The sequence below is a fragment of the Streptomyces sp. NPDC050508 genome (assembly GCF_040655155.1).
Classification (GTDB): domain Bacteria; phylum Actinomycetota; class Actinomycetes; order Streptomycetales; family Streptomycetaceae; genus Streptomyces.
The window spans coordinates 1-223,999 of record NZ_JBFAJJ010000017.1 but is presented as its reverse complement, the minus strand read 5'-3'; the positions used below and the strand labels follow the sequence as shown (position 1 = coordinate 223,999).

Genomic DNA, 223,999 nt, shown 5'->3' with positions numbered 1-223,999 from the left:
AGCGTCCTTGTCGTGGACGACCGGGGCGCCGGGGCGCATAGCCTCCTCCGGGTCGAGGACCGAAGGGCACGGCCCCGGGGAAAAACCACGAACCGCCGAACTACTGGGTGCGGATCACGATCGAACCGCAGACCTTGTCCGCGAACGTCTGACGCTTCGCGTCCCACGCCGGCCACAGCCAGCCCAGGTAGCACGCGATGGAGTCCAGGAAGTGGGCGAGGCGGCGGACGAACGCCATGCCGACACCGAGCGGCTGGCCGTCGGCCTCGCGGACCAGGCGGATGCCCAGCGCCTTCTTGCCGACGGTCTGGCCGGTGCGGCCCTCCTGGATCAGCTGCCAGATGGCGATGCCGATAAGGATGACGAAGCCGATGCCCATCACGGCTGCGTTGCCGCGGCCGACTATGACGATGATGTACGGCACGAGGAACACGAGTCCGTCGACGAGCGTGCCGAGGAAGCGCTGACCCCAGTTCGCGTACGGCGGCGTGGCGCCGTAACCGGCCTGCGGGGAACCGGGGTAGCCGGGCTGCTGCGGGTAGCCGTAGCCCTGCTGCGGCGGGACACCCTGGGGGGCGCCCTGCGGGTAGCCGTAGCCCGGCTGGCCGTGCGGCTGGCCGAAGCCCGGCTGCTGCGGGTTCTGCGGCTGCCCGTAGGGGTTGTTCGCGTCGTAACTCATGGCTGGAATTCCTCCGTTGGCAATGCGGGGACGATGCGGATTGCGCGGAGGTACATCACGAAATGAGCGGTTTGCCCCCCAACACGGACCGCGATACTGCGGCGCTCATCGTTCTCTTTCTGGCGATATTTTGTCCAGTCGCCTTACGTAGGCGTTGTGTAAGTGCAACATCCTGATCATTGGGTACCCGGATTGGTACCAAGAGGGCGTCATCCGCGAGGATGGAGCCATGACCGCCCAGATTCTCGATGGCAAGGCCACCGCAGCCGCGATCAAGTCCGATCTGACCGCCCGCGTGGCGGCGCTGAAGGAGAAGGGCGTCACGCCCGGCCTCGGCACGATCCTGGTCGGGGACGACCCCGGCAGCCAGAAGTACGTCGCCGGCAAGCACCGGGACTGCGCCCAGGTGGGCATCGCGTCCATCCAGCGCGAACTGCCCGCCACCGCCTCGCAGGAGGAGATCGAGGCGGTTGTGCGTGAGCTGAACGAGGACCCGGCCTGCACCGGGTACATCGTCCAACTCCCGCTCCCCAAGGGCATCGACGAGAACCGCATCCTGGAGCTGATGGACCCCGACAAGGACGCCGACGGGCTGCACCCGATGAACCTCGGCCGCCTCGTCCTGAACGAGCCCGCCCCGCTGCCCTGCACCCCGAACGGTGTCCTCACCCTGCTGCGCCGCTACGGCGTGGAGATCAAGGGCGCGGAGGTCGTGGTCGTCGGACGCGGCGTCACCATCGGCCGTCCCATGCCCCTGCTCCTCACCCGGCGCAGCGAGAACGCGACCGTGACCCAGTGCCACACGGGTACCCGCGACCTCTCCTCGCACCTCAAGCGCGCCGACATCATCGTCGCCGCCGCCGGTTCCGCCCACCTGATCCGGCCCGAGGATGTGAAGCCGGGCGCCGCCGTCCTCGACGTCGGCGTCTCGCGCAACGCCGACGGCAAGATCGTGGGGGACGTCCACCCGGGCGTCGCCGAGGTCGCCGCCTGGATCTCCCCGAACCCCGGCGGCGTCGGCCCGATGACCCGCGCCCAGCTGCTCGTCAACGTGGTCGAGGCGGCGGAGCGCAGTGTCGCCTGACAGCAACCCCGGCAAGACCGAGGGCACCCACGAGACGACGGACGAGACCACGGACCAGACCACGAACGGGACCACGGACGGGACCACGGACGACCTTGAGGTGACGGACGCGGTCAGCGCGCCCGACGCCCAGGGCATCGCCCGTCGCACCACGCGCCGCTTCCCGCTCTTCACCCGGGACACCGCCCGCCCCGAGGGCGGCGGCCGGGCCGCGTCCGGCGCCGCCCCGGCACCGGCCCGCCAGTGGCCGATCCTCACCGTGCTCGGCGCGGTCGGCCTCGGCCTCCTGCTGACCGCCTTCGACGTGTTCCGCTACGGCACGCTGCTGATCGGCGCCGCCCTGCTGGCCGGCGCGGTCCTGCGCTGGGTGTTGCCGGACGTCGGCATGCTCGCCGTACGCTCCCGCTTCACCGACATCGTCACCTACGCCGTGCTCGGCCTCGCGATCGTCCTGCTGGCGATGATGGCGCAGCCGAAGCCGTGGCTGGTGATCCCGTTCCTGAAGGACACGCTGCACTACACGGTCAACACCAACTAGCGCCCGGCGTACGGCAGTACGCGACACGACGGCGGCCCGTCCCCTCCCCCGAGCAAGGACGCGCCGCCGTCTGCATTCAGCGTGCTGCACCCCGAGCGGGCTGTTCAACGGCTGTCAGTGCGCTGTGGCACGGAGGTGACCGTTTCGCTACGGGGTCCGCACCGCACCGCGACGAGGGAACCGTTCCCCTTCCGACGTCGTCATTTCGCTCGGAGCGGGCGGGCGAGTGAGGGCGTGGTGGAGGCAGTGGGCGCGGTGGCGGCGGTGGAGGTCCGATGAGCGGCTGGCAGCCGCTGCCGGACGAACTGCCCGCGGAGGTACGGCACTTCGTGGAGCAGCTGCGCCTCCTCAAGGACCGCACCGGGCTCAGCCTGGCGGCGCTCGGCGCGCGCACCGCGTACAGCAAGTCCTCCTGGCACCGCTATCTCAACGCCACCCAGCCCCCGCCCCGACAGGCCGTCGTCGCCCTGTGCCGGGTGGCGGGCACCGACCCCGAACGCATCGGCGTGCGCTGGGAGTTGGCGGTCCAGGCCTGGCCCCGCCCGGCGGCGCTCCCGGAGAAACCCGAGGGCGCGGACGAGTACCGGGAGGATCCGACGCTTCCGTGGTGGGACACCCCGCCGGAGGGGACGGAGGAGAACGAGCACCGGCCCGGCGGACGACTGCTCCGGTACGCGTTGTTGCTGTTGCTTTTCATGGCCCTCACAGTCGTCGTGGGAGCCGTTGCCCTTGGGTGATCAGAGGAGTGCGGGGCGCACGGGAAACGCCGGTGTGCGTCCGGTGTGTCGATGTATTGACAAGTTCGCGGATTTGCAACGAACCCGACCAACAACAGCGTTAGCGTGGGCAATTCAGGGCAGAGGGCACCAAGAGCACGGGGGAGCAGTCAGTACGCAGCAGGGGGAATGAGGGGGGAAGCAATGCCTCGTTGGAGGGCCTTGCCGGATGAACTCGATCCGCAGGTCAGGGAGTTCGCGAGCCAGTTGCGCCGGCTCGTGGACCGCAGCGGCCTGAGCATCGCGGCGGTGGCGGACCGCACGGGCTACAGCAAGACGTCCTGGGACCGTTATCTCAACGGCCGGCTCCTCGCACCGAAGGGCGCGATCGTCGCCCTGGCCGAGGTCACCGGCACCAATCCCGTCCATCTGACCACGATGTGGGAACTGGCCGAGCGCGCCTGGAGCCGTTCGGAGATGCGGCACGACCTGACCATGGAGGCGATCCGGATCTCCCAGGCGCGCGCCGCGCTCGGGGAGTTCGGGGCGCCCCCGGCGAACGTACAGAGCGGCACGGCACCGAGCGGCAAGGCACCGAGCGGCAAGACGGCTCGCCAGGGCGGCAGTGTCACCGCGACCCCGGGGATCGCGGGCCCGGCGGGTGTGTCCCCGACGGTGCCGCCGCAGCCGACGGCGCCCGAGACCGACGTACGGGAAAGCGCCTCGCAGGTCGGCAACTCGTGGGGGATCGCCGGGTATTCGGGTCCCCGGCAGTCCGGCGGCGGGAGCGGTTCCGGGGCCGGACCGGCGGCTGTGCAGCGTGAGCCCGAGGCGCCGGTCGCGTCCGGTGAACCGCCGCAGCCGCCCCGGCCCGGGCGGCCCGACGGTGCGGGCGGTGCCGGGCGGCGGCTGCTGATGTTCGGTGCCGGGGTGGTCGGGGTGCTGGTCGTGATCGCGGCCGTGTTCCTGCTCACCCGCCACGGCGGCGGGGACAAGAAGACCACGGTCACGCACACCTCGTCCTCGCCGTCCGTCAGTACGAACCCCGACCTGCCGGCCGGAGTGAAGTGCGCGGGCGCCGGATGCACCGGCAAGGACGCCGAGGCCATGGGCTGCACCACGGAGGCGGGCGCGGTGACCACCGCCAAGACCGCCACCGTCGGTACGACCGTCGTCGAGGTCCGCTACAGCAAGACCTGCGGCGCCGCCTGGGGCCGTATCACCACGGGGGTGGCGGGGGACTCCGTCCAGGTGAGTGCGGGGACCGCCAAGGAGACCGACACCATCACGGCGACCGGCGACGCCATCGCCTACACCCCGATGGTGGCCGTGAAGGACGCCGGCGAGGCGAAGGCCTGCGTGACGCTGGCATCGGGGCAGAAGGGGTGCACCACCTAGGGGCTCACGGGCTCAGGGGCTCAGGGTCTGTGGGGATTCTGTGTATGTGGGGAATGCCTGGCCCGGTTTCGGGCAGGCGGGAAGTACCCCCACGGGAGTCCGGCCCCCCGGTACCCCCCTCACGGCGGTCGTCCGGTGTTCCTCTCCCGAGCCGGACGGCCGCCTTTTCCGTGTCCCGGTCCCGACTCTGTTCTCGCCTCTGTGGGGTGGGCCACACGGACCCGGGAGTCCGGGATCGCGGATGCGCGATAGCCTGACCGGTGGATCTCTTGACGCCAAGAGATCGATCATTTGTACGTCCCGCACCCCGGGGCAGTGCCGCCCCACCGCCAGCTGTCATAACGGAGAACGCCATGACCCGCACTCCCGTGAACGTCACCGTCACCGGCGCGGCCGGCCAGATCGGTTACGCCCTGCTCTTCCGCATCGCCTCCGGCCAGCTGCTCGGCGCGGACGTGCCGGTCAAGCTGCGTCTCCTGGAGATCACCCCGGCGCTCAAGGCTGCCGAGGGCACGGCGATGGAGCTCGACGACTGCGCCTTCCCGCTCCTCCAGGGCATCGACATCACGGACGACCCGAACGTCGCCTTCGCCGGCACGAACGTCGCCCTCCTCGTCGGCGCCCGCCCGCGCACCAAGGGCATGGAGCGCGGCGACCTGCTCTCCGCCAACGGCGGCATCTTCAAGCCGCAGGGCAAGGCCATCAACGACAACGCCGCGGACGACATCAAGGTCCTCGTCGTCGGCAACCCGGCCAACACGAACGCGCTCATCGCGCAGGCCGCCGCCCCGGACGTACCGGCCGACCGCTTCACCGCGATGACCCGCCTCGACCACAACCGCGCGCTGACCCAGCTCGCGAAGAAGACGGGCACCACGGTCGCCGACATCAAGCGTCTGACCATCTGGGGCAACCACTCCGCCACCCAGTACCCCGACATCTTCCACGCCACGGTCGCCGGCAAGAACGCCGCCGAGACCGTGAACGACGAGAAGTGGCTGGCCGAGGAGTTCATCCCGACCGTCGCCAAGCGCGGTGCCGCGATCATCGAGGCCCGCGGCGCGTCCTCCGCGGCCTCCGCCGCCAACGCCGCCATCGACCACGTCCACACCTGGGTCAACGGCACGGCGGACGGCGACTGGACCTCCATGGGCATCCCGTCCGACGGCTCCTACGGCGTCCCGGAGGGCCTCATCTCCTCCTTCCCGGTCACCACGAAGGACGGCGTCTACGAGATCGTCCAGGGCCTGGACATCAACGAGTTCTCCCGCGCCCGCATCGACGCGTCGGTGAAGGAGCTGGAGGAGGAGCGCGAGGCGGTCCGCTCCCTCGGCCTCATCTGAGCCACCCGCGGGCGCCGTTCGCCACGGCTCTGTCACGGGCTTGCACGGGCCCTGTTCCGGTTACGACCGGAGCGGGGCCCGTTCCCTGTTTCCGCCGCTAACTTCGGAAGAAGCACAGGGTGGGACGAATCGGGGGTTTCGTGATGAGTGACTGGGACCGTTTTGCCGGGGAACGTGGGCCGAGCGAGGAAAGAGGGCAGGCGCCCTGGTCGGTGTGGTCGACCGCGGAGACGCAGACCGCACTGACCCCACCGGCATGGGTGTCACCGCCGACTGCTGTTCCTCTGCCGGTTCCGGCTCCCGCGTCCGCTCCCGATCGCCGGGCCTGGCGGCTGGTCCTCGCGGTGGCTCTCGCGGTGGTCCTGGGGGCGGGTGCCGGTGGCGGGGTCTGGTACGTCACGCACGGCCGCGGCACGCACGCCCACGTGGCCGCGACGGCGAGCGGATCGTCAACGGCGGCCCGGTCGTACCGAACCGCCCACGATCCCACCGGCTACACCGTCGAGGTCCCCAAGGGCTGGACCCGTACCCAACGGCAGGGCGCGAAGGCCCCGGTGGTCACCTACGACTCCCCGGACGGCACCCGCCGCCTCCAGATCTTCCGCATCTCCGAGAACTCCCCGGCCGAGTCCCTCGACCTCGCCGAGAACGACCCCGGCTACGGCTTCACCCGCCAGCCCGGCTACCGGGTCATCGACCGCGCCTCCGGCCCCACTTGGGCCGAACTCACCTACCGCTACGACGACCAGGACAAGGGCGCCCGCCGGGTGATCGACCACCGCTTCGAGACGGCGGACGGCTCGCTGTACGCGATCCGCGCGAGTGGTGCCGCGTCCCTCGATCCCGCGCTGATCCGCGCGCCGCTCACCGCGGCGCTCGGCTCGTTCTGCCCGACGGGGGCGAACTGCTGACTACTCCAGCCCCTTCTTCCCCGGCGCCCAGAACGGCTTGGTGAGGACGGAACGCCGGTCCCAGCCCAACTCCCGTACGAGCACCTGCCGGACCTGCTGGACGGCACGGGCCTCCCCGGCGACGTAGGCGATCCCGCCCGGCTCGGGGGCGAGGTCCAGCACCGCGTCCGGGAGGGAAGTCCCGCCCCTGGTAAGCCAGTTGAGGCAGTCGGAGTGCGCCAACGGCAGCCGGTCCCCGTCCGACTCCGTCTCCACGCAACCGGAGACGCGTGCGCCCTCGGGCAGCGCGGCCAGCATCGCCCCGAAGGCGACAGAGGCCGTCTCCTCCCCGACGAAGACGTGGTGGGCGGCGTCGGGGCGGAGCGTGAACGTGCCCTCGGGCTTCCGCAGGCGCACCTGCTCGCCGACGCCGACGCTCTTCCCCCACCGGGCCCCGGGTCCCCCCTCGGAGTGGTCCAGCACACGCAACTCGACGGCGCCGGACGGGTCGTAGCGCCACACGGAGTACGTACGCAGGGTCAGGCCGGTGACCAGGACGCGCACCTGCTGGCCGGGGCGGACGTCGAGTCCGGCGAGTGCGTCGCTCTCGATGCGCAGGTGGCGCATGCGGGCGGTGACCGGTTCGGCGGCGGTGACGGTGCCGCGGAGTGTCACCAGGTCGAGAACGGGGTTCAGGAGGGCGGTGGGCACGGGTGACTCCTCAACTGGGGGGCACGTGTGGGGAGTTGGCGTCCAGGGGTGGCGGGCTGGACGCGATAGTACGTGTTTCTCGTCGGACGCGATAGTGCGTGTAGTGGTCGCCGTCGGCGAGGTGGGTCAACGGGCCCCGGACAGCCGCTTCTCGAACCAGTGGTCCGCGTAGACGTGGTCGACGTAGGCCGGGATCTCCGTGTACCCGCTCGCCCGGTACATCGCCTGCGCCTCCGTGAGCGCGGCGTGCGTGTCCAGTCGTACGACGGTGAAGTCGTGTTCCATGGCGGCCCGTTCCAACTCCGCGAGGATGCGGCGGGCCAGGCCGAGGCGGCGGGCGTCGGGGTGGACCCAGACGTGCCGGATCTCGCCCACGCCCGGCTCCAGCGTCCGTAGCGCCCCGCAGGCCATCGGCCGCCCCTCCTCGTACGCGACGAAGAACGCGCCCGCGTACCCGGTGACCTCCTCCGGCCGTACGAGATCCGTCTTGTCGAAGCCCTCCGGGAAGCGGGCGTCGATGTCGGCGGCGTAGGCGTCGAGGCAGCCGCGGGCGTCCTCGGTGGCGCCGTCGACCAGGGCGATCGTGATGCCGGCCAGGCGGAGGAGACGTTGTGTGGTCGCCAACGCCCGGGTCAGTTCGGTGCGCTGGGGTTCGGCGAGGGTGGCGAGGAGACCGGCGACGAGCCTGTCGGAGCGGCGGTTCTGCTCCATGACCTCGACGCGTCCGGCCTCGGTCAGCTCGATCAGGCGCAGCCGGGTGTCGTGCGGGGGCACGGTCAGCCGGACCAGGCCCTGTGCCTCCAGGGCCTTCGCCATCCGGCTCAAGTAGCCCGCGTCCAGGGCGAGTCGGCCGCGCAGTTCCCGCAGTGAGACCCCGTCGCCGATCTCGAAGAGCAGCCGGGCCTCACCGAGCGGACGGTCCTGGCCGAGGTAGTGGTCGTCGAGTGCGCCGATGCGGCGGGTGAAGTAGCGGTTGAAGCGGCGGAAGGCCGCGATGTCCTCGGCCGACACCGGCTCCGTCGTTGCGTCCGTGACTGGCTCCATATTTCTTTGACTTTAGTCAAAGGAGTTGGTGGAGTCCACCATGCTGCGGGGCAACTCTGGTCCCTCTATGCTGATTCTTTGTCAATTAGCTGCTGGGACACGGTTGTTCAGCAGGGTCAGTCCACGCATCGGGGGAGTCGCGTGAGTACCGCTTACGTGCCGCAACAGCCACAGCCGGCCGCCAGCACAGGGGTCCCACCGGGACCGCCGCCCACTCCGCCGCACGCCAGCGAAGCCACCCGGCTGCTGTGCGCGGGCACGTATCTGGACTCCGGGTACCGCGACCGGGTCATCGACGAACTGCACCTCAACGAGCAACGGATCGTGGCCCCTTCGCTCGGCTTCGACGCGGCCCGCGTCCTCGCCCACGCGCTGCGCGCCCGCCGCCAGGAGCTGCAGTGGGCCGGGGCGATCCTGGGCCTGTGGGTGGTGGGCTCGGTGCTCAGCGGCGGGCTGCTGGCCCTGTTCCTGATCCCCGGCGTCTATCTCGCGATCGGCGGCTGGATCAGGGGCCGGGCCCCGCGCCCGTCGGTGTACCGGCTGGTGCCCGCCTTCCTGTTCCGCTGGTGGGGGCGCTTCCTCTTCGCGTTCCTGCTGGTCTTCACCGTGGTGGTGGCCTTCGGCGGCGGCTCGGACGACTCGTCCTCGTACGGTTCGTCCTCCGGGTCCTACGACTCGTTCGGTTCCTCCGGCTCGTCCGGTCTCTACGGCGACAACTCCGCCGGCGCCTCCGACCTGCTGGTCCCCAGCACCGACAACCTCGACAGCCTGATCAAGATCTGGCAGGCCTGGGTCACCCTCGCCGTGTTCGCGCTGATCGCCCTGTGCCTGGCGGCCCAACGCGGCCAGTTCGCCCGGGCGTTGGCCGCCGAACTGTCCCCGCAGCGCTTCCCGGACGCCGCGAGCGACCCCGCCGAGCAGGGCGAGGGGCAGCGCTTCCAGCGGCTCAAGAACCGGGTCCGTATCGAACAGCACGCGCCGCTGGTCATGTACCACGAGGCGCGCCCGTTCTGCGGGGCCGGCCTGCGCTACGAGCAGCCATGGGTGCTCGCCGTCGAACTCCGGCCCGACCCCGAGAAGGAACAGCGGCCGATCAGCAACCGCACGGTCCTGGAGACGATCCGCCCCCTGCTGGCCCAACTCCGGCTCCCCGCCGACTCCGCCGCACACCTGGGGCGCGACCGGCTGCGCTGGCTGGAGATCGACGAGTGCGTGTTCCTGCCCGCCGAGGGGCTGCTGCGGCGCGAGGAGGCGCCGTACCACCCGCAGGCCTTCGAGGACCACCGGGCGCGCGCGGTCGAGGAGGGCGCCGAGAAGCGGCGGCACTTCCTGCGCGTCCGCGTCGGCGGCTGGGAGGAGGAGCTGGTCGTCACGGTGTTCGTGCGCATCCACACCCAGGGCCGCATGCTCACCCTGGAGATCGCCCCGCACGTCCTGCTCCCGGTCCGCGAGGACTTCAAGAACGCCGACCGTACGGCCCACCGCTTCCGCCACAACAACGTGCTCGGCAAGGCGGCTTGGGCCATCGCCCGGGTGCCCGGCTCCCTCGTCGGCTCCCTGGTCGTCCTCGGCCGGGGCGTGCTCTACGGCTGGCGGCTGCTCACCGGCGGGTACGCGGGCGCGCTGCCCGACGGACCGGCCCTGTCCGTACGGGAGTTGGGGTCGGCGCCGACCGGGTCCACGTTCCAGGAGATGGACGTCGAGCGGTATCTGCGCAACGTGCAGGACCGGGTCGCCAACGGGGTGAGCAACGCGCTCGCCGAAGCCGGCTATCTCACCGGCGAGTTCGTCAACAAGATCACCAACATCAGCAACAACACCGTGCACGTCGGCAATGTGGAGGGCAGCTCCGTCGCCATCGGGGACGGCGCCTCCGCCTCTGCCACCTCTCACACCACGAACTCGACGAAGGGGCCCTCAGGCAATGGCAACGGATGAACACAACGTCACCGTCGGCGACGTCTCCCAGAGCGCCGTCGCCATCGGCAGCAACGCGCAGGCCGTGAGCCACATCGGCACGGCACCGCAGCGCGACGAGGCGGCCGAGGAACTGCTGAAGGCCGTACGCGAACTGCGGGCCGATCTCACCCGGGTGCGTGGCACGGACCGGACGGCGGCGCTGGACGCGGCGCTCGCCGACACGGAGGACGAGATCACCCGCACCGGACAGGCGGCCCCGACGCGCCGCGAGCGCCTGCGGGAACTGCTCGCCGACTCACAGGCCCTGCTGACCGTGCTCGCGTCGGCGGGGGCAGTGGCCGGGCTGGTGGGACTGTGAGCGGGACCGCGAGAGGGACGCGATGAGAGGGACGCGATGAGCGGGGGACCTGGACCGCGCTACTGGAACGAGGACACCCAGCGCTGGGAGGACGGCGACGGTACGGGGGACACGAGGGGGACCGGGGCGGTGAGCCCGGTGGCTCCGACAGCTCCGGTGACCCCGCCGCCATCGCCGCCCCCGCTCCCGGACTCCGTACCGGAGTGGACCGCTGTGGACGTGCCGGGGGACACCGGTGCACCTCCCACCACCGGTACACCTCCCACCCCGCCGCCGGGTCCGGCACCCTGGCCCACCGGGGCGAACAGCTGGTACGGGCCGAGCGGCACCGGTATCGACACCGGGGCCGGTATCGACACCGGGGCCGGCGTCTGGCCCCCGTCCGAGCCGTTGATCGGTGTCGGCATGCCCGCCGCGCCACCCCGCCCCGGGATCAGCCGGCGGCTCGTCTGGTCCGTGGTCGTCGGTGCCGCCGTGGCCGGTGTCGCCGTGAGCCTGGTGCTCACCCAGGTGGTCGACCCGGGGGACGACGACGGCAAGGCCGGCGGAGCGGTCACCGCTTCGTCGTCGACACCCGGCACCTTGGAACCGACGGACGTGTCACCCTCCCCGCCGCTCGACGGCGAGACCGCGAATCCGTCCGCCTCCGCCCCCGACCTCCCCGCCGGCTACCAGTCGCACGAGGACCCCGAGCGCTTCCGGATCGCCTACCCGGACGGCTGGACCCGCTCGACGGTGGCGTCGTCGTACGGCATCGACGTGGTCAACTACCGCAGCGCGGACGGCGAACACCGGCTGCAGGTGTACCAGGTGGCGGAGGCATCCCCGGCCGAGTCCTTCGACCTCTACCTCTCCGACGAGACGCCGAAGCCGGACGGTTTCCGGAAGATCGCCCTGCAGACCCTCGACGACGGCACCCTCGCGGCCTCCCGGCTGGAGTACACGGCCGACACCCTCAAGGGCGAGCCCGACATCGGCACCTGGCACGTCTACGACGAGCGGTTCGTGGCCCTGGACGGCAACATCTACGCCATCGCCGCCTACGGCCCCGACGCGGACGGCTCGGCCGACGAGCTGGAGGTGCTCACCACGGCCCTGGCCTGGTTCTGCCCGCCCGACGCCGGGTGTTCCGTTTAGTCACCTTTTGTTCCCATGTTCAGTGACCCCGCCCACTTCCGGCCATGGATTGCGCATGCATACGGACGTCCCGGGCAGGCGCTCGCAGTCCCCGAGAGTGACAGTTAGGTGACGCTGGGGCGCTGAACAGGAACGGAAGGCAATACCGATCATGGTGGACAGTACGGAACAGCAGGCGGGGAAGACCATTCACGCGGGCGGGGAGTGGCTGGAAGCGGCCTCCGGGGCCACGCGCGAGATCATCGACCCCGCGGACGCGCTGCCGTTCGCCGTGGTCGCGGAGGGCGACGAGAAGGACACGGACATAGCCGTCGCCGCCGCCCGCGCCGCCTTCGACGGCGGTGAGGGGGCCTGGCCGCGCACGCCGGTCACCGAGCGCGCCGCCCTGCTGCGCCGCGTCGCCGCCCTCCTCGTGCGCGACCGCGAGCGGCTCGGTCTGCTGGAGAGCCGGGACGCGGGCAAGACCGTGGAGGAGGGCCGCGTCGACATCGACTGTGTCGCCGACGCCTTCCGCTACTTCGCCGACCTCGTCGCCGCCGAGGCCCCCGGCCGGGTCGTCGACGCGGGCACGCCCGAGGTGCACAGCGTCGTCGTGCACGAGCCGGTCGGCGTCTGCGCGCTGATCACCCCCTGGAACTACCCGCTGCTCCAGGCGAGTTGGAAGATCGCGCCCGCCCTCGCGGCCGGCAACACCTTCGTCGTCAAGCCCAGCGAGATCACCCCGCTGACGACGATCGCCCTGATCGACCTGCTCGTCGAGGCCGGTCTCCCGTCCGGTGTCGCCAACATCGTCACCGGGCCCGGTCACTCGGTCGGCGCCCGGCTCGCCGAGCACCCCGACGTCGACCTCGTCTCCTTCACCGGCGGTCTGACCAGCGGCACGAAGGTGGCACAGGCCGCCGCCGTGACCGTCAAGAAGGTCGCCCTCGAACTCGGCGGCAAGAACCCCAACGTCGTCTTCGCCGACGCCTGCGCCACCGAGGAGGGCTTCGACACCGCCGTCGACCAGGCCCTCAACGCCGCCTTCATCCACAGCGGCCAGGTCTGCTCGGCGGGCGCCCGCCTCGTCGTCGAGGAGACCGTCCGCGAACGCTTCGTCGCCGAACTGGCCCGCCGCGCCGCGAAGATCAGGCTCGGCCGGGGCACCGAGGACGGCGTCGAGTGCGGCCCGCTCGTCTCCGAGCAGCAGCGCGCCAAGACCGAGGCGTACGTCGCCGCGGCCCTGGCCGAGGGCGCGGTGCTGCGCTCGGGCGGCAAGCGCCCCGAGCCGACGGCGTCCCGCCCCGCCACCGGCTACTTCTACGAGCCCACCGTCCTCGACCAGTGCCACCGCGAGATGAGCGTCGTACGCGAGGAGGTCTTCGGCCCGGTCCTCACCGTCGAGACCTTCCGCACCGAGGACGAGGCGATCACGCTCGCCAACGACACCGAGTACGGCCTCGCGGGCGCCGTCTGGACCGCCGACGCGGGCCGCGCGCGCCGCGTCGCCGGACGGCTGCGGCACGGCACCGTCTGGATCAACGACTACCACCCCTACCTCCCGCAGGCGGAGTGGGGCGGCTTCGGAAAGAGCGGTGTGGGCCGGGAGTTGGGCCCTGCCGGACTCGCCGAGTACCGCGAGGCCAAGCACGTCTACCAGAACCTGGCGCCGAAACCGGTGCGCTGGTTCGCGGGCTGAGCCCCCTTTTCTTTTCCGACTGGAGTGAGTACCCCCATGCCCGAGAACGAGTACATGAACGACTACATGTACGACTATGTCGTCATCGGCGGCGGCACCGCAGGCTCCGTCATCGCCTCCCGCCTCACCGAGAATCCCGACGTCACCGTCGCCGTCATCGAAGGCGGCCCCAGCGACGTCGGCCGCGAGGACGTACTGACCCTGCGCCGCTGGATGGGCCTCCTCGGCGGCGACCTGGACTACGACTACCCGACCACCGAACAGCCGCGCGGCAACTCCCACATCCGGCACAGCCGCGCCCGCGTTCTCGGCGGCTGTTCCTCGCACAACACCCTCATCGCCTTCAAGCCGCTGCCGTCCGACTGGGACGAGTGGGAGGCGGCCGGTGCGAAGGGCTGGGGCGCGATATCGATGGAGGCGTACTACGCCCGCCTCCTCAACAACATCGTCCCCGTCGACGAGAAGGACCGGAACGCCATCGCCCGCGACTTCGTCGACGCGGCCCAGGAAGCGCTCGACGTCCCGCGCGTCGAGGGCTTCAACAAGGCGCCCTTCACGGACGGCGTCGGTTTCTTCGACCTCGCGTACCACCCGGAGAACAACAAGCGGTCCTCGGCTTCGGTCGCGTATCTGCACCCGGTGATGGACGAGCGCCCCAACTTGACGATCCTCCTTGAGACTTGGGCCCACCGCCTGGAGCTGAACGGCACCCGCGCCGAGGGCGTGCACGTCCGCACCAAGGACGGCGAGGAACTCCTCGTCCGTGCCCGCCGCGAGGTCGTCCTCTGCGCCGGCGCCGTCGACTCCCCGCGCCTGCTCCTGCACTCGGGCATCGGCCCCCGCAAAGACCTCGAAGCCCTCGGCATCCCCGTCGCCGTCGACCTCCCGGGCGTCGGCGAGAACCTCCTCGACCACCCCGAGTCGGTGATCGTCTGGGAGACCAACGGGCCGATCCCGGAGAACTCCGCGATGGACTCCGACGCGGGCCTGTTCGTCCGCCGCGACCCCCAACTCCCGGGCCCGGATCTGATGTTCCACTTCTACCAGGTCCCCTTCACCGACAACCCCGAGCGGCTCGGCTACGAACGCCCCGAGTTCGGCGTCTCCATGACCCCGAACATCCCCAAGCCGAAGAGCCGCGGCCGTCTGTACCTGGAGAGCGCCGACCCGGCCGTCAAACCCGCCCTGGACTTCCGCTACTTCACCGACGAGGACGACTACGACGGCCGCACCCTCGTCGACGGCATCCGCATCGCCCGCGAGATCGCGAAGACCGAACCACTCGCCGGCTGGCTGAAGCGGGAGGTGTGCCCCGGCCCGGAGATCCTCGGCGACGCGGAACTCAGCGAGTACGCCCGCAAGGTCGCCCACACCGTCTACCACCCGGCCGGCACCTGCCGCATGGGCGCCGAAACGGACGAACTCGCCGTCGTCGACCCCGAGTTGCGCATCCGCGGCCTGGACGGCATCCGCATCGCCGACGCCTCCGTCTTCCCGACCATGCCCGCCGTGAACCCGATGATCGGGGTGCTCATGGTCGGCGAGAGGGCCGTGGACCTGATCGGGGGCGGTGCGTGATGAGTACGACCCGGATGACACCCCCGACCCTGCCCCCGACCGAGCCGGTCTTCTCCGTCGAGGGCCTCTGGAAGGTCTTCGGCCCGAAGGCCGACCAGGTCCCCGCCGACCCCGAACTCACCGCCCTCGACGCCGCCGACCTGCGCACCCGCACCGGCTGCACCGCCGCCGTCCGCGACGTCTCCTTCGACGTCCGCAAGGGCGAGGTCTTTGTGGTGATGGGCCTGTCCGGCTCCGGCAAGTCCACCCTGGTCCGCTGCCTCACCCGCCTCATCGAACCCACCGCCGGCACCATCGCCATCGACGGCGAGGACGTCCGCGCCATGGACAAGTCCCGGCTGCGCGAACTCCGCCGCCACCGCGCCGCGATGGTCTTCCAGCACTTCGGCCTCCTCCCGCACCGCACGGTCCTCGACAACGTCGCCTACGGCCTGGAGATCCAGGGCATCGGCAAGGCCGAGCGCCGCCGCCGGGCCGCCGAGGTCGTCACCAAGGTCGGCCTGGAAGGCATGGAACAACGCCGCCCCAGCCAGCTCTCCGGCGGCCAGCGCCAACGCGTGGGCCTGGCCCGGGCGTTGGCGGTCGACCCCCAAGTCCTCCTCTTCGACGAGCCGTTCAGCGCGCTCGACCCGCTGATCCGGCGCGACATGCAGGAGGAGGTCGTCCGGCTGCACCGCGAGGAGGGCCGCACGATGGTCTTCATCACCCACGACCTGAACGAGGCGCTGAAACTCGGCGACCGCATCGCCCTGATGCGCGACGGCCGCATCGTCCAACTCGGCACCCCCGAGGAGATCGTCGGCTCACCCGCCGACGACTACGTCCGCGAGTTCGTACGGGACGTCCCGCGCGCGGACGTCATGACAGTCCGTACGGCGATGCGGGCCGGGGACTGCGGGGGTCCGGAGCACCCCGGTGCGCTCGCGGCCGACGCGGTCGTCGCCGAGGCGATCAAGGTCGTGTCCCGCAGCGGACGCCCCGCCTGCGTCGTGGAGGACGGCCGCTGTCTGGGCGTGGTCGACCAGGCCAGGCTGCTGGACGTCGTGGCAGGGGCGGAGCTCGCCGATACCGGCAAGGAGGCGGTCTGATGGCCACGGTCACCGCACCCGCCCCGCGCCTCGCCCTCCCCGGCATCCTCCGGCACCGGGCCGCGCACAAGCTCCTGCTGCTCGCGCTCGCCGCCGCGATCCTCGTACCGCTCGCCAACGCACACTGGTCCAGCGGGAGTTGGCCGCACGCGCTCACCGTCGACCTGTCCGGTCCACTGGGCCGGGCCAACGACTGGATCATCGACAACCGCGACAGCTCCCCACTGTTCCTCTACTTCTTCGGCTACATCAGCAACGCCGTCGTCCTCTGCGTACGCGCCGTGTACCTGGTCCTGCTGGCGGCGGGCTGGGCGGGCGTCACCGCGTTCGGCGCCCTCGTCGCCTGGCGGGTCGCGGGCATACGGCTCGCGATCGGGACCGGCGTCGCCTTCCTCGCCTGCGGGCTGCTCGGCATGTGGGTACCGACCATGCAGACCCTCGCCCTGATGGTGATCGCGGTCCTCACCTCGGTCGTCGTGGGCGCCCTGCTCGGCCTGGCCGGCGGCCTCTCCGAACGAACGGACCGCGCACTGCGCCCGGTCCTGGACACCATGCAGGTGCTCCCGGCCTTCGCCTACCTCCTCCCCGTCGTCCTCGTCTTCGGCATCGGCGTCCCCGCCGCCGTCCTCGCCACCGTCGTCTACGCCGCCCCGCCCATGGCCCGCCTCACCACGCTCGGCCTGCGCAACGCCGACCCGGAGGTACTCGAAGCCGTCGACTCCCTGGGCGCCACCGGACGCCAACGCCTGTTGACCGCCCGGCTCCCGCTGGCCCGCAAGCAACTCCTCCTCGGCCTCAACCAGACGATCATGATGGCCCTCTCCATGGCCGTCATCGCCTCCGTCATCGGCGCCGGAGGCCTCGGCGACCGCGTCTACCAGGCCCTCGCCTCGGTGGACGTAGGCGCGGCCCTGGCCGCCGGCATCCCGATCGTGCTGCTGGCCGTCGTACTGGACCGCGTCACGGCGGCGGCGGGCGAACAGGCCGACGAGCAGACGGGGGAGCAGGGCACCGGTCTCCGCCCCTGGCTGTACGCGCTCGGCGCCACGGTGGCCGTAGCGGTCGCCGCCCGTCTCGCCGGCGCCCTGGACTGGCCCTCCGGCTGGACCCTGAACATCGCCGAACCGGTGAACCGCGTCGTCGACTGGATGACCGCCCACCTCTACTCCGGCGTCCCCTACCTCGGCGGCACCGCCGACTGGGCCGGACATTTCACCACCTGGGTCCTGGACCCCGTACGCGACGGCCTGCAGTGGCTGCCCTGGTGGTCGGTGCTCCTGATCGTCGCCGCCCTCGCCTGGGTGATCGGCACCTGGCGCACCGCGCTCACCGCCGTCCTCGCCATGGCCGCGATCGGCGTCCTCGGCGTGTGGAAGCCGTCGCTGGACACGTTGTCGCAGGTACTGGCCGCCGTGGCCGTCACCCTCGTCCTCGGCTTCGTGACCGGCATCGCCGCCGCGCGCAGCGACCGCTTCGAACGGGCCCTGCGCCCCGTCCTCGACGTCTGCCAGACGATGCCGCAGTTCGTGTACCTGATCCCGGTCGTCGCCCTCTTCGGCGTCGGCCGCGCCCCCGCCGTAGCGGCGGCCGTCGTCTACGCCCTCCCCGCAGTCGTCCGCATCACCACCCAGGGCCTGCGCCAGGTCGACCCGGCCGCCCTGGAATCGGCCCGCTCACTCGGCGCGACCAGCACCCAGCAGCTACGCCAGATCCAACTCCCGCTCGCCCGCCCGGCGTTGCTCCTCGCCGTCAACCAGGGTGTCGTGCTCGTCCTCGCCGTCGTCATCATCGGCGGCCTGGTCGGCGGTGGCGCCCTCGGCTACGACGCCGTATTCGGCCTGGCGCAGGGCGACTTGGCGACCGGACTGGTGGCGGGCGCCGCGATCGTCTGCCTGGGCCTGGTGCTCGACCGGGTGACCCAGCCGACGGAACGCCGAACCAAGAAGGGAGCGTGACATGCGAGTTCGTACGATCGCTGCCATGGCGTCGCTGGTGCTGCTCACCGGCTGTGGCGCCGCCGACATGACCAAGCAGGCCTCGCCCTTCGCCAACGCGCAGGGCGCCAAGACCGTGACCCTCTCCGTCCAGTCCTGGGTGGGCGCGCAGGCCAACGTGGCTGTCGCGCAGTACCTGTTGGAGCACAAGCTCGGCTACCGCGTCGACACCGTCCAGGTCGACGAGGTCCCCGCGTGGGACGCGCTCAGCCAGGGCCGGGTCGACGCGATCCTGGAGGACTGGGGCCACCCCGACCAGGAGAAGCGCTACGTCGACGACAAGAAGACGATCACCCACGCGGGCGGCCTCGGGGTCACCGGGCACATCGGCTGGTACGTCCCGACCTACCTGGTCAAGCAGCACCCCGACATCACCGACTGGAAGAACCTCAACAAGTACTCCTCGCTGTTCCGCACCGCCGAAAGCGGCAGCAAGGGCCAGTTGATGGACGGCTCACCCTCCTACGTCACCAACGACAAGGCCCTGGTGACGAACCTGAAGCTCAACTACCAAGTGGTCTTCGCCGGTTCGGAGGCCGCGCAGATCACCCAGATGAAGCAGTTCGCCAAGGAGAAGAAGCCCTTCCTCAGCTACTGGTACGCCCCCCAGTGGCTCTTCAAGAAGGTCCCGATGACGGAGGTCAAACTCCCCGCCTACAAGGAGGGTTGCGACGCCGACACGGCCAAGGTCGCCTGCGCCTACCCCCACACCCCGCTGCAGAAGTACCTCAACACGGACTTTGCCAAGCACGGTGGCAAGGCGGCGGCCTTCCTGAAGAAGTTCAGGTGGACGACCGAGGACCAGAACGAGGTCTCCCTGATGATCGCCGACCAGAAGCTGTCCCCGGCGGACGCCGCGAAGAAGTGGGTGGACAACCACCCCGCCACCTGGAAGGCCTGGCTGTCCTGACCCTGCTCACCACTCGGCACTCACCGCTTCAGCTCGGCGGCCCTCCCCTGGAGTGCGCGTGCCGCCCAGCGCTGGAGTCCCGGCCCGAACGTGATGCGAGTGGCCCCGAGTTCACCGAGTTCGGTGGGCGAGGGGCCCTCGCCGTCCAGCCGGGCGAACACGTTGACCGGCCCCTGGATACCGGACCGCAGCAACGGCAGCACGTCCACCGGAGCCATGATCGGATAGATACAGTCGGCACCCGCCGCGACATACAACGCGGCCCGCTCGATGGCCCGTTCGGGGCTGCCGTCACCGTGCAGGAAGGTGTCGACACGCGCATTGACGAACAACCGCTCCGCCGCCACCGCCCGCACCTCGGCCAGCCAGTCCGCGTGCTGCCGCGGGTCCTTGAGAACACCCCCGTCGGAGTCCTCAAGGTTGCACCCCACCGCCCCCGCCTCCAGGAGCCGCTCCACCAGCTCCTTCGGCGCGAGTCCATACCCGCCCTCGACATCCGCCGACACCGGCACGTCCACGGCCCGGACGATCCGCGCGACCGCCGCGAACATCTCGTCCGCCGGCGTAGCCCCGTCCTCGTACCCGAGCGAGGCGGCCACCCCGGCACTGGGCGTGGCGAGCGCCGCGAACCCGGCCTCCACGAACACCCGCGCACTGGCCGCGTCCCAGGGACCGGGCAGCACCAGCGGATCACCGGGAAGCCGCCGCCGATGCAGACTCCGGAAAAGCTCGACCTTGCTCACGGCTGGTAACCCCCTGGCTCGATACGACGACTGACCATCACCCGGTTCCAGCTGTTGATGGCGGTGATCAGCCCGATGAGATGGGCGAGTTGCCCTTCGTCGAAGTGCCGGGCAGCGGCGGCGTACACCGGGTCCGGCACAAAGCCGTCCGTGACGACGGTCACCGCCTCGGTCAGCGAGAGCGCGGCCCGCTCCCGCTCGTCGAAGACACCCTCAGCCTCCTCCCAAGCGGCCAGCAGGTCCAACTTCCGCTCACTCACCCCGAGTTCGCGGGCGACGGTGAGGTGCATGTCCAGGCAGAACGCACAGTGGTTGAGCTGCGAGGCCCGGATCACGACGAGCTCGGCGAGCGCGGGATCGCCCAGCCCCTTCTTCGCGGCGGCGCTCACCGCGGACAGCGCCCGCCCGACGCCACGGTCCAACAGCCGTGTCCGCACGGTCACTTGTGCTGTCCCGCCTTGTAGTGCCCCGGCACCATCCGCGTGCTCACGCCGAACCGGTTCCACGCGTTGATCACCGTGATCGCGGCGATCAGCTGCGCCAGCTCGGCCTCCTCGAACTGCTCGGCCGCCCGCTCGTACACCTCGTCCGGCACAAATCCGTCCGTGATGACGGTGACCGCCTCGGTCAGTTCGATCGCCGCCAGCTCCTTCTCGGTGTAGAAGTGCCGCGACTCCTCCCACGCCCCGAGCTGAATGATCCGCTCCACACTCTCGCCCGCCGCGAGCGCGTCCTTGGTGTGCATGTCCAGGCAGAACGCGCAGTGGTTGAGCTGCGAGGCGCGGATCTTCACCAGTTCCAGCAGCGTCGGGTCCAGGCCCTGCCGGGCGGCCGCGTCGAGACGGACCATCGCCTTGTAGACGTCGGGGGCGAGCTGGGCCCAGTGCAGGCGGGGACTGTGTTCGGGGGCGTAAGGAGCTTCCTGTGCTGTGGTCATGTCCTCGACTCTAGAAGTCAGGCAGCCCAGGGGTATGGTCCATTTCCATGGCGAATTCTTGGGCCACTCTGGGTGTGGACCTGCATCTCGAACCGACCACCACCGGCACTGGTGTCCGCCGCGGCCTGACGGACGCGCTGCGCGACGCCGTCCGCACCGGCCGCCTCGCCCCCGGCACCCGGCTGCCCTCCTCCCGCTCCCTCGCCGCCGACCTGGGCATCGCCCGCAACACTGTCGCCGACGCCTACGCCGACCTGGTCGCCGAGGGCTGGCTCACCGCCCGCCAGGGCTCCGGCACCCGCGTCGCCGAGCGCGCGGTCGTCCCGCCCACGGACACGACCCCACCCCGCCGCCTCCACAGCCGCCCCGCCTACGACCTCGTCCCCGGCACCCCCGACCTCGCCTCCTTCCCCCGCACCGAGTGGCTCAAGGCCGCCCGCCGCGCCTTCACCTCCGCCCCCTACCAGGCCCTCGGCTACGGCGACCCACGCGGCCGTATCGAACTGCGCACCGCCCTCGCCGCCTACCTCTCCCGCGCCCGCGGCGTACGCACCGACCCCGAACACCTCCTGATCAGCGCGGGCATCTCCAACGGCCTGAGGCTGATCGGCGCGGCGCTACGGGCACGCGGCGCCCACACGGTCGCGGTGGAGTCCTACGGCCTGACCGCGCACTGGCAGATCCTCGACGAGGCCGGTCTGCGCACCCATCCGCTCCCCTTCGACCAACTGGGAACGAACCCCGGACAGTTGACGGACGAACCGGCGGTCCTGCTCACCCCCGCCCACCAGTTCCCCATGGGCCTCCCCCTCCGCCACGACCGCCGCTCCGCCGTCGTCGACTGGGCCCGGCGCACCGGCGGCCTGGTCCTGGAGGACGACTACGACGGCGAGTTCCGCTACGACCGCCAGCCGATCGGAGCCCTCCAGGGCCTCGACCCGAACCACGTCGTCTACCTCGGCACCGCCAGCAAATCCCTCGCCCCCGGCCTCCGGCTGGCCTGGATGGTCCTGCCCCCCTCACTGATGGACGAGGTCACGAAGGCGAAGGGCGGCGTCGACACCTGCGGCGTCCTGGACCAACTGACCCTCGCCGAGTTCATCACCTCCGGCGCCTACGACCGCCACGTCCGCTCGGCCCGTCTGCGCTACCGCCGCCGCCGGGACAACCTGGTCGAAGCCCTCGCCCAACACGCCCCCGACGTCCATGTCACCGGCATCGCCGCCGGCTTCCACGCCGTCCTCCGCCTCCCGCCCGGCACCGAACAGTCGGTGGTCCAAGCCGCCGCCTGGCAGGGCCTCGCCCTCCACCCCCTGTCCTTCTACCGCCACGAACACGCCCTCGCCGAACCACTGGACGCCCTGGTGGTGGGCTACGGCACACCGTCGGACCATGCGTGGGCGGGGGCGGTGGAGGCGCTGTGCCGGGTGTTGCCGTGAGGGTGTCCTGCGTGCCTCGGTTCGCTGGAGGGGACGCTCACCCCAACTCACCCGCGCCTTCCACCGCTCCACCGCCGGAGGCCGGCGCCTCTCCGAACCGCGCCAACGCCAACGCCCCCGCCACGGCAACCAGGAACCCCAGCACGGCCAGCCACGCCAGCCCGTCCCGCGTACGGTCCCCGAGCCACACCACCCCCACCGCCGCCGGGCCGATCGTCTCCCCGATCACTATCCCGGCCGTGGCCGTCGTCACCGAACCCCGCTGCAGTGCCGTGGTCAGCAGCAGGAACGCGGCACCGCCGCCGACGAGCAGTGCGTACGTCGCCGGATTGGTGACCAGCGTCGAGGGGGAGAGCGAGTCGATCAACCGGACCGCCACCTCGACCACCCCGAACCCGAACCCGGCCCCAAGGCCCAGCGCCAACGCCCGCCCCCGCTCCGGCAGTCGCCCACCGACCAGCCCGAGCAACAGCACCGCCACCGCCGTCGCCAACATCGCCCACTTCAACGCCATGGACCCGTCCCGGTGCCCTTCCGCCCCGGAGGCCAGCCCCAGCATCGCCAGCCCCGCGCAGACCACGCCGACGGCCGCCCACTCCACCCCGCTGAGCCGAACTCCCAGCAGCCGGGCGGCCACCACCGCTGTCACCGCGAGACTCGACGCCAGCGCCGCCCCGACCGCGTAGATGGGAAGCGACCGCAACGCCGCGATCTGGAACACGAACCCCAGCCCGTCCAGCGAAAGGCCCGCCAGATACCGCCACTGTCGCAGCGCCCGCAGCAACAGCGCCGCGTCCCCGCCTCCACCCGTCGTGGCCGCCCGCGTGGCGACCGCCTGCAATACCGTCGCCGTACCGAAGCAGACCGCCGCGCCGAGCGCGCACACCATTCCAAAGAGCACAAAGTGACTCTAGGGGAGGGGAGTAGGGCAGGGGAGACCACCCCGGCCTCCCGCACGGGCCCTCTCACCGAACTCTCGGAACCCACCCAACCCTCCGAACTCCGGTCGTGATGGAACGCCCGCGAGGTGAGAGTCACCCGCTCCGACTGAGCCTTCGCCGCCCCTCCACATCCGTCATCCACGCCCCGTCGGCGGCGGCGCTGAGGGCTTCCGTACTGGCTCCCGTACTGGTCACGGCGTCTCCCGGGGAGTGAGAGTGCTCCTTTCCCGTCCTCGCCCGCATGGTGGACGCAGGAGCCGCACCGTCCGGCACGCCCGGTAGGCTGACCGGCGGGCCGTGACTGGCGCGCTGGGATGGGACCGACCATCGGGGAGCGGCCCGAGCTGGAATGTGTGCCGTGCGCCTGGGCCGTACCGAGAACGCCGAACGCCACGTCCGGAGGTCCCCATGCCCGACAATTCCGCGCCCCTCTCCAACGAGTCCACCGCCTTCCGCGCCGCCCTCGATGTGATCCGTGCCGTCGAGCCGCGCGTCGCCGACGCCATCGGCCAGGAAGTCGCCGACCAGCGCGAGATGCTCAAGCTGATCGCCTCCGAGAACTACGCCTCCCCGGCCACCCTCCTGGCCATGGGTAACTGGTTCAGCGACAAGTACGCCGAAGGCACCATCGGCCGCCGCTTCTACGCCGGCTGTCGCAACGTCGACACCGTCGAGTCCCTCGCCGCCGAGCACGCGCGCGAACTCTTCGGCGCCCGCCACGCCTACGTCCAGCCGCACTCCGGCATCGACGCCAACCTCGTCGCCTTCTGGTCCGTCCTCGCCGCCCGGGTCGAGGTCCCCGCCCTCGCGAAGGCCGGTGTCCGCCAGGTCAACGACCTCTCCGACGCCGACTGGGCCGAACTCCGCCAGGCCTTCGGCAACCAGCGCATGCTCGGCATGTCCCTGGATGCCGGCGGTCACCTCACCCACGGCTTCCGCCCCAACATCTCCGGCAAGATGTTCGACCAGCGCTCCTACGGCACCGACCCCGTCACCGGCCTCATCGACTACGAGGCCCTGCGCGCCTCCGCCCGTGAGTTCAAGCCGCTGATCATCGTCGGCGGCTACTCCGCCTACCCGCGCCTGGTGAACTTCCGCATCATGCGCGAGATCGCCGACGAGGTCGGGGCGACCCTGATGGTCGACATGGCGCACTTCGCCGGCCTGGTCGCGGGCAAGGTCCTGACCGGCGACTTCGACCCGGTCCCGCACGCCCAGATCGTCACCACCACCACCCACAAGTCGCTGCGCGGCCCGCGCGGCGGCATGGTCCTGTGCGACGACACCCTCAAGGACCAGGTCGACCGCGGCTGCCCGATGGTCCTCGGCGGCCCGCTCCCGCACGTCATGGCAGCCAAGGCCGTCGCCCTCGCCGAGGCCCGGCAGCCCTCCTTCCAGGACTACGCCCAGCGCATCGTCGACAACTCCCGGGCGCTGGCCGACGGCCTGATGCGTCGCGGCGCCACCCTCGTCACCGGAGGCACCGACAACCACCTCAACCTGATCGACGTCGCCTCCTCCTACGGCCTCACCGGCCGCCAGGCCGAGGCCGCCCTGCTCGACTCGGGCATCGTCACCAACCGCAACGCCATCCCCGCCGACCCCAACGGCGCCTGGTACACCTCCGGCATCCGCATCGGCACGCCCGCCCTGACCACCCGTGGTCTGGGCACCGCCGAGATGGACGAGGTCGCCGGTCTCATCGACCGCGTCCTCACCACCACGGAGCCCGGCACGACCAGCAAGGGCGCGCCGTCCAAGGCCCAGCACATCCTCGACCCGAAGATCGCGGACGAGATCTCCCACCGCGCCACCGACCTTGTCGCAGGTTTCCCGCTGTACCCGGAGATCGACCTCGGCTGACCCCCGGCATACGCCCTCTGTTGAGTTGTCAAAGATCGGCGACACTCACAGATCGATGAGTTCCTGTCGTGGTTCCTCGCGCGGCGGTCCGGCCTTACGCCGGGCCGCCGCGCGGCGTATCAGCAGCGTGCCGCCGACCCCGACGGCCATACCCGTCGCGGCCCACCAGGCAGGCGCGACCAGGTCCGCAGGTTCAGGTCCGTCCCCAACTGCCGCACCACGGGCGTCTGCTGCACCGATCAGCCCCGCCCGCTCCCACTGCGCGAAGACCGAACGCGGCGCCTGATGCCAGCGGATGTCGTCGTCCGCCACTTCCGGGGCCGGATCCGTCCGCACCCACGGTGTGCCGTCCGCGGCCAGGAACAACTGGTCCTCCCGCTCCATGGCCACATCACCACCCGGAGCCCGATTGGTCCCCGGCCAACCCCCGACCCCGGTCAGCCCCCACACCACGGTGATCCGCACCGCCGGATACCGGCCCGCCTCCCAGTCCCGTGACACCCGCTCCGTCCCCGCGTACGTCGGCTGGAACAACGTCCACAGGCGCGCGAACGACGGCTCCCCGGAGCGCCACGACTCCGTCTGGCCCGTGCCACCGCCCACGACCAGCGCCAGATCCGGGATGTCCCGGTGCGGGCCCTGAGCCCGGGTCTGCGCCTGATCCATCCCGACAGCCCGGACCTGACCAGTCCCGACCAGGGCCGTCAACACCGGCCCGACCACGAGACACACGACCCGCAACCTCGCCCGTTTCCTCCCCTGCTGCATCCGTCTCCCTCCACCCCTCACATGTCCCGCAACTCCTGCCGGGGCCCCGGCTCCCGTCCCTTCCGCCACCGGTCCAGCGGCAGCCGCAGCCGCGCGGCGAACGGCCGTAGGACGAGTGCCAGTACCGCTCCGCCCGCCGCGCCCGGTATCGCCCACCACCAGTCGGTGTCATCGCCCTTGTCCGGCACGACGACCCGCACAGTGGTCGTCGTCTCCGCGTCGGCGTCAGGTGTGGCGGTGGCCGGATCGGGCTCGGCCGACTGCCACGGCGCCGGGAAGATGCCGGAGTATCCGTCACCCGTGCCCGTGCCCGTCACGCCCAACTTCTTCAAGAGAGCGCGCAGTTGGGCGGGTTGCTCGGCGCGGTGCCAGTAGCCGTTCAGGTTCGTGTTCTCCGACGCGTCGGCCGCCGTGTGGATCCAGACGGCCTGCGGTCGGGACTCGACCGGAAAGACCCGGTCGATCCGCCAGGGCGATATGTCGTGCGCCAGCCAGGTGACGTTGATCTGACGGGCGTGGGCCAGATCGGCCTTGGGCGGTTTGTCGCGGGTGCCCTTGCCCTCCGGCCCGAGCAACTGCTGCAGCTTTCCGTACCGTTCGTCGGAGTAGTACAGCGCCGTGGCCTGCCCGCTCTCCGGCGAGGTCACGAGCACACTCGTGGGCCCGCCCGCCGCCGCGTCCGACGCACCCCACGCCATCAGGGCCAGCGTCATCGCCAACGCCCCCGTCAGAGCCGCCAGTTCACGCACCCTGCCCGCGCTCGCGCTCGTCCTGCAGACACTTCCGCCTCCGGACATCCGAACCCCCACCAGCCGATCCCCGTACGGCCCGCCCGCGAGCCGTCTGTCACTTCTGGTACACCGCCCGACCCGCCGAGGTTCCCACCCCACCCGCACTACTCGAACTGCCCGCACTACTCGCCCTACTCGCGACTACTGGTGCTGGTCGAGTGACTTCGCGATCTCCACGGCCCGCTGCTTCGACGCCACGCCCTCCAGACGGAACGTCAGATCACCGCCCGGAACGCCGCCGACCGCATGAGTCCACAGCAGCGTCGGTCCCGCAGTCCGCTCCTCCCTCGTATATCGGTCCCCGTCCGCGTCCACCAGCCAGAAACTCAGCAGATGCGGTCGCGCGAACCACAGCGCCGGGTCCCGCACACCGTCCGGCGAGACCGGCCCGCCCAGCGACAGCCACTCCGGCGGCTCGCGCACCGTCTTGGCGAAGCCGACGTCGAGCCGCGCCGGATACTCGTCGACCCGGATCGTGTGCCCGCCCTCCCGCCAGCACAGGCTCACCAGAAAGCGCCCCTGCGGTTCGCCGGTCACCGTCACCGCGTCCGGAACGCCCAGAGCGTCCGGCACCAGCGGCTCGAAACCGGCCCGCCGACGGGCCTGCGCCAGCGTCACCAACCGCCCGCACCCGGGCACCTCGGCACCGGCCGAGGGCACCGCCGACGGGTCGTACCGCACCTCGACCCCGCCGAAGCCGAACCAGTCGAAGACCGCCGCCCGCACCGGAGGCGTGAGCACGAGCACCGTCAGCAGACCGCACATGGCCGCCACGAGCGCGCGCCGCCGCATCCGCATCCAGCGCCGGACGGCGTGCAGCCCCGCCCGGATCCCGGTAGGCCCGGACTCCTGGACGGGGACCGGGATCTGCTCGGCCAATATCTGAGCCAGCACCCGCTCGACCATCGACTCGGACCCGGCGGCGGCCCCGCCTTCGGCACCGCCCCGCGCGTCCAGTGAACGCCCCAGCGCCCGCAGCTCGTCCGGCAGCCGAGGGGCAGCGTCGGCGCCCTCACCCTCGTACGACTCCCGCCCGTCACTCACCCTCATCACCCCCTTCCCGAGGCCGGAAATCCGGCAGCAGCCGCCCGAGTTTCTTCAGCGCGCGGTTCAGTCGGGACTTCACCGTCCCGCGGGGCCAGCCCAGGGCCTGGGCCGTCTCCGGCTCGTCCATCTCCAGGAGATAGCGGTAGGTCACGACCAGGCGGTGCTCCTCGCTCAGCTGCTCCAGGGCGGACAGCAGGGCCGCGCGGCGCTCCGTCTCCAGCGTGGCGACCGCAGGGTCCGCCGATTCCGGTATCAGCGGCTCGGCCTCCGCGAACGCCGCCTCCCGGCCGGCGAGCGTGCGCTGACGCGCCGCCGTACGCACTGTGTTCCTCGTCTCATTGGCGACGATCGACAGCAGCCACGGCTTGAACGCCGCGCCGTCCCGGAACCTGCCCAGCGCGCAGTACGCCTTGACGAAGGCCTGCTGCACCACGTCCTCCGCGTCCGCTCCCGCCCCGAGTGCCGCGGCCGCTCTGAGCGCGATGCCCGTGTGGGCCCGCACCAGCTCCGCGTACGCCTCCGGCTCTCCGGCGCGTACGCGTGCGATCACCGCGGCCTCATCGACGATGCGGCCCCCCTCCCGCGTCTTCACACATCTGGTACACCGCCCGAGCCGGATCGGTTCCCACCCGTGTCACATCTCTTCCGAAGCAGTTCCGAACCAGTTCCGGACCGGGCCCCAAGACCTGAGAGAATGGTGAACATGGCCTCTGACCGACCCCGCGTGCTCTCCGGAATCCAGCCCACAGCAGGCTCGTTCCACCTCGGCAACTACCTCGGCGCCGTCCGCCAGTGGGTGGCCCTGCAGGAGTCCCACGACGCGTTCTACATGGTCGTCGACCTGCACGCGATCACGGTCCCGCAGGACCCGGCGGACCTGCGCGCCAACACCCGGCTCGCCACCGCACAGCTGCTGGCCGCCGGGCTCGACCCGGAGCGCTGCACGCTCTTCGTCCAGAGCCATGTCCCCGAGCACGCCCAGCTCGCCTGGGTCATGAACTGCCTGACCGGCTTCGGTGAGGCGTCCCGCATGACCCAGTTCAAGGACAAGTCCAACCGGCACGGAGCCGACCGCGCCAGCGTCGGCCTGTTCACCTACCCGATCCTCCAGGTCGCCGACATCCTGCTGTACCAGGCGCACGAGGTGCCGGTCGGCGAGGACCAGCGCCAGCACGTCGAGCTCACCCGCGACCTCGCCGAGCGCTTCAACGGCCGCTTCGGCGAGACCTTCACCATCCCGAAGCCGTACATCCTCAAGGAGACGGCGAAGATCTACGACCTTCAGGACCCGTCGATCAAGATGAGCAAGTCGGCGTCCACCCCGAAGGGCCTGATCAACCTCCTCGACGACCCGAAGGCGACCGCCAAGAAGGTCAAGAGCGCGGTCACCGACACGGACACCGTGATTCGCTACGACGCGGAGAACAAGCCGGGCGTCAGCAACCTGCTCACCATCTACTCGACCCTCACCGGCAAGTCGGTCGCGGAGCTGGAGCGGGACTACGAGGGCAAGATGTACGGCGCGCTCAAGACGGACCTCGCCGAGATCATGGTCGAGTTCGTGACGCCGTTCCGCGAGCGCACCCAGCAGTATCTCGACGACCCGGAGACGCTCGACTCGATCCTTGCCAAGGGCGCGGAGAAGGCGCGAGCCGTCGCCGCCGAGACCCTCGCCCAGGCGTACGACCGGGTGGGCTTCCTCCCCGCCAAGCACTAGCCCCGGTACGGCATTGCGGCACGGCACACCTCCGGACCAGCAGGATCGCTCCGCACCACCGCACAGCGCTGCACATCACTCCGGTTGCGCCTGCCCACAACCCGGTCGTGGCCGTACAGTCGATAGCCGGATGGCCGCACGTGTGGCCATCCGGCTCAGCATCAGGACCACCGACAGGACGACAGGAGACGACGTGGGGACCGTAACGATCGGCGTGTCGATCGCGGTCCCGGAGCCTCACGGCAGCCTGCTCCAGGAGCGGCGCGCGGGCTTCGGCGACGCCGCGGCCCACGGCATCCCCACGCACGTCACGCTGTTGCCGCCGACCGAGGTGGACGCCTCGCAACTGCCCGCGGTCGAGGACCATCTCGTCGAGGTCGCCGCCGCCGGACGCCCCTTCCCGATGCGGCTGTCCGGCACCGGAACCTTCCGGCCGCTGTCCCCGGTCGTCTACGTCCAGGTGGCCGAGGGCGCCGCCGCCTGCACCTGGCTCCAGAAGCAGATCCGCCACACCTCGGGGCCGATGGCACGCGAGCTGCACTTCCCGTACCACCCGCACGTGACCGTGGCGCACGGCATCGACGACGAGTCGATGGACCGGGCCTTCGAGGCACTCGCCGACTACCGCGCGGAGTGGCCCTGCACCGGCTTCGCGCTCTACGAACAGGGCGCCGACGGCGTCTGGCGCAAGCTGCGCGAGTTCGCCTTCGGCGGAGCCGTCGTGCCACCCCAGGCGGCCCACACCGAGCGCGGCACGATCCCCAGCCACTAGGCAGCCATTGGGCGCGGTCAGGCCGCCAGCCGCCGGAACAGCGCCCGTGGCAGGTACCGCAGCGCCGACGTCACCACACGCAGCGTCCCCGGCACCCACACCGTCTCCGAGCCGCGGCGCAGGCCCAGTTCGATGGCTGTGGCGACGGCTTCGGGGGTGGTGGTGAGCGAGGCCGCCTTCGGGTCGGCCATGGTCCTCGACCGTACGAGCCCCGGTCGTACGACCATGACGTGCACGCCCGTGCCGTGCAGCGCGTCGCCCAGCCCCTGGGCGAAGGTGTCCAGGCCGGCCTTGCTGGAGCCGTAGATGAAGTTCGCGCGGCGGGCCCGCTGGCCGGCGACCGAGGAGAGCACCACCAGCGAGCCGTGCCCCTGGGCCTGCAACGCCCGCGCGCTGACCAGGCCGGCCGCGACAGCGCCGATGTAGTTGGTCTGCGCCACGCGTACCGCGGCGGCCGGTTCGCGCTCGTCCCGCGCCTGGTCACCGAGGACGCCGAAGGCGAGCAGCACCATGTCGACGTCGCCCTCGGCGAAGACCTTGCCGAGCACGGTCTCGTGGGAGTCGGGGTCGAGCGCGTCGAAGGCGACGGTGTGAACATCGGCCCCCAGGGCACGCAGTTCCGAAGCGGCACTCTCCAGGGCGGGCGACGGGCGGCCCGCCAGCCATACCGTGCGGGTGCGGCGGGCGATCAGCCGGCGGGCGGTGGCCAGTGCGATCCGGGACGTACCGCCGAGGACGAGGAGGGACTGTGGAGGACGCATGCCGGTGACCGTATCGCCCGCTTATGGGCGGTTGGTCGTACGGCGTCGGCGCCCTCCCTGAAATGGGCGATTAATCGGATGCTGCCCTGAGGCCGCTCACGAGGGCAGAATCGGATCATGGACTGGCTGAAGAAGCTCCCCCTCATCGGGCCGCTGGTGACGCGCCTGATGCGCACGCACGCGTGGCGGTCGTACGAGCGGCTGGACCGGGTGAAGTGGTCGCAGTTGTCCGCCGCCATGACGTTCATCAGCTTCATCGCGCTGTTCCCGCTGCTGACCGTGGCCGCCGCGATCGCCGCCGCCACCCTCAGCACCGACCAGCAGCACGAACTGCAGGACAAGATCGCCGAGCAGGTCCCCGGCATCTCCGACCAGCTCAACATCGGTTCCCTGGTCGACAACGCGGGCACCATCGGCCTCATCGCCGGTGCCGTCCTGCTGTTCACCGGCATCGGCTGGGTCGGCTCGATGCGGGAGTGTCTGCGCGCGGTGTGGGAGTTGCCCGACCGCGACGAGAACCCCCTCCTGCGCAAGCTCATCGACACCGGTGTGCTGGTCGGCTTCGGCGGCGCCGTCCTCGCGACGATCGCCATCTCCACCGTGGCCTCCGCCCTGGTCGACTGGATCAGCCGCGAACTGGGCCTGGTGCAGGGCGGCTGGGGCGGGGTCCTGCTGCGTATCGCCGCGTTCGCCGTCGCCGTACTCGCCGACTTCCTGCTCCTGCTGTACGTCCTGACCCTGCTGCCCGGCGTCGAACCCCCGCGCCGCCGGCTCTCCGTGGCCGCACTGATCGGCGCGGTCGGCTTCGAACTGCTGAAGCTGCTGCTCAGCGGCTACATCCAGGGCGTGGCCGCGAAGAGCATGTACGGCGCGTTCGGCGTCCCCGTGGCGCTCCTGCTGTGGATGAACTTCACCTCGAAGCTGGTCCTGTTCTGCGCCGCCTGGACGGCGACGCCGAGCAAGGGTGACCCCGAGGACGACGAGTACGACCCGGCCGACGAGACCCAGAACCCGAAGGTCAGGGACGAGGGCGACGACGGACCAGATCAGGCAGTGGCCAGCGCCGGTTGACCAGGAAGACACCGGCCGCGAGCAGCACCAGCAGCCCGCCGACCACCGCGAGTGCGATCCCGACCCCGCTGGAGCCGTCTTCCTCGGCGGCCGAGGCGGTGGAACTCGCGGCCGGCTTCGTGGAGGTGTCCCCGCCCGCCTCCCCGGTGGCCGTCGCACCCGGCTGTGCGCTCGCCTGCGCCACGTTCTTCGGCGCGACCAGCTCACCCACCGGCTGCACCTTGCCGTCCGCCTGGAAGCCCCAGTCGAGGATCTTCGCGGCTTCCTTGTAGACCTCGTTGTGCTCGGCCTTCTCCGGGTGCATGACCGTGACCAGCAGCACCTTGCCGCCCCGCTCGGCGACGCCGGTGAAGGTGGCGCCCGCGTTGGTGGTGTTGCCGTTCTTCACGCCCGCGATGCCCGGGTACACCGAGACGTCAGAGTCGCCGCTCAGCAGCCGGTTGGTGTTGCGGATCTCGAAGGTTCCGCGGACCGACTTGCCCTTCTTCTTCGTGGTCTCGCCCGGGAACTTCGTGCTCACCGTCGAGCAGTACTCCCGGAAGTCCTTCTTCTGCAGCCCGGAGCGCGCGAACAGTGACAGGTCGTACGCCGACGAGACCTGCCCCGGCTCGTCGTAGCCGTCCGGCGTCACCACATGCGTGTCCAGTGCCTGGAGGTCCTGGGCGTGCGTGTTCATGTCGGCGACGGTCTTGGCGACGCCCCCGTTCATGTGGGACAGGACGTGCACGGCGTCGTTGCCGGAGCGCAGGAACACGCCGAGCCACAGGTCGTGGACCGTGTAGCTCTCGCCCTCCTTTATCGGGACCACGCTGGAACCGGCGCCCATGCCCGCCAGGTCGGTCGCGACGACCTTGTGCTCGGTCGTCCTCGGGAACTTCGGCAGCACGGTGTCGGCGAACAGCATCTTCAGGGTGCTCGCCGGAGGCAGCCGCCAGTGGGCGTTGTGCGAGGCGAGCACCGCTCCGGACTCGGCGTCGCTCACGATCCACGACCGCGCGGTCAGGTCCTTCGGCAGCACCGGGACGCCGGTCGTCAGATCGACCTGCGTCCCCGCCGAGCCGAGGCGGGTGCCGCCCACCGACGACATGTTCGCCGGCGGAGTGGCCGTAGGACTCGCCGACGAACTCGCCGACGGACCAGGGGGCGCGGTCGGGGTGGGCGTCGGGCTCGGGGCCGCGAGGGCGACGGGCGCGGTGAGCGCGAGGGACGACAGGGCGGCGGAAAGCACCAGCAGGGATCGCCTGATGGTCTGCAGTGGAGCGGGCACGGACGAGAACGTACATGCCGGGGGACCCGAAGTCCCGTCACCCGCCCCACCCCGGACACGGGCCCCCGGGGACGACGGCGATACTGGACTCATGAAGCTCAGCCGCCCCGTCTCCTGGTTCCTGCTCGCCTTCGGGGTGTGGAGCTGGGTCATCTGGGTCACTTTCGTCAAGAACCTGGTCAAGGACAGCAGCGGACTGGCCTTCGACGACGGCCACCCGACGGCGTACTTCTGGGTGCACCTGACCCTCGCCGTCGTCTCCTTCGTATTGGGGACGGTCATCGGGGGCCTCGGGTTGCGTGGACTGCGCGCACTGCGCCGGACTTCATAAAGAAGTGGCCATCGTCGTCATCGCCCTCGTGGCCCTGGTCGGCGTCGCCGTCCTCGGCGGACTCCACTGGTACGTCTGGCGCCGCCTCGTCCGCGACACCACGCGCGCGTGGGGCCCCGCCCGCATCACCGGCACGGCCGTGCTCGTCGCCGGCCCGGTGCTGATGATCGCGGCCCTGGCCGCCGAACGCGGCGGCGCGCCCTTCTGGCTCCAACGCGTCCTGGGCTGGCCCGGCTTCCTGTGGATGGCCCTGGCGATCTACCTGCTGCTGGCCGTCCTCGCGGGCGAGGTGCTACGGCCGCTGCTGCGATGGCTCCTCGAACGGCGTGGGCGGCCCGAGACGGCTGTAGAAGAGCACGAGACGGCCGTGGGCGAGCCCGAGACGGCCGTGGAAGAGCGCGAGGCCCCGGTCTCCGGGACAGACCCTGGAGCGGGCCCTGAGGCGCCGCAGGGCGGTTCGCTCTCCGTGCCCTCCCGGCGGCTGTTCGTCTCGCGTGTCGTCGGGGGTGCGGCTTCCGCCGCGGCCGTCGGGACCGTCGGGTACGGGACCTACGGCGTTCTGCGCGGGCCGGGCGTCAAGCGGGTCACCGTGCCGTTGGCCAAACTGCCGCGGTCCGCGCACGGGTTCAGGATCGCGGTCGTCAGCGACATCCATCTGGGACCGGTGCTGGGGCGCGGGTTCGCGCAGAAGGTCGTCGACACGATCAACTCGACGCAGCCCGATCTCATCGCGGTCGTCGGTGACCTGGTGGACGGGAGCGTCAAGAACCTGGGGCCCGCGGCGGCTCCGTTGGCTCAACTGAGGGCGCGGCACGGCAACTTCTTTGTTACTGGCAACCACGAGTACTTCTCCGGCGCCGAACAGTGGCTGGAAGAGGTCCGCACGCTCGGCATCCACCCCCTGGAGAACGCCCGTACCGAACTGGCCGGCTTCGATCTCGCCGGGGTCAACGACCTCCAGGGCGAGAGCGAGGGCCAGGGGCCCGACTTCGGGAAGGCGCTCGGCGACCGGGACACCACGCGCGCGTGCGTGCTTCTCGCGCATCAGCCCGTCCAGATCCACGAGGCCGTCAAGCACGGCGTCGACCTCCAGCTCTCCGGGCACACCCACGGCGGCCAGCTGTGGCCCGGCAACTTCGTCGCGGCGGCGGCCAATCCGACGGTCGCGGGCCTGGAGCGCTACGGCGACACCGAGTTGTACGTCAGCCGGGGCGCCGGCGCCTGGGGACCGCCCACGCGCGTGGGCGCGCCGTCGGACATCACGGTCGTCGAACTGGCGTCGAAACAGGCCTAGTTGACGGTGTCGGGACAGGCCCGCGAAGTGGCTGAGAGTCGCCTGTGAAACGGGCAATTAACACCCGTCGGTAAGTTCTTTCTCATCTCGGCAGAATCCTCTTCCCCCGCATGAAACTCCTGTGGTTAGGTGATCCGCGCCACTAGGGGAGTGGCATATGCGAGGGGCCCGGGAGGGTCCTTGGGAGGGCACACCGATGCGGTCGGTTCGCATACGGATTCTCGCGACGCTGCTGGTTCTGGCCGCCGTGGGAGTCGGCGGCTGGCAGTTGCTGCCGTCGGACGGGAACAAGGACAAGACGATCACGGTCGGGACGACGGACGCTGTCACGTCCCTCGACCCGGCCGCCGCGTACGACGTCGGTTCCTGGGCGTTGTACAGCAATGTCTTCCAGACACTGATGACGTTCGACTCGGGCGGTACGACACCCGTGCCGGACGCGGCCAAGAGCTGCGCCTTCGTGGGCGGCGGGCTGAGGACGTACCGCTGTGCGGTGCGCGACGGGCTCACCTTCCCGAGCGGGCGCGCGATGACCGCCGAGGACGTGAAGTTCTCCTTCGACCGGGTCAAGAAGATCAACTCGGATGTCGGCCCGGCGTCCCTGCTCTCCACGCTCGGCTCGGTCACCGCCTCCGGGATGACCGTCACCTTCCATCTGTCGTCGCCGGACGCCACGTTCCCGTTCAAGGTGGCCACCGGCGCCGGGGCGATCGTCGACAGCACCAAGTACCCGAAGGACGCCCCGCGCAACGGCTTCCGGGTCGACGGCACCGGGCCGTACACCCTGTCGACGTATACGAAGGACAAGAAGGCCCTCCTTTCGCCGAACAGCCACTACAAGGGTGCGGTCAAGGGCTCCGGGAGCCCGATCGAGCTGCGCTACTACGCCGACTCGGGCGCGCTGCAGAAGGCGTACCAGGCGAAGCAGGTCCAGGTCGCCACCCGCCAGCTGCCGCCGAAGTTGCTCTCCGGGCTCTCCGCGAGCGACCCGAACCAGCGCGTGTCGGAGGCGGACAGCTCCGAGACCCGCAACCTGTACCTCAACACCCGCAAGGGCACGCCCCTGCACGACGTCCTCGTCCGACGGGCCATGGCCTGGCTGGTCAACCGCGAACAGCTCGCCGCCACGGTGTACGACGGCACGGTCGACCCGCTGTACTCGCTGATCCCCGCCGGCCTCGTCGGCCACACGACGTCCTTCTTCGACGACTACCCCACGCAGAGCACCGAGAAGGCGAAGGCGCTGCTCACCGAGGCCGGTGTCTCGGTCCCGGTGCACTTCACCTACGGCTACGGCATCGGGCACGGTTCCGGCGCCGAGGAGGCCGCCGAGCTGAAGAAGCAGCTGGAGGCGGGCGGCCTGTTCAAGGTGGACGTCAAGGGCTACGAGTGGACCGACTTCCAGAAGCGCTGGGCGACCGGCAAGCTGGACGCGTACGCGGTCGGCTGGGTCGCCGACTATCCCGACCCGGACACCTTCGGCTCCCCGCTCGTCGGCACCGGCTCCACGATGAACACGGGCTACAGCAACAAGTTCGTCGACCAACTGATCCTCGGCAGCCAGAAGTTCGCCGACCGCAGCCGTGTCGAGGACGACTTCCGCGATCTGCAGTCGGACGTGGCCGCGGACGTGCCGCTGATCCCGCTGTGGCAGCGCAAGGAGTACGTCGTGAGCAGCGAGAGCGTCGGCGGAATCTCCTATCTCTCCGACGGCACCGGCGTGTTCCGGCTGTGGGCGCTGGACTGGATCTGACGTGGCCCCGCGTCATTGACCCTTACCGGATGTCATTGACCTTCGTTCGATCTTTTGTCCGAGTGACACCGGGCGGCCATCGCACGCAGCACCATGTGACGGAGGTGTGCGTGGGGTGAGGAGCCGATGTGGTCAGACGCAACTCCTTCCGGCTGCCCCGGCACCCGGCTTCGGTGGGTCTCGCCCGGCGCCGGGTCCGGGACCATCTGGCCGACTGGGGGCACGGGAGTGACGATCCGGCGCTCCAGGACGCGGTGCTGCTCGTGTCCGAGCTGGCGACCAACGTCGTACGCCACGGGCCGCTCCTGGAGCAGGAGTTCGAGGTCGCGGTGACGGCCCTCGCGGACGGCTCCTGTCTCATAGAGGTCTCGGACGAGGGCCGCGTCGAACCGCGGCTGCGGGTCGTGACGGACGTCGAGGAGGCCGGCCGCGGACTCCACCTGGTGGAGGGCATCGCGGCCGCCTGGGGCGTGTGGAGCCGCGGGGCGCACGGCAAGACGGTGTGGGCACTGGTCCAGCCCGACACCCCGTGACGTCCGTCGTGTTCTACGACGGGACGGGCGCCCTCGTCGGCAGTGTCACCGTCACCGCGAGGCCCTCGCCCGGCGCCGTCCGCACCGCCACGTCCCCGCCGTGCGCCAGCACGACGCCCTGCACGATCGCCAGCCCAAGACCGCTGCCCGCACCGCCGCCCGCCCGGAAGAAGCGGTCGAAGATACGCGCCGCGTCGTCCTGGCCGAGCCCCGGACCCTGGTCCGCGACACACAGCCGTACGACTCCGTCCTCGCGCTCCACGCCGAGCCGTACGGGCACGTCGGCGGGCGTGTGGGTGCGGACGTTGGTCACCAGGTTGCCGAGTATCTGGCGCATGCCCGACTCGTCGGCGCGCACCAGGAGGGAGCCGTCGGCGCCGACCGTGACGGGCCGCTCCGGCTGCTGCACCCGCAGGTCCTCGGCGGCGTCGCGCACCAGGCGGCTCAGGTCGACGTTCCGGAGGCGGAGTTCGGGCTGCTGGTCGAGGCGGGCCAGCATGAGCAGTTCGTCGACGAGGTGGCCCATACGGTCCGCCTCCGCGTTCATCCGGTCCCAGGCCCGCTTGCGCTCGTCGGGCTCGGTCAGCATGCCCTTGTCGTACAGCTGGAGGTAGCCGCGTATCGCCGACAGCGGGGTGCGCAGCTCGTGCGAGGCGTCGGCGACGAAGCGGCGCAGCTGGGCGGCCGTACGCTCGCGCGTGCGGTACGCCGACTCCACCTGGTGGAGCATGGAGTTGAGGGCGACCCGCAGCTGCTCGACCTCCTGTGTCGGATGGTGGCTGGAGGGCACGCGCCGGGTCAGGTCGCCCTCGGCGATGGCCGTGGAGGTCTCCACCATGTCCTCCAGGGGCCGCATCCGCCGTCGCACACTCATCATGGTCAGCGCGGCGAGCAGCACCAGCAGCAGGGTGCCGAAGGCGAGGTCCAGCTTCAGGGCCTTGGCCATGCCCTGGTGGAGGCCGCCGGTGGAGGCGGCGATCAGGATGTACGTGCCGTCGGCGAGCCGGGTCCCGGTGGCGCGGTAGGGGTCGCCGCGCAGCGAGATGTCGCGCGGTGTGCCGTCCGCGGCCAGCGTGGCCGGGTCGTGGAAGGCGGCGGCGAGTGCCCGCTGACTCGCGGTCGGCTCGAAGCCGGCGACCGTGAGCACCTTGCCCTGTGCGCCGACCGCCGCGAACACGGTGTCCGGGTTCGGCGAGTCGCCCATCTGCTTCGGGATCAGGTGGTCGCCGATGCCGGCCAGGGTGCTCAGCGTGTTGAGCTGCTGCATGGTGAGCTGCGAACCGCCCAGTGAGTCACGGGACTTGGTCAGCTCGGTGTCGACCTGGGCGAGGAGGTAGTGCCGCATGCCCATCAGGCTGACGGCGGTGGCCATGACGATGCCGAGCGCAAGCAGCGCGAGGTTCGCCAGCGTCAGCTTGGCGCGCAGGGAGTGGGCACCGCGCTCGCAGTTCGGCAGGCGGAATTTCATGCGAGCCCGTATCCGACGCCCCGCCGCGTGGTGATCACGGGCGGTCCCAGGGTCTCCAGCTTGCGCCGCAGATAGCTGATGTAGGTCTCGACGACGGTCGACTCCTGCGGGGTGTGCTCGTACTGCCAGACATGGCGCAGGAGTTGCTCCTTGGGCACGACCCGGCCGCCGTTGCGCACCAGGAAACGCAGCAGGGCGTACTCGGTGGGGGTCAGCTCGACCGAGCGGCCCGCGCGGTGCACCGAGTACGTCGTCTCGTCCAGCTCCAGGTCGCCGTAGCGCAGGGGCGGGCGCTGCGGGAGGACGTCGGCCGGGCGGGTGCGGCGCAGGACGGCGGTGATGCGGGCGACGACCACGTCGATGTCGAACGGCTTGGTGATGTAGTCGTCGCCGAAGCCGAGGGCGCCGACGATCTCGGCCGGTGCGTCCCGCGCGGTGAGGAAGACGACCGCCAGATCCGGTCTGCGGGCGCGCAGTTCCTGCCCCAGGGCGCGGCCGTCGCCGTCCGGGAGCATCACGTCGAGCAGCGCGCAGTCGGGGCGGGTGCGGTCGGCGAGGGCGAGCGCCTCGCGCACGGTGCCCGCGACCATCACCTCGAAGCGGTGGTAGCGCAGCGCGATGGCGAGGACGTCGGCGATGCTCGGTTCGTCCTCGACCACCAGCACGGTTCCTGGAGCCGTCATGCCCCCAGTATCGACGGCGGCACTGACATCGGGGCCGTCCGGTCTTTGGAGTTCCTTGAGAGTCATGGCCGATACGTGTCCACGCGTGCGTGCCGCCACCAATTCTGTAGCCCAGGACCTGGGGGACCATCCGACCGATCGACCGAGTCAACTCGGTTACGACTAAGGAGCGTTGAGCGTGGCGGCATTGGCACGGTGGTGCTATCGGCACCGGCTGGTGGTCCTGTTGCTGTGGGTGGGGGCACTGTTCGGCCTGGGCTTCTCGGCCTCTACGGCCGGTACGAACTACGCGAACGTGTTCTCCCTCCCGGACACGGACTCCAAGCGCGCGTACGACCTGATGGAGAAGGCGTTCCCGAACAGCTCGGGCGACACCGACACGGTGGTGTGGAAGGTCGACTCGGGAACGGTCCGCGACCAGGCCGTACAGGCCCGGATCCAGCCCGTGCTCGACAAGATCGCCGGCATGAAGGGCGTCGGCGGGGTCACCGGCCCGTACTCCGGCGCCCGGGGCGCGGCGCAGATCAGCTCCGACGGGACGATCGCGTACGCGCAGGTCACGTTCGCCGAGCAGGCGAACGCCGTCCCCAAGGACCTCGTCCAGAACGTCGTGGACACCGCGCAGAGCGCCGAACGCAAGGGCCTCCAGGTCGAGCTGGGCGGCCAGGCCGTCCAGCGCGTGGAGGAACCGCCGGGCGGCATAGCCGAAGTGGTCGGCATCCTCGCGGCGGCCGTCGTCCTGTTCCTGGCCTTCGGCTCGCTCTACGCCGCCCTGCTCCCGATCGGCATCGCGATCTTCGGCGTCGGCACCGGCCTGTTCTCCACCCAACTCCTCAGCCACACCACCGACATCCCCGACCTGGCGCCCCTGCTCGCCACCCTGATCGGCCTCGGCGTCGGCATCGACTACGCCCTGTTCATCGTCACCAGGCACCGACGCGGCGTCCAACGCGGCCTGGATCCGGAGGAGTCGGCGGTCATCGCCCTCAACACCTCAGGAAGGGCGGTGCTGTTCGCGGGCGGCACGGTGTGCATCGCGCTCGCCGGCATGCTGGTGACGAACCTGCGCTTCCTGGACGGCGTGGTCATCGGCACCTCGCTCACGGTCGTCCTGAGCGTGCTCGCGGCCACGACGCTGCTCCCCGCCCTGCTCGGCTTCCTGGGCGTGCGGGTGCTCAGCCGCAAGCAGCGGCGCAAGCTGGCCGCGACCGGGGCCGAGCCGGAGCGTACGGACAACCTCGCGGTCCGCTGGTCGGCCGCCGTGCAGAAGCGTCCGCGCCGGATCGCCGCCTTCGCCCTCGTCGTCATGGCCGTACTCGCCTTCCCCGTCCTGTCGTTGCGCCTCGGCGCCACCGACCAGGGCAACGACAACACGTCGACGACCACCAGGCAGGCGTACGATCTCCTCGCCGACGGCTTCGGCCCCGGCTTCAACGGCCCGCTCCAGGTGGTCACTTCGGGCGGCGACACCGCCACCCTGGTCAAGGACATCCGGGCGACGAAGGACGTGGCCCAGGTCGCCGCGCTGCCGCCCACGGGCGGGGTGACGGTGATCCAGGTCGTCCCGAAGACCTCACCGCAGTCCCTGCAGACGGACGACCTGATCGACACCCTGCGGAACAAGGTGATACCCGAGGCCGGTGTGACCGGCCACGTCGGCGGGGTGACGGCGATCTCGAAGGACTTCGCGTCCGTCACGGGCGACCGCCTCCCGCTCTTCGTCGCCACGATCATCGGCCTGAGCTTCCTGCTCCTCCTGCTGGCCTTCCGCTCCCTGGTCGTCCCGCTGACGGCCGCCCTGATGAACCTCATCGCGGCGGCGGCCTCCTTCGGCGTCCTGGTGGCGATCTTCCAGTGGGGCTGGGGCCTGAGCATGCTGGGCCTCGGCAAGGAGGGCCCGATCAACGCCTTCCTGCCGGTCATCATGCTGTCCCTGCTGTTCGGCCTCTCCATGGACTACCAGGTGTTCCTGGTCAGCCGTATGCACGAGGAATGGGTCCACACCAAGGACAACGCCCGCGCGGTCCGCGTCGGCCTCGCGGAGACCAGCCGCGTCATCAACAGCGCGGCCCTCATCATGGTCTGCGTCTTCCTGGCCTTCGTCCTGAGCGGCAACTCCGGCGCGGCGACGGCAGGCGTCGGCCTGGCCGCCGCGGTCGCCCTCGACGCCTTCATCCTGCGTACGGCCCTGGTGCCGGCCGCGATGCACCTGCTCGGCAAGTCCAACTGGTGGCTGCCCGGCTGGCTGGACAAGGCGCTGCCGCACCTCGCGGTGGAGCCCGCCGAGGAGCCCGAACCGGTCGTCGCGGACGGCCCGTCGTCGGCCGTCCACGGCTTCGTCCGTACGGCCGAGGGCGAGCCCCTGGAGGGCGCGGCGGTGACGCTCCTCTCGGCGGGCGGACGCCAGCTGGACCGGGTCGAGTCCCTGGCGGACGGCTCGTACATCGTGTCGGTGCCGGGCCCGGGGACGTACCTCCTGGCGACGACGGCACCGTCGTACGGCTCGATCGCCCGGCACGTGGACGTGACGGACGGCCCGCTGATCTACGACGTCGAGCTCGCGGAGGGCGAGGTGGACGCCGTCAACTGAGCGTTCAGGGGCGCCCGTCGTCGGTTGGTTCGGCGGCGGGCGCCCCGCGCTTCTTCTTCGCCGGGTCGGGCAGCGCGTGGGTCATGCCCGGCAGGAAGTCCGTGAACAGCTCGTGCACCTCCAGGACGAGGGGCCGTAGCACCCGGAAGCGCGCGAGGGAGACACCGCGCGCGGTGAGCCGGGCGCCGCGCTCGGCGAGCCGGTAGCTCCGCTCGCGCCCCTCGGTCCGGTCGAACACCCAATACAGCACGAGCCCCATCTGGGAGAGCCACAGCAACTCGGGCAGGACATCCCGCAGTTCGGGCGCCACCTTGGTCTTCGCCCCCGTGAGCACCTCCCGGTGGACACTGATGGCCTGCACGCGCGCGTGCTCGCTCTCCGCGGAGAACGGGCTGAGCGGGCTGTCCGGGTCGGCGGCGTTCTTGAAGAACTGCACCGCGAACTCGTGGTACGGCGTGGCGATGTCCAGCCACACCCGCAGCACGCCCGCGAGCCGCGCCTCCAGATCGGTCTCCCGGTCCAGCACCTCGCGGACCGCGAGCCGGTGCTCCTCGGCGATACGGTCGTAGAAGCCCTGGATCAGGTGCTCCTTGCCCGCGAAGTAGTAGTACGCGTTGCCGACCGAGACGCCCGCCTCCTTGGCGATCGCCCGCATCGTCGTCTTGTCGTAACCGTGCTCCTGGAACAGCCGCATGGCCGTCTCCAGGATCAACGCACGGGTCTGCTCGGACTTCGCGGACTTCGCGGGCGTACCGCCGTCGTCTTCGGGGCTGTCGTTCTTCGCGGGCACGGAAGGAGCCTATCCAGTGGGGCAGGTACCGCTGTCGCAGCCCGGCGCGGTGTAGGTCCAGCCCTGGTGCGGGTCGTACGTCCAGCCGTCGCCGCGCCGGTACGTCCGCCCGCCCCACTGCCGGACGTTCGACTGCCCGGCGCCCCACTGCGCCCCGCGCCACTTGGCGGCGGCGAGCACGGCGCCCCTGGCGAGCCGGGCCCCGGCCGGGGTGTTCAACCGGTGGGCCAGGGGCCGCTGTTCGCGCAGGGCCCACAGGGTGACGATCCAGGCCGCGGCGCCCCGGTAGACCTGCCCGGAGTCGCCGATGACGGTGACCTCGTCGAGGGTGGCGCGGTGGTCGAGCCCGGGAAAACGCTGCCGGGCCTCTTCGGAGGACGCCGGTACCAGTTCCAGGGGCACCAACTGCGGCTGCCGTACGAGCCAGTCGCGCAGGAAGGTGCACAGGGAGCAGTCGGCGTCGTACAGGACGGTGAGCCGGCGGACCGGGGTCGTCCGGTCCGTCCGGTCCGCCGGGGCGGCTGCCACCGTCGTCACGCCCCGACCCAGTCCTGCGGCGCGACGGGCGGCACCTGCTCCCGCTCCATGACCCCGCGCCGCCGGATCTTGTTGAGCACGTACACGTTGGCCAGGTGCATCCCTCCGAGCACCAGCAGCACCACGCCCACCTTCGTCGACAGGGCCTCGAAGATGCCCCGGGTGTCGTCGATGGTGCCGTCGCCGCTGAGGTACAGGGCGACGAACCCGAGGTTGACGAGATAGAAGCCGACCACCAGGAGGTGGTTCACGGCCTCCGCGAGCTTCTCGTTCCCCCGCAGCACGTCCGCGAGGAAGATCCGCCCGTTGCGGCTGAGCGTCCGTGCCACCCAGATGGTGAGCCCGATGCTGACGATCAGGTAGATGACGTAGGCGATGACCGTGCGGTCCATGCGCCTCCCCCTTCTTGAACACGTTCAAAAATGCTGACAGGAAGAACTGTAGGAGCATTTTTGAACGTGTTCAACTTGCTTGCCCTGGGACCTGCGTCACACCCGCCGCGCCAGCTCCGGCCGCTTCGAGTAGTCCGTGAACCCGATGACGTTGCCCCAGGGGTCGGCGATCTCGACGGTCCACCCGGTGGCGATGGAGAAGGGTGCGTCGAGGGGCACGATCCCGGCGGCGGCGAGGTGCTGGGCAGCCCTCCGGGCGTCGGGAACCTCCAGCCATGTGCGGGGCGAGGGCCACGGGGGCGGTCGGTGCCCGAGCCCGTCCTCGTGCCGGAGGAGAACCCCGGGAGTCTCGCCGCCGACCTTCAGGATCGCGATCCCGGCCTCGTCGAGCCGGAAACCGACGGTGAACCCGGCGCGCTCGTAGAAGCCGACGGCCTCGGCGAGGTCGCCGACGGGGAGGAGGAGGTTGTCGAAGCCGAGCAGTTCGTACGACTCTTCGTCTGACATGTCGTCAGGTTAGGGCGATGATCGGCTCAGGGGCGGGATTGTTGCCGACCCCATGACCGGTGGCGGCGCACAGCTATGAGACCTACGAGGATGACGAGGGCCTGGGCGACGGCCTCTGCTGAGCGATGCCCTGTGAGGAGGGCTGGCGAGGCCGAGGTTTCCCGGGAGCCCCATACTGAACATCGCTTACGGGCGTATGGGGAGGACGGGCTTCGTGCGACGGGTGCTGGCGGTGCACTTCGCGCCGTGCGCGCTGTTCGTCGCCGGGGTGCTCGCGCTGGTGCGGGCGGGGAGTTTCTCGGGGCGGAGCGACTGGGGTGCCGTATGGCCTGAGCGGTCGATGGCAGCCCTTGGTCTGGTCGTGACGGTGGTGGTCTGCGGGGCGCTGCTCGGCCTGCTGCTACAGCCGTTCCAGGTCCGGGCGGTGCGGGTTCTGGAAGGGTACTGGGACCGTTGGTCTCTGACGGCCGGGTTCGCGGGGCTGCTGGCCCGGGTGCAGCGCAGGAGATGGCGGGCGTTGCGGAGACGGGCCGATCAGCCGGTGGGTGGGGACAAGGACCTGCGTGTACAGGCCGAAGCACGCCGCCGCCTGGCGGCCCGACCGCCAGCCGAAGTGTTGCTGCCCACGGCACTCGGCAACGCCCTGCGCGCGGGCGAGTTGAGTGCCGGGGAACGCTATGGTCTGACCACGTTGACCTCCTGGCCACGTCTATACCTCCAGGTCTCGGACCGTATGGCCGAGGTCTTGCGCTCCACCCGCGACGCACTCGACACGGCCGTCAACCTCTGCTGGGCGTTCCTGGCTCTCGATGCTGCGGGAGCCGCAGCTCTATACGACGAACCGTCCGTCTGGTGGTGGTGCGGTATGGGCGCGGTGCTGGCTGCGATGGCGTACAAGGGCGCGATCACCGCGGCCCAGGCCTACTCCGGCTTGATGCACGTCGCGTACGATTTGCACCGGTTCGACCTGCTGGAGGCCTTGCATCACCGTCTGCCGACGGACTCCGACACGGAAGAGGAGACCTTCTACCGGCTCTCGAAACTGTTCTCTGGCGTGGGCCCCGCTGATCTTCCGTACGACCATGGGTCCAGGGCGGGGGATGGAAGTCCGGACGACAGTGACGACGCTCGGTGAGCCTCAGTGGGCGTTCGGCTCGGGGGGAGTCCACCAAGGCTGCAGCTTCGTCACCCAGGCGTCCACGTCCTCAGGCGTGCGGCAATGGGCAAGCAGCCATGCGGGCCAGCCGACGAAACGGCACGGCCCGTCCGTCTCCTGGTCGCCCTGGCTCGCAGGGACCGAGGCGTGATCCGAGGGGTAGCGGTCCATGGCCAGGAACTTGTCGAGAGGGCGGCGATTGCCCTTGACGGCGTCCTGGTAGGCCTCCTCGACCGTAGGCCTTCGGAAGGGGCGAGCGGCGTCAGTGAACCCACCGGCCTCCCATGGGAGCCTCGCATCACACCCCGGACATGGTTTGCCGATCGGCATCATTCCGGGAAGCACGGCATCCGCAACATCGTGCAGCATGTTTCCTCCGGTTCGGTTCAGGGCGGAGTCACCACTTCTTCCTCACCATCCAGATCGCGTCGGCCATCGTGCCGACGCACACGATCACGGCGGCCGCCCACCGGACCGGCCACTGGTCGCGGCCGTCGGGCGGAACGAGGCATGCGGCGACACTGAGGCCGAGCAGCAGACTGCCGGCGTCGTAGGTGAGAACCGCCACGTAATTGCGGTTTTCCCAGGTGTCCTGAGCTTTGTCGTACTCGTTGCGCATCCGCTCCAGAGAGGCGACCCGCCTCGGCAGCCCCTCGTAGTGATCCTTGAGCTCTGCGAAAGTGAACAGGTAGGCGCGGGCGTTGTAGGCGAGTTGCATGCTGAACACCAGCGTCATGGACGTGATCACCAGCAGGATCAGCGCTGCGCCGGGCCAGCGAAAGGCCTTGTCGGCGCCGGCGACCACTCCGGACAGGGAGAGCGCCGCAGCCGTGAGCAGGGGCGCAGCCACGAACTGCGCTTCCTTGACCGCCGCGCCGTAACCCTGCTTGGTGACGTGTTCGTGTTTGGGCGACGCTTCTCCGGCCACACGATCCCCCTGTCGCCCACCCCATACCTATCGGACCCTCGGCCCGCAGTGTGACAGCGGAATGCTCTCCTCAGAAGGGGCGAAAAGCGGCCAGAAACACCAGAGGGCCCCGTTTCCGAAGTGACGGAAACAGGGCCCTGATGCAGGCCTGGGAAAGTCAGAAGCGCCGAGTAATCAGCGCCCGCTTAACTTCCTGGATCGCTTTCGTGACCTCGATCCCGCGCGGACAAGCGTCCGTGCAGTTGAACGTCGTGCGGCAACGCCACACGCCGTCGCGGTCGTTGAGGATTTCCAGGCGTTGTTCGCCCGCCTCGTCGCGGCTGTCGAAGATGAAGCGGTGGGCGTTGACGATGGCGGCCGGGCCGAAGTACTGGCCGTCGTTCCAGAAGACCGGGCACGAGGACGTGCACGCGGCGCACAGGATGCACTTCGTGGTGTCGTCGAAGCGCTCGCGGTCCTCCGCCGACTGGAGGCGTTCCCGGGTCGGCTCGTTCGTGTCCTTGGTGATCAAGAACGGCATTACGTCTCGGTACGCCTGGAAGAACGGGTCCATGTCGACGACCAGGTCCTTCAGGACCGTCAGACCCTTGATCGGCTCGACCGTGATCGGCTTCTCGGGGTTGAGGTCCTTGATCAGGGTCTTGCAGGCGAGACGGTTCTTGCCGTTGATCCGCATCGCGTCCGAACCGCAGATGCCGTGGGCGCACGAGCGGCGGAACGTGAGCGTGCCGTCGATGTCCCACTTGATCTTGTGGAGGCCGTCGAGGACGCGCTCCTTGGGGTCGATCTCCAGCTGGAAGTCTTCCCAGACCGCTTCCGCCGAGACCTCGGAGTTGAAGCGGCGGACCCGGAAGGTGACCGTGATGTACGGGGAGTCGGCGAAGCCGGGCTCGGGCTGGCCGGCCGCTTCCGCCTTGTCCAGAACAGGGGTAGCCATCAGTACTTACGCTCCATCGGCTGGTAGCGGGTCTGGACGACCGGCTTGTAGTCGAGACGGATGGACTCGGTGCCGTCGTCGCCGACCTCGCGGTACGCCATGGTGTGGCGCATGAAGTTGACGTCGTCGCGGTTGGGGTAGTCCTCGCGGTAGTGACCGCCGCGGGACTCCTTGCGGGCGAGCGCGGAGACCGCCATGACCTCGGCGAGGTCCAGGAGGTTGCCGAGCTCGATCGCTTCCAGCAGGTCCGTGTTGAAACGGCGGCCCTTGTCCTGGATCGAGACGTTGCGGTAGCGCTCGCGCAGCTCCGCGATCTTCTCGACCGCCGTCTTGATCGTCTGCTCGGTGCGGAACACCATGACGTTGGCGTCCATGCACTCCTGCAGCTCGCGCCGGATGACCGCCACGCGCTCGGTACCGGTGGAGTTGCGCAGGTGCTCGACCTGGTCGATGACCTGCTGCGCCGGGTCCTCGGGCAGCTCGACGTACGACGCCTTCTGGCTGTACTCCGCCGCCGCGATGCCCGCCCTGCGCCCGAACACGTTGATGTCCAGGAGGGAGTTGGTGCCCAGGCGGTTCGCGCCGTGCACCGACACGCACGCGACCTCGCCGGCCGCGTACAGGCCCGGGACGACCGTGGTGTTGTCCGTGAGGACCTCACCCTGGACGTTCGTCGGGATGCCGCCCATCGCGTAGTGCGCGGTGGGCTGGATCGGGATCGGGTCCGTGTACGGCTCGATACCGAGGTACGTGCGCGCGAACTCCGTGATGTCGGGCAGCTTGGCGTCCAGCTGCTCCGGCGGGAGGTGCGTGAGGTCGAGGTAGACGTGGTCGCCCTCGGGGCCACAGCCACGCCCCTCGCGGATCTCCGTGTAGATGGAGCGGGACACGACGTCACGGGACGCGAGGTCCTTCATGACCGGCGCGTACTTCTCCATGAAGCGCTCGCCGTCCTTGTTGCGGAGGATGCCGCCCTCACCGCGGGCGCCCTCCGTCAGCAGGATGCCCATGCGCCAGATGCCGGTCGGGTGGAACTGGAAGAACTCCATGTCCTCCAGCGGCAGTCCGCGACGGTAGACCGCCGCCTGGCCGTCGCCCGTCAGCGTGTGCGCGTTCGACGTCACCTTGAAGAACTTGCCGGTGCCGCCGGACGCGTAGATCACGGACTTCGCCTGGAAGACGTGGATCTCGCCGGTCGCCAGCTCGTACGCGACGACGCCCACCGACGTCTTCACGCCGTCGACGTCGGCGATCAGCTGGTCGAGGACGTAGAACTCGTTGAAGAACTCCACGCCCTCCTTCACGCAGTTCTGGTACAGCGTCTGGAGGATCATGTGGCCGGTGCGGTCGGCCGCGTAGCAGGAGCGGCGGACGGGCGCTTCACCGTGGTTACGGGAGTGGCCGCCGAATCGCCGCTGGTCGATCGTGCCGTCCGGCGTGCGGTTGAACGGCAGGCCCATCTTCTCCAGGTCGAGGACCGAGTCGATGGCCTCCTTCGCCAGGATCTCGGCGGCGTCCTGGTCGACCAGGTAGTCGCCGCCCTTGATCGTGTCGAAGGTGTGCCACTCCCAGTTGTCCTCCTCCACGTTGGCGAGCGCGGCGGCCATACCGCCCTGCGCCGCGCCCGTGTGGGAGCGGGTGGGGTAGAGCTTCGTCAGGACCGCGGTGCGGCTGCGCTTCGTCGACTCGATCGCGGCGCGCATACCGGCGCCGCCGGCGCCGACGATGACGGTGTCGTATTTGTGGATCTTCATCAGAATTCCTCAGTCCCTCAGCCCGATGGCCTAGCGGATGTTCGGGTCGAAGGTGAAGATCACCAGCGTGCCCAGCAGGATGGTGAACACCGTGGCGGTGTAGAGCAGGCCCTTGAGCCACAGCCGGGTGTTCGCGCGCTCCGCGTAGTCGTTGATGATCGTGCGCAGGCCGTTGGCGCCGTGCAGCATCGCCAGCCAGAGCATCAGCAGGTCCCAGACCTGCCAGAACGGCGAGGCCCAGCGGCCGGCCACGAAGGCGAAGCCGATCTTGGAGACACCGCCGTCCAGCACGAGCTGGATCAGCAGGTGGCCGAGGACCAGGACGACCAGCACGACACCGGACAGGCGCATGAAGAGCCAGCCGTACATCTCGAAGTTGCCCCGGGTCGACTTCGGGGTCTTCTTGGTGCGCTTGCGGGGGGCCTCGATGAGGGGCGCCGGGTTGTCTACGTTGTAGACGGACGCACCCTCGACGGGGCCGATGCCCGACGCTGCGGTTTCAGTCGTGGACATCTGTGTCAGCTCCCGAACAGAACACGAGCGGCGTGGCCGAGCACGGGGTAGATCGCCCCGAGCATGAGCACGAGCCACAGGCCTACGACGGACCAGAGCATCTGCTTCTGGTAGCGCGGGCCCTTCGACCAGAAGTCGACGGCGATGACGCGCAGACCGTTGAGGGCGTGGAAGAGGATCGCGGCGACGAGGCCGTACTCCAGCAGTGCCACGATCGGCGTCTTGTAGGTGGCTACGACCTTGTCGTAGTCCTCGGGGGAGACACGCACAAGAGCGGTGTCCAGCACGTGTACGAACAGGAAGAAGAAGATGAGGACGCCGGTGACTCGATGAGCCACCCAGGACCACATTCCTTCCCGGCCGCGGTACAGCGTTCCAGCCGGCACGGAAGCCCTCCGGGAGCGGGGATGTAGGGCCGCGCCGGCTTCTCTGTCGGTCGGGCCCGGCCGGGTACGGTCCTCCGGCCCTCAGCATCGTATCCAGCCGTTGACGCCGGTCTTACGGCGGGCCTGCCTGTGTGATCAAACTGGCACCCAAAGGTGCACGTACGGGCTAGTTTCGGGCGGCTGATGGGGGTGGGGGGTTCATCTTGTTTGCCGGGTGCGGGCCGTTTGTGGCTGGTCGCGCAGTTCCCCGCGCCCCTAAAAGACAAAAGCCCTCAGCAGCCGTCCTCTTGCAAGGCGCCGTAGCTCCTCCGCCACCACCACCCGTTCCTCCTCCGGGTCGTTCGTCAGGCGTGATCGGATGCCTGCCAGTACGTGGTCGAGGACCTCGTCCGGGGCAATGCCGTCCGCGCAGATGACGAACACGTGGCCGAAGCGGGCCTCGTACGCGGCGTGGGCCGCGTCGAGAGCCATGTGGGCGGCCTCGTACGTGTCGTCCGGCAGGACCGGGAGTGACTCGCCCGCCAGCGCTTCCGACAGGTCCCCGGCCGTGAGGTCGTACGCCGCCTCGTCGGACGCGGCGAGCAGGGAGTCCAGGTCGGGGTAGGGGCGGTGGTCGGTGAGGCGGCGGGACCAGCGGAGGCTGTGGAGGCAGGTGAGGAGGGTGTGCCGGGCGTCTTCGGGAGGCGCGGTGTTGAACGCCTCCAGCGATTTCGGGGACCGCGAAGTGCGGGACTGCTCGGGCAGCACCGGTATGGCCACTCGGCCGGGGAGGTGGGGAAGGCGGTGCGCAGGCAGTGTGGATCCTCGCGTCGCGGACGGTGCGGCAGGGGATGCGGTGCTGAAGAGTGAGAAGTGCGTCACCACGTTATCGGGAGTGGTCATGAGGTGTCCGACGGATGCCCGAATTTCACCCGGACGGGAGAGTTTCGGAACGTGTGGTGGACACCTGCGATCCACCCGGGGCCGTAGGTTGGCGCCGTGAGCCAGCACAGGCGCCGCTCGTCGGCGAAGCAGGTGAAGCCGTCGAAGTCGTTGAGGCAGCGGCGGGGGCTGATCGCGGTCGTCGCGGCCACTGTGGTGGTCGGGGGCGGGGTGGGCCTCGGGCTGTGGTCGGCGTCCGGCGACGAGGGGGGTTCCGGGGGCGCGGCGGTCGGGTCCGCCGACGAGACCTCCGCTGCCTCGCGCGGCGCGGCCTCCCGTTCAGCGTCCCCGACGCCCAGCCCGAGTCCGACCCGGTCGTATCCGCTGTCGCAGGCGCCCCGCACCATTCCCGCCGTGCGTTCCCATACGCCCGCGCGCGGTCCCGGCTGGCGGCCCGCCAAGGGGGACCGTGTTGTCGTCGACGACGCCGATCTCGTCGACGAGGGGCGGCTGATCGCCGGTGAGTTGGGGCTGACGTACGGCGGCGAGTCGAGTGACGTGCGGGCCGGGGACGTACGGCTGGCGCTGAACGACGACGAGGGCGCGGACCCGGAGTCGTACGCGATGACCGTGCGTGGGGGGAGGGTCAACATCAGTGGGCCCTCGGACGCGGGGGTCTTCTACGGGACGCGGACGCTCAAGCAGGAAGTGCACGGGGGCGGTACGGCGCCGGAGGGTGTCGTGCACGACCAACCGGCCAAGCCGCGGCGCGGGTTCATGCTGGACATCGCGCGCAAGCCGTTCACCGCGGGCTGGATCGAGGACCGGGTACGGGAGTTGGGCGATCTCAAGTTCAATGAGCTGGGGCTGCACTTCTCCGACGACCAGGGTTTCCGTATCCAGTCGACCAGCCATCCCGAGGTCGTGTCGAAGGACCACCTGACCAAGGCGCAGGTGAAGGAGATCGTCGACCTCGCGGCCAGTCGGCACATCACCGTCGTGCCCGAGATCGACTCGCCGGGGCACCTGGGCGCGGTGCTCGCCGCCCATCCGGATCTGCAGCTGCGGAACGTGTCGGGCGTCGCCACGCGCGGCGCCATCGACATCTCCAAGGACGCGTCCGCCGCGATCGTCGACGAACTCCTCGACGAGTACGCCGGGTTGTTCCCCGGCGACCAGTGGCACCTCGGGGGTGACGAGTACCAGGCGCTGACCGTCGCCAACCCCCAGGCGTCCTTCCCGCAGTTGGCCGCCGAGGCGACGAAGGCCTACGGCTCCGGCGGGACTGTCGCCGACCTCACCACCGGCTGGCTCAACGACCGCGCCGACACGGTCCGCAACCATGACCGGACGATGCGGGTGTGGAACGACGGCTTCTTCGCGGGTACGTCCGTGCAGGCCGCCAAGGATCTCCAAGTCGCGTACTGGACGGGCAAGGAGATCGGTGCCCGGCAGCCCGTCGCCTATCTGAGCGCGGGGCGCAAAGTCCTCAACTACAACGACGAGTACCTGTATTACGTCCTCGGGGAGCCGCAGACCTTCGTCTATCCGACGGGGCAGCGGATCTACGAGCAGTGGACGCCTCGGGTGCTGCGGGGGACGCAGGCGGTCTCCGCGAAGTACGACGGCCAGATCCTCGGCGGGTCGTTCGCGGTGTGGTGCGACCTCGCCAACTCCCAGACGCAGAACCAGGTCGCGGCGGGTATTCGGATGCCGCTGCGGGCCACGGTCCAGAAGTTGTGGGATCCGGGGGCGCCGGCGCTGACCTGGGCGCAGTTCAAGTCCCTTGCGGACAAGGTGGGTTGAGCGGGGCGGTCGGCGTGGCTGGACGAGCGGGGGCTGGGCATGAAGCCCTCGTGGGCGGTCGGCGGGTGGTTCGTCCCGTTCGTGAACCTCTGGTATCCGCGCCGGATCACCGGGTGGGCTCCGCGCAGTCCGGGGACGCCGACACGGCGGACGGGATCCACGCCGGCGCCTACGCGATGATGATCTCCGACGCCCTCGACATCGCCGCCGCCGCGCTCGCGATCCTCGTCGTCCTGCGACTGACCCGGATGCAGCACGAGAAGGCCCTGGCGGGGCCGGGCGCTCCGGTCGCGGTCTGACCGTCCCCGCCGAAGATCACGATCCGTTGGCCGAAAACCTCTTCTTCCGCTTTCTCGACCTGCTCGGCGTCGTCCCGTGTGACACTCCCGGGGTGCAGCACGCAGTCAGGGGAAACGCGGGCTCCGTAGGAGAGGGGTCCCGCCGAGGGAGGTCTGGATGAGTCTGCTGGAACTGATCGCGCAGGCCGATGAGCGCGCACTGACCGCCGGTGGACTGGCTTGTTTGGATCGGTGCGTGCCGCTGCTGGGCGGCGACGACGAGGTGCTGCGGCCCCTGTGGACCAGCCTCGCGGGCGGTGCCGTGGGGGAGGAGTGGGGCGAGCGTCTGGAGCAGGTGCGCGCCAAACTCCCCGCGCTCTTCGAGGAACCCGGTGAGGACTGGGCCGTGCAACTCGCCCGGGAGATGCTCGCCACCGCACCTGCCGTTCTCGCCGGCACTCCGGTACGGGAGTGGGCCGACGCCTGCTCGGTCGCCTCGCTGCGGATCCACCGGCTGCTTGAGGTCATGGCCCCGGCCGACGGTGCCGACGGTGCCGACGACATCGGCTCCCGCCGTGAGGGCCGTACGGACGGCATGTCGCCCCTCGTCGCCGGCGAGCTGCGGCGCCAGATCGCTGTCCTCGAACTCCTCGCCGGAACGGGAACCGGAGCCGGAGCCGGAACTGGCGTCGGCGGACTGCGCCAGGTGCTCGCGGTGTCGACGGAGGGGCGTCGGGTGCTGCGCGCGGTGGTCTCGCGCCGGGCGCGCGGGCGGAGTTGAGCGGAGGCTGAGCGCTCGGACAGGCCCTGGGTCTGTGACCGTCGTGCGGTGGGGGTGGGGCGGTTCTGCGTCGGTCCGGGGAAATGCCCGGATCGGGGTGCCGGGATGGCCCGCGACTACGGTTTTCTCGGTGCGATGACAGACGTGATGACAGCGCGGGGGGCCCGGCCCAGGGCCGCCGCGCAGCCCGTGCGGTGGGCCGCGGACGCCGTGGCGATGATGCGCGAGGGGGCCCGGGTGCGGCTCGACTACTCGGCGCAGAGCCTGTGGCGGGTCGACCGGATGATCGAGGAGATACGGCGGGAGGGTGCGCCGTACGCCGCCGTGGAGAGCGAGTTGCGCGGGTTCGGGGCGTACGCCGGTGAGGTGATCGCGTGGCACACCGGTGCCGAGTGGTGGGCGACCGGTGGTGAGCACTGGGTGCGTACTCCGGAGGGGCGCCTGTGGGACCCCATCGACGAGGCGCGGCGGTGTTTCGGTGGGCACGGGTCGCTGCGGCTGTTGTGCCGGGACGCGGTGAACGGCCCAGGCCGGTAACGGAGTTCGGTGGTGCGGAGGGCGACGGTGCGAGGGTCGGCAAAATCGCCGTAATAAGAGACGGCGGCGTTCCCAAAGGGTGGCGTGCGGGAGGACGATGAGGGCGACCGCCGGACCCGGGGAGGATCCATGGCCGACAACCGCCGTTGGTGGGCGCTCGTCGTCATCGCGCTCGCGCAGTTGATGGTCGTCCTCGACATGACCATCGTCAACATCGCCCTGCCGTCCGCCCAGACCGACCTCGGTATGTCGGACGGGAACCGGCAGTGGGTCATCACCGCCTACACGCTGGCCTTCGGCGGACTGCTGCTGCTCGGGGGCCGGATCGCCGACCTCGCCGGGCGCAAGAACACGTTCATGATCGGGCTGATCGGCTTCGCCGCCGCGTCCGCGCTCGGCGGTGCCGCCGCCAACCAGGGCATGCTGTTCGGCGCCCGAGCGCTGCAAGGAGTCTTCGCCGCGCTACTGGCCCCCTCCGCGTTGTCGCTGCTCACGACGACGTTCACCGACCCCAAGGACCGCAGCAAGGCCTTCGGTGTGTTCGGCGCGATTGTCGGCGCGGGCGCGGCAGTTGGGCTGTTGGCGGGCGGGTTCCTCACGCAGTACCTGGACTGGCGTTGGTGCCTCTACGTCAACGTGCCCATCGCGCTGGTCGCGTTCGCCGGTGCCTGGGTTCTGCTCAGCGACAGCTCCCGGCACCCGGACGCCCACCTCGACATCCCCGGCGCACTGCTCGGCTCCCTCGGCATGCTCTCGCTGGTGTACGGCTTCTCCGAGGCGGAGTCGAGGAGTTGGGGCGACGGCCTGGTGCTGACGCTGCTCGCCGCCGGGGTCGTGCTGCTCGGCGCCTTCGGGTTCTGGCAGACCAGGGCACGGGTTCCGCTGCTGCCGATGACGGTGGTGAAGGACCGTCAACGGGTTGGGGCGTTCCTGACCACGCTGCTCACCACCATCGGCATGTTCGGCGTATTTCTTTTCCTCACCTACTACATGCAGCGCGTCCTCGGTTATTCGCCGGTCAAGACGGGCGTCGCCTATCTCCCCATCACCGTCGGCATGATCACCGGCTCCACGCAGGTCGCGGCCCGGCTGCTGCACCGGGTCCCGCCGCGCACCCTGATGGTCCCGGGACTGCTGATGGCGGCGGGCGCGCTCGCGCTGATCGCCCAGGTCGGGGTGGAGCCCGCGTACGCCACGTACATCCTGCCCGGCATGCTGATGCTCGGCCTCGGCATGGGTACGGCGATGATGACCTCGGTGTCCCTCGCCACCGGAGGCGTCGCACCGCGCGACTCCGGCGCGGCCTCCGCGACCTTCAACACGGCCCAGCAGGTGGGCGGTTCGATCGGTACGGCCCTGCTGAACACGATCGCCGCCACGGTCACCGCGCGCTACGCCACCGCCCACGCAGGACCCGGCGTGAACGGGAAACTGCTGGAGGCGAAGGCCGCGGTGCACGGCTTCAACGTTGCCACCTGGTGGGCGATGGCCTCCATCCTGCTGGCCGCGCTCATCGCCGGCGTCCTGGTCAACACGGACCGGGTGCCCACTCCGCAGATCACGGAGGAGCGGGCACCCGAGCCGGTCGTTGATTCGACGATATGAGGGGATGTGAACGGCCTCTGGGCAGTGACTACTTGAGGTAGACCAGCCCGTCCGTCGTGATCGTCGGGCGGCCCGACGTGCCGACCACCACGATCTTCACCGTGTGCTTGGCGCTGCTCGACCAGGTCCTGGTCCAGATCGCCTGGCGGTACTGGGTGGTCGACGACTTCAGGTCGACGGTCGCGACCTTGACCCCGTCGACGTAGACGTACGCCTGCCCGGAGGTCGTGGCCCGGGAGACGACCCACGAGGCGGAGCGGCCGGTGAACGTCCAGCTGAGGCTCGCGCCCTTCGAGGCGCTGGAGTACGACGTGCCGCCGAGGTAGTTCGTGGAGGAACGGGCCGTCCACGTACCGGACTTGGTGGCCGAGGTCTCCTGCAGGATCACCGGGGTGAAGGCGGCGGAGGACGTGCGGGTGTTGCCCGCGTAGTCGTCCGCCTTCATCGACCAGGTAGTGGCGGAACCGGACTTGGCGGTACGGCTTGAGCTGGTCGTGGTCGGGCCGAAGGCGGCCGTCGTCGGGGTCAGCAGGCTCACGGACTTCAGGGCCTGGGTGTCGGCCGCCTTCCAGCCGAGGGTGACCGGGACGGCGGCCGTGGTGACGGTTCCGGTGCGCAGGGAGAGCTTCGGCGCGGTGGTGAAGGTCGGTGCCGTCGTGTCCGTCACGACCGTCAGCGCGGCCGTCGTGGTCGTCTTGCCGGACTGGTGCACGGCCCGTACGGCGACGGTGTGGCTGCCCGCGGCGAGGGTGGCGCCGACCGAGGTGGCCGTACCGGAGGCGGTGGCGACCGTCTTGCCGTCGACCAGCAGCTCGAACTTCGAGATCAGCGAGCCCGGGGTGGTGGTCGTCCAGTGGGCGGTGACGGCACCCTTGGTGTAGTACGTCGAGCCGGACAGGCCCGTGCCGGACAGCGAGGTGAGCTTCAGGCCCTGCACCGGGCCTGACGCCCAGGCGCGGATGGTCGGCAGCTGGGGGTAGAGCGAGTTGCCGGGGCACTGGGTGTTGTAGCCGTCGCGGTGGCCGGAGATCCGGTTGAAGGTATACGTGCTGCCGGCGGTGAAACTCGTGCCGAAGAAGTTCGTCTGGGTCGCGCCCGCGGTGAGCTCGACCGTGCCGGCCGGGTCGGCGCCGTACTGGCCGAGCTTCCAGGCCGCGATACGGGCGACCGAGGCCAGGGCCGCGTCGGTGGCGCCGATGGAGGTGTAGTCACCGAGCACCGCGATGCCCGCGGACTCCCGGTTCCAGCCGTAGGTGTGCGCGCCGAGCACCGGCAGGTCGACGCCGCCCTTGCGGCCCTCGAAGATCGTGCCGCACTTGTCCACGAGGAAGTTGTAGCCGATGTCCTTCCAGCCGCTGACCTGCACGTGGTACGCGTAGATGCCCCGGACGATGGACGCCGAGTCGGCGCAGGAGTAGTCGTTGGCGCCGTCCGTGTGGTGCACGAAGACGGCCTTCACGTCGGCGTTGTACTCCGGCGCGTCGGGACTGATCGACTCGTCGGCGCCCCAGCCGGCGCGCGAGACGATCGGCGGCTCCGGCACGGTGGACGGCGGGGCGGAGGGGGTGGTGGCCGATGCGGTCGGGCTTGCCGTTGCCGTCGGCGTCTGCGATGCGGAGGCCGAGGCGGACGCGGAGTCCGACGGTGAGGTGGAGTCCGAGGGGGAAGCGGATGCCGAGTCCGACGGCGACGCGCTGTCCGTGGGTGTCGCCGATGCCGAGTCGGTGGGCGACGCCGAGTCCGTGGCGTCGGCGACGAAAGCCGCCGGCTCGGTCCCGGTGGCCTTGGTCTCGGCGGCGGTCGCCACGCCCGGGTCGACCAGGTTGACCTCAAGTCCCTTGGGCAGACCGGACGTTGTCGTGCCGTCCTTGGCCACGACCTGGACCTGGACGCCGTCCGACGGGCCGACGTACAGCGGCTCGGAGGCGCTCCGCGTGCCACGGTCGGCGCCCTCGGCCGGATCCTGGTCCAGCTCCAGGTCCTGCCAGCCGCTCCACTCGCCGCTCTCGCTGTCGCGGGTGCGTACCTGCGCGGTGCCGTCGATCTTCTTCGCGGCCCCCGTCCAGGAGACGCCGAGGAGAGAGAACCGCCCGGTGCCCGTGCGCGGCAGCTCCCGGCGCGCGCCGCCGGTGCCCTTCAGCGTGAGGTCGTAGACCTTCACGGGCCGCTTGGCCCGGACCCCGGCACCGCCGTCGGCGGACGGACCGGCCAGGGCGTACGTGGCGAAGCCCCCACCGCCCAGGACCACCGCGCCGAGCGTCAGCCAGGTTCTGCTCCGCAAGCTCAGTGGTCTGTACGCATGCGTCGTCGTACGGCGACTCAAAATGTCCCACCCCTAAGAAACGTCAACGATCGCCTCACCTGTCACACAGGTGGCATTTAGAGAAGCGCTGAACGGTGGCCGAATGTCACTGCCGGGGGGTGCCGGGGGGTTTGGGGTCCGTGGGGCGGGCGGGGACGGGCGGCACTGTGACATTTCTGTGGGGCCCGGCGCTGATGGCCATGGGGGTGCGGGGGACCGCCGCGCCCGGTGCGGATGTGGATTCTTCGGATTCTTCGCGACGCGACTCGGTACGGACGAGGACAGTCCTTGGGTCAGACAGGCGAGCCCCGCCGCGGGCACGCGCACGACGGGGAACTGGGTGCGGCCGTCGCGCGGGCCCAGGAGGGCGACGACGGCGCTTTCGCGGTCGCGTACCGGATCGTGCAGCCCGGCCTGCTCGGCTACCTGCGCGGGCTGGTCGGCGACGAGGCCGAGGACGTGGCGTCCGACGCCTGGCTGGAGATCGCCCGCGACCTGGGCCGCTTCCGCGGCGACGGGGCGGGCTTCCGCGGCTGGACGGCGACCATCGCCCGGCACCGCGCACTCGACCACCTGCGAAGACAGAGAGTGCGCCCCCGGCCCGCGACGCTCGAACAGGACGTACTCGAACTCCCCGGCCCGCACAGCACCCACGACCAGGCACTGGAGTCCCTCTCCACCGAGTACGCCCTCGACCTGGTCCGCGGCCTGCCGCGCGAACAGGCCGAGGCCGTCCTGCTACGCGTGGTGGTGGGCCTGGACGGCCCCGCCGCCGCCCGAGTGCTCGGCAAACGCCCCGGCGCGGTACGCACGGCCGCCTACCGGGGGTTGAAGCGGCTGGCCCGCGAACTGGACGTGGCGGAACGGGACGGAGACGAACATGGCTGACCACGACACGGGCCTCCCGGCCCTGCTGGGCGCGGCCCTGCGCGAGGGAGTCGTGGACGCCGAGGCGGAACGACGAGCGGTGGCGGCGTTCCGGGCGGCATGGGACTCCGGCACCTATGAGACGTGCACTCGGCGCGAGGACGACTGGCGCCCCGGGGGCAGCGCCCCGTAGAGGGCACGCAGGAACCGCTCATCCGGTGGGGCACGGGCACGTCCTCGACGACCTCCGGAGGGCGCCTGCCGAGGGCTGGACGGGTCAGGTCCGCAACGTCGTCGACGGAAGCTGACCGTAGCGGCGCCGGTAGTCACGGGCGAAACGGCCCAGGTGGCCGAATCCCCACCGAGAGGCGATCTGTGCCACGTTCGTCCCGCTGTGCGGGTCGGCCCGCGCGAGCTCCTCGTGCGCGCGTGCCATCCGTACACCGCGCACGAACTCCATCGGCGTCATGTCCAGGTGCTTGCGGAATCCCTCCTGCAGGGCGCGGGGACTCGAAGAGGCGGCCGCGGCCAGCACGGCGACGGAGAGGTCGGCCTCGGGTTCGTGCTCCACGAGTTCCATCGCCCTGCGCAGTCCCCGCGGCAGGACGCTGCCGGGCCGGCCTCCCTCGTCGGCGTCGACCACGGGGTAGGTGTCCACGAGGGCCGAGGCGAGCATCCTGGTGAGCTGCGACGTCAGCAGCGGGGAGCGCGTGAACCGGCCGCCCTCGATCGCCTCCTGCCGGGCCAACGCGACCAGGGCCCGCCAGCTGCGGGACGCTCCTGGCGTCGTCGGTCCACCCAGCCCGAACCGCACGGCACCACCGGACGACACCCCGGCCGTGTCCCCGGCTTCCCGCACCAGGTGCTGGGGCACCCTGATGGTCTGCAACAGGCAGCCGGCCTCCCAGCTCAGGGAGAACGGGCGATACGAGTCGATGGCCACCGAGTCGCCGACGGTGAGCGTCCGCTCCGTCCGGCCCGACCTGATCGTCAGGGCGCCGCGCAGGGGTGCCGAGACGAGGACCCAGCTGCCGAGAGGCGTGGGTTCGATGTCGACGGCGGCCCCGTAGGACAGCTGGTGTACGGCGACCTCGCCGAGGACGGCCTCCGTCTGTACGACGTGAAGATCCATCGGCCGCCGCGCCACGGTGATCTCGTGCGGGCAGTAACTCACCGCGACCCGGGTCCGCGCCTCATACAGGTCCCGGGTGTCAAGCAGCGTCGGGATCGTCCGCATCTCTTCCGCCTGTCTCCCCCACGCGAGTATGGATTCCACGTGCACTGCGCGCTATCCGGATCGGCGCCGCGCCCGACGGATAGCAGGCCCGCATCCCGAGTCATAGCTTTCTCGTCTCCCCTCGCGCACGAAGACAAGGAACGCTCATGACCACCTTCGTCCTGGTCCATGGCTCGTGGCACGACGGCGCACTCTGGAAGCCGGTGATCGACAGACTTCAGGAGCTGGGCCACACCGCGTACGGCCCGACGGTCGCAGGGCACGGCAAAGGGGTCGACAGGGCCGTGGACCACGACGACTGCGTGGCCTCGGTCGTCGACTTCGTCAGGAACGCGAACCTCAGCGACATCATCCTGCTCGGCCACTCCTTCGGAGGGACCGTGATCGCCCGCGTCGCGGAGGAGATCCCCGAGCTCATCAGCAGACTGATCTTCTGGAACGCGTTCGTGCCCCAGCCGGGCAACAGCCTGCTGGACGAGGTCCCCCCGCACTACCGCACCCTGTTCGAGGAACTGGCGGCCGGCTCCGGGGACAACAGCGTGATGCTGCCCTTCGCGATCTGGCGGGAAGCGTTCATCCAGGACGTCGACCTCGACACGGCGGAGCGAACCTACGAGCAGCTGTCGCCCGAGCCCTTCCAGCCCTTCGTCGACAAGCTCGACCTGACCCGCTTCTACACCCTTCGGACACCCAGGTCGTACCTCAACGGAACCGAGGACATCGCCCTCCCGCCCGGAGAGTGGGGATGGCATCCGCGCATGTCCAGCCGCCTCGGCCTGTACCGGTTTGTCCAGATGCCGGGAAGTCACGAGGTCATGCTCAGCAATCCGGTACTCCTCGCCGAGAAGATCGTCGAGGCCGGCCGACCCTGAAGCCACGGCAACGGCCGGGGCCGCCACTTCGGCCCTGGTCTGGATTTTTCTGACTGTTCCTGGCCGCTACTGGTCACGCATTGGTCATGCGGCTAGCCGTCGGGTGTCGAGGCTCGGGGGTAATTCCAGTATGACGATTCCCGTCGAAGTACACTTAGACGTATTCCGTCGCAGTCGATGTTGTGGGTGAGCGCGTGAAAGAGAGCCTGCCGGCCAAGCCGGACGACGTGGTCGACCGGGACCGGGAGTGGGATCTGCTCGCGGAGTTCCTGACTGATCCGGATCCGGCGATGCGGCTCGGCATCGTGTCGGGGCGGCGGCGGCATGGGAAGTCGTACCTTCTGCAGGCGCTGTCCGAGCAGGTCGGCGGCCTGTACGTCACAGCGGTCCGGGAGGAGGGGCGGCTGCCCGCGATCCAGCGGTTCAGTGACGCGGTCGCCGCCCACGCCGGTCTGCGGCCGGGGAGCCTCCGTCTCACCGACTGGCGTGACGTCCTGTCCAACGCCCTTGAGGTGACCGCCCGTTCGTCGCACCCGCTCCTGGTGATTGACGAGTTGCCGTACTTGCTCCAGCACTCGCCTGAAATCCCGGGGCTGCTGCAACAGCTCTACGACGAACGCCAGCGCGGCGCACGGCCCGGTGCCGGGCCGGGTCCGCGGCTGATCCTGTGCGGCTCCGCGATGAGTGTCATGCACGAACTGCTCTCGGGGACCAAGCCGCTGCGCGGGCGTGCCGTGGTCGATCTACGGCTGGGTCCCTTCGACTACCGCGACAGCCGGGCCTTCTGGCAGATCGCCGACCCGCTGACCGCGCTGAAGGTGCACGCGGTCCTGGGCGGGGCCCCCGGTTACCGGCCGGTGGCTGCCCGGCCGCATCCGGACGACGGCTTCGACACCTGGCTCACCCGGACGTTGCTGGACCCGGGACGGGCGGTGTACTCGCGTATCGAGACCGAGTACCTGCTGCGTGAGGACCCGAGGATCACCCAGCACACGCTCTACTACGACATCCTCACCGCGATCGCGAATGGCGCCACTACCCCCAGCAAGATCGGTGCCGCCCTGGAACGCCCGCGCAACGCCGTCGCTCACCCGCTCGGAGTGCTGGAATCCACCGGATATATCCAGCGGGAACAGGACATCCTCCGCTCCAGGCACCCCGTCATCACGCTTGCCGACCCGGTCATCCGCTTCAACCAGCTCATCACCCTCCCGCAGGCCGCCGCCGTGGAGCAGGGCTTCGCCGAGCAGGTGTGGCAGCAGGCTGCCCCGACCTTCAACTCCAAGATCCTAGGACCGCACTTCGAAGACCTGGCCCGCGACTTCACCCGTCGTTACGCCCACACCCTGTTGCCCGCTGGACTGCCCGGCCCGGTCGGCACCACCGAGGTCGCCGACCAGGCTGCCCGGACGAAGCACGAGGTCGACGTCATCGCGCTGGCCGCCGGCGAGCGTCCGCAGGCTCCCCGCGCGAGGATCGCCCTGTTGGGAGAGGCCAAGGCGACCGCCGCACGTCGTGGGACGGGTGACCTGGAGCGCCTGGAACGCATCCGTGCCCTGCTCGCGGATCAGGGGTACGACACCGCTGCCACCACTCTGGCCCTGTACTCACTGCACGGCTTCTACCCCGACATGGTCGACCTGGCCGACCGTCGTGACGATCTCCTCCTGGTCGATCTGGCTACCCTCTACGGCGGCTGACGCCAAGAGCGGGAGGTCTTCGAACCAGGCGCGGGGGAGGAGTGTGGCAGGCGGCAGCCGCATTTGGACCAGACCGGGATGGCGGGTTCGACGTCGGCGAGGACCCGCGCTCGCGAACAGTGCAGCTCGAAGCGTCACATGTCCTCCTGCAGCAGCATGATGCCTGCGAAGCGGAGAACATACGGCGGAGTCGAGCCGAGACGGATGTTGCCGAGGGGCGGGATCGACATGGCGGGTGCGGTCAGCCGCCCGAGCCCTGTGTGGCGGAGGAATCCGCCACCGAGGGCCTTCTCGTTGCGGGACAGCTCCACAGTGTATTCGGCCGACGTCAACCGTGATCCCCCGATCGTCGACGGGATCAGTATGCCCAGGACCCTGAATCGGCAAGCACAGCTCGGCGGTTGACGGGAATCGAGAAGGTGCCCCGGTCTCCAGGACGCCCGCCCTGAACCGCTCGCCACGGTTGACCGACGTGAGCGCGTCCTCGTAGACCGTCGCACGCCGTTCCCAAATCCGGTTCTCGCGTTCACGCGCCACGGTGGCGCCGACGAGGGTGGCCTCCACCGTGGTCAGATGCGTGTCCGTCATCATGGCAGCCCGATGCGGCCACGCTCCTCAGGAATGGACCTCCACGCGGACCGGTGCGGCGTCCGGCAGATCCAGGTCGACGACTGGCGGCGCGGCAAGGTCATCCATCGGGAAAGCCACGGCAACGGCCGGGGCCGCCACCCCCCACAGGAGAGGCCCCGGCCGTCGCGCGGCACGGGCCGCGCGGCGGCCCGTACTCTCTACAGCGCCATGAGTGCGTTTTCTGTCACACCGCACCCCGAACCAAGTAGTTGCAGCTTGTACGGACATGGACGAGGAACAGTTTCAGGTCGTAACGTGCCTTTCGCGCCGGAGTGCGGCCGCGACCGACAAATTCGAGGGACCACGTGCTGGGGGACGACGCGGAGCTGACCGCCGCGGTGCTTGCGGCACAGGACGGGGACGAGACCGCGTTCCGGACTGTGTACCGCACGGTGCACCCACGGTTGCTCGGATACGTACGGACGCTGGTCGGCGAACCGGACGCCGAGGACGTCGCGTCCGAGGCCTGGCTGCAGATCGCCCGTGACCTGGACCGGTTCAGCGGGGACGCGGACCGGTTCCGGGGCTGGGCGGCCCGGATCGCCCGCAACCGTGCCCTGGACCACATACGGATGCGTGGGCGCCGCCCCGCGACAGTCGCCGACGAGACCGAACTCACCGGCCGCGCCGCCGACTCCGACACCGCCGGCGAGGCCATCGAGGCCCTGGCCACCGACAGCACCCTCTCCCTCATCGCCCAGCTGCCGCAGGACCAGGCCGAGGCCGTCGTCCTGCGGGTGGTCATGGGACTCGACGCCAAGACCGCCGCGGAGACCCTCGGCAAGCGGCCCGGCGCCGTCCGCACGGCCGCGCACCGCGGGCTGAAACGGCTGGCGGAGCTGCTCGGCGGCGACCCGGAGTCGGCCGCGGCCCTCGACGCCCTGCCACCCCAGCGAAAGCCGCGCGACCGCACGGTGACGTCCGCCACAGTGACGCATACGCGCGCGCGGACGCAGAAGGACATGTGATGGCCGACGAGCAGTACAGATGGCTGGACCGCGAAACCGCCGAGCTCCTGCTGCGCGGTGAGTCCCTCGAAGCCGTCGATCCGGCCGCCCGCGACCAGGCCGAGCGGCTCGCCAAGACCCTCGGTGCGCTGTCCGTGGAGCACTCGCTGGGGAAGGCCGAACTCCCGGGCGAGGAAGCCGCGTTGGCGGCCTTCCGGGCGGTGCGTACCGGCAACGATGTCGAGCGGGCCGCCCTCGGCCGGCGCGGTCGTGCCCAGTCCTCCGACGCCGGGCTCGTCCGGCTCGGTCGGCCCGCCTCGACCGTTCCGGGTCCTCGCTGGGGAAGACGCGTGCAGGTCGGGCTGACCGCCGCGGTCGCCGTCGGGATGCTCGGCGGGGTCGCGGTCGCGGCGGCCACCGGAGTCCTCCCGACGCCGTTCCACGACGACCCGGCGCCCGCCGCCTCGATCTCCGCCGCCGTGACGCCCCCCGACCGCACCCTCGTCTCGCCCCCGCCGAGCGGCACCGGCGGCTCGGGTACGCCCACGACGGGCGGCGGTTCCGGCGACTCCTCCGGTGAGGCCGCCGGGAGCGGCACGAACCCCACGCCGTCCGCCGGTTCCGGTGACGACAAGTCCTTCGGCTCCGGCAGCTGGTGGAAGGGCGTCACCTCGTCCTGCCGTGCCGTGCGCGACGGCAAGTCCCTGGCCCCCGGCCGCAAGCGCATCCTGGTGGGCGCGGCGGGCGGTACGTCCCACGTGTGGACGTACTGCAAGGGCCTCCTCCAGAGCGCCGGCACCGGCACGGACGACAAGGGCACCGACGGCAACAGCGACGGCAAGAACGGCATCGGTCAGGGCGACAACCAGAACGATCAGGGCGGTCAGGGCGACCAGAGCGGCGGCCAGGACGGTGACGGCCAGGGTCAGATAGCCCCGATCGCCCCGGGCAGTGGCAGCGGTAGCGGCGGCAGTGGTGGTAGCGGCGGCGGCAACAAGGGCAACGGTGTGGTCGCGACCCCGGAGCCCTCGGCCTTCGCCCCGCTGGTCCGGAAGACGCCGTCCACCACCCGGACGCCGGCGCCGAGTCCGACGTACAGCGCGCTCTGACCTGCGCTTCCGTAACTCGTGGAACTTTTTTCGCGCGGGGTGTGACGTTTCTGGCCGTCGTGGCGCAGTACTGAGTGAGCCGACTGGTCATCGGCCGTCGCACAGAGCCGGGGTTCCCCCCGTACCTACGGCTCGTGCACTCGGCGCGGGCGGGACACGTTCCCCCGGTCCCGTCCGCGCCCCGCACGTTTTCCGCCCCGCGGGTGTCACCGGTGGACGACGACCTTGTCGCCGGTCCGCACCTGGGCGAACAGCTCCGCGATGGCCGCCTCGTCCCGCACGTTGACGCAACCGTGCGAGCCGCCCGCGTAACCCCGCATCGAGAAGTCGTACGAGAAATGCACCGCCTGGCCGCCGCTGAAGAACATCGCGTACGGCATGGGGGAGTGGTAGAGCGTGGACACCCAGTTCCGGGCCTTCCAGTAGACGTGGAACACACCGTCCCGGGTCGGGGTGTACTGCGCGCCGAACCGCACCGACATCGTCGACACCGTCCGCCCGTCGATCATCCAGCGCAGGGTCCGCGTCGTCTTGTCGATGCACAGCACCCGGCCGGTGAGGCAGCGCGGGTCGGGCGCGCCGGCCGGCTGGCCGCCCATCAGGTACAGGTCCCACTTGCCGGGCTTGTGCGTCATCTTCAGCAGCCGCTGCCAGGTGACGGTGTCGGTCTCGCCCGTCTTCGGCAGTCCGCGCTTGCCCTGGAAACCGGCGACGGCCTCCTCGGTGAGATCGTCGTAGGTCCCCGTCGGCCCGTCGAAGAGCCAGTCGACCTGCCGCAGCCGCGCCTGCAGCTCGCGTACGTCGCCGCCGCTGTCGCCGCGGGACCACAGGACGTTCGCGGCGGACACGGTGCTCGGGGTGGCGGAGGGTTTGGCGTCACCACCACCACTACTGGTGGTGCTGCTGTCGGGAAGCTGGATGCGCACGGGCAAGTGGTGCTTGCCGTCCGCGTCCGTGCCCTGCACCGTGCAGCCGCACACCGCCAGCAGAGCCGACAGGGCCGCCGCGGCGGCGATCACTCTCCCCATGCCCGTAGTACGCATCGCGGACCCCTGTCGTCTCACCGGCGTCGTACCCCGGAGACGTACCCCCGGATGACGGGTCGCGAACGGCGCGGCATGGTGGTGAACGGAGGTGCCCACCATGGTGCGCGAGTCCGAGTCCGGAACACCGATCGAACCCGTCTACGGTCCCGAGGCCCTCGCCGGCTGGGACCCGGCCGAGAAGCTGGGCGAGCCGGGGAAGTACCCCTTCACCCGCGGGGTGTACCCCTCCATGTACACGGGCCGGCCGTGGACGATGCGCCAGTACGCCGGTTTCGGCACGGCGGTGGAGTCCAACGCCCGCTACCGGCAGCTGATCGCCCACGGCACGACAGGCCTGTCGGTCGCCTTCGACCTGCCCACCCAGATGGGCCACGACTCCGACGCGGTCATCGCGCACGGCGAGGTCGGCAAGGTCGGCGTCGCGATCGACTCGGTGGACGACATGCGGGTGCTGTTCGGCGGGATCCCGCTGGACAAGGTGTCGACGTCGATGACGATCAACGCCCCGGCGGCCCTCCTCCTGCTGATGTACCAGCTGGTCGGCGAGGAACAGGGCGTACCAGCAAGGCAGTTGACGGGCACGATCCAGAACGACGTACTGAAGGAGTACATCGCGCGGGGGACGTACATCTTCCCGCCGAAGCCCTCGCTGCGGCTGACCGCCGACATCTTCAAGTACTGCGGGGCCGAGATCCCGAAGTGGAACACCATCTCGATCTCCGGCTACCACATGGCGGAGGCGGGCGCCTCGCCCGCGCAGGAGATCGCCTTCACCCTCGCCGACGGCATCGAGTACGTCCGTACGGCGGTCGCGGCCGGAATGGACGTCGACGACTTCGCACCCCGGCTGTCGTTCTTCTTCGTGGCGCGTACGACGATCCTCGAAGAGGTCGCCAAGTTCCGTGCGGCGCGCAGGATTTGGGCCCGGGTGATGCGGGAGGAGTTCGGCGCGCGGAACCCGAAATCCCTGATGCTGCGCTTCCACACCCAGACCGCCGGCGTCCAACTCACCGCCCAGCAGCCGGAGGTGAACCTCGTCCGGGTCGCCGTCCAGGGGCTGGCCGCGGTGCTCGGCGGCACGCAGTCCCTGCACACGAACTCCTTCGACGAGGCGATCGCGCTGCCGACGGACAAGAGCGCACGCCTCGCGCTGCGCACACAGCAGGTGCTGGCCTACGAGACGGACGTGACCGCGACCGTGGACCCCTTCGCGGGGTCGTACGTCGTCGAGACGATGACCGACGACGTCGAGCGGGCCGCGGTCGAACTGATGCGGCGGGTCGAGGAGTTGGGCGGCGCGGTCGGTGCCATCGAGCACGGTTTCCAGAAGGGCGAGATCGAGCGCAGCGCCTACCGCATCGCCCAGGAGACGGACTCCGGCGAGCGGGTCGTGGTCGGCGTGAACCGCTTCCGGCTGGACACGGAGGAACCGTACGAGCCCCTCCGCGTCGACCCGGCCATCGAGGCCCGGCAGGCCGAACGCCTCGCGGGTCTCCGCGCCGAACGGGACCGGGCGGCGGTGGACTCCGCGCTGGCCGCGCTGCGGAAGGCGGCGGCGGGCACGGACAACGTGCTGTATCCGATGAAGGACGCGCTGCGTGCCCGGGCGACCGTGGGCGAGGTGTGCGACGCGCTGCGGGAGGTGTGGGGGACGTATGTGCCGACGGACGCCTTCTGAACCGTCCGCCCCCGTACGACACCTTCTGAGCGCCACGGCTCCCGTGCGACACTCGATCCCATGTTCGGTGTCATAGACCTCCCCACCTACCTCGCGGGCCTCGTCCTGATCGTCCTGCTGCCCGGCCCCAACTCGCTGTACGTCCTCTCGGTCGCCGCCCGGCGCGGGACCCGTGCCGGGTACACGGCCGCCGCCGGTGTCTGGTGCGGGGACACCGTGCTGATGACGCTCTCCGCGGCCGGGGTCGCCTCGCTGTTGCAGGCGAACGCCGTGCTGTTCGGGATCGTGAAGTACGCGGGGGCCGGCTATCTGACCTGGCTGGCGTTCGGGATGCTGCGGGCCGCGTGGGCGATGTGGCGGAGCCGGAAGGAGCGGGCGGCCATGGAGCCGGCGCCCGCCGCGGAGGCGGCCGAGGAGCGGCCGTACCGCCGTGCCTTCGTCGTGAGTCTCTTCAACCCGAAGGCGATCCTGTTCTTCGTCGCCTTCTTCGTGCAGTTCGTCGACCCGGGGTACGCCTACCCCGCCCTGTCCTTCGTCGTGCTCGGCGCCTTCGCGCAGCTGGCGAGCTTCCTGTACCTCAGTGCCCTGATCTTCGGCGGGACCCGGCTGGCGACGGCCTTCCGCCGGCGCAGGCGGCTCGCGGCGGGAGCCACCTCGGCGGCGGGGGCGCTGTTCCTGGGCTTCGCGCTGAAGCTGTCACTGGCGAGTTCGGTCTAACCGACGCGGAGGCCGAGGCGGTCCGCGTACTCCGCGAGGCCGTCCTCCGTGTCGCCCGCCCAGCCGACGTAGCCGTCGGGGCGGACCAGGAAGAGGCCGGTGCCGTACGTCTCGGTGGCAGGTCCTTCCACGACGCGCACCGAGTCGCCGACGGCCGCCGGAGACTTCGTGTCCAGGGCCAGCAGTGTCCAGTGCGGTCCGCGGAAGGCGTCGAAGAGGCGTACGCCGTCGAGCGTGCGGTCCGGGGCTCGGTCGCCCGCCCGCAGGGCGTCCTCGGGCAGGCCCGTGCGGGTCTCCACGGTGAGCGTGCGGTCCCGGTGGCCGAGGCCGAGCTGCTGGGTGGCCCTGCCGCGCCGTACCTCGCCGCGGTGGACGCCGGTGGAGATCCCGAGCATGTCGGCGGCGTTGGGCAGCCGCTCCTCCTCGTAGGTGTCGAGCAGGCTCTCGGGAGCGCCCTCGCGCAGCACCGCGCCGAGCTTCCAGCCCAGGTTGTAGGCGTCCTGGACGCTGGTGTTGAGGCCCTGGCCGCCGGCCGGTGAGTGGACGTGGGCCGCGTCCCCGGCGAGGAAGACCCGCCCGGCGCGGAAGCGGTCGGCCAGTGCGGCGCGCGGCCGGAAGTCCGAGGCCCAGCGGAGTTCCGTCACGTCCTCCGGGGCGAGGTGGGTGCGGCCGGCCACGGTCCTGCGGATGCCGTCGAGCGAGAGGTCGACGTCGGTGCCCTCCGGGAACTGGGCGATGACCTGGAAGTCCTCGGTGCCGGCCAGCGGGAAGACGGCGAGGAAGCCGACGTCCCCGTGCGGTGGGAAGACGTGCACGTTGTCGCGGTCCAGGCCGGTGATGCGGACGTCCGCGACCAGCATCGGGTTCGGGTCGACCGTCTCGCCGGTCATGCCGATCCCCAGGGTCCGGCGCACGAGCGAGCGACCGCCGTCGGCGGCCACGACGTACCGGGCGCGGACCGCCGTACCGGAGGCGAACTCGACGGTCACGCCCGCCTCGTCCTGGGTGAAGCCGGTGACCTCACGCCCGAAGTCCACCGTCCCGCCGAGCTCCGTCAGCCGCGCGGACAGGATCTCCTGGGTGCGCCACTGCGGCACCATCCACGGGGTGCCGTACGGGGTGTCGGGGTCCGTCTCGGACGGGTCGAACATCTCGTGCTCGCCGACCTTCCGGCCGTCCTGCCAGACCACCCCGGCCGGGTAGACGCCGCCCTTCGCGAGGATCGCGTCGATCACGCCGAGGTCGTCGAAGACCTCCATCGTGCGCGGCTGGAGTCCCTTGCCGCGCGAGCCGGGGAACAGGGCGTTCGCCTTCTCCACGACCAGCGCGTCCACCCCGCGCCGGGCGAGGTCGATGCCGAGGGCGAGGCCGGTCGGGCCCGCGCCGACGATCAGTACGTCCACGTGTCGCGTCATGATCCCATCTCCTTAACGCTGTTAAGTTGCGATGTCCATGAGGGTGCCCTTAACGCTGTTAAGCTGTCAAGCGTGAGTACGGAACGACGCATCCCCCTCGACCGCAAGCGGGTCGCGGACACCGCCCTGAAGGTGCTGAACGAGGTCGGCCTGGACGGGCTGTCCCTGCGCGCCATCGCAAAGGAGCTGGACGTCAAGGCGCCCGCTCTGTACTGGCACTTCAAGGACAAACAGGCGCTGCTCGACGAGATGGCGACGGAGATGTACCGCCGGATGGTCGCGGACGCCCCGCTCGCGCCCGGGGACACCTGGCAGGAGCTGCTGCTGAAGTCCAACCGGGGCCTGCGCGACGCGCTGCTCGGCTACCGCGACGGCGCCAAGGTCTTCAGCGGCTCACGCTTCACCGGCACCCCGCACGCCGTGGAGATGGAACACACCCTGCGCCTGTTCACGGAGGCCGGCTTCACCCTCGCCCAGGCGGTCCGCGCGACCTCGACGGCGTACCTCTACACGATCGGTTTCGTCAGCGAGGAACAGGGCGTCCAGCCGCTGCCGGACGAACGTCGTGAGGGCTACGACATGGACGAACGCGCCCGCCTGATGGCCGACTTCCCGTTGTCGGCCGCGGCGGGCGCGGAGATTTTCGAGGACTACGGCCGGCACTTCGAAGAAGGGCTCGACCTGGTGATCGCCGGTATCGAGGCCCGGTTCAGGACCGGCTGAGGCCGTTGCGGATCGCGCGCGTGAGGATCGGCGGCAGCACGTCGGCCGCGAGACGGCGGGCGCGGACCGTGCCACGGCGACGGAGCGGGGCCGCGGCCGACACCTGTCCGGGTGCGACCTCTTCCGAGCGGTGCGCGAACCGGGACGGCGGGAACGGCGGGGCCTGCATGCCCTTCTTGGACTTGAGGCGGACGATGCGGTGCCCGGCGGCCTGCTGGATGCTGAGGTGACAGTCCTCGCGCCCCCGCACCATCGCCAGCAGCTCGTCCTGCACGGGCCCGGGGTCGCCCCAGGTGCCGTACAGCTTCTGGGTGCTCAGGCAGATCGGGCGCAGGCCCCTGGTGAGCACCGCCTCCCAGACGGCCACGGACACGCCGGGCGTGTGTTCCGAGCGGAAGTCGTCCAGGACCACGATCCCGCCGGGCAGCAGGGCGTCGTGGGCCGCGCCGATGTCGTCGCGGACGTGCTCGTACAGGTGCGAGGCGTCGATGTGGACGAACCGGCAGCTGGCGGGGGTGACCTCCCCCGGGACGATGCTGCTGGGGCCCTTCAGGACGCGGGGCAGCGTGTCGTGGAAGGCGAGGTAGTTCTCCTCGAAGGTGCGCCGGGTGAGCGAGGCGTACGACTTCGTCGACTCCGCCTGGTTGGCGTCGTCCAGGGCGTCGCCCTCGAACAGGTCGCACACCGTGAACTTCTCGCCGCCCTGGCTGTGCCGGCCGAGGCAGATCGCGCTCTTGCCCATGTACACCCCGACCTCCAGCAGATCGCCCCGCGTTCCCGCCGACTCCTGCCGGTCCAGGAACCACTCGAACAGCACCTGGTCGAGAACGGGGAACCAGCCGGGAACGTCGTCGAGCCGACGGGGCGGTCGTATCGTGCCTGGTACGAGGGTCATCGTGGAGAACACTCCCTGGTACGGACAGGCTCGCCTGCTTGAGCCCGTGCGGGACTCCTCAGCATCTGCCCAACGGCACCCGGCCAAACGGGCCGCGAGGTGAACGAAAAACCAATTCCTGTGAGTCCGTTGTGCGACGGCGAAGAACGCGCGGAGATCTTCGGGGGACCGTCAGCCGCGTGGGGTCGACAGGGCTTTGCGCAGGCGTGGGGTCAGCCGGTTCTCGACGAAGCGGTTCAGCAGCCAGGCCAGGACCAGCATGGTGATGACCGTGAGGACGATGGTCGCGTACGACGGGATGCCCAGGGTCCGGTGGTAGGCCTTGATGACGACCCAGCCGAGGTGTTCGTGGACGAGGTAGAAGGGGTACGTCAGCGCGCCCGCGACCGTCAGCCAGCGCCAGTTCGCCCAGTCCAGCCAGCCGAGGGAGATCGCCGCGACGGCGACGTAGCCGAAGGTGACGACCAGGACGATGCCCCAGGCGGAGCGGTTGGAGAAGGCCGTGTCGTTCGGCGCGTGCCACAGTTTCGCCACCGCGTAGTGCTGGCCGATCAGCCAGCTGACGGCGACGATGCCCCAGGCGTAGACGTCCTTGCGGTCGCGGTGCACGAGGTAGAGGCCGACGCCGCCGATGAAGTACGGCGCGTACTCGGGCATCAGGATGATGTCGAGCAGCGGCGACTTGGCGCCCTGGGTGATCGCCGCGGCGAGCGTCCAGCCGGCGCAGAACATGATCACGCGGCGCCGGTTCGCACCGGGCAGCACGATGCACAGGGCGAAGAGGGCGTAGAAGCGGATCTCCGCCCACAGCGTCCAGCACACGCCCAGCACCCGGTCGACGCCCAACGGCATCTGCAGCATGGTCAGGTTGACCAGCGTGTCGCTCGGCGTGGCCGCCTTGTACGCCACCATCGGCAGGGCGAAGACGGCCGTCACGAGGAGGATCGCCGCCCAGTACGCGGGCAGCAGCCGGGAGGCGCGGGAGGCGAAGAAGGAGCGCAGCGGGCGGCCCCAGCCGCTCATGCAGATGACGAAGCCGCTGATCACGAAGAACACCTGCACGCCGAGGCAGCCGTACGAGAACAGCGAGTGCAGGGTGGGGAACTGGTGCCTCGGCGAGGTGCCCCACGCCTTGGTGACCTCGCCGTCGCGGCCCCCGTAGTGGTAGGCCGCCACCATCAGCGCGGCGAGCAGCCGCAGCCCGTCCAGTGCGCGAAGGCGGGTCTCCCGGCGCTTGGGCGGCTTCGGCGGGTCGGACGGGGGAACCGTGTCGGCGGTCGGCGGGAGGACGGCGCGGATCACGTTGCCCGTCGGGTTTTCCCGAGTGTCCGCGGGCGTGTCGATCACAGGTTTCCCCTCGGTGGGACTTCGCTTGGTCACAGCACACTAGTCCGACATCCGGGCGGGTTTACGCCCCTGACGCGACCCTTCGTCACCCCGTCCCTGGCCGTTCACCCAGGTTTCGCTTTGGCGTTTACAACCTCCGGGGGCCACCGCAACGGCCTCCGTGTAGGGAGCCCGGAAAACAGCGCGGGCCGGCTCCGGAGAGCCGGCCCGTCGGGGGAGTCGGGTGTCAGCGGCTCACGGTCCGCTTCAGCAGGCGGGCCCGCCGGGCGACCCGGCGCACGGTCGCGTTGCGCGGGATGAACGCGAGCTGGGCCGGTACCGCGCCGGGCAGTGCCAGCGAGGTGAGGCGCTTGCGCTTGAAGTAGCGCCAGGTGTGCGAGTCGAGCCGCCGGGTCAGATAGGCCTCGGCGGCCGGGCGCAGCTGCGGGTAGATCTTCGGCTGCATCGCGTAACCGACCGCCTGGACCAGTTCGTTGAGCGCCGTCACGTCCATGCCCGGGCGCTGCTCGGTGACCGCGGCACGGTCCGACAGCTCGGGCAGCAGCGCGTCGACGATCGTCACCGGCACCCGGTTGCTGTTCTCGTACGGCGTCAGCCGGTCCAGCAGCGTGGACGTGCCGACGCGGGCCACCGGGAGGCCGTAGAGTGCGCCGGCGGTGAGCAGGGCCGTGGAGAAGCAGCCGACGACCAGGACGGGGCGCAGCCGCTGGTAGAGGACCTCGGCGAGGACCGGGGTGTCGAGGACCGTGAGGTCGGCGCCGAGCTTCTCGGCCTCCTGCTCCAGCGCGCGCGACCAGCGGGCCGGTGCCGAGGGGTGCGGCTTGAACACCACGCGGGTGTGGCCGAGTTGGACCACGCCCCGCAGCATCCGGACGTGGAGGTCCTCCTCCTCCTCGGCGGTGAGGATGTCGAGCGCGGAGAGGTACTGGCCGAGCAGCAGGGCGGGTTCGTCGGGGAGTGCGGGCAACTCCTCGGCGGTGTCGCCGAGTTCGGACAGCACCTTCACGAAGGCGTCGGTCGGGACGAGCTCCGGCTCGACGCCGAACTCGGTGAGGAGCAGCGGGACCAGGCCCGGCACCAGGTCCAGGTGGAGCAGGCGGTCCACCCGGGTGCCGACCAGCGGGTCGATCTTGTTGCGGGTCGGGCCGTAGCTCATCAGGCCGTCGGCGTAGACGGTGACGGGGGCGCCGGTGAAGATCTGGGAGACGCCGATCGCCGGGTTGACCTGGATCGACTCGACGGCCAGTTCCACGTCGTCGTCGCCGAGGTTCCACAGGAGCCGCAGATGCCGCTCCCACATCGGGACGTCGTCGAGGCGCGGGCCCCAACCGCCGGGGTGGAAGGGGGAGATGGTCTCGTTCCACGACAGCACGTCGTCGAAGCGTTCCCGCAGCCGCTCGAAGCCGGGCGCCTCGTCGAGGCCGGGCGTGGTCTCGGGCGTCGCCGCGTTGTTGCAGACCAGGAGGATGCGCCGGTCCGCCGGGCGGAAGCAGTCGGAGTCGAGGGCGGCGGCGAGCGTGGCGGTGCCGTACAGCGTCGACGCCAGGAAGATCTGGGTGGTCACGCGGCGGCCCCCGCGGCGGCGGGACGGCGGCGCAGTCGGCGCAGCCTCGTCGCGCGCTGGATGTCCATGGAGTCGAGCGCCTCGTCCACCACGTCCTGCGGCATACGCCGCAGCGCGACGGCGCTCATCGACTTCAGTTTTCTCGCCACCGCCGGCTCGAACCTTTCGATGGATCCCAGATGATGGGAAATGATTGCGCAATATGTGCGAACGGCTTTGGGGAGCAGTTTGTCCGCGTCCCGGTCCTGTGCCGTTTCCTCGATGACCTGGTCGAACGCGCGAATGAAATCGAGTTGGCGGACATCCCCGATCTGGGTGAGCGAGGAGGCGACCCCGCGCCGGTAGAAGACGCCGAGCAGGTTCACCGCGGCGAACGATTCCGCCTCCCGGTGCAGTTTCCAGATCCACGGCCGGTCCTCGGCCGTGCGCAGCCCGTCGGTGAAGTGGAGCAGGCCGCGGTCGACCAGCCTGCGGTGGTAGATCCCCGCCCAGGCGTACGCGTAGTCGACGGAGGTGGACCGGTCGGCGGGCAGGATCGCCTCGCGCGGATTCATCACGACCCCGCGCCGACCGTGCGGCACGCGGTTGATGGTGCGGGCCCGCGCGGTGCACTGGACATGGTCCGTGCGCACGAAGTCGCAGCCCAACTCCTCGATGGCGTCCACCAGTTGGGGGAAGTAACCGGGGGCGAGCCAGTCGTCCCCGTCGAGGAACGTCAGATACTCCCCCCGGGCCTTGTCGATCCCGGTGTTGCGCGCGGTCGCCAGTCCTCCGTTCTTCTCGTGTCGGACATGCACCGCGCCTGGCAACTCGCGCTCCGCACGCGCGAGAATGTCGGGTGTCCCGTCGCGCGAGCAGTCGTCGACGAGAATGAATTCGAAGTCCGCGCGCGCGTTCGCCCGCAGGCTCTTGAGCGTGTCGGGCGCGTATTGCTGCACGTTGTAGAACGGCACGATGACGGAGAGCTTGACCACGCAGACGACGTTAGGTGGCCGTCCGCCATCCGTCTTTACCTTCACCTTGATATTGGATGAACGCCACGTGGCGAACCTATGAAGCGGGTAGGTTTTCGCGCCCAGGGCGCCCCGATTCGCCATTCGGAGGCGTGCTGTTAACCGTCTGTTGCCTTCTGGTTGGGCCGAACAACGGAATGGCTTCCTAGCGTCTTCGGTGTGCCAGCAAGTGCAACGCAGACCCTGCGAGTCGCCGTCCTCGCGGATTCCGACACCCGGTGGAAATGGGGTTCGCTCACCGCGAACCGCATCGCTCCGCCGAATTCGGACATCTCTCTGGACGGATACCTCCTGCGGGGTCGTGCCACCCCAACAGCCCGCCAGCTGAAGGAAGTCGGCGTCACCGCGGACTCCCTCCGCGAGGTGACCGCCGTCGAGTTCCTGCGCGCCATGGAGAAGGAGCCGTACGACCTCCTGGTCCTCTCCCTCGTCGGCGGCGGGGTCCAGGCGATGCTGCACGGACTGGCGCGGGCCTGGGACGGACGCACCGAGCGCCCTGTGGTCGTCACCGGCTATGTCGGCGTCGTCTACGAGAAGCTCGCCGACGGCCTGCTGCTGCGGCACGGCGCGGACCTCGTCCTCGCCAACTCCCGCCAGGACGCGGACCGTTTCAAGGCCGTCTACGACGGGGTCGGCGCCGACTCCTCGGCGGTCACCGAGGTCGCCCTGCCGTTCCTCGGCGGAGACACCTACACCGGCGAGCACGACCCGTACACGGTCGTCTTCGCCGTGCAGCCCTCGGTGCCCGACAACCGCCGGGACCGCGACTACCTGCTCAACAGGGCGATCCAGCACGCCCGTTTCCACCCCAACCGCGAGGTCCTCCTCAAGCTGCGCTCCAAGCCCGGCGAACACACCACGCACATCGAGGAGTTGCCCTACCAGAAGCTGGTCCAGGGCAAGGACCTCCCCGCCAACTTCCGCCTGGTGTACGGGCACATGGGCGAAGTGCTCGACCGCACCGACCTCCTGGTGACCATCAGCTCGACGGCCGCCCTGGAGTCCCTGCACCGCAGTATCCCCACCGTCGTGCTGACCGACCTCGGCATCCGCGAAGGGCTCGGCAACCACCACTTCGTGGGCTCCGGGTGCCTCGCCTCCTGGGACCAGCTCGACGCCGGGTACAAGCCGGTGCCGGACGCGGAGTGGGTGGCCCGGCAGGGCGTTGCCGCCGACGGATCGTACGAGACGGCCTTCGACGCGGCCCGCGAGCGCATCGCCAAGCTGCTGGCAGGGGACGGGATGCCGGCCCTCACCCCCTACTACACGCCCGAGACCGCCCCCGGCTATCTGCCCGGCATCCTCGCCCGCCACCACCTCGGCCCGGACGGCACCCCGCTGCCCGGCGCCCCGGCCGCGGACAAGGAGCCCGGTCCCGTCCGGCAGATCGTGCGCCGGGCCGCGCGCGGCGCCTACCGCCACGGAGTGCAGCGCGTGGCGCCCGTCATCCGCCGGATGGGGGAGCTGTGAACGCCAGAGCCGCGAACGCCAAGACTTCCGCTCAAGGAGCACATCCCATGGGAGTAGAGCCCATGTCCAACTCGCAAGCAGGTCAAGGCGCTTCGGTGCGCCGGGTGCTCGCGGTGATCCCCGCGCGCGGCGGCTCCAAGGGCGTCCCCGCCAAGAACCTCGCCCCTGTCGGCGGAGTACCGCTGGTGGCCCGCGCCGTACGTGAGTGCCGCGCCAGCCGGCTGGTCACGGACGTGGTCGTCTCCACCGACGACCAGGCCATCGCCGCCGCCGCCCGCCAGGCCGGCGCCGAGGTCGTGCTGCGGCCCGCCGCCATCGCCGGTGACACCGCGACCTCCGAGGCCGCCGTCCTGCACGCCATGGACGCCCACGAGGCGCTGCACGGCGCGGCCGTCGACGTGGTCCTGCTCGTGCAGTGCACCAGCCCCTTCATCGTCCGCGAGGACGTCGACGGCATCGTCAACGCGATCGTCGCGAACGGCGCCGACACCGCCCACACCGTCGCCCCCTTCCACGGCTTCGTGTGGCGCGACGCCGACGACGAGGCGACGACGGTCGTCGAGCCGACCCGCACGGGTGAGGTCGGGGGCGCCACGAAGGTCGCCAACCCCCCTGTCACCAGCGGCGGTTACGGCGTCAACCACGACAAGTCCTTCCGCCCGCGCCGCCAGGACCGCCCCCAGGACTTCCTGGAGACCGGCGCCGTCTACGGCATGGACGCGGCCGGCTTCCGCAAGGTCGGCCACCGCTTCTTCGGCCGCACGGAACTCGTACGGACCGACCCCGCCCGCGTGTTGGAGATCGACGATCCCCACGAGCTGGCCAGGGCAAGGGCGTTGGCCCCGCTCTTCGACGCGGACCGCCCCGGCTCACTCCCGACCGCCGACGACATCGACGCGGTCGTACTCGACTTCGACGGCACCCAGACCGACGACAGGGTGCTGATCGATTCCGACGGACGCGAGTTCGTCTCCGTGCACCGCGGAGACGGCCTCGGCATCGCGGCCCTGCGCAAGACCGGCCTGAAGATGCTGATCCTGTCCTCGGAGCAGAACCCGGTCGTCGCCGCCCGGGCCCGGAAGCTCCAACTCCCGGTCCTGCACGGCATCGACCGGAAGGACCTCGCACTCAAGCAGTGGTGCGAGGAGCAGGGCATCGCGCCGGAGCGCGTGCTCTACGTCGGCAACGACGTCAACGACCTCCCGTGCTTCGCCCTCGTGGGCTGGCCCGTGGCGGTCGCGAGCGCCCACGACGTCGTACGCGGCGCCGCACGCGCGGTCACCACCGTGCCCGGTGGCGACGGCGCTGTCCGAGAGATCGCCAGCTGGATCCTCGGCCCCTCTCTCGATTCCCTCACCAAGTAAGGAAACCCGCTGTCATGAGCAACAACTCCCGTCTGCGCCAGTTCGGTTCGAAGACCGCAGGCCCCGGCCACCCCGTCTACGTCGTCGGCGAGATCGGCATCAACCACAACGGTGAGCTGGAGAACGCCTTCAAGCTGATCGACGCCGCCGCCGAAGCCGGCTGCGACGCCGTCAAGTTCCAGAAGCGCACCCCGGAGATCTGCACCCCGCGCGACCAGTGGGACATCGAGCGCGACACCCCCTGGGGCCGCATGACCTACATCGACTACCGCCACCGCGTGGAGTTCGGCGAGGACGAGTACCGCCAGATCGACGAGTACGCCAAGTCCAAGAACATCGACTGGTTCGCCTCCCCGTGGGACACCGAGGCCGTCGCCTTCCTGGAGAAGTTCGACGTCCCGGCCCACAAGGTCGCCTCCGCCTCCCTCACGGACGACGAGCTCCTGCGCTCCCTCCGCGCGACCGGCCGTACGGTCATCCTCTCCACCGGCATGTCGACGCCGAAGCAGATCCGCCACGCGGTAGAGGTCCTCGGCTCGGACAACATCCTGATGTGCCACGCCACTTCGACGTACCCGGCGCAGGCCGAGGAGCTCAACCTCCGCGTCATCAACACCCTCCAGGCCGAGTACCCCAACGTCCCGATCGGCTACTCCGGCCACGAGACGGGCCTGCAGACCACCCTCGCCGCGGTCGCGCTCGGTGCCACCTTCGTCGAGCGTCACATCACCCTCGACCGCGCCATGTGGGGCTCGGACCAGGCCGCCTCCGTCGAGCCGCAGGGCCTGACCCGCCTCGTCCGCGACATCCGCACCATCGAGGCCTCCCTCGGCGACGGCGTCAAGAAGGTCTACGACTCGGAGCTCGGCCCGATGAAGAAGCTGCGCCGCGTCAACGGCGTCGTCGCCGAGGCGGAGATCGCCGCGGCAGCGGGCGAGCCGGTCTCGGTCTGAGTCTGAGCCATTAAGAGCCAGCGCCAGCGTCACTTACGGTCACGGGACGGTCGTACGACAATGAGCCCCCACGCCGGCACCGCCGGCCTCACCCCCCACACTCTCGCGTTCGTGGAGAGTCCGGTACAGCTTCTGAACGTGCTGGAGTGGGCGCACCTCCGTGCGCTCCGGGCCGAGGAGGCACCCGGCGGGGGGCTCACCCTCGTGGTCCTGTCACCGACCGACCCGATGACCCGCGGCCAGTTGCGCCGCATGGCCGACCTGGCCCGCGACGAGGGCCACACCGTGCGCTGGGAGGAGGCGCGGGGCGGACCCTCGGCCCCCTTCCAGACCATCGGCGGCCTGACACGACTCCTCCGCCGGGCGGACCGGATCGTCATGGGCGACCCGTTCTCCCGCTACGTACAACTCCTGCTGACCATCACCAAGGCACGTGAGCTGGTCGTGGTCGACGACGGCACGGCGACGATGGAGTTCGTCGCCCAACTCGCCAGCGGGGAACGCCTGGTGCGCTGGCACCGCAAGGGCGGACGCCCCGGACCGCGCGACCTGATCTTCGCTCCGGTGTCGTCCTCGGCCCGCCGCCGCCTCACGCCCAGCGCCCGCCGCAAGGTGGAGATCTTCTCCTCCATGCCGATCGAGACCACCCCCGAGGGCGTCACGATCACGGCGAACGAGTTCGCCTGGACCCGCGCCACCTTCGGCCCGCCCCGTATCACCAAGGGCGCGGACATGGTCGGCACGTCGCTCGTCGAGACGGGCGTGGTGGATGTCGACCGCTACCTGGAGGCGGTGGCCGCACTCGCCAAGACCCACGGCGCGACCCGCTACTTCGCCCACCGCCGCGAAAGCACGGAGAAACTCCACCGGTTGGCGGTTGAGACGGGCCTGGAGATCGTCCGCCCGGACCTCCCACTGGAACTGATCGCCCGCCGGGGTCCCATCGGCCGCACGATCCTCAGCTTCCCGTCAACCGTGGTCCACACCTTGCCGCTGGCCTTGGTGGGCACGGAAGTTCGGGTCGCGGTGTGCGACATCGACCCCGCGTGGCTGACCGAGAATGCCTCGCCCCGGGCGCAGGGGTTCCTGTCGGGGGTCACGGGGACGGCGCGGGACGTGCATCGCTTGTCGGCGGTGACGGCCGCGTAAGGCGTAAGGCGGTCCGGGTGGAGCCAACCACAGGCCGCGCCCGGCGCAGGACGGGTCCCCTGGTTCCAGGTCGAGGCCGATCCTGTGACGGCCGAACGGCCGCTCCCCGTCCAGCCGTTCCTGCGCCATGCCCAGGACGTGACGGCGCGGATCGGCACGGTGCGGCTCGCCGCGGTGCAGGTGCTGCTGCCGGTACAGGGGATCGACCCGGCGGCACGGCCGGCCTACGCCGCCGTACCGTCCCTGCGGACCGTCGAGTGGTTCGGTGAGCGCGACCCGGCGGCCAGGACCCCGGTGGACGTCCGCATCAACAGCGGGCGCGATCCGGTGATCCCGGCCGTCGCGCGTCAACTCGTCCAGGATCTGCGGGACTTGGACCAGGGCGTGTTCACGTGCGGGGACCACGAGGTCACCGTGCGGGGCGACGCCCTTTTGCCGCCGCCGTTCCGCGACAGCTTCTGGACCGGCCCGCCCCTGCACGGCACGACACTGCGCGGTGACCTCACCGAGTGGTCCTGCGACGCGGTCGGCTGGCCGGCCGTGGCCGTCGCCGACTGTGCCGCCCGGCTCGGGGTGAGGTCACCCCTGCTGTTCACCGTCGGCGCTCAGGCGGAACCCGTCGGCTTCTGAGCCAGCGCGAAGGCGCGCCCCCACCTCTGCTGGCCCTGGGGCTCGACGCGGGCCTGGGCGTACAGGCTCAGGCCCGCCTCCGTGAGGGACGTGGCGACCTCGGCCGGGGTGCGGAAGTAGTAGTCGAGCGCGATGTCCAGGCCGTAGCGCTCCGTCATGTGGATGTGCTCGCCCTCCGAGGCCTGGAACGCGAGCAGGACGTAGCCCCCGGGGCGCAGGACCCGGTGGAACTCGGCGAAGACGCCGGGCAGGCGGTCGTCCGGGATGTGGATCGTCGAGTAGAGGGCGATCAACCCGCCGAGGGTCCCGTCCGGTACGTCCAGGGACGTCATCGAGCCCACCTCGAACCGGAGTTGGGGATGCGCCTCGCGGGCCAGCGCCACCATGTGCGGCGAGATGTCGATGCCGAAGGCGGGGAGGCCCAGGGCGTTGAGCCGCGCCGTCACATATCCGGGCCCGCTGCCCACGTCGGCCACCGGTGCCTCGCCCGACGCCGTACGGACGAGCTCGGCGAAGGCGGTCAGCAGGCCCGATTCGACGGGGCCCTCGCCCAGACCGTCGGGGTGTTCGGCGCTGTACGCGGGCGCGATCGTGTCGTAGGAGGAGCGGGTGGACTCTATGAAGTCCGCGGTCAGGGCCGCGTTCGGGTCGGTCACGACGGCGGACCCTACCAAGGGACACGTTGCGTGACCGTGTCCGTGATGCGGACGGGGCGAGCCGTGCTGTGGTGAGGCGTGGTATCCCAGAAGGAACGGGGAGTGTACCCATCCCCGTAAGCAGCTATGCGGCCGACGGTCAGATTTTCTTCGACTAACGGGTTGAACTTTTGTTGATCGAGGGTCAGTTGACCACCCGGGCGCCCTACCCTTCAGAGGGTGAAGCAATTGATGTCACCAGAGTCCGAGGAATCCGAGGCAGAGTCCGAGGCCGAATCCGTCGGGAATGTGCTCCCGGGCACCCTGCCGGAGGCCTTGCGTGCCGAACTCGTCGCGTTCCGGCGTGACTTGCACATGCACCCCGAGCTGGGCAATCAGGAGTTCCGGACCACCGCCGCGATCAAGGAACGGCTGGAAGCCGCCGGTCTCGAACCGCGCGTCCTCGCCATCGGCACCGGCCTCGTCTGTGACATCGGGCCGCGTGACAGCGCCGTACCCATGCTCGCGCTGCGCGCCGACATCGACGCCCTGCCCATCCCGGACACGAAGAGTGAGTGCGCGTACCGCTCCACCGTGCCCGACCGTGCCCACGCCTGCGGCCACGACATCCACACCACCGTCGTGCTGGGCGCCGGTCTCGTGCTCGCCCGGCTGCACGAGCAGGGCCTCCTGCCGCGTGCCGTACGGCTGCTCTTCCAGCCCGCGGAGGAGGTCCTGCCCGGCGGTGCTGCCGACGCCATCGAGTGCGGGGTGCTGGAGGGTGTGGGGCGGATCATCGCCGTGCACTGCGACCCCAAGGTGGACAGCGGGCGGATCGGGCTGCGGGTCGGACCCATCACCTCCGCCTGCGACCGCCTGGAGGTCTCCCTGGACGGACCGGGCGGCCACACGGCCCGGCCGCACCTGACCACCGACCTGGTGACAGCCGCCGCCCGCGTCGCCACCGACGTGCCCGCGATCGTCTCCCGCCGGATGGACGCGCGCAGCGGGGTCTCCGTGACCTGGGGGCGCATCGAGTCCGGCCACGCGCCCAACGTCATCCCGCAGCACGCCGAGCTGTCGGGGACCGTACGGTGTCTCGATCTCGACGCCTGGCGGCAGGCGCCCGACATCGTGCACGCGGCGATCGACGAGGTCGCCGGGCTCCACCGGGCCAAGTCCGCGATCAACTACGTGCGCGGGGTGCCGCCCGTGGTGAACGACGCGCACGTCACCGAGCTGCTGCGGGACGCCATGATCGCCCGCCGCGGCCCGCTCTCCGTCGAGGACACCGAGCAGAGCCTGGGCGGCGAGGACTTCTCCTGGTACCTGGAGCACGTGCCCGGCGCCATGGCCCGGCTGGGCGTGCGGACACCGGGCGAGCGGACCGTACGGGACCTCCACCAGGGCGACTTCGACGCCGACGAGTCCGCGATCACGGCCGGCGTGGAGCTGTTCACCGCCGCCGCGCTGATCGACGGCGCGATCTGAACACGACGGGGGCGCAGGGGTGCCCGTTCGGTACCCCTACGTCCCCTTGTGTCACCCGGGTGTAACCACCGGCGCGTGAACGTAACGCGGCGGCGGCACGATCCGGTAACGGCAAGGAGAAACCCCGTTCCCCTCCTCGTCTACGCGCGTTACTGTGCGCGGAAATCGCCACAGAGGCGGCGGCTTGGGGAAGCGGTCCGGTGACGGTGCCGTGGGGACGAAGGAGTGCTTGCTGTGCGTCAGACATCTCGGAGGACGAAGTTCTCCCAAGCTGCGGTGGCCGTCACGGTCATCGCCCTCGCGGCCACCGCGTGCGGTAGCTCCAGCAAGACCGCCGACAAGGCGAGCGGCAGCAACTCGTCCTCGTCCGGCAAGTACACCGGCAAGGGCATCGGCCTCGCCTACGACGTCGGCGGCAAGGGCGACCAGTCCTTCAACGACGCCGCGTACGCCGGTTTCCAGAAGGCCGAGAAGGAGTTCAAGCTCACCGGCCGCGACATCGAGCCGCAGGACAACGAGTCCGACGCGGACAAGGTGCAGCGCCTGGAGAGCCTGGCCACGGCCGGCTACAACCCGGTGATCGGTGTCGGCTTCGCCTACGCGCCGGCCGTCAAGGAGGCCGCGGCGAAGTTCCCGAACATCACCTTCGGCATCATCGACGACGAGCAGGACCAGGCCGCCAACGTGGCCGACCTCGTCTTCCACGAGGAGCAGTCCTCGTACCTGGCGGGTGTCGCCGCGGCCAAGGCCACCAAGAAGAACCACATCGGCTTCATCGGTGGCGTGGACGTCCCCCTCATCCACAAGTTTGAGGCCGGCTTCGACCAGGGCGCCAAGTCCGTCAACCCGAGCATCAAGATCGAGTCGCAGTACCTGACGCAGACCGCGGCCCAGGGCGGCTTCTCCAGCCCCGACAAGGGCAAGGACGCGGCGAGCGGCCAGATCGACGCGGGCGCGGACGTCATCTACGCCGCCGCCGGTCTGTCCGGCCAGGGCGTCATCTCCGAAGCCTCCGCCAAGGGCGTGTGGGCCATCGGTGTGGACTCCGACCAGTACAACCAGAAGGCGCTCGCCAAGTACAAGGACTCCATCCTCGGCTCGGCCCTGAAGAACGTCGGCGGCGCGGTCTACGACCTGGTGAAGTCGGTCTACGAGGGCAAGCCCAAGACCGGCGTGATCCGCTACGGCCTCGACAACGACGGCGTCGGCTTCGCCGACTCCAACCCGAAGTACAAGGCCATGACCGCCGCCGTGGCCGCGGTGGACAAGGCGAAGGCGGACATCGTCTCCGGCAAGATCACGGTCAACACGAAGTAGTACGACGCTCCATGACGAGGGTCTTCGACTAGCCCCTCCGGGCATCGTTGCAGCCAGGCGCCCCTTGCTTCCCGCAAGGGGCGCTCGGCTGTCCGTACGCTGGCCACCATCTGTGGCCACAGCTCTATAACGGACCGGACAGATGGGGTTTTCCCTCTGGTCTACGCGCGTTACGCTGCGGCGGAACCAGCGCCTGGTTTGGGCGCTTGCACGAAGGAGTCTCGTTCCATGCGCCGGGTGTCCCGAATCGCGGTTGCAGGCGTTGCAACCGCAGCTCTTGCAGTAACCGTCTCCGCCTGCGGCAGCTCGTCCAGCGAGTCCAGCTCCAGCAGCAGCAGTTCCGGCACGTCCAAGGGTATTGGTCTTGCCTACGACGTCGGCGGCAAGGGTGACCAGTCCTTCAACGACGCCGCCTACGCGGGTCTGGTGAAGGCCGAGAAGGAGTTCGGCGTCAGCGGCCGTGACGTCGAGCCGCAGGACAACGAGTCCGACGCGGACAAGGTGCAGCGCCTGGAGACCCTCGCCAGGTCCGGCTACAACCCGGTGATCGGTGTCGGCTTCGCCTACGCCCCCGCCGTCAAGGAAGCCGCCGCGAAGTTCCCGAAGATCACCTTCGGCATCATCGACGACAACACCATCACGGCCTCGAACGTGGCCGACATGGTCTTCCACGAGGAGCAGTCCTCGTACCTGGCCGGCGTCACCGCCGCGCTGACCACGAAGTCGAACACGGTCGGCTTCGTCGGCGGCGTGGACGTCCCGCTGATCCACAAGTTCGAGGCGGGCTTCGAGCAGGGCGTCAAGGACACCAAGAAGGGTGTCACGGTCAAGGCGCAGTACCTGACCCAGACCCCCGCCCAGGGCGGCTTCGCCAGCCCCGACAAGGGCGAGGCCGCGGCCGACGGTCAGATCGAGGCCGGCGCGGACGTGGTCTTCGCGGCCGCCGGTCTCTCCGGCCAGGGCGTCATCAAGTCCGCCGCCGCGCACAAGGTCTGGGCGATCGGTGTCGACTCCGACCAGTACAACCAGGCCGCGCTGGCCAAGTACAAGCCGTACATCCTCACCTCGGCCCTGAAGAACGTCGCGGGCGCGGTCTACGACCTCTCCAAGTCCGTCATCAAGGACAAGAAGCCCCTGAGCGGCGAGATCCGCGGCTCGCTGAGCAACGGCGCGGTCGGCCTGGCCGACTCGAACCCGACCTTCAAGAACAACGCCACCCTGCAGGCCGCCCTCGCGAAGGCCGAGGCGGGCATCAAGGACGGCTCGATCAAGGTCAAGACCTCCTGAACCGTTGGTTCTAGGCCAGTCACGACCATGGCCAAAAGAGCGCTGTAATGACAGCGTTACGGCCACGGAACGGGGTGTGGGGAGGATGTCTGCCCACGCCCCGTTCGCGCGGCAGAATGCTCGGAACGGATCGGATGCCAGACAAAAGACGATCAGGTCCGGGCACTATTTAAAGCAGGGGCGCTACGCGCGTAGAGAGGCCCCTTTCCACGAGGAGAGTTCGCCATCGACGCGTCCAGCAACCCTCCACTCGGCGATCAGTCGACGATCGCGGTCGAGCTGGTGGGGATCACCAAGCGATTCCCGGGGGTCGTCGCCAACAGCGACATCCGCCTCAGTGTCCGCAAAGGCACCGTGCACGCCCTCGTCGGCGAGAACGGCGCCGGCAAGTCGACCCTCATGAAGATCCTCTACGGCATGCAGAAGCCGGACGAGGGCACCATCGCCGTCGACGGCGAGCACGTCACCTTCTCGTCCCCCGCCGACGCCATCGCCCGCGGCATCGGCATGGTCCACCAGCACTTCATGCTCGCCGACAACCTCACCGTCCTGGAGAACGTCGTCCTGGGCAGCGAGAAGCTGCACGGCATCGGCGGCGGCGCCCGCAAGAAGATCAAGGAGATCTCCGACCGCTACGGCCTGAACGTCCGCCCGGACGTCCTGGTCGAGAACCTCGGTGTCGCCGAGCGGCAGCGCGTCGAGATCCTCAAGGTCCTCTACCGCGGCGCCCGCACCCTGATCCTGGACGAGCCCACCGCCGTCCTGGTGCCGCAGGAGGTCGACGCCCTCTTCAGCAACCTGCGCGAGCTGAAGTCCGAGGGCCTCGCGGTCATCTTCATCTCGCACAAGCTGGGCGAGGTCCTCTCGGTCGCCGACGAGATCACGGTCATCCGGCGCGGCACGACCGTCGGCACGGCCGTCCCCTCCGCGACGACCCCCCGCCAGCTCGCCGAGATGATGGTCGGCAGCGAACTCCCCACCCCCGAGACGGCGGAGTCGACGGTCACCGACACCCCCGTCATCGAGGTCGAGGGACTCACCGTCTACGCAGCCGGCGGCGCCTCCCTGGGCGCCGAGTCCGAGCCCGCGGCCGGCGGACTGCTGGGCGACGCGGCCGTCGGCGGCACCGCCAAGCGCGTCCTGGACGACGTCACCTTCACCATCCACGCCGGTGAGGTCATGGGTATCGCCGGCGTCGAGGGCAACGGCCAGACCGAACTGATCGACGCGCTGATCGGCCTGAAGAACGCCGACTCCGGCACGATCGGCTTCCTCGGCGAGGACATCACGTCCTGGGCCACCCGCAAGCGCCGCGAAAAGGGCATCGGCTACATCCCCGAGGACCGCCACCGCCACGGCCTCCTCCTGGAAGCCCCGCTCTGGGAGAACCGCATCCTCGGCCACGTCACCGAGGAACCGAACGCGAAGGGCATCTGGCTCGACATCAAGGGCGCCCAGGCCGACACCCGCCGGATCGTCGAGGAGTACGACGTCCGCACCCCCGGCATCGACGTCACCGCCGCCTCCCTGTCCGGCGGCAACCAGCAGAAGCTGATCGTCGGCCGCGAGATGAGCCACACGCCCAAGTTCCTGATCGCCGCCCACCCCACCCGCGGTGTGGACGTCGGCGCGCAGGCCGCGATCTGGGACCACGTCCGCGCGGCCCGCCGCGAGGGCCTGGCCGTGCTGCTGATCTCCGCCGACCTGGACGAGCTGATCGGCCTGTCGGACACCCTGCGCGTGATCTACGACGGCAGGCTGGTCGCCGACGCCGACCCGGCCACCGTCACACCGGAGGAGCTCGGCTCGGCCATGACCGGCGCCGCGTCCGGTCACCTCGAACACGTCGAAGAGTCCGCAGAAGACGGCGCCGACGACACCGCCCCGGAGGACGAGGCCCGATGAAGAAGTTCGACAAGGAGCGCCTGCTCCTCGCCGTGGCCGGCCCGGTCATGGCGCTGGTCGCCGCGATCCTGCTGACCTCGGTCGTGCTGCTCGCCTCGGGCAAGAACCCGATCGAGCCGTACCACCTGATGCTCCAGCAGATCGGGTACTCGGACGTCCAGGTGCTGATCATCAACCAGGCGTCGATGTACTACATCGCCGCCCTGGCGGTCGCCCTCGGCTTCCGGATGAACCTGTTCAACATCGGCGTCGACGGCCAGTACCGCCTCGGCGCCGTGATGACCGCGGTCGTCGGCGCGCACGTAGCGCTCCCGGCCGTCCTCCAGGTGCCGCTGCTGCTCCTGGTCGCCGTCCTCACCGGCGCCTTCTGGGCCGGAATCGCGGGTGTCCTCAAGGTCACCCGGGGCGTCAGCGAGGTCGTCGCCACGATCATGCTCAACGCGATCGCCACCAGCCTGATCCTCTACCTCACGCAGACCAACACCTGGGGCGTGCAGGTCGGCAACAACATGACGACCGGCATCATGAAGAAGTCCGGCTGGATCCCGGGCATCGACCTGGGCTCGGACGTCGGCGAGATCTACGGCCTGGTCTTCCTCGCCGCGATCATGGGCGTCCTGTACTGGCTCGTCCTCAACCGCACCCGCTTCGGCTTCGACCTGCGCGCCACCGGCGAGTCCGAGTCCGCCGCCGCGGCCTCCGGCGTCGACGCCAAGCGCATGACGCTCACCGCGATGCTGATCTCCGGCGGTGTCGCCGGCCTCGCCGGTCTGCCGCTGCTGCTCGGCGACAGCCACACCTACAGCCTCACCTTCCCCGAGGGCCTCGGCTTCACCGCCATCGGCATCGCCCTCCTCGGCCGCAACAACCCGGGCGGCATCGCGCTGGCCGCCCTCCTCTGGGCCTTCCTCGACAAGGCGTCGCCCGCCCTGGACTACGCGACCCCGGTCGCGTACCAGAAGGAGATCGCGACGATCATGCAGGGCCTGATCGTCTTCGCGGTCGTCATCTCGTACGAGGTCGTCCGCACCTGGGGCCTGCGCCGCCAGCAGAAGCGCGTCGGTGAGGAACTCGCCGCTGCCGCCCGGAACAACTCCGAGAAGAAGGAGGTGGCGGCCCGATGAGTACCGCGACCATCGCCAAGCCGCAGGCGCAGCAGCCCGGCAAGGGCGGCCGCCGTTTCTCGCTCCCCGTGCTCCTGCTGATCATCGCGGGCGCCCTGATCCTCACGTCGATCGTCCGCCTCATCACGGGCGCGGACGGCATCACGTCAACCGGCCAGATGTCCACGGCCCTTCGCGCCGCCGTGCCGATCGGCCTGGCCGGTCTCGGCGGCCTCTGGGCCGAGCGCGCGGGCGTCGTCAACATCGGCCTCGAAGGCATGATGATCCTCGGCACCTGGTTCGGCGCCTGGGCCGGCTACCAGTGGGGCCCGTGGACCGGTGTCGTGTTCGGCATCATCGGCGGCTGCCTCGGCGCGCTGCTGCACGCGATCGCCACGGTGACGTTCAACGTCAACCACATCGTCTCCGGTGTCGCCATCAACATCCTGGCGCTCGGCACCACCCGCTATCTGTCGAAGTTCACCTTCGCCAACACCGAGCAGGGCTCCGCCAAGCAGTCCCCGCCGATCGACTCGCTCGGCACCTTCGACATCCCGGGACTGTCGAGCTGGCTGAACACCCTCAACGAGAAGCACTGGTTCCTGATCTCGGACCTCGCGGGCCTGATCGGCGGCCTGATCACCGACCTCTCCCCGCTCACCGTCATCGCGGTGGCCCTCGTACCTGCCACCTGGTGGGTCCTGTGGCGCACGGCCTTCGGCCTCCGTCTCCGCTCCTGCGGTGAGAACCCGGTGGCCGCCGAGTCCCTCGGCGTCAACGTCTACAAGTACAAGTACATCGCCGTGATCATCTCCGGCGGCTTCGCCGGCCTCGGCGGCGCCTTCCTGTCGATCGTCGCGTCCAACGTCTACCTCGACGGCCAGACCGGCGGCCGCGGCTACATCGGCCTCGCCTCGATGATCTTCGGCAACTGGATGCCGGGCGGACTCGCCCTCGGCGCGGGCCTGTTCGGCTACACCGACAGCCTCAACCTGCGCGGCGGCTCCACCAACGTGCACGCGCTGATCCTGCTGCTCGGCTTCCTGCTGGTCGCGGGCTGCGCGTACATGGTGTGGAAGAAGCGGTACGTCCCCGCCGTCGTCACCGCCGTCCTCGGCGCCCTGATGTTCGTCTGGTACGCCACCACCGACGACGTCCCGACCCAACTGGTCGGCGCCAGCCCCTACATCGTCACCCTGCTGGTGCTCTCGCTCTCCGCGCAGCACCTGCGGATGCCGAAGGCGGACGGCCTGCCGTACCGGAAGGGACAGGGCAAGTGACCTCGCCCGCCGCCGAGTTGTCCGTCGACTGGGACGAACTGCGCACCGAGGCGCGGGAAGCGATGTCCCACGCGTACGCGCCGTACTCGGGCTATCCCGTAGGGGTCGCCGCCCGGGTCGACGACGGCCGCACGGTCTCCGGCTGCAACGTGGAGAACGCGTCGTACGGCCTGGGCCTGTGCGCCGAGTGCGGACTCGTGTCCAACCTCCAGCGCACCGGCGGCGGCCGGCTGACGCACTTCACCTGCGTCGACGGCAAGGGCGACATCCTCGTCCCGTGCGGCCGCTGCCGGCAGCTGTTGTACGAGTTCGGGGGCCCGGGTCTGCTTCTGGACACACCGGCGGGGATCCTCGCGCTCTCGGAGATGCTCCCGCAGGCCTTCGGGCCGGACCATCTCACCAGGTAACTCCCGTGCGGCCCCGCTGAGTTGGCTCATCCCTCTCAGCGGGGCCGCACATTTTCTGAACGTTCGGAAGGAAAGCCAAGCCATGGCGCAAGTCTCGATGGACGCCATCTCCGTCATCCGCACCAAGCGGGACCGCGGTGAGCTCAGCGACGCGCAGATCGACTGGGTCATCGACGCGTACACCCGCGGGGAGGTGGCCGACTACCAGATGGCCGCCCTCAACATGGCGATCCTCCTCAACGGCATGAACCGCCGGGAGATCGCCACCTGGACCGCCGCGATGATCGCCTCCGGCGAGCGCATGGACTTCTCGTCCCTCTCCCGCCCGACGGCAGACAAGCACTCGACGGGCGGAGTGGGCGACAAGATCACGCTCCCCCTGGCCCCGCTGGTCGCGGCCTGCGGCGCAGCGGTCCCCCAGCTCTCCGGCCGAGGCCTCGGCCACACCGGCGGCACCCTCGACAAGCTGGAGTCGATCCCCGGCTGGCGCGCGTTGCTCTCCAACGAGGAGATGCTGCACGTTCTGGACACGACCGGCGCGGTGATCTGCGCGGCGGGCGACGGCCTGGCCCCCGCGGACAAGAAGCTGTACGCGCTGCGGGACGTGACGGGCACGGTCGAGGCGATCCCGCTGATCGCTTCGTCGATCATGTCGAAGAAGATCGCAGAGGGCACCGGCTCCCTGGTCCTGGACGTGAAGGTCGGCACGGGCGCGTTCATGAAGACGATCGAGGACGCGCGGGAGTTGGCGTCGACGATGGTGGGCCTGGGCACGGACCACGGCGTGAAGACGGTAGCGCTGCTGACGGACATGAGTACCCCGCTGGGCCTGACGGCAGGCAACGCCCTCGAAGTCCGCGAATCGGTAGAGGTCCTGGCAGGCGGCGGCCCCTGGGACGTCATCGAGCTGACGATCGCCCTGGCCCGAGAGATGCTCGACGCGGCAGGCGTGAAGGACGCCGACCCGGCGAAGGCCCTGGCCGACGGTTCCGCGATGGACGTCTGGCGCCGCATGATCGCGGCCCAGGGCGGCGACCCGGACGCGGAGTTGCCGGTGGCGCGCGAGCAGCACGTGGTGAAGGCCCCGTCCTCCGGCGTCCTGACCCGCCTCGACGCCTACGACATCGGCATCGCCGCCTGGCGCCTCGGCGCGGGGCGTGCGCGCAAGGAGGACCCGGTGCAGGCGGGCGCGGGAGTGGAAATGCACGCCAAGCCGGGCGACACGGTGACAGCGGGCCAGCCCCTGCTGACGCTGCACACGGATACGCCGGAGCGCTTCGAGTACGCGCTGGAGGCGGTGGAGAGTTCCTACGACATCGGCGCGACGGGGACGAACTTCACGGCTCCGCCGGTGGTGCTGGAGCGCATCGCCTGATCGGTGGTTGGGGCGGGGGAGGGGGCTGGGGCTGGGGCTTGCAGGGCTCCGGCCCCCTTCCGGCTTTCAGGGGTGCGGGGCTGGGCCTTCTCAGGTACTGGGCTCCTTACGGCTTTCAGGGGAGGGGGCTGGGCTTTCGAATCCCGGTCCCCTTCCGGCCTTCAGAGGCGCGGGGAGGCAGCTGGGGCTGACAGGTTCCGGCCCGCTTACGGCTTTTGTGGGCGCAGCGAGGGGGGCTGGGACTTTCGGGTTCCGGCCCTCTACGGCTTTCAGGGGCGCGGGGCCGGGCTTTCGGTTCCGGGCTCGGGTGCCTACCCAGGGCGACGGGGCCGGCCTTTCGATTCCGGCTCCCCCTGCCCACCCAGGGGCGCGGGGAACTGCGCGCCCAGCCACAACCCACCCGCAGACGAAACACAACCCCGCCCTACCCAAGCAGCGCAGCGATCCCCACCAACACCGGCACCGACAGCACCGTGGACAGCAAGATTGAATCCCGGGCCAACCCCTCACCCACGCGATACCGGCTCGCGTACGTGTACAAGTTCTGCGCAGCAGGCAGCGCCGACGTCACCACCACGTCCAGCAGAGCCGCCCCGTGAATCCCGAACACCCCCACCGCCAACACCCAGGCGATCACCGGCTGCCCCACCGACTTCAGGGCAACCGACAACAACACCGGCCACCGCTCGACGCCCCGCGCAGGCATCGCACTGCCCCGCAGGGAAATACCGAACCCGATCAGCACCGCCGGCACTGCCATGTTCCCGATCAGGGTGAGGGGGTTCATCACCGGATCCGGAACACGCACTCCACTCCCCGCCACCACGACCCCGGCAAGAGAACCCACCGCGATCGGGTTCCGCAGCGGCGTGAGCAGCCGTAGCCACAAAGGCCCCTTCTCACCCGCGCCGGACAGATCGAGGATCGTGAGCGCGAGCGGGCTCACCACGACGAGCTGGAACAGCATCACCGGCGCCACGAGCGAGGCATTGCCCAGCACGTACACCGAGATCGGGATGCCGAGGTTGCCGGAGTTGACGTAGCTCGAACACAACGCCCCGATCGTCGTACGGCCCACACCCCAGCCCCGTACGACCCCCACCGTCACGAACACGCCCGCCACCGCCGCCGTGCTCAGCACCGTCACGAGCAGCCAGCTGGAGAAGACCACCGAGAGGTCGGCCCGCGCGAGGGTCGTGAACAGCAGGGCCGGGGACGCCACGTTGAAGGCCAGCTTGGTCAGTACGTCACGGCCGTGTTCGCCGAGGGAACCGCGCCGGCCGATCACATAGCCGACGGCGATGACGACACCGATGACGGCGAAGCCGGTCAGCACCCCCTGCACGGCACCCCCTCGGCAGCGACTTCGGCGCGCGGGAGGCCGTCGGGTATCCAGGGCGGGGCTGATCCGTGGGGCATACAGCAAACCTAGGCGGTCGCCCCCGATGAGTTACGACCGCCCACCCGGTCTACCGATCGTGGACGCCATGACACCCGCAGTACTCGTGCCGACCGGCCCCGTCACCCGTGACGAGGAGACGGAGCTGTGCGACGAGGTGCGGGCGCTGCTGGCGGCGACCGGTACCGGAGTGGTCCTGGTCGAGGTCGTGGGGCCCGGCCCGCCGGGGCTCGGGACCGTCGACCTCCTGGCCCGGCTGCAACTCACCGCCAGGCGGACCGGGGGCGGCCGGATCGGACTCCGCGCCCCCACCCCCGTGCTACGCGCCCTCCTCGACCTGGTCGGACTCCGCTTCGAGGTGGAGGGGCAGGTCGAACAGCGGGAACCAGCGCTTCGTGTCCAGGAAGAAGTGGAACCCGGTGAGCCGGCCGTCTGAGATCTCCAGGACCTGCACCGACCAGGGGCTGAAGCCGCCCGCCTCCGGGTCCGGCTTGTACTGGGCGAAGCCCGGCAGACCGTTCACCTGCACCGGGATCAGGCGCGAGCCCTCGCAGGCGGCGCCGATCGTCGTCATGAAGCCCGTGATGTCGTCGTGGCCGGTCAGCCACAGGTCGAACGGCGGCATCGTCATGATGGCGTCCTCGTGCAGCAGCGCCGTCAGCGCGGCCATGTCGTAGCCCTCGAAGGCGGCGACGTACCGCTCCAGAAGCTTCTGCTGCTCCTCGTCGAGCGGATCGGACACGGCGGCGTCGGCCGCCTTCTCGTCCCGCTCGGCGAGCGTCGCCCGGGCCCGCTGCAACGCGCTGTTGACCGACGCGACGGAGGTGTCGAGCAGCTCGGCCACCTCGTTCGCCCGCCAGGCCAGCACCTCGCGCAGGATCAGCACCGCCCGCTGTTTGGGCGGCAGTTGCTGCAGCGCGGCCATGAACGCGAGCCGTACCGACTCCTTGGCGACCGCAGCCTCCGCCGGGTCCACGATGCTCGGCAGCACCCGCGCGTCCGGCATCGGCTCCAGCCACGTGTTGTCCGGGCGGGGCGACAGCGCGGCCTGCGCGAGAGGGGTGGAGTCGCTCAGATCGACGGGCCGCGCCCGCTTGTTGCCCGCGGACAGCATGTCCAGGCAGACGTTGGTGGCGATCCGGTACAGCCAGGACCGCAGACTGGACCGTCCCTCGAACTTCTCGTAGTTCCGCCACGCGCGGACCATCGTGTCCTGCACCGCGTCCTCGGCCTCGAAGGAGGAGCCGAGCATGCGGTAGCAGTACCCGGTCAGCTCGACGCGGTGCTTCTCCAGCCTGATGTCGAGGTCGTCCGTCGTAGTCACAGCGCTGTCACTCATGGTCTCGCCCACCCACCCCTGTGGCCGTCCTGTCGTGCGCGGCGCGTCTTTGCGCCCCACACCCCGGAAGCTACCGCAGCCCACTGACAATGGCGCGTGGAGTGGACGAACGCGCAGGTCAGGCCGGAGTGAGTGCCCGCTCCACCCGCGCCGCCCGCGAGCCGAGCACAGTGATCGTCACGACCCCCAGGACCGCCAGCACACCCACGCCCACCGTCCCGGCCCAGCCCCCCGCGTGAAACGCGATCGCGCCGACCGTACTGCCGGTACTGGACCCGATGTAGTAGGCGGACTGATAGAGAGCCGATGCCTGCGCCCGCCCGGTCGTCGCCGTCTTGCTGACCGCCGAGGACGCGACCGCGTGCCCCGCGAAGAAGCCCGCCGTGATGAGCACCAGGCCCAGCAGCACCAGGGGAAGCGAGTCGGCCAGGGAGACCAGCAGACCCGCCGCCGTCGTACCGCCCGCCAGGTAAAGGGCACCCCGCCGCCCCAGCCGACCGACCAACCGCCCCGCCGTGGACGCCGACACGGTCCCCACCAGATACACCAGGAAGATCGAGCCGATGATGCCCTGGGGGAGCGAGAAGGGGGCCTCGGTCAGGCGGTAGCCGATCACCGTGTAGACGCCGCCGAACACCGTCATGAACAGCGCGCCGATCGCGTACAGGCGGCACAGCAGCGGGTTCGCGAGGTGGTCGCGGACCGTGCGGGCCAGCACACGCGGGCGCAGCGAGCCCGGAGTGAAGTGCTTCGGGGCGGGGAGGAGGAGCCGGAAGGCGACCGCGCAGCCGACCGCGATGACGCCGATCACCGCGACGGCGACCCGCCACCCCCACTCCTGCGCGACCCACCCGGTGATGACCCGGCCGCTCATCCCGCCGACGCTGTTGCCCGCCACGAACAGGCCGATCGCCGTCACCAGCGCCTTCGGCCGGACCTCCTCCGCCAGATACGCCGTAGCGGAGGCGGGCAACCCCGCCAGCGCGGCGCCCTGGAGGAACCGCAGCGCCACCAGCGCGCCCAGCGACGGCGCGAACGGGACCAGGACCCCGATGCTCACCGCGACCACCAGCGACGCGGTCATGACCGTACGACGTCCGAAACGCTCCGACAGCGCGCTCATCGGCAGGACGAACACCGCGAGCCCGCCGGTCGCCGCCGCCACCGTCCAGCTCGCCGCGCTCGCGCTCACGCCGAAGCCGGACGAGATCAGCGGCAGCAGGGCCTGCGTGGAGTACAGCAGCGCGAAGGTCGCCACACCCGCGAGGAAGAGCGCGAAGCTCATCCGGCGATAGCCGGGACCACCCGGCGTCAGCCGTGAGTCGGAGTCGGGGACGGGGGTGGTGGCGGCCACGATCGTGGACGCCCCGGTATCGGCGGGAGACATGCTTCGAAGTTACGTACGCTCCCGCTGATCCGTCCAATGCACGGAAACGCCATAATCGTTCCCATGGCGCATCAACAGAGGTCACAGGCTCATCTGTCACCGTCCGGTGACACAGAAGACATCGTCGCGCTGCTCGCGCCGCGCCTCGCGTACTTCGCCGGAGTCGCCCGCACCGAGCACGTCACCCGGGCCGCACAGGAGATGCAGGTCCCGCAGTCCACCCTGTCGCGCGCCATGGTCCGCCTCGAACAGGACCTGGGCGTCGACCTGTTCGCGCGCAGAGGCCGCACGGTGTCGTTGACCCCCGCCGGCCGCACCTTCCTCACCTCCGTCGAACGCGCCCTCGCCGAGATCGAGAAGGCCGCCGACGAGGTCCGCGCCGACGCCGACCCCACCACCGGCAAGGTCGCCTTCGGCTTCCTCCACACCCTGGGTTCGGAAACCGTCCCCGGCCTCATCCGCGCCTTCCGCGCCGACCACCCCCGCGTCCGCTTCAGCCTCGTCCAGAACTACGGCGAGGCCATGCTGGAACGCCTTCGCGCGGGCGAACTGGACCTGTGCCTCCTGACCGCCCCCACCCTCGACGCCCCCGACGTCGTGGCCCACCGCCTCGACGTACAGAAACTCCGCCTCGTCGTCCCGGCCGACCACCGCCTGGCGACGAGAAAGCGGATCCGCCTCGCAGAGGCAGCCGACGAGACCTTCGTAACCCTGGAACCGGGCTACGGCCTCCGCAGCATCACCGACGCCGTCTGCAAGGAGGCCGGCTTCCGCCCGAAGATCGCCTTCGAGGGAGAGGAGGCGGAGACCCTACGGGGCCTGGTGGCGGCGGGACTGGGAGTAGCCCTCCTCCCTCCACCAGCCGTACCCCGCCCGGGAGTTGCGGAGCTGACGGTCACAGCTCCAAGGGCGGTGAGGGAGATCGGCGTGGCGTGGTTGGACGGCCACCCAGACACACCCCCGGTGGCGGCTTTCAAGCAGTTCCTACTCGCAAGAAAGGGCAACTTGCTCCCAACGTAGGCGCATCCCACCCAGGGGCGCGGGGCTGTCTCAATTTGCGGCTCCGCCGCGTGGGCGCGACCAGCCCCCACCGGACCCGCACCCCGCAACGAACCCTCAACCCCTACGAAGCGACCGCCCAAACCCCGCAGCCAACGGCATCCTCAACCCCAAAGGCGGCGGAGCCTGAAGCGCATCCTCAACAGGCCGAGAAAACGCCCGCCCGAACAACGCCCCCATCACGAAGTCCTCCGTCAACGCATGCACTTCCTGCCGGTGTTGATGCAACCCGTGCCCGTCGGAGTGCACCTCGAACCGACACACCTCCCGGTTCGCCTTCTTCGCCCGGGACGCCAACCGGAACGACAGTTCGGGATCGGTCCGTTCGTCGTTCGTGCCGTGCACGATCAACACCCGCCGCCCCGCCAGCTGCTTCACCGGTTCGGGTGGCGCCGCCACATCCTGTTCGGGCAGCCAAGGAGCCAGCGCCACCACGGAGTTGACCGCCTCGTGCCCGGCGGAGCGCAACGCCGCTCGCCCGCCCATGTCGATCCCGACGAGACACACGGGCACGTCCCCGTACCGCCGTACGACCTCGTCCACCGCCCAGGACGCGTCGTGCGCGAGATGCGCCTCGCTGCCGTTCCAGCCGCGACAGCGGTAGTGGACGACATGCGCGGCGAGCCCGTCACCCGCGCCCGCGCGGGCCAGTCTGCGCCCCAACGTCCGTACGGAGGCCGTGGCCATGAGGGGGGACGGCCTGCGGGCGGAGACCTCGTCGCCGCCGGGGAGCAGCAGCACCACGCCGCTCACCGAGGTCGGTTCGGGGCCGAGCGCCCTCCCCAGCCGGGCCGTCCTGACCGGCGTCGCTTGCTGTGCCATGACAGAACAGTGTCAGAAGTGAGCGTGTACGCCATCCTTCCGCGCGGTCACCGTTACGTATCGACGGATTCGTACAACAGGTGATCTACGCGCGTAGGAGTTAGAGTGCGGAAATGACGAGCCAGAGCATCCCGAACACCCCGACGCCGGACCAGATCCGCCGGGCGCCGAAGGTTCTGCTGCACGACCACCTCGACGGCGGTCTCCGCCCGGGGACGATCGTCGAACTCGCCCGGGACGCCGGGTACACCGAACTCCCCGAGACCGATCCGGACAAGCTCGGCGTGTGGTTCGCCGAGGCCGCCGACTCCGGTTCGCTGGAACGGTACTTGGAGACCTTCTCGCACACCGTCGGCGTGATGCAGACCCGGGACGCGCTGATCCGGGTCGCCCGCGAGTGCGCCGAGGACCTCGCCGAGGACGGTGTCGTCTACGCGGAGGTGCGGTACGCGCCCGAGCAGCACCTCGACGGCGGGCTCAGCCTCGAAGAGGTCGTCGAGGCCGTCAACGAGGGCTTCCGGCAAGGGGAGTTGCTCGCGCGGGAGAGCGGGCGGCGGATTCGCGTGGGGGCGCTCCTCACCGCGATGCGGCATGCCGCCCGTGCGCTGGAGATCGCCGAACTCGCCAACCGCTACCGCGACTTGGGCGTCGTCGGCTTCGACATCGCGGGCGCGGAGGCCGGGTTCCCGCCCACCCGGCACCTGGACGCCTTCGAGTACCTGAAGCGCGAGAACAACCACTTCACCATCCACGCCGGTGAGGCCTTCGGGCTGCCGTCGATCTGGCAGGCGTTGCAGTGGTGCGGCGCCGACCGGCTCGGGCACGGGGTGCGGATCATCGACGACATCCAGATCCAGGACGACGGCTCGGTCAAGCTCGGCCGGCTCGCGTCGTACGTCCGGGACAAGCGCATCCCGCTGGAGCTGTGCCCCAGCTCCAACCTCCAGACCGGTGCCGCCGACTCCTACGCCGAGCACCCCATCGGGCTGTTGCGCAGGCTCCACTTCCGGGCCACGGTCAACACCGACAACCGCCTGATGTCCCACACCAGCATGACCCGGGAATTCGAGCACCTTGTCGAGGCGTTCGGTTATTCGCTCGACGACATGCAGTGGTTCTCCGTCAATGCTATGAAGTCAGCATTCATTCCTTTCGATGAACGACTGGCCATGATCAATGACGTGATCAAGCCCGGATACGCCGAACTCAAATCCGAATGGCTGTTCCGGCAGACCGCTTCCACCAGCGGTTCTGTATCCGAAGAGAGCTGAACGGGGTCGAACAGGCGGCAGGGAATGCGGGCGGGTGTTCACAATCCGTCCGCATTTCGATGTTTGCGGCGGGTGCCTTCGCGTGTTTACGGTCTTGGACCGCTCACATCCCCGTCATCCCATTCAAGGACGCATTCACCATGAAGCAGTCTGCTGCCAAGACCCTCGGTGTCGCCGCCCTCGGTGCCGCCTTCGCCGCCGTCGGCGCGGGTGCCGCGAGCGCGGCCCCGGCGGTTCCGGACGCCACCCAGGCGCTGGGCACCGTGACCCACACGCTGCCCGCGGAGAACGTCACCAAGGCGCTGCCGGGTGCCGGCCAGGCGCTGAGCCAGGCACAGCCCGCGCTCGCCGGTGGTCTCTCCGCCGTGCAGCCGGCCGCCGAGAAGGTCCTCTCCGACGGCCCGACCGCGCCCGTCGCCGGACTGCTGGGCGGCCTGCCGCTGTCGCAGACGGGCCTGCCCACGCACGGCCTGCCGCTGAACGGCGTCCCGCTGGGCTGAGCCCCGCCCCCCTGAACGCGCCGATGGGGCGCACCCCTGGACGAGGGTGCGCCCCATCGGCGTACGTGGACGGCGGCCGGGGGCCGGAGCGTCACCAGGCCTCGGTGCGCACCTTGTCCTCGGACGGGAACAGGATCCACAGCGCGATGTAGAGCAGGAACTGCGGCCCGGGCAGCAGACACGAGAGCAGGAAGATCACCCGCATCGTGGTCGCGGAGGTACCGAAGCGCCGCGCCAGCGCTGCGCACACTCCGCCGATCATGCGGCCTTGGGTGGGGCGGGCAATGGCGGTCATGACTTACTCCTTCGCGAGCGGTTGTCCGAGGCCCCCCGTGCGGTTGCCTCATCTGCCCTCAACGCTACGGAGCCGCAGCCCGCGGGGCGTCGCTCTACGGTGCGATGCCGACCCTGGGAATCGTCGGGGTCCGTCCCTGAGTCGCTTCCTCCTGGAGGACGGCCACGGGGCGTCCGCTCTCGCCCCTGCGGCGGAGCCAGGCACGGGCCGCCGGGACGATCGCGGCGTGCGCGAGGGCCACGCCGACCGTGTTCATGAGCAGCGAGTCGATGTCCACGACCTGACCGGGCACCCCGGTCTGCAGCAGTTCGATGCCCAGGGAGATCAGCGCGCCCGCGGCGACCGTACGGATGAGGGACGCGAGCGGGGAGACCTGGAGTCTGCCGCTGGCCATCGGGAGCAGGACGCCCAGCGGGGCCAGCAGCGCGAGGCCCTCACCGATCCGCTTCATTCCCTCCGGCCAGCCCATGGCCAGATCGGCCCGGATGCTGGCCAGCGGGTGCAGATTCGGCGGCATCACCCAGGGGACGTCCCTCGGGCGCAGCGTGACCCAGGCGACGAGCACGAGGTGTGCGACGAGGAGGACACCCCCTGTCACACGGACGCGAATCGCGGCACTGCCGCCGATGGAGCCTTGACGCTGCACGCCCCACAAGACGCCCCCTCCGGCACGATCGGTTCCGGGTAGCGGCCAAGCACCAGGGTGAGGCTTCCGCCACACCCCCTTTTCATTGCTCGTTCGCGGCTTCAGCCGCCCGTGACCTCGCTGGAAGGCGGTGCCTTGGTGCCGGGGTCGGAGCGGACGTCGTCGGTGCACTCGTAGCGGCGCAGCGGTGTGTTGTCCGGGCCGCCGAGGATCACGGAGCCGTCGCCCTCGGCCGCGGCCGAGTCGGAGAACGTGCAGACGATCTGGCCGAGCGCGTACGACGTCAGGTCGGCCGGTGGACTGCTCAGCCGCAGCGCGTCCTTGGGATCCCTGCCACGCGGTCCGCTCACGGACATGCCGCCGCGCACGTCGGTCGTGTACCCGGCCTCCTGCTCGCCCGACGACGGCGACTCGGCGAGCTGGTCCAGCAGCCCCTGGGCCACGATCACCCGCCGCTGCGCGTCCGCCGTACCGTCCGGCACCTGCACGGCCCGGTCGACGGTCACCAGCGACGACCCGCAGAGCAGGAACACCTGCACGGGCACCCCGCGCGCGGCCTGCGTCGACACGTCCGGTTCGGTGAGCGTGCAGCGCACCCTGGAGGGCGCGGGCCCGAAGTCGGTCGGCACCTCCGTGGCCCGGATCCCGCACCCCGTCAGCAGCAGCGCGAGCAGGGGCAGACCCATCAACTGTCGTACGGTCATGGCGTGTTCCCCTTGGAGCCGTCCGAGCCGTCCCCTTCGCCCTCGCCCTTGTCGGTCTCCTCCATGAGCGCCGAGGCGTCCCTCGGCAGGCGCAGGGTGAACACCGCGCCGCCGTCGGGGGAGTTGGCGGCGGTGATCCCGCCGCCGTGGATGTGGGCGTTCTCCATGGCGATGGAGAGGCCGAGGCCGCTGCCCTCGGAGCGCGGCCGGGAGGCGCTCGCCTTGTAGAAGCGGTCGAAGACGTGCGGCAGGACGTCCTCGGGGATGCCGGGGCCGTGGTCGCGGACCGCGATGACGAGGTCGTCGTCCTCCAGGCGGACCGAGACCCGGACCGGCGAGCCGCCGTGCTTGAGGGCGTTGCCGATGAGGTTGGCGAGGATGACGTCGAGGCGGCGCGGGTCGAGCCGGGAGTGGATGCCGCGCTCGGCGTCCAGGTCCACGGCGTCCAGCCAGGCCCGGGCGTCGATGCAGGCGGTGATCTGGTCGGCGAGGTCGACGTCGTCGAGGACGAGCCGGGCGGTGCCCGCGTCGAAGCGGGTGACCTCCATCAGGTTCTCGACGAGGTCGCCGAGCCGCTTGGTCTCGCTGACGACGAGGCGTACGGCGGGCTCGATCATCGGGTCCACGCTGCCCGTCTCGGCGTCGAGTTCCTCCTCAAGGACCTCCACCACGGCGGTGATGGCGGTCAGCGGAGTGCGCAGCTCGTGCGACATGTCGGCGACGAACCGGCGCGAGGCGTCGTCGCGGGCGGCCATGTCGGCGACCCGCTTCTCCAGCGCCTCTGCGGTCTGGTTGAACGTCCGTGACAGCTCGGCGAGTTCATCGGTCCCGGAGACCCGCAGCCGGGTGTCGAGCTTGCCCTCGCCGAGCCGGCGCGCGGCGATACCGAGCCGGTGCACCGGCTTGAGGACGGTCGTCGCGGCGGCCTGCGCGAGCAGCGCGGAACCGATCAGCGCCAGCCCGGTGGCGATACCCAGCGACCAGGCAAGGGAGTTGAGGTCCTTCGCCTCCGGCTCAAGGGACTTGAGCATGTAGCCGGTCGGACCGCCACCGATCATCCGCGTACCGGCCACCAGATACGGCGTGCCGTGCTCGGTGACCCGCTGCCAGTACAGGTGGTACGGCTCCTTGTTGCCGTCGGTCACCGACTGCTGCTTGTTCACCGCCGTACGCAGCGACTTGGGCACGTCCTCCAGCGAAAAGCCGTTCAGGCCGCCCGAGTTGCCGAAGACCGTCTGCTTGTTCGTGTCCTCGGCGACGAGCAGGACGCTGAAACGCTGGCTGCTGTTCGCCATCTGGCCCGCGGTACGCATCAGTTCGTCCTGCGTGGTCGGCATGGGCAGCGCGCTCGCGTGGTTCTGCATCTCCTGCCGGAAGTCGCGCAGGACGGCGTCCTGCGCGCGGGTGAGCACCGCCTCGCGGTTGAGCCAGTAGGCGATACCGGACGCGGACACGGCGGCGGTCAGCGCGACCAGACCGAACACGACCACCAACCGCAGCCGCAGGCTGGTGAACCGCAGCCGCCACAGAACTCCCTTACGACCCGGGCGCCAGCCGCGGATCCCCCCTGGTGCGTCGGTCACTGAGGCGAGTCCAGGCGGTAACCGACCCCGCGCACGGTGCGGATGAGGGTCGGGGACGACGGCACGTCCTCGACCTTGGCGCGCAACCGCTGCACACACGCGTCCACCAGACGCGAGTCACCGAGGTAGTCGTGCTCCCACACCAGACGCAGCAACTGCTGCCGGGACAGGGCCTGTCCGGGCCGCCGGCTCAGCTCCAGGAGCAGCCGCAGCTCGGTGGGCGTGAGCTGCAGGTCCTCGCCGTTCTTCGTGACGGTCATCGCGGCCCGGTCGATGACGAGGGAACCGAACGACGCCGCGTCGTTGGCTTCTCGCTCCCCGCGCCGGAGCACGGCCCGGATACGGGCGTCCAGCACCCGCCCCTGCACGGGTTTGACCACGTAGTCGTCGGCGCCGGACTCCAGCCCGACGACGATGTCGATGTCGTCGCTGCGCGCGGTCAGCAGAATGATCGGCAGCTGGTCCGTGCGCCGGATACGACGGCACACCTCGAAACCGTCGATGCCGGGCAGCATCACATCCAGCACGATCAGGTCCGGCCGCTGCTCACGCAACAGCTTCAGACCGTCCTCGCCACTGGCAGCGGTGGCAACCCGGTGTCCCTGGCGCGTCAGCGAGAGCTCCAGGGCCGTCCGGATGGCGTCGTCGTCCTCGATCAGCAACAGGGAAGGCACGGGGCTCATTCTGGCCCATGGCGGGGTGCGGTTTCGACACCTGTACGTGTAAGCACCCGTAGCGCTCCTTTCTGTGACCGGACTGTCCGTTTTCTGAGGAGGGCCGCAGAGACCTACCCCTGTGACAGGTCTGTGACAGTCGGGGGACACGTCCATGAAGTGGCCCCGGCAGGATTTTCGGCACAGGCAAGGAACCACGAAGGAACCGAGCCGGAACATCCGAACACCGGGCAAGTCCACTACGGGGGGCGCGAGATGAACACGCTGCACAGCACCAGCAACAACGCAGTCATCACGCGTCTGCACGACGTCACCCGGGGTTCCGAGAAGTCCGGTGCCGTGAGCGGGCGGGGGTGCGTTCGCGGTGCCGGGCGTCAGCACACCGGTTACATGACGGTGGTTGACGCGCACACGGGGGAAGCGCACGGGGGAAGCGCGTACGGGGAGGAGACGGGGGAGCGTCGTTCGCTGTCGGAGGCGGAGTTCACCGCCTACGTCCAGGAGCGCCGCGCCTCCCTGTACGCAACCGCCTACCACCTGACCGGCGACCGCTTCGAGGCCGAGGACCTGCTGCAGAGCGCGCTGTTCTCGACGTACAAGGCGTGGGACCGGATCAGCGACAAGGCCGCGGTCGGGGGCTATCTCCGCCGCACCATGACGAACCTGCACATCAGCGCGTGGCGCCGCCGCAAGCTGAACGAGTACCCGACCGAGGAACTGCCGGAGACGCCCGGCGACACGGACGCGATGCGCGGCACGGAACTGCGCGCGGTCCTGTGGCAGGCGCTGGCCCGGCTGCCCGAACTCCAGCGCACCATGCTGGTCCTCCGCTACTACGAGGGCCGCACGGACCCGGAGATCGCGGAGATCCTCGACATCAGTGTCGGCACGGTGAAGTCCAGCATCTGGCGGTCGCTCCGCCGCATGCGTGAGGACGAGGTCCTCAGCTTCGGCCGTGACGAGGAGGACGCCTTCGGGGAGCTTGTCGCCTGAGGGTTGGGGGGAGTAAGTAACGGGGGAGGTCCGGGGGGCCACGGGGGATCGGTGCCGGGGGGCGCCGACGGGGTCACGGGGACCATGGGGGGAAACACGGGGGAAGTACCACGGGGGAACGGGGAGAGCGGGACTGGAGGGCCGGGGGGTCCGTCCAGTCCCGCTTTTTTTGGTTCTACGGCGCGGAGGGCGCCGGAGTCGTCCGTGCCGGGCGCCGGCCCACCGCCGCCGCGGCGAGCCGGCCCAGCGCCTCGTCCTTGTCGCAGGCGTACGCGCCGAGTCCGGTCTGCCGGGCCACGATCGACCGCTCCAGCCTCATCAGCCGCCAGCCGCGCCGCAGCAGGAACCGTACGGACTTGCGGCCCTCCCTGAGATCCCGCAGGAACCGGCGCCGGAAGGTGCGCATCGGACCCCGGCTCAGGCACAGCGCGTCCGCGAGGACCCCCAGTTCCTGGCAGCGGGTGATGACCTCGGCGGCGAAGATGCCCTCCGCTATGAACAACGGGGTCCGGCCCACATCGACCGCCTCCGTGCCCGTACGGGCGCTGAGCGAGATGTCGTAGACCGGCACGTCCGTACGGCCCGTGCGGCACAGCTCGACGATCGCGGTGACCGCGACGTCCGCGTCCCAGGAGTCGGGGTGGTCCCAGTCGATGTCCGAACTCCCCGCCACCTGCGGCAGCGTCGGGTCGTCGCCCTCTTTGTAGAAGTCGTCGAGCCGCAGCACGGGCAGACCGGACCGGGCGGAGACGAGGGACTTGCCGGAACCCGAGGGGCCGCACAGCAGCACGACACGGGCCGGTGACGGGGAAAGGATGCTCACGGGACACCAGTTTGACGTATTCCGTACGTCCTGCCGACCCCGCGGGTCGTCAGTGGAACGCGCATCACACGTCAACTACCCTTCGTGCTGACCTGATTACCCTGCGCACCAGAAGGTGGCACCAGCAATGGCACGACACACGTCCCCCCAGCACCCGACCGCCCAGCGGGCCCTGGTCGCCCTCGCGACCGCCGGAGTCGCCCTCGGTGCGGGGGCGGCGTCGGCCGCCGCGGACACCGCGCCTGTGGTGGACGTGATGCGGACGCGGCCCACGTCTCTGGGCAAGATCGACCCCGCGGCGGGCCTCCAGGCGATGACCGGCACCGTCGGCTACGTCACCGGGCCGGTCGCCGGTCTCAAGCCGAATCCGCTCGCGGGGACGGGTGTTGATCCCCTCGACAACGGGGTTGCGACCCAGCTCGCCGACTTTCAGCCGCTGGCTTCGCAGGCGTTGACGGGGCCGGTGGCTGAGGCTCAGTCGATCGGGAGCATGCCGGTGGTGGGGCAGGTGACGGGGCTGCTCGGGGGTTGAGCTGCGGGGTCGGTCGGGGAACTGCGGACTCGTTGCCGGGTGCGAGTCCGTCGTGGCTGGTCGCGCAGTTCCCCGCGCCCCTGGGCGGTGGCCTTCGGCCTGCCTAGTACGAGGAGCCGCCTGCTCCCAGTGAACCCGTGGGGTGCCAGACCGTCTTCGTCTCCAGGAAGGCTGTCAGGCGGTCGATGCCCGGGGTCTCCGTGTAATCCACAGGCTGTGGACGGAGGACTCGCTTGAGGTTGTCGGCCGCTGCGATCTCCAAGTCCTTCGCCAGTACGTCGTCGGCGCCGGCCAAGTCGATCGCGTTGACGTCCTGGTGTGCGGCCAGGGGTGCGGCGATCTCCGCCGTCTTGCCGGAGAGGACGTTGACGACACCGCCGGGCAGGTCGGAGGTGGCCAGGACCTCGCCCAACGACAGTGCGGGGAGCGGGGAGTTCTCGCTCGCGATGACGATCACCGTGTTGCCGGTCGCGATCACCGGGGCGACGACCGAGATCAGGCCCAGGAAGGAGGATTCCTGGGGTGCCAGGACGGTGACTACTCCCGTCGGCTCGGGGGAGGAGAGGTTGAAGTACGGGCCCGCTACCGGGTTGCCGCCGCCGACCACCTGCGCGATCTTGTCGGTCCAGCCCGCGTACCAGACCCAGCGGTCGATCGCCGCGTCGACGACAGCGGCGGCCTTGGACTTCGACAGGCCCTCCGCGTCCGCGACTTCACGCGCGAACTGGTCCTTGCGGCCCTCCAGCATCTCGGCGATGCGGTAGAGGATTTGACCGCGGTTGTACGCCGTCGCGCCGGACCAGCCGCCGAACGCCTTGCGCGCCGCTACGACCGCGTCGCGGGCGTCCTTGCGGGAGGAAAGGGGCGCGTTCGCGAGCCACTTGCCCTTTGAGTCGGTCACCTCGTACACCCGGCCGCTCTCGGAACGCGGGAACTTCCCGCCGACGTACAGCTTGTAGGTCTTGAAGACGGACAGTCGTGTGTCAGACATCGAGGTACGCCTCCAGGCCGTGGCGACCGCCCTCGCGGCCGAAGCCCGACTCCTTGTAGCCGCCGAACGGCGAGGTCGGGTCGAACTTGTTGAACGTGTTGGACCAGATGACACCCGCGCGCAGCTTGCTCGCGACCGCGAGGATGCGGGAGCCCTTCTCGGTCCAGATGCCCGCCGAGAGGCCGTACTGCGTGTTGTTGGCCTTCGCGACCGCCTCCTCGGGCGTACGGAAGGTCAGCACGGACAGCACCGGGCCGAAGATCTCGTCGCGGGCGATCGTGTGCGCCTGGGTGACGTTCGTGAAGAGCGTCGGGGCGAACCAGTAGCCGGAGGACGGGAGTTCACAGGCCGGGGACCAGCGCTCGGCGCCTTCCGCCTCGCCCTGTTCCACGAGTGTGGTGATCCGCGCGAGCTGCTCGGCGGAGTTGATCGCGCCGATGTCGGTGTTCTTGTCGAGCGGGTCACCGAGGCGGAGCGTGGACAGCCGCCGCTTGAGCGAGTCCATCAACTCGTCCTGGATCGACTCCTGTACGAGGAGACGGGAGCCCGCGCAGCAGACCTGGCCCTGGTTGAAGAAGATGCCGGTGACGATCCCCTCCACGGCCTGGTCGATGGGGGCGTCGTCGAAGACGATGTTCGCGCCCTTGCCGCCGAGTTCGAGGGTGACCTTCTTGCGAGAGCCCGCGACGGTCCTCGCGATCTCCTTGCCGACCGCCGTGGAGCCGGTGAAGGCGACCTTGTTCACGTCCGGGTGGGCGACGAGCGCGGCGCCCGAATCGCCGTATCCCGTAAGGATGTTGACGACCCCCTTGGGGAGGCCGGCCTGGCGGCAGATGTCCGCGAAGAAGAGGGCCGAGAGGGGGGTCGTCTCTGCCGGCTTCAGGACGACCGTGTTGCCGGTGGCCAGCGCCGGGGCGATCTTCCAGGCCAGCATCAGGAGCGGGAAGTTCCAGGGGATGACCTGGCCCGCGACGCCCAGCGGCTGCGGGTTCGATCCGAAGCCGGCGTGGTCCAACTTGTCGGCCCAGCCCGCGTAGTAGAAGAAGTGCGCGGCGACCAGGGGGAGGTCCGCGTCGCGGGTCTCCTTGATGGGCTTGCCGTTGTCCAGGGTTTCCAGGACGGCCAGTTCGCGGCTGCGCTCCTGGATGATCCGGGCGATGCGGAACAGGTACTTGGCGCGCTCGGAGCCGGGCAGTGCCGACCACTTCTCGAAGGCCTTGCGGGCGGCCTTCACCGCGCGGTCGACGTCCGCCTCGCCCGCCTGGGCGATCTCGGAGAGGACTTCTTCGGTGGAGGGGGAGACGGTCTTGAAGACCTTGCCGTCGGCCGCCTCGGTGAACTCGCCGTCGATGAACAGGCCGTAGGAGGGCGCGATGTCGACGACGGAGCGGGACTCGGGCGCCGGTGCGTATTCAAAAGTAGCCATGATGGATCAGTCCACCGTCACGTAGTCGGGGCCGGAGTAGCGGCCGGTGGCCAGCTTCTGACGCTGCATCAGCAGGTCGTTCAGGAGCGAGGACGCGCCGAAGCGGAACCAGTGGTTGTCCAGCCAGTCCTCGCCCGCCGTCTCGTTGACGATGACCAGGAACTTGACGGCGTCCTTGGAGGTACGGATACCGCCCGCGGGCTTCACGCCGACCTGGATGCCGGTCTGGGCGCGGAAGTCGCGGACCGCCTCCAGCATCAACAGGGTGTTCGCGGGTGTGGCGTTGACGGCGACCTTGCCCGTCGACGTCTTGATGAAGTCCGCGCCGGCGAGCATGCCGAGCCAGGAGGCACGGCGGATGTTGTCGTACGTCGACAGCTCGCCCGTCTCGAAGATGACCTTCAGACGGGCGGCGCCCGAGGCCTCCTTCACGGCGACGATCTCGTCGTAGACCTTCATGTACTTGCCCGCGAGGAACGCCCCGCGGTCGATGACCATGTCGATCTCGTCGGCGCCCGCGGCGACCGCGTCGCGCACGTCGGCCAGCTTCACGTCGAGCGCGGCGCGGCCGGCCGGGAAGGCGGTGGCGACGGAGGCGACCTTCACGGAGGAACCGGCGACGGCCTCTTTGGCGGTGGCCACCATGTCGGGATAGACGCAGACGGCCGCGGTCGAGGGGCTGGTGCGGTCGGTCGGGTCGGGGCGGACCGCCTTGGCGCCGAGCGCCCGGACCTTGCCGGGGGTGTCCGCGCCTTCCAGCGTCGTCAGGTCGACCATCGAGATGGCGAGGTCGATGGCGTACGCCTTCGCGGTGGTCTTGATGGAACGGGTCCCGAGCGAGGCGGCACGCGCCTCCAGGCCGACCGCGTCGACGCCGGGCAGCCCGTGGAGGAAGCGGCGCAGCGTGCTGTCGGACGCGGTGACGTCGCCGAGAGCGTGTGCTGTGGGTGCAGTGGTGGGCATGGTCACCAGACGAGCATATCTACGCGCGTAGCAGCTGTACACCCCGGGCAAGTGGTCCCACCCAAGGGGCGCGGGGAACTGCGCGACCAGCCACAGCGCACCCGCAGTCGCAAACGCACATCACCCCGACGGCGAGCAGCCGCACCCCTGAGGCACAATCGGCACCATGACGACCCCGCAGCACGAGTCACCCGCTCCACAGCCCCCGGTGCCCGAGTCCAAGGACAGGATCTACCGGTCACCCATGGGCATCGTCGGTGGCGTCCTGCTGCTCGCCATCGCCTGCTGGCTCGGTATCGACGCGCTCGTGTCGGGACACGGCCGCGCCCCGTGGCTGGCGCTCGCGGGAATGATTTTCGCGGTGCCGACGGTGGTGGCCTTCACGCTCCGCCCGGCGGTGTACGCCAACGAGGACCGGCTGCGCGTCCGCAACCCCTTCCGGCTCGTCGTGCTGCCGTGGGGCGAGGTCGCCTCGCTGCGGTCCGGGCTCTCGAACGAGGTCGTCGCCAAGTCCGGCGCCAAGTTCCAGCTGTGGGCGATCCCGGTCTCGCTCCGCGGCCGCAAGAAGGCGGCGCGGCGCGAGGCACGGGCCGCGGCGGAGGCGGCGGGCGGCGGCAAGGGCGGCCGGGGCGGCAAGGCCGGAGGCTTCGGCTTCGGAGGCGTGGGCGGCGGGCTCGGCGGCTTCGGCGGTTCCGGTGGTTCCGGCGGGGGCATGGGTGGCGGTGCCGGGCTGCGGGGCGGCTCCGGAGCGGGCGGTTCCACGCGTGCGGAGTCCGACCAGATCATGACCGAGCTGCGCGAGCTGCTGGAGGCCCGGGAGCAGGCGGAGTCGGCGCAGGGCGAGGTCACGGTCCGCTGGGCGTACGAGGTGATCGCGCCCGCGCTCGCCGGTGCCGTACTCCTGGCGATCCTGCTGGCGACGGGCTGACCGGAGCGACACCCGCGCATCCCCCGCTCTCACAGCTTTCTGGGTCATGATCCGGCCCGATCTCGGCCGCGACGGCGGTCCCCCACCCGGAGGCGGAGCCGAGGCCCGTCACCACACCCGTGGTCAGAGTCTCCGGGAAGTCGATCCATGCGTACGAGCCTTCGCAAGCCACCGCGGCTGCCCGTCTCCGCGATACCCGACGGATCCGCGGCCTGGAACGAGGAGCACACGCGCGCGTGGGCCGGGGCGTCGGTGCCGTGGTGGGTGCCGGTCCGGCCGCGGAAGTGGTCCGTCGAACAGGCGGTCATGGGTGCCGCGATCGCCGCCTTCTGCCTGCTGACCCTGACGGACCTGCCCCCGTATCTGATCGCGCTGCTGCCACTGCAGGCCGTCTGGGGGCTGTGGCGGCCCGAGGTCGTACGGTTCTCCGCCCCGGCCCTGATCGCGGCGGTAGCGGTGGCGATGGAGGCGCGGGTGACCGCGCTCTCGTGGCCGGTGGTGGTGTGGGCGGCCCTGCTGCTCGTCGTCTCCGTGACGGCCACCGAGTTCCGGACACGCGCGCGTGCCCGGCAGCGGAACAGTGCCCTGGCGGCGGCCGACGGGGGCACGGCCGTACTGCCGGACGCGGACGAACGGGTGCGGCGGGGCCGGTTCCTCATCGGGTTCGGGGTCGTCGTGTGCGTGCCCGGCCTCGCGCTGCTCGCCACCTCCGGTCTGTGGCGCTGGGCGAGCGACCGCCAGGGGGCGGCTGCGAGCGGCCTGTTCGTGGCCGGGCTCGGGCTCACCCTGCTGCTCTCCGGGATCCTCGGCCGCCGGCGGGCTCTCGCACTGCGCCGGGCGCCCGCCCCTGTCCTGCGCGTACTCGTGAACAAGGACTGGCACAGCGACGCCGTGGTCTTCGCGGCGGACGACACGACGGCACTCCGCCCCCTGTTCACGGTCCCCGTGTCGGACCTGTCCGACGACAACACAACGGACGCTGACGACGATGACGGCGAGGCGGAACTCGCCGAGCTCCTCGACGGGCTGGAGGACGACGGCGAGCGCGGCCCGCTGCGGGAGGCCGTCCTGTACGGCGTGCCCTACGACGGCGCCGAGGTGCTGCTCGTCAGCGCCGCCGAGAAGCCCGGTGAGCCGCCCGTAGTGGAGTGGTCGACGGGACCCGTCCGCCCCCTGGCGGAAGGCGCAGCACGGCGCCGGATCGCGGCGGACGAGCGGACGGCGGCCCGTGCGGCGGCGCGCGAGGAGCAGCACCTGGATCTCGTCGAGGCGGCCCGCGCGACGGCACAGGCCCAGACACCGGAGCCGGTACGGCAATGGCGGGCCGGCGGGGTCGACTGGCTGTCCTCCGTGCTGGCAGCGCAGTGGGGGCTCTGGATCTACTGGATCGCGGGGGATCTGTCCGCCTGGCAGTTGGTCGTCGTGTTCCTCGGAGGTGTGGGCGGTGCGGTCGTCCTCGCCGAGAAGCTCCGCTGGCGGATCACGGCCGACCGCACCGGACTGTGGCTGAACGGCCTGCGCCGTCCGACACACGTCCCCTGGGACGACCTCCGCTCCGCCCGCCGGGATGCCTTCGAGCTGAAGCTCCGCTGGCGCGGGGACGGTGCCTGGTCGGTCGGGGCGCCGCGCTGGCCCTGGCTGCAGCGCCGGTTCGGACTGACCCACCCGTACGACGCCCTGGCCGCCGAACTCACCGCCCTGCACGCCGACCCCGCCCTGCGCCCCACCGGCGACAGCAGCGAACGCGACCGAGGGCGCCCCTTGTGGCCCCTCGCCACCCTGCTCGCGACCGTGTGGGTGGCAGCAATGGCCGCCGGCCAGGGGTGGCTGTAGGCCACAGGGGCCCAGTACGCGGCCCCCCACCACGACCGTCACCCCACAGGGAGTCGCTCAGATACCGGCCGCCGCCGACAGGTCCCGCTTGATCGTCGCGAGGGTCTCGGCGGCCTGGGCCCGGGCAGCCGGGAGGCCGGCATGCGTGGCCACAGGCACCACGACCTCCAGGTAGCACTTCAGTTTGGGCTCGGTGCCGCTGGGCCGGACGATGACGCGGGCACCGTCGAGCGTGTAGCGCAGCCCGTCCGTGGGCGGCAGCCTGTCGGTCCCCTCGGTCAGATCCTCGGCCTTGGTGACGGCCAGTCCCGCGAGCGAGGTCGGGGGCTGCTCGCGCAACCGCCGCATGGCGTCCGCGATGACGGTCAAGTCCTCGACGCGCACGGAGAGTTGATCGGTGGCGTGCAGACCGTGTTCTACGGCGAGATCGTCGAGGAGATCGAGCAGATCGCGCCCTTCGGCCTTCAACTCGGAAGCCAACTCGGTGATCAGAAGTGCCGCGGTGATGCCGTCCTTGTCGCGCACACCGTCCGGGTCCACGCAGTAACCGAGGGCTTCCTCATAGCCGTAGCGAAGGCCCTCCACCCGGGCGATCCACTTGAAACCGGTGAGGGTCTCCTCGTAGGGCAGACCCGCCTTCTCGGCGATACGGCCGAGGAGGGACGAGGAGACGATCGACTCGGCGAACGTGCCCTGGGCGCCGCGTCGCACGAGGTGCGCGGCGAGCAGGGAGCCGACCTCGTCGCCGCGGAGCATGCGCCAGTCCCCATCTGCTTTCACGGCCGCGGCGCAGCGGTCGGCGTCGGGGTCGTTGGCGATGATCAGGTCCGGGTCGGTGGCGCGGGCCTGCGCGAAGGCGAGGTCCATCGCGCCGGGCTCCTCCGGGTTGGGGAACGCGACGGTCGGGAAGTCCGGGTCGGGCTCGGCCTGTTCGGCGACGAGCACCGGCTCGGGGAACCCGGCGCGGGCGAACGCGGCCAGCAGCACGTCCTTGCCGACGCCGTGCATCGCCGTGTAGACGGTGCGGGCGGTGCGGGGGGAGTCCGGGGCGAGGACGGCGTCGGTACGGGCGAGGTAGGCGTCGAGGACGCTGTCGTCGAGGGTTTCCCAGCCGTCCGTCGGGCGAGGGACGTCATGCAGCGAGCCGACCGCCTCGATCTCGGCGGCGATCTCCGCGTCGGCCGGGGGCACGATCTGGGAGCCGTCGCCGAGGTAGACCTTGTAGCCGTTGTCCCGGGGCGGGTTGTGGCTGGCGGTGACCTCCACGCCGGCGACCGCGCCCAAGTGCCTTATGGCGAAGGCGAGTACGGGGGTGGGGAGGGGGCGAGGCAGTACGGCGGCCTTCAGCCCCGCGCCGACCATCACGGCGGCGGTGTCGCGGGCGAAGTCGGCGGACTTGTGGCGGGCGTCGTAGCCGATGACGACGGTTCCGGTTCCGTCGGTGTGCCCGTTCGTCTTCAGGTACGCGGCGAGTCCGGCGGCGGCCCGGATGACGACCGCGCGGTTCATCCGCATGGGCCCGGCGCCCAGTTCGCCCCGCAGGCCGGCGGTGCCGAACTGGAGGGTGCCGCTGAAGCGCTCGGTGAGCTCGGCGACGTCCCCGGCTTCGATGAGCTTGCCCAGCTCCTCACGGGTGTCCGCGTCGGGGTCCTCGGCGAGCCAGGTCCTGGCCCGCGCGATGAGATCGTCGTCGTGCACGTCGGGTCAACCTCTCGTGGGGGTGGTACGCCAGGTTCCTGGCGGACGGTGAACGGGTGGGTGGGTGGGAAACATCCGGGGGTTCCAGGGGGCGGGAGCCCCCTGGGGGGCGGTGCCTACAACCGGCCGAGCACCTGGGCCAACAGTGACCCCATCTGCGTGGCGGAATCCCGGCCGGCCTGAAGAACCTCCTCGTGGTTCAGGGGCTCACCGGTCATCCCCGCGGCGAGGTTCGTCACCAGGGAGATACCCAGCACCTCCGCACCCGCCTCGCGCGCGGCGATGGCCTCCAGCACCGTAGACATGCCCACCAGGTCCGCGCCGATCACCCGGGCCATGCGGATCTCGGCCGGAGTCTCGTAGTGCGGCCCGGGGAACTGGGCGTAGACGCCCTCCTCCAGAGCCGGGTCGATGTCCTTGCACAGGGCGCGCAGCCGCGGGGAGTACAGGTCCGTCAGGTCGACGAAGTTGGCGCCGATGATGGGGGACGTGGCGGTGAGGTTGATGTGGTCGCTGATCAGCACAGGCTGGCCGGGCCGCATGCCCTCGCGGAGCCCACCGCAGCCGTTGGTCAGCACGATGGTCTTGCAGCCGGCGGCGACGGCGGTACGCACACCGTGCGCGACGGCGGCGACACCACGGCCCTCGTAGTAGTGGGTACGCCCGAGGAAGACCAGCGCGCGCTTGTCACCGATCCCGTACGAGCGGATGCGACCGCCGTGGCCCTCGACGGCCGGCGGCGGGAAACCGGGCAGCTCGGTGACGGGGAAGTCGGCCTCGGGTACGCCGAGGGCGTCGACGGCCGGTCCCCAGCCGGAGCCCATCACAAGAGCGACGTCGTGGGTCTCGGCGCCCGTCAGTTCGCGCAGGCGCGTGGCGGCGGCGTCAGCGGCGGCATGGGGGTCGCCCTGGATGTCGTCCGGAAGAAGAGATGCGTTCACGCGGATGAGCGTAGCTGGTCTGGGCCTACGCGCGTAGATGACAGAGCGCACGGGATGGCGATCGTTGTCTTGTCGTTTCCAACGAGAGCTGTGACGGGCGTTATGTGTGGGAAGCGCTCAGCAGGGCCGCTTCCGCAGCTCCATCACATAGTCGTGCGGCGCCCCGGCCGACTCGGCGGCATCGGCGAGTTCGCCGAGATAACGGGCGGACGGGAGCCCTCCCTCATAGCCGTTGAGGACGTACACCCAGGCGGGTTCCTCGCCCTCCAGGGTGTGCACCCGGACCCGCATGCGGCGGTAGACGTCGAGGCCGACGCCCTCCCAGCGGTCCATGGACTCCTCGTCGGGCGGGGCGATCTCGTACAGCGCGACGAAGACCTGGGAGCGCGGGGCCTCCACGATCGTCGCGAGGGCGCCCTCCCAGCCCATGTGCTCGCCGCCGAAGGTCAGCCGCCACCCGTTCAGCCAGCCCGTGGCGCGCAACGGCGAGTGCGGGGCGCGGCGGGTCATCAGCCGCGCGTCGAGATTGCCGGCGTACGCGGCGTAGAGCGACATGGTTCGAGAGTACGGCAGCCGACACACCCGCCACTCCCGTAACCGTCGGTACTCAGGACCACCGAGGTGCCCGGGACACGGGATTCGAAACGGCGGCGCACCGCGCGGCCCGCCACCCGCGTACGGCGAGAAGGTGACGTGTCGGGGGGTGTCCGCCCGCAGCGGTTGGCGCGTCAACACCGCCACATTCTTGAGTGACCGATTCCGCGCCGTTCCGAGGACGGATACCCCCCGACACGGCACCGACCCACGACGATGAACGGGCGAACCACCCACCGCACCCGCACCCGGGCGGAAGCACCTTGAAGCGTGCGGGACAATGGGGTACGTGACTCGGATCGTGATCATCGGTGGCGGACCCGGCGGCTATGAAGCGGCGCTGGTGGCAGCGCAGCTCGGCGCGGAGGTGACCGTCGTCGACTGCGACGGTCTGGGCGGGGCGTCGGTGCTGACCGACTGCGTCCCGTCGAAGACCCTTATCGCGACGGCCGAGGTGATGACCACCTTCGACTCGTCGTACGAGGAACTAGGCATCATCGTCGCCGACGACACCCCACCGCTGGAACAGGCGGCCCGCGTGGTTGGCGTGGACCTAGGCAAGGTCAACCGCCGTGTGAAGCGCCTCGCCCTCGCCCAGTCGCACGACATCACCGCGTCCGTGACCCGGGCAGGCGCCCGTGTCATGCGCGGCCGGGGCCGGCTCGACGGCATGCAGGCGATCGACGGTTCCCGCAAGGTCATCGTGAAGGCGGCCGACGGCACCGAGGAGACGCTCGTCGCGGACGCCGTCCTCATCGCGACCGGCGGTCACCCCCGCGAGCTGGACGACGCCCGCCCGGACGGCGAGCGCATCCTGAACTGGACCCAGGTCTACGACCTCACCGAACTCCCCGAAGAGCTGATCGTGGTCGGCTCCGGTGTCACGGGCGCCGAGTTCGCCGGCGCCTACCAGGCCCTCGGCTCCAAGGTCACCCTCGTGTCGTCCCGCGACCGCGTCCTCCCCGGCGAGGACCCGGACGCCGCCGCCGTCCTGGAGGACGTCTTCCGGCGCCGCGGCATGAACGTCATGGCCCGCTCCCGCGCCCAGTCCGCCAAGCGGGTCGGCGACAAGGTCGAGGTCGTCCTCGCCGACGGCCGTGTCATCACCGGCTCGCACTGCCTCATGGCTGTCGGCGCCATCCCGAACTCCGCGGGCATGGGCCTGGAGGAGGCGGGCGTCAGGCTGCGCGACTCGGGCCACATCTGGACCGACAAGGTTTCGCGTACGACCGCCCCCGGCGTGTACGCGGCCGGTGACGTGACCGGGATCTTCGCGCTCGCCTCGGTGGCCGCGATGCAGGGCCGTATCGCGATGTACCACTTCCTGGGCGACGCGGTGGCCCCGCTCAACCTGAAGACGGTCTCCTCGAACGTCTTCACCGACCCCGAGATCGCGACCGTCGGCTACAGCCAGGCCGACGTCGACGGCGGCAAGATCGACGCCCGCGTCGTGAAGCTCCCGCTGCTCCGCAACCCGCGTGCGAAGATGCAGGGCATCCGCGACGGCTTCGTCAAGATCTTCTGCCGCCCCGGCACCGGCATCATCGTCGGCGGAGTGGTCGTGGCGCCCCGCGCCTCGGAACTGATCCACCCCATCTCGATCGCTGTCGACAACAACCTGACGGTCGAACAGATCGCGAACGCCTTCACCGTCTACCCGTCTCTTTCGGGCTCGATCGCCGAGGTGGCCCGACAGCTGCACACGCGGAAGGCGACGGGCGAAGTCTGACGTCGAAGTGGACTCCCCGCTGGTCACGGGGAGTTGTCGACCATTCGTACGGCATAGGCGCCGAGACTAGGCCCTATACCACTTCCCGTCCTGCTGTACGAACAACTTCCGTTATTCGGCGCAAACACCTGAAAGCAGACGGTCGTTGGGGTTACTGTCAGTTTCGTGTTCGCTGCAGAACGTCGCCAATTGATCCTCGAAATGGTGCGAGCGAATGGGGCCGTATCGCTCCGTGAGCTCGCCCGCGTCGTCCAGACCTCCGAAGTGACCGTACGGCGGGACGTGCGCGCACTGGAGGCAGAAGGACTCCTCGACCGCCGGCACGGCGGTGCGGTATTGCCGGGCGGGTTCACGCGGGAGTCCGGCTTTCCGCAGAAATCACATCTCGCGACCGCCGAGAAGACGGCTATCGCCGATCTCGCCGCGAGCTTCGTCGAAGAGGGCGAAGCCATCGTGGTAGGGGCGGGTACCACCACACAGGAGCTGGCCCGCCGGCTCGCCCGGGTACCCGGGCTGACCGTAGTCACCAACTCCCTTCTGGTGGCCCAGGCGTTGGCCCATGCCAACCGCGTGGAGGTCGTGATGACCGGCGGCACCCTGCGCGGTTCCAACTACGCGTTGGTGGGCAGCGGGGCCGAGCAGTCCCTCCAGGGTCTGCGCGTCTCCCGGGCCTTCCTCTCCGGAAGCGGGCTCACCGCCGAGCGCGGTCTCTCCACGTCCAACATGCTGTCGGCGTCCGTCGACCGGGCCCTCGTCCAGGCGGCCGCCGAGGTCGTCGTCCTCGCCGACCACACCAAGCTCGGCACGGACACCATGTTCCAGACCGTGCCCACGGACGTCATCACCCGCCTCGTCACCGACGAGCCCCCGGGCCACGACGACCGCGCGGCCACGGAGTTGCAGGCGCTGGCCGACCAGGGGGTGCAGATCGCCGTGGCCGGCGCATCAGGAAACCAGGGGGGTGAACAGGCCCCGGCGCGGGAGCAACGCCGCCGGGACGTGCCCCTTCCGGCGCCGCGACGGGGTCAAGTGCCGGGTGGCGCACCGGGCTTGAGGGCAGCGGGTGTCCTCGGCGGGGAGTCTCCTGAACGGGAGCGTGCGGCTAGGGTGGCGGATTTGCGCAGGCGTTGATCGGTTCGATTTCGGCTTGCGGGCCGGTGGGGGCTGGTCGCGCAGTTCCCCGCGCCCCTTAAAAACGCGGGTCGGCCCATGTCTTTTAGGGGCGCGGGGAACTGCGCGACCAGCCACGACGGCGCCGCAGCCGAAAACTGAACCAGCGCTACGGCTTCAACCCGCGCAACGTCAACGTCAGCAACCTGTCCGCCAGTTCAGGGTCTCCCGGGTTGCCCTCAGCCGCGAGGGCAATCGCGTGGGTCAATTGCAGCAGGTCGCCGATCTCGACGTCACCGCGCACGTCACCCGCGGCCTGCGCTCGGCAGAGCAACGCACCCCCCGCCTCACGGATCGGGTCGCTGCACCGGGCGAGGGCGGACGTGCCGTCATGGGCGACCGCCATCAGCGCCCGGGAAAGCCCCCGGTACTCGCTCGCGTGGGTCACCATCTCGCGCAACCAGGTCACCAGGGCCACACACGGCTGCGGCGCCGACAGCAACTCCCGGGAACGCGCGAGGAGTTCGCCCACCGCGTCCTCGAACACCGCGCTCATCAGGGCCTGCCGATTCGGGAAGTGCCGGTACAGCGTGCCGATACCGACACCCGCACGCCGGGCCACGTCCTCCAGGGACGCGTCCGTGCCGTGCGCGGCGAAGGACACGCGGGCCTCGGCGAGCAGCCGCTCGTAGTTGCGGCGGGCGTCGGCACGCAGCCCCGCCGGCGGCCTGGCTGTGTCGGCCATGGGTCCTACCTGCCCTCCTAGGCACTGTCCCGTCACATTACAGAGGTGCCCGGCGGACAGGCTGTTCCTGTCGGCCGGGCACCTCTGGACGTACTGCCGGATCAGTCCTTGATCTCGCAGATCGCGGCGCCGGAGGTGAGGGACGCACCGACCTCCGCGCCAAGTCCCTTGATCGTGCCGGACTTGTGCGCGTTCAGCGGCTGTTCCATCTTCATCGCTTCGAGTACGACGATGAGGTCGCCCTCCTTGACCTCCTGGCCCTCCTCGACCGCGACCTTGACGATCGTGCCCTGCATCGGGGAGGCGAGGGTGTCGCCGGAGGCGACGGGGCCGGACTTCTTGGCCGCGCGGCGCTTCGGCTTGGCCCCGGCGGCGAGGCCGGTGCGGGCCAGTGACATGCCGAGCGAGACCGGGAGGGAGACCTCCAGGCGCTTGCCGCCGACCTCGACGACGATCGTCTCGCGGTCCGCGTCCTCGTCCGCCTCGGCGTCCGTGGGGGCGGCGAAGGGCTTGATCTCGTTGACGAACTCGGTCTCGATCCAGCGGGTGTGGACCGTGAACGGCTCGGCGGAGCCGGTGAGTTCGGGGGCGAACGCCGGGTCGGTGACGACCGCGCGGTGGAACGGGACGGCCGTGGCCATACCCTCGACCTGGAACTCCTCCAGCGCACGCGCCGCGCGCTGCAGTGCCTGCTCACGCGTCGCGCCGGTCACGATCAGCTTGGCCAGGAGCGAGTCCCACGCCGGGCCGATGACCGAGCCCGACTCCACACCGGCGTCCAGGCGCACGCCCGGACCGGACGGCGGGGCGAACGTGGTGACGGTGCCGGGCGCGGGCAGGAAGCCGCGGCCCGGGTCCTCGCCGTTGATGCGGAACTCGAAGGAATGGCCACGCAGTTCGGGATCGCCGTAGCCGAGTTCCTCGCCGTCGGCGATGCGGAACATCTCCCGTACGAGGTCGATGCCGGCGACCTCCTCGGTGACCGGGTGCTCCACCTGGAGGCGGGTGTTGACCTCAAGGAAGGAGATCGTGCCGTCCTGGCCGACGAGGAACTCGACGGTCCCGGCGCCGACATAGCCGGCCTCCTTGAGGATGGCCTTGGACGACGAGTACAGCTCGGCGACCTGGGCTTCCGACAGGAACGGCGCGGGCGCCTCCTCGACGAGCTTCTGGTGGCGGCGCTGGAGGGAGCAGTCACGCGTCGACACGACGACCACGTTGCCGTGGGAGTCGGCCAGGCACTGGGTCTCCACGTGCCGCGGCTTGTCCAGGTAGCGCTCCACGAAGCACTCGCCGCGACCGAAGGCGGCGACCGCCTCGCGCACCGCGGAGTCGTACAGCTCGGGAACCTCTTCGAGTGTGCGGGCCACCTTCAGACCGCGACCGCCGCCACCGAAGGCGGCCTTGATCGCGATGGGCAGCCCGTGCTGCTCGGCGAACGCGACGACCTCGTCCGAGCCCGACACCGGGTCGGGCGTGCCGGCGACCAGCGGGGCACCGGCGCGTTGGGCGATGTGCCGGGCGGCGACCTTGTCACCGAGGTCGCGGATCGCCTGCGGCGGCGGACCGATCCAGATCAGGTCCGCGTCGAGCACCGCCTGCGCGAACTCCGCGTTCTCCGACAGGAAGCCGTAGCCGGGGTGGATGGCGTCGGCACCGGACTCGCGGGCCGCGTTCAGGACCTTGTCGATGTCCAGGTAGCTGCTCGCCGGTGTGTCACCGCCCAGGGCGAACGCCTCATCCGCGGCGCGGACATGCAGAGCGTCCCGGTCCGGGTCGGCGTATACGGCCACGCTCGCGATCCCGGCATCCCGGCAGGCCCGGGCAACGCGGACAGCGATTTCGCCACGATTGGCGATGAGCACCTTGCGCACGATTGAGGCTCCCTCCTTGAAACAAGCCGAGTTTAGGGACTGCCGACACGGCGCATCGACCCGTCCCCAATGGTGAGCTTGCCCACACGGAGCGTGATACGAGGCCCGCTCGACCCGCGAAATCCCTTGTCGCACCTAGGTACGCAGGACTCCTTCTGGAAACCCTAGCCCTCCGATGTGGTCAAGGTCTCTGTGAGAGCGTGCCGCGCCCCACTCCGTTTCTTTGTGGAGTCCCTACGAATGGCCCAATGATTCTTTGCCCCCGACACAACCCTTGTCCCGGGGTTTACCCGTTAGTAGCGTTCGTGGTGCCTCGAACGTACTTGGGGTAACGGAAGCTTTGGTCGAGCGGTGGTCGGAAGTGGGTGGGGGCCGGTGGTGCGCAGACCGGTGGCGTGGATCGTGGCGGTCGTCCTGTTCGTGGAGGCCTTCGGCGTGGCGGCGCTGAACTGGTTCCTCGGGATCGTCGTCGACCGCCAGGACATGTCCCTGGCAGGCCTCGACCCGAACGCGATGTCGATCTCGTCGAAGGCCGGCGGAGTCGTCTTCGGCCTGTACTTCGCCCTGTGCGGCCTGGTCGCCCTGCTCGTCGCCCTGCGCGACCGGGCCCCGGCCGGCCTCGGCCGCATCCTGCTGATCAGCGTGGCCGTGGTGCACGGCCTGCTGGGCGCGTTCGCGTGGGGCCTGGTGGGCCCGGGCGCGTTCGTGTTCATGGTGGTGGTGCTCGGCCTCGTCGTCCTGCTCCTGATGACCTACGACCGCCTGGAGGGCCCCTCGGACGCGGCACCGGCGGAGGGCGGGCCCAAGGACCCCGAGAGGCCGCAGCTCGACAAGGATCCGGCGCCGATCATCCCCCCGGCCGCCCCCAACCCCTCCTGATCATCCCTCTTGGGGCGTCCACAACTCCGTGATGCCGACGCCCAGTTCGGCCAGCAGGCGCCGAACGAGGGGCAGGCTGATGCCGATCACGTTGCCGTGGTCGCCGTCGATGCCGTCGATGAACGGCGCCGAACGGCCGTCGAGGGTGAACGCCCCGGCGACGTAAAGGGGTTCGCCCGAGGCGACGTACGCGGCGATCTCGGCGTCGGTCGGCTCGCCGAAGCGGACGACGGTGGACGCGGTGGCCGAGACGTACCGGCCGCTCGTCGTGTCGTAGACGCAGTGGCCGGTCTGGAGTGTGCCCGCCCGGCCGCGCATCGACTTCCAGCGAGCGGTGGCCTCCTCGGCGTCGGCGGGCTTGCCGAGGGCCTCGCCGTCCAGGTCGAGCACCGAGTCGCAGCCGATCACCAGCGCGCCGTGCACCTCCGGGCGGGCAGCCACGACGGAGGCCTTCGCCTCGGCGAGGGCCAGCGCCAGTTCGGCCGGGGTGGGAGCGGAGACCGCGTCCTCGTCCACCCCGCTCACGATCACCTCGGGGTCGAGCCCCGCCTGCCGCAGCAGTCCCAGGCGGGCGGGGGACTGGGAGGCGAGCACGAGACGGCGGCGCGGCTGATCTGTCATACGGCCAGGGTATCGGCGTGATCCTGGACGCTCACGTCAGGCCGATCACGATCATCGCCAGCACCATCGCGAGTGCCATGAGGACCCCGAGCCGCCGCAACATGAGCTGCGTCTGGCGCAGTTCATCGGGCGGTTCGTTCTCGGGGTCGGACCACAGCATGGCACCAGCGTGCGGCTTGGGCGGGGGAGGGCGCCTGAGTACGGGTACTTAAATCGGTGCCCTGAATTGTCCTCCCGTGCGCCCACGCGGCGGAGCCGCATATCGACACGGCCCCGCGCCCCTTTAGAGGGCTGCCCTTAGCCCGGCCAGAACGTGCGGGTCCATGCACTTGGCCCCGGGTGGGGGAGCCTCGCGCTCGCGATGCGGGACGGGTCGGACCACGCGTCGCGCTGCCTCGGGGCGCCCGGCGATGCGGTCGCCGCCGCGGCTGCGCGTGCCCTTACCACCGCCAACGCGGCGGCCAGCTCCTCCGGGGTCGGGTTGCCCCTTACGACCTTGATTGTCACAGCGGCTCCTCTACAGGGGGATGTTGCCGTGCTTCTTCGGGGGCAGGGACTCGCGCTTGGTGCGGAGTTGGCGCAGGCCCCGTACGACGTGGCGGCGGGTGTCGGAGGGGAGGACCACCGCGTCGATGTAGCCGCGCTCGGCCGCGATGTACGGGTTGAGGAGGGTGTCCTCGTACTCCTGGATGAGGCGGGCGCGTACCGCCTCCAGGTTCTCCCCGGCCGCGTCCGCCTCGGCGAGCGTGCGGCGGTGCAGGATGTTGACCGCGCCCTGGGCGCCCATGACGGCGATCTGGGCGGTCGGCCAGGCCAGGTTGAGGTCGGCGCCGAGGTGCTTGGAGCCCATGACGTCGTAGGCGCCGCCGAAGGCCTTGCGGGTGATCACCGTGATGAGAGGGACTGTCGCTTCCGCGTAGGCGTAGATCAGCTTCGCGCCTCTGCGGATGATGCCGTAGTGCTCCTGGTCGACGCCCGGCAGGAAGCCGGGGACGTCCACGAACGTGATGACCGGGACGTTGAACGCGTCGCAGGTGCGGACGAAGCGTGCGGCCTTCTCGGACGCGTCGATGTCCAGGCAACCCGCGAACTGCATGGGCTGGTTGGCCACGATGCCCACCGGGCGGCCCTCGACCCGGCCGAACCCGGTGAGGATGTTCGGCGCGAAGAGTGGTTGGGTCTCGAAGAACTCCGCGTCGTCCAGGACGTGTTCGATCACCGTGTGCATGTCGTACGGCTGGTTCGCGCTGTCCGGGACGAGCGTGTCCAGCTCGCGGTCCTCGTCCGTGACGGTGAGGTCCGCCTCCTCGGGGAACGCCGGGGGTTCGCTGAGGTTGTTGGACGGGAGGTACGACAGCAACTGCTTGACGTACTCGATCGCGTCCTTCTCGTCGCCCGCCATGTGATGGGCCACGCCCGACACCGAGTTGTGGGTGCGCGCACCGCCCAACTCCTCGAAGCCCACGTCCTCGCCCGTGACCGTCTTGATGACGTCCGGTCCTGTGATGAACATGTGCGAGGTCTGGTCGACCATCACCGTGAAGTCGGTGATCGCGGGAGAGTAGACCGCGCCGCCCGCGCACGGGCCCACGACCAGGCTGATCTGCGGGATCACGCCGCTCGCGTGGGTGTTGCGGCGGAAGATCTCGCCGTACGCGCCGAGGGACGCGACGCCCTCCTGGATGCGGGCGCCGCCGGAGTCGTTGATGCCGATGACCGGGCAGCCCGTCTTCAGCGCGAAGTCCATCACCTTGACGATCTTCTGGCCGTAGACCTCGCCCAACGCGCCGCCGAAGACCGTGAAGTCCTGGGAGAACACGGCGATGGGGCGGCCGTCGACCGTGCCGTAGCCGGAGACGACTCCGTCGCCGTAGGGGCGGTTCTTCTCCAGGCCGAAGTCGGTGGAGCGGTGCCGGGTCAACTCGTCGAACTCTACGAAGGAGTCCTCGTCGAGGAGCAGGTCGATCCGCTCACGGGCCGTCAACTTGCCCTTGGCGTGCTGCTTTTCGACCGCCCGTGCCGAGCCCGCGTGCGTCGCCTCCTGGGTACGGCGCTGAAGATCCGCGATCTTCCCGGCGGTCGTGTGAATGTCGATCTCTTGAGGCGCTTCCGGCTCGGACATCGGGATTACGGCTCCCTGCCTGCTCAAAAGGGGGACGGGTTACTCATCCGTAGAGTAGTGGCGGGCCTACCGATCGGCAGTGCGGCGTACAACACACCTAGGGTGGCTTGCATGACGCCGCGAGATGCCTCAGACGACAGCAGCCGTTGGTCCGATCTGGAACGGCCGCCCCTCAACCCCGGCGCACTGCGGCGCGGGCTCGTGCGTGCGGGCGGGCTGTGGACCGGCATGGACGTCGTGCAGCGCACCGGTTCCACCAACTCCGACCTCGTCGCCCTGGCCGCCGCGGGCAAGGCGGACGAGGGCGCCGTCCTGGTCGCCGAGGAGCAGACCTCCGGGCGGGGACGGCTCGACCGGCAGTGGACGGCACCGGCCCGCTCCGGCCTCTTCTTCTCGGTCCTCCTCAAGCCGAGCGACGTCCCCGTGGCCCGCTGGGGCTGGCTTCCGCTGCTTACGGGTGTCGCCGTCGCGACGGGCCTGTCCCGGTCGGCCGGCGTCGACACGGCACTCAAGTGGCCCAACGACCTCCTGGTGACTGTCGACGGCGAGGAACGCAAGGCCGGCGGCATCCTCGCCGAGCGCGCCGGGGACGACGCCGTGATCGTCGGCGTCGGCATCAACGTCACCCTGCGCGAGGACGAGCTGCCCGTGCCCCAGGCGGCCTCCCTGGCCCTGGCCGGGGCGGTCACCACGGACCGCGATCCCCTTCTTCGGGCGGTTCTACGGTCCCTGGAGCACTGGTACGACAAGTGGCGCGCGGCGGGCGGCGACCCGGCCGCGAGCGGCCTCCAGGAGACCTACGCGGCCGGCTGTTCGACGCTCGGGCGGCTGGTACGGGCCGAGCTGCCGGGGGACCGGTCCATCACCGGCGAGGCCGTCGCGATCGACGGCGACGGGCGCCTCGTACTGGCTACCGAGGACGGCGTGCAGGAGCCCGTGGGGGCGGGCGACATCGTCCACCTGCGCCCCGCGTGACCCCGACCGCTCTTGTGGCGGCTCTGTCCGTGTGACTCACGGAGTGAGCTGGCCCACACCTGCCGTAGCATTGGGCCCGGTCGATACCTGACCGTGGCAGATCGGAAGGGCAGCAGGCGTGACCGTCGACGACACGGGCTCCGGCGCGGACGCGGACGGCCGGGTGGACCCCGATGCCGCGGATTCCGGCGATTCCGGTGAGGACCCGCTCGCGCTGCGCCTCGAAGGGCTCATCCTGGGCGCCGAGCGCCGCTACACCCCGTTCCAGGCGGCCCGCACCGCCGGTGTCTCCATGGAGCTGGCCACCCGCTTCTGGCGGGCCATGGGCTTCGCCGACGTCGGCCAGGCCAAAGCGTTCACGGAGGCGGACGTCCTCGCGCTGCGACGCCTCGCCGGTCTCGTCGAGGCGGGGCTGCTGAGCGAGGCGATGGCGGTGCAGGTGGCCCGCTCCACCGGACAGACCACCGCGCGGCTGGCCGGCTGGCAGATGGACTCGTTCCTGGAGGGCCTCACCGAGCCGCCGGAACCGGGCATGTCCCGCACCGAGGTGACGTACCCGATCATCGAGCTGCTGCTGCCCGAGCTGGAGGAGTTCCTCGTCTACGTCTGGCGGCGCCAGCTCGCCGCCTCGGCGGGCCGGGTCGTTCAGGCCGGTGACGACGAGGAGATGGTCGACCGGCGGCTGGCGGTGGGCTTCGCCGACCTCGTCGGCTTCACGCGGCTGACGCGCCGCATGGAGGAGGAGGAACTCGGCGAGCTCGTCGAGGCCTTCGAGACCACCGCCGCCGACCTGGTGGCAGCGCGCGGTGGCCGTCTCATCAAGACCCTGGGCGACGAGGTCCTGTTCTCCGCGGACGACGCCGGAGTCGCCGCCGAGATCGCGCTGCGCCTGATCGAGACCATGGCCAACGACGAGACCATGCCCGAACTGCGCGTCGGCATGGCCTTCGGCACGGTCACGACCCGCATGGGCGACGTCTTCGGGACGACGGTCAACCTCGCCTCCCGGCTCACCTCGATAGCGCCTCGCGACGCTGTCCTCGTCGACAGCGACTTCGCGGAGGAACTCATCCGCAGCGGTGAGGCTCCCGCCTCCGAGGCGGAGGCCGCCGAAGCCGCGGCCACCGCCGAGAAGGAGGGCGAGGAACCCCCGACCTATCGCTTCGCGCTCCAGCCGATGTGGCAGCGCCCGGTGCGCGGCCTCGGCGTGGTCGAGCCGTGGCTGCTCACGCGCCGGGACTCGTCACCGGCGTAGGACCTCGTCCACGCAGAGGCCGATGATCGGCACGCAGAGGCTTGGCCGACTCGGCGCGGGGGCAGGGGAGTTGGCGGTTCGGCTCGGGGTGGGCGTGGGCGTGGGCGTTGAGGCGGGTGCGGGTGCCGTGGTCGACGTCCGGTGCGGGGCCGGTTCCTGAGGTGCGGGCGGGGGCGTGGTGGCCGTAGCCGTCTCGGGAATGGTCGTCGGGTCCGCGGCGGCCGTGGGTGCCGCGGTCGCATACGGAGTCGGTACGACCCCGGAGGTCATGGTCGGAGTCGCGCTCACGCCTCCCATCACCGAGGTCGCCGAGGGGATCGCCGTCGGGTCGGCGCTGATCGTGGCGGCCGCGTTGGCCGGGCGGTCGGTGCCGTCGCCGGTTCCGGTGCCCGGGTCCGGGCGGGGGTCCGCCTCTGCCGTACCCAGCCCGCCGACTCCCGACTCGGGCGTCAGCCGTACGAGGCTCAGCACACCGGCGGCCACGGCGAGCCCTCCGACGGCGAACAGGATCTTGCGCGGGCGGGGACGGCGGTGCCGGCCGCGCGGGGACCGGGGGAGGGGCGGCGGCTCTATGTCCGCGGTGTCCTCGGCCCGCTCCGCCTTCGTGGTCGTCGTCATGATCTCTCCCCTGTGGTGTGGCGCCCGCACGTTATGCGCTTCTACGGGCGGTGCGGCGGGAGTTGGGCGGGATGTCACCCGAACGGGGAAGGCCCGTGCGATGATCGGGGCGAGTTCTGTTAACCCACGTTAACCAGGAGGCTGTCATGAGTGCGGAGCGGTCCGAGGAGCGGTTCGGGGAGTTCGTGCTGGTGCGGCGGCACGGGTACGTCGCGGAACTCGTCCTGGACCGGCCCAAGGCCATGAACGCCGTCTCCACGGCGATGGCGGGCTCGATCGCCGAGGCGTGCGCTGCACTGGCGGCGGACCGGGACGTACGCGTGACCGTGGTGACCTCCTCGCACGAGCGGGCGTTCTGCGTGGGCGCGGACCTGAAGGAGCGCAACTCGTTGAGCGATGCGGAACTCGTACGACAGCGCCCGCTCGCGCGTGCGGCGTACACCGGGGTCCTGGAACTCCCGATGCCGACGATCGCCGCCGTGCACGGCTTCGCGCTGGGCGGCGGCTTCGAACTCGCCCTGTCCTGCGACCTGATCGTGGCGGACCGCACCGCCGTGGTGGGGCTGCCGGAGGTCTCGGTGGGCGTGATTCCCGGGGGCGGCGGTACGCAGTTGCTGCCCCGGCGGGTGGGCGCGGCCCGCGCTGCCGAACTCATCTTCACCGCACGGCGGTTGGAGGCGGCGGAGGCGGCGGAACTGGGCCTGGTGGACGTCCTGGTGGACGCCGGCCAGGATCGCGAGGAGGCGCTGGCGCTGGGCTCGCGCATCGCCGCGAACTCGCCCGTCGGGCTCCGGGCGGCCAAGCGGGCGCTGCGGCTCGGGCACGGGCTGGATCTGCGGGCCGGTCTTGAGGTCGAGGACGCGGCGTGGCGGTCGGTGGCGTTCTCGGGGGACCGGGCGGAGGGCGTGGCGGCGTTCAACGAGAAGCGGAAGCCGGAGTGGCCGGGGGAGTAGGTACTCGTTCGCCGCATTGATATCCCTATATGTCCTCAATGTCCCTAGCCTGGAGTGATGGGTGAGGACAGGCGGCTGGCGGCCGTGGTGGAGCTGGCGCAGGGGATGGCGGCGGCGCACACCCCGCGGGAGTCCTGGCGGGCGGCGGCGTCCGGCGCGTGCCGGGCGCTGACCGGGAGTTTCGCCGCCCTCTCCGTGTGGGAGCGGGAGCTGGGGCGGCTGCGGGTCCTGGTGAACGTGGGGGAGCGGGCCGCGGGCGAGGAGGAGTTCCCGGACGGCGAGACCTATCCGGTGCACCAGTTCCCGGAGATCACCGAGTTCCTGCACGAGCGGTGGGCCGGCGGCGGTGAGCCCAACGCCTGGGTCGAGACCGCCGAGGGCCCGGCCGCGGGCAGCCCCGGCTACTGCCACCAACGCGTGGCGGCCCTACGGCGTCGTAGGCGCGGATGCTGTGTGGTCGCCCCGATCGTGCTGCACGGGCGGGCGTGGGGTGAGCTGTATGTGGCGCGGCCGGTCGGTGCGGCCGTGTTCGACCGGGGGGACGCCGACTTCGCGACCGTGCTGGCCTCCGTCGTCGCGGCCGGGATCGCGCAGACCGAGCGGCTGGAGGAGGCGCGGCGGCTCGCCTTCACGGACGCGCTCACCGGGCTCGCCAACCGTCGTGCCGTCGACGTGCGGCTCGACGAGGCGATCGAGCGGCATCGGCGCGACGGGGTTGTGGTCAGCCTGGTGGTGTGCGACCTCAACGGGCTCAAGCGCGTCAACGACACCCGGGGGCATGCGGTGGGGGACCGGCTGCTCGAACGCTTCGGTTCGGTGCTGTCGTTGTGCGGAGCCATGCTGCCGGGCGCGCTCGCGGCGCGGCTCGGCGGCGACGAGTTCTGCCTGCTCGCGGTCGGGCCGCCGGCCGATGAGGTGGTCGACGCGGCCGTTGAACTGTGTCGCCGCGCGGCCGAGTTGGAGCTGGGTGAGGGTGTTGCGTGCGGGGTCGCGTCGACCGAGGATCCGATCGGGGTGGTGCGTTCCGGGCGGCGGTTGTTCCGGCTGGCCGACGCTGCCCAGTACCGCGCGAAGGCGCTCCGTGCGGACAAGCCGGTGGTCGCCGGGCGGGACGGGCCGGATGATCCTGTGGTGCAGCTTGCGGACTCCCCTACGCCGGAGATGCCTGCCGAGCGGCGGCGGTTCCGGGGGCGGCGGGCGTGATGGGCGGGTGCGGGTGTGTGGGTTGTTCGCCTGGGGTGCGTTGTGGGTCGGTGCCGTGTCGGGGGGTATCCGTCCTCGGAACGGCGCGGAATCGGTCACTCAAGAATGTGGGGGTGTTGACGCGCCAACCGCTGCGGGCGGACACCCCCCGACACGACGCCTTGCCGCCGTACGCGACTGCCGGCCCGCTCGGCCCAGTGACCTATCTGTAAGGGTCTAACCGGTGACCCGGTAGTGACACCGCTGCATTCAGTGCGTACGCTCCTGAATATGGATATGCACACTGTGGTGGTGGGGACGTCCGGGGTCACCGCGTCCGACGTCCTCGCCGTGGCGCGTGGGGGCGCCCGGATCGAGCTTTCCGGTGAGGCCGTCTCGGCGCTTGCGGCGGCGCGGGAGATCGTGGACGCGCTGGCGGCCAAGCCGGAGCCCGTGTACGGCGTGAGCACCGGGTTCGGGGCGTTGGCGTCTCGGCACATCAGCCCGGAACTGCGGGCGCAGTTGCAGCGCAATATTGTTCGTTCGCATGCCGCTGGGATGGGGCCGCGGGTGGAGCGGGAGGTCGTACGGGCGCTTATGTTCCTGCGGCTCAAGACCGTCTGCTCGGGGCATACCGGTGTGCGGCCCGAGGTCGCGCAGACCATGGCCGATGTGCTCAACGCCGGGATCACGCCTGTCGTCCACGAATACGGCTCTCTGGGTTGCTCCGGTGACCTGGCGCCGCTCTCCCACTGTGCGCTCACGCTCATGGGCGAGGGTGACGCCGAGGGTCCGGTCGGGGTCGTGAAGCCTGCTGGTGAGCTGCTCGCCGACGCCGGTATCGCGCCCGTCGAACTGCGGGAGAAGGAGGGGCTCGCTCTTCTCAACGGTACCGACGGCATGCTCGGCATGCTGGTCATGGCCCTCGCCGATCTGGACATGCTCTACAAGTCCGCCGACGTTACGGCGGCGCTGAGTCTGGAGGCGCTGCTCGGTACCGACAAGGTGCTCGCGCCCGAGCTGCACGCGATCCGCCCGCACCCGGGGCAGGGTGCCAGTGCCGCCAACATGCTTGCCGTGCTTGCCGGTTCGGAGCTGACCGGGCACCACCAGGACGGCGCGCCCCGCGTCCAGGACGCCTACTCGGTGCGGTGTGCTCCGCAGGTCGCCGGTGCGGGCCGGGACACGATCGCGCACGCACGGCTCGTCGCCGAGCGGGAGTTGGCGTCGGCCGTCGACAACCCCGTTGTGCTGCCCGACGGTCGGGTGGAGTCCAACGGCAACTTCCATGGCGCGCCTGTGGCTTACGTCCTCGACTTCCTCGCCATCGCCATCGCCGACCTCGGTTCGATCGCCGAGCGCCGTACCGACCGGCTGCTCGACAAGAACCGCTCGCACGGGCTGCCGCCGTTCCTCGCGGACGACGCCGGTGTCGACTCCGGGCTGATGATCGCCCAGTACACGCAGGCCGCGCTGGTGAGTGAGATGAAGCGGCTGGCGGTGCCCGCCTCCGCCGACTCCATCCCCTCCTCCGCGATGCAGGAGGACCACGTCTCCATGGGCTGGTCGGCCGCGCGCAAGCTGCGCACCGCCGTCGACAACCTCACCCGGATCATCGCCGTCGAGCTGTATGCGGCCACGCGTGCGGTGGAGTTGCGTGAGGGGCTGGCTCCGGCGCCGGCCTCGCGGGCGGTCATTGACGCCGTACGTGCGGCGGGAGTTGAGGGCCCGGGGCCGGACCGGTTCCTGTCGCCGGACCTCGCCGCGGCGGACGCGTTCGTGCGGGGCGGGCACGTCGTCGAGGCCGTGGAGAAGGTCACCGGGCCGCTGCGGTAAGGGAGTTGGCCAACGGGCCGTTGCTGTAGGGCTGTTGGGGCCCGGTCGTTGCTACGGCCGGGCCCTGTACGTCACTTCAGCTTGGCGGACTGCGCCGTGACCACCGCGGCCGGGACCGTGTAGGCCTTGTCGGCGACCATCGCGCCGATGTTCATCGTGTAGTACGTCGCGACGACGTTCCCGTGGCGGACGACCTCGGCGTGCGCGACGGGCGTCTTGCCGTCCGCTGCGTCCGGCTCGCCGTACGCCGCGTACGCCACCGACTCGTCGCCGGTCCCCGCGCCCTTTTCGGTGCTGACCTTGGTGAACTTCTGCTTCTCGCCGCCGGCCGTCCCCGTGAAGCCACCGGCGCAGCCCGCGACCGCGTCGGACACGGCCTTGAAGGCCTTCTCGGCGCCGTCACCGTCGTACGACGAGAGCCCGACCATCGTCAGGTCGACGCTCATGGAGTCGGTGAGGGCCTTCTCGACGTCGGCGCTGCTCATGTCCTCCAGGTCGGCGGAGGCGGTGGCCGAGGGCTTCTTGTCCGCGGTGGCCATGCGGTTGGTCTCCGCGGGCGCCTCGGCCGGGGCGACGCCGCTCATGACGTAGAGAAGGGGCTTGCACTTCTCGTCGCCCTTGATGCCGCTCCTGCCGCCGGGGATCGCCTCGCCGGCCGCGACCTTGTAGCCGTCGACGTCGCCCTGGGCGAGGATCCGCTTCTTCAACTCGGCGGCGGTGAGCGCCTTGGCGTTGTTCTTCTGCGAACCCTGGGCGGAGTTCGCGGTGTTGCTCTTGGCGTCGTCCGAACCGCCGTCGGAGCAGCCGGTGATGAGGGCCAGCGACAGTGCGCTCACCGCGACGGTGGCGCACAGGCGTATGCCCGATGATCTCTTCATGAGCGGACTATGAAGCTTAAGTCAAGGAAACGTCAAGCAACTTAAAAGCCGAGGCGTTCCCGTCGTACCGAATACGCCACGAAACCGGCGCCGAGGCCGAGGAACACCGTGCCGCCGACGATGTACGGCGTGGTGTTCGGGCTTCCGGTGTCGGCGAGTCGGGTGTCGTCGGAGGAGAGGGTGACGGCCGTCGATGTCACCCTCGCCTGCTGGGTGACCTGCGAGGTCGGGGTCGCCGAAGTCTCCACTCTGGCCTGGTTGGTCACCGTCGCGTTGGCGGAGGGGACGAACCAGAGGGCGCCCAGCAGGGTGCCCGCGGCGGTGGCGGTCAGCATCGTTCGGCGAGCGGTTGACACGGAATATCGATCCCCTTGTGGCGCTGGCGAATTGGCCGTGTGGAGCGATGCTAATGAACTGTGCGGGTCGCGGGAAAGTCACGGGAGCTGTGGGCCGTACGCTCCCGGCATGAGCACCCCAGAGACATCACGTTTTGTACGCCTTCGTGTCGAACTCGTTCTTGAAGTCGAGAACGAGGACGCCGTGACCAAGGCCGCGCTGGCCAAGATCGCCGACGATCCCGAGCTGCCCGGCGACGAACGCGGGCACGCCGAGAACGCTGTGACGGAAGACACCGCCGAGGCCCTCGCCTATCTCGTGGACCCGTTCGACCTGGTCAGTGAGATGCCCGGGGTCGAGCTGGCCCAGGCCTCGTGGAGCAGTGAGGAGATCGACTACGACCCGGATTCGCCGGATTGGGACCTCGACGAGGATGATGTCGACGGCGATGAGGATGCAGACGGGACGGCAGTGGCCGGCTGAGCCGTGCGCGGGAGCGAGTGACCCCGGACGGCAACCGCCGTCCGGGGTTTCGTCGTCCGTACGGTTCCGAGCGCCACAGACGGTTCCGGGGGCCACGGTGGACGTGGCGTGCCCCACATGTGGGCGACAAGCGGAACGGGGCGCACCAGTCGTAGCGTTGGTTTCTTAAGAAACTGGTTAACGGGGCGCTCGGGGTTTTCGGGGATTCGGCAACGATGGAGAAACGTGTGATGACGGACAGTAAGCGGCGCAAGAGCCTGGTGGCTGCGTCCGCACTGCTCGGCGGTGTGCTCGTGCTCACGGCGTGTTCCGGCAGCGACGACAAGTCGTCCGGGAGCGATTCGAGCCAGAGCTCGCAGTCCAAGGCCGACGAGGCGGCGGCGAAGAAGTCCTCCGAGGCCCAGATCAAGATCACGCCTGCGGACGGTTCGGACAACGCCTCCATCAACAACTCGGCCGCGGTGACTGTCAGCAAGGGCACGCTCACGGCCGTGACGATGACGACGGCGGACGGCAAGGCCGTCGCGGGCACCATCGCCGCCGACAAGCTCAGCTGGAAGCCCAGCGCGCAGCTGGACCGCTCGACCACCTACAAGGTCGCGGCCACCGCCAAGGACTCCGCGGGCCTCGCCGCCCACGAGAACGCCTCGTTCACCACGGTCTCCCCGGCCAACAGCTTCATAGGGAACTTCACTCCCGAGGACGGCTCCACGGTCGGCGTCGGCATGCCCGTCTCGATCAACTTCAACAAGGCGATCACGAACAAGGCCGCCGTCCAGAAGGGCGTCACCGTCACCTCCACCAGCGGCCAGGAAGTCGTCTGCCACTGGTTCAACACCCAGCGCATGGACTGCCGCCCCGATGACTACTGGAAGGAGAACTCCACCGTCACGCTGAAGCTCGCGCTCGACGGCGTCGAGGGCGCCTCCGGTGTCTACGGCGTGCAGCAGAAGACGGTGACCTTCCACATCGGCCGCAACCAGGTCTCGTACGTGGACGCGAAGACGAAGCAGATGAAGGTCGAGCAGGACGGCAAGGTCGTCAAGACCATCCCGATCTCGGCCGGTTCGCCCGAACACACCACGTACAACGGCCAGATGGTGATGTCCGAGAAGTTCACGCAGACCCGCATGAACGGCGCGACGGTCGGTTTCACGGACGACGACGGCAAGGGCGAGTACGACATCAAGGACGTCCCGCACGCCATCCGCCTCACCAGCTCCGGCACGTTCATCCACGGCAACTACTGGGGCTCGCCGTCGGTGTTCGGCAGCGTCAACACCAGCCACGGGTGCGTCGGCCTGCAGGACGTGAAGGGCGCGGGCGACAAGAACATGCCGGCGGCGTGGTTCTACAACAACTCGATCGTGGGTGACGTGGTCGTCATCTCCAACACCGGTGACAAGACGGTGTCTCCCGACAACGGCTTGAACGGGTGGAACATGGACTGGGCTCAGTGGAAGGCGGGGTCGGCGGTCTGATCTGACTCGACCTGCCAACTCCGGTTCGCTTGAAGGCGGTTGCCCCTGACTGGGGGTGGCCGCCTTTTCGTTGCCTGGCTCAAGTGGTCCGTGGCATAGGTGAGTTGCCGGTAATATCCGTCATATGACGCGCCCTCGGGTGCGCCTCCCTTGTTCCGGGTCCCGTCCCCTCGGGGCCCGGCCCGAAGCGAGGCGGCTCCGGGTACAAAAAAGGCCGCCTCCCTGAGAAAAGGGAGGCGCACCCATGGGACGTCATGCCAAGCCAAGGCTGACTCTTGTGTGTCGGTTCACCCGGTTGCTGCCGGAATCGTGGGCCAAGCACGTGAGGAGGTGGTGGCTCTGGTGGATCGCCAGGTAGCCGGAGGCCCCCAGCAAAATTAGGGGCCTCCGAAGGCTCCTGAGCGAGCCTGAGCCCCTGTCGCGGATACCCGCCGTGGCGGGGGCTCGTTCCTCTTCACCGACGACGATACCGGCTACGGCGCCCGCAGCAACCCCGACTCGTCAACAGGGGTCTTGAGTGCGGTGATGAAGGGGGCTGCCAGCGGGTGGGCGGTCGCCTTCGGCGTTGGTGGGCGTTGTTACTTCCGGTCCAGGTCAGTGATGTATCCCTGGAACTCGGCGGGCAGTTCAGCGACATCGATCTCGCGCAGATGAGCCATGTGCGCGTCCTCCACGTGACCGGTAGACGTGAGCTCCAAGAGGGCGTGGAGTTGCGCCTCCAGGGCGGTGTGGTCCCGCTCGCGGGCCGCGGTCGCGGAGAGCACGGTCGCCAAGGTGACGGCTTCGGCCGACGTGTAGGAACGGATCCAGTCAGTCACTTCATCGGCACCACGTCCGCGCACGGCGGGGTCGTCCAAGTCGGTGATCTGCCGGAGCAGTTCCAGGAGGTGGTTCGCCTTCACGTGGCTTTCAGGGAGGCGATGAAGGGGGCCCAGGCGGGGGCGGTGAGGATGAGGGCGGGGCGGTGGGGGGCCTTTGAGTCGCGTACGGGGACGAGGCCGGGGAGGTTGTGGGCGACCTCTACGCAGTCCCCGCCGCTCTCGTTGCTGTAGCTGCTCTTGAACCAGAGAGCTTCACTCAAGTCGGTCTGCGTGTTTGCCATTTCGGTAGTCCTCTGCTGCTTGCTCGATGAGCCTAAGAGACGCCTCGGGCGGTAGCGCAGCGGCCCTGAGTCGACCGTATGCCTTCGAGTACTGGCCCACGAGTGCCGGATCGTCGATCAACTGGCCGCTGTACATCCCCTCCGTGTACATGATCGGCGGGGCGTCAGCAAAGCTCAGGAACCTGGTGGCGCCCATCATGAACGGGTGCGCCCCTGAGTTCCGCAGAAGGATCTGCGGAATGGACCGGCGATGCTTACGCGTCACCTCTGCGATATGGGCGAGCTGTTCGGCCATGTCACCGGGTGGGAGGATCGGGTTCGTGAGGATCTCCTCGTGGAGTACGAGCCAGCTCTCGGGCGCCTCCTGATCCTCGAAGAGCCAGGCGCGCTTGCGCCGCGCCTCGACCTTCTCCCTCACCGCCTCTTCGGAGTACGTGGGGTGCGACGCGAGGACAACGGCCCTAACGTATGTCGGCAGTTGGAGGGGGCCCGGGATCAGGGACGGATCCCACTCCTCGACCTCTCTCGCGTGCTCCTCCAACTCAAGGACGTCGGCGAAGTACTCGGCGTGGGCCCCCTTCCGCGCCTTTCGCACATCCTCACAGTTCCGCTCGAAGAACCCGTCCGTCCCCAACACCCGGTCCGCGTGCTGAGCCAGATCCAGCGGCATCCTTCGCTCGCCGTGCTCGATGTCGCTGAGGTAGGTCTTGCTGTAGAAGCTGCCCTTCAGGAAGGCGTCCAACGACAGCCCCGCCTCCTCCCGCTTCCACCTCAACTCCTTGCCGTAGAAGGTCGGAACGCTCATCGACCCGTCGATGTCCTTGCCCCGTGCCACCACTTGCCCTCCTCCGCAGCCCCGGTCGCGAACGCGAAACCTCTTTTACGGTAGCCAGCGGAACGCCAGTCTGTGAGGAGTTCGTCACAGAGCGCACAGGAGGCACCCGTTCATGTCCACCCCCTACGACACGACCCTCTGCGTGGAGGAACTCCGCGACGCCCTCGCCCTGCACGGCATCACACTCCCCTCCCTCGGCGTGGACATCCTGTACGCCGGCCTCGTCGCGCTCGGGAACTGCAACACCGCCACCGCCCGCGAACTCGCCGCCGCCCTCCGCAAGGCGGCGGAACGGTGACTTTCGAACTGCGCCTGCTCGCCACTCCGAAGGCCGTACCGGAACTGCGCCACCACCTCCGCCACCACACCTACGACGTCCGCCTCTGCGCAACGGAGTTGGTGACGAACGTGATTGACCATGTTGGGGAAGGGACCCCGGTGACTGTCCGCGTCCTCGGTACGGATGACGGCCACACGCGCATCGAGGTCACCGATCCGGACCCGCGCGCGTTGCCACTGCTGCTCCGGGCGGGCGCGACGGACGAACACGGTCGGGGAATGGCGCTACTTGATGCGCTGGCGGTGAGGTGGGGCGTGGAGCCGGGGGTTGACCGGAAGACAGTGTGGTGCGAGTTGAGCGAGATGCCTGCTTGACTACGGCTGAGGAAAATCCAGCACAAGAATCCAGTACTCACCCTCTTCGGTGGTCGCCGCGCACACGCGATGGCCAGTAATGGAACGGGCTACGAAGAGGAGTTCATCGGCGGCTCCATCTAGAGCCGAGATGTCAGTTGTTTCCGTCAGTCTTACCTGAACCCATGGATGCTTTAGTCCGACAGCCACCAAGAATGATCCGTCATCGGAAATTACCCCGGCGCTCAGTGCCTGAGACCTCCAAGATGAGTTGACCTGGAGAGCTGAATTCGCGGCGCTGATCGTGATTCGCTGGGCAGGCTTGGCGTCGATATGAACAACGCGCTGGAATGCTTGTTCTGCAGATGGCCCTTCAGTACCCGCAAAAGAGGAAATCACCTCCAGCCCCGCGTTCTGCAGTCGGGAAACGATTGATGCATCCACAGTGAACTCCGTAACGCTATTCTTCAAAGAAAAAGTGGTGGTCACCGCCAGGCTTGTCCAATTGGCGGTACCGTTCCATGGTCCCATACCCTTGCTTGGTATTGTCCCAGCCGAAGTTGACCCAGTTCCGGGAACGGTCCTCTGCATTGAAACCCTTGGGTGCACCTGCATGGAAGTGTGGCCCCGCCGGATCATGCGTGTGCTCTACGACAACGCGGGATCCGTCCTCCGTCTCGAATTGTCGGAAGTTTCCCCAATGGGTCGGCTCTGGTGAATAGACGTGTCCCGGCATGTTCTCCAGCTTTACGTTACCCATAACGGTCCACTCGGCGTCAGGTGATGTCCCGTAAGGTACTCCGGCCAGATCGAAGGCTGCTTTCTCTGCATCCGTACGAGTTTTGAACGGATTGCCCTTTTCGCCTTGCGGGCATGACGCAAGTCCATAGGGGTCGGAGGATGTGTGCGGATTGGCGACATAAGTTGCCGGGTTCGGTGCAGGTGTGAGTCCGAGTGGATCCGGGCTGAGGTAGCGAGCGATCTCCGGGTCGTAATGCCGGAAGTAGTTGTAATGCAGCCCCGTCTCGGGGTCGAAGTACTGCCCCGGGAAGCGGAGCGGTGTGTAGGTGGTGCTGTTGGCCGCCCAGGCTGTTGTGCCCCAGAGGGTGCTGCGGGTGTGCCAGGCGATGTCGCCCTGTTCGTCGATGAGTTCGGTGGGGGTGCCCACCAGGTCGGTGACGATGGCGAAGAAGCGGGAGTCGATCTCCTGTTGAGGGGCGTCCGCGGTCGTGATGCGTTCTGTCTGGGCTATGGGGCTCAGGCCCTGGTGGTCCCAGGTGAGGATCACCGGGTTGGGGAGGTCCGTGGACGTGGTGGTCTGTTCGCAGAGGGTGGTGCCGTCCCAGGTGAACAGCACATTCTCTACGACCGTTTCGGCGTCCGCGACCAGGCGGAGCTTCGCCGTGCGGCGGCCGAGAGGGTCATATGTGTAGCGCCAGCGCGTGCCGTCCGGAGTCGTCACTGACGTCAGGCGATCCTCCGCGTCCCACTCGTAGCGCCACGTGTCCGGCCGCCGGGACAGGCGGGTCTTCTGGGGCGCAGGGTGATGCGGCCGAGGGCGTCGTGTTCGTAACGGACGTTGCCTGCGCGGGTGATGAGGGTGCCGGTGTAGGCGCGGCCGCCCGTCGCCTCCTGGCCTGGGTGCCCCGTCGGCCAGTGAGCCTGCGTCTGGTTGCCCGCCTCGTCGTACGCGTACCGCTCGGTCCAGTTCGCCGCGTGGACCGCCGTCACCCGACCGACCGCGTCCAAGTCGAAGCGGCGCGAGCCGGAGAGCTGGTCGTCGATCGCGGTCAGGTTGCCGTCGGCCCGGTAGGTGTAGGCGCGGTGTTGGAGGGAGCGGCCGGTTGAGCCCGTTGCCGACTGGGTCGTCAGGCGGCCGACCGCGTCGAAGGTGTGCTCCAGGGTGAGCGTTTCGCCCACCCGGCGGGCCAGTTCGCGGCCCACCTCGTCGTACGTGAAGTCGATGGAACGGCCCGCGGCCGTCATGCCGGTGCGGCGGCCGGACTCGTCGTACGTCCAGGTCGTGGTGGCGCCGGAAGGGGTTGTGCGGGCTGCGGGGCGGCCGAACTCGTCGTAGCCGTACGCCAGTTCGCGGCCGTCGACCGTCTCCGAGCGGACTCTGCCGTGGCGGTCGCGCAGGATCGTCAGGGTGGTGTCCGGGCCGGTTGCCTGGGCCAGTCCGTCTGTCATGTCGTAGGCGTACGTGGTGACTTGGCCGGCCGCGTTCTTGCGGATCACCTGGCCCAGTGCGTTGCGCTCGAACTCGATCGACTGGCCGAGGGCGTTCGTGCGGGTGGTCAGGCGGCCCGCCGGGTCGTTGGTGTAGGTGAGGGTGCGGTTGTCGAAGTCCGTCTCCGCGATCGGGCGGCCTGCCGGGTCGTAGGCGTAACTCCAGGTCAGGCCTTGTGGGTTGGTGACCCGGGTGAGGTTCAGTTCGGTGTCGTGGGTGAACTCGTGGCGCACTCCGTCCGGGCCCGTGCGGGACGTCAACAGGTCGAAATGTGTGTACTCGAAGTGGGAGATGCCGCCCAACGGGTCTGTGTGGCTTGTGCAGTTGCCCTCGCCGTCGTACGTCCAGGACTCGGTCGTGCCGTCCGGTGCCGTGCGGCGGGACAGGTGGCCCTCGGTCGTCCACTCCAGATGGGTCGCCGCACCCAGTGCGTCGGTGAATGTGACAGGTCGGCCGAAACTGTCACGTTCGTAGAAAGTGACCCCGCCCAGCGGGTCCGTGATCTCCAGTGGGAGGCCGGTGCGGTCGCAGTGGACGGTCGTGGTCTGGCCGAGCGGGTCGGCCACGGAAGTGAGGTGGCCCGCCGCGTCGTACGTGAAGCGGGTGGTGTGGCCGAGGGAGTCCGTCACCGAGGTGCGGTTGCCGCGGTCGTCGTATGTCTGGCGGACTACCGTGCCGTCCGGGTTCACCAGCCTTGCAGGCAGGCCGAGTTCGTTGTACTCGGCCCTCGCCTCGCGCCCGTCGGGGCGGGTGACCGTGAGCAGGTTGCCGGTCTCGTCGTAGTGGAAGGCGGTGGTGTGGCCGAGTGGGTCGGTCCGGGACAGGAGGCGGTTGTGGCGGTCGCGGCGGTAGCGGGTGACCGATCCCGTCTCGTCGATCTCGGCTGTCACCTGTGCGCGGTCGTTGACCTGGTAACGGGCCGTGTGGCCGAGAGAGTCGGTGATGGCGGTGACCCGGTGTCCTGTCTCCGGGTCGGTCGTGTCGTAGGTGAAGGTGGAGTTCAAGTGGCCTGCGACGCCCGACTGATGGGTGCAGCGGTCCTCGTCGTCGTAGACGTAGTCGAAGCGGCTGCCGTTGGTATCCGTCCAGGACGTGATGCGGCCGTGTTCGTCGCAGCCGAAGTGGAGTGGGATTCCGGATGAGTTGGTCACCTCGGTGAGGTGGCCGTCGGTGTAGCCGTAGCGGAGGATCTCCTGGGCCGAGCCGTCGCTCGCCGCCCCGGTCAGGGTGAGGGCGGTTATGCGTCCGTGCGCCGTGGTGAACTTCAGCTCGTAGCCGCCGCTGTGGGTGACTCCGAGGGGGGTGCCTTCAGTGTCGTACTCGAAGGTGATCCAGTTGCCGTTGCGGTCGTCGATCTGTTCCAGGACGGCCAAGTCGTCGGTGTGGTCGGTGAAGTGCCACACCCGGCGGGATTCCGGGTCCGTGATCGTGTAGCCGCCGTCCTCTCGGTTCAGCGGCCAACGCGGGCCGTGGCCGGGGAGGGTGGGCAGGCCCGGTGCAGGGTGTGGGTAGGCCAGCAGCAGGCCGTCCTCGGCGATGAAGACGACGCCCTCGGAGTCGATCTCCAGGCGTTGGTCCACCGTCGACGACCACGTGGGCCCGAACCAACGGCCTGACCGGTAGGCCGAGTTGAACGAGCGCTTGAGGATCAGCGGCAGTGAGCCCCGCAGGGAGACGTCGGTCTGGGGCAGCACCATGTGGCCCGTGGCGACATCGATGGGGTCCCTCTCGCAGACCGTCTCCTCCGGGCGACGGCTGGTGGCCTCGGGGTTTTCCGTCGCGCCCTTGCGCCCGGCGCCCGCCGCGTCCCCGGCCGCATCCTTAGCCGACCGCTGAACCCCCGTCTCGACCGCACTCTCCGCGCCGTCCTTGAGCGCGGCCCGCCCGAACGCCGCCTCCAACCCCGCCCCGTCTCCGAAGAGATTGGGAAGCAGCCGTCCCGTCCCCTCCGACGGGTCCTTCATGAAGTCTTCCAGCATCGTCTTCGCGGCCCGCTCCGGATGCGCACCCGTCGAAACCAGGCCCGCCAGCGTCATGTTGACGTTCTGGACGTACGCCGCCGGGTGGGTCAGGTTGTACGGGTCCATCGGGTTGAGGCCGCGGGCGAAGTTCAGGATGCCCGCCGTGCCCTTCACCACTCCGGCGTCGAAGTGCAGGATCTCCGTGTTGACGGCCTGGTAGCCGTCGATCGCGTCCGCCTTCAGCTGGGTCAGTGGGGGTGGTTCGGCGGGGGCGTGGGCGAGGGCCTTGCGGACCGCGCTTGCTGCCGTGCGGCCGGCCTCGTCGCGTTGGCGGCGGGCCTCGTTCAGGATCTCGTGGGCGCGTTGTACGGCGGCTGCGCCCGGGTCCGTCGACGGCTCCTGCTGCTTGCCCTTGGCGTCCGTGGCCGCCGTCAGCTTCGCCTTGTACGCGTCCGACGCCTTCTTCCCCGGCCCGTACAGATCGATCGCGTCCCGCGCCTGCCCCTGCGCCCACTCCACCGTGTCCGCGTACGACGACAGCGCCTTGCCCGCCGCGTCGCAGGCGTCCGCCGCCTGGAGCCACCTCGTGGGGTGCATCGCGAATTTCTCGCGGAAGGTATTCGCCGCTTCGCCCTGCCAGGACGACGAGTTGAGCCTGCGCATGCCGTCGCCGACCTTGTCGAAGGCCGCGTAGAAGTCGGTCAGGTGCTTGGCCGTCGCCCGGATCGCCTTCGCGTCGCCGTGGACCAGGTCCTTGGGCTGGTCGCTCTGGCCCAACTGCTGCTCGCCCGGGGTCGCGCCGAGGTCCGAGGCGATGCGGTCGCCCGCGTTCTCGACCTTGTTCGCGAGGTCGTGTGCGCCGACCTTGTCCAGCGCGTCGCCGGCGGCATCCGTGCCCTTGTCGACCAGTTCGCCCGTGAGCTTCTTGCCCGCGTCGACCACATGGCCGACCTCGCTCAGACCGGAGTTGACCAGATCGCCGATCCCCATCAGCCCGCGTCCCCGCCGCCCTGCCGAGCCTGTTCCTGCGCGGCCTCCGCCGCTTTCGCCCGCTCCTCCGGTGACGGGCCCAACGGGCCGTCGAGCATGTCGTTGTACTCGTCTCCGCTCAGTCCCGCCGCGCTCGCCAGGTTCGCCGGGTTGAGGCCCAGCGGGCCGATCGTGTGCGAGGTCATCACGTCCCGCGCCACGTCCTTGTAGGCCTGCTCGCTGTTGTCCAGCGCCTTGTCCATCGACGCGGCGCTGTAGTCCACGCCGCCCGTGTACTCGTTGTTGCGCACCAGGTCGCCCCAGCCCTGCTTGGTGACGTCGTCCTCCGACGCGTACGGGTTGCCCATCCCCGCGTTCACCACGATCTTCATCGTGCCCTCGACGTACTGGTCCGTCTCGTAGAGAGTCCCTGCCGAAAGACCCACGCCCGTCGCGAAGTTGTTGCCCTCGATCACCAGCGCGCGCACGCCCCACTCCCAGCGTTCGCAGAACGACGTGAACTCCGACAGCAACTCCTCGTTGCCCAACTCCAGCCCGGAGAGGGCGAGTTCCGAGAATCCGCGGCCCGCTCCGGCAAGGCTGTCGATGCCCAGGTCCTTCAACTCGCCCAGCACCAGGGTGATCCCCTGCGCTATCTCGTCGAGCCCGGCCGCCTTGATGTCCTCGCCCGCGTCCCCGCTCATCCCCGTATCCCCTCCGCGTCTGCGTCTGCGTCTGCGTCTGCGTCTGTGTCCGCGTCCAGCGCCGCCGCCTCCGGCACGATCCCCGACACCGGTGGAAACAGCGCCCCTTCGCCCTCGGTGCCCACATCCAGGGCCACTCCGCACGGCGCACCCACAGCACTCACAGCCGGCACCGCCGCGTCCAACAAACGGGCGCCCAGCAGCCGTTGATACGGCCACTCCCGCCCGCCTTCACCCCTCGCGATCGCGAACCTCGCCAGCGCCGACTCGTTCGAAAACGCGTAGATCCACCGGATACCGCCGAAATCGCCGACCAGGGGTGCGTCGTCCTCGTCCGTGGGGACCAGTACCGCCGTACGGCGGAACTCGCCCAGCAGTACGGCGAATTCATGCCGGCCGCGTGCGGCAACGTCACTGCTCAGAGGCTCAGAGGCTCAGGGGCAGGGTCACGGGTTGGAGCGGGAGGCGCCTCCGCCTCGCTCATCTCCGCGTAGTCCGAGAGGCGGGACCGGGGTATGTCCCCGGACTTCCCGCTGTCCTGTATGCCGCTTCCCCCGCGATCAGACATGAGGGAAATCATCACACCAGCACATCGCGCACCGCAACGCGCACACGCCGGCACCCTCGGGACGGCTGCGCAAACGCCGTAAAACCTGCCATCCCGCACCCCCGTTGACAGCCCCGCGCAGGCTCATTCTTTGCCCACGGACAGCCTTCTCATCGTTCTCTTATGTCGGCCTTATGGCATCATCACGCGCTGTACCTAGCTTGCGGCCATGTTCTTCACCTACTTGAGGCGCGAGTTGCGCCGCCGCAGAAAAGCGGCCCTCGTCGTCGCCTCCGGCCTCGCACTGGGCATTGCGCTGGTCATCGTGGTCAACTCCGTGTCCTCCGGCATGGGGAAGGCTCAGGACAAGGTCCTCCAGTCGCTGTACGGACTCGGTACGGACATGACCGTCTCCAAGGCGGCCACGCCCACCGCGAGCGGCTCGCAGCAGCCGCGGTTCCAGTTCGACGCCGGCAACAACGACGACACCAAGACGCAGAGCAGTGACCGCGTCATGGTCCAGGGCTTCACCACGCTGGCCTCCACCACCGTCACCAAGGTCGCGGGACAGAAGGGGGTGTCCGACGCCGTCGGCGGGCTCAGCCTCAACGTCGTCAAGGTCGACGGCCAGTTCACCCGCGGCCAGTTCCAGCAGAGCCAGGGGAGCGGCAGCACCGGAGGCGGCGGCAACCGCGGTGGCGCCACCGGCGCTCCGCAGGGCCAAGTCACCGGTGGTGGCGCCAACTTCAACATCAACGCGTACACGGTCTACGGCACCGACGTCACCAAGCCCGCACTCGGCCCGCTGACCTCCTCGAAGATCACCAGCGGCCGTACCTTCACCACCGCCGAGGCCAACTCCAAGGTCGTCGTCGCCGACTCGGCGTACGCCAAGACGAAGAAGCTCAAGGTCGGTTCGACCGTCACCATCAAGAGCGTCAAGTACAAGGTCATCGGTATCGCCACGGCCACCAGCGGTGACGCGGCGGCCAACCTGTACATCCCGCTGACGCAGGCGCAGACCCTGAGCGGTGACAAGAACAAGGTCACCACGATCTACGTCAAGGCGACCGACTCCAAGCAGATCTCGGCCGTCAAGAAGACCATCCAGAGCAATGTCTCGGGTACGACGGTCACCACGTCCGCCGATCTCGCGGACACCGTCTCCGGGTCCCTGTCCACCGCCTCCAGCCTCGCCACCAGCGTCGGCAAGTGGCTGTCGATCGCGGTCCTGATCGCCGCGTTCCTGGTCGCCGGGCTGCTCACCTCCTCCGCGGTATCCCGCCGGGTGCGTGAGTTCGGCACGCTGAAGGCGCTCGGCTGGAAGTCGGGCCGGGTGACCCGGCAGGTGGTCGGCGAGGCCATCGTCAACGGCCTGGTCGGCGGCGTCCTCGGTATCGCGCTCGGCCTGGCGGGCGCGTACGTCGTGACCGCGATCAGCCCGACCCTGTCGGCCTCCCTCGGCAACACGGCCGGTGGCGGCGCCCGGGCGGGCGGCGGACCCGGCGGTGGCGGTGGCTTCGGCGGTGGCCGGCAGGCCGCGGCCAAGACCCTGGACGTCGCGCTCACTGCGCCCGTCAACGCCACCACCATCGTGCTCGCGGTCGGCCTGGCCGTCGCCGGTGGCCTGATCGCCGGCGCCTTCGGCGGCTGGCGAGCGTCTCGACTCCGCCCGGCGGACGCCCTGCGCCGAGTCGAGTAGCGAGCACCTGGTCAACAGCGGTAACTGCAGCGCTCCTTCAGGGGCGCGGGGCTGTGTCAATTTGCGGCTCCGCCGCGCGGGCGCGACCAGCCACGACGGCGCTGCAGACGAAAACGGCGCAACGGGGCCCGTCCCACGACGGGCCCCAACCCCCTTTACTTCCCCAGGAGTTGCACCATGTACGAACTAAGAGGCGTCACCAAGCTCTACTCACGCGGCAAGGAAACCGTCCACGCCCTAGACGGCATCGACCTCACCATCGGCGACGGCGACCGCCTGGTCATCCAAGGGCCGACCGGCGGCGGCAAGTCCACCCTGCTCCAGATGATCGGCGCCCTCGACCGCCCCACGGCAGGCGAAATCGTCCTGGACGGCGTCGACTTGGCGAAACTGTCCGAGGCCAAGCTCACCAAGGTGCGCAGCGAGAACATCGGCTTCGTGTTCCAGTCCTTCAACCTGATCCCGACGCTCACCGCACAGGAGAACGTCGAGACCGCCCTCGTACCGCTCGGCATGAAGGCGAAGATCCGGCGTGAACGGGCCGCCGAGGCGCTGGTCTCGGTCGGCCTGGGCGAGCGGGCCAACCACCTCCCCGGCGAGATGTCCGGAGGACAGCAGCAGCGTGTCGCCATCGCCCGCGCGCTCGTCAAGCAGCCCAAGGTGCTGCTCGCCGACGAGCCGACCGGCAACCTCGACGAGTCGATGCGCGACGAGATCATGGACGTACTGGAGCGCATGTGGAAGGAGCACGGGCTGACCTTCATCATGGTCACCCACGACTCCGCCATCGCGAAGAAGGCCCCGCGCCTCGCCACCATCCGCAAGGGGAAGATCACGGTGAAGGAGAACGCGGCTTCCAAGTAACTCGGGTGTGGTGCAAGGGAGTTCGGCCGTCGGGTGCCGTGACTCGGCGGCTCTCTACCGGAGTTTCGGCGGGCTTCACCCGACGACTGCGTAACGGAGTGCGGGCAGGCGCGTAACAGTTCACGGTTGTGCTTTCTTACTCTCCTCTCATCTCTTGAGCGGGTGATCACCCCTCGGCATACTGCGTATTCCGGGGGGTGTCGCGCACGCGCGTGCGGGCCTTCCCCCGGTCGGGTGAACGGGGAATTCGCCCGGCACTTCAGCTCCAGGGGGAGTTTTGCGCAGACAAGTGAAGAGAGCGTGCGCGGCCGGTGTCGCCACGGCCGCCGCCGTCGCCCTCGCCGCCGGTATGACCAGCCCGGCGTCGGCGAAGGCCGAACCGCGTGCTGCCGCTGCCGCTGCCGCACAGGCCCAGCTCAAAGGCAGCCATCACATCACCCTGATCACCGGCGACCGCGTCACCGTCGACGCCAAGGGCCGGGTCGTGGGCCTGCAGGCCGCAAAGGGCCGTGAACACATACCAGTTCAGGTTCGCAAGATCGACGGGCACACGCTCGTCATACCCGCCGACGCGGCCCAGCTGGTCGCCTCCGGCAAGCTCGACCAGCGGTTGTTCGACGTCACCGAACTCAACAAGTCGGCGGAGCGGGCCTCCCAGAAGGCCGGCCTGAAGGTCATCGTCGGCTACCAGGGCGCCGCCACCGCCACCAAGGCCGACGTCCGGGACGCGGGCACGCTGCGCCGGTCGCTGAAGACCCTGAACGCCGACGCCGTCCAGACCCCGAAGCAGGACACCTCCGAGCTGTGGGCCGCCGTCACCAACGGCGACAGGGCGGCCTCCGGCATCGCGCACGTCTGGCTCGACGGCGTCCGCAGGGCCAGCCTCGACAAGTCCGTGCCGCAGATCGGCGCCCCGAAGGCGTGGGCGGCCGGCTACGACGGCAAGGGCGTCAAGATCGCCGTACTGGACACCGGAGTCGACGCCGACCACCCGGACCTGAAGACCCAGGTGATCGAGTCCAAGAACTTCTCCACCGCCGCCGACGCCAACGACCACTTCGGGCACGGCACGCACGTCGCGTCGATCGCGGCGGGCACCGGCGCCATGTCGCACGGCAAGTACAAGGGCGTCGCGCCCGGCGCGAAGATCCTCAACGGCAAGGTCCTCGACGACAGCGGCTCCGGTGACGACTCCGGCATCCTCGCCGGCATGGAGTGGGCTGCCGCGGAGGGCGCCGACATCGTCAACCTGAGCCTCGGCGGCCAGGACACCCCGGAGATCGACCCGTTGGAGGCGGAGGTCAACAAGCTCTCCACCGAGAAGGGGATCCTGTTCGCGATCGCCGCGGGCAACGAGGGCCCGCAGTCGATCGGTTCGCCCGGCAGCGCGGACGCGGCCATCACGGTCGGCGCGGTCGACGGCAACGACAAGCTCGCCGACTTCTCCTCCACCGGCCCGCGCGTCGGCGACGGCGCCATCAAGCCGGACGTCACCGCGCCGGGCGTCGACATCACCGCCGCCGCGGCGCCGGGCAGCGTCATCGACAAGGAGGTCGGCGAGAACCCGCCCGGCTACCTGACCATTTCGGGTACGTCGATGGCGACCCCGCATGTCGCCGGTGCCGCCGCGATCCTCAAGCAGGAGCACCCGACCTGGGGCTACGCCGAGTTGAAGGGCGCGCTCACCGGGTCCGCGAAGGGCGGCAACTACACGCCGTTCCAGCAGGGTTCGGGCCGTATCGCCGTCGACAAGGCCATCAAGCAGAACGTGATCGCCGACCCGGTCTCGGAGAGCTTCGGCATCCAGCAGTGGCCGCACACCGACGACACCCCGGTCACCAAGCAGGTCACCTACCGCAACCTCGGCACCACGGCCGTCACCCTCAAGCTCGCCGTGGCCGCCACCAACCCCAAGGGCCAGACGGCTCCTTCCGGCTTCTTCAAGCTCGCCAAGACGTCGGTGACCGTACCGGCAGGCGGCAAGGCCTCGGTCGGCCTGACCGTCAACACCAAGCTGGGCGGGACGCTCGACGGCGCCTACTCCGCGTACGTGACGGCGACGGGCGGCGGACAGAGCGTCCGTACGGCCGCGGCCGTGGTGCGCGAAGTGCAGTCGTACGACCTCACGTTGAAGTTCATCAACCGTGACGGCAGCCCCGCCAAGTACTACAGCGCCTCGGTGGCCGGCATGTCCGGCCTCGGCAGCGGCAGCTTCTTCAACCCGTACGACGCCTCGGGCACCGTCAAGGTCCGTGTCCCCAAGGGTGGTTACGTCCTCGACGCCGGGATCTTCGTGGACCCGGAGGACTTCACCAAGGGCTCCGACTGGCTCGCCCAGCCCAAGCTGGACATCACCAAGGACACCTCGGTCACGGTCGACGCCCGCAAGGCCAAGCCGGTCGACGTCACGGTGCCGGACACCGCCGCCAAGTCGGCCTTCGCGTCACCGGGCTACTCGATCACGACGGCGGACGGGGGCGCCTCCTTCAGCTGGTTCCTGGATTCGTACGCCAACTTCCGCAGCGCGCACCTCGGTCCGCAGATCACCGACGGTTCGCTGTCCGAGCAGTGGGACGCGCACTTCACCAAGGGCGACGACCAGGAGTACGACACCACGACCGGTGCCGTGGTCAAGCAGCTCGCCACCGGTTTCACCAAGCACTACAAGGCGAGTGAACTCGCCACGGTGAAGACCGGCCTGGGTGCCGCGGCGAGCGGCAAGACCGGTTCGGTCGCCGCGTTCGGCTTCCTGCCCGGCAGCTTCGGCGGCTCCGCCGTCGGCATCCAGCAGAAGCTGCCCGGCACCCGCACGCTGCACCTCTCCACCATCAACGGGGTGCAGTGGTCACTGGAGTTCGAGCAGGACGGCGGGCTCGACGCCGACGGCTTCCCGATCACGGAGGCCTACTACGTACTGGACGGCCTGCAGAACTTCAAGGGCGGCCAGACCTACTCCAAGACCTTCAACACGGCGGTCTTCGGCCCGCACCTCGACGCCAACTACGGCGTGTACCGCACCGGCAACGAGATCTCCGGACTCGTGCCGCTGTTCGCCGACTCCCAGAAGAACGCGGGCTCGTCGCTGTTCACCTCGGTGAACACGACCCTGTACCGCAACGGCACCAAGGTCGGCTCCAACAAGGACCCGTTGTTCGGCGACTCCGTGTTCAAGGTCCCGGCCGGCAACGCCTCGTACAAGCTGACCACTTCGGTCATCCGGAGCGTCAAGGTCGCCGCCGCCTCCACGCGGATCGACGCGAGCTGGACGTTCTCCTCGAAGAAGCCGACCGGTTCGGGCACCGCCAAGCTGCCGATCTCCACGGCCCGCTTCAACGCGGTGACCGGACTGGACAGCCGCGTCGCGGCCGGTAAGAAGGCGACCTTCCCGATCACCGTCGAGGGCGCGGCAGCGGGCGGCAACCTCCAGTCCATCGGCGTGTGGGTGTCGTACGACTACGGCCAGACCTGGAAGAAGGTCCCCGTGGTCAACGGCAAGATCACCGTCACCAACCCGGCCAAGGGCCAGGCCATTTCCTTCCACGCGAAGATCGCCGACAAGAAGGGCAACAAGTCGACGATCTCGATCTACAACGCGTACTACGGCAAGTGAGCCGCTAGTACCCGAGTAGGCCCACAGCGAACGGCCCGGCGGAAGTGCAGCTTCCGGCGGGCCGTTCGTGTTTCCGTGGCCCCATGACTGCCCAGACCGTCGAGTACATCCGGTACCGCATCCCCGATCAGCGGTCGGCGGAGTTCCTGGCCGCCTACACACGCGCCGCACGTCAACTGGCCGCGGCCCCGCAGTGCGTGTCGTACGAACTGGCCCGCTGCGAGGAGGACGCCGAGCACTTCGTCCTGCGCATCACCTGGACGTCCACCGAGGCACACCTGGAGGGCTTCCGCAGGTCGGAGCTGTTCCCGCCGTTCCTGGCCGAGATCGGCCCGTACGTCGAGAACATCGAGGAGATGCGCCACTACGAGCCGACACCGGTCCGTGGCAACGGCTCCGCCGTCCCCACCCTGTACACCTGGGCGGGCGGCGCCGAGGCCTTCGCCCGACTGACCGAGGTCTTCTACGACAAGGTGCTCAAGGACGACCTCCTCGCGTCCCTCTTCGCCGACCTGGCGCCCGAGCACGCCGCACACGTCGCCCTCTGGCTCGGCGAGGTCTTCGGCGGCCCGACGACGTACTCCGAGACCCAGGGCGGCCACGGCCACATGGTCGCCAAACACTTCGGCAAGCACATCAGCGAGCCCCAGCGCCGCCGTTGGGTGGCGCTCATCCAGGACGCGGCGGACGACGCGGGCCTGCCGACGGACGCCGAGTTCCGTTCGGCGTTCGTCGCGTACGTGGAGTGGGGGACGCGGCTGGCGGTGTACTTCTCCGGCCCGGACGCGCAGCCGCCGGCGGAACAGCCCGTGCCGCAGTGGAGTTGGGGGTCGATGCCGCCCTATCAGGGGTGACAGCGCCGTGCCGGAGGGCCGTAGGGTCACCGCATGACCGTCGCCGTGACCGCCATGATCACCGCCGTCGTCGGCGTGCTCGGGACGCTCTTCGCGCCCGTCCTCAGTCAGCGCCTCACCGCCAGGCAGCGTACCGAGGAGGCCCAACTCGCCGAACGAGTACGGAGGTTCGAGGAGCGCCGGGATGCCTACACAGCGATGAACCGCTCCTCGCGCCAGTTCCACACGCTCCTCAAGGACGCCCTGCACCGCATCCGCGACGGCGTCTACACCGAGCACGAACGCGACCAGCTGGAGGAGGCGCGCCGCGACCACCGGGACCGCTACGCCGAGGCGCAGATGATCGTGCCCGAACGTGTCCTGGACGCCTCCCGCGCGGTCAACGAGGTCCTCGCCGCCACCGACGCAGCCGTCAAACGGCTCGACCGCGGTCTGACCCGGGACGGCGAGAGCGCCGAGGAGACGCTGCTCGACCTGAAGGAGGCCGAGCCCCGGCTCGCCGCGATGCGGCGGCTGATGCGGGCGGACCTGGGCGTCACGGAGTGAGCCCGGGCTGGGGGAGGAGCCGGGGTCAGGAGGGCTGTGCGGCCGACGACCCCGCCCGGGTCGCGTCCGTGCCCCAGCTCGCCAGCAGCCGCAGGGCGTCGGCCGACGGGGAGCCCGGCTCCGCGTGGTAGGTGATCAGGGCCTGCTCGGAGTCGTCGGACAGGCGGAAGCCCTCGAAGTGCAGGGTCAGGTCGCCCACCAGCGGATGGTGCAGGCGCTTGACGCCGTAGGTCTTCTCCTTGACGTCGTGGGTGGCCCACAGACGCCTGAACTCCTCGCTCTTCACGGAGAGTTCACCCACCAGCGCGGACAGGCGCGGGTCGTCCGGATGGCAGCCCGCGTCCATCCGGAGCACGCTCACGATGTCCGAGGCCTTCTGGTCCCACTCCACGAACAGGTCCCGGTACTCGGGCCGCAGGAACACCAGCCGCGCCCAGTTCCGCTCCGGCGGCGGCAGCTCCGACCAGTCGCCGAAGACCGCCGCGGCCATCCGGTTCCAGACCAGGATGTCGGTGCGCCGGCCCGTGATGTACGCCGGGACGGTGTCGATCGTGTCGAGCAGCTGCCGTAGCGCCACCCGCACATGCTGGGTGGGGGCCGACGGCTTCTTCTTGTGCTGCTTCGGCTTCGCCAGGTGGGTGAGGTGCGCGGACTCGGCGTCCGTCAGACGCAGCGCGCGGGCGATCGCGTCGAGGACCTCCGCCGACACGTTCCGTCCGTTGCCCTGCTCAAGGCGGGTGTAGTACGCCACCGACACCCCGGCCAGCTGCGCCAGCTCCTCGCGCCGCAGCCCGGGCACCCTGCGGTGCCGCCCGAAGTCCGGCAGCCCCACGTCCTGCGGCTTCAGCCGGGCCCGCCGGGTGCGCAGGAACTCGCTCAGCTCGGCACGCCGGTCCAGGGGCGGACCTGCGCCGGCTGCGGGTTCGGTGGCGGATCCGGGCTGTTCGTCCATACGGTCCAGTATTCCCGGTCGTACGACCAAGAGCCTGACCTCGCTGGTGGTAGGCACAGCGGACATACGCAGAGGCGTGGCCTGGGTAGCCGCCGGTCTTTCGGGCAAGCTGGGCATCGTGCCCGGTCAGAAGGCGGCCGGGCGCGCATCCCCCCTAGGAGTGTTCCGGCATGACCACAGTCGCTGCGTACGCCGCCCCCGCCGCCAAGGCTCCTCTGGAGCGCACCACCATCGAGCGCCGGGCCGTCCGCGAGTTCGACGTCCTGATCGACATCAAGTTCGCCGGTATCTGCCACTCGGACATCCACCAGGCCCGCGAGGGCTGGGGCGAGGCCACCTTCCCGATGGTCCCCGGCCACGAGATCGCCGGCATCGTCTCCGAGGTGGGCCCCGGCGTCACCAAGTTCCAGGTCGGCGACCGCGTCGGCGTCGGCTGCATGGTCGACTCCTGCCGTGAGTGCGACAACTGCAAGGCGGGCCTGGAGCAGTACTGCACCGGCGGCAACGTCGGCACGTACAACTCCGTCGGCAAGGACGGCGAGCCCACCTACGGCGGCTACTCCGAGAAGATCGTCGTCGACGAGAACTACGTCCTCGGCATCCCCGAGGGCATCTCCCTCGACGTGGCCGCGCCGCTGCTCTGCGCCGGCATCACCACGTACTCGCCCCTGAAGCACTGGAACGCCGGCCCCGGCAAGAAGGTCGCGATCGTCGGCATGGGCGGCCTCGGCCACATGGGCGTCAAGATCGCGCACGCGCTCGGCGCGGAGGTCACCGTCCTCTCGCAGTCCCTGAGCAAGCAGGAGGACGGCCTGAAGCTGGGCGCCGACCACTACTACGCGACCAGCGACCCGCAGACCTTCAAGGACCTCAGGGGCACCCTCGACCTGATCATCTCCACGGTGTCGGCCCCGCTCGACCTCGGCGCGTACCTCTCGCTGCTGAAGACGGACGGCGCACTGGTGAACGTGGGCGCCCCCGAGGAGCCCGTCTCCCTCAACCTGTTCTCCGTGATCGGCGGCCGCAAGACCCTGGCCGGCTCCGGCATCGGCGGCATCCCGGAGACCCAGGAAATGCTGGACTTCTGCGCCGAGCACGGCTTCGGCGCCGAGATCGAGCTGATCTCCGCGGACCAGATCAACGAGGCGTATGAGCGGGTGCTGGCCAGTGATGTGCGGTACCGGTTCGTGATCGACACGGCGACGATCTGACGGCGTCGCTTCAAGCCGGGTCCCGGAGCCGCGCTGCTGCGGGACCCGGTGCGCTGTCGAGTGCGGGCCCGTGGGGGCTGGTCGCGCAGTTCCCCGCGCCCCTGGGTAGGGGAACGCCAGGCGCCTTTTAGGGGCGCGGGGCTGTATCGATATGCGGCTCCGCCGCGTGGGCGCGAGCAACCACGACGCACCCGCAGTCGCCGACGAACCTCAGCCGCCCACCCTGTTCCGCCCCAACAGCCACAACAGATACGGCCCCCCGACCAACGAGGTGAGCGCCCCCACCGGAACCTCCAGCGGGGGCAATACCGTCCGGGCAGCGAGATCGGCCGCCACAAGAATCACCGCACCCGTCAACGCCGAGCAGACCAACGGCAGTTGAGGTGTACGGGTGAGTCGCCGGGCCAACTGCGGTGCGGTCAGCGCGACGAAGCCGATCGGTCCGGCCGCGCCGGTCGCCGTGGCGGCCAGCACCACCCCGAGCACGGTCAGTGCGAGCCGCGTCCGGTCCACCCGCACCCCGAGCGAGGCCGCGGTGTCGGCGTCGAGCCCGAGCGGCCGTACGGCCCGGCTCGCCCACACCAGCGCGGGCAGGCATACGAGGAGTACGACGGCGAGCGGTCCCGCCTGCTCCCAGCCCCGCCCGTTGAGGGAACCGGTCAGCCACAGCTTGACCGTCTCGGCCGCCTCCAGCTCGCTGTCCGAGAGATACAGCTGGACCACGGCCGACAGTGCGACGCCGATCCCGACTCCCGTCAGCACGAACCGACTCGGCTGCATCCCGTGCCGCCACGCCAGCACGTACACGAGCGCGGCAGCCGCGAGCCCGCCCAGGACGGAGACGACGGGCATGGCGCCGGGGGAGTCGACGACCCCGGCGGACAGCGCCAGCACGGTCGCGGCGGCGGCACCGTGTCCGACACCGATGACGTCCGGACTGGCCAGCGGATTGCGGGTGACGGTCTGCACCAGCGCCCCCGCGAGTCCGAGCGCCACCCCGACCAGCGCGCCCAGCAGGATCCGCGGCACCCGCAACTCCAGGACGACAAGATCGTACTGCCCGGAATGGGTACGGAGCGTGTGCCACACCTCCGCGGGCGAGATGTACGTCTGCCCGAGACAAGCGGCGGCGGTCATCGCAACGGCCAGCACCAGCACCAGAGTTGCGGCCACCAGGGCCGAACGGCGGTGCAGGAGAAGGGAGATGGTGGAAGTCGGGCGGAGGACGGTGACACCGGCGGGGCGGTGGGTGCCGTGTGCGCGGTCGCCCTCTGGGGCGCGGACGGTCCCGCTCACGAGGCCATTCCCTTCCGCCGTACCAGCACCACCAGCACCGGCACACCCACCAGCGCCGTCATCACCCCGGCCGGCACCTCCGCCGGCGCCCGCACGACCCGGCCCGCCGTGTCCGCCGCGACCAGCAGCGCCGCGCCGAGCAACGCGGACAGCGGCAGCAGGGCGCGGTGCCCGCCGGAGGTGAGCCGGCGGGCCAGGTGCGGGACGGCGAGGCCGACGAAGGCGATCGGCCCGGCGGCGGCCACCGCGGACGCCACCAGCAGGGTCGCCCCGAGCGCCGCACACCCCCGGACGACCCCCACCCGATGCCCCAGCGCCCGCGCCGTCTCGTCCCCGAGGGCCAGCGCGTCGAGCCCGCGCGCACAGGCGAGGACCAGCAGCGCCCCGACGGCCAGGAACGGCAGCATCCGTACGACGGTGTCGGCGTCCCGTCCGCTCAGCGAGCCGACCTGCCAGAACCGGAACTGGTCCAGGGTGGCCGAGCTGGAGGTCAGGACGACGGTCGTACCGCCCGCGGTCATCGCGGACAACGCCGTACCGGCGAGGGCGAGTTTCACCGGCGACGCCCCGCCCCGGCCGCGCGCGGCGATGCCGTAGACGAGGCAGGCGGCGAGGACGGCACCGGCGAAGGCGTACCAGACGTAGCCGCCGAAACCGCTCGCCAGCCCGGTCGCGATGGCGAGGACGACGCCGGCCGCCGCGCCCTGGCTCAGGCCGAGGATGCCGGGATCGGCGAGCGGATTGCGGGTGACGGCCTGAAGTGCGGCGCCCGCGACGCCGAGTGCCGCGCCCGCCGTCAGCCCGATCTCGGTGCGGGGCAGCCGCAGCGACCGTACGACCAACGCGTCCGGTGAACTCCCGCCGTGCAGAAGCGCGTTGAGCACCTCGGACGGGGGGACCGGGCGGGTGCCGACGGCGAGGCTGAGCAGCACGGCGGCGGCCACCGCGAGGGTGGCCGCCGGCCAGGCGAGGCGTTTGACGCTCACTGCGTACTCTCCGCTGTCCCTCTGCTCGCTTCTCTACTTGCTGATGTCCTCGGCGAGTTGGAGGACGACCAGGCGTGCGGCGGTCGGCCCGGCGTTGAGGTACCAGGGGTCGTCGTCGACCTTGACGGCGTGTCCGGCCTTGACCGCGCTCATCGACTTCCAGAGCGGACCAGCGAGCACGCTCGCGGCATCCGTCTTGCCCGCGTCGCCCTGCACCGAGTAGAAGATCCAGTCACCGTCCGCACTGTCGATGCTCTCCGCGCCGATGTCCTGCGAAATCGCCTTGAACTGCTGCGACTTGGGCCGGTCGAGGCCCATGTCGACGGCGAGGGACCCGGTGAAGGACGAGACACCGAACATCCGGGTCCGGCCGGGCGTGAACCGCAGCATCGACACGGACGTCTTCGACAGCGCCTCCCCCTTCTCGTGCGCGTCCTCGACGATCCCGTCGAGCAGCTTCTGCGCCTGCTGGCCCTTGCCGATCGCGTCGCCGACGAGGAGCAGATCGCGCTTCCAGTTGATGCCGTTGCCGGCCGTGATGACGGTCGGCGCGATCTTCGACAGCTTGGGGTAGAGGTCGCCGAGCGAGTCGTTGGCGAGGATCAGGTCGGGCTTCGCGGCAGCCAGCGTCTCCAGGTTGGGCGCCTGGCGCGTGCCCGCGTCCGTCATCGCGGCGAGCTTCGACTTGTCCGCGGGGAAGGCGTCCGCGAGGTAGGCGGGGACGAGTCCGGCGTTGTCGGCGCGGGTGGTGGCCGTCGGGACGGTACCGAGGGAGAGCAGGTCGTCGAGCTGCCCGGTGCTCAGCACGGCGATCTTCGTGGGCTTCGACTTGATGGTTGTCCTGCCCTCGAAGTGCGTGACAGTACGGGGGAAGGTCCCATCGGTGTCGGTGTCCGACCCCATGCCGGTCGCGAGAGTGCTGGGCGCGGCGGACGGCCCCTCCGAGGCACCGATCACCTTGTTCTGCTGCCCTTCGCCCGACCCGGACTTCTCGGCATCGTTGTCAGCGGAGGACGACGAGCAACCGGCCAGCAACCCTCCGACGACGGTCGCAGCGGCCACCGCCGTGACCGCCTTCCTCTTGAACGCACGCACTATCACTGTCTCTCCGATCACTGGCCAGGTAAGGCTTACCTTAACTTGCCGTCGGAGTGGCCCGCGCATGAGGAGGCCGTCGGCCCGCAGCGCTACGCGTTCCCGGTCACGAACGACTCGCCGGCCCCGTAGGACCGTACGAGCACGCCACCGTCCGCGGTGCCGGTGGGCCGTACGGAGTGCGCGCGTCCCAGACCGGAGACGTGGGCGTGACCGTCCGCCGCCACCTCGACCAGCGTGTTCTCGTCGACGGCGACGCCGTGGGGGAGCCGGTGGCGGGTGACGGCGGCGATCAGCCGAGGCAGCGTCCCCCACTGCGCCGCGTGCGCGTCCACGGCGAAGGGCACGAGCCCGAACCCCGGCCGTACGGCGATCTCGTCGAGGTCCTCCGCGGTGTCCTCCGGGCACACCGGAACGCCGTCGAGCAGCCACCCGCCGACAACGGCCGACCGTGCGGCGAGGGCGGCCCCGGCGGAGAACCCGGCGTACGGGACACGCCGTTCGGCGAGCAGGCGCGGCAACCGGTCGAGGCAGTCGGCGAAGGCGTCCTGGTAGGCGGGGGTCAACCCGCCGCACACGAGCAGCCCGTCGACGTCCGAGACCACCTCGATGTCGAAGCGCCCGCCGATCGGCACCAGCACCGGTACGGGTGTGCAGTCGGCGGCGCTCCTCAACGCGGCGTCGTAGCGGGCGAATTGGCGGTCCCCGTCGCTCTCGCCCTCGTCGACGATCACGCAGGCGATACGGGGCACGGACCCGGCCGAGTCGCTCGCGGCGCGCAGGAAGGGTTCGTGGACGACGGGGGTGGCCCATCCGCCGCCGATCAGGAAGGTGCTGGGTCCGGTGGGCTCGCTGGGCTCGTTCACGGACGCATCAAATCCCGTCCTCTTGTCCCTGTCACACTCTTTTGCCGTCCGGGTTGCCGTTCGTCATTCGTCGAGATAGCGAAGGCGGTCGCCGACGGGGCCGATGTGCACGCCACCGTCACGGATCTGCCACTCGCTCATCCCCTCGATCTCGTGGCTGGCGTGGAACAGCCCCGTCACGTGGTCGTTGTCGTCGTCGGAGGGCGGGATACGGGCGATGGTCCGCAGCAGCTCCAGCATCTGCTCCACCGAATTCGCGTGGATGTCGGCGCCGTAGAAGACGTAGTGGACCCAGTTGTAGTGGCGGCCGGGCAGGGCCCACGCCTCGTTGTACGGGTAGTCGACCTCGGGTGAGCGGATGATCCGTTCGAGCTCGGCCAACTGCGGTTCGTCGCACTGCAGAAAACCCCGGACGCCGACGAAGACGGCCATTCTCAACTCCCCCTGTCCACGGCGCCGTTCATGAGCGCGTGCCCGCCACCTCGCTCCGCAGCCGTACCGCATCCTGCCCCGGTGGTCTGCCGAACGCACGGCGATATTCGCGGCTGAACTGGGACGCGCTGTCGTAGCCGACCGCGAAGCCGACGTCGGCGACATCCGCCGCGCTGCTCAACAGCATCAACCGGGCCTCCTGCAACCGGATCCGCTTCTGGAACTGGATCGGGGTCAGCGCGGTCACCGCGCGGAAGTGCCGGTGGAAGGGGGAGGCGCTCATCCCGGCGAGCCGGGCCAGGTCCTCGATGCGCAGGGTCTCCGTGTGGTGGTCGCGGATCCAGCGAATGGCCCTGCTGATGTGGGTGAGTTGACTGTCGGCGAGCCCGATCTGCCGTACGAGAGCGCCCTGTTCACCGGTGATCAGCCGCCACAGGATCTCCTTCTCGATGAGTGGCGCGAGCACCGGCGCGTCGCCGGGACGGTCGAGCAGTCGTAGCAACCGGACTGTCGCGTCGAGGAGTTCGAGGGGAGCGTCGCACACGGCGAGCCCGTGCGGGGTCGACCGGCGGGGGAGCGGGTCGGCCCCGGCGTCGAGCAGCAGCGAGGCGATCTTCGCGGGTTCGAGGGCGAGACCGCACGCGAGGAACGGTTCCTCGGGGCTGGCCCGCGTGTAGTGACCGGCGACCGGCAGATCGACCGAGACGACGAGGTACTGGCCGGCGCCGTAGTCGTAGACACGGTCGCCCAGAGTCAGCCGCTTCGAGCCCTGCGCGACCACGGCCAGCACCGGGCGGGCGATGCTGGCCGTCGGATCCTCCGGCCGGTCCGCCCTGGACACCTTCAGACCGTCGACGGCCAGCGGGCGGCCCGCGTGCCGGTCGATCAGGGCACGCAGTTCGTCCAGGAGAACGTCCGGATCATTCAGGTACACCCTCGATCCAAGCACCCGGAATGACGGGTGACAACCGCCCGCCGGACGAGCGATCGGGCAGGATCGTGCAAGAGCCAGGTGGGATCGCCCTAACGATCCCGCTGCTCACAGTGGTCTGCTCGAAGAGTCGGCTTCCCACCCACTCTCCACAGGAGCATTTCCATGGCAGCGAACGCACTCGACTCATACGTCGGCCTCGGCCGCTCCGGCCTCAAGGTGAGCCCCTTCTGCCTCGGGGCGATGAACTTCGGCGAGGACGGCGGCTTCGGCAGCAGCGTCGAGGAGTCGGAGAAGATCCTCCAGACCTACCTCGACCGCGGCGGCAACTTCATCGACACCGCGAACTTCTACACGAACGGCCACTCGGAGGCGATCCTCGGCGACCACCTCGCCGCCCACCCCGGCCTGCGCGACCGACTGGTCCTGGCCACCAAGTTCTACGGCAACCTCCACCTCGGCGACCCCAACGGCGGCGGCGCGAGCCGCAAGGCGATCATCGGCCAGCTGGAGGACTCGCTGCGCCGCCTCCGCACCGACTACATCGACCTGTACTGGCTGCACAGCCACGACCGTTCCACGCCCGTCGAGGAGACCCTGCGCACCCTGGACGACCTGGTGACGGCCGGCAAGATCCGTTACGTCGGTTTCTCCGACACCCCGGCCTGGTTCACCGCGAAGGCCCACACCATGGCGCTGCTGCGCGGCTGGACGCCCGTCACCGCACTCCAGATGGAGTACTCCCTCCTGGAACGCACCATCGAGGGCGAGTTGATCCCCCTGGCCCAGGACGCCGGGATGGCCGTGCTGCCCTGGGGCCCGCTCAAGAGCGGCTACCTGTCCGGGAAATACACGCGTGCACACTCAACTCCCGCCGACACCAGGCGTGCTGCCCTCCTCGGCGCGCCAACTGCCGCCCAGTTCAAGGTGATCGACACCCTCGCGGAGGTGGCCGAGGAGGCCGGAGCGACCTCCGCCGCAGTGGCCCTGTCCTGGGTCCAGGCCCGCCCCGGTGTCACGTCCACCCTCATCGGCCCCCGCACCCCGGCCCATCTGCAAGCCAACCTCACGGCCCTGGACGTCCGCCTCACTCCGGCCCAGACCACCACCCTCGACGAGGCGACCACCCCCACACTCAACTTTCCCCACGCCCTCAACCGGCAGGTCGGCGACATGCTCAAGTACGCGGGAGCGACGGTGGACGGCGTACCGAGTGCGGTGTATCCGCCGCTGACGCAGAGCGCTGCGCGGTACTGAGCGCCGTGCGGTACTGAGGGCGCGTTGCCCAACGTCGGATTCAGGCCTGGGCGGTGGGGCGTACAACGATCTCGTTTACGTCGACCGTCGCCGGCTGCTCGATGGCGAACGCGACGGCCCGGGCGATCGCGTCGGGCGGGATCGCCAACTGGTCCCTCATCTCGCTGATCTGCGCCCTGACTTGACTGTTCGTCGAGGCCTCGGCGAAGTCGGTGGCGATGATCCCGGGCGAGACGGTGGTCACCCGCACGCAGTCGCCGGCCTCCTGACGCAGCCCCTCGCAGATGGCCCGCACCGCGAACTTGGTGCCGGCGTACACGGCCATGTTCGGCACGACCCGCAACCCGGCCGTCGACGCGGTGGTGACGAAGTGGCCGGAGCCCTGTGCGCGGAAGACCGGCAGCGCGGCGGCGATTCCGTGCAGCACACCCTTCACGTTCACGTCGACCATCTCGTCCCACTCGTCCACCCGCAGATCGTCGAGGGGCGAGATCGGACCGACCCCGGCGTTGCCGAACAGCACGTCGAGCCGCCCGAAGCGTTCGCGGGCCAGCGCGACCAGGGCGTGCAGGTCGTCCCGCCGGGTCACATCGGTCCGGATCGGTACGGCGACACCGCCCGCCTTCTCGATCCGCGCCACCACCTCCGCCAGCCGCTCCACCCGGCGCCCACCCAGCACCACCCGGGCACCCCGCTCGGCCAGCAGCAGTGCGGTCGCCTCACCGATACCGCTGCCGGCACCGGTGATCGCCACGACCTTGCCGTCGATTCCATCGAATCCATCGGATCCATCGATTCCGGACATGGTGTGCCTCCCGTTGCTTCTTGCTTGCTCACTTGGCCCCAGTCTGGAACGCGCTTAACCTGGTATCCAGACCGTGTTTATTCTGGAATCAGGGCTGCCACACAAGATGCCGAACCATCCGAGCCATCCGAAACAGCCGGACCAACGCCAGGAACTGGGCGCGTTCCTGCGCAGCCGCAGAGCACGCCTCACCCCGGACGAGGTGGGCCTCCCGCACACCGGCCGCCGCCGTACGCCGGGTCTCCGCCGTGAGGAACTCGCCCTGCTCGCCGGGATCAGCGCGACCTGGTACACGTACCTGGAACAGGGCCGGGACATCCGAGCCTCCGAACAGGTACTGGGCTCCCTCGCCGCCGTACTCCGCCTCAACCCCCACGAGCACGACCACCTGCTACGCCTGGCCGGTCACCACACCCCGCCGACCGACCCCGAGCCCTCCGAACCCCTCACCACCGAGGTGGCGTCGGTACCGCTCCTACTGAACCCGCACCCGGCGTACATCATCGACGGCAACTACGACGTACTCACCCACAACCAGCCCGCCGAAGCCCTCTTCCCGAACCTCACCGCACCCACGGACCGTCCCCCGAACTTCCTCCGCTGGGTGTTCCTCGAACCCCTGGCCCGACACGTCCTGGTCGATTGGGAACCCGAGGCAAGAGGCCTGCTCGCCCGCCTCCGCACGCTGTCCGGCCGCCACCCCGCCGACCCGCGCTACACCCGCCTGATCGAAGAACTCCACGCACACAGCCCGGAAGCCCGCGCCTGGTGGCCCCAGTACGAGGTACAGGCCCGCCACAGCGGCCACAAACGCCTCCGCCCGCCGGGCCGCACCACCCCGACCACCTACACCTACACGGCCTTCCACCTGGCCGAACAGCCGGAACAGACCCTGGTGATCTATTTCGCGAACCCCGCGTCCTGACGCCTCAAATGCCTTGTACTGCACCGGAGTTCGCCTCGATACCCTGACGGGTGCGGGGGCATCGTGCGAGCAGCAGCGCTCGCACGGTGGAACCTCGGACGCCTGACCCTGCTGGGCGACAGCGCCCACGCGATGGTGCCGTTCGTGGCCCAGGGCGCGGACCAGGCGATCATGGACGCGGCCGTACTCGGCGACGCCCTCGCGAGTACTACCCCGCCCGAGGTCCCCGCCCGCATGGTGGCGTACGCGGCCGAGGACAGGTTCGGCTCCTTCGCCACGGCCTCACGCGCACGGAATCGCTCGGCGCCCTCATGCGTTGAGGACACTGGGTAAGGGATGCCGGTGGTGTGCGAGCCGAGCAGCCCGAGTGACCGAGCAGACAGATATTGGAGGGTCGCAATGGCTGCGCAGACGCAGAGGGCCGTACTGGCGGGCGGATGCTTCTGGGGTATGGAGGAGCTGGTCCGTCGGCTCCCGGGCGTGACGGCGACCCGGGTCGGCTACACCGGGGGTGACGTACCGAACGCGACGTACCGTAACCACGGCACGCACGCGGAGGCCATCGAGATCCTCTACGACCCCGAGAAGACCGACTACCGCGCGCTCCTGGAGTTCTTCTTCCAGATCCACGACCCGAGCACCAAGAACCGCCAGGGCAACGACATCGGCCTCAGCTACCGCTCGGCGATCTACTACACGGACGACGAGCAGAAGCGGATCGCCGAGGACACGATCGCCGACGTGGACGCCTCCGGACTGTGGCCGGGCAAGGTCGTCACCGAGGTGGAGCCGGTCGGCCCCTTCTGGGAGGCCGAGCCCGAGCACCAGGACTATCTGCAGCGCTACCCGGACGGCTACACCTGCCACTTCCCGCGCCCGGGATGGCGTCTGCCCGCCCGCGCGGAGAGCTGACGACGAGGCGGGGCCGGGCGAGAGGCGTGCGCCCCCTCGTCGAGGGGGCGCACGCACTGTCTAGGCGGTGGTGCCGTTCTTGGCGAACGTCCACACCGCACGGCTGCCGGGGCCGACGGTGAGGGTCGAGTTGCCGATCCGCTCCACATGCCGGTCCTTCACGGGCCGGTTGAGTGACATGTCGACCTCCTGGTAGCCCGCCTGTTCGCGCGGGACGACGTCGAGGCGAATCGTGGTGCCGCCGCCCTCCGCGACGACGCCACCGCCCGTCACGTTCCGGACGGTGAACCCGCCGGCCCGCAGCAGCGGCACGGTGTCGGCGAGGTCGCCCGCGGTGACCGCGATCCGCACAGAGGTCACGTCACGCATGAGGTGGGTGCGGTAGTCGTCGGAGAGGTAGCGCTCCCGGCCGACGTCACCAGGGAAACTCGGCGGCTCGGTGTTGCTGCGAGGGTCGGCGAAGTACTCCGGCCGGTACTCCATCCCCCAGGCGTCGAAGGCGTCGTACTCGGTGGTGGTGAGAACGGCGTCGAACCACGGCACGGGCACACCATCACCGAAGTCCCGGGTCTGGAGGAAGTCGACGGGTTCGGTGACCCCCTCGTCCTTCAGCCGTTCCTCGACCGTCGCCAGGTCGCCCTCGCGTTCGACCGAGAGACCGAGTCCGGCGGATCCGAGGGTGCCGTCCTGGCCGGGGACGTCACCGACTCCGAACAGTTCCAGGTAGGTCTCGCGGCCCATCAGATAGCGGCCGGTCCAGGTCTCTCCGCCGGTACCGGTCGTGGTGCGGACCTGGAAGTTGGCGAACTTCCGCAGGTAGTCGGAGTGTTCGATGGCGTCGGCGGTCTCCCGGTCGAAGACGCCGTAGGAGTGGTTGTAGAACAACAACTGCCGATCGTACGAGGCCCGGCTCCCCTCGGCCTGTGCCGTCCCGACCCCACCCCCCAACGCTCCGGCGAGAGCCAGCGCGAGCACGATGATCATCCGTAATGTCCGACGCATCAGCATGTGCGGGATCGTAGGGCGGGGCGGGCGTGGCCGCCGTACTTTCTGAACGAGGCCGAAATGCTTGACACATGGCGTTTCGACGCGTCGCCAGGGCTCACCGGTCCGTCATCCCTCATCGCTTATCCCTCATCCCTGCAGATGGGCAAGGAGTTCGTGTCCAAGTGGGTACGGGCGTTCCTGGGGCAGCAGTTGGGCGGCGGAGCCCAGTTCACCCTCACTGACGAGCGCATGGATCTCGTGGGCGAGCGGGCGCCCGCTTCAACTGACGCCGCCGAGCGGCCCGGTCGGGATGCACCCCGCTGACGTAACTCGACAGGCACGCATGTCGCAGCGCCCACGTTCACTTGCGCTCACTACGGCGCAGAGCGCCCGTCTGTCAGCTCAGCAACTCAGCAACTCCGCAGGCCGGTACTCATGAATGCCGCCGCTCCCGGATGGCCGGTAGCGCGTACTCCGTCACCGCCGTGATGACACCGCGGGCAACAGGCTCGGGGTCGGTCGTGGCCGAGATGGTCCACCAGGTGTCGCGGTGCACGGGGAGGAGCCGGCCTATGCGGCTGTGCCAGGCGGCCGGGCCGTACACGGTGTTCGGGCTGGGGCGGGCGGGCAGATGTGGCTGACGCCTGCGGGCCTGGGCCCAGCCGAGCTTGTCGGCCACGGTCACGTTCAGGGTGAACTCGACCTGCCCCGCCGTCTTGTGCGCGGCCTTCTGGAAACCGATGAGAGCCCAGGTCTCCAGATGGGGCAGTTCGTACGTCTGCCCCGAACCCTTGAAGCCGAGCGCGCGCAGACCGGGAGCGATCCGTGTCCGCATCAGCGAGGTGAACGCCTGCTGCGCAGTGGGCGCGGAGCCGTCAGCCATCGGCCGACACCACGCCGATCGGGCAGGACACCCCGGTCCCGGCGAGCCTGTGCTGCCGTGTGACCCGTCGGCCGCGGTCGACGGTCGGGTGGGTCGACCCGTCGTTCCAGAAGGTGGGCAAGAGGTTCGTCTCCAGCGGGATAGGGGAGTTCCTGGGGCGGCAGCCGCGTGGCGGAGTCCAACTCACCACCGTTGACGAGGGCGTGGATCTCGTGGGCGAGCGGGGTGACGTCGCGGATGGCGACCGTCCGTTCGTCTGCGTGGCGTCGTACGGCCTCACCGGAGTGACCCAGTTGCAGGGACCGGTACGGCAGGGGTCGGAGGTGCAGGTCCCGCTCGGGGTCCCACTGTACGCGGGTGGGCGCACGCTTCAACTGACGCTGCCAGGTGGCTCGTTCGGGGTGCACCCCGCGGACGTAACTCGACAGGCACGCATGCCGCAGCGCCCGCTCGAAGCCGTCACGGCTGATCTCGACAGCGAGGACGGTCTCCTGCCCTGTCGAGCAGGCCGCACGGATCCTGTGTTGGGGTTCTTCCATGGCGTACAGCGTGGGGTCGGCCGGTTCCACGGCTCTTCAGTACCTCGGCACCTCGGCCTTACTGGACCGTCGACCATGGCCGGCAGCACGACGCGCACCTGCGGTCGTGCTTCAGCCCCCTGACTGCCGGGCCCGTACCGCAGCCTCCTGTTCACGGTAGTAAGAGCGCCAGATCAACCGGTGTACACGCGTCCAGCGCGGGACGGACCGCACGCCGGGAATGAAGGGGACCAGCACCAGGCCCAGGCTCAGCAGAGCCATCAGGCCCCAGACCAGGGCGTCGGCGTTGCCGGACGACTTGAAGGGGTCGATCTGGTACCAGAACGTGTAGAGCCACAGCCACGCCTGGCCGGGGTAGCTTCCGGTCTCGTTCATCATTCCCCACTGGTCGCCGCCCAGGTGCTGGGCTCGGGCCAGGGACTCCAGGTAGGAGCCGTCGGAGAGGAACAGCAGGGGGCGGGTGTAGTCCGTCTGGTAGAACGTGCCCTCGGCCTGCAGTTGCCCGTCCAGGGCACCGGACCTGGCCAGGCCCAGAAGGCGCGTCGTGAGGACGGGGACCGGACCGTAGTCGCCGCCCGCGACCTTGGCGGGGTCGCCGCCGGGCGCTTTGGCCAGGGCGTCGGAGTAGGCCTTGGTCCACGACTGCTGCCGGGAGGCCGGAGCTGCGGACCAGGTGGCGAGACCCGCGCGGACGCCGGGCGACTCGGGGGCCTTGGTCAGCGGGCGGAGCACGAAGTCGTTGGCGGTGTCGATCGGGATGCGGACCCCGGCGGCGCTCTGCAGCCCGAGCGGGCCGAGCTTCTGTGCCGCGTCGGACGTGTGGTTGTACGGCGGTCCGTACTCGGCCGTTCCGCTGGTGCCACCGAGTTCGGTCACCGCGGTCGCCGTGAAGTCCGCGCCGTCCGCACGCGACCAGGAGGCCAGTGTCACCGGCTTGTCGTCCGGCGAGGAGAAGAGAGCGGCCAGACCGGCGGTCAGGAGCGCGACCACCACCAAGGCGATCGTGAACTCCTTGACGAGGTCGTACGGCCTGGTGGGGAAGTCGGCCGGGTCCGGCACCGCGGACGGCTCTGGGCGTCGGCTCATCACAACACTTCCCCCGGTGCGGGCGTAGGGGCGGACGGGGGCGCGGCCGGGGCCGTGGCCGTGGCGCTGTCCGCGGGATCGGTCGCCCCGATGGGCGGCACGATTCCGCGCCGCCGGACCAGCAGGATGTGCCAGACCGTCAACACACCGAGGACGAACGGGAGCAGCACGATGTGCCACATCAGCATCTGCCCGAAGTCCAGCACGTTGAAGAACGCGCCGATACCGACCGAGTTGAGCCCGTCTTTGGCCTGCCCGGCGATCCACTGCGAGTCGAAGTTCTGCTGGACGAGGTAGCCGGTGAAGGCGGTGCCGATCGAGGCGAAGAAGCACACCGCGCCGGTGACCCAGGTCAGGGCCCGCCGGCCGCGCCAGGCGGCCATGAAGAACTTGCCCCACAGATGGATGACCATGAAGAACATGAACAGCTCGACGCTCCACAGGTGGAGGCCGTTCACGTACTTCCCGGTCCCCGAGACATGCCACCACGCGGGCCCCTCCAGCGCGAGTACCCCGCCGGTGACGAGCACCACGATCAGCGAGGCCACGGTGAGTACGCCGAAGACGTAGATCCATGACGCCATGTAGGCCGGCTGGGTGTCCGGGAGCAGTTTGTCCGGGGGCAGGGCCGCAACCGCCCGTCGCCGCACCGCTCCGGTCCAGCCGACCGAGGCGGACTCGTTCCTCTGCGGTGTGTCGGCCGCACTGGGCTCACCCCGGTCGCTCATTTGCGGCCTCCGGGAAAGGGCAGCAGCAAGGCGGCGACGAAGACAACCACCATCACACCGATGACCACGAGGTTCGAGACGGACAACTGGATCACGCCCCAGTGCACGTAGTGCCCGGGCCCGTTCAGATCGACGGGCGCGGAGAGCCCACGGTTGTCCGACAGCAGGAGTCCTGTGATTGTCATGCTCTGTCTCCCCATCCCGCTCTGCGTTGCCATGACAGGCGAAGCGCTTCGTGGAGCTCTGGGCATCCTGGTCGGCCCGGACCATGGGCTGAACGACCCGACGGGAACAAGCTTCAGTGCGGGCGTTCCGTGGACTTTCGCCACACCCCGGGAATCTCCGGCCATGAAGGTGCCGAATTGCGGCCACCGACGTGGAGTTCGGCGGGATCCGCCATGCTTCGACCAGGTACGGGTGGCTGAGACGGCGTTTGTTCCCCGCGACGGTGCTCAACAGTTCGTCGGCCCAGCCCTACCAGCGGCTTCCTTCGCTTCTGATGATCAACTGAGATGAGCTGTGGGCGACGAGCGGGTTACTCGTCCGTCGCTTCTTGTGCCGGAGTGACGCCCGTCGAGCGGGACGTCCCCCAGTTCGTCTCGAACGGATGCCCCAGCTTGAACCCGTCCCACCCAACCCGCAATACTCCGTCGGATTCTTGTCGTGGTGCTGCTCATGCGGGCCCGCGTCGCGACACATCACATGTGCCGCCAGGTGCGCCGCGGGCGGACGATGACCTCGCGAAAGGTGCGGTGGGTGGGATTCCGGCCGGAGTGCGACGGCGCCGGCCCTCCGGATCGGCGAGGTCCGACCGGCCTGGCCGGACTCAGGCCGGTACGGCTACGCCCCCTGCGCCGGAGCGACACCCGTCGGGCAGGACGCCCCCCAGTTCGTCCCGAACGGGTCACTCAGCTTGACCCCCGTCCCGCCGATCCCGCAGTAGCCCGCCGGATTCTTGTCGAGGTACTGCTGGTGGTACGCCTCGGCCGGGTAGAACACCCGGCCCTCCGCCGGGAGTATCTCCGTGCTGATCGTGCCGAAGCGCGAGCCCGTGAGGACCTGCTGGTAGGCCACCCGGGAGGCCTCCGCCGCGGCTGCCTGGCCGGGGGTGTGGGGGTAGATCGCCGAGCGGTACTGCGTGCCCACGTCGTTGCCCTGGCGGAAGCCCTGGGTCGGGTTGTGGGACTCCCAGAACGTCTTCAGCAGCCTCTCGTACGAGATCAGCTTCGGGTCGTAGACCACCCGGACCGCCTCGGTGTGGCCGGTCAGGCCCGAGCAGACCTCCTCGTACGTGGGGTTCTCCGTGTAGCCGCCCTGGTAACCGACCAGCGTCGTCCACACGCCCACCGGGAGCTGCCAGAACCTGCGCTCCGCACCCCAGAAGCAGCCCATTCCGAAATCGGCGATCTCCAGGTGCTCGGGGTACGGGCCGAGGAGTGGGGTGCCGAGGACGGTGTGGCGATCGGGGACCGTGAACACCGGCGTCGGCCGGCCCTGCAACGCCTGTTCGGGGGTGGGCAGTTGGGGCGTACGACTGTGCAGGAACATACGATCTCCAATCGGGCCTCAACGAGGGTCCGCACCCGCTGAACGGGCGAGCCCCTCCGAGAATTCCGCCCGATCAGTGCGGCAGGCTCGCCGGACTCCCACCGTTCGCCTCGTACCCCGCCACCGCCAGCGCCCGGTAGACCGCGAACTCCGCCGCCGGGTCGGGGGACAGGGTCCAGGGCAGGGCTCCGACGTGGCCGTCGATGTGTATGAGCTGGTTCATCGCCTCGGACCAGCGCTCCGCGCGCACCAGGAAGAAGACCAGCAGATGGCGGACGTGCGCCAGCATCGGGTCGTCGGGGCGGGCCGCGTGGACGGCGAAGAGCGCGCCGTGGATCGCCTTCTCCACGACCTCGCTCTGGTAGAAGCTGCTGACGAGGTTCACCTCGGGGATGTGCTCGAACACCGCGAAGAGCGGCATCGCGGCCAGGAGGGAGCCCTGGGGGGCACGGGCTGCGGCCGCCTCCGCGAACGAGTTCGCCAGCGCGCGCGAGCCGTGCCACTTCTCGCACCAGTAGTGCAGGGCCGCCAGATGCGCCCCCATGTGGGCCGGTGCGCGGTCCAGGATCTTCAGCCACAGCTGCTCGAACTCCGGCTGCGGATACGCCAGTCCGCGGGCCACCGACAGCTCGATGATGTACGGGACCGGGTCACCGGGGGAGAGGAGAGCCGCCTGTCCGCAGGCGTCCCGCGCCTCCTCCATGATGATCCGGAACTCGTCCGTCCCCCGCGTCGACGTACGCCATGCCTGCTGCACCAGGAACTCCGCGTGTACGGCCGCGCCGCCCGCGTCCTTCGGGTGCTCGGCCCGCCACACCCGCAGCCACTGCCCGCCCGGCGTCTCGCTGACCCCGCCGGGCCGCTGCTGCAGCTCCAGCGACGCGGCGCCCGCGAAGGCCTGCACGCGCTGCCAGCGCAGCTCGCCCGCGATCTCGGTGCCGGCCAGCAGCTGCATCGCCGCGCGGTAGTCCTGGGTGCGCTGCACCAGGTCGAGGACGTCCAGCAGGTCCTGGTCGGGGCCGGGCATGCGGATGTCCAGCTCCTCCTCGCGCACGAAGCCGTAGGTCGCCGGGTCCGCGGCGTCCGGGTGGCCCGGCGAGACCTGCTCGATCATCCCGCGCCTGCGCCGCAGGAACGGGATCAGCACGAAGCCCATCATGACCAGCGCCATCAGGACCCAGAGAATCTCCATGCCTCAAGCGAACCAGACGGGTCCGACAATTGGCGAACCCGGTCCACCGTCCTGTGGAAAACCTCCGCCGCCCCGCCCCGCGGCCCTGTGGAAAACCTCCGGATCGTCGTCCACCCCGCAGGCGCACTACGCTCGGCCCCATGAGCGACAGGCACATCAGTCAGCACTTCGAGACCCTCGCGATCCATGCGGGCAACACCGCCGATCCCCTCACCGGCGCGGTGGTCCCGCCGATCTACCAGGTCTCGACCTACAAGCAGGACGGCGTCGGCGGCCTGCGCGGCGGCTACGAGTACAGCCGTAGCGCCAACCCCACCAGGACCGCCCTGGAAGAGAACCTCGCCGCCCTGGAGGGCGGCCGCCGCGGCCTCGCGTTCGCGTCCGGACTGGCGGCCGAGGACTGCCTGTTGCGTACGCTGCTCAGCCCCGGCGACCACGTCGTCATCCCGAACGACGCGTACGGCGGCACGTTCCGCCTGTTCGCGAAGGTCGTCTCCCGGTGGGGCGTCGAGTGGTCGGTCGCCGACACCAGCGACCCGGCGTCGGTACGGGCGGCCATCACCCCGAAGACCAAGGTCGTCTGGGTGGAGACCCCGTCCAACCCGCTGCTCGGCATCACCGACATCGCGGTCGTCGCGCAGATCGCCCGGGACGCGGGCGCGAAGCTCGTCGTGGACAACACCTTCGCGACGCCCTACCTCCAGCAGCCGCTGGCCCTCGGCGCGGACGTCGTCGTGCACTCCCTGACCAAGTACATGGGCGGCCACTCGGACGTCGTCGGCGGTGCGCTGATCGCGGCCGACGAGACGCTCGGCGAGGAACTGGCGTACCACCAGAACGCGATGGGCGCGGTCGCCGGGCCCTTCGACTCCTGGCTGGTGCTGCGCGGCGCCAAGACGCTGTCGGTGCGCATGGACCGGCACAGCGAGAACGCCACCAAGGTCGCCGACATGCTCACCCGGCACGCACGCGTGACGCGCGTTCTCTACCCGGGCCTCCCGGAGCACCCCGGTCACGAGGTCGCCGCCAAGCAGATGCGGGCCTTCGGCGGCATGATCTCCTTCCAGGTCGAGGGCGGCGAGGAAGCGGCCGTCGAGGTCTGCAACCGCGCCAAGGTGTTCACGCTCGGCGAGTCCCTGGGCGGTGTCGAGTCGCTGATCGAGCACCCGGGGCGCATGACACACGCCTCGGTCGCCGGCTCGGCCCTGGAGGTACCCGGCGACCTCGTACGCCTCTCCGTGGGCATCGAGAACGTGCAGGACCTCCTGGAGGACCTGCAGCAGGCCCTGGGCTAGGTCGTGTCCGCAAGGTCCCGTCGTCCGCCCGAAGGGCGGGCCCCGCGGCGTCCGGTGCGTGCTCTCGGCGTGCCGGGCGGAAGCCCTCGTACTGGACGTACTTGGGCTTTCGCCCGGTGCGGCGAGAGTGCGTGCCGGGCGTCGCGGGGCAGGCGGGACTTTGCGGACACGGCCTAGGACCTGTCGGCCGCAGGTCTCACCAACCCGTCAGCGGTGGAGTCGTCTCCGACGGCGGCTCCACCCAGGGATGGGCCATCAACGCCCACACGGTGAACGCCACGACCCCCACCCACAGCAGCAGCCACATCAGCCGCCGGGCGGCCCTCCTGCGACGCAGCATGCGGCCGCCGCGGCGCACGATCTCCCCGTACAGCTCCGGCGGCACCTGCGGCGGAGTCCGCTCCATGATCCGCCGTACGGCCGCCTCCCGCTCGGGCCTGTTCACGCGCGCGTACCTCCACTCGGCGGCCTCATGACGGCACCACCTTGGCTCCCGCCACCTTCGGTGCCGGACCCCGCGACGGATGCAGCAGTGTCGCCGTCGCCCGGTCGCAGATCGTCCGCACCCGTTCCACGGGCAGCCCGAGCAGTGCTGCGGCCTGCTCCTCGGCGACCCCCTCGTACAACCTGAGGACGACGATCAGCCGCTCCTGGGGCGCGAGGGCGCCCAGTGCGCTGCCGGGGTGGGGGCGCCCCCGGCCCAGACCGCCGTACTGGTGCCAGGCCCCGCGGGCGAAACGGGTGGCCAGGTACTGGCGGGCACGGTCGTACGGATCCTCACCGCGCAGCCGGTCCCAGCACGCGTACGTGTGCGCCAGGGACAGCGTCAGCAGGCGCTGCGCGCGCGGGTTGTCGTCCGGGGCCTCCGCGGTGAGCAGCGTGGCGGCATGCAGCAGCCGCCCGGCCGCGCCCGCGACGAACGCCTCGAACTCCCGGGCCCGGCGGGCGCCTTGGGACACCTGCCGTTCGCGCACCATGCCTCCCCCCTGAAGGACCCGGTTTCATATGAGGCCAGGGCCGTCGTGAGGTCAAGGGTTCGGAACCAAGGGGCGGGAGTCGGGCACCACGCGCGTGTGCCCGTGCCCGTCAGGAAGCCGACGGCGTCTCGGTGCCCGGCACCGCCATCCGGGCGGAGAGAGCGGTGTTGAAGCGCGTGAGGAGCGTGCAGAACGCCTCGCGCTCCTCAGGCGCCCAGTCGTGTGTCAACTCGTCCATCAACTGACGCCTGGACGAACGGACTTCTTCCAGTCGCGACTGCCCGCGCGGGGACAGCTGCAGCACCACCGCGCGGCCGTCCTCGGGGTGCGAAGTGCGCTTCACGAGCCCGGTGTCGACGAGCGGGGCCACCTGCCGGGTGACCGTCGAGGAGTCGATGCCCATGCTCGCGGCGAGCGCCTTGACGCCCATCGGGCCTTCCTTGTCGAGGCGGTTGAGCAGCAGATACGCGGCGCGGTCCATGGAGTTGCGCACCTGGCCGACTCCGCCGAGCCGGGTCTGTTCGGCACGGCGGGCGAACACCGCCACCTCGTGCTGCAGCGTGTCGAGGAGACCGGGTTCAGCGACGGTCGTCATGTCCATCGACATTTCAGGTGTTGTGGGCATGGCCGGAGGCTCGCTTCATGAAGGGGGTGCTGGGTTGGGGGACAGGGTACGCGGATGGAAGGCGGCCCGTACCGGCGCTGCGCAAACCAGTCTCGGAGCTTGGTCACAGCCGAGACAGGCGCCTGTGAACTGCGATGCTTGAGTCATGAGCTACAGCACGGCTGACTCCTTGCGACCCGTCACCCTCGACGATGTGCGCGGCGCCCAGAAGATGCTCACGGGCGTGGCGCGGGTGACCGCGATGGAGGGCAGCAGGCACCTCACCCAGCTCGTCGGCTCGCCGGTGCACTTCAAGTGCGAGAACCTCCAGCGGACCGGCTCGTTCAAACTGCGCGGCGCCTACGTCCGTATCGCCGGACTGCTGCCCGAGGAGCGCGCCGCCGGTGTCGTGGCCGCGAGCGCCGGCAACCACGCCCAGGGCGTCGCCCTCGCCTCCGCACTTCTCGGCGTGCGCTCCACGGTGTTCATGCCCCAGGGCGCCCCCCTGCCGAAGATCAGTGCCACCAAGGAGTACGGCGCCGAGGTACGCCTGCACGGCCAGGTGGTCGACGAGACCCTGGCCGCCGCGCAGGAGTACGCCCATGAGACGGGCGCGGTGTTCATCCACCCCTTCGACCACCCCGACATCATCGCGGGCCAGGGCACGGTCGGCCTGGAGATCCTGGACCAGTGCCCCGAGGTGCGCACGATCGTCGTCGGCATCGGCGGCGGAGGACTCGCCGCCGGTGTCGCGGTCGCCGTGAAGGCACTTCGGCCCGACGTACGGATCGTGGGCGTGCAGGCGGCGGGCGCCGCCGCCTTTCCGCTCTCACTGGCGGCCGGGCACCCGGTGTCGATCCGGAATCCGGCGACGATGGCCGACGGCATCAAGGTCGGCAGGCCCGGTGACGTCCCGTTCGGGATCGTCGCCGATCTCGTGGACGAGGTCCGCACGGTCACCGAGGACGAGCTGTCCACCGCGCTGCTGCTGTGCCTGGAGCGGGCCAAACTGGTCGTCGAGCCGGCCGGTGCCAGCCCGGTCGCGGCCCTGCTGAGCGATCCGCGCAGCTTCGAGGGACCGGTCGTCGCCCTGCTGTCCGGCGGGAACGTCGACCCGCTGCTGCTCCAGCGCATCCTGCGCCACGGCATGTCCGCGCAGGGCCGCTACCTGGCCGTGACGCTGCGGCTGACGGACCGGCCGGGTGCCCTCGCGACGCTTCTCGGGGTGTTGTCAGTGGTCGACGCTAACGTCCTCGATGTGAGCCACGTCAGGACCGACCCACGGCTCGGGCTCACCGAGGTGGAGGTCGAGCTGCACCTGGAGACGAAGGGTCCGGTGCACTGCGCCGAGGTCGGCCACGCCCTGCGCGACGCGGGGTACACGGTCATCGACTGAGGTCAGGGCCCGTCGCCCACTCGTCCCGTCACCTGTCCTGTCACTCGTTCGAGAAAATCCGTTGAGAGACGCGATACATCGCGTTATGGTGTGTCTCGTGCTGCTCATTCTGCGCGAAAAACGGCACAAACCTAGGCTTTCCGAAGAATCCCCGACGACGTGGAGACTGATATGCCAGGCGCCATCTATGCCGAAGGCCTGGTGAAAACCTTCGGCGATGTGAAAGCTCTGGACGGCGTCGACCTCGATGTCCCGCAGGGCACCGTGCTGGGCCTGCTCGGGCCCAACGGCGCGGGCAAGACGACCGCCGTCCGCTGTCTGACCACCCTGCTGCGCCCCGACAGCGGCAAGCTGCTCGTCGCCGGCCTCGACGTGCTCAAGCAGCCCAACGAGGTGCGACGCTCCATCGGCCTCTCCGGCCAGTTCGCCGCGGTCGACGAATACCTGACCGGCAGGGAGAACCTGCAGATGGTCGGCCAGCTCTACCAGATGAAGGCCAAGGACGCGAAGGCCCGGGCCGAGCAGCTGCTCGACCAGTTCAACCTCGCGGACGCCGCCGACCGTACGGCCAAGACCTACTCGGGCGGCATGCGCCGCCGGCTCGACCTGGCGGCGGCGCTCGTCGTCTCCCCGCCCGTCATGTTCATGGACGAGCCGACCACCGGCCTCGACCCGCGCAACCGCCAGATGCTGTGGGAGGTCATCAAACAGCTCGTCTCCGGCGGCACGACGCTGCTGCTGACCACCCAGTATCTGGAGGAGGCCGACCATCTCGCGCACGACATCGCGGTGGTCGACCACGGCCGCGTCATCGCCCGCGGCACCTCCGACCAACTCAAGGCCCGCACCGGCGGCGAGCGCGTCGAGGTCGTCGTGCACGAGCGCGACCACATCGCGATCGCCTCCGAGATCCTTCTCGGCTTCGGCAAGGGCGACACCACCGTCGAGGAGCACACCCGCAAGCTCACCGTGCCCGTCACCGGCGGCGCGAAGCTCCTCGCCGAGGTGATCCGCGAGCTCGACTCCCGCGGCATCGAGATAGACGACATCGGCCTGCGCCGCCCCACCCTCGACGACGTGTTCCTCTCCCTGACGGGCCACCTGGCGGAGGAGAAGGCCGAGGAGAACGGCACGGAAGCGAACCAGAACCCCAAGGACCGCAAGCACAAGAAGGAGGCCGCGAAGTGAGTGCCGTTACCGATGCGTCGCCGATCGCGGCGCCGAGCAGCGCGCTGGGCCAGTCCGTGCACGACTCGCTGGTCGTCGCCCGCCGGAACTTGATTCGCATGTCGCGGATTCCCGAAATGGTGATCTTCGGACTCATTCAACCCATCATGTTCGTGGTGCTGTTCACCTACGTCTTCGGCGGGTCCATGCAGATCGGCGGTAGCACCAGCGCCACCGACTACAAGAACTTCCTGATGGCGGGCATCTTCGCGCAGACCGTCACGTTCGCCACCGCCAGCTCCGGCGCGGGCATCGCCGACGACATGCACAAGGGGCTCATCGACCGGTTCCGCTCGCTGCCCATGGCGCGCGGCGCGGTGCTGACCGGGCGGACGCTCGCCGACCTCGTGCAGACCGCGCTCACGCTGCTGGTCCTCGCGATAGTCGCCCTGCTGGTCGGCTGGCGGGTCGGGTCGGACGGGGGCACGAATGCCGGCAAGGTCCTCGGCGCCTTCGGCCTGCTGCTTCTGCTCGGGTACGCGTTCACCTGGATCGGCGCCCTGATCGGCCTCACCGTCAGGACGCCCGAGGCGGCCACCTCCGGCGGACTGATCTGGCTGTTCCCGGTGACCTTCATCTCGAACGCGTTCGTGGACACCAGCCACATGACCCCGTGGCTGCGCCACATCGCCGAGTGGAACCCCTTCAGCGCCACCGTGCAGGCCTGCCGGGTGCTCTTCGCCAACCCGGGACAGTCGCCCTCGGACGCCTGGCCCATGGTGCACCCGGTGTGGGCCTCACTGATCTACTCGCTGCTGATCATCCTCATATTCCGGACGCTGGCGGTACGGAAGTACCGCTCGGCGACGGCCTGAGGGGCACGCGCAGGGCGCCGACCCGAGCAGGACCCATGACGAAACCCCCGGCGCCGTAAGGCCGCCGGGGGCTCGTCAAAGGCGAAGGACCAGGACCGGTCCCGCGGGTCAGCCGTTGTACGGCTCGGCCTTGAGGATCGTCACCGAGGCCTTCTTGCCGTTGGGCAGCTCGTACTGCGCTTCCTCGCCGACCTTGTGGCCGAGCACGCCGGAGCCCAGCGGGGACTGCGGCGAGTAGGTCTCGATATCGGCGCTCGCGTACTCGCGCGAGGCGAGCAGGAAGGTCGTCGTGTCGCTCTCGTCGCCGTCGAAGGCGATCGTCACGACCATGCCGGGCGCGACCGCACCGTCCGTCGACGCCGGAGCCTCGCCGACCTTGGCCTTCTCCAGAAGCTGGGTCAGCTGGCGGATGCGGAGCTCCTGCTTGCCCTGCTCCTCCTTGGCCGCGTGGTACCCGCCGTTCTCGCGCAGGTCGCCCTCCTCGCGAGCGGCCGCGATCTTCACGGTGATCTCGGCGCGCGCGGGACCAGACAGGTACTCCAGCTCGTCCTTGAGCTTGGTGTACGCCTCCTGCGTGAGCCAGGTGACGTCTTCGCTGGTCTGGGTCACAGGTGCTCCTCGTAGGTACTGGGAATACAAAGCATCGCCCTACCCAGAAGAATGTTCCTTCATGGAAGGGCGAAACCACGAGCCTAACAATTCAACGGCGTCAGGGGGAGGACATAAGCCGTCAGAAATACGTCAACGCAGGTCAACGCCTACGTAACGAGGGTGACGTCAGTCGGAGTGACAGCCCAGCAACTCGGCCGTGGTGCCCCTGGCCGTGGTGCGCAGGGTGACGACCTTGTCGATGCGGGTCGCGGAGCCGTCGAAGTGGAAGTCGGCGCGGCCCACCTCGGACTGGTCGGCGGCCTGGGAGCGCAGGGTGCAGTAGCCGCTGGTCCCGGAGTCCTTGTGGACCTCCAGATGCACCTTGACCTCGTTGCCCGAGGCCTGGAAGGTGATCACCTCGGCGCTGATCTTCGCCTCGACGACATAGTGGTAGGCGAAGTACCCGACCAGGACGAGCAGGCCCGCCGCGAGGACGGCGCCGGCGACCTTGAGCTTGTGGTCGGCACGCTCGTCCGACGAGCGGCCGTAGCGGCCCTCGGGCAGTCGCGTACTCGCCGTACTCATGATCGTCCTCCCGGGCCAGGGGCTCCCGAAACAGGGCCCCGGAATTATTCGCCCCCCGATTCGGTCACTATAGAAGCCTCCCACCCGCCACCCGACCGCCACCCCTCAACGACGTCCCTCCGGGACGGCACCTGTTGAATTGCACCCGTTCATGCGGGCGCCGACTTACGAGGATTTGAGTCTTGACTGACCAGCTGCGACTGATGGCCGTCCACGCGCACCCCGACGACGAGTCGAGCAAGGGCGCGGCCACCATGGCGAAGTACGTGTCCGAGGGGGTGGACGTGCTGGTCGTGACCTGCACGGGCGGGGAGCGCGGCTCCATCCTCAACCCGAAGCTCCAGGGCGACAAGTACATCGAGGAGCACATCCACGAGGTACGCAAGAAGGAGATGGACGAGGCCCGCGAGATCCTCGGCATCAAGCAGGAGTGGCTCGGCTTCGTCGACTCGGGCCTGCCCGAGGGCGACCCGCTGCCGCCGCTGCCCGACGGCTGCTTCGCGCTGGAGGACGTCGACAAGGCGGCCGGCGAACTGGTGAAGCAGATCCGCGCCTTCCGCCCGCAGGTGATCACCACCTACGACGAGAACGGCGGTTACCCGCACCCCGACCACATCATGACCCACAAGATCTCGATGGTGGCGTTCGAGGGCGCGGCGGACACCGAGAAGTACCCGGAGGGGGAGTACGGCCCGGCGTACCAGCCGCGGAAGCTGTACTACAACCAGGGCTTCAACCGGCAGCGCACCGAGGCACTGCACAAGGCGCTGCTGGACCGGGGCCTGGAGTCCCCGTACGGGGACTGGCTCAAGCGCTGGGACGAGTCCGGGACGATGCGTGAGCGCACGCTCACCACGCACATTCCGTGCGCCGAGTTCTTCGAGATCCGCGACAAGGCACTGATCGCGCACGCCACGCAGATCGACCCCGACGGCGGCTGGTTCCGGGTCCCGATGGACATCCAGAAGGAGGTCTGGCCGACCGAGGAGTACGAGCTCGCGAAGTCCCTCGTCGATACCTCCCTCCCCGAGGACGACCTCTTTGCGGGCATCCGCGACAATGCCTGACATGAGCTCAAGCGCAGCCCTGGCAATGACGCACCTGGTCCCCCTCGCCGAGGTCGACGAGAACAAGGTCACCCCCGGCGTCCTCGGTTTCATCGTGTTCGCGGTGATGGCCCTGGCCGTATGGGGACTGATGAAGTCCATGAGCAAGCAGATGAACAAGGTCGACTTCAAGGAGGCCCCGGACCCGAAGGAAGGGTCCGAGGCCGTCCCGGCCGAACCCAAGGCCAAGCAGGGCTGAGACGGCCGACCCGGCGGGCTGCGCGAGCGGTGCCCGGGGGACGCGTCCCGCGAGCGCCGCTCGGGGCCGCGTCAGGCGGTGCTCGGCACCGCCACCCCCATCACCTCCCGCGCGTGCCGGCTCGGCACCATGCCCAGCCGCCACGCCTGCCAGCCCGCCTCCAGGTTCACCCCCCGCTCCAGCAGCAGCTGGTACGCCTCCACGTAGTCGTCGAGTTTCTCGTCGCGGGACGGGTGGCCGGTGCGGGAGAGCTGGGCCAGTTCCTCCTGGGCGACCGCCGTGCCGACCTCGACCCCGCCGGGGGCTGCGTACGGCAGGAGCGTGGAGCGCAGGAAGTGGGCCCAGTCCTCGCCGCGGCGGTCGCCGTACGAGGTGAACAGGGTCACCGCCTCGTCGCACAGCGTCAGCGCCTGTTGCGTACGGGCGTTGCCCGCGTCGACGACGGCGAGCTCCAGGCAGGTCCACGCCTCGCCGTGGGCGACGCCGATGCGCTGGAAGTCGGCGCGGGCGTCGACCAGGAGCTGGCGCGCGAAGCCCGAGTTGCGCAGGGAGCCCGTCTGGGCCGCGCGCTGGTCGCGGGTCACGCGCGCCGAGTGGTGCCGGGCGCAGGCCAGGCCGTAGACGTCCCGTATGCGGGAGAACATCGTCCGTGAGCGTTCGAGTTCCCTGACCGCCAGGTCCAGGTTGCCCGTCTCCTCCAGGGCCTGGCCCAGGTAGTAGGCCGTCCAGGCCTCGCCGCGCGCGTCCTCGTTGTCGCGGTGCCGGGCGGCTGCCTGGCGCAGGCCGTCCACCGCCGGGGACGGGTCGCCGGCGATCAGCCGGGCCCGGGCCAGCTGGGTCAGCGCCCAGGCCTCGCCGCGGGCGTCGCGGGTACGGCCGTAGAGGCCGAGGGCCGTGGTCAGTTCGGATTCCGCGCGCGGTATGTCGCCCATGCGCAGGCCGAGTTGGCCGAGCTGGAAGTGGGCCCACGCCTCGCCGTGCATCGACTCGCCCGCGCGGTGCAGGACCAGGGATTCGGAGAGCAGCCGCATCGCCTCGGGGAGTCGGCCGCGGTCGCGCTCGACCGCCGCCAGCGCGTGCATCGTCCAGGCGCGGTCCGTGGCCAGTTGCGGGGCGGCCTGGAGGTCCAGTGCCTCGCGGAGTCTCGTCGCCGCCTCGGTCAGGTTGCCCTGGTGGTGGAGGGTGATGCCGAGCGAGCACAGGGCGCGTGCGGCGCCCGCGTCGTGGTGGGCCTCCATGTAGAGGTCGACGACGGAGGTGAGGGTGGTGCGCGCCTTGTCGAGTTCGCCGAGCTGCCGGGCCGCGATACCCGTACGCCACTGCACCGAGCGCAACAGCAGCCCCTGGTCGACGGCCTGCGCCAACTCGCTGATCTCGCCCAGGCGGTAGAGGTCGCCGCGCAACAGGCAGTAGTCGCACAGCGCGCCCAGCAGATTCAGTACGGCACCCTGGTCGACGCCCTCCGCGTGCCGCAGCGTCGAGGTGATGAAGCTCGACTCGTCGTCCAGCCAGCGCAGCGCCTCGTCGAGCGAGGTGAAGCCGTGCGGGCCGAACCGGTCCGAGCGCGTCGACATGTTGCCGTCGACCAACCGCAGTACGGAGTCCGCCAGTTCGGCGTAGTTCACGATCAGCCGCTCCTGCGCGGCCGTACGCTCCGAGGGTTCCTCCTCGTCGAGGAGGCGGGCCTGGGCGAAGGCGCGGACCAGGTCGTGCAGGCGGTAGCGGGTGCCGCGGACGTGGTCGATGAGGCCCGCCCGGGACAGGGCCTGCAGCTGACGGGTCGCCTCCGTCTCGTCCGTGGCCAGCAGCGAAGCCGCCGCTGCCGCGCCCAGCGACGCCCGGCCCGCCAGTGCCAGCCGGCGCAGCAGCCTGCGGGCCTGGTCCGACTGGTCGGTGTAGCGCATCCACAGCGCCCGCTCGACCGGCTCCACCGGGCCGTACGCGCCCAGGTCCGTGGCCAGACGGCGCGGTGAGCGCGGGCCGAGGGACGAACCGGCGATCCGCAGCGCCAACGGCAACCCGCCGCACAACTGCCTGATCCGGTCGGCGGATTCGGCGTCGTAGGGACCCGAGCTGTCCTGCGCCGCCGCGCCCAGCAGTTCCTCCGCGCCCGCCGCGTCCAGCGACTCCACCGGCAACTGGTGTACCCAGGCGGCCAGTTCGGCGGGCAGGTCGAGAGGCTTGCGGGCGGTGACCACGACCAGGCTGTCCGAGCGCTCGGGCACCAGCGTGGCCACCTGCGCGACATCGGAGGCGTCGTCCAGGACGATCGTCACCGGGAGTCCCGTCAGGTGCTGGTGGTACAACTCGCCCAGCCGCTTGACCTGTTGGTCGGGGGAGGAGCGCTCGCGGAACAGCAGTTGTTCGCGGGGTGCGCCGAGCCGGTTCAGCAGGTGCAGCAGGGCGTCGCGGGTGGGCAGCGGGGTCTCTCCCGGGCTGTCGCCGCGCAGGTCCACCACACAGGCCCCGCGGAACTGGTCCCGCAGATCCTGCGCGGCACGGACCGCGAGAGTGGTGCGCCCCGAGCCGGGCGCGCCGTGCAGGACGACCACCGTCGGCCGGGTCTCCGTGCTCGCACGGCCCGCCTGCACCAGCTGCCGGATCCGGGCCAGCTCCGCCCGACGACCGGCGAACGAGCCGACCGGCTCCGGGAGTTGACCGAAAGACTGCTCCAGCACACTCCGTCTGCGGGCCGCCGCGCTCTTGTCCGTGCCGCGCAACTGCGGCCCCGGCTTCTTCGTCGGACCGGTGGAGGCGGCGAGCACCCGCTGCTGGTCCAGGAACGGGCGGATGCCCCGCACCTCCAGCGCCGTCAGCCACTGCAACCGCAACTGCTCCGGGCCACCGGGCTGGCTCGCGGCACCGGCGCGATGATGCGCGGCGGGCAGGTGGGAGGCGGTCACCTTCACCACCGTCGCCGCCGCACCCACGACGCCGACCGTGACACCGGCGCCGAACGCCGTGCCTGTTCCGGTGCCGAGGGCCAGGTCGGCCACCACCGCCGCGACCGCGGCAACGGCCGCCACCAGCAAGGGAGTTCCGCCGCCCTCCTTCGCATAGCGCTGCCCGAAGGTGAGCTGTCCGGCCGCCGCCTCGTCGAGAGCCCCCGTATAGGCCCCGTACTCCTCCGCCGCCGTCTCCGCCATGGCGTCCAGCGCGGCCCGGGACCGCGTCAGCAGCACCTGCCCGTCGGTACGCCCGCCGGAGCGCCGCACCTCCTCCTCCACGGCCCGAGCCAACAGCCGCTCGGCATCGGTCCGATGGCTGTCCCGCATCCACGTCCCCCTTCGGCGGCAACTCCTCTGTCTACGAGTGTCCTTCGGGGGAGGCGTGAGCGCGAGAGGGCGACGATCACTACGTGGCTGGGGTTCCACCCCTTGAGGATCACGACGTGGCAGGGGCCCCACCCCCTCAAGTGACAGAGGGCCCCACCCCCACCTCCACCACCTCAACGCACCCCCACACGCCCCTTCGACAACGCCACCACCCCGCAGGCGCACGCCAACGCAGCCTCTCCCACCGCGCAGGCCAACGCCTGGACGAAGTCGCCGCCCGCTTGCGCCGTCGTTATGTCGAACCAGGCGTCGAGTATCGCCACGGCCGCTGTCGCCGATGCCGTGAGCCGTGCTCGGGGGTCACTTCGCAGGCCCAGCAGGGCGGTTGTGGCGCAGCCGAGCGCCATCAGGACGTCGAGGCCGATCCAGGCCAGCGACCAGTTCCGCACCTCTGTGCTGGTGGGGAGGGTCAGGGCCAGCACCACCATCCACGGCACCAGCAGCAGGGCTGCCGAGCCGAGCAGGATCAGGGTCCATTTCCTTCGCATGCCTCCACCGTAGGACCGCAGAGGAAATTCTGCAAATAAAATTCTGCAGAACTTATTCGGCAAAGAGCCTCGGCGGCCGCTACCGTTGGTCCCATGCCTGGTCCCACGCCCGAATCGGAGCCGACGGGCTCGGAGCTGACGCACTCCGAGCTGACGAGCCTCGAACGCACAGCCCTCTACAAGTCCCTCGGCAACCCCCTGCGCCGCCGGATCCTCGACTACCTCGGCAAGCACACCGAGGCCAACTCGACAGTGCTGGCCAGGGAACTCGGCGAGAGTTCCGGCACGACCAGCTATCACCTGCGCAAACTCGCCGAGCAGCGGCTCATTGAGGAGATCCCGGAGAAGTCGGGCGGGCGCGAGCGCTGGTGGCGGGCGCTGCCCTTCAGTCACACCGCACCGGACCCGGCGACGATGGCCCCGGACGAGTACGCGGCGGCCGAGCGGCTGGCTCTGCTGAAGATCGACGTGGACACCACACTCTTCCGCCGCGCCCACGAGGAGTACCGGGGACCGGACGGCTGGGCCCAAGTGCAGCGCGCCGGCACCTGGATGACCAAGGACGACCTCCACGCCTTCGTGCGGGAGTATCAGGAACTGCTCGACCGTCACGGCCGCACCCGTGAGGACGCCCCCGACGGGGCGCGCCACATGAGCCTGCGCTTCTACGCGGCGCCGGAGCCCGTGGGAGAGTGGACCGGTGAACCGACTGGCCCATGAGACGTCTCCGTATCTGCTTCAGCACGCCGACAACCCCGTCGACTGGTGGCCCTGGTCGACCGAGGCCTTCGACGAGGCCCGTAAGTCGAACAGACCCGTCCTGTTGAGCGTCGGGTATGCGAGCTGCCACTGGTGCCATGTCATGGCTCACGAGTCCTTCGAGGACCGGGCGACCGCCGACTATCTGAACGAACACTTCGTCAGCATCAAGGTCGACCGCGAAGAACGCCCCGACGTCGACGCCGTCTACATGGAGGCCGTGCAGGCGGCCACCGGTCAGGGCGGCTGGCCCATGACGGTGTTCCTCACCCCGGACGCCGAACCCTTCTACTTCGGCACCTACTTCCCGCCGGAGCCCCGCCACGGCATGCCCTCCTTCCCGCAGGTCCTCGAAGGGGTGCGCAGCGCCTGGACCGACCGGCGGGACGAGGTCGCCGAGGTCGCGGGGAACATCGTGCGGGACCTCTCCCAGCGGGAGATCGACTACGGCGGCACCGAGGCGCCCGGCAAGGAGGAGCTGGCCCAGGCGCTCCTCGGGCTCACGCGTGAGTACGACCCGCAGCGCGGCGGATTCGGCGGCGCGCCCAAGTTCCCGCCGTCCATGGCGATCGAGTTCCTGCTGCGCCACCACGCCCGCACCGGCTCCGAGGGTGCCCTGGAGATGGCTCAGGACACCTGTGAGCGGATGGCGCGCGGCGGTATCTACGACCAGCTCGCGGGCGGTTTCGCACGCTACTCGGTCGACCGCGAGTGGGTCGTCCCGCACTTCGAGAAGATGCTGTACGACAACGCCCTGCTGTGTCGTGTGTACGCGCACCTGTGGCGCAGTACCGGCTCCGAGCTGGCCCGGCGCGTCGCCGTCGAGACCGCCGACTTCATGGTGCGTGAACTCCGCACGAACGAGGGCGGGTTCGCCTCCGCCCTCGACGCGGACAGCGACGACGGGACCGGCCGGCACGTCGAGGGCGCCTACTACGTCTGGACGCCCGAGCAGCTCACCGAGGTCCTCGGCGAGGAGGATGCCGCACTCGCCGCCCACCACTTCGGCGTGACCGATGAGGGCACCTTCGAGGAAGGGCAGTCCGTCCTCCAACTCCCGCAGAGCGAAGGTGTTTTCGACGCCGAGAAGATCGAGTCGGTCAAGAGCCGTCTCCTCGCCGCCCGTTCGCAGCGCGCCGCCCCCGGCCGTGACGACAAGGTGGTCGCCGCCTGGAACGGCCTCGCCATCGCCGCGCTCGCCGAGACCGGCGCCTACTTCGACCGCCCCGACCTGGTCGAGGCCGCCGTCTCCGCCGCCGATCTCCTCGTACGGCTGCATCTGGACCAGCACGCCAAGCTGGCCCGCACCAGCAAGGACGGCCAAGTCGGGGCGAACGCCGGGGTGTTGGAGGACTACGCCGATGTGGCGGAGGGCTTCCTGGCGCTGGCCTCCGTCACGGGGGAGGGGGTCTGGCTGGAGTTCGCCGGGTTCCTGCTCGACCACGTCCTCGCCGGGTTCGTCGACGAGTCGGGGGCCCTCTACGACACCGCCGCCGACGCCGAGCAGCTGATCCGCAGGCCGCAGGACCCGACCGACAACGCCACCCCGTCCGGGTGGACCGCTGCCGCGGGTGCGTTGTTGAGCTATGCCGCTCAGACCGGCGCCGAACCCCATCGCACCGCCGCCGAGCGGGCGTTGGGGGTCGTGAAGGCGCTCGGGCCGCGCGTTCCGCGGTTCATCGGGTGGGGGCTGGCCGTCGCCGAGGCGTATCTGGACGGACCGCGTGAGGTCGCCGTCGTAGGGCCCTCGCTCGGTGACGAAGGTGCAAAAGCCTTGCACCGTACGGCACTTCTGGGGACCGCGCCCGGTGCGGTGGTCGCCTTCGGGGTAGCGGGGAGTGACGAACTCCCGTTGCTCGCCGACCGGCCGTTGGTCGATGGCGGACCGGCGGCGTATGTCTGCCGTAACTTCACCTGTGACGCGCCGACGACCGACCCGGAGCGGCTGCGCACCGCGTTGAGCAGGTGAAACGCCGGAGTCGTAACCATCCCAAACGCGACCAGTGCGAGAAATGCGCACGTGCGGGTCTCATTGTGATGAAACACGGTCTTCACTGAAATCGCCCGCCCACTTCACAGGTCGCCCATAGTCTCGGCCCCGTGACGCGACGGATGTAACTCACCGTCGCGCCAGGGGGTATTGGGGATCCTGGGGGGATCTGTGTTGACGTCCGTCTTCATCGCTGCTGTTTCGCTTGCTCTGTTCTGGATGGCCGCCTTCACCCTGTGGTGGCAGATGCACGCGTGGCGTACGCCCGAAGTGCTCGCCTCCACCCGATTCAGCAGCCCGGACGGGGACGAGCACGTCTCGTTCTCGTTGCTGCTGCCGGCCCGGCACGAACAGGCCGTGCTCGACCACACCATCCAGCGGCTGCTGGAGTCCACGCACACCGACTTCGAGATCATCGTGATCGTGGGGCACGACGACCCCGAGACCGCGGCGGTGGCCGACAGCGCCGCCGAACGCGACCCGCGCGTCCGGGTCGTCGTCGACACGCACGAGAAGAAGAACAAACCGAAGGCCATGAACACGGCGCTGCCGCACTGCCGCGGCGATGTCGTCGGGGTCTTCGACGCCGAGGACCAGGTCCATCCGGAGCTGCTCGCCCACGTCGACCACGCGTTCACGACCACCGGCGCGGACGTCGTGCAGGGCGGGGTGCAGCTCATCAACTTCCACTCCAGCTGGTACAGCCTGCGCAACTGCCTGGAGTACTTCTTCTGGTTCCGGTCCCGGCTGCATCTGCACGCGCAGAAGGGGTTCATCCCGCTGGGCGGCAACACCGTCTTCGTGCGGACCGACGTCCTGCGCGAGGCCGACGGCTGGGACCCCAACTGCCTTGCCGAGGACTGCGATCTGGGCGTCCGGCTGTCCAGCGTCGGCAAGAAGGTCGTCGTCGCCTACGACTCCGACATGGTGACCCGGGAGGAGACTCCGGGCTCGCTGATGTCGTTGCTGAAGCAGCGAACTCGCTGGAACCAGGGCTTCCTTCAGGTCTACCGGAAGAAGGACTGGAAGCAACTCCCGGGATTCGGGCAGCGGTTGCTCGCCCGCTACACGCTGATGACGCCGTTCCTGCAGGCCTTCTCCGGTGTCGTCATCCCGCTGAACGCGGCGGTCGCGCTCTTCCTGGACGTGCCGGTCGGCATCGCCTTCCTCACCTTCCTGCCGCTGGTCACCGCAGCGGTGACCTTCGTCTTCGAGGTCGTCGGACTGCACGACTTCGGCAAGCAGTACGGACTGCGCGTCCGCGCCGTCCACTATCTGAAGCTCGTCGTGGGCGGACCCTTCTACCAGGTCCTCCTCGCCGGAGCCGCTATTCGCGCAGTGTGGCGTGAGCAACGCGGCCGGAACGACTGGGAGTTGACGTCCCATGTCGGCGCGCACCTCACCGAAACCGCAGTGATCCGAGAGGACGTTCCTGCGTGACTTCCACACTCCCCGCGGTGACCACCAAGGTCCCCGCGCAGCGGCAGCCTGCGCCTGAAACCGGTTCGGCGGGTCGAACAACACCGCCGAGCAAACTCCGTTCCTCCCGCCCCGACCTCCTCCTCTGCGGCCTCCTCCTCACGGTGATCCTCGTCGTGCAGGGCTGGAACATCGCCGACTACCCGACACTCAGCGACGACGAGGGCACCTACCTCGCCCAGGCTTGGGCCGTCCAACAGGGCACCGGGCTGGCCCACTACACCTACTGGTACGACCATCCGCCCCTCGGCTGGATCCAGATCGCCCTGCTCACCTGGATCCCCGCGCACTTCAGCCCCGACTCGATGACCGTCGGCACCATGCGTCTCGCGATGCTGGTGATCAGCGCGATCAGCGCGGTCCTCGTCTACGTCCTCGCCCGTCGGCTCTCGCTGCCGCGCTGGGCGGCCGGGCTCGGCATGCTGCTCTTCGGTCTCTCCCCGCTGTCCGTGATCCTCCAGCGGGAGATCTTCCTCGACAACATCGCCGTGATGTGGATGCTGCTCGCGTTCTGCCTGGCCGCGTCCCCAAGTCGCCACCTCTGGCACCACTTCGGGGCAGGTCTGGCCGCCGCGGCCTCGGTCCTCACCAAGGAGACGATGCTCGTCATCCTGCCCGCGCTGCTAGTGACCATGTGGCGCCACGGACACCGGGACACCAGGAAGTTCGCGCTCACCGGCGCCATCACCGCCTGCGTCCTGATCGGCGCCTCGTACCCCCTCTTCGCCCTGCTCAAGGGCGAGTTGCTGCCGGGCAGCGGCCACGTCTCCCTGTGGGACGGCCTCAAGTACCAGATGACCAGGCCGGGTTCGGGCTTCGTCCTCGACAAGGCCTCCGGGTCGTACGGCGTCCTCCACTCCTGGCTGTACTACGACCGCGTCCTGCCCCTCGGAGGCCTCGCCGGGGCGCTGCTCCTGCTGGTCACCTGGCGCTGGTCGGTCACCGCCCGCTCGCTCGCCGGACCGGCCCTGACCGTGGCGATCCTCGCCGCCGTGGCCATGCGCCCCAACGGCTACCTGCCCGCGATGTACGTCATCGGCGCGCTGCCCTTCCTCGCGCTCGTCCTCGCCGGAGGCACCGCCTCCGTCGCCCACGCGGTACTGCGCAGATGGCGGCGCGAGGGGGAGGGACGCTACGTCAGCGGCGGCCGGTACGCCCTTGCCGCCGTGCTGGCTCTCGCCGCCGGTGCCTATGTCGTACCGAAGTGGTACGACGGCGACCGCACCGCCATGACCACTGACGCCAACGCCCCCTACCGGGCCGCCTCCCAGTGGCTGTCCACCGAGGTCGCCGACCCGAAGGACACCCGCGTCCTCGTCGACGACGCGCTCTGGCTGGACCTGGTGCACGCCGGGTACCGGCCCGGGCTCGGCGTCATCTGGTTCTACAAGGCCGACCTCGACCCCGCCGTCACCAAGACGATGCCGCACGGCTGGAAGGACATCGACTACGTGGTGGCCTCCCCGACGGTACGGCGCGACGCGGTCGACCTGCCCAACGTCAAGGCGGCGATCGAGCACTCCACCCCGGTCGCCACCTTCGGCACCGGCGCCGACCGCATCGAGATCCGGCAGATCCAGTCCGAGACCGTGGGAGCCCAGCGATGAGCCAAGAGTCCACAGTCCCCGGGGAGTTGGGCGATCCGGCCGTACGCGGCGCGGAGCTCGCCGAGCCGGGCGCCGTCACCATCGTCGTACCGACCTTCAACGAGTCGGCGAACGTACGGGAGTTGCTGCACCGGATCACCGAATCGGTGCCCACCCGCCTGCCCTGCGAGGTCGTCTTCGTGGACGACTCCACCGACGACACCCCCGAGGTGATCTCCGAGGCGGCGCAGGACTGCCCGTTCCCGGTGACCGTGCTGCACCGGGAGCAGCCGGTCGGCGGGCTCGGCGGCGCGGTCGTCGAGGGGATCAAGGTGGCGACGTCCGACTGGGTCGTCGTCATGGACGGCGACCTGCAGCATCCGCCGTCCCTGGTACCGGAGTTGGTGGGCACGGGTGAGCGGGCGAACGCCGGGCTCGTCGTCGCCTCCCGGTACATCAAGGGCGGCAGCCGCGAGGGCCTGGCGGGCGGATACCGCATCGCCGTCTCGCGCGGGGCGACTTGGCTGACCAAGACGCTCTTCCCGCGCAGACTCCGCGGTATCAGCGACCCGATGAGCGGCTTCTTCGCGATCCGGCGCAGCGCGGTGACGGCGGAGGCGCTCAAGCCCCTCGGCTACAAGATCCTGCTCGAACTCGCCGTACGCAGCCGCCCGCGCACGGTCACGGAAGTGCCGTTCGTCTTCCAGGACCGGTTCGCCGGCGAGTCCAAGTCCACGGCGCAGGAAGGCTTTCGCTTCCTCCGCCACCTCCTCGGGCTGCGCACCGCCTCGCCGGTCGCGCGCATGGTGGTGTTCGGCCTGATCGGCGCCACCGGCTTCCTGCCGAACCTGGTCGGCCTGTGGGCGCTGACGAAATCCGGCATGCACTACGTCCCCGCCGAGATCCTCGCCAACCAGCTCGGCGTGGCCTGGAACTTCTATCTCATCGAGCACCTGCTGTTCCGCGACCGGCGCCGGCACCGCAACTGGTGGGACCGGGCAGGCCGGTTCGCGCTGCTCGCCAACGCCGACCTGGTGCTGCGGATCCCGCTGATCGCCCTGTTCATCCACAAGTTCGGCATGGGCGCCGTGTCGGCGACCGCGCTGGCGCTGGTCATGACCTTCGTCCTGCGTTTCGTCGGCACCGAGGCACTGGTCTACCTCCCGCGCCGCAAAGGGAGTCGTACGGCACCACCTAGGAGAGCCGCGTGAACAAGTACCGCAGAAGAACCGCGTTCCTCGGGGTGGGAACGCTGACCGCCGGACTGCTGCTCGCCGTGCCGCAGTCCGCCGAGGCCGCGAACCTCGTCCTCAACCCGGGCTTCGAGACGGCGGGCAGTGACGGGATGCCGTACTGCTGGGAGAAGTCCGGCTGGGGCGACAACGACTTTGATTTCGCCACGACTTCGGATGCCCACTCGGGTTCGAAGGCCATGAAGGTCACCGTCACGCGGCGCGTCGACGGCGACCGCAAGGCGCTGATCACCGAGTCGACGGCCTGCGCGCCGGTGGTCACGGTGGGCAAGCAGTACGACCTCGGGCTCTGGTACAAGACGACCACGCCGGACGCGAACATCACGCTGTTCCGGCACGACGCGACGGCCGGGTGGCAGTACTGGACCGACCTCAAGACCCTGGAGATGCAGGGCAGTTGGACCCAGGCCTCGGTCCGCACACCCGAGGTCCCGGCCGGTACCGACCGCATCACCTGGGGTGTCTCGGTCTACGGCACCGGGTCCGCGACCACCGACGACTACACGATGGACCAGGTTCCGGACACGCTCCCGCCCGCGACCTGCACGGCCACCACCGAGGAGTGCGCGAACGGGCGTTGGGACGTGCTCCCGACGCAGAACCCGGTGCGCTCCATGCACTCCGTCGTCCTCAACAACGGCAAGGTGCTGCTGATCGCGGGGTCCGGGAACAGCGAGGAGCAGTTCGACGCGGGGACGTTCACGAGCGCGGTGTACGACCCGGTCGCGGGGACGTACAAGGTGATCCCGACGCCGAAGGACATGTTCTGCTCGGGGCACATCCAGTTGCAGGACGGCCGGGTGCTGGTGCTGAGCGGCAACAAGGCGTTCCCGGTCGCGGGCGGGCACGGCTACGAGGGGTACAAGGACTCGTACATCTTCGACCCGGTGACCGAGACGTACAGCAGGACGAACGACCTCAACGACGGCCACTGGTACCCGTCGGCGACCGAACTCGGCAACGGTGACGTCGTCTCCTTCGGCGGGCTGCGCGAGGACTCGACGGGTTCGGTGACGGCCGAGTACTGGTCGGACGCCCAGCAGAAGTGGCTGCCGTTGTCGCAGGTCAACCAGACGTGGTCGTACTGGGGGCTGTACCCGTCGATGGTCCTGATGCAGGACGGCCGGCTCTTCTACACGGGCAGCCATGTCTTCGGCAACAACATCCCGGGGACGGGCAGCGCGATCTACGACTACAACGCGAACACGATCACTTCGGTCTCGGGGCTCCAGAACAAGGACCAACGCGACCAGTCCGCAAGCGTGTTGCTGCCCCCGGCGCAGGACCAGAAGGTCCTCACCATCGGCGGCGGCAACATCGACTCCAACCCGGACGCCAACCGGCTGACCGACATCATCGACCTCAAGGCCGCCAACCCGACGTACACGGTCGGTCCCCAAATCCCGCAGGGGACCGTCGACTTGGGGAACGGTCCGGTGGCCGAGACCGGCGCGCAGGGCAAGATGTACGTCTCCGCCGTAATCCTGCCCGACGGCACGGTGCTGGAGACGGGCGGCGGGCTGCACAACCGCGCGAACCCGGTCTACGAGGCGTCGATCTTCGACCCGACGACCACGACGTTCGATCCGGTGGCCGCCGATCCCGAGGCCCGCGGATACCACTCCTCCTCGTTCCTGCTGCCGGACGGCCGGGTGATGTCGACCGGTGACAACCCGGGCAACGGCACCTGGAACCACAACGTGTCGATCTACACCCCGCCGTATCTCCTCAAGGGCACGCGTCCGACGATCACTTCGGTCATCGACAACGAGTGGGAGTACGGCGACACCCAGACGATCACCGTCGACCGGCCCATCGCCAAGGCCGAGTTGATCCGCCCGGCGGCGGTCACGCACTCCTCGGACCCGAACCAGCGTTTCGTCGATCTACCGCTCTCGGTGGACGGCAACACGGTCGACCTGAACGTGACGAGCAACCCCGACCTGGCCCCGCCCGGCTGGTACATGCTCTTCGCGGTCGACGCCAACGGGGTCCCGTCGGTGGCCAAGTGGGTCCACCTGCAAGGCCCTTCGGCGCTCACCGCAGACACCGCCTCCGCCCACGTCCACTCCTTCGCGGACTCCCTGAAGGGCAACGTCACCGAGCCCGGCAAGAAGCGCACCTCGCAGAAGGTCAGCACGACCATCTCCGGCTGCGACCGCCACTACGGCACGATCAACGTCTGCGTCCCGACGGTCTTCCCGTCCGAGGTCAAGTCGACGACTGCGGCCCGCTGTTCATGGCTCCAGCAGAACGACTACGGCCGCCTGAAGGTCAACGGCAAGGACGACCCGCTGCGGCTCGACCCGAACAGGGACGGGGTGGCTTGCGGGAAGGGTGACGTGAAGAAGAGCTAGCGGTCACCCGCGAACTCGGCGAGGGCGCTCGCCTGTTGGGGTGCGCCCTCGCCGGGCTCACAGGTTTCGATAGACGTCGCGGCGATTACCGGCGGACAGTACCCACACGATCAGTTGGCCGTCTTCGATCGTATACACGACGCGGGAGTCTCCGACGCGCAGGCGCCAGCGGGCGTTGTGCCCTTGGAGGGCCTTGATGTCGAGGGACGAGGTGTCGTTCGCGTCGAGGGCCTTCTGCAACTCCGTGAGCCGGTGGAGGATGCGCAGGGCGTCGGGGCGGGAGATCTTGAGCAGGTCCCGCTGGGCGTGCGACGTGAACCGCGTGACGTACCCCATCGGAATCAGGCGTGGTGGGAGCGGAGGAGGGCGGCCATCTCCTCAACGGAGACGGAGCCTTCCAGCCCCTCGGCCTCGGCCTCGTCCGCCAAGCCGTTCAGCCAGGAATCCTCGGCCTGCTCTTCGAGTTCGCGCAGCCGCCGGTACTCGTCGATGTCGATGACCACCGCCTCCTGCTTGCCTCGCCGGGTGATGATCGTCGGGGTCTCGTCACGGTGGGCGCGGTCGATGACGTCCGCCAGGTGCTTGCGGACGTCGGCCATGGGCTCAATCACCGGCTCGCTCATGTCACGAATGTATCAGATGTACATCTCGGCTCATTCGGAAAGCCCGTGCTCCAACACATTCAGCGTGCGGTCCACGAGGTCCTTGAAATCGTCCCGGTGGCCGTTCTCCGCCCAGTACAGGGACGTCTCCATCAGGCCGCCGACGAGGGACATGGCGTAGACGCGGACCTCCAGGCTTGCCGGGTCCAGGCCGGTGCGCTCGGCGATGGACTCGCAGAGCATGTTGCCGGTGACCGACATGCTCTCCATCATGCGTGAGCGCACCGCGGGGACCTGGACCATCAGATGGGTCCGGAGCCGGGAGGTCTCCTCGTCCTCTTTCATGCCGTACTTGATGGCCTTCTGCATCACGTACCGCAGGGTGACCATCCATGGTTCGTCGGCGGGGCGGGCCCGGAGTTCCTCCATGATGATCGGGTCGAACTCGTCCGTGATGACGATGTCTTCCTTGGTGGGGAAGTAGCGGAAGACGGTCGACGGCGACACCTCGGCGCGCTCGGCGATCTGCTCGATCGTCGTCGCGTCGTACCCCTGCTCCTTCACCAGTGCGTACGTGGCGGTACGGATCGCCTCGCGGGTCTTGATCTTCTTGCGCTCGCGGAGGCCCAGCTGGGGGCGGTCGGCGGGGCTGAAGGGGGAGGGTGCGGCCGTCATGCTGTTCATTGTCCGGCATCCGCCAGGGCGATGGCCCCGGCCGTGGCCGCGTCTTCGTCCTCCTTCTCCGCCGTGGGCGCGGTCGGCGTGTTCGGCAGGAACGCCGCGGACAGCAGGGCGGTGACGAGCGCCGCGGCGCCGCACACCAGCAGGACCAGGCCCATGCCGTGGACGTACGCGCTGTTCGCGGAGGCGATGAGGTCTGCCGAGCCCGTCTTCTGCGCGACCATGTGCGCCGCTACGACCGACTCCCCGGCGGTGTCCGCCGCCTTCGCGGGCAGGCCGGTGACGTCGAGGCGGTCGCGGAAGGTGCTCGCGAGCAGGCTGCCGAGCAGGGCGATGCCGATCGCGGCGCCGACCTGGCGCATGGTCATGAGGAGCCCGGAGCCGCTGCCGGCCCGGTCGCGGGGCAGCGCGCCGAGGGCGCCGTCCATCGCCGGGACGATCGAGAACCCGAAGCCGAAGCCGGTGATGGACAGCCACAGCGCGGTGAAGCCGTAGCCGGAGTCGACCGTCGTACGGCTGCCGAGCAGTGCGGCGAAGGCCAGCACCACCAGGCCCGCGCAGACCACGGCACGGGAGCCGAACTTGGCGACGAGGGGTTGCGCGGCCCGGGCCGCGACGATCAGGCCGCCCATCATGGGCAGCAGCCGGACGCCGGTGCCGAGCGCGTCGTTGCCGAGGACCTCCTGGAGGTACTGCGGCAGCACGAACAGCAGGCCGGACAGGACGAACATCACCAGGGTCGCGGCGAGCGTGTTGAAGAGGAAGCCGCGGTGGCCGAGCAGGGTCATGTCGAGCATGGGGCGTTCCATGCGCCGCTCGCGCAGCACGAGCGCGGCGATCAGGATCGCGGATCCGACGATCATGCCCACGATCAGCGGGTCGCCCCAGCCGCGGCCGGGCGCCTCGATGATCGCGTAGATGAGGGCGCCGAGGCCGGCCGCGGTGAGCGCGGTGGACAGGACGTCGACCTTGGGGGAGGCGGGGTCGCGGGTCTCGGGCAGCAGGAAGACGCAGGCGGCGATGCCGACGGCGGCCATCGGGATGTTGACCAGGAAGACCGAGCCCCACCAGAAGTGGTTGAGCAGCCAGCCGCCGATGATCGGGCCCAGCGGCAGCCCGAGCGACGAGGCCGCGGAGATGATGCCGACGGCCTTGGTGCGCTCGTCGGGGCCGAAGAGGGAGGGCAGCACGGACAGGGCGAGCGGGGTGATCAGGGCCGCGCCGACGCCCATCACCGTGCGGGCCGCGATGACCCAGTTCACGTCGCTCGCAAGGGAGCCGGCCACGGAACCGGCGAGGAAGATGCCGAGCCCCACGACCAGCATCCGGCGCCGTCCGAAGCGGTCGCCGAGCAGTCCCGCCGGGAGCATCAGCGCGGCGAAGACGATCACGTACGCGTCCGCCATCCACTGCTGCTGGCCGGTGGTGGCGCCGAGTTGGCCCGCCATCGTGGGCAGGGCGACATTCAGGATCGTCGTGTCGAAGCCGAGCGTGAGCATGCTCGCGACCAGGGCCCCGAGGGCCCACCAGCGGCGCGGGTCGCGTCGCACGGCGTTGGATTGAGTGACAGTAGCCATGAAATGAGAGTAGCTCTCAAAAGGTGGTTCATGTCAACAGGGATCGACTGTCAGGTATTGGAACCGGGCATGAAAAATGGCCACGACTCGAAAGTCGTGGCCATGAAGAGAAGGTGTCTCAGGTGCTACCCGTGCTGGTACGCCACCAGGGAGATCCCCACGTAGTGCACGAGGAACGCCGCCACCGTGAGGGAGTGGAAGACCTCGTGGAAACCGAACCAGCGCGGTGACGGGTTCGGGCGCTTGATGCCGTAGATCACGCCGCCCGCGCTGTAGAGCAGTCCGCCGACGACCACCAGGACCAGGACGGCGATGCCGCCCGTGCGCATGAAGTCGGGCAGGAAGAAGACGGCGGCCCAGCCCATCGCGATGTAGCAGGGGGTGTAGAGCCAGCGCGGGGCGCCGACCCAGAAGACCCGGAAGGCGATGCCGGCCGCCGCCGCGCCCCAGATGCTCCACAGCAGCCATTGGCCCTTGGCGCCCGGCAGCAGCAGCATCGTCAGGGGTGTGTAGGTGCCCGCGATGATCAGGAAGATGTTGGCGTGGTCGAGTCTGCGCAGGACGCCGTCCATGCGCGGGCTCCAGTCGCCCCGGTGGTACAGCGCGCTGACCCCGAAGAGCAGGCAGGCCGTCAGGGCGAAGATCCCGCAGGCGATACGGGCCCGCGGGGTGTCGGCGAGGGCGGTGAGCACCAGGCCCGAGATGAGGACGGCCGGGAACATGCCTAGGTGCAGCCAGCCGCGCAACTTCGGTTTGACGTGGTCGGGGAGAGAGAGCGCGGAGGGACCGTGGCCGTCTGTCGGCGTGTCCGTGGGCGCGTCGGGGACGGACGCAGTCATGCGCTCAATCGTACCTACGGAACCGTAAGTTACGTATCAGTGCGGCGAGATGAGGGGTCGGAAGTGGCCACTCTCTCATGCGTAGCGGACGTTCGGATACCTGGGGTGAAGCCATGGTGACGCACGGAAAACATCTCGATACGTGGCGATCCTCACGTCGCTCGTCTGTGAGGCCCTCTGGACATATGGGCGGACGCGTCGGATGATCAAATGAGTGCGGTCGGCACCGGATGAGCGCCAAGATCGACCATCGTGAAGCATCCGGGTCGCGGCCCCCACGGGGCAACCAGGACAAAATCCCTCACCATAGGAGCAATCGTGGCGCGCGACATCGCGGCTCCCCCCGTCATCCCAACCGAGCACAAAGAACTGGTCTCGTGGGTGAACGAGATCGCAGAACTGACCCAGCCGGACAGCGTGGTCTGGTGTGACGGATCCGAAGCGGAGTACGAGCGACTGAGCGAGGAGCTCGTCCAAAAGGGCACCTTCAAGAAGCTCGACCCGATCAAGCGCCCCAACTCGTACTACGCCGCCTCCGACCCGACCGATGTCGCCCGGGTCGAGGACAGGACGTTCATCTGCTCCGAGCAGGAGCAGGACGCGGGCCCGACGAACCACTGGAAGGCTCCGGCTGAAATGCGGGAGATCTTCGCGGGAGAAAAGGGCATCTTCCGCGGCTCCATGAAGGGCCGGACGATGTACGTCGTCCCGTTCTGCATGGGCCCCCTCGGTTCGGACCTCTCCGCGATCGGCGTCGAGATCACCGACTCCGCCTACGTCGCCGTCTCCATGCGCACCATGACCCGCATGGGACAGCCCGTCCTCGACGAACTCGGTACCGACGGCTTCTTCGTGCGTGCTGTGCACACGCTCGGAGCGCCGCTGGCTGAGGGCGAGGCGGACGTGCCGTGGCCGTGCAACTCCACCAAGTACATCTCGCACTTCCCCGAGAGCCGCGAGATCTGGTCCTACGGCTCCGGCTACGGCGGCAACGCGCTGCTGGGCAAGAAGTGCTACGCCCTGCGTATCGCCTCCGTGATGGCGCGGGACGAGGGCTGGCTCGCCGAGCACATGCTCATCCTGAAGCTGACCCCGCCGCAGGGGGAGTCCAAGTACGTGGCGGCGGCCTTCCCTTCGGCCTGCGGCAAGACCAACCTCGCCATGCTGGAGCCCACCGTCTCCGGCTGGACCGTCGAGACCATCGGTGACGACATCGCCTGGATGCGGTTCGGGGAGGACGGCCGGCTCTACGCGATCAACCCCGAGGCCGGTTTCTTCGGCGTCGCGCCCGGCACCGGCGAGCACACCAACGCCAACGCGATGAAGACGCTGTGGGGCAACTCCGTCTTCACCAACGTGGCGTTGACCGACGACAACGACATCTGGTGGGAGGGCATGACGGAGGAGACTCCGGCCCACCTGACGGACTGGAAGGGCAACTCCTGGACGCCGGAGTCCGGTTCGCCCGCCGCCCACCCCAACGCCCGCTTCACCGTGCCCGCTTCGCAGTGCCCGATCATCGCGCCCGAGTGGGAGGACCCCAAGGGCGTGCCGATCTCGGCGATCCTGTTCGGCGGCCGGCGCGCTTCCGCCGTACCGCTGGTGACGGAGTCCTTCGACTGGAACCACGGTGTCTTCCTCGGCGCCAACGTGGCCTCCGAGAAGACCGCCGCCGCCGAGGGCAAGGTCGGCGAACTGCGCCGCGACCCCTTCGCCATGCTGCCGTTCTGCGGCTACAACATGGGCGACTACATGGGCCATTGGGTCGATGTCGCCAAGGGCCGCGACCAGGCGAAGCTCCCGAAGATCTACTACGTGAACTGGTTCCGCAAGAACGACGCGGGCAAGTTCGTGTGGCCCGGCTTCGGCGAGAACAGCCGTGTCCTGAAGTGGATCGTGGACCGCCTCGACGGCCGCGCCGAGGGCGTCGAGACCCCGATCGGCGTGCTGCCGGCCAAGGGCGCCCTCGACACCAAGGGCCTCGACCTGTCCGAGTCGGACCTCGACTTCCTGCTCACCGTCGACAAGGACGTGTGGCGCGAGGAGGCCGCCCTGGTACCCGACCACCTCAACACCTTCGGCGACCACACGCCGAAGGAACTGTGGGACGAGTACCGCGCGCTGGTGGAGCGCCTCGGCTAGGGCCTGCCCGGCGGATCGGGTCGGCTCCAAGACGCGTTACCTGATCAGCTAGGCCGAGCGGGGTCTGGTGCGTGCAGCTGCAAGGCGGAGGAGGGCGTCAACGCGATGGGGGTCCCCCCGCGCGAGGTTGTTCGAGCGTGGGGGAGTTGGCAACCGACGACAACGCCGCTGGGGGTCCCCCCACGCCTTTAAGGCAGTGGGGGAGTGCGTGCCAGACCCCGCGACCCCGGCACGATCCGCCGGGGAGGCCCTGGACCCGCCGAATACTCCGCGGCCGGCCGCCGATTGTGCCCTGACCAGCAATGTCGTCACAGGCCGGCCGCGGTGGCAGTACAACGGGCAGGGCCCCGCACAACGGCGTGCGGGGCCCTGCCCGTTGCCCCTACACCACCGGGACACCACCGCGTAGTCATGCCTTCCATTTCACGCATCTCCCCTGCCCAAGACGGGATTTCGGGGGACACTCGGGACAACCTGCAACGAACCCCGAAGTGAGGTGAGCGGGGTGCGCACACCGGTCAGCGATCCCCTGAGCGTGGGGCCGTACCGGATCACCGGGCGGCTCGGATCCGGCGGGATGGGATGGGTGTATCTCGGCCGTTCGCCGGCCGGGCGTGAGGTGGCGGTGAAGGTCGTACGGCCCGAACTGGCCGCGGAGGGCGAGTTCCGCGAGCGCTTCGCCCGCGAGGTCGCCGCCGCCCGGCTTGTCAGCGGCGCCTACACCGCGGCCGTCGTCGACGCGGACACCGAGGCCGAACTCCCTTGGCTGGCAACGATGTACGTGCCCGGACCGTCCCTCGCCGAGGCCGTCAGGTCGGACGGTCCGCTGCCCGAGGCGCAGGTCCGCAGGCTCGGCGCGTTCCTCGTCGAGGCCTTGCAGGCGATCCACGCGGCCAACCTGGTCCACCGCGACCTCAAACCGGCCAACGTGCTGCTCGCCTCCGACGGCCCCCGCGTCATCGACTTCGGGATCTCCCGCGTCGAGGGCGCCCCGAGCCTCACCCAGGCCGGGATCGTGGTCGGCACCCCGCCCTTCATGTCGCCGGAACAGATGACGGCGGCGCCGATCGGCCCGCCCAGCGACGTGTTCTCCCTAGGCGGCGTCCTGGTGTACGCGCTGACCGGCCGCCCGCCGTTCGGCACGGGGGAGGCGGTGAGCCTGCGGGTCGTGCACCGCGAACCCGACCTGGACGGCATACCGGCGGGGCTACGGCCGCTGCTCACCCGGTGTCTGGCCAAGCGGCCCGAGGACCGACCTCAACTGGCCGTGCTGCTGGGCGAGTTGCTGGCGCAGCCACGCGCTGCCGCCTGGCCGCCGCCCGCCGTGGCCCGCACGATCGAGGTCCGCCGCAGCGAGTTGGCGGCCCGGCGCGGGGGCGGTACCAGCCTCCCCGTGCCGTCGTGTCTGCTGCTGCACGCGCAGGCGCTGCTGGACGCGGGCCTCACCGACGACATGATCACGCAGGCGGTGGTCCGTGGCGACGCCTGAGGCCTCGATCCCGCCCGGCCGGGACCACGACATCGGTTCGTCCTGGCGGCAGTTGGTGCACAATTGGGGCGCTCGCCGGAATTACCACGTCGAGAGCGATATCGATTCCGTCTCCCTGCAATTCGATCTAGAGGCGTCCGGGCGCATGCTCACCGTGCGTTTCATGACCACGAAAAGACTCCTTGTCGCCTTTGTCACCGACGGTCATTCTCTGCGCAAGGATCAATTGGCGATCGCCGCCGCCGCGTCGAACGCGTGGAACACCGAACAGCTGAATCCCATGCTGTCGGTGTGGGACGTGCGTGGACCGAGTCCGTGTCTTGCCGGGGTCTGCGACCTTCCGCTGACCTGCCGGATCTCCCAGGCCGATTTCGATGTTCTGGCCAGTGATTGGGTGGAACGGGCGCGACAGATGTTCACCCGTTGTCATCAGGTTTTCCAGCTGTAGAAGTGAATTGAGCATTCTCAGTCAACCCCTTTCGGCCACCGGCCTGTTGGCTCCACTATGGGCGCCAACGGGGGGTCGTCATGAGACGTACGTTGTTCTTCACTGCCTTGCTGTTCGGCCTGTTGATCGCGGTGATTCCGGTCGGGCCGGCGGCTGCCTCCGGCGACCCCTGCGACAAGGACTTTCCGGCGCGGCTGGACTGCTGGACGGCCGAGCTCGGGGACGGGTCCGTCACGGTCACCTTGAACAAGTCCCTCGCCTACGACGGCAGTGAGGCGCGACGGCGCGCCGCGGTCGACGGGGTGCCGGACTTCAGCAACCTCCAGGTGCGGGTCCCGGCCGGCGTCTCCACCGGGCAGGGCGGCACCGCGCTGCTCGTCCTGGCCGGCGACCGCCTCGTCGATCCCGACGCCAGGATCGACCGGCTCGACAACCAGACGCTGAAGGACCTGACCGACCTCCACGCCTGCAACGAGGTGTGCCAGGCACTCGCGCCCGCGAAGAAGGGCCAGTCGTCCTCACTTGCGGGCAGCGAACTGATCAAGCAGCCGGGCGTCGCCGATCTCGGCACACACACCTTCACCGTCGGAGAACGCGAGTCCACCGACTACCTGCACCCCCTGCTCATCGCCCTGACCGCCGTACTTCTCCTCCTGCTCCTCGGCCTCCTCCTCGCCGTCCGCCGCTCCCGCGCCCCGGCCGAGGCCGTGGCGAGCGTCGGGGTCCGGGCCGAGGAGACCACCACCAGACTCCGACCCGTCAGCCCCGCCCCCGCACCCGCTCCGTCCCCCGGCCGCCGGGTCGGCCCCCGCACCGGCCCGTCCCGAACAGGCATCGTGCGTACGGCACTTCACCCGCAGGGCTACGTCGAACTCGATCACGTCCTGTACCGCGCGGTGTGGGCCGAGCCGGAGCGCACACCGCCCGTGCCCGGCGCGTACGTCGAGGTCACCGACGCCCACGAACCCGACTCCGACGTCCTCTACGCCTTCCCGCCCGCCGCCCGGCATCACGCCCGCGGCAGCTAGGGCCTGCCTGACAATTCCCGTCTGCCTCGCGGCGCCATGCACGCACTCTCGCCGCACCCGGCGCAGACCCGAGTACGTCCAGTACGAGGATCTGCGCCGGGCACGCCGAGAGCACGCACCTGACGCCGCGAGGCCGCCCTCCGGGCGACGACGGGAATTGTCAGGCAGGCTCTGTGACCCCCGTACCGCCCGTGCCACCAGGAGAAGCCCATGCACAGCGAATATCCGCCCACGCTGCCGGCGGAGTACGCCGACATCGAGTTCGAGAACAACGCGCAACGGCTGCCGCTCGTGCTGTGCCTGGATACGTCGAGTTCCATGGCCGGTACGCCGATCCAGACGCTCAACGACGCGCTCGCCGAGTGGACCCGGGAACTCCACGACGACGTCTCCCTCAGCTACAGCGTCGAGGTCGCCGTGATCACCTTCGGCGGCCGGGGCGTCGGCGCCTGGCGCGGACCCCAACTCCTCGACCCGCGCACCCCGTTGAGCCCCTTCGTGCCCGCGCACGCCTTCCAGGCACCCCGGTTCACCGCGTCCGGCGTGACCCTGATGACGGAGGCGCTGGAGCTGGCCATGCATGTCGTCGCCGCCCGCAAGGCGGAGCTGCGCGCCTCCGGACTCCAGTACTACCGCCCGCAGATCTGCCTGGTCACCGACGGCCTCCCCACCGACGCCACCGGCCATATGACCGACTCGTGGCACCGGTTGCTGCCCGTCCTCGCCGAGGAGCAACAGGCCCGCCGCTTCCGGCTCTACGCGATCGGCGTCGGCGGCATCACGGACCGCGGCGAGCAGGTGTTGCAGGCCTTCGCGCCGAAGTTCAACGCGCGCATCCAGGGCTTCCCGTTCCGCGAGCTGCTGCAGATGATGTCGGCCAGCGCGAACGCCGAGCAGAAGGGTGCGGGCGACGAGGTCTTCGAGAAGATCTTCAGCCAGTTCAAGACGCAGCGCCCGGCCTGGGAGAGCTGAGCGGTGGCCGAATCGCCCTGGCGCATCCACGGCCTGAGCGTCGAGGGCTACCGGCACCGCCGTACCGGCACCCCCTGCCAGGACGCCTGCACCTACACGGCCTCCGCGTCCGTGTCCGTCCTCGCCGTCGCGGACGGCGCGGGCAGCCGCCCGCACTCCGACCAAGGGGCTCTGCACGCCGTAGAGTTGGCAGCCGAGCACTTCCGGCGCCGGGCCGCCGCCGCGTCCGGCTGCCCGCCGGGCGAGGAGGTCCACGAGCTGCTCGCCGAGGCCTTCGACGACGTCAGCAAGATCTTCCTGGACACCTACGGCAGTACGGCCCCCGACTACGCGACCACTCTCACCGTCGTGGTCCTTACCCCCGGTTGGCTCGGCCATCTCAGCGTCGGCGACGGCTTCGTCGTCGTACGTGCCGGAACGGAGGACGGGGAACGGCAGTTCCACCTCCTTCCGCAGCCGCCCGCCGTCAGCGAGTACAGCAACGAGACCGTCTTCCTCACCTCGCCCGACGCACCCCGCCGACTGCGCACCGACTGCGTGGCGGACCCGCGCGTGGACGGCGTCCTGCTGTCCACCGACGGCCTCGCGCAGGCCGCCCTGTCCCTCTCCGGCGGCGGCCCGCCGCAGCCCAACACCTCATTCGTGGAAGCCGTGTTCCGCTCCCTCGACACCCCCGGACCGGTCACCGACAGCGCGCACGAAAGCCTCGCCGCGCTCCTCCGATCTGACCGGCTGACCAGCCTCAACGCCGACGACAAGACCCTGCTGCGGGCCGTGCGCGCGGTGGCACCGTGACCGGCCGCACGGTTCACCTGGACGGCAAGCCCGTCACCCTCGCCGAACTCCCGCTCAAGGGCGGCGGACAGGCCGCCGTCTTCCCCGTCGAGGGCGACGACACGATCGTCGTCAAGCTCTACCGAGACCGCCCGGGCCCGGACTTGGAGCGCCGCCTCGCCCGCATGCTCACGATGTCCCCGCTGACGGCCCGCCCCACCGACGCCAACCAACCCCCCGAACTCGCCTGGCCCACCGCCATGGCCCGCAGCCCCGAGGGCGAGCTCCTCGGCTACGCCATGCGCCGCTTCGGCGAACCCCAACACGTCCAACTGGTGGGCCTGTTCACCCGCGCCCAGCGCCTGCGCCTCTTCGGCGACCGCGCGGACTGGCGCTTCCTGCTCGGCGTCGCCTGGAACCTCGCCTTCATGACGGCACGCATGCACTACGACAACCTCGTCATCGGCGACTTCTCCAGCAGCAACGTCGTCGTCGACGCCAACGGCTTCGTCACGTTCCTCGACTGCGACTCCATCGCCTTCACCGACCCGGTCACCGGCGAGTACTTCCCGTGCCTGATGCACACCACCGACTACTCCTCACCGGAACGCCAGTCGGGCGCCGCGGCCACCGAAGAGAGCGACAACTTCGCGCTGGCGGTGCTGATCTACCAGCTCCTCACGGCCGGCAACCACCCCTTCGGCGGCGTCCCGCACGACAGCACCCCCGAGTCCACCGTCAAGGACAACATCGCCGCCAGCGTCTCCTACGTCGTCCGCCCCGAGGCCGTCGTCATCCCGCGCGGCACGGTCGACCCCTCGGTCCTCCCGCCCGGCCTCCTCACCCTGGCCCACACCGCCTTCGGCGCCGGCGTCCACGCCCCCGCCGCCCGCCCCACCGCGGAGGTCTGGCTACGCGCCCTCGACCAGGAACGCTCTCGGGTCCAGATCTGCCCCGCCCGCCCCCTGCACACCTACGGCTCCCATCTCCCGACCTGCCCGTGGTGCACGCGGGCCGCGGTGACGGGACACGACGTCTTCAACCTGCCGGTGCGACCGACGATGCCGGTACCGCCACCGCCGGGGGACACGCAGGGCAGCCGGTTCGGCCCCCTGAAGGTGATGGGCGTGGTGTTCGCGCTCGTCCTGCTGATCGTCCTGCTTCGGCTTCTCTGAGAGCGCTCAGCCGTTCTGAGAACGCCCCCGGTCCTCCAGATACCGCGTGTGCGACTCCTGCCGCCGCGCCTCCACCTCCCGCAGGTTCGCCGCCAGCCCCTGCGCCTCCTGCTGAAGCACCGTCAACTGCCGTTCCAGATGCCGCTCAGGCGGCTCGGTGCCGGGTGCCAACCGGGTCCACCACCGCGTCCGTACGAACGTGTCGACCGCTTCCGGTACGTCCTGCCGGATCGCCCGCGACAGGATGTGCACGCCCTCCGGATCCTGGGCGAGATCGTGCGTGACCTGCGGATCGAGAAGCCCGGCGAGGAGCTGGGTCAGCTCGGTGAGGCGGCCCGCGGCGGCGGGCGGCAGCTCGACGCCGGTGAGATAGCCGCCGAGCCTCTCGAAGTCGTCCCGCAGTTCCTCCAGTTGGGCCGACGGGTCCTGGAAGTCGGGCAGCGCCGGCCGCTCCGGCGGGGCGATCAGCGCACCCGCGCCGTACAGCCCCACGACCACGACCGGCCAGTACGGCCCCGCCACCCCCACGAACGTCAGCACCAGCCCGACCAGTCCGCACGCGCTGCCGGTGAGATTCTTGCGGGACTCCAGATAGCCCAGGAACCTACTGGTAGCCACGGATCTCCTCGAAGGCGCCGTCCAGCGAGCCCTGTTGGGCGTCGAAGAGCCGGCCGCCGGTCAGATCGGCGATGTGCTGGAGCTCCGCTTTGTCCGAGTCGCCGAAGAGGATGGGGAAGACGGGTATCTCCCGCTGCGGGGACGGGAGTTGTCGGTAGAAGCCGTCGAAGTCCTTCGCTTTGGCGCCCGTTGTGTTCTCGCCGTCGGTCATCAGCACGATCGACGTGAACGTGTCGCCACCGGTGCCGAGATGCTCGTACGCCTTCTCCAGCGAGGTGTAGATCGCGGTGTTGCCGGCTGCGCTGAGTGCCTTGGTGTCCGCGCGGATGGCATCGAGCCCGGCCTGCGGATCACTCGGGCTCACCGCATGAGTCCTCACACTCTTCACGGCCGACCCGAACGGCATCAGCGTGACCTCCTCGCGCTGCCGGAAGTCGCCGGTCAGAGCGGTGAGGGCCTTCTTCAGCCGGGACAGCCGGTCGCCGTCCATGGAGCCCGAGGTGTCGAGGACGTACACGGTCCGCGACGGCCGACGCAGCTTGTTCTCGTACGAGTCGAGGAGCCCGTCGGCGACGGACTGGCTGCCGGGGAAGGGGAGTTCACGCCGTCGGCTGGTGTCCAGGCCGGACGCGGGCGCTACGGAGGGGACGACCGGGCGACGATGCGTGCGGGTGGTGATGAGCCGCTGGAGGGCGTCCGTGCGCAGGTCGGCCGTCACGCGCCGGACGTTCTCGCGGGTCGTGGCGTCCGTCGAGGCGAGGGACGTCAACGGGTAGTCGGCGGTGACGACTCCGTCGCTCGGGCGGATCACCGTCAGGCCCGGGATGCCCTTGAGGACGGACTCGTAGTTGAGCAACGCGTCCACGTTTCCCCGGCGTTGGTAGGCGGTCGCCAGCCAGCCCGAGGAACCCGAGGTCAGCTTCTGCCCCTTGAAGAACGCCTTCAGCCGGGGAGTCGCCTTGGTGACGTCCGCGTCGGTGAGCGCCGACTGGGCGCCGGAGAGGGCGGAGGCGACCGAGATGAGGGTCGAGAAACCGGAGTTGGAGCGGGCGGGGTCCGTCATGCCGTAGGTCAACCTGCCGTCCTGGACGGCCTGTTCGATCTGCGACCAGGTCACCTTGTCGGGCGTCCAGCCCAGTGCCGTGACGGTGGCCGTCTTCACACCGATCGCGACCGGGCTCGACATGATCGGGGTCTCGGACACGACCTTCTTCGCCGCGTCGGGCCGTAGCCGCAGATAGTCGTTCGACGACAGCCACAACGCGTCGTACTGCCCGTCGACCTTGCCCTTCGCCAGCAGGTCCACCGCGTCGAGGGTGCCCATGTAGGTGGGGCGGATCGTGATGCCGGTGTCCTTGCGGACCTGGTCGAACACCGGGGTCATGTCGCTGAGTTCGCTGGAGGCGAGGACGCGGAGGGTGCCGGGCTTGGGGGCGTTGTCGGTATCGGCCTTCGTGTCGTGTGCCGACGTGCACGCGGTGAGCAGCGCGGCCGTGCCGAGGGCGAGCGCGAGGAGACGTCTCATCCGAGACCGCCTTCCAGGGCGCTCTGCGACCGGCTCCGCTCCAAGTACGTGCTGGCGTGCTGGAGTTCGGACGTCAGGGACTCCACGGTCGCCGCCATCACCTCGGTCGCCTGGACCTTGTAGGTGTCGATCGCGTCGAGCGTGCGGTAGATCTGCTGGAAGGCCGTACGCAGCGTCTCCGCGCCCACCGCCGGGTCGGCCGCGATGCGCTGGATCTCGCCGCTCTGCGTGGAGAGCATCTCGGCGTTGCCCCGGATGAGGTCCTCGGTGGTGCCGCGCAGGGCGTTGACCTGGTCTACGACCTTGCGCTGGTTGTCGAGCGCGGAGGCGAGCATGACGGAGATCCGGAGGGCGGAGACGGTGGTCGTGGCCGCCCGGTCGACGCCCTTGATCAGCTCGTCGTTGTTGCGCCGTACGACATCCATCGCCAAGTAGCCCTGCGCGCACACCGCGAGCTGGGTCAGCAGGTCCTGGTGCTTCTGCCGGACCGGGAAGAGGACGTCCGCGCGCAGAGTGTCGGCCTGGCCCGGATCGCCGGCCTCGACGCCGGTGATGTGCTGCTCGACGGCCGTGTCGAGGGCCTGGGTGAGGACCACGTACTCCTGGAGCTTGCCCATGGTCTCCCAGAGGCGGACCCGCTCGGTCTGCAACGCCGCGTTGTCACGCCGGAGTTCGTCCTGGCCGCCGCGCAAGGAGCCCACGATCTTGTTCAACGTGCCTTGCGCGGAGGCGTACTTGGCGACGTGGTCGCGCAGTTTGTTGCCGCCGGGCAGTCGGGACAGGAACTTGCGCCCCTTGGAGGCGGGCAGGTCACGCGGGTCCAAGTCCTCGACCACACGCCGCAGTTCGACGAGCGAGCCTGCCACCTGCGACTGCGCGTCCCCGCCCTTCGACGGCAGGCTCCGCACGGTCCGCTCCAGCATGCGGTTGGACTGCGCGGTCGCGGTGCGCATCTCACCGGCGCCGAGCGCGGTGATCTCGCCGACCTTGCCCGCGAACTCGGGCGAGCGGGCGTCGAGGGAGGCGAGCCCTTCGACGTAGGCGGCGGCCTTCTGAGCCATGTCCGTACGGACGGAGTCATCGACGGGCACGAGTCCGCCGGCCTTCTCCTTCGGCACGGGCTTCACGGCCTCCGGCGGAGTGAGAGTGAAGACGTCGTCACCGCTGAGAGTGTGCTCACTGCTGTTCTGGCTGATGTTGAAGCTGCTGCTCATGTGGTCCCCCCGTTCAACCGCGCGCCCGGCGCGCCATGTCGTGCAGCACCTTCGAGGTGGGCACGGGCGCCTGCCGGACGCCGGTCAGCGTCTGGTTGAGGTAGCTGGAGTGGGCGGCGGTGGCCGCGACGAACTCGGCGGTGTCGCCCTGCGGCCGGAACCCGTGCCGGACGGCGAGTTTCCGCAACGTCGGGTCGCTGCTGAGGAGTTGACCGAGCTCGCGGCCCTCGGGAGTGAGCGGGACGACGGTGTGGTCGCTGTTGGCCGTGGTGTCCGGGTAGAGCACGACGAGGTCGCCGACCGGCTGCTTGTCGAGGAGCAGTGAGGCGACCTGCGACTCGTACACGAGGACCAGCGGATTGCCGGCGCCGCTGATGAAGTCCCTGAACGGCGCGTCCGAGCTGGACTGTTGGGCACCCTGCACGCTGATCAGCTTGTGCATCAGGGGCGCGGTGCGGTCGACATCGGCGCTACTGGCCGCCACCCGCCCGCCGTTGGCGACGTAGGAAGCGGCGGCGAGGTACAAGGCCCCCGAGTTGGAGGTCTCGGGGTCGGTGGTCGCGATGTAGAGGGTGCCGGTCAACTCCCCATGTTTGTCAGCCCCTTTGAGCTGCTGCCAGGTGAGGTCCCGCTTGGCCGCGTCGAGATAGGCGGCCATCTTCAACGTGCCGCGGTCCTTGCTCGTGTCCAGAGTGGCGAGCCCGTTGTCCGAGAGGACCTGGGCGGCGCTGCGGTGGGCCACGACGACGAGCGGCGAGTAGAAGGGCCGAGGCAGTGGCTGCTGCGCCTTGTACTTGGCGGCGAGGGCGTCGGCCGGGGCCTGGCTGGAGGGGAAGGCGAAGTCGTACCCCTTGAGGTTGAGCCCTTCCATGGCCCAGGACCCGGAGGTCTCCGTCTTCACGGTGAAGCCCTTGGCGGCGAGGGCCTTCACCACGTCGGGATCGGCGAAGAAGTCCGCCTTCTCCGAACCGATCACGCCACGCACGGTCTTCGTTGCCGTGCTCTTGTCCCCGTTGTCCCGGCCCGCCACGACGGCTGCCACCACGCCGCCGATCAGCAACACCGCGAGGACGATTCCTGCGATACGTCTCACGAGGGGCAGCGTGCTCGCGGAACCCAACATTCCCCGAGGAAAGGGATGAACGGGAGGTGTCGGAGGGGTCCCGGATCAACACGGCTGCTTTTTCAGGGGCGAGGCAGCTCAGGCGACCGCAGTCACCGCATGCGCATCCATCCGCTCGGCCGACAAAATCGCCGCAGCCGTATCCGCCCGGGACGCCGCAACAACCAACGCCCGCCCGGCCAGCGCATGAGCCCTCAAATGCAGGGCATCCAAACGCGCCGTAGAAGAGGCCGCAGCCGCCCGGCTGGGCGAGGCGCCACCGCGCAACCGGCTCAGCTGCGCGGCAAGCCGCTCGGCAGCGACATCCAGCTCGTCCGACGGCGCCAACGCCCGCAGTTCGTCCGTCACCGCGAGCAGCGCGGCGAGATGCCCCGCAAGCTGAATATCCAGTTCCTCCTCACGCGACCGATGAGGGAAGTCGGAGGAAGGGCGGGCCACCGTGCTGTGGACCGACTTCGTGCGGATCGGTTCGTACATGGCATGGTCTCCTGTGCTCAGACAGGAAACCATCCTAGCTTAGATCTCGTCTAAAGTTATGCTGGCCGAAATATTGGCCGGAAGAAACCCGGTCCACGAGGTTTACGGCTGGCTGTACCCGTCCAGGAAGTTCCCGATCCGGGTCACCGCGTCTCGTAGATCCCCGACCGACGGCAGTGTGACGACCCGGAAGTGGTCGGGCTCGGACCAGTTGAAGCCGGTGCCGTGGACGACCATGATCTTCTCGCGGCGCAGCAGGTCGAGGACCATCTGCCGGTCGTCCTTGACCTTGAAGACCTGCGGGTCCAGCCGCGGGAACAGATACAGCGCCCCCTTCGGCTTCACGCAGGTCACGCCGGGGATCTGGGTCAGCAGGTCGTACGCGACGTCCCGCTGCTCCTTCAGCCGTCCGCCCGGAAGCACCAGGTCGTTGATGGTCTGCCGGCCGCTGAGCGCGGCGACCACCCCGTGCTGGCCGGGCATGTTGGCGCACAGCCGCATGTTGGCGAGGATCGTCAGACCCTCGATGTAGGAGTCGGCGTGCGCGCGCGGACCGGAGATCGACATCCAGCCCACCCGGTAACCGGCCACCCGGTACGCCTTCGACATGCCGTTGAAGGTGAGAGTGAGCAGATCCGGGGCGATCTTCGAGGTCGCGGTGTGCGTGGCGCCGTCGTAGAGGATCTTGTCGTAGATCTCGTCGGAGCAGACGAGGAGGTTGTGGCGGCGGGCGATGTCGGTCAGCCCGCGCAGCATCTCCTCGTCGTACACGGCTCCGGTCGGGTTGTTCGGGTTGATGATGACGAGCGCCTTGGTGCGGTCGGTGACCTTGCGCTCCACGTCGGCGAGGTCGGGCATCCAGTCGGACTGCTCGTCGCAGCGGTAGTGGACGGCGGTGCCGCCGGAGAGCGAGACGGCGGCGGTCCACAGGGGGTAGTCCGGGGACGGTACGAGGACCTCGTCGCCGTCGTCGAGGAGTCCCTGCATCGCCATGACGATCAGCTCGGAGACGCCGTTGCCGATGAAGACGTGTTCCACGTCCGTCTCGATGCCGAGGGTCTGGTTGTGCATGACGACCGCGCGGCGGGCGGCCAGCAGGCCCTTCGCGTCGCCGTACCCGTGTGCCGACGACACGTTCCGGAGGATGTCCTCCAGGATCTCGGGCGGGCACTCGAACCCGAAGGCCGCCGGGTTGCCCGTGTTGAGCTTCAGGATGCGGTGGCCTGCCGCCTCCAGACGCATCGCCTCTTCGAGAACCGGGCCGCGGATCTCGTAACAGACGTTGGAGAGCTTGGTCGACTGGATCACCTGCATGTCGGTGAGCTTACGGCCCGGTAACGGCTCTCGCGCCGTGTTTTCCGCCACGTGGGCTTCTTGCGGCGACCCCCTCTTGTCGTGAGAATGTGCATGACAATGACGTGAGGGCGGCCGGAAGATCTCCGGTCGCTCGCGTCTGTAAGAGGGGACCCCCACATGAACAAGCCTCTCCTTGCCGCGCTCTCCACCCTGGCCATAGCCGGGGCGGGCGTGGCACCCGCGGTCGCCGCCCCCCAGGTGGCGCCGAAGGCCGCCGCGGTGACCGTCGACTTCGCCGGCACCGTCTCGCTCAGCAACTGCTCCGGCTCGGTCGTCCGCTTCCCGAACTCGACCGACACCGCCCCCGCACTGGTCATGACCAACGGCCACTGCCTGGAGACCGGCTTCCCGGCCGCCGGCGAGGTCATCACCGGCCAGTCCTCCAGCCGTACCTTCGGCCTGCTCAACTCGGCCGGCACCAAGGTCGCCACGCTCCGCGCCAACCAGGTCCTCTACTCGACGATGACCGACACGGACGTGACGATCTACCGCACCACCACCACGTACGCCGCGATCAAGAGCGCGTACGGCATCAGCCCGCTCACCGTGAGCGCCACGCACCCGACGGCCGGTACGGCCATCAAGGTCGTCTCCGGCTACTGGAAGACGATCTACAGCTGCAGCATCGACGGGTTCGTGTACCGCCTCAAGGAGGGCGACTGGACCTGGAAGGACTCGGTCCGCTACACCTCCGCCTGCAACACCATCGGCGGCACCTCCGGCTCCCCGGTCATCGACACCAGCACCGGCCAGGTCGTCGCCGTCAACAACACGGGCAACGAGGACGGCGAGACCTGCACGGAGAACAACCCGTGCGAGGTCGACGAGAACGGCAAGGTGACCGTCCGCGAGGGCATCAACTACGCCGAGGAGACCTACAACATCCCGGCCTGCTTCACCGCGGCGAACGTGCTCAGCCTGAGCGCCTCCGCCTGCACGCTGCCCAAGCCGTAGGTCAAGGGGTCTCGCCCAAGTCATAGGTCAGGAGCGGGAGTTGGCGTTCCGTCGCACGGGACTGCGACGGACCGACCGCCCCGCCAGCACGTCCGTCCGCCGGCCGTCCTCGATCACGAAGCGGCCGTCGATCAGGACGTGGGGGATGCCCTTCGGGAGCGTTCGCGGCTCCTCGAACGTCGAACCCGCCGCCACCGTCTGCGGGTTGAAGAGGACGAGGTCCGCGCGGTAGCCCTCCTTGACCAGGCCTCGGTCCGGCAGGCGCAGGCGCGCCGCCGGGCGGGACGTCAGATGGGCCACGCACTCCTCCAGTGACAGCACGCCCAACTCCCTTGTATACCGCCCCAGATACTGCGGGAACGTGCCGTACGCCCGTGGATGCGGCTTGGCGCCCTGGAGGATGCCGTCGGAGCCGCCCGTGTGGACGCGGTGCCGCATGATCTGCCGGACGTTCTCCTCGTGGCCCACGTGCTGGAGGATCGACGGGGCGAGCCGGTCGGCCAGGAGGAGACGGCGGGCCGTGGCCCAGCTGTCGAGGCGACGGCCGACGTGGTCCGCCAGCGCGGGATTCTCGACTCCCGAGATCTCGATCGTGTCCCACTCCATCGGCACCCCGTGGCAGCCGTCCGAGCCGACCACCTCCAGGTGGTGGCGGATCCGCTCGGCCGTCCCGTCGTCCGCGAGCCGTTCGAGGATCTTCTCCGGACCGCCCTCGCTCGCCCAACTCGGCAGCATCGCCACGAGAGTTGTGCAGCCCGGGGTGTAGGGGTAGGTGTCCAGGCTGATGTCCGCGCCGGTCGCCAGGGCCTCGTCCAGGAGGGTCAGCAGCTCCGGTGCCCGGCCCTCGTTCACGCCGAAGTTCATGGTGGCGTGGGCCAGATGGAGCGAGCAGCCCGCCTCGCGGCTCAGCTCGACCATCTCCGCGTAGGCCTCCAGTGCGCCCGCGCCGTACGAGCGGTGGTGCGGGCAGTAGTAGCCGTCGTACGACGCCACCACCCGGCAGAGTTCGGTGAGTTCGGCGTCCTTGGCGTACATGCCGGGGGTGTAGGTGAGCCCGGACGACATGCCGACCGCGCCCTGCTCCATGCCCTCGGCGACCAACTGCCGCATCCGGTCCAGCTCCTGGGGTGTCGCCTCCCGGTCGTCCCAGCCGACGGCGAGCATGCGGACCGTGCCCTGCGGGATCAGGTAGGCCGCGTTGACCGCGATGCCATGGCCGTCGAAAGCGGAGTCCAGTCGGTCCAAGTACTCGCCCACCGACCGCCAATTGAAGTCGATGTCGTCGCCGTATCCGTTCCACCCGGTGATCGTCGACCGTACCTCCACGAGTGTGCGGTCGTCGACGGGGGCGTACGACAGCCCGTCCTGGCCGATGACTTCGAGGGTCACCCCCTGCGCCGCCTTGGCGCTGTGGTCCGGGTCGCGGAGCAGGGCCAGGTCGCTGTGGGCGTGCATGTCGATGAAGCCGGGGGAGAGGACCAGCCCCTCGGCGTCCAACTCCCGGCGCGCCTTGGGGCGTTGACAGCCTGCCGCCGCGGCCTCCTGGACGATCGAGACGATCCTGCCGCCGTCGACGACCACATCGGCGCGGTACGACGGTCCACCGCTTCCGTCGACGACGTCCGCGTCCCGGATGACGAGTTCCTCCATGCCGGTGCCTCCTAGAAGAACGTGCGGATGTAGTCGACGACCGTCCCGTCCGCCTCTGCCACCGGGATCAACTGCCACTTGTCGAAGGACGTGCAGGGGTGGGACAGCCCCATCCCGATCCAGTCACCCACCTCAAGGTCCGCGTCCGGGGCTGTTCGCAGCCAGGCGTGCTGGTCGGACAGTCCGCTGACCTCGACACCGGTCGCCGGGCGCTCGGTGCCGTCCCGGCGGACGACCTGGGCGAAGGGGAGGTCCAGGTCGTAGGCCGCGTCCCGCTTGCCCGCGTTGGCGAAGGCCTGCTCGGGTGAGGGGCGGGAGACGACCTGCGCCCAGAGCCGGAACGCGGGCTCCAGGGCGCCTTCCTCGGGGACGCGGGTGAAGGGGGTGATCTCGCGGTAGTGGCCGTCGTCGTGCGAGACGTAGGCGCCCGAGCGCAGCAACTTCAGTGCGGGGAGCGAGAGTTCGGGCAGTTCGGCGAAGACGTCGGCCACCGCGTCGAACCAGGCGCTGCCGCCCGCGCTGACGACGATCTCGTCAACTCCCTGAAAACGCCCGCCCTTGTCGAACTCCACGGCCAGCGAGACCAGCCGCCGCAGCCACGCGTGCACCCGCTCCGGGTCGGCCTGCGGCACCTCGCCCTCGTACCCGGCGACCCCGACCAGCCGCAGTGTCCCTACGTCGGCCACCGCGTCCGCGACGGCCGCGCACTCCGCCTCCGTGCGGACGCCGGTGCGGGCGCCCTCGCCGGCGGCCAGTTCGACGACCACGTCCAGCGGACGGGCGGCGCCGCGCAGGGCCGCGTCCATCGACTCGACTCCGCGCACGGAGTCGACGTAGCAGATGAAGCGGAAGTCGGGGTCGGTGTCGAGCTGGGACGAGATCCACTTCAGGGCTGCCGGGTCGACGAGTTCGTTCGCGAGGAAGATGCGGTCGATGCCGAACTCCCTTGCCACGCGCACCTGGTGGGGGACCGCGAGGGTGATGCCCCAGGCGCCGTGGGCGAGTTGGCGGTGGAAGAGCTGGGGGGCCATGGAGGTCTTGCCGTGCGGGGCGAAGGCGAGGTGGTGGCGGGTCGCGTAGGTCTCCATCAGGCGGAGGTTGTGTTCCAGGCGCTCGGCGGAGAGGGCGAGGACGGGGGTGGTGAAGCCGTCGGTGAAGAGGTTGCGGCGCTGGGCCGACAACTCGGCGACGGTGACGCCGTCCGCGTCCGGGGGGAGGCCCTTGAAACGGTGGTCGACGCGTTCCCCGGCGAGCCGGGCGAGCGCTTCGGTACCGGTGTCGCGGACCATGAGGCCTCCCTGAGCTGGATCGTTGCAATCTCTGCAACCTTCATTGCGTATATCGCTTACCGCTGTCTAACATCTCGCCCAACACCGGGTCAACGGAGCCGCCGCCAACCGGTGCAGTGACGAGGAGCCATCACCATCGTGACCGCCGACGGACAGTCCACCGCCGCCCGTGACGTCGTGGACGTCGTAGCGCTGGGCGAGTCCATGGTCACGTTCCTACCCAGCAGCCCGGGCCGCCTCGCCGATGTGCCCTCCTTCGACCGCGCCATCGGCGGCGCCGAGTCGAACGTCGCCTGTGTGCTGGCCGCCGCCGGGCACACCGTCCGGTGGGTCAGCCGGGTGGGGGCGGACGGCTTCGGTGATCATCTCGTCGAGACCATCGGCGGGTACGGGGTGGACGTGTCCGCCGTACGACGTGATCCCGCGCGGCCGACCGGCATCTACTTCCGCACCGCCGGGGACCGGGCCACCGACGCGCACGAGGTGGCCTACTACCGGGCCGGATCCGCCGCCTCCGCCATGTCCGTCAGGAGCGTGGACCTGGCCGCCGTACGGGCCGGGCGGGTGCTGCACCTGTCCGGGATCACCCCGATGCTGTCCGGCGACTGTCTCGGCCTGGTCCGTGAGCTGACCGCGCTCCGCGCCCACCGCCCGCTGATCTCCTTCGACGTCAACCACCGCCCCGCGCTTGGGGGTTCGGCCGACGGGCCGAGCGTGCTGCTGGAGCTGGCGCGCGGCGCCGACCTCGTGTTCGTCGGCGAGGACGAGGCCGCCGAGGTCTGGGGGCTGGTCGGGGCCGATGCCGTACGGGCCGCGTTCCCCGACCCCGAGACACTCGTCGTCAAGCAGGGCGGGCGCGGCGCCACCGTCTTCCACAAGGACGCCGTCACCTTCGTGCCCGCGCCGCACGTCGACGTCGTCGCCGCGGTCGGCGCCGGGGACGCCTTCGCCGCCGGGTTCCTCTCCGCGACCCTGCGGGGACTTCCCGTACGGGACCGGCTGCGGCACGGCCACCTCACGGCCGCCGCCGCCCTCACCGTCCCCGGCGACCTCGCCGCGCCCCCGGTCCGCGACCACGCCGACCGGCTGGTCGCCCTGGACGACCGGGCGTGGGGGAGACTTCGACTCGGCCCCGGCTGGACCGACGCCGCCGACTGGGCCGACGAGGAGGTACGTACGCCATGAGTCAGACCGTCGACCGCGCGCTCAGCATCCTGCCGCTGCTCGCCGAGGGCCCCGCCGACCTCGGCCAGGTCGCCGAGCGCCTCGACGTCCACAAGTCGACGGCCCTGCGCCTCCTGCGCACCCTGCACGAGCACGGCCTGGTCTACCGCCAGTCCGACCAGCGCTACCGCCTCGGCGCCCGCCTCATCGCCCTCGCCCAGGAGGCGATGGAGAACCTCGACATCCGCGAGATCGCCCACCCCCATCTCGTACGGCTGAACGAGCAGTGCGGTCATACCGTCCACCTCGCGGTGTACGAGGAGAACGAGGTCCTCTACATCGACAAGGTGGAGAGCCGCTACCCGGTGCGCATGTACTCGCGGATCGGCAAGCCGGTCGCGATCACGGTCGCCGCCGTCGCGAAGCTGCTGCTCGCCGACCTTCCGGAGGGCGAGCGCCGGGTGCTCGCCGACAAGCTCGAATACCCCATGTACACGGCCCGCTCCACCCCCAACGCCCCTGCTTTCGTGCGGGAGTTGGAGAAGGTGCGGGAACAGGGCTGGGCCACCGACCTCGGCGGCCACGAAGAGTCCATCAACTGCGTCGCCGCACCGATCCGGGGCGCCGACGGACGCGTGGTCGCCGCGATGTCGGTCTCCGCGCCCAACGTCGTCGTCACCGCCGACGAACTCCTCACCCTGCTCCCACTGGTCCGTCGTACGGCGGACGCCATCACCGGGGAGTACTCCGGCCGAACCCCCGTCAAGGAAGCAAGCTCATGACCGAGAAGACCGCGCTCACGCCGAAGACCCACACCACCCCGCCCGCGAAGTTCTCGCACGGCGTCCGCAAGGGGAACATCCTCCAGGTCGCCGGCCAGGTCGGTTTCCTCCCGGCCGAGGACGGCAGGCCGCCCACACCGGCCGGCCCGACCCTGCGCGAGCAGACCCTCCAGACCCTCGCGAACGTCGAGGCGATCCTGGAGGAGGGCGGCGCGAGCTGGGAGGACGCGATGATGATCCGCGTCTACCTGACGGACGTGGACCACTTCGCCGAGATGAACGCGATCTACAACGAGTACTTCGAGAACCGCGCCGAGGTGCCCGCCGCGCGCACGACGGTCTACGTCGGCCTGCCCGCGGGGCTGCTCATCGAGATCGACGCGCTGGCCGTCCTGAGCTGACCGGTCGGCCGGGCTGACGCCCCCTCAACTCCCGCACACCGTAAACCGGTTCGGTACCCCCCGGGGTGCCGCACCGCGATCTCCCCTGCCCGAAAGCCCGATGTACTTACGTAGAGGACCCCCAAATGTCCTATCCGCTCGCCGCCACCGCCCCCGTGACCCCACCACCCCACACCGGAGGCCTGCTCCTCCTGCTCGACGGCACGGCAGGCCTGTTGACGGTCGCCGCCCTCGGCATCGCGCTCCTCCTCTTCCTGATCATCAAGGTCAGACTCCAGCCCTTCGTGGCCCTCCTCGCCGTCTCCATAACGGTCGGCCTGCTCGCCGGACTCTCGGTCACCGAACTCTTCGGCACCGTCCAGCGCTCGGACGCCGTCTCCACCATCGAGTCCGGCATGGGGGGCATCCTCGGCCATGTCGCGATCATCATCGGCCTGGGCACGATGCTCGGCGCGATCCTCGAAGTCAGCGGCGGCGCCGAGGTGTTGGCGACCCGGCTGCTGAATCTCTTCGGCGAAAAGAGAGCCCCCCTCGCCATGGGCCTCACCGGCCTGATCTTCGGCATCCCGGTCTTCTTCGACGTCGGCATCTTCGTCCTCGCGCCGATCGTGTACGCCGCCGCCAAGCGCGGCGGCAAGTCGATCCTGCTCTACTGCCTGCCCCTGCTCGCGGGCCTGTCGATGACCCACGCGTTCCTGCCGCCGCACCCCGGCCCGGTCGCCGCCGCGGGTCTCCTGCACGTCCAGCTCGGCTGGGTCATCCTCATGGGCATCGTCGTCGGCATCCCCGCCGTACTCGCCGCGTGGGCCTACGCCGCCTGGATCGGCAAGCGGATCTTCGTCGCCGTACCGCAGGACATGGTCGAGGCGGCGGCCGAGGCCAAGCAGGCGGTCATCGACGAACAGCGTGCGTCCGGTGTCGTACCGCAGGAGAAGCCGGTGTCGCTGGGCACGGTCCTGGCGATCATCGGCACGCCCCTCGTCCTGATCCTCGCGGCCACCTTCTCGTCGATCGCCTTCGACCCGTCCACCGGCCGCTCGGTGGTGGAGTTCTTCGGCAGCCCGTTCGTGGCCCTGACGATCGCGCTCCTCCTCGCGTACTACCTCCTGGGTCTACGTCGAGGCTGGTCCCGCAAGTCCCTGGAGACCGTCTCCACCGCGTCCCTCAAGCCGGTCGGCAACATCCTGCTGGTCGTCGGCGCGGGCGGGATCTTCGGCGCCGTCCTCAAGGCGAGCGGTGTCGCGCAGGCCCTCTCGGACACCTTCCACGACGTGGGCCTGCCGGTGCTCGTCCTGTCGTACCTGATCTCGCTGGTACTACGGGTCGCACAGGGCTCGGCGACGGTCGCGATCGTCACGACGGCGGGCATCGTCGCCCCGCTGCTGGCCGAGGGCCACCACTCCCAGGCCTTCGTCGCCCTGGTCATCATGGCGATCTCGGCGGGCTCGATCTTCGCCTCGCACGTCAACGACGGCGGCTTCTGGATGGTGGCCAAGTACTTCGGGATCAGCGAGCGGGACACGCTGAAGACGTGGACCGTGCTGGAGTCGGTGCTGTCCGTCTCGGGGTTCGCTGTGGCGGCGGTGCTGAGTCTGTTCGTGTAGGTGCCGGGTTCTGGTGATCGTCGCGGCCGGCCGGTGTGGGTTGTGGCCGGCTGTCGACGGTCGCTGGGGCTGTGGTGCGTGATGGCTGTCGGGTCCATCTCGGCGGGCTCGATCTTCGCCTCGCACGTCAATGACGGTGCCCGCGCGCGGAGCGCGCTGATGGATGCAGCTGGATGGTGGCCGAGTACTTCGGGATCAGTGAGCGGGACACGCTGAAGACGTGGACCGTGCTGGAGTCGGTGCTGTCCGTCTCGGGGTTCGTTGTGGCCGCTGTGCTCAGTGTGTTCGTGTAAGCCTCTTGTAGGCGTCTGATAACAAAGTTGGGGCTGGCTGTGTGCGGCACAGGATCGTCGACCATACTGCCCGCTGTGGAGCAGCGCATAGGTTCGAGCAGCCAGCCCCTGGAGGGCGAGCCCGTGAAGGGTGCCGGATTCGACCCGGCCTTCATCCCGGGGCTCACCGCACCCGCCGTGTCCTCCGACGCACCGGAGGACGCGAAGCCGGAGGACGCGGAGGTCGAGGACGCGGAGGCCGAGGCGGAGGAGCCGGAGGCGTCGGAGGATTCCTCGGAGTCGGCGGTCGGGAAGGCGGACGTCAAGAAGGCGGACGTCGAGAAGACCGTCGCCGAGGCAGACGACGCCGACGAGGCCGAGGCCGATGACGCCGACCCGGAGTCCGAAGGCCCCGTCTTCGAGGCCTCCGACCGGCGTGCGGAGATCGTCGCGGACGGGAAGGGCGTACGACTGCGCCTGGACGACCAGGCGTGCGAGTTCCGCTGGGACGAGATCGGCGCCGTCGAGACCGAGACCCCGCGCTTCGGCAAGCGTTTCACCATCACGGTGCACACTCCTGACCGCCGCTGGTACCCGATCGAGATCGAGGCGGCGGCCAGGAGCCGGTTCACCGAGTGGGAGACGCAGTTGGACGCGGTTCTCGACGCCTACTTCGACGACGGCGACGAGGACGAGGCCGACGGACCCGACGAGGTGGACGAGGCCGTCCTCGCCGAGGCCGAGGCAGAGGTCCGCAAGGACTAGCTGAAGGACCGGCTGAAGGACCAACTAGCCGCAGTACTGGGCCTCTTTGCCGATGGACCGGTACATGCAGTCCGCGTTCTCCAGCAGTTGGAACACCGCGTCCCGGTTCCGGGAGGTCTCCCGCTCGATGACCTCGTCGGGCGGGTAGAACCCACCCCCGGAACTGGACGTCGGATACATCTCGAAGGTGTAGTCGAAGATCTTCTGACTGCCCCAGAGGTAGTCGTCGATCGAACCGTCCGTGATGTACAGGTCGCTGGACTGCTCGGCCGTGTAGCCGTTGCTCGCGCCCATCTTCTGCCCGACCGCCTTGAACGCGGCGGCGTCATCGGCGGTCATCCCGGTCGCCGTGTCGGAGTACGTGTACCCGAACGGCCACAGCACCAGCTCGCTGTACGTGTGGAAGTCGATCCCCGCGGTGATCTGCTGCTTCCCGCCGACGACCCGGCTGCGTACGAAGTCCGCGACCACCTTCACCTCGGGCGCCGACTCGGCGGACGCGCCCCGGTAGGTCTCGGACGAGGTCGAGCCCGAAGAGCCGCCGCAGCAGCCCCACTTGTAGTTCCAGTTCCGGTTGAGGTCCGTACCGACGTTGCTGGAACCGGAGTTGGGCTGGCGGTTCTTGCGCCAGGACCGGTAGGCGCCGGTCGCGATGTCGTACTCGCCGCCGTCCGGGTTGAGGTCGGGCACGATCCAGATCTCGCGGTTGTTCACGATGTTCGTGACGCGGGAGTCGGTGCCGTAGCCCGCGCCCAGCTCGCGCAGCAGGTACAGCGCCATCTCGACGGTCAGGTGCTCGCGGGCGTGCTGGTGGAAGGTGAGGATGACCTCGGGTTCGTTCTCGTCGGTGGCCACGTTGTCGCTGACCTTGATGGCGACGATGTCCCGGCCCTGGTACGACTTGCCGATCACCCGCTTGCTCATGATGGCCGGGTAGGCCGCGAGCCGCTGGTCGATCTCCGTGTTCGCCTCGGCGTAGTTGTGGTACTTCGAGTCGGCCGAGGGGAAGTCGAGGAGCCGTGCGGCGTCCGCGGCCGAGGAGCGGTCCGGGGCGGAGCCCAACAGCGAGACCTCGTAGCCCTGTTGGCGCAGCTGCTTGATCTGGGCGGCGCGGCCGGAGACGACCACGGTCTCCTCGTCGGACTCGTCCACGGTGACGCCGGCCGCCGCGATGGCCGTACGCGTGACCGGGGTGTTGTGGTCGACGTGGATCTCGTACTGGCGGATGTCGTCCGCGGCCGGGGATGCCTGTCGTGCGCTGTCGGCGGTGGCCCTGGCCGCCGTGGCCGTCTCCGCGACGGGGGCGGCGAGGGCGAGGGCCATCAGGGCGGCGAGCGCGGCGGTGCGTCTGCCGCTCCGGGCGCCTGAGCCGCGTATACGAAGTCGCATGAAATCTCCTTGCTGGAGTTGGGGGGTGTTTCAGTGCGACGTGCGTGAAGTACGGCGTGCGGGTGGGGTGTTCCTGTGTGGCGCCTATGTTGATGTGTTGGCATGGTCAGGTCAAGGGCGCCAAAAGTGGCCGGCCGGATTACCGCCACTTCGGGCTCAGGGCGATCTCGCGGAGCTGCTTCATGGTCAGGACCGGGGTCTTGCGGGTCGCGGCGGTGTCCTGGGCGCCGGAGTTGAAGGCGCTGACGACGACACGCCTTCCGTCGGGCCGGATCGTGTCGACGGTCCACATGACGACACCCGTGCCGCCCTTCTCGCCGGGTCCCTGGTGCTCGGCGACCTTCGTGCCGTCGGACAGGACCTCCGCGCCGGAGCCGAACAGGTCGCCCTCGACGTTCGACATGTCGGGCTGGACGTTGATCTGGACGAGGCTCCTGCCCTTGCCGTCGTCGACGACGAGATAGCCGAACTCGGGGTCGTCGTCGGCACCGCTCTCGGACACCGTGAGGCCCTTCGGCAGCAGGGCTTTGAGCGTCGGGGTGATCGCGAGCGCGGTGGCCGTCCCGCTCGCGCTCGGTGGCGCGGCCGGGGTCGTCGTGTCCTGGGGAATCGCGTCGATGGCCTTCCGCCAGGCGGTCGAGGCGGCGAGCTTCCTCAACTGCGCCGCTGAGAGCGGTGGTTGGGGCCTGCTGATCGGCGCGTCCTTCTCGGCGGCGGCGTTCCACTCGCTGACGCTGACGTGCTGGCCCTGCGGGGTGACGAGTTCGGCGTTCCACCACTTGGTGTCCACGCGCCGGTCCGGATACTCGTACCCCTGAAGGACCATGACCACCGACCCGTCCGCCAACTTGCTCGTGCCGCACGCGTCGTAGTGCGTGAACGCCTTCCCCGGGCAGGTGGTGACCTGGCGCGCGTCGTCGCCGCCCGGCTGGATCCGGCCCAGGCCGAGGCTGATGGCCGACGCGCCCTTGCCGTCGTCGTAGACGAGTTGGACGTACGGCGCCGGTCCCTCGTCCGTGCCCCTGGTCTCGACCTTCGAGAACTTGCCGAACTTGCCGTTGGCGAGGAGGTGTTCGAGCGTACGGGTCAGGGCGTCGCCGGAGACGGGGGCGGGGGCGGCGGCGGAGGTGGCCGCCGGTGTCGTCGCGGAGCCCGTGGAGTTCTGTGTCGTACGGCCGTTGCCGCTGGGCAGGAGCAGGGCTCCGCCGATGCCGACGAGGGCGATACCGGCGGCGCCGCCCATGACGGCGGCGTTCCGGCGTCGTAGCAGGCGCCGTCGTCCTTTGAGCTCGCCCGTGGCGGCGAGCGCGGCCCGGTCGGTCTCGAAGGCGTTGCCCGCGTCCCGGAGGCCGGCGGCGAGCCGTGTCTCGAAGGGGTCGACGGCATCGCTGGAGTGTGCGTCGGGCATGGCGAACCACCGTTTCGCATAGGGGAGTTGGCGTGAGGGTTGAAAGGGGCGGTCAGGGGCGGGCGTATTCGTCGAGGTTCTCGCCGAGGAGTTCGCGCAGCCGGCCGAGCGCGCGGACGCACCGGGTGCGTACGGCGGCCGAACTGACGTGCATGACGTCGGCGGTCTCCTCCACGGACCGGTCCTCCCAGTACCGCAGGACGACCACGGCCCGGTCCTTGGCGGGCAGCCGGGAGAGGGCCTGGAGCAGGGTCAGCCGCAGGGGTGTGTCGGAGCCGGGGGCACCGGGATCGGGCAGGTCGGGCAGGACGTCGGTGGCGCGCTCCGTGCTGCTGCGGCGCCGCTGATGGGCGAGGTAGGTACGGGTGAGGACGGTCTGGGCGTACCCCGCCGGGTTGCCGACGCGGGACATCCGCCCCCAGCCGACGTACAGCCGGCCGAGGGTCTCCTGCACCAGGTCCTCGGCGAGATGCGTGTCCCCGGCCGTCAGCAGGCAGGCGGACCGATAGAGATGCCCGGCGCGTGCGGCGGCGAACTCCGCGTACCCGTCGGAACGCCCCTGTCGTCTCATACCTGTTCCCCCTGATTCCCCCTGCTCGGTGGACCGTTGCCGGCACCGCCCTCACTTGTACTGATGCGGTGGGCCCACAGAAATGTTTCAGGTGGGGGCGATCGCCGTGCGAGTGTGTGTCCTGTCGAGATCGTGTCCGACAGGTGGAGGGGCTTGTGGCAGTGGGAAGGACGGCCCGTCGGGCGCAACGCGAGGCGAGGGTCGGGGCGGTGTTCGGGGAGGACGCGGCTCCGGTGGCGCTCGACCTGCTGGAACTGGTCGAGTTCGCATGGCACGACTGCTACGGCGAGGTCACGCCGGGCGATGAGGTGGTTGAGGACATCCTGACCTGCTCCCGGGGTGACCTCGCGTGGCTGATCCGATACGCCCGGCTCGCCGTCGACGACTGGCGGGATCTGCGGCTCGCCGCCGACGAGATCAGGTCCGCCGAGAACAGCCCCGGTGGGCCCGGCCGCTGAACTCCGCGCCCCGGTAACGCGGGTTGGTGGGGTGGGCCGGGACGAATACGCCCCGAACGCGCCCGCCCCGCGCCCCCGACCGCCGGGGCATCCGCGTGGGGGCCACCTTGTCCTTCGGGGTCCGGCGTGACGACCATGTCCTGACCGCACAAGCCCACTTGGAGCAAGGGGACCTGTCGTGTTCGACAACCTGCGGGATCTGGAGAAGCTCAAGGACAAGGCCGAGGAGATCGCCGAGGACCACGGCGACAAGATCGCCGACGGTCTGGAGAAGGCCGGTGATCTCCTCGACGAGAAGACGGACGGCAAGCACAGCGAGAAGATCGACACCGCCGTCGACAAGGCCCAGGAACTGGTGGACAGGCTCGCCGCGCAGGCCGGGGACGAGGCGAAGAAGGACTGACGGCGGGGTGAACTCTCAGCCCACGGGGCCGAGCTCGCCACGCGTCGGCAGCGAGCGCAGGGCGCGGAGCGGGGACAGGATGTTCGGCAGGACGCTCAGCGTCATGCCGGTCGCGCCGATCCACAGGGTCACCGCCGCGCCGAATACCGAGCCCGAGGCGCCGCTCAGCAGAATCCCGCCCCAGGACACGAACCGGGCCGTCGCGCGCATCCGGCCCAGGACCGGTGCGAGGTCAGGGCCTGCTGGAAGCCCGACCGGGCCACGACACGGATGAGTCCGCCCAGGGAGAGCGACGCGAGCAGGGCAGGGTATTGGAGGACGAACTTCAGGCCCACCTTGATGTCGCGGCCCGGTTGACGTTGCTCGGTCGGCCCCGACTCCGGCTTCGGCTCGCGTGTGCGGATGCTGAGCGCCGGCAGCCCGGACATGGCCAGTCGCCCGAAGTCCGGATCGCCCAGGAGTCCGAGCCGCGAGCGTAATGACGTGCGAACCTCACAGCCCGCCGAAGACCACTGAACGCCAAGTCCAGCCCGACGCGAGGACCGCGTCCCGCAGGGCGTCGCGCAGCTCCGCGGCGTCGAAGCGGAACGTCTCCGTCGCTTCGAGGTGGCCGCCGGCCCCGCGTCCTACGGTCCACTGGCGGGTGACGGTCCGGTCCGGTCCGCGTGAGTATCCCGATGCGATCCGGAGTGTTGGTGGATTCCCGACCCGGGTCACCTCACGCTGCTCTTCGAGCGCGCGTACCTCGTGGTCGTGGCGGTTCAGTCGCATGCGGATCCGGACGGCGTGGGTGAGTTGGGACTCGACGAACAAGCGCTGCCAGGCGGGTTCCGTGATCCGCCACTCGGCCACCAGGTCGGCCTGCTCCGCGGCGCCGTAGCGGACGACGTAGGGCACGTTGGGTCGGTCGAGGCCGAGCAGGGCTGCCCGTACCTCCTCGGCCGGGAGCGGTGCGAGGCCGGCCGGAGGGCGGCGGGTTCCGGTCAGCCTGTCGAAGAGTCCCATGGCGTCAACCTAGTTGGCCCCGAGTGGGGGAGTGGGACTCGACCGCGCCGCAGTGGGCCCATCCGATGCCGAAACTGGCCCCGACCCGCATGGCCCGGCCGTCGA

The 223,999-nt window shown here is 69.8% G+C and carries 215 protein-coding genes, 6 pseudogenes and 1 riboswitch; of the genes and pseudogenes, 111 read left to right on the top strand and 110 right to left on the bottom strand.

Annotation, left to right across the window (positions count from 1 at the left end; all coding sequences use genetic code 11):
* Window positions 1-100 precede the first annotated feature (100 nt).
* On the bottom strand, window positions 101-679 hold the full coding sequence (locus tag AB0I69_RS38265) for an RDD family protein (RefSeq protein WP_363100348.1): 579 nt from the start codon (window positions 677-679) through the stop codon (window positions 101-103).
* A 229-nt stretch (window positions 680-908) separates the two neighbouring features.
* On the opposite strand from AB0I69_RS38265, the gene AB0I69_RS38260 reads away from it, so the two are divergent.
* The 6 genes from AB0I69_RS38260 to AB0I69_RS38235 all read left to right on the top strand — a co-directional run bounded on the left by AB0I69_RS38260 (window position 909) and on the right by AB0I69_RS38235 (window position 6,669).
* Entirely contained in the window at window positions 909-1,763 is an 855-nt protein-coding gene (locus tag AB0I69_RS38260; protein WP_363100347.1) for a bifunctional methylenetetrahydrofolate dehydrogenase/methenyltetrahydrofolate cyclohydrolase, read from the top strand.
* Between the two features lie 100 nt (window positions 1,764-1,863).
* Window positions 1,864-2,301 carry a DUF3017 domain-containing protein gene (locus AB0I69_RS38255; protein ID WP_363100365.1) on the top strand — a complete coding sequence of 146 codons (438 nt, stop codon included), beginning with the start codon at window positions 1,864-1,866 and terminating at the stop codon, window positions 2,299-2,301.
* Window positions 2,302-2,576: 275 nt separating this feature from the next.
* On the top strand, window positions 2,577-3,038 hold the full coding sequence (locus tag AB0I69_RS38250; RefSeq protein ID WP_363100346.1) for a helix-turn-helix transcriptional regulator: 462 nt from the start codon (window positions 2,577-2,579) through the stop codon (window positions 3,036-3,038).
* A 201-nt stretch (window positions 3,039-3,239) separates the two neighbouring features.
* On the top strand, window positions 3,240-4,415 hold the full coding sequence (locus AB0I69_RS38245) for a DUF2690 domain-containing protein (protein ID WP_363100345.1): 1,176 nt from the start codon (window positions 3,240-3,242) through the stop codon (window positions 4,413-4,415).
* A gap of 353 nt (window positions 4,416-4,768) precedes the next feature.
* Window positions 4,769-5,758, top strand: coding sequence for a malate dehydrogenase (locus AB0I69_RS38240; RefSeq protein ID WP_019055650.1), 990 nt, complete (start codon window positions 4,769-4,771; stop codon window positions 5,756-5,758).
* Window positions 5,759-5,901: 143 nt separating this feature from the next.
* A complete protein-coding gene (locus AB0I69_RS38235) occupies window positions 5,902-6,669 on the top strand; it encodes a hypothetical protein (protein ID WP_363100344.1) in 768 nt (255 codons plus the stop codon).
* Here AB0I69_RS38235 and AB0I69_RS38230 read toward each other — a convergent pair whose 3' ends face one another.
* Together AB0I69_RS38230 and AB0I69_RS38225 are read right to left on the bottom strand one after the other, a co-directional pair.
* Window positions 6,670-7,359, bottom strand: coding sequence for a siderophore-interacting protein (locus AB0I69_RS38230; protein ID WP_363100343.1), 690 nt, complete (start codon window positions 7,357-7,359; stop codon window positions 6,670-6,672). It lies immediately after the preceding gene.
* Window positions 7,360-7,485: 126 nt separating this feature from the next.
* Window positions 7,486-8,403 carry a helix-turn-helix domain-containing GNAT family N-acetyltransferase gene (locus AB0I69_RS38225; protein ID WP_363100342.1) on the bottom strand — a complete coding sequence of 306 codons (918 nt, stop codon included), beginning with the start codon at window positions 8,401-8,403 and terminating at the stop codon, window positions 7,486-7,488.
* A gap of 141 nt (window positions 8,404-8,544) precedes the next feature.
* Between AB0I69_RS38225 and AB0I69_RS38220 the strand changes: the two genes are divergently transcribed.
* From AB0I69_RS38220 to AB0I69_RS38185, 8 genes are all read left to right on the top strand, one after another.
* Entirely contained in the window at window positions 8,545-10,341 is a 1,797-nt protein-coding gene (locus tag AB0I69_RS38220) for a hypothetical protein (protein ID WP_363100341.1), read from the top strand.
* The gene (locus tag AB0I69_RS38215) at window positions 10,328-10,681 is read left to right on the top strand and encodes a hypothetical protein (RefSeq protein WP_363100340.1); all 354 of its coding nucleotides are present in this window, start codon (window positions 10,328-10,330) and stop codon (window positions 10,679-10,681) included. The genes AB0I69_RS38220 and AB0I69_RS38215 overlap by 14 nt, the downstream gene beginning before the upstream one ends.
* Window positions 10,682-10,717: 36 nt before the next feature.
* The gene (locus AB0I69_RS38210) at window positions 10,718-11,818 is read left to right on the top strand and encodes a hypothetical protein (protein WP_363100339.1); all 1,101 of its coding nucleotides are present in this window, start codon (window positions 10,718-10,720) and stop codon (window positions 11,816-11,818) included.
* A 151-nt stretch (window positions 11,819-11,969) separates the two neighbouring features.
* The gene (locus tag AB0I69_RS38205; protein WP_363100338.1) at window positions 11,970-13,496 is read left to right on the top strand and encodes an aldehyde dehydrogenase family protein; all 1,527 of its coding nucleotides are present in this window, start codon (window positions 11,970-11,972) and stop codon (window positions 13,494-13,496) included.
* Between the two features lie 36 nt (window positions 13,497-13,532).
* Entirely contained in the window at window positions 13,533-15,074 is a 1,542-nt protein-coding gene (locus AB0I69_RS38200; RefSeq protein ID WP_363100337.1) for a GMC oxidoreductase, read from the top strand.
* Window positions 15,075-15,088: 14 nt separating this feature from the next.
* Window positions 15,089-16,162 carry a glycine betaine/L-proline ABC transporter ATP-binding protein gene (locus tag AB0I69_RS38195; protein WP_363100336.1) on the top strand — a complete coding sequence of 358 codons (1,074 nt, stop codon included), beginning with the start codon at window positions 15,089-15,091 and terminating at the stop codon, window positions 16,160-16,162.
* Window positions 16,162-18,117 (top strand): ABC transporter permease subunit, encoded by a 1,956-nt coding sequence (locus AB0I69_RS38190; RefSeq protein ID WP_363100335.1) that lies wholly within the window; start codon window positions 16,162-16,164, stop codon window positions 18,115-18,117. The genes AB0I69_RS38195 and AB0I69_RS38190 overlap by 1 nt, the downstream gene beginning before the upstream one ends.
* Before the next feature lies 1 nt (window position 18,118).
* A complete protein-coding gene (locus tag AB0I69_RS38185) occupies window positions 18,119-19,066 on the top strand; it encodes an ABC transporter substrate-binding protein (protein ID WP_363100334.1) in 948 nt (315 codons plus the stop codon).
* 20 nt (window positions 19,067-19,086) lie between these two features.
* Here the strand turns inward: AB0I69_RS38185 and AB0I69_RS38180 are convergent, their stop codons facing one another.
* Genes AB0I69_RS38180 through AB0I69_RS38170 form a run of 3 tightly spaced genes read right to left on the bottom strand, consistent with a single transcriptional unit; the run spans window position 19,087 to window position 20,746 of the window.
* On the bottom strand, window positions 19,087-19,809 hold the full coding sequence (locus AB0I69_RS38180; protein WP_363100333.1) for an isocitrate lyase/phosphoenolpyruvate mutase family protein: 723 nt from the start codon (window positions 19,807-19,809) through the stop codon (window positions 19,087-19,089).
* On the bottom strand, window positions 19,806-20,252 hold the full coding sequence (locus tag AB0I69_RS38175) for a carboxymuconolactone decarboxylase family protein (protein ID WP_363100332.1): 447 nt from the start codon (window positions 20,250-20,252) through the stop codon (window positions 19,806-19,808). Before AB0I69_RS38175 ends, AB0I69_RS38180 begins: the two co-directional genes overlap by 4 nt.
* Window positions 20,249-20,746 carry a carboxymuconolactone decarboxylase family protein gene (locus AB0I69_RS38170; RefSeq protein ID WP_363100331.1) on the bottom strand — a complete coding sequence of 166 codons (498 nt, stop codon included), beginning with the start codon at window positions 20,744-20,746 and terminating at the stop codon, window positions 20,249-20,251. The genes AB0I69_RS38175 and AB0I69_RS38170 overlap by 4 nt, the downstream gene beginning before the upstream one ends.
* A 47-nt stretch (window positions 20,747-20,793) precedes the next feature.
* On the opposite strand from AB0I69_RS38170, the gene AB0I69_RS38165 reads away from it, so the two are divergent.
* A complete protein-coding gene (locus AB0I69_RS38165) occupies window positions 20,794-22,185 on the top strand; it encodes a PLP-dependent aminotransferase family protein (RefSeq protein WP_363100330.1) in 1,392 nt (463 codons plus the stop codon).
* Between the two features lie 37 nt (window positions 22,186-22,222).
* Here the strand turns inward: AB0I69_RS38165 and AB0I69_RS38160 are convergent, their stop codons facing one another.
* Window positions 22,223-23,074, bottom strand: a complete 852-nt coding sequence (locus AB0I69_RS38160; RefSeq protein WP_363100364.1) for a hypothetical protein — start codon at window positions 23,072-23,074, stop codon at window positions 22,223-22,225.
* A 339-nt stretch (window positions 23,075-23,413) separates the two neighbouring features.
* Window positions 23,414-23,503, top strand: a riboswitch (ZMP/ZTP riboswitch).
* Between the two features lie 31 nt (window positions 23,504-23,534).
* On the opposite strand from AB0I69_RS38160, the gene AB0I69_RS38155 reads away from it, so the two are divergent.
* Window positions 23,535-24,989, top strand: coding sequence for a glycine hydroxymethyltransferase (locus tag AB0I69_RS38155; protein WP_363100329.1), 1,455 nt, complete (start codon window positions 23,535-23,537; stop codon window positions 24,987-24,989).
* A gap of 45 nt (window positions 24,990-25,034) precedes the next feature.
* Here AB0I69_RS38155 and AB0I69_RS38150 read toward each other — a convergent pair whose 3' ends face one another.
* From AB0I69_RS38150 to AB0I69_RS38135, 4 genes are all read right to left on the bottom strand, one after another.
* Window positions 25,035-25,655 (bottom strand): hypothetical protein, encoded by a 621-nt coding sequence (locus AB0I69_RS38150; protein ID WP_363100328.1) that lies wholly within the window; start codon window positions 25,653-25,655, stop codon window positions 25,035-25,037.
* A 119-nt stretch (window positions 25,656-25,774) separates the two neighbouring features.
* Window positions 25,775-26,554 carry a hypothetical protein gene (locus AB0I69_RS38145; RefSeq protein ID WP_363100327.1) on the bottom strand — a complete coding sequence of 260 codons (780 nt, stop codon included), beginning with the start codon at window positions 26,552-26,554 and terminating at the stop codon, window positions 25,775-25,777.
* 135 nt (window positions 26,555-26,689) lie between these two features.
* Window positions 26,690-27,598 (bottom strand): hypothetical protein, encoded by a 909-nt coding sequence (locus AB0I69_RS38140; RefSeq protein WP_363100326.1) that lies wholly within the window; start codon window positions 27,596-27,598, stop codon window positions 26,690-26,692.
* Window positions 27,585-28,145, bottom strand: a complete 561-nt coding sequence (locus tag AB0I69_RS38135) for a sigma-70 family RNA polymerase sigma factor (protein ID WP_363100325.1) — start codon at window positions 28,143-28,145, stop codon at window positions 27,585-27,587. Before AB0I69_RS38135 ends, AB0I69_RS38140 begins: the two co-directional genes overlap by 14 nt.
* Before the next feature lie 153 nt (window positions 28,146-28,298).
* On the opposite strand from AB0I69_RS38135, the gene trpS reads away from it, so the two are divergent.
* The gene (gene trpS, locus AB0I69_RS38130; protein ID WP_363100324.1) at window positions 28,299-29,312 is read left to right on the top strand and encodes a tryptophan--tRNA ligase; all 1,014 of its coding nucleotides are present in this window, start codon (window positions 28,299-28,301) and stop codon (window positions 29,310-29,312) included.
* 193 nt (window positions 29,313-29,505) lie between these two features.
* Window positions 29,506-30,084 (top strand): 2'-5' RNA ligase family protein, encoded by a 579-nt coding sequence (locus AB0I69_RS38125; protein ID WP_363100323.1) that lies wholly within the window; start codon window positions 29,506-29,508, stop codon window positions 30,082-30,084.
* Window positions 30,085-30,101: 17 nt separating this feature from the next.
* Here the strand turns inward: AB0I69_RS38125 and AB0I69_RS38120 are convergent, their stop codons facing one another.
* Window positions 30,102-30,845, bottom strand: a complete 744-nt coding sequence (locus tag AB0I69_RS38120) for a decaprenylphospho-beta-D-erythro-pentofuranosid-2-ulose 2-reductase (RefSeq protein ID WP_363100322.1) — start codon at window positions 30,843-30,845, stop codon at window positions 30,102-30,104.
* Window positions 30,846-30,962: 117 nt separating this feature from the next.
* Between AB0I69_RS38120 and AB0I69_RS38115 the strand changes: the two genes are divergently transcribed.
* Window positions 30,963-31,916, top strand: a complete 954-nt coding sequence (locus AB0I69_RS38115) for a YihY/virulence factor BrkB family protein (protein ID WP_363100321.1) — start codon at window positions 30,963-30,965, stop codon at window positions 31,914-31,916.
* Here AB0I69_RS38115 and AB0I69_RS38110 read toward each other — a convergent pair.
* On the bottom strand, window positions 31,864-33,183 hold the full coding sequence (locus AB0I69_RS38110) for a D-alanyl-D-alanine carboxypeptidase (protein ID WP_363100320.1): 1,320 nt from the start codon (window positions 33,181-33,183) through the stop codon (window positions 31,864-31,866). The two genes, AB0I69_RS38115 and AB0I69_RS38110, sit on opposite strands and share 53 nt — an antisense overlap.
* Window positions 33,184-33,274: 91 nt before the next feature.
* On the opposite strand from AB0I69_RS38110, the gene AB0I69_RS38105 reads away from it, so the two are divergent.
* The 4 genes from AB0I69_RS38105 to AB0I69_RS38090 all read left to right on the top strand — a co-directional run bounded on the left by AB0I69_RS38105 (window position 33,275) and on the right by AB0I69_RS38090 (window position 37,094).
* Window positions 33,275-33,514, top strand: a complete 240-nt coding sequence (locus AB0I69_RS38105; protein ID WP_037861093.1) for an SCO4848 family membrane protein — start codon at window positions 33,275-33,277, stop codon at window positions 33,512-33,514.
* 4 nt (window positions 33,515-33,518) lie between these two features.
* Window positions 33,519-34,808 (top strand): metallophosphoesterase, encoded by a 1,290-nt coding sequence (locus AB0I69_RS38100; protein WP_363100319.1) that lies wholly within the window; start codon window positions 33,519-33,521, stop codon window positions 34,806-34,808.
* A gap of 196 nt (window positions 34,809-35,004) precedes the next feature.
* Window positions 35,005-36,561 carry an ABC transporter substrate-binding protein gene (locus tag AB0I69_RS38095; protein ID WP_363100318.1) on the top strand — a complete coding sequence of 519 codons (1,557 nt, stop codon included), beginning with the start codon at window positions 35,005-35,007 and terminating at the stop codon, window positions 36,559-36,561.
* A 128-nt stretch (window positions 36,562-36,689) separates the two neighbouring features.
* Entirely contained in the window at window positions 36,690-37,094 is a 405-nt protein-coding gene (locus AB0I69_RS38090; protein WP_363100317.1) for an ATP-binding protein, read from the top strand.
* A gap of 13 nt (window positions 37,095-37,107) precedes the next feature.
* Here the strand turns inward: AB0I69_RS38090 and AB0I69_RS38085 are convergent, their stop codons facing one another.
* A complete protein-coding gene (locus AB0I69_RS38085; protein ID WP_363100316.1) occupies window positions 37,108-38,562 on the bottom strand; it encodes a HAMP domain-containing sensor histidine kinase in 1,455 nt (484 codons plus the stop codon).
* A complete protein-coding gene (locus AB0I69_RS38080; protein WP_363100315.1) occupies window positions 38,559-39,245 on the bottom strand; it encodes a response regulator transcription factor in 687 nt (228 codons plus the stop codon). Before AB0I69_RS38080 ends, AB0I69_RS38085 begins: the two co-directional genes overlap by 4 nt.
* A gap of 187 nt (window positions 39,246-39,432) precedes the next feature.
* Here AB0I69_RS38080 and AB0I69_RS38075 point away from each other — a divergent pair, with 187 nt between their 5' ends.
* A complete protein-coding gene (locus tag AB0I69_RS38075; protein WP_363100363.1) occupies window positions 39,433-41,835 on the top strand; it encodes an MMPL family transporter in 2,403 nt (800 codons plus the stop codon).
* Between the two features lie 4 nt (window positions 41,836-41,839).
* Here AB0I69_RS38075 and AB0I69_RS38070 read toward each other — a convergent pair whose 3' ends face one another.
* From AB0I69_RS38070 to AB0I69_RS38055, 4 genes are all read right to left on the bottom strand, one after another.
* Complete coding sequence (locus AB0I69_RS38070; protein ID WP_363100314.1) at window positions 41,840-42,625, bottom strand: TetR family transcriptional regulator; 786 nt, start codon at window positions 42,623-42,625, stop codon at window positions 41,840-41,842.
* Between the two features lie 9 nt (window positions 42,626-42,634).
* Window positions 42,635-43,162 carry a DCC1-like thiol-disulfide oxidoreductase family protein gene (locus tag AB0I69_RS38065; protein ID WP_363100313.1) on the bottom strand — a complete coding sequence of 176 codons (528 nt, stop codon included), beginning with the start codon at window positions 43,160-43,162 and terminating at the stop codon, window positions 42,635-42,637.
* Window positions 43,159-43,554, bottom strand: a complete 396-nt coding sequence (locus AB0I69_RS38060) for a hypothetical protein (protein WP_363100312.1) — start codon at window positions 43,552-43,554, stop codon at window positions 43,159-43,161. Before AB0I69_RS38060 ends, AB0I69_RS38065 begins: the two co-directional genes overlap by 4 nt.
* A gap of 96 nt (window positions 43,555-43,650) precedes the next feature.
* Window positions 43,651-44,061 (bottom strand): VOC family protein, encoded by a 411-nt coding sequence (locus AB0I69_RS38055; protein ID WP_363100311.1) that lies wholly within the window; start codon window positions 44,059-44,061, stop codon window positions 43,651-43,653.
* A gap of 214 nt (window positions 44,062-44,275) precedes the next feature.
* Between AB0I69_RS38055 and AB0I69_RS38050 the strand changes: the two genes are divergently transcribed.
* Window positions 44,276-45,196 carry a hypothetical protein gene (locus tag AB0I69_RS38050; protein ID WP_363100310.1) on the top strand — a complete coding sequence of 307 codons (921 nt, stop codon included), beginning with the start codon at window positions 44,276-44,278 and terminating at the stop codon, window positions 45,194-45,196.
* A gap of 418 nt (window positions 45,197-45,614) precedes the next feature.
* Here AB0I69_RS38050 and AB0I69_RS38045 read toward each other — a convergent pair whose 3' ends face one another.
* The 6 genes and pseudogenes from AB0I69_RS38045 to AB0I69_RS38020 form a co-directional block, all read right to left on the bottom strand.
* A complete protein-coding gene (locus AB0I69_RS38045) occupies window positions 45,615-46,145 on the bottom strand; it encodes a hypothetical protein (RefSeq protein ID WP_363100309.1) in 531 nt (176 codons plus the stop codon).
* A gap of 157 nt (window positions 46,146-46,302) precedes the next feature.
* On the bottom strand, window positions 46,303-47,082 hold the full coding sequence (locus AB0I69_RS38040) for a succinate dehydrogenase iron-sulfur subunit (RefSeq protein ID WP_043677140.1): 780 nt from the start codon (window positions 47,080-47,082) through the stop codon (window positions 46,303-46,305).
* Window positions 47,082-48,836 (bottom strand): succinate dehydrogenase flavoprotein subunit, encoded by a 1,755-nt coding sequence (gene sdhA / locus AB0I69_RS38035; protein ID WP_363100308.1) that lies wholly within the window; start codon window positions 48,834-48,836, stop codon window positions 47,082-47,084. Before sdhA ends, AB0I69_RS38040 begins: the two co-directional genes overlap by 1 nt.
* 30 nt (window positions 48,837-48,866) lie before the next feature.
* Window positions 48,867-49,349 (bottom strand): succinate dehydrogenase hydrophobic membrane anchor subunit, encoded by a 483-nt coding sequence (locus AB0I69_RS38030; RefSeq protein WP_363100307.1) that lies wholly within the window; start codon window positions 49,347-49,349, stop codon window positions 48,867-48,869.
* A gap of 5 nt (window positions 49,350-49,354) precedes the next feature.
* A pseudogene (gene sdhC, locus AB0I69_RS38025) lies at window positions 49,355-49,741 on the bottom strand (succinate dehydrogenase, cytochrome b556 subunit); the annotation flags it as partial.
* Between the two features lie 249 nt (window positions 49,742-49,990).
* Window positions 49,991-50,617 (bottom strand): 2-oxo-4-hydroxy-4-carboxy-5-ureidoimidazoline decarboxylase, encoded by a 627-nt coding sequence (locus AB0I69_RS38020; protein WP_363100306.1) that lies wholly within the window; start codon window positions 50,615-50,617, stop codon window positions 49,991-49,993.
* A 150-nt stretch (window positions 50,618-50,767) separates the two neighbouring features.
* Between AB0I69_RS38020 and AB0I69_RS38015 the strand changes: the two genes are divergently transcribed.
* The 6 genes from AB0I69_RS38015 to AB0I69_RS37990 all read left to right on the top strand — a co-directional run bounded on the left by AB0I69_RS38015 (window position 50,768) and on the right by AB0I69_RS37990 (window position 55,603).
* Window positions 50,768-52,402 carry a glycoside hydrolase family 20 protein gene (locus AB0I69_RS38015; protein ID WP_363100362.1) on the top strand — a complete coding sequence of 545 codons (1,635 nt, stop codon included), beginning with the start codon at window positions 50,768-50,770 and terminating at the stop codon, window positions 52,400-52,402.
* A 39-nt stretch (window positions 52,403-52,441) separates the two neighbouring features.
* Complete coding sequence (locus tag AB0I69_RS38010; RefSeq protein ID WP_363100305.1) at window positions 52,442-52,582, top strand: DUF4328 domain-containing protein; 141 nt, start codon at window positions 52,442-52,444, stop codon at window positions 52,580-52,582.
* Window positions 52,516-52,701, top strand: a complete 186-nt coding sequence (locus tag AB0I69_RS38005) for a hypothetical protein (protein WP_363100366.1) — start codon at window positions 52,516-52,518, stop codon at window positions 52,699-52,701. The genes AB0I69_RS38010 and AB0I69_RS38005 overlap by 67 nt, the downstream gene beginning before the upstream one ends.
* Before the next feature lie 157 nt (window positions 52,702-52,858).
* Window positions 52,859-53,461: a hypothetical protein gene (locus AB0I69_RS38000; protein WP_363100304.1), complete on the top strand. Its 603-nt coding sequence runs from the start codon at window positions 52,859-52,861 to the stop codon at window positions 53,459-53,461.
* A gap of 135 nt (window positions 53,462-53,596) precedes the next feature.
* Window positions 53,597-53,998: a hypothetical protein gene (locus AB0I69_RS37995; RefSeq protein WP_363100303.1), complete on the top strand. Its 402-nt coding sequence runs from the start codon at window positions 53,597-53,599 to the stop codon at window positions 53,996-53,998.
* 129 nt (window positions 53,999-54,127) lie between these two features.
* A complete protein-coding gene (locus tag AB0I69_RS37990) occupies window positions 54,128-55,603 on the top strand; it encodes an MFS transporter (RefSeq protein ID WP_363100302.1) in 1,476 nt (491 codons plus the stop codon).
* 28 nt (window positions 55,604-55,631) lie between these two features.
* Here the strand turns inward: AB0I69_RS37990 and AB0I69_RS37985 are convergent, their stop codons facing one another.
* On the bottom strand, window positions 55,632-57,884 hold the full coding sequence (locus tag AB0I69_RS37985; protein WP_363100301.1) for a peptidoglycan recognition protein: 2,253 nt from the start codon (window positions 57,882-57,884) through the stop codon (window positions 55,632-55,634).
* A gap of 309 nt (window positions 57,885-58,193) precedes the next feature.
* Here AB0I69_RS37985 and AB0I69_RS37980 point away from each other — a divergent pair, with 309 nt between their 5' ends.
* Together AB0I69_RS37980 and AB0I69_RS37975 are read left to right on the top strand one after the other, a co-directional pair.
* Window positions 58,194-58,793: an RNA polymerase sigma factor gene (locus tag AB0I69_RS37980; protein ID WP_363100300.1), complete on the top strand. Its 600-nt coding sequence runs from the start codon at window positions 58,194-58,196 to the stop codon at window positions 58,791-58,793.
* Window positions 58,786-58,965 (top strand): hypothetical protein, encoded by a 180-nt coding sequence (locus AB0I69_RS37975; RefSeq protein ID WP_363100299.1) that lies wholly within the window; start codon window positions 58,786-58,788, stop codon window positions 58,963-58,965. The genes AB0I69_RS37980 and AB0I69_RS37975 overlap by 8 nt, the downstream gene beginning before the upstream one ends.
* A gap of 84 nt (window positions 58,966-59,049) precedes the next feature.
* On the opposite strand, the gene AB0I69_RS37970 is transcribed toward AB0I69_RS37975, so the two are convergent.
* Window positions 59,050-60,009: an AraC family transcriptional regulator gene (locus AB0I69_RS37970; RefSeq protein WP_363100298.1), complete on the bottom strand. Its 960-nt coding sequence runs from the start codon at window positions 60,007-60,009 to the stop codon at window positions 59,050-59,052.
* 146 nt (window positions 60,010-60,155) lie between these two features.
* Between AB0I69_RS37970 and AB0I69_RS37965 the strand changes: the two genes are divergently transcribed.
* Both AB0I69_RS37965 and AB0I69_RS37960 read left to right on the top strand, forming a co-directional pair.
* Window positions 60,156-60,881: an alpha/beta hydrolase gene (locus AB0I69_RS37965; RefSeq protein ID WP_363100297.1), complete on the top strand. Its 726-nt coding sequence runs from the start codon at window positions 60,156-60,158 to the stop codon at window positions 60,879-60,881.
* 194 nt (window positions 60,882-61,075) lie between these two features.
* A complete protein-coding gene (locus AB0I69_RS37960) occupies window positions 61,076-62,581 on the top strand; it encodes an ATP-binding protein (RefSeq protein ID WP_363100296.1) in 1,506 nt (501 codons plus the stop codon).
* A gap of 134 nt (window positions 62,582-62,715) precedes the next feature.
* Here AB0I69_RS37960 and AB0I69_RS37955 read toward each other — a convergent pair whose 3' ends face one another.
* Window positions 62,716-62,913, bottom strand: coding sequence for a hypothetical protein (locus AB0I69_RS37955; RefSeq protein WP_363100295.1), 198 nt, complete (start codon window positions 62,911-62,913; stop codon window positions 62,716-62,718).
* Window positions 62,914-63,516: 603 nt separating this feature from the next.
* Here AB0I69_RS37955 and AB0I69_RS37950 point away from each other — a divergent pair.
* Together AB0I69_RS37950 and AB0I69_RS37945 are read left to right on the top strand one after the other, a co-directional pair.
* Window positions 63,517-64,179, top strand: a complete 663-nt coding sequence (locus tag AB0I69_RS37950; protein ID WP_363100294.1) for an RNA polymerase sigma factor — start codon at window positions 63,517-63,519, stop codon at window positions 64,177-64,179.
* Entirely contained in the window at window positions 64,179-65,267 is a 1,089-nt protein-coding gene (locus AB0I69_RS37945) for a hypothetical protein (protein WP_363100293.1), read from the top strand. Before AB0I69_RS37950 ends, AB0I69_RS37945 begins: the two co-directional genes overlap by 1 nt.
* 206 nt (window positions 65,268-65,473) lie before the next feature.
* Here the strand turns inward: AB0I69_RS37945 and AB0I69_RS37940 are convergent, their stop codons facing one another.
* Window positions 65,474-66,310, bottom strand: a complete 837-nt coding sequence (locus AB0I69_RS37940; RefSeq protein WP_363100292.1) for a L,D-transpeptidase family protein — start codon at window positions 66,308-66,310, stop codon at window positions 65,474-65,476.
* A 100-nt stretch (window positions 66,311-66,410) separates the two neighbouring features.
* Here AB0I69_RS37940 and AB0I69_RS37935 point away from each other — a divergent pair, with 100 nt between their 5' ends.
* Both AB0I69_RS37935 and leuE read left to right on the top strand, forming a co-directional pair.
* Window positions 66,411-67,991, top strand: coding sequence for a methylmalonyl-CoA mutase family protein (locus tag AB0I69_RS37935; protein ID WP_363100291.1), 1,581 nt, complete (start codon window positions 66,411-66,413; stop codon window positions 67,989-67,991).
* Window positions 67,992-68,051: 60 nt separating this feature from the next.
* Window positions 68,052-68,708 (top strand): leucine efflux protein LeuE, encoded by a 657-nt coding sequence (leuE, locus tag AB0I69_RS37930; protein WP_363100290.1) that lies wholly within the window; start codon window positions 68,052-68,054, stop codon window positions 68,706-68,708.
* On the opposite strand, the gene AB0I69_RS37925 is transcribed toward leuE, so the two are convergent.
* Window positions 68,705-70,123, bottom strand: coding sequence for an FAD-dependent oxidoreductase (locus tag AB0I69_RS37925; protein ID WP_363100289.1), 1,419 nt, complete (start codon window positions 70,121-70,123; stop codon window positions 68,705-68,707). The two genes, leuE and AB0I69_RS37925, sit on opposite strands and share 4 nt — an antisense overlap.
* 72 nt (window positions 70,124-70,195) lie before the next feature.
* Here AB0I69_RS37925 and AB0I69_RS37920 point away from each other — a divergent pair, with 72 nt between their 5' ends.
* On the top strand, window positions 70,196-70,846 hold the full coding sequence (locus AB0I69_RS37920; protein WP_363100288.1) for a TetR/AcrR family transcriptional regulator C-terminal domain-containing protein: 651 nt from the start codon (window positions 70,196-70,198) through the stop codon (window positions 70,844-70,846).
* On the opposite strand, the gene AB0I69_RS37915 is transcribed toward AB0I69_RS37920, so the two are convergent.
* The 4 genes from AB0I69_RS37915 to AB0I69_RS37900 form a co-directional block, all read right to left on the bottom strand.
* Window positions 70,833-71,741 carry a class I SAM-dependent methyltransferase gene (locus AB0I69_RS37915; protein WP_363100287.1) on the bottom strand — a complete coding sequence of 303 codons (909 nt, stop codon included), beginning with the start codon at window positions 71,739-71,741 and terminating at the stop codon, window positions 70,833-70,835. The two genes, AB0I69_RS37920 and AB0I69_RS37915, sit on opposite strands and share 14 nt — an antisense overlap.
* A gap of 171 nt (window positions 71,742-71,912) precedes the next feature.
* Window positions 71,913-73,088, bottom strand: coding sequence for an acyltransferase (locus AB0I69_RS37910; protein WP_363100286.1), 1,176 nt, complete (start codon window positions 73,086-73,088; stop codon window positions 71,913-71,915).
* A 226-nt stretch (window positions 73,089-73,314) separates the two neighbouring features.
* Complete coding sequence (locus AB0I69_RS37905) at window positions 73,315-74,652, bottom strand: polysialyltransferase family glycosyltransferase (protein ID WP_363100285.1); 1,338 nt, start codon at window positions 74,650-74,652, stop codon at window positions 73,315-73,317.
* Entirely contained in the window at window positions 74,649-75,626 is a 978-nt protein-coding gene (locus AB0I69_RS37900) for a glycosyltransferase family 2 protein (protein ID WP_363100361.1), read from the bottom strand. Before AB0I69_RS37900 ends, AB0I69_RS37905 begins: the two co-directional genes overlap by 4 nt.
* 198 nt (window positions 75,627-75,824) lie before the next feature.
* Here AB0I69_RS37900 and AB0I69_RS37895 point away from each other — a divergent pair, with 198 nt between their 5' ends.
* The 5 genes from AB0I69_RS37895 to AB0I69_RS37875 all read left to right on the top strand — a co-directional run bounded on the left by AB0I69_RS37895 (window position 75,825) and on the right by AB0I69_RS37875 (window position 81,231).
* Window positions 75,825-77,135 (top strand): DUF6716 putative glycosyltransferase, encoded by a 1,311-nt coding sequence (locus AB0I69_RS37895; RefSeq protein WP_363100284.1) that lies wholly within the window; start codon window positions 75,825-75,827, stop codon window positions 77,133-77,135.
* Between the two features lie 62 nt (window positions 77,136-77,197).
* Window positions 77,198-78,499 (top strand): N-acylneuraminate cytidylyltransferase, encoded by a 1,302-nt coding sequence (locus AB0I69_RS37890; RefSeq protein ID WP_363100360.1) that lies wholly within the window; start codon window positions 77,198-77,200, stop codon window positions 78,497-78,499.
* A 14-nt stretch (window positions 78,500-78,513) separates the two neighbouring features.
* Window positions 78,514-79,452, top strand: coding sequence for an N-acetylneuraminate synthase family protein (locus AB0I69_RS37885; RefSeq protein ID WP_363100283.1), 939 nt, complete (start codon window positions 78,514-78,516; stop codon window positions 79,450-79,452).
* A gap of 60 nt (window positions 79,453-79,512) precedes the next feature.
* Window positions 79,513-80,601: a hypothetical protein gene (locus AB0I69_RS37880; RefSeq protein WP_363100282.1), complete on the top strand. Its 1,089-nt coding sequence runs from the start codon at window positions 79,513-79,515 to the stop codon at window positions 80,599-80,601.
* Window positions 80,602-80,685: 84 nt separating this feature from the next.
* On the top strand, window positions 80,686-81,231 hold the full coding sequence (locus AB0I69_RS37875) for a hypothetical protein (protein ID WP_363100281.1): 546 nt from the start codon (window positions 80,686-80,688) through the stop codon (window positions 81,229-81,231).
* Here AB0I69_RS37875 and AB0I69_RS37870 read toward each other — a convergent pair.
* Window positions 81,207-81,887 carry a class I SAM-dependent methyltransferase gene (locus AB0I69_RS37870; protein ID WP_363100280.1) on the bottom strand — a complete coding sequence of 227 codons (681 nt, stop codon included), beginning with the start codon at window positions 81,885-81,887 and terminating at the stop codon, window positions 81,207-81,209. The two genes, AB0I69_RS37875 and AB0I69_RS37870, sit on opposite strands and share 25 nt — an antisense overlap.
* Before the next feature lie 231 nt (window positions 81,888-82,118).
* On the opposite strand from AB0I69_RS37870, the gene AB0I69_RS37865 reads away from it, so the two are divergent.
* The 8 genes from AB0I69_RS37865 to AB0I69_RS37830 all read left to right on the top strand — a co-directional run bounded on the left by AB0I69_RS37865 (window position 82,119) and on the right by AB0I69_RS37830 (window position 92,031).
* Entirely contained in the window at window positions 82,119-83,357 is a 1,239-nt protein-coding gene (locus AB0I69_RS37865; protein WP_363100279.1) for a M20 family metallopeptidase, read from the top strand.
* 234 nt (window positions 83,358-83,591) lie between these two features.
* On the top strand, window positions 83,592-84,674 hold the full coding sequence (locus tag AB0I69_RS37860; protein WP_363100278.1) for a BMP family ABC transporter substrate-binding protein: 1,083 nt from the start codon (window positions 83,592-83,594) through the stop codon (window positions 84,672-84,674).
* A 228-nt stretch (window positions 84,675-84,902) separates the two neighbouring features.
* Window positions 84,903-85,961 carry a BMP family ABC transporter substrate-binding protein gene (locus AB0I69_RS37855; RefSeq protein ID WP_363100277.1) on the top strand — a complete coding sequence of 353 codons (1,059 nt, stop codon included), beginning with the start codon at window positions 84,903-84,905 and terminating at the stop codon, window positions 85,959-85,961.
* A 267-nt stretch (window positions 85,962-86,228) separates the two neighbouring features.
* Entirely contained in the window at window positions 86,229-87,866 is a 1,638-nt protein-coding gene (locus tag AB0I69_RS37850; RefSeq protein WP_363100359.1) for an ABC transporter ATP-binding protein, read from the top strand.
* Window positions 87,863-88,990: an ABC transporter permease gene (locus AB0I69_RS37845; RefSeq protein ID WP_363100275.1), complete on the top strand. Its 1,128-nt coding sequence runs from the start codon at window positions 87,863-87,865 to the stop codon at window positions 88,988-88,990. The genes AB0I69_RS37850 and AB0I69_RS37845 overlap by 4 nt, the downstream gene beginning before the upstream one ends.
* Window positions 88,987-90,249: an ABC transporter permease gene (locus AB0I69_RS37840; RefSeq protein WP_363100274.1), complete on the top strand. Its 1,263-nt coding sequence runs from the start codon at window positions 88,987-88,989 to the stop codon at window positions 90,247-90,249. Before AB0I69_RS37845 ends, AB0I69_RS37840 begins: the two co-directional genes overlap by 4 nt.
* Complete coding sequence (locus tag AB0I69_RS37835; protein WP_363100273.1) at window positions 90,246-90,656, top strand: cytidine deaminase; 411 nt, start codon at window positions 90,246-90,248, stop codon at window positions 90,654-90,656. Before AB0I69_RS37840 ends, AB0I69_RS37835 begins: the two co-directional genes overlap by 4 nt.
* Window positions 90,657-90,753: 97 nt before the next feature.
* Window positions 90,754-92,031, top strand: a complete 1,278-nt coding sequence (locus AB0I69_RS37830; protein WP_363100358.1) for a thymidine phosphorylase — start codon at window positions 90,754-90,756, stop codon at window positions 92,029-92,031.
* A 424-nt stretch (window positions 92,032-92,455) separates the two neighbouring features.
* Here AB0I69_RS37830 and AB0I69_RS37825 read toward each other — a convergent pair whose 3' ends face one another.
* Window positions 92,456-93,376, bottom strand: coding sequence for an AEC family transporter (locus tag AB0I69_RS37825; RefSeq protein ID WP_363100272.1), 921 nt, complete (start codon window positions 93,374-93,376; stop codon window positions 92,456-92,458).
* A 142-nt stretch (window positions 93,377-93,518) separates the two neighbouring features.
* Between AB0I69_RS37825 and AB0I69_RS37820 the strand changes: the two genes are divergently transcribed.
* Window positions 93,519-93,866: a hypothetical protein gene (locus AB0I69_RS37820; RefSeq protein WP_363100271.1), complete on the top strand. Its 348-nt coding sequence runs from the start codon at window positions 93,519-93,521 to the stop codon at window positions 93,864-93,866.
* Here the strand turns inward: AB0I69_RS37820 and AB0I69_RS37815 are convergent.
* On the bottom strand, window positions 93,750-94,769 hold the full coding sequence (locus AB0I69_RS37815; RefSeq protein ID WP_363100270.1) for a sigma-70 family RNA polymerase sigma factor: 1,020 nt from the start codon (window positions 94,767-94,769) through the stop codon (window positions 93,750-93,752). The two genes, AB0I69_RS37820 and AB0I69_RS37815, sit on opposite strands and share 117 nt — an antisense overlap.
* Before the next feature lie 118 nt (window positions 94,770-94,887).
* Window positions 94,888-96,156 (bottom strand): MFS transporter, encoded by a 1,269-nt coding sequence (locus AB0I69_RS37810; protein WP_363100269.1) that lies wholly within the window; start codon window positions 96,154-96,156, stop codon window positions 94,888-94,890.
* A gap of 63 nt (window positions 96,157-96,219) precedes the next feature.
* Here AB0I69_RS37810 and AB0I69_RS37805 point away from each other — a divergent pair, with 63 nt between their 5' ends.
* The gene (locus tag AB0I69_RS37805; protein WP_363100268.1) at window positions 96,220-97,176 is read left to right on the top strand and encodes a LysR substrate-binding domain-containing protein; all 957 of its coding nucleotides are present in this window, start codon (window positions 96,220-96,222) and stop codon (window positions 97,174-97,176) included.
* A gap of 96 nt (window positions 97,177-97,272) precedes the next feature.
* Here AB0I69_RS37805 and AB0I69_RS37800 read toward each other — a convergent pair whose 3' ends face one another.
* Window positions 97,273-98,037 (bottom strand): prolyl oligopeptidase family serine peptidase, encoded by a 765-nt coding sequence (locus AB0I69_RS37800; protein ID WP_363100267.1) that lies wholly within the window; start codon window positions 98,035-98,037, stop codon window positions 97,273-97,275.
* 113 nt (window positions 98,038-98,150) lie between these two features.
* Here AB0I69_RS37800 and AB0I69_RS37795 point away from each other — a divergent pair, with 113 nt between their 5' ends.
* Together AB0I69_RS37795 and AB0I69_RS37790 are read left to right on the top strand one after the other, a co-directional pair.
* On the top strand, window positions 98,151-99,308 hold the full coding sequence (locus AB0I69_RS37795) for an adenosine deaminase (RefSeq protein ID WP_363100266.1): 1,158 nt from the start codon (window positions 98,151-98,153) through the stop codon (window positions 99,306-99,308).
* A gap of 140 nt (window positions 99,309-99,448) precedes the next feature.
* Window positions 99,449-99,808 carry an ATP-binding protein gene (locus AB0I69_RS37790; protein WP_363100265.1) on the top strand — a complete coding sequence of 120 codons (360 nt, stop codon included), beginning with the start codon at window positions 99,449-99,451 and terminating at the stop codon, window positions 99,806-99,808.
* 91 nt (window positions 99,809-99,899) lie between these two features.
* On the opposite strand, the gene AB0I69_RS37785 is transcribed toward AB0I69_RS37790, so the two are convergent.
* The 5 genes from AB0I69_RS37785 to afsQ1 all read right to left on the bottom strand — a co-directional run bounded on the left by AB0I69_RS37785 (window position 99,900) and on the right by afsQ1 (window position 103,710).
* Window positions 99,900-100,103: a PspC domain-containing protein gene (locus AB0I69_RS37785; protein ID WP_026178268.1), complete on the bottom strand. Its 204-nt coding sequence runs from the start codon at window positions 100,101-100,103 to the stop codon at window positions 99,900-99,902.
* A 94-nt stretch (window positions 100,104-100,197) separates the two neighbouring features.
* Complete coding sequence (locus tag AB0I69_RS37780) at window positions 100,198-100,749, bottom strand: VanZ family protein (RefSeq protein WP_363100264.1); 552 nt, start codon at window positions 100,747-100,749, stop codon at window positions 100,198-100,200.
* Window positions 100,750-100,850: 101 nt separating this feature from the next.
* Window positions 100,851-101,453, bottom strand: a complete 603-nt coding sequence (locus AB0I69_RS37775) for a hypothetical protein (RefSeq protein WP_363100263.1) — start codon at window positions 101,451-101,453, stop codon at window positions 100,851-100,853.
* Complete coding sequence (locus AB0I69_RS37770; protein WP_363100357.1) at window positions 101,450-103,015, bottom strand: HAMP domain-containing sensor histidine kinase; 1,566 nt, start codon at window positions 103,013-103,015, stop codon at window positions 101,450-101,452. Before AB0I69_RS37770 ends, AB0I69_RS37775 begins: the two co-directional genes overlap by 4 nt.
* A gap of 17 nt (window positions 103,016-103,032) precedes the next feature.
* Window positions 103,033-103,710 carry a two-component system response regulator AfsQ1 gene (gene afsQ1 / locus AB0I69_RS37765; protein WP_019066936.1) on the bottom strand — a complete coding sequence of 226 codons (678 nt, stop codon included), beginning with the start codon at window positions 103,708-103,710 and terminating at the stop codon, window positions 103,033-103,035.
* Window positions 103,711-103,965: 255 nt separating this feature from the next.
* Between afsQ1 and AB0I69_RS37760 the strand changes: the two genes are divergently transcribed.
* Window positions 103,966-104,703, top strand: a complete 738-nt coding sequence (locus AB0I69_RS37760) for a SigE family RNA polymerase sigma factor (protein ID WP_363100262.1) — start codon at window positions 103,966-103,968, stop codon at window positions 104,701-104,703.
* Between the two features lie 175 nt (window positions 104,704-104,878).
* Here the strand turns inward: AB0I69_RS37760 and AB0I69_RS37755 are convergent, their stop codons facing one another.
* The gene (locus AB0I69_RS37755; RefSeq protein WP_363100261.1) at window positions 104,879-105,526 is read right to left on the bottom strand and encodes a uridine kinase; all 648 of its coding nucleotides are present in this window, start codon (window positions 105,524-105,526) and stop codon (window positions 104,879-104,881) included.
* Between the two features lie 127 nt (window positions 105,527-105,653).
* On the opposite strand from AB0I69_RS37755, the gene AB0I69_RS37750 reads away from it, so the two are divergent.
* Window positions 105,654-106,058, top strand: coding sequence for a hypothetical protein (locus AB0I69_RS37750; protein ID WP_363100260.1), 405 nt, complete (start codon window positions 105,654-105,656; stop codon window positions 106,056-106,058).
* Between the two features lie 103 nt (window positions 106,059-106,161).
* On the opposite strand, the gene AB0I69_RS37745 is transcribed toward AB0I69_RS37750, so the two are convergent.
* Genes AB0I69_RS37745 through deoC form a run of 3 tightly spaced genes read right to left on the bottom strand, consistent with a single transcriptional unit; the run spans window position 106,162 to window position 109,438 of the window.
* Window positions 106,162-107,049, bottom strand: a complete 888-nt coding sequence (locus AB0I69_RS37745; RefSeq protein WP_363100259.1) for an aldehyde dehydrogenase family protein — start codon at window positions 107,047-107,049, stop codon at window positions 106,162-106,164.
* Window positions 107,042-108,478, bottom strand: coding sequence for an aldehyde dehydrogenase family protein (locus tag AB0I69_RS37740; protein WP_363100356.1), 1,437 nt, complete (start codon window positions 108,476-108,478; stop codon window positions 107,042-107,044). The genes AB0I69_RS37745 and AB0I69_RS37740 overlap by 8 nt, the downstream gene beginning before the upstream one ends.
* 3 nt (window positions 108,479-108,481) lie before the next feature.
* Window positions 108,482-109,438, bottom strand: coding sequence for a deoxyribose-phosphate aldolase (gene deoC / locus AB0I69_RS37735; protein ID WP_363100355.1), 957 nt, complete (start codon window positions 109,436-109,438; stop codon window positions 108,482-108,484).
* Window positions 109,439-109,604: 166 nt separating this feature from the next.
* Here deoC and AB0I69_RS37730 point away from each other — a divergent pair, with 166 nt between their 5' ends.
* Together AB0I69_RS37730 and AB0I69_RS37725 are read left to right on the top strand one after the other, a co-directional pair.
* Window positions 109,605-110,366, top strand: a complete 762-nt coding sequence (locus tag AB0I69_RS37730) for a PH domain-containing protein (RefSeq protein WP_363100258.1) — start codon at window positions 109,605-109,607, stop codon at window positions 110,364-110,366.
* Window positions 110,367-110,513: 147 nt separating this feature from the next.
* Entirely contained in the window at window positions 110,514-112,199 is a 1,686-nt protein-coding gene (locus AB0I69_RS37725; RefSeq protein ID WP_363100257.1) for a hypothetical protein, read from the top strand.
* Window positions 112,200-112,256: 57 nt separating this feature from the next.
* Here the strand turns inward: AB0I69_RS37725 and AB0I69_RS37720 are convergent, their stop codons facing one another.
* From AB0I69_RS37720 to AB0I69_RS37710, 3 genes are all read right to left on the bottom strand, one after another.
* Complete coding sequence (locus AB0I69_RS37720) at window positions 112,257-113,897, bottom strand: phospho-sugar mutase (protein ID WP_363100256.1); 1,641 nt, start codon at window positions 113,895-113,897, stop codon at window positions 112,257-112,259.
* A 116-nt stretch (window positions 113,898-114,013) separates the two neighbouring features.
* Window positions 114,014-114,838 (bottom strand): purine-nucleoside phosphorylase, encoded by an 825-nt coding sequence (locus AB0I69_RS37715; RefSeq protein ID WP_363100255.1) that lies wholly within the window; start codon window positions 114,836-114,838, stop codon window positions 114,014-114,016.
* 117 nt (window positions 114,839-114,955) lie between these two features.
* Window positions 114,956-115,393: a gamma-glutamylcyclotransferase gene (locus AB0I69_RS37710; RefSeq protein ID WP_363100254.1), complete on the bottom strand. Its 438-nt coding sequence runs from the start codon at window positions 115,391-115,393 to the stop codon at window positions 114,956-114,958.
* Window positions 115,394-115,712: 319 nt separating this feature from the next.
* Between AB0I69_RS37710 and AB0I69_RS37705 the strand changes: the two genes are divergently transcribed.
* Window positions 115,713-117,161 carry an NAD(P)H-quinone dehydrogenase gene (locus AB0I69_RS37705; protein WP_262056026.1) on the top strand — a complete coding sequence of 483 codons (1,449 nt, stop codon included), beginning with the start codon at window positions 115,713-115,715 and terminating at the stop codon, window positions 117,159-117,161.
* 165 nt (window positions 117,162-117,326) lie between these two features.
* On the top strand, window positions 117,327-118,292 hold the full coding sequence (locus AB0I69_RS37700) for a DeoR/GlpR family DNA-binding transcription regulator (protein WP_363100253.1): 966 nt from the start codon (window positions 117,327-117,329) through the stop codon (window positions 118,290-118,292).
* 148 nt (window positions 118,293-118,440) lie between these two features.
* Here the strand turns inward: AB0I69_RS37700 and AB0I69_RS37695 are convergent, their stop codons facing one another.
* Window positions 118,441-119,016, bottom strand: coding sequence for a helix-turn-helix domain-containing protein (locus tag AB0I69_RS37695; protein WP_363100252.1), 576 nt, complete (start codon window positions 119,014-119,016; stop codon window positions 118,441-118,443).
* 101 nt (window positions 119,017-119,117) lie between these two features.
* Window positions 119,118-120,890: a biotin carboxylase N-terminal domain-containing protein gene (locus AB0I69_RS37690; protein ID WP_363100251.1), complete on the bottom strand. Its 1,773-nt coding sequence runs from the start codon at window positions 120,888-120,890 to the stop codon at window positions 119,118-119,120.
* Window positions 120,891-121,265: 375 nt separating this feature from the next.
* Between AB0I69_RS37690 and AB0I69_RS37685 the strand changes: the two genes are divergently transcribed.
* On the top strand, window positions 121,266-121,769 hold the full coding sequence (locus AB0I69_RS37685; RefSeq protein WP_363100250.1) for a hypothetical protein: 504 nt from the start codon (window positions 121,266-121,268) through the stop codon (window positions 121,767-121,769).
* Here the strand turns inward: AB0I69_RS37685 and AB0I69_RS37680 are convergent, their stop codons facing one another.
* From AB0I69_RS37680 to AB0I69_RS37665, 4 genes are all read right to left on the bottom strand, one after another.
* Window positions 121,770-122,390, bottom strand: coding sequence for a nucleoside triphosphate pyrophosphatase (locus tag AB0I69_RS37680; protein WP_363100249.1), 621 nt, complete (start codon window positions 122,388-122,390; stop codon window positions 121,770-121,772). It lies immediately after the preceding gene.
* Between the two features lie 31 nt (window positions 122,391-122,421).
* Window positions 122,422-122,550 carry a hypothetical protein gene (locus AB0I69_RS37675; protein ID WP_363100248.1) on the bottom strand — a complete coding sequence of 43 codons (129 nt, stop codon included), beginning with the start codon at window positions 122,548-122,550 and terminating at the stop codon, window positions 122,422-122,424.
* 137 nt (window positions 122,551-122,687) lie between these two features.
* Window positions 122,688-122,897: an acyl-CoA carboxylase subunit epsilon gene (locus AB0I69_RS37670; RefSeq protein WP_363100247.1), complete on the bottom strand. Its 210-nt coding sequence runs from the start codon at window positions 122,895-122,897 to the stop codon at window positions 122,688-122,690.
* 10 nt (window positions 122,898-122,907) lie between these two features.
* The gene (locus AB0I69_RS37665; protein ID WP_363100246.1) at window positions 122,908-124,512 is read right to left on the bottom strand and encodes an acyl-CoA carboxylase subunit beta; all 1,605 of its coding nucleotides are present in this window, start codon (window positions 124,510-124,512) and stop codon (window positions 122,908-122,910) included.
* Between the two features lie 111 nt (window positions 124,513-124,623).
* Here AB0I69_RS37665 and AB0I69_RS37660 point away from each other — a divergent pair, with 111 nt between their 5' ends.
* Both AB0I69_RS37660 and AB0I69_RS37655 read left to right on the top strand, forming a co-directional pair.
* Window positions 124,624-125,487, top strand: coding sequence for a biotin--[acetyl-CoA-carboxylase] ligase (locus AB0I69_RS37660; RefSeq protein WP_363100245.1), 864 nt, complete (start codon window positions 124,624-124,626; stop codon window positions 125,485-125,487).
* Window positions 125,488-125,605: 118 nt separating this feature from the next.
* Window positions 125,606-126,742 (top strand): adenylate/guanylate cyclase domain-containing protein, encoded by a 1,137-nt coding sequence (locus AB0I69_RS37655; RefSeq protein ID WP_363100244.1) that lies wholly within the window; start codon window positions 125,606-125,608, stop codon window positions 126,740-126,742.
* Here the strand turns inward: AB0I69_RS37655 and AB0I69_RS37650 are convergent.
* Window positions 126,731-127,360, bottom strand: coding sequence for a hypothetical protein (locus AB0I69_RS37650; protein ID WP_363100243.1), 630 nt, complete (start codon window positions 127,358-127,360; stop codon window positions 126,731-126,733). The two genes, AB0I69_RS37655 and AB0I69_RS37650, sit on opposite strands and share 12 nt — an antisense overlap.
* Before the next feature lie 146 nt (window positions 127,361-127,506).
* Here AB0I69_RS37650 and AB0I69_RS37645 point away from each other — a divergent pair, with 146 nt between their 5' ends.
* The 3 genes from AB0I69_RS37645 (at window position 127,507) to hutH (ending at window position 131,331) form a co-directional block, all read left to right on the top strand.
* A complete protein-coding gene (locus tag AB0I69_RS37645) occupies window positions 127,507-128,313 on the top strand; it encodes an enoyl-CoA hydratase-related protein (protein WP_363100242.1) in 807 nt (268 codons plus the stop codon).
* 57 nt (window positions 128,314-128,370) lie between these two features.
* Window positions 128,371-129,516: a sensor domain-containing diguanylate cyclase gene (locus tag AB0I69_RS37640; protein ID WP_363100241.1), complete on the top strand. Its 1,146-nt coding sequence runs from the start codon at window positions 128,371-128,373 to the stop codon at window positions 129,514-129,516.
* A 276-nt stretch (window positions 129,517-129,792) separates the two neighbouring features.
* Window positions 129,793-131,331, top strand: coding sequence for a histidine ammonia-lyase (hutH, locus tag AB0I69_RS37635; RefSeq protein WP_363100354.1), 1,539 nt, complete (start codon window positions 129,793-129,795; stop codon window positions 131,329-131,331).
* A 71-nt stretch (window positions 131,332-131,402) separates the two neighbouring features.
* On the opposite strand, the gene AB0I69_RS37630 is transcribed toward hutH, so the two are convergent.
* Both AB0I69_RS37630 and AB0I69_RS37625 read right to left on the bottom strand, forming a co-directional pair.
* A complete protein-coding gene (locus tag AB0I69_RS37630; RefSeq protein WP_363100240.1) occupies window positions 131,403-132,209 on the bottom strand; it encodes a hypothetical protein in 807 nt (268 codons plus the stop codon).
* A 41-nt stretch (window positions 132,210-132,250) separates the two neighbouring features.
* The gene (locus tag AB0I69_RS37625; protein WP_363100353.1) at window positions 132,251-132,544 is read right to left on the bottom strand and encodes an LAETG motif-containing sortase-dependent surface protein; all 294 of its coding nucleotides are present in this window, start codon (window positions 132,542-132,544) and stop codon (window positions 132,251-132,253) included.
* 130 nt (window positions 132,545-132,674) lie between these two features.
* Here AB0I69_RS37625 and AB0I69_RS37620 point away from each other — a divergent pair, with 130 nt between their 5' ends.
* Together AB0I69_RS37620 and AB0I69_RS37615 are read left to right on the top strand one after the other, a co-directional pair.
* Window positions 132,675-133,028, top strand: a complete 354-nt coding sequence (locus tag AB0I69_RS37620) for a hypothetical protein (protein WP_363100239.1) — start codon at window positions 132,675-132,677, stop codon at window positions 133,026-133,028.
* A 230-nt stretch (window positions 133,029-133,258) separates the two neighbouring features.
* Entirely contained in the window at window positions 133,259-134,509 is a 1,251-nt protein-coding gene (locus tag AB0I69_RS37615; protein ID WP_363100238.1) for an Ig-like domain-containing protein, read from the top strand.
* A gap of 578 nt (window positions 134,510-135,087) precedes the next feature.
* On the opposite strand, the gene AB0I69_RS37610 is transcribed toward AB0I69_RS37615, so the two are convergent.
* From AB0I69_RS37610 to AB0I69_RS37600, 3 genes are read right to left on the bottom strand one after another with little or no spacing between them, the layout of a single operon-like run.
* Window positions 135,088-135,411 (bottom strand): hypothetical protein, encoded by a 324-nt coding sequence (locus AB0I69_RS37610; protein WP_363100237.1) that lies wholly within the window; start codon window positions 135,409-135,411, stop codon window positions 135,088-135,090.
* Window positions 135,408-135,611: a DUF397 domain-containing protein gene (locus AB0I69_RS37605; protein WP_363100236.1), complete on the bottom strand. Its 204-nt coding sequence runs from the start codon at window positions 135,609-135,611 to the stop codon at window positions 135,408-135,410. Before AB0I69_RS37605 ends, AB0I69_RS37610 begins: the two co-directional genes overlap by 4 nt.
* Entirely contained in the window at window positions 135,583-136,446 is an 864-nt protein-coding gene (locus AB0I69_RS37600; RefSeq protein ID WP_363100235.1) for a helix-turn-helix transcriptional regulator, read from the bottom strand. Before AB0I69_RS37600 ends, AB0I69_RS37605 begins: the two co-directional genes overlap by 29 nt.
* 112 nt (window positions 136,447-136,558) lie before the next feature.
* Between AB0I69_RS37600 and AB0I69_RS37595 the strand changes: the two genes are divergently transcribed.
* Both AB0I69_RS37595 and AB0I69_RS37590 read left to right on the top strand, forming a co-directional pair.
* The gene (locus AB0I69_RS37595) at window positions 136,559-136,744 is read left to right on the top strand and encodes a hypothetical protein (protein WP_363100234.1); all 186 of its coding nucleotides are present in this window, start codon (window positions 136,559-136,561) and stop codon (window positions 136,742-136,744) included.
* The gene (locus AB0I69_RS37590; RefSeq protein WP_363100233.1) at window positions 136,741-137,100 is read left to right on the top strand and encodes an ATP-binding protein; all 360 of its coding nucleotides are present in this window, start codon (window positions 136,741-136,743) and stop codon (window positions 137,098-137,100) included. Before AB0I69_RS37595 ends, AB0I69_RS37590 begins: the two co-directional genes overlap by 4 nt.
* On the opposite strand, the gene AB0I69_RS37585 is transcribed toward AB0I69_RS37590, so the two are convergent.
* From AB0I69_RS37585 to AB0I69_RS37565, 5 genes and pseudogenes are all read right to left on the bottom strand, one after another.
* Window positions 137,101-137,568 (bottom strand): hypothetical protein, encoded by a 468-nt coding sequence (locus tag AB0I69_RS37585; protein WP_363100232.1) that lies wholly within the window; start codon window positions 137,566-137,568, stop codon window positions 137,101-137,103.
* Window positions 137,540-138,541 carry an RHS repeat-associated core domain-containing protein gene (locus AB0I69_RS37580; protein WP_363100231.1) on the bottom strand — a complete coding sequence of 334 codons (1,002 nt, stop codon included), beginning with the start codon at window positions 138,539-138,541 and terminating at the stop codon, window positions 137,540-137,542. Before AB0I69_RS37580 ends, AB0I69_RS37585 begins: the two co-directional genes overlap by 29 nt.
* 5 nt (window positions 138,542-138,546) lie before the next feature.
* The gene (locus tag AB0I69_RS37575; RefSeq protein ID WP_363100230.1) at window positions 138,547-142,260 is read right to left on the bottom strand and encodes a putative T7SS-secreted protein; all 3,714 of its coding nucleotides are present in this window, start codon (window positions 142,258-142,260) and stop codon (window positions 138,547-138,549) included.
* Entirely contained in the window at window positions 142,260-142,943 is a 684-nt protein-coding gene (locus AB0I69_RS37570; RefSeq protein ID WP_363100229.1) for a hypothetical protein, read from the bottom strand. Before AB0I69_RS37570 ends, AB0I69_RS37575 begins: the two co-directional genes overlap by 1 nt.
* Window positions 142,940-143,427, bottom strand: a pseudogene (locus tag AB0I69_RS37565) (hypothetical protein). Before AB0I69_RS37565 ends, AB0I69_RS37570 begins: the two are co-directional and overlap by 4 nt.
* Before the next feature lie 292 nt (window positions 143,428-143,719).
* On the opposite strand from AB0I69_RS37565, the gene AB0I69_RS37560 reads away from it, so the two are divergent.
* From AB0I69_RS37560 to AB0I69_RS37540, 5 genes are all read left to right on the top strand, one after another.
* Window positions 143,720-145,192, top strand: coding sequence for an ABC transporter permease (locus AB0I69_RS37560; protein ID WP_363100228.1), 1,473 nt, complete (start codon window positions 143,720-143,722; stop codon window positions 145,190-145,192).
* Between the two features lie 177 nt (window positions 145,193-145,369).
* Entirely contained in the window at window positions 145,370-146,056 is a 687-nt protein-coding gene (locus AB0I69_RS37555) for an ABC transporter ATP-binding protein (RefSeq protein WP_266861382.1), read from the top strand.
* Between the two features lie 289 nt (window positions 146,057-146,345).
* Window positions 146,346-149,666: a S8 family serine peptidase gene (locus AB0I69_RS37550; RefSeq protein ID WP_363100227.1), complete on the top strand. Its 3,321-nt coding sequence runs from the start codon at window positions 146,346-146,348 to the stop codon at window positions 149,664-149,666.
* Between the two features lie 83 nt (window positions 149,667-149,749).
* Entirely contained in the window at window positions 149,750-150,520 is a 771-nt protein-coding gene (locus AB0I69_RS37545) for an antibiotic biosynthesis monooxygenase (protein ID WP_363100226.1), read from the top strand.
* A 33-nt stretch (window positions 150,521-150,553) separates the two neighbouring features.
* Window positions 150,554-151,066 (top strand): hypothetical protein, encoded by a 513-nt coding sequence (locus AB0I69_RS37540; RefSeq protein ID WP_363100225.1) that lies wholly within the window; start codon window positions 150,554-150,556, stop codon window positions 151,064-151,066.
* 25 nt (window positions 151,067-151,091) lie between these two features.
* Here the strand turns inward: AB0I69_RS37540 and AB0I69_RS37535 are convergent, their stop codons facing one another.
* Window positions 151,092-152,018 carry a helix-turn-helix transcriptional regulator gene (locus AB0I69_RS37535; protein ID WP_363100224.1) on the bottom strand — a complete coding sequence of 309 codons (927 nt, stop codon included), beginning with the start codon at window positions 152,016-152,018 and terminating at the stop codon, window positions 151,092-151,094.
* A 170-nt stretch (window positions 152,019-152,188) separates the two neighbouring features.
* Here AB0I69_RS37535 and AB0I69_RS37530 point away from each other — a divergent pair, with 170 nt between their 5' ends.
* Window positions 152,189-153,229 carry an NAD(P)-dependent alcohol dehydrogenase gene (locus tag AB0I69_RS37530; RefSeq protein ID WP_363100223.1) on the top strand — a complete coding sequence of 347 codons (1,041 nt, stop codon included), beginning with the start codon at window positions 152,189-152,191 and terminating at the stop codon, window positions 153,227-153,229.
* 210 nt (window positions 153,230-153,439) lie between these two features.
* On the opposite strand, the gene AB0I69_RS37525 is transcribed toward AB0I69_RS37530, so the two are convergent.
* The 6 genes from AB0I69_RS37525 to AB0I69_RS37500 all read right to left on the bottom strand — a co-directional run bounded on the left by AB0I69_RS37525 (window position 153,440) and on the right by AB0I69_RS37500 (window position 158,838).
* The gene (locus AB0I69_RS37525; RefSeq protein WP_363100222.1) at window positions 153,440-154,525 is read right to left on the bottom strand and encodes an iron ABC transporter permease; all 1,086 of its coding nucleotides are present in this window, start codon (window positions 154,523-154,525) and stop codon (window positions 153,440-153,442) included.
* Window positions 154,522-155,511: an iron ABC transporter permease gene (locus tag AB0I69_RS37520; RefSeq protein WP_363100221.1), complete on the bottom strand. Its 990-nt coding sequence runs from the start codon at window positions 155,509-155,511 to the stop codon at window positions 154,522-154,524. The genes AB0I69_RS37525 and AB0I69_RS37520 overlap by 4 nt, the downstream gene beginning before the upstream one ends.
* 33 nt (window positions 155,512-155,544) lie before the next feature.
* On the bottom strand, window positions 155,545-156,573 hold the full coding sequence (locus tag AB0I69_RS37515) for an iron-siderophore ABC transporter substrate-binding protein (RefSeq protein ID WP_363100220.1): 1,029 nt from the start codon (window positions 156,571-156,573) through the stop codon (window positions 155,545-155,547).
* A gap of 125 nt (window positions 156,574-156,698) precedes the next feature.
* The gene (locus AB0I69_RS37510) at window positions 156,699-157,472 is read right to left on the bottom strand and encodes a hypothetical protein (RefSeq protein WP_363100219.1); all 774 of its coding nucleotides are present in this window, start codon (window positions 157,470-157,472) and stop codon (window positions 156,699-156,701) included.
* Window positions 157,473-157,535: 63 nt separating this feature from the next.
* Window positions 157,536-157,904, bottom strand: coding sequence for a hypothetical protein (locus AB0I69_RS37505; RefSeq protein WP_363100218.1), 369 nt, complete (start codon window positions 157,902-157,904; stop codon window positions 157,536-157,538).
* A gap of 28 nt (window positions 157,905-157,932) precedes the next feature.
* Window positions 157,933-158,838: an AraC family transcriptional regulator gene (locus tag AB0I69_RS37500; protein ID WP_363100217.1), complete on the bottom strand. Its 906-nt coding sequence runs from the start codon at window positions 158,836-158,838 to the stop codon at window positions 157,933-157,935.
* A gap of 162 nt (window positions 158,839-159,000) precedes the next feature.
* On the opposite strand from AB0I69_RS37500, the gene AB0I69_RS37495 reads away from it, so the two are divergent.
* The gene (locus tag AB0I69_RS37495) at window positions 159,001-160,092 is read left to right on the top strand and encodes an aldo/keto reductase (RefSeq protein ID WP_363100216.1); all 1,092 of its coding nucleotides are present in this window, start codon (window positions 159,001-159,003) and stop codon (window positions 160,090-160,092) included.
* A gap of 40 nt (window positions 160,093-160,132) precedes the next feature.
* On the opposite strand, the gene AB0I69_RS37490 is transcribed toward AB0I69_RS37495, so the two are convergent.
* Window positions 160,133-160,897: an SDR family oxidoreductase gene (locus AB0I69_RS37490; protein WP_363100215.1), complete on the bottom strand. Its 765-nt coding sequence runs from the start codon at window positions 160,895-160,897 to the stop codon at window positions 160,133-160,135.
* Window positions 160,898-161,003: 106 nt separating this feature from the next.
* Here AB0I69_RS37490 and AB0I69_RS37485 point away from each other — a divergent pair, with 106 nt between their 5' ends.
* The 3 genes and pseudogenes from AB0I69_RS37485 (at window position 161,004) to msrA (AB0I69_RS37475) (ending at window position 162,734) form a co-directional block, all read left to right on the top strand.
* Window positions 161,004-161,822: a helix-turn-helix transcriptional regulator gene (locus tag AB0I69_RS37485; RefSeq protein WP_363100214.1), complete on the top strand. Its 819-nt coding sequence runs from the start codon at window positions 161,004-161,006 to the stop codon at window positions 161,820-161,822.
* Between the two features lie 72 nt (window positions 161,823-161,894).
* A pseudogene (locus AB0I69_RS37480) lies at window positions 161,895-162,155 on the top strand (FAD-dependent monooxygenase); the annotation flags it as partial.
* A gap of 66 nt (window positions 162,156-162,221) precedes the next feature.
* Window positions 162,222-162,734 carry a peptide-methionine (S)-S-oxide reductase MsrA gene (gene msrA, locus AB0I69_RS37475; protein ID WP_363100213.1) on the top strand — a complete coding sequence of 171 codons (513 nt, stop codon included), beginning with the start codon at window positions 162,222-162,224 and terminating at the stop codon, window positions 162,732-162,734.
* Window positions 162,735-162,794: 60 nt separating this feature from the next.
* On the opposite strand, the gene AB0I69_RS37470 is transcribed toward msrA (AB0I69_RS37475), so the two are convergent.
* From AB0I69_RS37470 to AB0I69_RS37430, 9 genes and pseudogenes are all read right to left on the bottom strand, one after another.
* Window positions 162,795-163,718: a DUF5829 family protein gene (locus AB0I69_RS37470; protein WP_363100352.1), complete on the bottom strand. Its 924-nt coding sequence runs from the start codon at window positions 163,716-163,718 to the stop codon at window positions 162,795-162,797.
* Window positions 163,719-163,868: 150 nt separating this feature from the next.
* Window positions 163,869-164,079: pseudogene (locus AB0I69_RS37465) on the bottom strand (DUF4291 domain-containing protein); the annotation flags it as partial.
* 75 nt (window positions 164,080-164,154) lie between these two features.
* On the bottom strand, window positions 164,155-164,604 hold the full coding sequence (locus AB0I69_RS37460) for a DUF4304 domain-containing protein (protein ID WP_363100212.1): 450 nt from the start codon (window positions 164,602-164,604) through the stop codon (window positions 164,155-164,157).
* A 110-nt stretch (window positions 164,605-164,714) separates the two neighbouring features.
* A pseudogene (locus AB0I69_RS37455) lies at window positions 164,715-165,143 on the bottom strand (DUF4291 family protein); the annotation flags it as partial.
* Between the two features lie 111 nt (window positions 165,144-165,254).
* Window positions 165,255-166,229 (bottom strand): hypothetical protein, encoded by a 975-nt coding sequence (locus AB0I69_RS37450; protein WP_363100211.1) that lies wholly within the window; start codon window positions 166,227-166,229, stop codon window positions 165,255-165,257.
* Complete coding sequence (locus AB0I69_RS37445; RefSeq protein ID WP_363100210.1) at window positions 166,229-166,957, bottom strand: cytochrome b N-terminal domain-containing protein; 729 nt, start codon at window positions 166,955-166,957, stop codon at window positions 166,229-166,231. Before AB0I69_RS37445 ends, AB0I69_RS37450 begins: the two co-directional genes overlap by 1 nt.
* The gene (locus AB0I69_RS37440) at window positions 166,954-167,142 is read right to left on the bottom strand and encodes a hypothetical protein (protein WP_363100209.1); all 189 of its coding nucleotides are present in this window, start codon (window positions 167,140-167,142) and stop codon (window positions 166,954-166,956) included. Before AB0I69_RS37440 ends, AB0I69_RS37445 begins: the two co-directional genes overlap by 4 nt.
* A 655-nt stretch (window positions 167,143-167,797) precedes the next feature.
* Entirely contained in the window at window positions 167,798-168,505 is a 708-nt protein-coding gene (msrA, locus tag AB0I69_RS37435; protein WP_363100208.1) for a peptide-methionine (S)-S-oxide reductase MsrA, read from the bottom strand.
* Window positions 168,506-168,578: 73 nt separating this feature from the next.
* Window positions 168,579-169,697: a hypothetical protein gene (locus tag AB0I69_RS37430; protein WP_363100207.1), complete on the bottom strand. Its 1,119-nt coding sequence runs from the start codon at window positions 169,695-169,697 to the stop codon at window positions 168,579-168,581.
* 140 nt (window positions 169,698-169,837) lie between these two features.
* On the opposite strand from AB0I69_RS37430, the gene AB0I69_RS37425 reads away from it, so the two are divergent.
* Window positions 169,838-170,992: a cystathionine gamma-synthase gene (locus tag AB0I69_RS37425; RefSeq protein ID WP_363100206.1), complete on the top strand. Its 1,155-nt coding sequence runs from the start codon at window positions 169,838-169,840 to the stop codon at window positions 170,990-170,992.
* 196 nt (window positions 170,993-171,188) lie between these two features.
* On the opposite strand, the gene AB0I69_RS37420 is transcribed toward AB0I69_RS37425, so the two are convergent.
* The 3 genes from AB0I69_RS37420 to AB0I69_RS37410 all read right to left on the bottom strand — a co-directional run bounded on the left by AB0I69_RS37420 (window position 171,189) and on the right by AB0I69_RS37410 (window position 172,576).
* Window positions 171,189-171,437, bottom strand: coding sequence for a hypothetical protein (locus tag AB0I69_RS37420; protein ID WP_363100205.1), 249 nt, complete (start codon window positions 171,435-171,437; stop codon window positions 171,189-171,191).
* 25 nt (window positions 171,438-171,462) lie between these two features.
* Window positions 171,463-171,966: a sigma factor-like helix-turn-helix DNA-binding protein gene (locus tag AB0I69_RS37415; RefSeq protein ID WP_363100351.1), complete on the bottom strand. Its 504-nt coding sequence runs from the start codon at window positions 171,964-171,966 to the stop codon at window positions 171,463-171,465.
* Between the two features lie 112 nt (window positions 171,967-172,078).
* Window positions 172,079-172,576 carry a MarR family transcriptional regulator gene (locus AB0I69_RS37410; RefSeq protein WP_363100350.1) on the bottom strand — a complete coding sequence of 166 codons (498 nt, stop codon included), beginning with the start codon at window positions 172,574-172,576 and terminating at the stop codon, window positions 172,079-172,081.
* Window positions 172,577-172,739: 163 nt separating this feature from the next.
* On the opposite strand from AB0I69_RS37410, the gene ilvA reads away from it, so the two are divergent.
* The 3 genes from ilvA (at window position 172,740) to AB0I69_RS37395 (ending at window position 176,011) form a co-directional block, all read left to right on the top strand.
* A complete protein-coding gene (gene ilvA, locus AB0I69_RS37405) occupies window positions 172,740-173,969 on the top strand; it encodes a threonine ammonia-lyase (RefSeq protein ID WP_363100204.1) in 1,230 nt (409 codons plus the stop codon).
* Window positions 173,970-174,140: 171 nt separating this feature from the next.
* Window positions 174,141-175,157, top strand: a complete 1,017-nt coding sequence (locus tag AB0I69_RS37400; RefSeq protein WP_363100203.1) for an ATP-binding cassette domain-containing protein — start codon at window positions 174,141-174,143, stop codon at window positions 175,155-175,157.
* Window positions 175,154-176,011 (top strand): ABC transporter permease, encoded by an 858-nt coding sequence (locus AB0I69_RS37395; RefSeq protein WP_363100202.1) that lies wholly within the window; start codon window positions 175,154-175,156, stop codon window positions 176,009-176,011. Before AB0I69_RS37400 ends, AB0I69_RS37395 begins: the two co-directional genes overlap by 4 nt.
* Before the next feature lie 108 nt (window positions 176,012-176,119).
* Here AB0I69_RS37395 and greA read toward each other — a convergent pair whose 3' ends face one another.
* Window positions 176,120-176,620 (bottom strand): transcription elongation factor GreA, encoded by a 501-nt coding sequence (gene greA / locus AB0I69_RS37390; protein WP_363100201.1) that lies wholly within the window; start codon window positions 176,618-176,620, stop codon window positions 176,120-176,122.
* 168 nt (window positions 176,621-176,788) lie between these two features.
* Window positions 176,789-177,187: a DUF4307 domain-containing protein gene (locus AB0I69_RS37385; RefSeq protein ID WP_363100200.1), complete on the bottom strand. Its 399-nt coding sequence runs from the start codon at window positions 177,185-177,187 to the stop codon at window positions 176,789-176,791.
* Window positions 177,188-177,390: 203 nt separating this feature from the next.
* On the opposite strand from AB0I69_RS37385, the gene mca reads away from it, so the two are divergent.
* Window positions 177,391-178,254, top strand: a complete 864-nt coding sequence (gene mca, locus AB0I69_RS37380; protein ID WP_363100349.1) for a mycothiol conjugate amidase Mca — start codon at window positions 177,391-177,393, stop codon at window positions 178,252-178,254.
* Window positions 178,247-178,492 carry a hypothetical protein gene (locus tag AB0I69_RS37375; protein WP_363100199.1) on the top strand — a complete coding sequence of 82 codons (246 nt, stop codon included), beginning with the start codon at window positions 178,247-178,249 and terminating at the stop codon, window positions 178,490-178,492. Before mca ends, AB0I69_RS37375 begins: the two co-directional genes overlap by 8 nt.
* 71 nt (window positions 178,493-178,563) lie before the next feature.
* On the opposite strand, the gene AB0I69_RS37370 is transcribed toward AB0I69_RS37375, so the two are convergent.
* Window positions 178,564-181,767, bottom strand: coding sequence for a tetratricopeptide repeat protein (locus tag AB0I69_RS37370; protein WP_363100198.1), 3,204 nt, complete (start codon window positions 181,765-181,767; stop codon window positions 178,564-178,566).
* A 173-nt stretch (window positions 181,768-181,940) separates the two neighbouring features.
* Window positions 181,941-182,315: a hypothetical protein gene (locus AB0I69_RS37365; protein ID WP_363100197.1), complete on the bottom strand. Its 375-nt coding sequence runs from the start codon at window positions 182,313-182,315 to the stop codon at window positions 181,941-181,943.
* A gap of 93 nt (window positions 182,316-182,408) precedes the next feature.
* Between AB0I69_RS37365 and AB0I69_RS37360 the strand changes: the two genes are divergently transcribed.
* From AB0I69_RS37360 to AB0I69_RS37335, 6 genes are all read left to right on the top strand, one after another.
* On the top strand, window positions 182,409-183,035 hold the full coding sequence (locus AB0I69_RS37360) for a helix-turn-helix domain-containing protein (RefSeq protein ID WP_363100196.1): 627 nt from the start codon (window positions 182,409-182,411) through the stop codon (window positions 183,033-183,035).
* On the top strand, window positions 183,016-185,043 hold the full coding sequence (locus tag AB0I69_RS37355) for a thioredoxin domain-containing protein (RefSeq protein ID WP_363100195.1): 2,028 nt from the start codon (window positions 183,016-183,018) through the stop codon (window positions 185,041-185,043). The genes AB0I69_RS37360 and AB0I69_RS37355 overlap by 20 nt, the downstream gene beginning before the upstream one ends.
* A 192-nt stretch (window positions 185,044-185,235) precedes the next feature.
* A complete protein-coding gene (locus tag AB0I69_RS37350; RefSeq protein ID WP_363100194.1) occupies window positions 185,236-186,504 on the top strand; it encodes a glycosyltransferase in 1,269 nt (422 codons plus the stop codon).
* Window positions 186,501-188,150 (top strand): phospholipid carrier-dependent glycosyltransferase, encoded by a 1,650-nt coding sequence (locus AB0I69_RS37345; RefSeq protein WP_363100193.1) that lies wholly within the window; start codon window positions 186,501-186,503, stop codon window positions 188,148-188,150. Before AB0I69_RS37350 ends, AB0I69_RS37345 begins: the two co-directional genes overlap by 4 nt.
* A complete protein-coding gene (locus AB0I69_RS37340; RefSeq protein ID WP_363100192.1) occupies window positions 188,147-189,340 on the top strand; it encodes a glycosyltransferase family 2 protein in 1,194 nt (397 codons plus the stop codon). Before AB0I69_RS37345 ends, AB0I69_RS37340 begins: the two co-directional genes overlap by 4 nt.
* Complete coding sequence (locus AB0I69_RS37335; protein ID WP_363100191.1) at window positions 189,337-191,739, top strand: galactose oxidase early set domain-containing protein; 2,403 nt, start codon at window positions 189,337-189,339, stop codon at window positions 191,737-191,739. Before AB0I69_RS37340 ends, AB0I69_RS37335 begins: the two co-directional genes overlap by 4 nt.
* A gap of 57 nt (window positions 191,740-191,796) precedes the next feature.
* On the opposite strand, the gene AB0I69_RS37330 is transcribed toward AB0I69_RS37335, so the two are convergent.
* The 5 genes from AB0I69_RS37330 to AB0I69_RS37310 form a co-directional block, all read right to left on the bottom strand.
* A complete protein-coding gene (locus AB0I69_RS37330) occupies window positions 191,797-192,075 on the bottom strand; it encodes a type II toxin-antitoxin system RelE/ParE family toxin (RefSeq protein WP_363100190.1) in 279 nt (92 codons plus the stop codon).
* A 5-nt stretch (window positions 192,076-192,080) separates the two neighbouring features.
* Window positions 192,081-192,362, bottom strand: coding sequence for a type II toxin-antitoxin system Phd/YefM family antitoxin (locus AB0I69_RS37325; protein WP_363100189.1), 282 nt, complete (start codon window positions 192,360-192,362; stop codon window positions 192,081-192,083).
* A 30-nt stretch (window positions 192,363-192,392) separates the two neighbouring features.
* The gene (locus AB0I69_RS37320; protein WP_363100188.1) at window positions 192,393-193,025 is read right to left on the bottom strand and encodes a TetR/AcrR family transcriptional regulator; all 633 of its coding nucleotides are present in this window, start codon (window positions 193,023-193,025) and stop codon (window positions 192,393-192,395) included.
* Window positions 193,022-194,599 carry a DHA2 family efflux MFS transporter permease subunit gene (locus tag AB0I69_RS37315; RefSeq protein WP_363100187.1) on the bottom strand — a complete coding sequence of 526 codons (1,578 nt, stop codon included), beginning with the start codon at window positions 194,597-194,599 and terminating at the stop codon, window positions 193,022-193,024. The genes AB0I69_RS37320 and AB0I69_RS37315 overlap by 4 nt, the downstream gene beginning before the upstream one ends.
* A 125-nt stretch (window positions 194,600-194,724) precedes the next feature.
* Window positions 194,725-195,438 (bottom strand): hemolysin III family protein, encoded by a 714-nt coding sequence (locus AB0I69_RS37310; protein ID WP_363100186.1) that lies wholly within the window; start codon window positions 195,436-195,438, stop codon window positions 194,725-194,727.
* A 318-nt stretch (window positions 195,439-195,756) separates the two neighbouring features.
* On the opposite strand from AB0I69_RS37310, the gene AB0I69_RS37305 reads away from it, so the two are divergent.
* The 7 genes from AB0I69_RS37305 (at window position 195,757) to AB0I69_RS37275 (ending at window position 203,466) form a co-directional block, all read left to right on the top strand.
* Window positions 195,757-197,580, top strand: coding sequence for a phosphoenolpyruvate carboxykinase (GTP) (locus tag AB0I69_RS37305; protein ID WP_363100185.1), 1,824 nt, complete (start codon window positions 195,757-195,759; stop codon window positions 197,578-197,580).
* A 505-nt stretch (window positions 197,581-198,085) separates the two neighbouring features.
* A complete protein-coding gene (locus tag AB0I69_RS37300) occupies window positions 198,086-199,069 on the top strand; it encodes a serine/threonine-protein kinase (protein ID WP_363100184.1) in 984 nt (327 codons plus the stop codon).
* Window positions 199,056-199,517: a hypothetical protein gene (locus AB0I69_RS37295; RefSeq protein WP_363100183.1), complete on the top strand. Its 462-nt coding sequence runs from the start codon at window positions 199,056-199,058 to the stop codon at window positions 199,515-199,517. Before AB0I69_RS37300 ends, AB0I69_RS37295 begins: the two co-directional genes overlap by 14 nt.
* An 80-nt stretch (window positions 199,518-199,597) precedes the next feature.
* Window positions 199,598-200,545: a hypothetical protein gene (locus AB0I69_RS37290; protein WP_363100182.1), complete on the top strand. Its 948-nt coding sequence runs from the start codon at window positions 199,598-199,600 to the stop codon at window positions 200,543-200,545.
* A gap of 210 nt (window positions 200,546-200,755) precedes the next feature.
* Window positions 200,756-201,517: a VWA domain-containing protein gene (locus AB0I69_RS37285; protein WP_363100181.1), complete on the top strand. Its 762-nt coding sequence runs from the start codon at window positions 200,756-200,758 to the stop codon at window positions 201,515-201,517.
* A 3-nt stretch (window positions 201,518-201,520) separates the two neighbouring features.
* On the top strand, window positions 201,521-202,312 hold the full coding sequence (locus tag AB0I69_RS37280) for a PP2C family serine/threonine-protein phosphatase (protein WP_363100180.1): 792 nt from the start codon (window positions 201,521-201,523) through the stop codon (window positions 202,310-202,312).
* Window positions 202,309-203,466 carry a hypothetical protein gene (locus AB0I69_RS37275; protein ID WP_363100179.1) on the top strand — a complete coding sequence of 386 codons (1,158 nt, stop codon included), beginning with the start codon at window positions 202,309-202,311 and terminating at the stop codon, window positions 203,464-203,466. Before AB0I69_RS37280 ends, AB0I69_RS37275 begins: the two co-directional genes overlap by 4 nt.
* A 6-nt stretch (window positions 203,467-203,472) precedes the next feature.
* Here AB0I69_RS37275 and AB0I69_RS37270 read toward each other — a convergent pair whose 3' ends face one another.
* The 6 genes from AB0I69_RS37270 to AB0I69_RS37245 all read right to left on the bottom strand — a co-directional run bounded on the left by AB0I69_RS37270 (window position 203,473) and on the right by AB0I69_RS37245 (window position 209,737).
* Entirely contained in the window at window positions 203,473-204,084 is a 612-nt protein-coding gene (locus AB0I69_RS37270) for a hypothetical protein (protein WP_363100178.1), read from the bottom strand.
* The gene (locus AB0I69_RS37265; protein ID WP_363100177.1) at window positions 204,071-205,609 is read right to left on the bottom strand and encodes a VWA domain-containing protein; all 1,539 of its coding nucleotides are present in this window, start codon (window positions 205,607-205,609) and stop codon (window positions 204,071-204,073) included. The genes AB0I69_RS37270 and AB0I69_RS37265 overlap by 14 nt, the downstream gene beginning before the upstream one ends.
* Complete coding sequence (locus tag AB0I69_RS37260; protein WP_363100176.1) at window positions 205,606-206,823, bottom strand: toxic anion resistance protein; 1,218 nt, start codon at window positions 206,821-206,823, stop codon at window positions 205,606-205,608. The genes AB0I69_RS37265 and AB0I69_RS37260 overlap by 4 nt, the downstream gene beginning before the upstream one ends.
* 13 nt (window positions 206,824-206,836) lie before the next feature.
* A complete protein-coding gene (locus AB0I69_RS37255) occupies window positions 206,837-207,916 on the bottom strand; it encodes a substrate-binding domain-containing protein (protein ID WP_363100175.1) in 1,080 nt (359 codons plus the stop codon).
* A 108-nt stretch (window positions 207,917-208,024) separates the two neighbouring features.
* Complete coding sequence (locus AB0I69_RS37250; RefSeq protein WP_363100174.1) at window positions 208,025-208,423, bottom strand: hypothetical protein; 399 nt, start codon at window positions 208,421-208,423, stop codon at window positions 208,025-208,027.
* Between the two features lie 102 nt (window positions 208,424-208,525).
* On the bottom strand, window positions 208,526-209,737 hold the full coding sequence (locus tag AB0I69_RS37245) for a pyridoxal phosphate-dependent aminotransferase (protein ID WP_363100173.1): 1,212 nt from the start codon (window positions 209,735-209,737) through the stop codon (window positions 208,526-208,528).
* Window positions 209,738-209,896: 159 nt separating this feature from the next.
* Here AB0I69_RS37245 and AB0I69_RS37240 point away from each other — a divergent pair, with 159 nt between their 5' ends.
* On the top strand, window positions 209,897-210,733 hold the full coding sequence (locus tag AB0I69_RS37240) for a serine protease (protein WP_363100172.1): 837 nt from the start codon (window positions 209,897-209,899) through the stop codon (window positions 210,731-210,733).
* A 27-nt stretch (window positions 210,734-210,760) separates the two neighbouring features.
* Here AB0I69_RS37240 and AB0I69_RS37235 read toward each other — a convergent pair whose 3' ends face one another.
* Both AB0I69_RS37235 and AB0I69_RS37230 read right to left on the bottom strand, forming a co-directional pair.
* Complete coding sequence (locus AB0I69_RS37235; protein ID WP_363100171.1) at window positions 210,761-212,383, bottom strand: D-aminoacylase; 1,623 nt, start codon at window positions 212,381-212,383, stop codon at window positions 210,761-210,763.
* 11 nt (window positions 212,384-212,394) lie between these two features.
* On the bottom strand, window positions 212,395-213,672 hold the full coding sequence (locus tag AB0I69_RS37230; RefSeq protein ID WP_363100170.1) for an amino acid deaminase: 1,278 nt from the start codon (window positions 213,670-213,672) through the stop codon (window positions 212,395-212,397).
* Window positions 213,673-213,810: 138 nt separating this feature from the next.
* Between AB0I69_RS37230 and AB0I69_RS37225 the strand changes: the two genes are divergently transcribed.
* From AB0I69_RS37225 to AB0I69_RS37200, 6 genes and pseudogenes are all read left to right on the top strand, one after another.
* The gene (locus AB0I69_RS37225; protein WP_363100169.1) at window positions 213,811-214,857 is read left to right on the top strand and encodes a sugar kinase; all 1,047 of its coding nucleotides are present in this window, start codon (window positions 213,811-213,813) and stop codon (window positions 214,855-214,857) included.
* Window positions 214,854-215,618 (top strand): IclR family transcriptional regulator, encoded by a 765-nt coding sequence (locus tag AB0I69_RS37220; RefSeq protein ID WP_363100168.1) that lies wholly within the window; start codon window positions 214,854-214,856, stop codon window positions 215,616-215,618. The genes AB0I69_RS37225 and AB0I69_RS37220 overlap by 4 nt, the downstream gene beginning before the upstream one ends.
* Window positions 215,615-216,019 (top strand): RidA family protein, encoded by a 405-nt coding sequence (locus AB0I69_RS37215; protein WP_363100167.1) that lies wholly within the window; start codon window positions 215,615-215,617, stop codon window positions 216,017-216,019. The genes AB0I69_RS37220 and AB0I69_RS37215 overlap by 4 nt, the downstream gene beginning before the upstream one ends.
* A 125-nt stretch (window positions 216,020-216,144) precedes the next feature.
* A complete protein-coding gene (locus AB0I69_RS37210; protein WP_363100166.1) occupies window positions 216,145-217,623 on the top strand; it encodes a gluconate:H+ symporter in 1,479 nt (492 codons plus the stop codon).
* A gap of 81 nt (window positions 217,624-217,704) precedes the next feature.
* Window positions 217,705-217,916, top strand: a pseudogene (locus tag AB0I69_RS37205) (hypothetical protein); the annotation flags it as partial.
* A 75-nt stretch (window positions 217,917-217,991) separates the two neighbouring features.
* Entirely contained in the window at window positions 217,992-218,660 is a 669-nt protein-coding gene (locus AB0I69_RS37200) for a hypothetical protein (RefSeq protein WP_363100165.1), read from the top strand.
* Between the two features lie 24 nt (window positions 218,661-218,684).
* On the opposite strand, the gene AB0I69_RS37195 is transcribed toward AB0I69_RS37200, so the two are convergent.
* From AB0I69_RS37195 to AB0I69_RS37185, 3 genes are all read right to left on the bottom strand, one after another.
* Complete coding sequence (locus AB0I69_RS37195; protein WP_363100164.1) at window positions 218,685-220,049, bottom strand: M14 family metallopeptidase; 1,365 nt, start codon at window positions 220,047-220,049, stop codon at window positions 218,685-218,687.
* A 139-nt stretch (window positions 220,050-220,188) separates the two neighbouring features.
* On the bottom strand, window positions 220,189-221,457 hold the full coding sequence (locus AB0I69_RS37190) for a hypothetical protein (RefSeq protein WP_363100163.1): 1,269 nt from the start codon (window positions 221,455-221,457) through the stop codon (window positions 220,189-220,191).
* Window positions 221,458-221,509: 52 nt separating this feature from the next.
* Complete coding sequence (locus AB0I69_RS37185) at window positions 221,510-222,028, bottom strand: SigE family RNA polymerase sigma factor (protein WP_363100162.1); 519 nt, start codon at window positions 222,026-222,028, stop codon at window positions 221,510-221,512.
* A 155-nt stretch (window positions 222,029-222,183) separates the two neighbouring features.
* Between AB0I69_RS37185 and AB0I69_RS37180 the strand changes: the two genes are divergently transcribed.
* Window positions 222,184-222,486, top strand: a complete 303-nt coding sequence (locus AB0I69_RS37180; protein ID WP_363100161.1) for a hypothetical protein — start codon at window positions 222,184-222,186, stop codon at window positions 222,484-222,486.
* Between the two features lie 178 nt (window positions 222,487-222,664).
* Window positions 222,665-222,889, top strand: coding sequence for an antitoxin (locus tag AB0I69_RS37175; protein WP_363100160.1), 225 nt, complete (start codon window positions 222,665-222,667; stop codon window positions 222,887-222,889).
* 15 nt (window positions 222,890-222,904) lie between these two features.
* Here AB0I69_RS37175 and AB0I69_RS37170 read toward each other — a convergent pair whose 3' ends face one another.
* Complete coding sequence (locus AB0I69_RS37170; protein ID WP_363100159.1) at window positions 222,905-223,099, bottom strand: hypothetical protein; 195 nt, start codon at window positions 223,097-223,099, stop codon at window positions 222,905-222,907.
* A gap of 282 nt (window positions 223,100-223,381) precedes the next feature.
* Window positions 223,382-223,894, bottom strand: coding sequence for a hypothetical protein (locus tag AB0I69_RS37165; protein WP_363100158.1), 513 nt, complete (start codon window positions 223,892-223,894; stop codon window positions 223,382-223,384).
* Window positions 223,895-223,999 lie beyond the last annotated feature (105 nt).

Coding starts and splice junctions, on each gene's coding strand:
- AB0I69_RS38265 (WP_363100348.1), bottom strand. CDS start 679: ATGAGTTACGACGCGAACAACCCCTACGGGCAGCCGCAGAACCCGCAG.
- AB0I69_RS38260 (WP_363100347.1), top strand. CDS start 909: ATGACCGCCCAGATTCTCGATGGCAAGGCCACCGCAGCCGCGATCAAG.
- AB0I69_RS38250 (WP_363100346.1), top strand. CDS start 2,577: ATGAGCGGCTGGCAGCCGCTGCCGGACGAACTGCCCGCGGAGGTACGG.
- AB0I69_RS38240 (WP_019055650.1), top strand. CDS start 4,769: ATGACCCGCACTCCCGTGAACGTCACCGTCACCGGCGCGGCCGGCCAG.
- AB0I69_RS38235 (WP_363100344.1), top strand. CDS start 5,902: ATGAGTGACTGGGACCGTTTTGCCGGGGAACGTGGGCCGAGCGAGGAA.
- AB0I69_RS38225 (WP_363100342.1), bottom strand. CDS start 8,403: ATGGAGCCAGTCACGGACGCAACGACGGAGCCGGTGTCGGCCGAGGAC.
- AB0I69_RS38215 (WP_363100340.1), top strand. CDS start 10,328: ATGGCAACGGATGAACACAACGTCACCGTCGGCGACGTCTCCCAGAGC.
- AB0I69_RS38210 (WP_363100339.1), top strand. CDS start 10,718: ATGAGCGGGGGACCTGGACCGCGCTACTGGAACGAGGACACCCAGCGC.
- AB0I69_RS38205 (WP_363100338.1), top strand. CDS start 11,970: ATGGTGGACAGTACGGAACAGCAGGCGGGGAAGACCATTCACGCGGGC.
- AB0I69_RS38200 (WP_363100337.1), top strand. CDS start 13,533: ATGCCCGAGAACGAGTACATGAACGACTACATGTACGACTATGTCGTC.
- AB0I69_RS38195 (WP_363100336.1), top strand. CDS start 15,089: ATGACACCCCCGACCCTGCCCCCGACCGAGCCGGTCTTCTCCGTCGAG.
- AB0I69_RS38190 (WP_363100335.1), top strand. CDS start 16,162: ATGGCCACGGTCACCGCACCCGCCCCGCGCCTCGCCCTCCCCGGCATC.
- AB0I69_RS38185 (WP_363100334.1), top strand. CDS start 18,119: ATGCGAGTTCGTACGATCGCTGCCATGGCGTCGCTGGTGCTGCTCACC.
- AB0I69_RS38170 (WP_363100331.1), bottom strand. CDS start 20,746: ATGACCACAGCACAGGAAGCTCCTTACGCCCCCGAACACAGTCCCCGC.
- AB0I69_RS38165 (WP_363100330.1), top strand. CDS start 20,794: ATGGCGAATTCTTGGGCCACTCTGGGTGTGGACCTGCATCTCGAACCG.
- AB0I69_RS38160 (WP_363100364.1), bottom strand. CDS start 23,074: ATGGTGTGCGCGCTCGGCGCGGCGGTCTGCTTCGGTACGGCGACGGTA.
- AB0I69_RS38155 (WP_363100329.1), top strand. CDS start 23,535: ATGCCCGACAATTCCGCGCCCCTCTCCAACGAGTCCACCGCCTTCCGC.
- AB0I69_RS38150 (WP_363100328.1), bottom strand. CDS start 25,655: ATGGATCAGGCGCAGACCCGGGCTCAGGGCCCGCACCGGGACATCCCG.
- AB0I69_RS38145 (WP_363100327.1), bottom strand. CDS start 26,554: ATGTCCGGAGGCGGAAGTGTCTGCAGGACGAGCGCGAGCGCGGGCAGG.
- AB0I69_RS38140 (WP_363100326.1), bottom strand. CDS start 27,598: ATGAGGGTGAGTGACGGGCGGGAGTCGTACGAGGGTGAGGGCGCCGAC.
- trpS (WP_363100324.1), top strand. CDS start 28,299: ATGGCCTCTGACCGACCCCGCGTGCTCTCCGGAATCCAGCCCACAGCA.
- AB0I69_RS38120 (WP_363100322.1), bottom strand. CDS start 30,845: ATGCGTCCTCCACAGTCCCTCCTCGTCCTCGGCGGTACGTCCCGGATC.
- AB0I69_RS38115 (WP_363100321.1), top strand. CDS start 30,963: ATGGACTGGCTGAAGAAGCTCCCCCTCATCGGGCCGCTGGTGACGCGC.
- AB0I69_RS38105 (WP_037861093.1), top strand. CDS start 33,275: ATGAAGCTCAGCCGCCCCGTCTCCTGGTTCCTGCTCGCCTTCGGGGTG.
- AB0I69_RS38095 (WP_363100318.1), top strand. CDS start 35,005: ATGCGGTCGGTTCGCATACGGATTCTCGCGACGCTGCTGGTTCTGGCC.
- AB0I69_RS38085 (WP_363100316.1), bottom strand. CDS start 38,562: ATGAAATTCCGCCTGCCGAACTGCGAGCGCGGTGCCCACTCCCTGCGC.
- AB0I69_RS38080 (WP_363100315.1), bottom strand. CDS start 39,245: ATGACGGCTCCAGGAACCGTGCTGGTGGTCGAGGACGAACCGAGCATC.
- AB0I69_RS38060 (WP_363100312.1), bottom strand. CDS start 43,554: ATGGACCGCACGGTCATCGCCTACGTCATCTACCTGATCGTCAGCATC.
- AB0I69_RS38055 (WP_363100311.1), bottom strand. CDS start 44,061: ATGTCAGACGAAGAGTCGTACGAACTGCTCGGCTTCGACAACCTCCTC.
- AB0I69_RS38040 (WP_043677140.1), bottom strand. CDS start 47,082: ATGGCTACCCCTGTTCTGGACAAGGCGGAAGCGGCCGGCCAGCCCGAG.
- sdhA (WP_363100308.1), bottom strand. CDS start 48,836: ATGAAGATCCACAAATACGACACCGTCATCGTCGGCGCCGGCGGCGCC.
- AB0I69_RS38030 (WP_363100307.1), bottom strand. CDS start 49,349: ATGTCCACGACTGAAACCGCAGCGTCGGGCATCGGCCCCGTCGAGGGT.
- AB0I69_RS38020 (WP_363100306.1), bottom strand. CDS start 50,617: ATGACCACTCCCGATAACGTGGTGACGCACTTCTCACTCTTCAGCACC.
- AB0I69_RS38010 (WP_363100305.1), top strand. CDS start 52,442: ATGAAGCCCTCGTGGGCGGTCGGCGGGTGGTTCGTCCCGTTCGTGAAC.
- AB0I69_RS38000 (WP_363100304.1), top strand. CDS start 52,859: ATGAGTCTGCTGGAACTGATCGCGCAGGCCGATGAGCGCGCACTGACC.
- AB0I69_RS37995 (WP_363100303.1), top strand. CDS start 53,597: ATGACAGACGTGATGACAGCGCGGGGGGCCCGGCCCAGGGCCGCCGCG.
- AB0I69_RS37990 (WP_363100302.1), top strand. CDS start 54,128: ATGGCCGACAACCGCCGTTGGTGGGCGCTCGTCGTCATCGCGCTCGCG.
- AB0I69_RS37975 (WP_363100299.1), top strand. CDS start 58,786: ATGGCTGACCACGACACGGGCCTCCCGGCCCTGCTGGGCGCGGCCCTG.
- AB0I69_RS37970 (WP_363100298.1), bottom strand. CDS start 60,009: ATGCGGACGATCCCGACGCTGCTTGACACCCGGGACCTGTATGAGGCG.
- AB0I69_RS37965 (WP_363100297.1), top strand. CDS start 60,156: ATGACCACCTTCGTCCTGGTCCATGGCTCGTGGCACGACGGCGCACTC.
- AB0I69_RS37945 (WP_363100293.1), top strand. CDS start 64,179: ATGGCCGACGAGCAGTACAGATGGCTGGACCGCGAAACCGCCGAGCTC.
- AB0I69_RS37940 (WP_363100292.1), bottom strand. CDS start 66,310: ATGCGTACTACGGGCATGGGGAGAGTGATCGCCGCCGCGGCGGCCCTG.
- AB0I69_RS37935 (WP_363100291.1), top strand. CDS start 66,411: ATGGTGCGCGAGTCCGAGTCCGGAACACCGATCGAACCCGTCTACGGT.
- leuE (WP_363100290.1), top strand. CDS start 68,052: ATGTTCGGTGTCATAGACCTCCCCACCTACCTCGCGGGCCTCGTCCTG.
- AB0I69_RS37925 (WP_363100289.1), bottom strand. CDS start 70,123: ATGACGCGACACGTGGACGTACTGATCGTCGGCGCGGGCCCGACCGGC.
- AB0I69_RS37915 (WP_363100287.1), bottom strand. CDS start 71,741: ATGACCCTCGTACCAGGCACGATACGACCGCCCCGTCGGCTCGACGAC.
- AB0I69_RS37890 (WP_363100360.1), top strand. CDS start 77,198: ATGTCCAACTCGCAAGCAGGTCAAGGCGCTTCGGTGCGCCGGGTGCTC.
- AB0I69_RS37885 (WP_363100283.1), top strand. CDS start 78,514: ATGAGCAACAACTCCCGTCTGCGCCAGTTCGGTTCGAAGACCGCAGGC.
- AB0I69_RS37880 (WP_363100282.1), top strand. CDS start 79,513: ATGAGCCCCCACGCCGGCACCGCCGGCCTCACCCCCCACACTCTCGCG.
- AB0I69_RS37865 (WP_363100279.1), top strand. CDS start 82,119: ATGTCACCAGAGTCCGAGGAATCCGAGGCAGAGTCCGAGGCCGAATCC.
- AB0I69_RS37855 (WP_363100277.1), top strand. CDS start 84,903: ATGCGCCGGGTGTCCCGAATCGCGGTTGCAGGCGTTGCAACCGCAGCT.
- AB0I69_RS37845 (WP_363100275.1), top strand. CDS start 87,863: ATGAAGAAGTTCGACAAGGAGCGCCTGCTCCTCGCCGTGGCCGGCCCG.
- AB0I69_RS37840 (WP_363100274.1), top strand. CDS start 88,987: ATGAGTACCGCGACCATCGCCAAGCCGCAGGCGCAGCAGCCCGGCAAG.
- AB0I69_RS37830 (WP_363100358.1), top strand. CDS start 90,754: ATGGACGCCATCTCCGTCATCCGCACCAAGCGGGACCGCGGTGAGCTC.
- AB0I69_RS37820 (WP_363100271.1), top strand. CDS start 93,519: ATGACACCCGCAGTACTCGTGCCGACCGGCCCCGTCACCCGTGACGAG.
- AB0I69_RS37815 (WP_363100270.1), bottom strand. CDS start 94,769: ATGAGTGACAGCGCTGTGACTACGACGGACGACCTCGACATCAGGCTG.
- AB0I69_RS37810 (WP_363100269.1), bottom strand. CDS start 96,156: ATGTCTCCCGCCGATACCGGGGCGTCCACGATCGTGGCCGCCACCACC.
- AB0I69_RS37805 (WP_363100268.1), top strand. CDS start 96,220: ATGGCGCATCAACAGAGGTCACAGGCTCATCTGTCACCGTCCGGTGAC.
- AB0I69_RS37800 (WP_363100267.1), bottom strand. CDS start 98,037: ATGGCACAGCAAGCGACGCCGGTCAGGACGGCCCGGCTGGGGAGGGCG.
- AB0I69_RS37795 (WP_363100266.1), top strand. CDS start 98,151: ATGACGAGCCAGAGCATCCCGAACACCCCGACGCCGGACCAGATCCGC.
- AB0I69_RS37790 (WP_363100265.1), top strand. CDS start 99,449: ATGAAGCAGTCTGCTGCCAAGACCCTCGGTGTCGCCGCCCTCGGTGCC.
- AB0I69_RS37785 (WP_026178268.1), bottom strand. CDS start 100,103: ATGACCGCCATTGCCCGCCCCACCCAAGGCCGCATGATCGGCGGAGTG.
- AB0I69_RS37775 (WP_363100263.1), bottom strand. CDS start 101,453: ATGACCGTACGACAGTTGATGGGTCTGCCCCTGCTCGCGCTGCTGCTG.
- AB0I69_RS37760 (WP_363100262.1), top strand. CDS start 103,966: ATGAACACGCTGCACAGCACCAGCAACAACGCAGTCATCACGCGTCTG.
- AB0I69_RS37750 (WP_363100260.1), top strand. CDS start 105,654: ATGGCACGACACACGTCCCCCCAGCACCCGACCGCCCAGCGGGCCCTG.
- AB0I69_RS37745 (WP_363100259.1), bottom strand. CDS start 107,049: ATGTCTGACACACGACTGTCCGTCTTCAAGACCTACAAGCTGTACGTC.
- deoC (WP_363100355.1), bottom strand. CDS start 109,438: ATGCCCACCACTGCACCCACAGCACACGCTCTCGGCGACGTCACCGCG.
- AB0I69_RS37730 (WP_363100258.1), top strand. CDS start 109,605: ATGACGACCCCGCAGCACGAGTCACCCGCTCCACAGCCCCCGGTGCCC.
- AB0I69_RS37725 (WP_363100257.1), top strand. CDS start 110,514: ATGCGTACGAGCCTTCGCAAGCCACCGCGGCTGCCCGTCTCCGCGATA.
- AB0I69_RS37710 (WP_363100254.1), bottom strand. CDS start 115,393: ATGTCGCTCTACGCCGCGTACGCCGGCAATCTCGACGCGCGGCTGATG.
- AB0I69_RS37705 (WP_262056026.1), top strand. CDS start 115,713: ATGGGGTACGTGACTCGGATCGTGATCATCGGTGGCGGACCCGGCGGC.
- AB0I69_RS37695 (WP_363100252.1), bottom strand. CDS start 119,016: ATGGCCGACACAGCCAGGCCGCCGGCGGGGCTGCGTGCCGACGCCCGC.
- AB0I69_RS37680 (WP_363100249.1), bottom strand. CDS start 122,390: ATGACAGATCAGCCGCGCCGCCGTCTCGTGCTCGCCTCCCAGTCCCCC.
- AB0I69_RS37675 (WP_363100248.1), bottom strand. CDS start 122,550: ATGCTGTGGTCCGACCCCGAGAACGAACCGCCCGATGAACTGCGCCAG.
- AB0I69_RS37665 (WP_363100246.1), bottom strand. CDS start 124,512: ATGTCCGAGCCGGAAGCGCCTCAAGAGATCGACATTCACACGACCGCC.
- AB0I69_RS37660 (WP_363100245.1), top strand. CDS start 124,624: ATGACGCCGCGAGATGCCTCAGACGACAGCAGCCGTTGGTCCGATCTG.
- AB0I69_RS37650 (WP_363100243.1), bottom strand. CDS start 127,360: ATGACGACGACCACGAAGGCGGAGCGGGCCGAGGACACCGCGGACATA.
- AB0I69_RS37645 (WP_363100242.1), top strand. CDS start 127,507: ATGAGTGCGGAGCGGTCCGAGGAGCGGTTCGGGGAGTTCGTGCTGGTG.
- AB0I69_RS37640 (WP_363100241.1), top strand. CDS start 128,371: ATGGGTGAGGACAGGCGGCTGGCGGCCGTGGTGGAGCTGGCGCAGGGG.
- hutH (WP_363100354.1), top strand. CDS start 129,793: ATGCACACTGTGGTGGTGGGGACGTCCGGGGTCACCGCGTCCGACGTC.
- AB0I69_RS37630 (WP_363100240.1), bottom strand. CDS start 132,209: ATGAAGAGATCATCGGGCATACGCCTGTGCGCCACCGTCGCGGTGAGC.
- AB0I69_RS37625 (WP_363100353.1), bottom strand. CDS start 132,544: ATGCTGACCGCCACCGCCGCGGGCACCCTGCTGGGCGCCCTCTGGTTC.
- AB0I69_RS37620 (WP_363100239.1), top strand. CDS start 132,675: ATGAGCACCCCAGAGACATCACGTTTTGTACGCCTTCGTGTCGAACTC.
- AB0I69_RS37615 (WP_363100238.1), top strand. CDS start 133,259: ATGACGGACAGTAAGCGGCGCAAGAGCCTGGTGGCTGCGTCCGCACTG.
- AB0I69_RS37605 (WP_363100236.1), bottom strand. CDS start 135,611: ATGGCAAACACGCAGACCGACTTGAGTGAAGCTCTCTGGTTCAAGAGC.
- AB0I69_RS37595 (WP_363100234.1), top strand. CDS start 136,559: ATGTCCACCCCCTACGACACGACCCTCTGCGTGGAGGAACTCCGCGAC.
- AB0I69_RS37575 (WP_363100230.1), bottom strand. CDS start 142,260: ATGGGGATCGGCGATCTGGTCAACTCCGGTCTGAGCGAGGTCGGCCAT.
- AB0I69_RS37570 (WP_363100229.1), bottom strand. CDS start 142,943: ATGAGCGGGGACGCGGGCGAGGACATCAAGGCGGCCGGGCTCGACGAG.
- AB0I69_RS37560 (WP_363100228.1), top strand. CDS start 143,720: ATGTTCTTCACCTACTTGAGGCGCGAGTTGCGCCGCCGCAGAAAAGCG.
- AB0I69_RS37555 (WP_266861382.1), top strand. CDS start 145,370: ATGTACGAACTAAGAGGCGTCACCAAGCTCTACTCACGCGGCAAGGAA.
- AB0I69_RS37545 (WP_363100226.1), top strand. CDS start 149,750: ATGACTGCCCAGACCGTCGAGTACATCCGGTACCGCATCCCCGATCAG.
- AB0I69_RS37540 (WP_363100225.1), top strand. CDS start 150,554: ATGACCGTCGCCGTGACCGCCATGATCACCGCCGTCGTCGGCGTGCTC.
- AB0I69_RS37535 (WP_363100224.1), bottom strand. CDS start 152,018: ATGGACGAACAGCCCGGATCCGCCACCGAACCCGCAGCCGGCGCAGGT.
- AB0I69_RS37530 (WP_363100223.1), top strand. CDS start 152,189: ATGACCACAGTCGCTGCGTACGCCGCCCCCGCCGCCAAGGCTCCTCTG.
- AB0I69_RS37505 (WP_363100218.1), bottom strand. CDS start 157,904: ATGGCCGTCTTCGTCGGCGTCCGGGGTTTTCTGCAGTGCGACGAACCG.
- AB0I69_RS37495 (WP_363100216.1), top strand. CDS start 159,001: ATGGCAGCGAACGCACTCGACTCATACGTCGGCCTCGGCCGCTCCGGC.
- AB0I69_RS37490 (WP_363100215.1), bottom strand. CDS start 160,897: ATGTCCGGAATCGATGGATCCGATGGATTCGATGGAATCGACGGCAAG.
- AB0I69_RS37485 (WP_363100214.1), top strand. CDS start 161,004: ATGCCGAACCATCCGAGCCATCCGAAACAGCCGGACCAACGCCAGGAA.
- msrA (WP_363100213.1), top strand. CDS start 162,222: ATGGCTGCGCAGACGCAGAGGGCCGTACTGGCGGGCGGATGCTTCTGG.
- AB0I69_RS37470 (WP_363100352.1), bottom strand. CDS start 163,718: ATGATCATCGTGCTCGCGCTGGCTCTCGCCGGAGCGTTGGGGGGTGGG.
- AB0I69_RS37460 (WP_363100212.1), bottom strand. CDS start 164,604: ATGGCTGACGGCTCCGCGCCCACTGCGCAGCAGGCGTTCACCTCGCTG.
- AB0I69_RS37450 (WP_363100211.1), bottom strand. CDS start 166,229: ATGAGCCGACGCCCAGAGCCGTCCGCGGTGCCGGACCCGGCCGACTTC.
- AB0I69_RS37445 (WP_363100210.1), bottom strand. CDS start 166,957: ATGAGCGACCGGGGTGAGCCCAGTGCGGCCGACACACCGCAGAGGAAC.
- AB0I69_RS37440 (WP_363100209.1), bottom strand. CDS start 167,142: ATGACAATCACAGGACTCCTGCTGTCGGACAACCGTGGGCTCTCCGCG.
- msrA (WP_363100208.1), bottom strand. CDS start 168,505: ATGTTCCTGCACAGTCGTACGCCCCAACTGCCCACCCCCGAACAGGCG.
- AB0I69_RS37430 (WP_363100207.1), bottom strand. CDS start 169,697: ATGGAGATTCTCTGGGTCCTGATGGCGCTGGTCATGATGGGCTTCGTG.
- AB0I69_RS37425 (WP_363100206.1), top strand. CDS start 169,838: ATGAGCGACAGGCACATCAGTCAGCACTTCGAGACCCTCGCGATCCAT.
- AB0I69_RS37410 (WP_363100350.1), bottom strand. CDS start 172,576: ATGTCGATGGACATGACGACCGTCGCTGAACCCGGTCTCCTCGACACG.
- ilvA (WP_363100204.1), top strand. CDS start 172,740: ATGAGCTACAGCACGGCTGACTCCTTGCGACCCGTCACCCTCGACGAT.
- AB0I69_RS37400 (WP_363100203.1), top strand. CDS start 174,141: ATGCCAGGCGCCATCTATGCCGAAGGCCTGGTGAAAACCTTCGGCGAT.
- AB0I69_RS37385 (WP_363100200.1), bottom strand. CDS start 177,187: ATGAGTACGGCGAGTACGCGACTGCCCGAGGGCCGCTACGGCCGCTCG.
- mca (WP_363100349.1), top strand. CDS start 177,391: ATGGCCGTCCACGCGCACCCCGACGACGAGTCGAGCAAGGGCGCGGCC.
- AB0I69_RS37375 (WP_363100199.1), top strand. CDS start 178,247: ATGCCTGACATGAGCTCAAGCGCAGCCCTGGCAATGACGCACCTGGTC.
- AB0I69_RS37370 (WP_363100198.1), bottom strand. CDS start 181,767: ATGCGGGACAGCCATCGGACCGATGCCGAGCGGCTGTTGGCTCGGGCC.
- AB0I69_RS37365 (WP_363100197.1), bottom strand. CDS start 182,315: ATGCGAAGGAAATGGACCCTGATCCTGCTCGGCTCGGCAGCCCTGCTG.
- AB0I69_RS37360 (WP_363100196.1), top strand. CDS start 182,409: ATGCCTGGTCCCACGCCCGAATCGGAGCCGACGGGCTCGGAGCTGACG.
- AB0I69_RS37340 (WP_363100192.1), top strand. CDS start 188,147: ATGAGCCAAGAGTCCACAGTCCCCGGGGAGTTGGGCGATCCGGCCGTA.
- AB0I69_RS37330 (WP_363100190.1), bottom strand. CDS start 192,075: ATGGGGTACGTCACGCGGTTCACGTCGCACGCCCAGCGGGACCTGCTC.
- AB0I69_RS37325 (WP_363100189.1), bottom strand. CDS start 192,362: ATGAGCGAGCCGGTGATTGAGCCCATGGCCGACGTCCGCAAGCACCTG.
- AB0I69_RS37320 (WP_363100188.1), bottom strand. CDS start 193,025: ATGAACAGCATGACGGCCGCACCCTCCCCCTTCAGCCCCGCCGACCGC.
- AB0I69_RS37315 (WP_363100187.1), bottom strand. CDS start 194,599: ATGGCTACTGTCACTCAATCCAACGCCGTGCGACGCGACCCGCGCCGC.
- AB0I69_RS37310 (WP_363100186.1), bottom strand. CDS start 195,438: ATGACTGCGTCCGTCCCCGACGCGCCCACGGACACGCCGACAGACGGC.
- AB0I69_RS37290 (WP_363100182.1), top strand. CDS start 199,598: ATGAGACGTACGTTGTTCTTCACTGCCTTGCTGTTCGGCCTGTTGATC.
- AB0I69_RS37285 (WP_363100181.1), top strand. CDS start 200,756: ATGCACAGCGAATATCCGCCCACGCTGCCGGCGGAGTACGCCGACATC.
- AB0I69_RS37265 (WP_363100177.1), bottom strand. CDS start 205,609: ATGAGACGTCTCCTCGCGCTCGCCCTCGGCACGGCCGCGCTGCTCACC.
- AB0I69_RS37260 (WP_363100176.1), bottom strand. CDS start 206,823: ATGAGCAGCAGCTTCAACATCAGCCAGAACAGCAGTGAGCACACTCTC.
- AB0I69_RS37250 (WP_363100174.1), bottom strand. CDS start 208,423: ATGTACGAACCGATCCGCACGAAGTCGGTCCACAGCACGGTGGCCCGC.
- AB0I69_RS37245 (WP_363100173.1), bottom strand. CDS start 209,737: ATGCAGGTGATCCAGTCGACCAAGCTCTCCAACGTCTGTTACGAGATC.
- AB0I69_RS37240 (WP_363100172.1), top strand. CDS start 209,897: ATGAACAAGCCTCTCCTTGCCGCGCTCTCCACCCTGGCCATAGCCGGG.
- AB0I69_RS37235 (WP_363100171.1), bottom strand. CDS start 212,383: ATGGAGGAACTCGTCATCCGGGACGCGGACGTCGTCGACGGAAGCGGT.
- AB0I69_RS37230 (WP_363100170.1), bottom strand. CDS start 213,672: ATGGTCCGCGACACCGGTACCGAAGCGCTCGCCCGGCTCGCCGGGGAA.
- AB0I69_RS37220 (WP_363100168.1), top strand. CDS start 214,854: ATGAGTCAGACCGTCGACCGCGCGCTCAGCATCCTGCCGCTGCTCGCC.
- AB0I69_RS37215 (WP_363100167.1), top strand. CDS start 215,615: ATGACCGAGAAGACCGCGCTCACGCCGAAGACCCACACCACCCCGCCC.
- AB0I69_RS37210 (WP_363100166.1), top strand. CDS start 216,145: ATGTCCTATCCGCTCGCCGCCACCGCCCCCGTGACCCCACCACCCCAC.
- AB0I69_RS37195 (WP_363100164.1), bottom strand. CDS start 220,049: ATGCGACTTCGTATACGCGGCTCAGGCGCCCGGAGCGGCAGACGCACC.
- AB0I69_RS37190 (WP_363100163.1), bottom strand. CDS start 221,457: ATGCCCGACGCACACTCCAGCGATGCCGTCGACCCCTTCGAGACACGG.
- AB0I69_RS37185 (WP_363100162.1), bottom strand. CDS start 222,028: ATGAGACGACAGGGGCGTTCCGACGGGTACGCGGAGTTCGCCGCCGCA.
- AB0I69_RS37170 (WP_363100159.1), bottom strand. CDS start 223,099: ATGCGCGCGACGGCCCGGTTCGTGTCCTGGGGCGGGATTCTGCTGAGC.
- AB0I69_RS37165 (WP_363100158.1), bottom strand. CDS start 223,894: ATGGGACTCTTCGACAGGCTGACCGGAACCCGCCGCCCTCCGGCCGGC.